Origin of the sequence: Streptomyces sp. NPDC088812 (assembly GCF_044750285.1) — a bacterium.
GTDB lineage: Bacteria > Actinomycetota > Actinomycetes > Streptomycetales > Streptomycetaceae > Streptomyces.
The window spans coordinates 1-165,305 of record NZ_JBIVJP010000016.1 but is presented as its reverse complement, the minus strand read 5'-3'; the positions used below and the strand labels follow the sequence as shown (position 1 = coordinate 165,305).

The following is a 165,305-nucleotide window of genomic DNA, read 5'->3' as shown; positions in this document are numbered from 1 at the left end:
TAGGGACCGGGTCCGACTCGGGTCCCCGCACGGCGCGCCGTCCGGGGGCGCGGGCCGGTGTCGGGCGGCGCCCCGCGGTCCCCCGGCCTCCGCCCCGCGGTCCCCCGGCCTCCGCCCCGCGGTCCCCCGGCCTCCGCCCCCGGGCCCCCGGCCTCCGCCCCCGGGCCTCCGGCCTCCGACGCCAGGCCTCGGACCCCGGCCCCGGACCCCGGATCCCCGACCCGGGCCCCCGGGCCAGGGGGCCAAGGGACCGGGTCCGACTCGGGTCCCCGCACGGCGCGCCGTCCGGGGGCGCGGGCCGGTGTCGGGCGGCGCCCCGCGGTCCCCCGGCCTCCGCCCCCGGGCCCCCGGCCTCCGCCCCCGGGCCCCCGGCCTCCGCCCCCGGGCCCCCGGCCTCCGCCCCCGGACCCCCGGCCTCCGCCCCCGGGCCCTCGGCCTCCGCTCGCGGGCCTCCCGCCTCCGACGCCAGGCCTCGGACCCCGGCCCCGGATCCCGGACCCCCGACCCGGGCCCCCGGGCCAGGGGGCCAAGGGACCGGGGCCGACCCGGGGCCCCGCACGGCGCGCCGTCCGGCCGTCCGGCGGCACGGGTCGGTGTCGGGCGGTGCCCGGTCAGCGTGGGGCGGTGCCGGTGGTGATCCCGTGGTCGTGCCCGCGCCACGCCTCGGCCCGCAGGTCCGCGTCGCACAGGACGTCCACCGCCGTGCAGGCCAGGGCCTCCGTGGCCGCCAGGAGGACGTGCCGGGCCCGGTCGGAGGCCGCGGCGGCGGCGAACTCGGGTGTGTGGTCGGAGCCGTCCTCACCCATGATCGCGACGAAGGGGTGGATGGCCGGCACCCGCCCGCTGACGTTCCCGATGTCCGACGAGCCGAGGTACACCCCCGGCACCGGCGGCGTCACGGTGATGCCGGCCCGGCGCAGGTGCGCGGCGAACCGCCCCGACAGCGCCCCGCTGTCCCGGAAGTGCTCGTAGCGCACGGTGGCACGCTCGACGGCGCACGTGGTGCCGGTGGCGAGCGCCACGCCCTCGGCGGCGGACCGCACCTGCCCGGCGAGGTCGTCCAGGGCGTCCGTGGTGGCGGCGCGCAGCCCGAACAGCCCCTCGGCGTACTCGGGCACGATGTTGGTGGCCGTACCGCCGTGCGTGACGATGCCCTGGACGTGCGAGGCCTCGGGCAACCGCCGACCGAGCGCGGCCAGCACGTTGAACAGCTCGACGAGGGCCGCGAGCGCGTCGATGCCCTCCGTGGGGTTGCCCGTCGGGTGGGCGGCGCGGCCGTGGAAGCCGACCCGGTACTGCTCCTGGGCCGTCAGCGGCGCCCGGACCCAGTCGTACACCCCCGGGTGGAACATGAGCGCGGCGTCGACGTGGTCGAAGACGCCCGCCTCCACCTCCAGCACCTTGCCCCCGCCGCCCTCCTCGGCCGGGCTGCCCACCGCCAGCACCGACCCGGCGTCCGGACCCAGCGCGGCGCGGGCGGCGATCGCCGCGCCCAGGCCGGCGGCGGCGATCAGGTTGTGCCCGCACGCGTGCCCGAGGCCGGGCAGGGCGTCGTACTCCAGCAGCAGCGCCACCGCGGGCCGCCCCCGGCCGTGGCGCGCGGTGAACGCGGTCGGCAGGCCCGCCACGTCCTGCCGCACCTCGAATCCGGCCCGGCGCAGCTCACCCGTCAGCAGCGCGCAGGCCCGCCGCTCGGCGAAGGCGTACTCGGGGTCGGCGTGCAGTGCCGACGCGACGCCCCAGAGGGCGTCCGCCCGGTCCGTCACCTCCTGGCGGACGCGGCGGTGGAGGGCGTCGGGATCGCGGTGCACACGGCCTCCAGGGTGTCGGCGGGGCTTCCTTCCGACCCACCGGGTTCCACCGGGCGGCGCGTCGACACCCCGCCGGACGGGCCCGCCTCAGCCGTCGGCCGGCCGGGGGGACGGGACGGCCGCCGCCAGGGCGGCCAGCTCCTCCGGGCTGCGGGGGCCGGCATCGCCCTCGGCCAACGCGCCCTGCGCCCGCAGCAGCCGGGCCGCGGCGACGCCCCAGGGCAGCCGCAGCCCCGCCGCGCGGAGCAGGTCGGCGCGGGCCAGGGTGGGGGCGGCGGGCCCGGTGTGGACGCCGGACGGGGTGAGGAGGGCCGCGTCGTCGGCCCAGCGCAGGGCCAGGTCGACGTCGTGGGTGGCCATCACGACCGTGGTGCCGGCGGCGCGCAGGGCGTCGAGCGTGGCCAGGAGGCGCTCCTGGCCGTCCGGGTCGAGCCCGGCGGTCGGCTCGTCGAGGACGAGCACGCGCGGCCGCATCGCGACGGCGCCCGCGATCGCGGTCCGCTTGCGCTGCCCGTAGGAGAGCAGATGGGTGGGCCGGTCGGCGAGGGCGGCGATGTCCAGGGCGGCGAGCGCCTCCGCCACCCGGGCCCGTACCTCGTTGTCGGGCAGACCGAGGTTCAGCGGCCCGAACGACACGTCCTGCGCGACGGACGCGGCGAACAACTGGTCGTCCGGGTCCTGCACCACCAGCTGGACGGTCGTCCGCAGCCCGGTCAGCCCCTTGCGGTCGTACACCACCGGCCGCCCGTCGACCGTCACCGTCCCGGCGCGCGGCCGCAGTCCGCCGCTGAGCAGCCGCATCAGGGTCGTCTTGCCGCTGCCGTTGCGGCCGAGCAGGGCGAGCGCGCGGCCCTCGCGGACCGCGAAGTCGAGACCGTCGAGCACGGCCGGGCCGTCCTCGTACGCGAAGGAGACGCCCCGCAGGGCCACCGGCTCGCTCATGACAGGGGCCCTTCCAGGACGAGGGTGAGGGCGGCCACCGTTGCGAGGAGCGCGCAGCTCGCGGCCGTGAAGCGGACGGAGACGCGGGCCTCGGGCACCAGGACGCGCAGGGTGCCGTCGTAGCCGCGTCCGGCGAGCCCGGCCTGGAGGCGCGCCGCCCGGTCGAAGGCCCGCACGAAGGCGGTGGCGCCGAGCCCGGCGAGGGAGCGCCACTCGGCGGCCCGCGAGGTGTGCCCGAGCCGGGCCGCCTGGGCCTCCCGGATCCGCCGCACGGAGTCCAGCAGCAGGAAACTCATGCGGTACGTGACCAGGGCGACGTCCACGACCGGCGCGGGCACGCCGGCCCGCACCAGCCGTGGCAGCAGGTCGGACATGGGGGTGGTGAACGCGAACAGCAGCACGCCGAGGGAGGCGGCCGAGGTGCGCAGCATCAGCTCCCCGGCCCGCGCGGGCCCGCCGTCGGCCAGGCCCACGAAGGCGCCGGGCCCGCCCACCCGGACCAGCAGCGGGAGGGCACCGGTGGCGCAGAAGCCCAGCGGCACCCGGTAGGCGCGCCACAGCCGGCGGGCCGGTACTCCCGCCGGGCCCAGCAGCACGGCGAGCGCCGTCACCAGGACCAGGGCCGCACCGGGCCAGGGCGGCAGGGAGATCGCGAGCAGGGTCAGCCCGAGTCCGAGTACGGCCTTGTCCACGGGGTGACGGCGGCGCCAGCGGCTGCTGTGCGCCGCCGCGTCGATCGGCAGCACGAGGGTCAGGCCCGTCCCCGCCCGGACTTCCCGGCACCGCCGGGGGCGCCGTCCGCGGGCGCGGTCGCCTCCGTACGCTCCGCGCCGGCCGCGCCGTCGTCCGGGACCGTCCGGTGTGCGGTCTCCGGGCCGTCCGGCAGGGCCCTCGCCCGCTGTTCGCCCTGCCGCCGGCCCCGGCGCAGGCCGAAGTAGTAGGCGAGGACGCCCGCGCCCAGCGCGGCCTGGAGGGCGAACAGCGCCGACTCGATCTCACCGGACGGCGGCTCGTACAGCGGGGAGAACCACGGTTCGTAGTCCGGTTCGATCTCGGTGATCGCCGTCTCCGCCTCGGCGTCGGAGCCCGCGAACGGCTCCTTCTTGCCGTCGCCCAGGCCCAGGGCCAGCGGCAGCACCGCGAGGGCGACCACCACGAGCAGCAGCAGGGCGTTGATCCTCGCGTTGCGGTTCACCGGGCCACCGCCTCCGTCCCGGTCGGCTGCGCCTGTCGCCGCCCGGTGACGAGCACGCCGAGCCGGGTCAGTTCGCCCTTGCTGGACTGCACCAGCAGACGCATCACCAGGACGGTGAGCAGACCCTCGCTCACCGCGAGCGGGATCTGCGTGACGGCGAAGATGGAGCCGAACTTGCCGAGCGCGCCCAGGAAGCCGCTGCCCGGGTCGGGGAACGCCAGCGCCAGCTGCACGCTGGTGACGCAGTACGTCGACAGGTCGGCGACGAACGCGCCGAAGAACACCGCGACCATCAGCGGCACGGCGAACCGCCGCAGCAGCCGGTACGTGCCGTAGCCGGCCCAGGGCCCGACGATCGCCATCGAGAAGGCGTTGGCGCCGAGCGTGGTCAGCCCGCCGTGCGCGAGCAGCAGTGCCTGGAAGAGCAGGGTGATGGTGCCCAGCACCGTCATGACCGGCGGCCGAAAGAGGATCGCGCCCAGGCCGGTCCCGGTGGGGTGCGAACAACTGCCGGTCACCGAGGGCAGCTTGAGAGCGGACAGGACGAACGTGAAGGCCCCGGAGGCGCCGAGGAGAAGCGTGCTCTCCGGGTGCTCGCGCACCTCACGGCTCAGTGCGCGGACTCCGTGGACGACGAACGGCGCCGACGCGATGCCCCAGGCGACCGCGTGCGCCGGAGGAAGGAAACCCTCGGCTATGTGCATGGCTCAGCAGACCCTCTCCAGCACCTCGTGGATGGTTGACGCGCCTTGGCCGGTCTCCTGGCTGACGGGTACCACCGCCCGTGCTCCGCCTTCCCGGGTCCGAGGACCCAGTGGCTGCCCGTGAGGGCCGGAGCCGGACTTCCCGATCACAGTGGCGAGGGCCGCACCGGCATCACACCGGATTTCCCGTTCACCAAGGCGTGGTGACAGTAGTGCGCGGACCGGGGCGGTGACAAGCGGCAACGGGGGCGCGCGAGCGGCGGGCGGCGGCTCACGCCCCGGCGCACAGCCGAGCAGGGCAGCCCGCGCGTGTCGCGACCGAGTCCGCCGGGCCCGCACACGCCGCGTCCGCGCCCGCGCGCCACCCGCCGGGGCGCCCCACGGGCCCCCGCCGCCCGCCGCCTCCCCCGCCGCTCTCCCCGATCAGCGCCCCCGCCAGTCCAGGCAGACCACCAGGGCGTCGTCCTCCGGGGTCCGTTCGCCGCGGTGGCGGGTCAGTTCGCGCAGGACGGCGTGCGGTACCTCGGCCGCGGGCAGCAGGCGGGTGGCCTGGATCGCGCGGGCGAGGGGGGCGTCGCCGTACGTCTCTCCGCCGGGGGAGGCGACCGCGTGCACGCCGTCGCTGACGAAGACGAGGCGGTCACCGGGCTCGGCGTGCACCTCCTGCTCCACGTAGTCGGTCTCCTCGAACATGCCGAGCGGCAACTGGGCGTCGAGCGGAATCCGTTCCACACGGCCGTCGCGCAGCCTCAGCATGCGCGGGGAGCCGGCGTCCACCACCCGGGCGCGTCCCGTGGTGAGGTCGAGGTCGAGCATGAGGACGGACAGGTAGCGGCGGCCCCGGTAGTGGGCGTGCACGGCCTGGTCGGCGAGGGCCGCCTGGTCGGCGAGGGACAGTCCGGCCCGCCGGGCGTTGCGCAGCGCGGTGATGGCCAGACCGGTCAGCAGGGACGCCTCCGTGCCCTCGCCCATGCCGTTGGTGACGTACAGCATCAGGCGGTCGGCCGTCGCGGACCAGTCGTAGTTGTCGCCGAAGACCGCGTAGGCGGGCTCCAGTTGCGCGCCCAGCTCGAACTCGGGGCGGCTGCACGACCGGCCCGGGAGCAGGTGCCACTGCATCTCGGCGGCCAGGGTGAGCCGGTCCTTGCGTCTCGCCTGGACATAGAGGTCGGTGTCCCGTTCGGCCACGATCAGCTCGTGCCCGAGGGCCCGCGCGATCTCCGCGAGTTCGGCCGGCACGTCGCCGGCCGGCTCCGGCAGGGTGACCGTCAGCACGCCGAGCCGGTCGCCGCGCACGGAGACCGGCAGGTGCACCCGTACCCGCCCGTCCCCCACGGCTTCCACGAACGGTTCCTGCGCGCCGAACGCCCGGCCGGCCGGGCCGTCGTGCACCGACACCGGTTCCGCCGTGTGCGGCAGCTCGGACACCGGTTGCAGCACGGTCAGGCCGTAGTCGGCGAGGTACAGCTCGACGGAGTCCGCGGCGTACTGGCGGAGCAGTACGCCGCGGACCGCGTCGATCACCTCGTGGGGGGCCGCCGTCCGCAGCGCGCGCTCGGCGGTCACCAGTGCGTTCACGGTGGTCACAACATCAACCTTTCGTCGAATTCTTGGCGGCCTCGTACGCGCACGAGGCCCTCGGTGCGGCCGCGGCCCGCCGTGTCGCTGTGCCCGCCGCCCGCCGTGTCGCCGTACCCCCTCCGGGCGTACGACGGGGTCGGCCGACGCGGTCCCTAGTACGCTGGCGGTCGACCCAGTGCCTGCGAGAGTGTGGACCGTGACTGCCTTCCGCCATCGCCCGGAGCCCGAAGAGGTCGCACGGGTCACCGCGACGGCCGCGGAGCTGCTGGAAGTCCTGTGGGGCAGGGCCTCGACCGCCCCCGCCTCCGCGTCCCAGTTGCGCGTGCTGCTGATCCTCGAGCATCACGAGGGCATCAATCTGCGCACCCTCGCCGACTCGCTCGCCTCCACCCCGCCGTCGACCAGCCGGCTCTGCGACCGGTTGCAGGCCTCCGGGTTCGTCGAACGGGCGGTGAGCCCGGCCGACCGGCGCGAGGTGCGGCTGCGTCTCAGCGGCCGGGGGCGGGCCTTCCTCGCGGATCTGCGCGTGCGCCGGGAACAGCAGTTGCAGGCGGTGCTGGCGGTGATGCCCGCCGCCCGGCGGGTCGCGCTGCTGGAGGGGCTGGAGGCCTTCTGCGACGCGGCGGCGACGCTGATACACGACGACGCCGGGAACTCCGGCAGCCGGATCGCCTGACCATTCCCGCTCCCTCCCGCTCCGTGGCCGTCTCCGTGGCCGTCTCCGGAATGCGGATACCCCGAACCGGCCCCGACCTGCGCCGCCGACGACGGGAAGTCGGCGGACGCGCTCCCGGCGGACGCCCGGGATCCGCGGTTCCGAGGCCCGGCCGACGCATGCGACGGGCCGTGCGGGTTACTCCGGTCCCATGGCACGGACATCGAAACCCCGCCCCACACCGGGCCCGGACGAGCAGGTGGAGCGACGGGCACCCGACGAGCCCACCCAGTTGCCGAGACGTTCCTGGCTGGCGGTGCTGAAGGGCACGGTGCGCGAGTTCCAGGACGACGAGCTCACCGACCGCGCGGCCGCCCTGACGTACTACGGAGTGCTGTCGCTGTTCCCGGCGCTGCTCGTGCTGGTGTCCCTGCTGGGCGTCGCCGGCCGATCCGCCACGGACCAGGTCCTGGAGAACGTGCGGACACTGGCCCCGGGCTCGGCACGCGACATCATCAGCGACGCGGTGCAGCAGCTCCAGGGCCGCGGCGGCGTCGGCTCGATCATGGCGCTCGTCGGCATCGTCCTCGCGGTGTGGTCGGCATCCGGCTACGTCGCCGCGTTCATCCGCAGCGCCAACGCCGTGTACGACATGCCGGAGGGCCGCCCCGTGTGGAAGGTGCTGCCGGTGCGGGTCGGCGTCACGGTGGTGCTGCTCGTCCTGGCGGTGATCAGCGCCCTGATCGTGGTGTTCACCGGCGGCCTGGCCCGCCGGGCCGGTGAGGCGCTCGGCATCGGGGACACCGCGCTGACGGTGTGGTCGATCGCGAAGTGGCCGGTGCTCGTCGTCCTGGTCACCATGATGATCGCGCTGCTGTACTGGGCCGCGCCGAACGTGAAGGGGCGCGGCTTCCGCTGGATCACCCCGGGCAGCGTGCTGGCGCTGCTGATCTGGATGATCGCCTCCGCCGGCTTCGCGTTCTACGCCGCGAACTTCGCCTCGTACAACAAGACCTACGGCACGCTCGCCGGTGTGATCGTCTTCCTGGTGTGGCTGTGGATCACCAACATCGCGATCCTGCTCGGTCTGGAGTTCGACGCGGAGATGGCCCGCCAGCGTGCCGTGGCGGGCGGGCTGCCGAAGGACAAGGAGCCGTACGTACCGCCGCGCGACACCCGGGCGTGGAGCGAGGAGGACCAGCGCCGCCTGGAGTGAGCGGGGACCGGCGCGTTCCCGGCCTCCCGCGTTCCCGGCCTCCCGCGTTCCCGGCCTCCCGCGTTCCCGGCCTCCCGCGTTCCCGGCCCCCGCGGGCTCGTGACAGCCCGCGGGGGGCCGCTCGCTATCCGGTGGCGAGGGTCCGGCGCGGCGGGCGTCCGTACGCGGAGCGGTACAGGGTGGCGAAGCGGCCCGGATGGAAGAAGCCCCAGCGGGCCGCGACGGCGGTGACCGTGGTGCCGTCCGCCGGGTCCGCGGCCAGCAGGTCGGCGTGGGCGTGGGCCAGGCGCACCCGGCGCAGATGGGCCAGGGGCGTGGTGTCCAGATGGCGGCGGAAGGCGTACTGCAGGGCCCGTACGGTGACGTGGGCGGCCGCGGCGATGTCGGCGACGGTGAGGGGCTCGTCGGCGTGGTCGTCCATGTGGGCGAGCGCGCGGCGCAGGGTGGCGGGGTGCGCGTCGTTGCGGTCGGCCGGGGTGGGGTCGGTGAGCGCGGTGTTGGGGAAGGCGGCCAGGACCCCCGCCGCCAGGTGCTGCGCGGCCGTCGAGGTGATCAGCGGCTGGTCGGCGAGACCGGGGTCGGACAGGACGTGGTCGCGCAGGTAGCCGATGGAGCGGCTGAGGTGCCGGGCCGCGGCCGGGGAGTGCGGCCGGTGGCCGGTCAGCCGCACCGGTCCGGCCCGGTGTCCGGGCGCGCCGGCGGCGACCTGCGCGAGCAGGCCGGGCTCCAGCATCGTGATGTTGTAGCGGGCGTTGCAGACCCGGCCCGAGTACGGCAGCTCCGGCGGCGCGAACGACACCACGTCGCCCGGACCGAAGGCGTCCTCGACGCCGCCGCCGACGACGTGGTCCCGGATGGCCCCCTCGTGGACGAGGCACAGGCAGATCCGCCCCAGGGGCGTGACCGAGTAGCTCATCTCGAAGTCCAGGTCGAGCTCGTCCACGGTCACCGACGGGGCGGCGGCCCGGGTGATCCGCGCCCGTCCGGCCCCCGGGGCGTTGCTGCCGATGTGCATGCGCGCGTAGGCCCGGCTGAGGAAGTCCTCGGTCAGGCGCAGGTCGTCGCTGTCGAAGAACAGTGTGCTCATCTCGGCCCCGTCCGGTGTCCGTGGTGCCCCGCGCCGCGCAGGGCGTGCGGCCCGGCGGCCGAGCCGCCCGCCCGCGGCGGGGGCACGGGGCGCCGGCCGTCCGCCCTCCTCGCCTGCCCGGCATCGGGGACCGCATTCGTTTTCCGTACCGCACCCGGTGATGCCGTTCGTTCCAGGTGCGGCGCAGCGGTGCCGGCGGGGGCAGGATGGGACGGATTGGCACGGTGATCGCCCCTGATCGCCCGCACGGTTACCGGACGCGGAGGAGAGGCGGCCCGCCATGACCACGGAGGAGGAGCTCAACGAGCGGATCGGTGTCCTCGAGGAGGAGATAGGCCAGCTGAGGCAGGCCGTGGTCTCCCACGCCGTCGTCGACCAGGCGATCGGCGTGGTCGTCGCCGTCGGCCACCTCCGCCCCGAGCAGGGCTGGGAGGTCCTCAAGGAGATCTCCCAGCACACCAACACCAAGCTGCGGGAGGTCGCCGAGTACGTGGTCCAGGGGGCCCACTGCCGCTGGCTGCCCGACGAGATCCACCAGGCGCTCGTGGACGCCCTGAAGCGGGTGGAAGAGGGCTGAGCCCCGCTGCGGTTCCCGCGCTCCCGCGCTGCGGTTCCCGCGCTGCGGTTCCCGCGCTGCGGTTCCCGCGCCGCGGCGCACCCGCTTGTCTCCCCGTGACCCCTGATCCCCGTCCCCCTGGGCGACTGTCGGTGATCTCCCTGACGTACAGTCCCGTCGCGTGAGGCACGAACGGAACCTACGGGCGGACGACGCGCGCCCGGAGCCGGTGCGGTTCGCGGTACTGGGGCCCGTGCGGGTGTGGCGGGGGAGCACCGAGCTGGAGCCCGGAGGTCCGCAGGAACGTTCCTTCTTGGCGTTGCTGCTGGTCAGGGCGGGACAGCCGGTCGCCGTCGAAGAGATCGTCGACGTGCTGTGGGGGGCCGACCCGCCGCGCAGCGCGGTCAACGTGGTGCGGCGGCACGTCGGGACGCTGCGCCGGCTGCTGGAACCTTCGCTCGCCCCCCGCGCCGAGGGCCGGTGGCTGCTGCGGGACGCGGGCGGATACCGCCTGGTGACGGACGGTGACTCGCTCGACCTGCTGGCCTTCCGCGCGCTGCGGGAGGCCGGACGGCACAGCGTGCGGGAGTCACCCGCGCGGGCGCTGGACCTGCTCACCGAGGCGCTCGCGCTGTGGCACGGCCCGGTCGCCGCCGGGATTCCCGCGCACGCCCGCACCCACCCGGCGTTCGACGCGGCCGGGAGGGAGCGGCTCGCGGCCCTGCGCGAGGCGGCCGGCGCGGCCCTGCGCGCGGGCACGCCGGACGCGGTCCTGCCCGACCTGCGCCTGGCCGCCGCCGACCATCCGCTGGACGAACCCCTCCAGGCCGGCCTGATCCTCACCCTCGCGGCCGCGGGCCGCCGCCCCGAGGCGCTGGACGCCTACGACGCCGTACGTCGGCGGCTGGCCGACGGCCTGGGGATCGACCCGGGGCCGGAGCTGCGGGAGGCGCGGGAGACGGTGCTGCGGGAGGAGTGGGAGGCGGTGCTGCGGGATGACCGGGAGACGGCGCCGAGGGAGGAATGGGACACGGTGCCGGGGGAGGACCGGGAGACGGTGCCGCCGTCCGCCGCGGCCGCCGGGGCGGACGCCCCCGTCGCCCCGGTCGCCTCCTTCCCCGCCCCGGCCCAGCTTCCGCACGACATACCGGCGTTCACCGGGCGCGACGCCGAACTGGACGAACTGCTCACCCTGCCCCTGCCGGGCGTGGACGGGCCCGGCCCGGACACCGTCGTGATCAGCGCCATCGGCGGCATGGCGGGCGTCGGCAAGACCACCCTCGCCGTCCACTGCGCCCACCGGGTCGCCCACCGCTTCCCCGACGGACAGCTCTATGTGAATCTGCGCGGCTTCGACCCGTCCGGCGCGGCCGTGGAGCCGGGGGAGGCCGTCCGCGGGTTCCTGGACGCCCTCGGGGTGCCGCCGGAACGCGTGCCGCACGGCCTGGACGCGCAGACCGCGCTCTACCGCAGCACGCTGGCCGGACGGCGGGTCCTCGTCGTCCTGGACAACGCCCGCGACAGCGACCACGTCCGACCGCTGCTGCCCGGCTCGCCCGGCTGCCTCGCCCTCGTCACCAGCCGCGACGGACTGTCCTCCCTGGTGTCCGCCGCCGGCGCCCACGCCCTCACGCTGCGGCCGTTCGGCCCCGGCCAGGCGCGGGGCCTCCTCGTCCGCCGCCTCGGCGCGGGCCGGGTCGAGGCCGAGCCGCGCGCCGCCGACGAGATCGGCGCCCTGTGCGCCGGGCTGCCCCTCGCCCTCGCCTGTGTCGCCGCCCGCGCCGCGGCCCACCCCCACTTCCCGCTCGCGGCCATCGCCGCCGAACTGCGCGAGGCCGACGGCAGCCTCGACGCCTTCGCCCGCTCCGACGCCTCCGCCGACGTGAGCACGGTGTTCTCCTGGTCCTCGCGGGAGGTGTCGGAGCAGGCCGCCCGCCTGTTCCGGCTGCTCGCCCTGCACCCCGGCCCCGACTTCTCCCTCCCGGCGGCGGCCGCGCTGGCCGGCCTGCCGGTGCGCCGGACCCGGCCCCTGCTGGCCGAGCTGACCGCCCTGCACCTCGTCACCGAGCACAGCCCCGGCCGCCACGCCTTCCACGACCTGCTGCGCGCCCACGCCGCCGAACTGCTCGACGAGCGGCACACCGAGGACGAACGGCACGCGGCCCTGCACCGGCTCCACCACCACTACCTGCACACCGCCCACGCCGCGGACCGCCTGCTCGCCCCCAACTCCGACCCGCCGCCCCCGCCGCCCGCCCCGGACGGCGTCCGCCCCGAGCCGCTCGCCGACGTCGACCGCGCGCTGGCCTGGCTCACCGCGGAGCACACGGTGCTGCTCGCCGTCGTCGAGACGGCCGCCGCCCGCGGGCACGAACGGCTCGCCTGCCACCTGGCCTGGTCGCTGGAGCCGTTCTTCGACCGGCGCGGCCACTGGCACGACGGACTCGCCGTCCAGCGCACCGCCCTCGACGCCGCCCGGCGCCTCGACGACCCCGGCCTCCTGGCCCGCGGACTGCGCGCGCTGGGCCGCATCGAGGGCCGCCTCGGACTGCACGCGGACTCCGTCCCGCGCCTGGAGCACGCCCTGGAACTCTTCACCGCGCTGGGCGACGACACCGGCCGCGCCCACACCCACCGCAGTCTCGGCTGGGAGAGCGAGCAGCGCGGCGACCTCCCCGGCGCTCTGCGCCACAACCAGCTCGCCCTCGGCCTGTTCCGCGCCCTCGGCGACCGGGCCGCGCAGGCCGCCGTCCTGAACTCCGTCGGCTGGTACCACGCCCTGCTCGGCGAGCACGAGCGGGCGCTCACCCACTGCTCGGAAGCCCTGACCATGCTCCAGGAGCTCGACGACCGCTACGGACAGGCCGTCACCTGGGACAGCATCGCCTACGCCCACCACCACCTCGGCCGCCACCCGCACGCCCTGCTCGGCTACCGCAACGCCCTCGCCCTCCTGCGCGGCCTCGGCGTGCCCTACACCGAGGCCGACATCCTCGGCCGCCTCGGCGACACCCACCAGGCCATGGGCGACCGGGACGGCGCCCGCGCCGCCTGGGAGCAGGCCCTCGCCCTGCTCAAGGCCCTCGCCCACCCCGACGCCGAACGGATCGAGGCCCGCCTGACCGGCGCGACCGGCCACGCCGGCGCCTGCTGACCGGGGGCGGGTCCGCGCCCGGGAACCCGCTGCCCCGGGCGCATCCGCTCGCCGCCCGCGCCACCCGGCGTCCCCCGCCGGCGTCCGGCGTCCGCCGTTGGTGCCGCCACCCGTCGCCGGAAGCGGGGGCCCACCGCGCCCCGGGCCCTCGGCCCCACCCCGACGCCGAACGGATCGAGGCCCGCCTGACCGGCGCGACCGGCCACGCCGGCGCCTGCTGACCGGGGGCGGGTCCGCGCCCGGGAACCCGCCGCCCCGGGCGCATCCGCATGCCACCCCCGGCACGCGCCGCCCGCTGCCGGTGCCCGCCACCCGCCGCCCCGGCCGCATCCGGCTCGCCGCCCGCCACCCGCCGCCCGGCGTCCCCCGCCACCCGGCGGCCGGGGAACGCCGCGCCCCGACCCCCACCCCCCGCCGCACGCGTTTTTAGGATGGCACCGGTTGCCGGGACGGAAGGGGAAGGTCGGCGGGTGCGGTTCGAGATGCTGGGGCCCGTACGGGCGTGGCGGGACGGACAGGAGCTCGACCTGGGGTTCCCCCAGCAGCGCGCCCTCCTCGCCCTGCTCCTGGCCCACACCGGCCGGCCCGTGCCGACGAGCGAGATCCTCGACGTGCTGTGGGCCGAACGCCCGCCCGCCAGCGCACTGAACGTGGTGCGCCGGTACGCCGGTGCGCTGCGCCGGCTGCTGGAGCCGGAGCTGCCGCCCCGCGCCCCCGGCGGACGGCTGCGGCGGCATCCCGGCGGCTACCTTCTGGAGGCGGACCCGGACGAGGTCGACCTGCTGCGCTTCCGCGAACTGACCCGGCAGGGCAAGCGGGCCGCGGCCACCGGACGCCCCGAGACGGCGGCCGGGCGCTTCACCGAGGCGCTCGGCCAGTGGCGCGGCCCGGTGGCGATGGGCATCCCGGCGTCCGCGCGCGAACACGTCCAGTTCACCGCCGTCGAGCGCGAGCTCCTGCACACGGCCGGGCTCGCGGCCGACGCCGCCCTGCTGTGCGGCCGCGCCGAGCACGTCCTGCCCGCCCTGCGCAGGGCCGCCGTACTCGACCCGCTCGACGAGGCGCTGCACGCCCGGCTGGTCCTGTCGCTGGCGGCCTGCGGCCTCCAGGCGGAGGCGCTGACCGCGTACGACGACGTCCGCAGGCGGCTGACGGCGGAACTCGGCATCGTGCCCGGCGCCGAGCTGGCGGCGGCGCACACGCGGGTGCTGCGCCAGGAGGTGGGCAGACTGCGGTCCGGGCCGGCCGTGGACGTGGGACGGGCGGTGCCCGTCCTGCGGCTCGGCACCGCCCGCGCGGCGTCGGCGCCCGCCCCCGCCACCGCCCGTCCCGCCCACCTGCCCGCCGACCCGGTCGCGTTCGCCGGCCGCCGGACCGAGCTGGAGTGGCTGACGGCCCACACGGGCCCGGCGGAGAACGGGGGAGGGGCGTCGGCGGCCGTGCTGATCGGCGGGATGGCGGGCGTCGGCAAGACGGCGCTCGCCGTGCGCTGGGCGCGCCGCGCCGCCCACCGCTTCCCGGACGGCCTGCTCCACGTCGCGCTGGACGGGTTCACCCCGGGCCGGCCCGCCCTGCGGCCCGAGGAGGCGCTGCGCGGCATGCTCGCGGCGCTGGGCGTCCCCGCCCCGCTCATGCCGGACGGCCTGGCCGCCCTGACCGGCCGGTACCGCACCCTGCTGGCCGGCCGACGCGTCCTCGTGCTCCTCGACGACGCCGCCGGCACGGAGCAGCTGCGTCCGCTGCTGCCCGCGGCACCGGGCTGCCTGGCGCTGGTCACCAGCCGCCACGCCCTGCCCGGCCTGATCGCGTCGGGCGCCCGCCCGCTGCGCCTGGACCCACTGCCGGCCGAGGACGCCCGCGAGGCGCTGGCGCTCCGCGTCGGCGCCGGCCGGCAGGCCGCCGAAGCGTGCGCCGCCGAAGCGCGCGCCGCCGACGAGATCGCCGCCCGCTGCGGCGGGCTGCCGCTGGCCCTGACCGCCGCCGCACACGCCGCCGCCCGCCCCAACGTGCCCCTCACGGCCCTCGCCGCCGAACTCCGCGACCCCCGGCGGACCCTCGACGCCCTCACCGCCCCCGGCCTCGCGTCCGACCCGCGCACCGCCTTCCTGGGCTCCTACCGGCGGCTCCCGCCGGACAGCGCCCGCCTGTTCCGCCTCCTGCCCCGCCACCCGGGTTCCGTCCTCACCCCGGCGGGCGCCGCGGCGCTCACCGGGCTCCCGGTGCGCCGCGCCCGCCTGCTGCTCGCCGAGCTCGCCGACGCCCACCTGGTCACCGAGCACGCGCCGGGCCGCTACGGGCTGCACGACCTGCTGCGGGTGTTCGCGGCGGAGCGCACCGAGGAGGAAGGCACCGAGGAGGAAGGCACCGAGGAGGAAGGCACCTAGCTAGCCCGCTCCGCGCCTCAGGTGACGGGCGGAACAAGGCTCCGACCTGCGGGTCTCACCGCGATGTCACTCTTTTTGCACCCGGCCCTGCCTACGGTCCGGGCGACGAGACCGACAGTCGCTCCGGAGGCAACGGCGGATGTCCATCACCAGCACCATCGGCCCGCGGGTCCGCCGGACGCCCCCGGGCGTCGAGATCGTGACCGGCGAGCGCGGCCCCGGCCCGCTGCCGGGCGAGCGCTCGCCGTACCCCGCGCACCGGCTGCGCGCCACGGAGGGCGGCGAGTACCTCTTCGTCGGCGTGCGGGGCGCCCCGGCACCCCCCGACCCCGACCCGCTCGCCCTGCCGCTCGCACCGGGCGACCTCTGCTTCTACGACGCCCGCCACCCGGCGGAGCTCGACTTCCCCGAGCGGTTCCGCGCGACGGTGTTCCTGGTCCCCGGCGAGCTGCTCGCGCTGACGCCCGCCGACGCACGGCGGATCGCGCGGACGCCGGTCGCCCGGTCGTCCCGGCTCGGCACGCTGCTGTCGCCGCTGCTGTCCGACCTCGCCCGCACCGCCTCCGCGGCCCGGCCGCACGTCGGCGAGATGCTCGCCTGGAACGCCGTGAACCTGCTCGCCACCCTGGCCGCGGAACAACTGGAGGCACACGCGCCGCGCACACCGGACGGGCGGGCACCGGTGCTGGTCCGGATCCTGGAGTACGTCGAACTCCACCTGACCGAACCGGACCTGTCCCCGGAGACCATCGCCCGGGCCCACCACATCTCCGTGCGCTACCTGCACAGACTGTTCCAGGACGAGGGCACCACGGTCGGCCGCTGGATCCTGCGCCGCCGCCTGGAGGAGTGCCGGCGCGACCTGGTGCGCCACGGCCGGGGCGGCCGGACCATAGCGGCCGTGGCGGGCCGCTGGGGCTTCACCAGCGCCACCCACTTCAGCCGGGTCTTCCGCACCGCCTACGGCATGTCCCCGCGCGAGTGCCGGGACGCCGCCGGGCGGGGCGGAGCCACCGCGCCCGCCCCGGTCGGCACGGGGTGAAAAGCCGCACGTCATCAGCCCGCCGACCGGCACCGCTGCTCCGATGTGGCATGCTCCCGCAGCCCGCGATCGACGGACAGGGTGTCGACGGCGGCGAACACCGATCCCGCGTCTCTCGCGTCTCCCGGGCCGGTGCCGGTTCCCGTCCTCACCCTGCCGACTGGCCGAACCGGCCCGACAGCACCAGGCTGTTCCCCGAGCGCACCGCACGTCGGGGCCCGTCGGGCTCCACGGCGCACCGCACGTCGGGGCCCTACGGCGCACCGCACGTCGGGGCCCCACGGCGCACCGCACGTCGGGCCCGGCAGTGCACCGCCTTTCCGTGCGCTGTGAGGACAGTGCCGGTGCACCCGCGGACCATCCGCGGCCGCCCGGCCGACATAGCGTGCCGGGGCAAGACAGCACACCGCCAACAGCAGGAGACACCCATGTCCGACGTCGTCGAACCGGTCCGACCGGTACTGGAGCCCGAGGCCGCCGCGTTCGCCGAGGCGACCGCCAACCCGCCGTACCTGTTCGACCTGCCGCCGGCGGAGGGGCGCAAGGCCGTCGACGAGGTCCAGTCCGGCGAGATCGACAAGCCGGCCGTCGACGAGGAGTGGATCACCGTCTCCGGTGGGCCCACCGGCAGCGTCCGCGCCCGTATCGTCAAGCCCGCCGGCGCCACCGGCCCCCTGCCGGTGATCGTCTACATCCACGGTGCCGGCTGGGTGTTCGGCAACGCCCACACCCACGACCGCCTCGTCCGCGAACTCGCCGTCGGCGCCTCGGCGGCCGTGGTCTTCCCCGAGTACGACCTCTCGCCCGAGGCCCGCTACCCGGTCGCCATCGAGCAGAACTTCGCGGTCGCGCGGTGGGTCGTCGAGGAGGGCGCGGAGAAGGGCCTGGACGCCTCCCGCCTCGCCGTCGCCGGCGACTCCGTCGGCGGCAACATGGCGGCCGCGCTGACCCTCATGGCCAAGGAGCGCGGCGGCATCCCGATCGTGCAGCAGGTCCTCTTCTACCCGGTCACCGACGCCGCCTTCGACACCGGCTCCTACCACCAGTTCGCCACCGGCTACTTCCTGCGCCGCGACGGCATGCAGTGGTTCTGGGACCAGTACACCACCGACGAGTCCGAGCGCGCCCAGATCACCGCCTCCCCGCTGCGCGCCACCACCGAGCAGCTCACCGGCCTGCCCCCGGCCCTGGTCATCACCGCCGAGGCGGACGTCCTGCGCGACGAGGGCGAGGCCTACGCGGGCAAGCTCCGCACGGCCGGCGTCCCCGTCACCGCCGTCCGCTACCAGGGCGTCATCCACGACTTCGTCATGCTCAACGCCCTGCGGTCCACGCACGGTGCCGAGGCCGCCATCAACCAGGCCGTCGCCACCCTGCGCGGCGCCCTCCACTCCGCCTGACCCGAGGGGCACGCACCACCATGACCACCACCACGCCCACCGTCCTCCTCGTCCACGGAGCGTTCGCCGACGCGGGCAGCTGGTCCGGCGTCGTCGCCGAGCTCCAGAGCCACGGCATCCCCGTGATCGCCCCGGCCAACCCGCTGCGCGGGCTCGCCTCCGACGCCGCCTACGTCGCCTCGGTCGCCGCGCAGATCGACGGCCCCGTCGTCCTCGTCGGCCACTCCTACGGCGGCGCCCTGATCACCGTCGCCGGTGTCACGGAGAACGTCGTCGGTCTCGTCTACGTCGCCGCCTACGCGCTGGAGGAGGGCGAGAGCCTGGGCGAGCTCCAGGGTCGCTTCCCGCTGTCGCCGCTGGTCAGCAACCTCAAACAGTGGACGTACCCGGTGCCGGGCGGCGAGCCGGCCGTCGAGGTCACCATCACCGAGGACGCCTTCCCGGCGGTGTTTGCCGCCGACGTCCCGGCCGAGGTCACCAAGGTCCTCGCCGCGACCCAGCGCCCGCTGGCCGCCGCCGCGTTCGAGGAGACCGCCACCGCGGCCGCCTGGCGGACGAAGCCCTCCTGGGCGCTGATCGCCGGCGGGGACAACGCCATCAACCCCGAGGTCGAGCGCTTCGGCGCCAAGCGGGCCGGGGCGACCGTCGTCGAGATCGAGGGCGCCTCGCACGCCGTCGCCGTGTCCCGGCCCAAGGACGTCGCGGACCTCATCCGCGAGGCCGTCCGCGCGACGAGCTGACCGGCGCCACCCCCCGACCGCCGCGCGGACGCACTCCCCTGTACCGGCGTCCGCGCGGCTCCGGCGTTCCCGCCGGTACCAGAGCCCCGCGCGGCTTCGGCGTTCCCGCCGGTGCCGGCCCCCCGCGTGGCGCGGGGTCAGGCCCGGTGCACCTCCAGCGCGGCCCGCACCGCCGACTCCAGCGCGCCCTCGATCCACGACGGCTTCACCGAGGTGTGGTCGCCGGCGAAGTGCAGCGGCCCCTCGGGCGTGCGGATCGCCGCCAGGAGCTCCGTGTGCTGGCCGGGCAGCAGCACGGACGCCTCCCCGTAGGCGTACGGGTCGCGCAGCCAGCTCTGGGTGCGGCCGGCGCCCGTGTAGAAGACCTCGACGCGCCGGCCGTACACCTGCTGGAGACCGCGCAGGGCGTGCGGGTAGCGCGCGTCGTCGTCGAGGGAGTCCCAGCGGGAGGCGTCGTCGGCCCAGCTGTAGGAGGCCAGCACGACACCGCCCGCGCTGCCCTCGACCGGGTGCGACGGGTTGATCATGAACCGGTTGGAGTTGTCGGACACCGAACCCCCGCCGACGATGTGCGCCGCCTCGGGCTCGTCGCGGGTCGCCCACCGGTGCGCGGCGTAGTGCACGCGCTGCGCCGGACTGATGTGGCCGCGCGGCACGGACGGGTGGGCGCCCAGCAGGCTCCCGTCGTCGGGCACCCGGCCCGCCCGGTAGTCGTCGTAGAGCCCGGCGCGCACGGCGTCCAGTTCCCGCTTCCAGTCGGCCTCCGTGAACTCCCACCAGCGGCGGGCGAACTCCAGCAGCACCTTGGTCGCGCTGTCGTAGTGCAGCTCGGCCACCGCCCGCCGCTTCTTGTACGACATCAGCGGCCTGACCTGCACCTGACGCAGCCCGGAGAACGGCACCGTGACGATCGCGGCGTCCCCCGTGAACTGCTCGCGCACGACCTCGCCGTCGCGGCCCTCGGAGACGGTGTCGATCCACACGTGCGGGCCGTCCGCGCGCACGTGCGCGGTGCCGTCGGTGCCGCGCCCGTCCGGCGCCCAGTACTCGACGCGGGTCGCGCGCCGGTCCAGCCGCAGCACGTCGGAGACCTCCCGCAGCAGTGCGTCCGGGAGCGTGGCCGTGCCGCCGACCAGCTCCCAGAACTCGGTGTCCGGGCTGATCAGCGAGGCGCTGATGAAGCTGTGGATGAAGGAGAGAGGCAGCCGCGAGGTGAGGTTCTCCAGGGTGCCGACGAGATCGATCGTCCGCTCGTCGAGACCGGCCGCCTCGGTCAGGAACCGGTACATCGACCAGTCCCCGTACCGCTGCACGACCCGGGCCCAGCCCTGTACGCGCTCCGGCATCGGCTTGTCGACGCGCTTGCCGTCGGCGCCGACGGTGCTGAACTCGTCGCGGACCGGGTCCAGGGCCGCGCGCAGGATGGCCGAGGAGGGGGTGTCCCAGTACTTCCGGGGCACCCCGAAGGACCGGTTGACCCTGCGGGGCGACGCGGCGTACGCGGAGCGGCGCACGCGGACGCCGTTGACGTGCAGCCAGGCGTTGTTGACCGGCTTGCCCTCGGCGTCCACGTCGACCAGGTGGAACCGTCGGCGCTCCACCTTGAGCTTGCCGGTCAGGGCCATCACCAGTGGATGGCTGCCGGGGAGCCGCATGGCCCCGGCCTCCGCGTACTGAAGGGGGTCGGCGAACGCCCGCGGCGCCTGCTCGTGCCCGCCGGTGCGGAAGGTCTTGATCCGGCCGCCGACCCGGTTGCCGTTGGCCTCCACGAGCGTCACGCGGTGCCCGGCCCGCTTCAGCAGCCAGGCCGCCAGCAGCCCGGCCGGCCCCGCGCCCACCACGAGCACCTTCTTCGCGGTCCGCGTCCGGGCGCGCGGCAGACCGGAGTCGAGGATCTCGAGATAACCGGGGACCAGCGGCCGGTCCTGCTCGTCGACCACCAGCAGCGCCCGGGCGACGGCGAGGCAGGTGGCCCAGTCGGCCGTCGACCTCGGCGTGCTCGGGGCCTGCGGGGCAGGGGCGGCGGTCGCCGGGCTCGGGACCGCGGTCAGGGCGGCGGCACCGGCCGTACCGGCCGCGGCCGCGGCGGTGAACCGCCGGCGGGAGAGGGAACGGGAGGGGGAAGGGGAGTCGTCAGAGGTACGGAGATCATCCATGCGCCCTGGATACGGGTGGGCGGCCGGCCGGCGGGGGAGTCCCGGGCGATCATCACCTGAACGTGTCAGCGCCCCGGCGTGCGCACGGCGCGGCCCGTGCCCCGGGGACACGGGCCGCGCAACCGGGCGCTCCCCACGCGACCGGGGAACGGCGCCGGCACGTCCGGACGGCGCTCCCCGATCGCGTGCGGAGCGGAGACCGCCGCCCCGGCGTCAGTCGCCGTGCAGCTGGTACACGTTGAACGCCCGGCGGATGACCGGCTGGGCCACGTTCCGCACCCGCACCCCGCCCGCGGTCATCCCGTGCTCCGTGCCCGCGTGGGCGTGGCCGTGCACGGCGAGGTCGGCGCCCGCCGTGTCGATCGCCTCGGCCAGCAGGTAGCTGCCGAGGAACGGGTAGATCTCCAACGGCTCACCGGCGAGGGTGTCGGCGACGGGGGAGAAGTGGGTGAGCGCGATCCGCACGTCGCAGCCCTCCCGGTCCAGCTCCTCCAGCGCCGTGCGCAGGGCGTCCGCGCTGCGCCGGGTGGTGCGGACGAACTCCTTCATCAGCGGCTCGCCGAACTCCCCGGCGCTGCGCCCGACGAACCCGCCGCAGAACCCCTTCGTCCCGGCGATCCCGACGCGCGTCCCCTCGCACTCGACGACCGTCCCCTCGCCCTCCAGGACCGTCACGTCCGCGTCCTGGAGGATGGCGGTGACCTTCTCGGGCTGTTCGTCGTGGTGGTCGTGGTTGCCCAGCACCGCCACGACCGGCACCGGCAGGCCCTGCACCTCCCGCGCCACCACGCGCGCCTCCTCCGGTGTGCCGTGCCGGGTGAGGTCGCCGGCCAGCAGCAGCAGGTCGGCGCACTCGGGCAGGGTGTCGAAGGCGGGCCGCAGCAGGCCCTGGCTGTCCGGTCCCATGTGGATGTCCCCGACGGCGGCGACCCGGATCATGGCAGGTCCTCCGCGTGGTCCGGGGAGGCGGTCTCCGCCACCACGACATCGGTGTGCACGGGGAGCCCGGCCAGCGCCTCGCGGACGGTCCGCAGCAGTGTCTCCCGGCACTCCGAGGACGGCACCGTGCCGGTCACCACGACCGACCCGGCCCGCACCTCGGCGCGTACGCCCAGCTCGCCCAGTTCCTCCGCGGCGAGCCGGTCGCGCAGGTGGGCGACGCGGTATTCGGGGTTCTCGGGATTCCCAGGGTTCCCAGGGTTGCCCGGGCTTCCTGGGCTTCCCGGGTTCTGGGGATTCCCGGGGGCGGAGCCGGTGCCCCCGGCTCCGCCCGCGTGCTCCGCGAGGGGCCTCATCGCTGTTCCTCCTTCGGCCTCGGCGGGATGACCTCCAGCCGTTCCAGGAAGTAGAAGAACGCGTCGGGCATCGGATCGTCCCCGCACGCCCGGCGCACCCGGTCCCAGTCGACCCGCTCCCGCAGCGTCCGGGCGATCGGCAGCACCGCCCCGAAGTCGCAGTGGTGCTCGGAGAAGGCGGCCACCAGGCTGTGCACCAGGTCGGTCGGCGACAGCACCGGCATGAACACCGAGTCCACCGACAGCTCTTGGGCCCGCTCCAGCATCTCCGAGGTGACCGGCTGGTGCGCCAGCTCGAAGATCAGGTCGACCTGCTGGCCGAGGCAGCTCGCCTTCAGCAGCCAGTCCTCCGGCGGCGCGTGCACCGGCAGCCCGGCGTCCCGCAGCGTCTCGGCGACGTCCCCCGCGTCCTCGGGACGGAAGCAGAAGTCGACGTCGTGCTGGAGGTTCTGGGTACCGCCGTGGGCGTACACCGCGACGCTCCCCGCGAGGGCGAACCGGTGCCCCTTGCGCTTCAGGATCGCTCCGACCTGCTTCGCGGCCTGGAGGATCGCCTGGTTGCGGTCGAGGGGAAGGTCCTCGGCGAGCGGGTCGCGCCGCGGGACGAGGCCGTGGTCCCCGGAGGCCAGACGCAGCTCCGCGACGCCGGCGTGCTGTTCGTGAGCGTGGTCGTCCGCGTGCTGCGTCATCTGTGCCCCCTCGTTCCTGTTCCTGGTCGGCCCCGTGGCCGGCCCGCGTCCGGCGGACCGTCCGGCGAGGCCGTGACGGCGAGCTCATCGAGTACCCGGCCGCGCCCCTCCGACACGGTCTGCGACGAGGGTCGGTTCGTCTACGGCTCCTGCCGGCACGGTCCGCGATGGCGGATCCGTACGTCTCCCGATCCCCCATCGTGGGCACCCGGCCCGCATGGACAGCGAGGACACGCACCGGCCGGCCTCCGCCGAGGAACGCCGGACCGTCGAGCGGCTCGTCGAGGCCTGGCTGGCGGAGACCGAACGGCACGACGCGGCCGCCGCCCGCGAGGCCCGCGCCGGCTGGGAGCGGGGCACCCTCCCGGACCGCTCCGCCCAGGACCTGGCCCACTGGGTGACCGCCCGCGTCACCGACACGGCCTTCAACGAGGACGAGGGCCCGTGGATCGGCGGTGCCGTCCGGATCACTCCGGCGGACAAGGAGACGGTCCACCGATGGCTGAAGGACCGGGGCCACCTGATCTGACACCCGGGGCCGGCCGGGACCGCCCACAGCGACGCGGGCCGCCGAGGCCCGACGGCTGCCGGACCGCCCGGCGCCCGAACCCCGACGGCCCGGCCGGACGCCGTACGGCCGACACCGGCCGACGCGCGCGCAGGCGGCCGTCGCGCGCACGCGGCCGACGTCGCTTCAGCAGATGCGCGGCAGCTGCTCCCCCAGCGGCAGGTCCACGACGCGGGTGCCGCCGAGGCCGGTGCGGGCGACGACCATGCCGGGGTGCTCGGCCACGCAACGGCCGACGACGGCGGCGCCCGCCCCCTGCGGATGGGCGTGCATCGCGGCGAGGACGGCGTCGGCGTGCTCGGGCGGCACGAAGGCCACCAGCCGCCCCTCGTTGGCCACGTACAGCGGGTCGAGCCCCAGGAAGCCGCAGGCGGCGGCCACGGGGCCGGGCACCGGGACGGCGCTCTCGGTGAGGGAGACACCGGTGCCGGAGGCGGTGGCGATCTCGCACAGGGAGGTGGCGAGCCCGCCCCGGGTGGGGTCGCGCAGGACGTGGACGTCCGGCGTCACCTCCAGCATCGCGGCCACCAGCCCGCTTAGGGGAGCGGTGTCGCTGACCACGTCGGAGCCGAACTCCAGCCCCTCCCGCACGCTCAGCACCGCCACACCGTGCGCGCCGACCGGCCCGCTGACGATGATCACGTCCCCCGGTGCGGCGCGCTGCGGACGGATGTCGACGCCCGGCGGGATCAGCCCGATGCCGGAGGTGTTGAGGTACACGCCGTCGCCGTGGCCGGACTCGACGACCTTGGTGTCGCCCGTCGCCACCGTCACCCCGGCGGCGGAGGCGGCGGCTCCCACGGCCTGGGCGATCCGGCCGACCACGTCCAGTGCGACGCCCTCCTCCAGGATGAAGGCCGTCGACAGGTACGCCGCCCGGGCACCGCTCATCGCCAGGTCGTTGACCGTGCCGTTCACGGCCAGGTCGCCGATGCTGCCACCGGGGAAGAACAGCGGGCGCACGACGTAGGAGTCGGTGGAGAACGCCAGCCGCGCCCCGCCCAGTTCGACGGCGGCGGAGTCGGTGAGCGCGGCGAGCGTCTCGTTGCCGTACGCCGCGGCGAACAGATGCCGCGTCAGCTCGCCGGAGAGCGCTCCGCCGCCGCCGTGGCCCATCACGACCACCGGGTGGTCGCGCAGGGGCGCGGGACAGGACCAGTTCGCCGGGTCCACGGTCGTCTCAGCGGTCGTCTGAGCGGTCGTCTCAGCCAACGGGGGCCACCTCCAGCCGCCGGTACAGGTAGTACGCGGCGCAGGCCCCCTCGCTGGAGACCATCGTCGCGCCCAGCGGGGTGCGCGGGGTGCACGTCGTGCCGAAGGCCGGGCACTCGTGGGGCTTGATCAGCCCTTGCAGCACCTCGCCGCTGCGGCACTCGGGGGATTCGGCGGTCCGCACGTCGCCGACGTCGAAGCGGTGCTCGGCGTCGTACGCCCGGAACGCGTCGGACAGCCGCCAGCCGCTGTCCGGGATGGTCCCGATGCCCCGCCAGGCGCGGTCGGTGACCTCGAAGACCTCCTCGATCATGCGCAGCGCGGCCGGGTTGCCGGCCTCGCGCACCGCGCGCGGGTAGGCGTTCTCCACCCGGTGCTCCCCGCGCTCCAGCTGGTGGACCGTACGGCGGACGCCCTCCAGGATGTCCAGCGGTTCGAAGCCGGTCACCACGATCGGGACGCGGTGGCGCGCGGCCAGTTCGGGGTACTCGGCGGTGCCCATCACGCTGCACACGTGACCGGCGGCCAGGAAGGCCTGCACCCGGCACCCGGGCGCCCGCATGATCGCCTCGACCGCGGGCGGCACCCGTACGTGCGACACCAGCAGGCTGAAGTTGCGGATGCCCTGCCGGCGGGCCTCGTGCACGGTCATCGCGTTGGCGGGGGCCGTGGTCTCGAAGCCGATGCCGAAGAACACGACCTCCTTGTCCGGCTCGCGGCGGGCGATGTCCAGGGCGTCCAGCGGCGAGTAGACCACCCGGACGTCGCCGCCCTCGCCCCGCACCCGGAACAGGTCGCGGTCGGTCCCCGGCACGCGCAGCATGTCGCCGAAGGAGCAGAAGACGACGTTCGGGCGGGACGCGATCGCCAGTGCCTTGTCGATCATCTCCAGCGGGGTCACGCACACCGGGCAGCCGGGGCCGTGGATCAGCTCCACCTCGTCGGGGAGGAGCTGGTCGATGCCGTGGCGGATGATGGAGTGGGTCTGCCCGCCGCAGACCTCCATCATCGCCCAGGGGCGGGTCACGGTGGCCCGGATCTCGGCCAGCAGCCGCCGGGCCAGCGCGGGGTCGTTGAACTCCTCGATGTACTTCACCGGACGTCCTCCTGCTCCATGGCCGCCTCCGCCTCCGCCTCCGCCTCCGCCTCGGCGCGCGCCCAGGCGTCGCCGAACTCCTCCTCCAGCAGCCCGAGCTGCTCGAACAGGTCCAGCGAGGCGCGGGCCGACTCCTCGTCCAGCCGCTGGAGCGCGAAACCGACGTGGACGATGACGTACTCGCCCACCTCGGCGTCCGGGACGTAGGCCAGGCACACGTCCTTGACCACGCCGCCGAAATCGACCCGCGCCATGCGCGTGCCGTCCCGGTCCTCGATCCCGACCACCCGGCCGGGCACCGCCAGGCACATCAGCGTCCTCCTTCTCGTTGCCGAAGTTCTCGTCGCGGAAGTTCTCGTTGCCGAAGCTCTCGTCGCGGGAGTCCGCGTTGCGGACGTTCTCGTCGCGGACGTTCCGTGCGACGGCCGTGGGCCGCCACCACCAGCTGGCCGAGCGCGAGACCGCCGTCGTTGGGGGGCACCCGCCGGTGGCGCAGCACCGTGAAGCCGTCCGCGGCCAGCAGCGCGGCGCACTCGGTGTCGAGCAGCGCGTTGGCGAAGACCCCGCCCGACAGTGCGGCCACACCGGTCCCCGTCCGCCGGCGCACGGACCGGCAGACCGCCAGCACGGCCCGGGCGACCGCCCGGTGGAAGCGCGCGGCGATCACCGGCACCGGCACCCCCCGCCGCAGGTCGGCCACGATCGCGGCCAGCGCGGGCCCGGGGTCCAGACCCTCGGCGAAGGCGTACGCCCCGGTCGGCTCCGGCCAGGCGGGCAGCGCCGCCGACTCCAGCTCCAGCGCGGCCTGCGCCTCGTAGCGCGTCCGGTGGCAGACCCCGACGAGGGAGGAGACCGCGTCGAAGAGCCGGCCCATGCTGGAGGTCGGCACGCACGCCGTGCCGCGCTCCAACTGCTGCCGCAGCAGCCGCAGTTCACCCGGCTCGCAGGCGGCGACGCACGGCAGGTCCGCGTCCCAGGGCAGACCGGCGGCGCGCAGCCGGGCCAGCGCGGTGCGGCACGGGTTGGCCACCCCCGCGTCACCGCCGGGCAGCGGCGCGTACGGCAGATGCGCCAGCCGGCGGTAGCCGTCGTAGCCCGCGAGCAGCACCTCGCCGCCCCAGACCGCGCCGTCGTCGCCGTACCCGGTCCCGTCGAAGGCCACGCCGATGACGACGGCGTCGCCGTCCAGCCCGTGCTCCGCCATCAGGGAGGCGACGTGGGCGTGATGGTGCTGCACCGGCAGCAGCGCGAGGCCGGCGGCGTCCGCGGCACGCCGGGCCCACCGGGCCGAGTGGTACCCGGGATGCCGGTCCGCCGCCAGCAGCCCGTGGTCGATCCCGGTCAGCGCGCCCAGCCGCCGCGCCGCCCCCTCGAAGGCCCGTACGGTGGCGAGGTCGCCCATGTCGCCGATGTGCGGGGAGAACCAGGCCCGGTCCTCCGCGCCGAGGCACAGGGCGTTCTTGAGGTCGCCGCCCACCGCGAGGGCGGGGGCGACGGGGACGGGCAGCGCGACCGGCTCGGGGACGAGACCCCGTGACCGGCGCAGGACGACCGCGCCGCCGCCGTCCGCGCGGACGCGGACCACGGAGTCGTCGCAGGGCGCCTCGATGACCCGGTCGTGCCAGAGCCAGGCGTCGGCGAGGCCGGCGAGCCGCTCCCGTGCCTCGGCGTCGTCGGTGACGATCGGCTCCCCGGACCGGTTGCCGCTGGTCATCACCAGGACCCGGGGCCCCGGCGGATCACCCGGCAGACCGAACAGCAACCGGTGCAGGGGGGTGTACGGCAGCATCACACCGATGTCCGGGGCGCCCGGACAGACCGACTCGGCCGGCCCCGCGGTCCCCGCCGCACGGCGCAGCAGGACGATCGGCCGCCGCCGGCCCGTCAGGACGGCGCGCTCCTCGGGGCCGACATGGGCCAGCCGCTCGGCGTCCGCCAGGTCGGCGCACATCACGGCGAACGGCTTGCCGCCGCGCCGCTTGCGGGTGCGCAGCGCGGCGACGGCCCGCTCGTCGCGGGCGTCGCACGCCAGGTGGTACCCGCCGAGCCCCTTGACGGCCAGCACGGCGCCCCGCGCCAGGAGCCGGCGGGCCTCCGCCAGGGCCGCCTCGCCCTCCCGGGGCCGGCCGCCGGGCAGGGTGAGCCGCAACCGGGGACCGCAGTCGTGGCACGCCACCGGCTGGGCGTGGAAGCGGCGGTCGGCGGGGTCGGCGTACTCGGTGGCGCACTCCCGGCACAGCGGGAACACCGCCATGGTGGTGGTCGCCCGGTCGTAGGGCAGCCCGGTGGTGATGGTGAAGCGGGGGCCGCAGTGCGTGCACGTGATGAAGGGGTGCCGGTGGCGTCGGTCCGCCGGGTCCGCCAGCTCCCGCAGGCAGTCGTCGCAGGGCGCGGTGTCCGGCGGGACGAGCGACCGGCGCGTGCTCCCGCCGGCGCCGACGCCGTCCCCGTTCCCGTCCTCGGACGGGTGGATGACGAAACCGGGCGTGCCGAGCGCCGGGACCGTCTCGTGGACCACCTCCCGGACGTCCGCCAGGGGCGGTGGCCGTTCGGCCAGGGCCCGGCAGAACTCGGCCACGGCCTCCGGCGCGCCCTCGACCTCGGCGACCACTCCCGCCGCGCCGTTGCGCACATGACCGGCGAGGTCCAGCTCCGCCGCCAGACGGTGCACGAAGGGCCGGAACCCCACGCCCTGCACGGTGCCCCGCACGACGACCCGCCGCCGTTCCGCGGACGGGCCGGCGGCGCCCCCGGCGCCCCCGGCGGTGGCCGTGGAGGTCACGCGGTGGTGGCCCGGGAGGCGTGCCCGTGCCCGTGGTCGTGTCCGGCGCCGTGGTCGTGCCCCTGCCCGTCGTCGCGCGCGTGGGCGTGGTCGTGTCCAAGGGAGTGGTCGGACTCGTGTCCGGGGGAGTGGTCGGGGCCGTGGTCGTGGTCGTGACGGTGTCCGGGGGAGTCGTCGGGCCCGTGGTCGTGCGCGTGCCGGCGGAGGTGGTCCGCCGCCAGGAGAGGGGCGTGCGGCGCCCCTCCGTCGGCCACGACCAGGATCCGGTCGAGCAGGATGTCGACGCCCTGCCCGGTCCGGGCCGACGTGGGCAGGACCTCCACCCCGGGATTGACGCGCTCCACGGCCGCCCGGAAAGCGGCGTCGTCGAAGCCCACGGCGTCGGCGAGGTCCGTCTTCGTCAGCACCACCAGCTGGGCCGCGCCGAAGGCGGTCGGATACTTCAGCGGCTTGTCCTCGCCCTCCGTCACCGACATCAGCGTCACGCGCAGGGTCTCGCCCAGGTCGTAGGAGGCGGGACAGACCAGGTTCCCGACGTTCTCCACGAACAGCAGCCGCGTGGTGGGCGGGAGCCAGCCGTCCAGCAGGCCGCGCACCTGCGCGGCCTCCAGGTGGCACAGGCCGCCGGTCAGCACCTGCTTCACCGGTGCCCCGGAGCGGGCCAGACGGCGGGCGTCGTTCTCGGTGGCCAGGTCGGCGGTGAGGGCGGCCACGGCCACACCCCGCTCGCGGGCCCGGCGCAGCACCAGTTCGAGCAGCGCGGTCTTGCCGCTGCCGGGGCTGGACAGCAGGTTGACGGCCGTCACCCGCCGTCTCGCCAGGTCGGCGCGGAGCTCGGCCGCCAGACCGTCGTTCTTCGCCAGTACGGCCGTCCGTACCTCGACGCTGCGGCACATCACGGGTTCCCTGCCATTCGTACCTCCGCCAGTTCCAGTTCCCGCCCGGTCAGCAGTTCGGCCGCGGCGGTGTCGCAGTGCGGGCACCACAGCGCGGGGGGCGAGCCGACCGCGAACCGCGCCGCGCAGCCGCCGCACCGGGCCCGCGCGGGCACCTCCTCGATGACCAGCTCGGCGCCGGCCAGCGCCGTGCCCTCGGCGACCAGCGAGAAGGAGAAGCGCAGGGCGTCCGGGACGACCCCCGCCAGCTCGCCGATCCGCAGCGTCACGCCCGTCACCGCGGCCGCCCCGTGGTCGCGGGCCACGCCCTCGGCGTTCTCCACCACCGCAGCGGCGATCGACAGCTCGTGCATGCCCCGCACGGTAGGCACGGCCGGGGCCCCGCCCGGTCACGCGGAGACGGACGGGGGGTGTTTTCCCCCGGGCGGCGCAAGCCCGCCCGGCCCGGGGCGTGCCTACCGCGCCGGGCGCGGGTCGTCGGGGGAGCATCGCCGGGTGATGCGGATTCTGCTGCTTGCGAGCGCGTTCAACAGCCTCACCCAGCGGGTCTTCGTGGAGCTGCGCGACCGCGGGCACCCCGTCGCCGTGGAGCTGGCCCTCGGGGACGACGAGCGACTCACCGCCGCCGTGCGCCGCCACGGGCCCGACCTGGTGATCGCCCCCATGCTGACGACCGCCGTGCCGGAAGCGGTCTGGTCGGCGTACTGCTGTCTGATCGTCCATCCGGGGCCGCCCGGCGACCGGGGCCCGTCGTCCCTGGACCGGGCGGTGCAGGAGGGCCGCGGACGCTGGGGTGTGACGGTCCTCCAGGCGGTGGCCGAGATGGACGCGGGACCGGTGTGGGCGTCGGCCGGCTTCGGCGTGCCGCCGGACGTCGGCAAGAGCGACCTGTACCGGGGCGAACTGGCCGACGCCGCCCTGAGAGCGGTCCTGCTCGCCGTCGAACGCTTCGCCTCCGGCACGTACACCCCGCTCACGCCGCCCGAGCACACCTGGCAGCCGTACCTGCGCCAGGAGGAGCGCCGTATCGACTGGCACCACGACCCCACGGACACGGTGCTGCGCAAGCTGCGTGCCGCCGACTCGCAGCCCGGGGTGCTGGACGCCTTTCTGGGCGGCGAGTGGTACCTGCACGGCGGCCGGCCCGAGCACCGCCTCACCGGCCCGCCGGGCGAGCTCCTGGCCACCCGCCACGGGGCGATCTGCCGGGCGACCACGGACGGCGCGGTCTGGATCCCGGAACTGCGCCCCCGCCGACGCCCCGGCGAATCGGCGACCTTCAAACTGCCGGCCACCACGGCGCTGGGCACCTCGCTGCCGACGGCGGCCGAAAAGGGGCGCGGGGAACTGCGCGAGCAACCCCCCACGTCCCGCACCCGAAACCCGGCAGGCGGAAGCCACGAGGACATCACCTACGAGGAACACGGCACCGTCGGTCACCTCCGCTTCCGCTTCCCCGGCGGAGCCATGAGCACCGGTCAGTGCCGCCGTCTCCTCGACGCCTACCGCCACGCCCGCACCCGCCCCACCGACGTCGTCGTCCTCGGCGGGAGGAGGGACTTCTTCTCCAACGGCATCCACCTGAACGTCATCGAGGCCGCCCCCGACCCCGCCGCCGAGTCGCTGGCCAACATCGAGGCCATCGACGACCTGGTGGAGGAGATCCTCACCACCACCGACCGTCTGGTGATCGCCGCCCTGCCCGGCAACGCGGCCGCCGGCGGCGCCATGCTCGCCCTCGCCGCCGACGAGGTGTGGTGCCGCGAGGGCGCCGTCCTCAACCCGCACTACCGATTGATGGGCCTGTACGGATCCGAGTACTGGACCTACACGCTGCCCCGCCGGGTCGGTCCGGCCGCCGCCGAGCGGCTCACCCGGGACGCCCTGCCGGTCGGCGCCCACGCGGCCCGCACCCTCGGGCTGGTCGACCGGGTCCTGGGGTGCGGGCCGGGGGACTTCACCGCAGAGGTCACCCGGATGGCCGACCGGCTGGCCCGTTCCGCCGGGCTCTCCACCCGGCTGGGCGCCAAGAAGGCCGCGCGGGAGCGCGACGAGGCCGTCCGCCCGCTGCGCGCCCACCGCGCCGCCGAGCTGGAGCGCATGCGCGCCGTCTTCGACGACCCCAGCGCGCCCTACCACGCCCTGCGCTCCGCCTTCGTGCGCAAGCGGCGGCCGGACGGGACGCCGGAGCACCTCCGAACGGACTTTCCGAATGGTGGCTGATTGTCCGGTATGTCAGCCTGCTGCGGGGGACGCCGCCAGGAAGGGATCCCATGAGCACCGACACCGAGGCCCCCGCGGCCGTGGAAGAGGTCCACATCCTGTGGACCTCCGAAGGAATGAGCTGCGACGGCGACACCATCTCGGTCACGGCAGCCTCGCTGCCCAGCCTCGAGGACGTCGTCCTCGGCGCCATCCCCGGACTGCCCAAGGTCCACCTGCACAACAAGGTCCTCGCCTACGAGACCGCCGACGACTTCACCCGCCCCTTCCACCAGGCGGCCGACGGCACCCTGGGCGCCCCGTACGTCCTCGTCGTCGAGGGCTCCGTCCCCAACGAGCGCATCAACGGCGACGGTTACTGGACCTCGATGGGCAACGACCCGCGCACGGGCGACCCCATCACCTTCAACACCTGGATCGACCGGCTCGCCCCCGGTGCCTTCGCCGTCGTCGCGGTCGGCACCTGCGCCACGTACGGCGGCATCCACGCCATGGCGGGCAACCCCACCGGCTGCATGGGCCTCGCCGACTACCTCGGCTGGGACTTCCGCTCGGCCGGCGGGCTGCCGATCGTCAACGTGCCCGGCTGTCCCGTCCAGCCCGACAACTTCATGGAGACCGTGACCTGGCTGCTCTACCAGGCCGCCGGCATGGCCCCGCCCATCCCGCTCGACGAACAGCTCCGGCCCACCTGGCTGTTCGGCAAGACCGTGCACGAGGGCTGCGACCGCGCCGCCTACTACGAGCAGGGCGACTTCGCCAAGGACTACAACTCGCCCAAGTGCCAGGTGAAGATCGGCTGCTGGGGCCCCGTGGTCAACTGCAACGTCACCAAGCGCGGCTGGATGGACGGCATCGGCGGCTGCCCCAACGTCGGCGGCATCTGCATCGGCTGCACGATGCCCGGCTTCCCCGACAAGTTCATGCCGTTCATGGACGAGCCGCCCGGCGGCAGCGTCTCCTCCGGCGTGCTCTCCTCCACCTACGGTCCGCTGGTGCGCACGCTGCGCGCCATCACCAACCGCTCGGTCAACAAGGAGCCCAAGTGGCGCCACAACCGCGGCGAGCTGACCTCCGGCTTCGCGCCGCGCTGGCCCGGCAAGTGACCCCTCACCTCCCGCTCCGCCTCCTGTGAAAGGAACCCGTCGAGTGACGACGAGCCAGGCCGCCCCGGCGCAGCAGCGCACCCTCACCGATGTGGCGTTCGATCCGATCACCCGGATCGTCGGCAACCTGGGCATCTACACGAAGATCGACTTCAATGCCCGTGAGGTCGTGGAGTGCAAGAGCACCTCCTCGGTCTTCCGCGGCTACAGCGTCTTCATGAAGGGCAAGGACCCCCGCGACGCGCACTTCATCACCAGCCGCATCTGCGGCATCTGCGGGGACAACCACGCCACCTGCTCGGTGTACGCGCAGAACATGGCCTACGGCGTGAAGACCCCGCCGCTCGGCGAGTGGATCGTCAACCTCGGCGAGGCCGCCGAGTACATGTTCGACCACACGATCTTCCAGGACAACATGGTCTTCGTCGACTACTGCGAACGCATGGTCAAGGAGACCAACCCGGGCGTGTGGGAGCGGGCCGAGCGCACCCCCGCGCCGCGCGGCGACCGGCACGGGCACCGCACCATCGGCGACATCATGCGCTCGTACAACCCCTTCGAGGGGGCCACGTACAAAGAGGCGCTGGTCATGAGCCGGCTCACCCGCGAGATGATCTGCCTCATGGAAGGGCGCCACGTGCACCCCTCCACGCTCTACCCGGGCGGTGTGGGCACGGTCGCCACCCCCCAGCTGTTCACCGACTACCTGGTCCGCCTCACCCGCTGCCTGGACTTCGTCAAGCGGGCCGTCGCCATGAACGACGACGTCTTCGACTTCTTCTACGAGGCCCTGCCCGGCTACGAGGAGGTCGGCCGCCGCCGCACACTGCTCGGCTGCTGGGGCGCCTTCCAGGACCCCGAGATCGTCGACTACAGCTACAAGAAGATGAACGAGTGGGGCAACCGCATGTTCGTCACCCCGGGCATCGTGGTCGACAACCAGCTCGTCACCACGGACCTGGTCGACATCAACCTCGGCATGCGCATCCTGCTCGGCAGCTCCTACTACGAGGACTGGACGGGCGAGGAGACCTTCGTCGACAAGGACCCGCTCGGCAACCCGGTCGACAAGCGGCACCCCTGGAACCAGACCACCCTGCCCGCCCCGCAGAAGCGCGACCTGAACGGCGGGAACTACAGCTGGGTGATGAGCCCCCGCTGGTTCGACCAGCGCACCAACGACTTCCTCGCCCTGGACACCGGCGGCGGCCCCATCGCCCGCCTGTGGGCCACCGCCCTCGCCGGGAAGGTCGCCACGCCGTACGTGCGCTCCACCGGCCACAGCGTGCAGATCGACCTGCCGAAGACACCGTCGTCGGCCGAGGTCCGGCTGGAGTGGACGCCCCCGCCGTTCCCCAACACCATCGAGCGCAACCGGGCCCGCATGTACTTCGTCGCCTACGCGGCGGCCATGGCCCTGCACTTCGTCGACCAGGCCCTGAACGAGGTCCGCTCCGGCGTCACCAAGACCTTCCAGGACTTCAAGGTCCCCAAGGAGGCCATCGGCGTCGGCTTCCACGAGGCGGTCCGCGGCGTCCTCAGCCACCACCTGGTCATCCGCGACGGCAAGATCGCCAACTACCACCCGTACCCGCCGACCCCGTGGAACGCCAGCCCGCGTGACTTCTACGGCACCCCCGGCCCGTACGAGGACGCGGTGCAGGGCTGTCCGATCTTCGAGGAGAACGGGCCGGACACCTTCAAGGGCATCGACATCATGCGCACCGTCCGCAGCTTCGACCCGTGCCTGCCCTGCGGCGTGCACATGTACCTCGGCGGCGGCCGCACCCTCACCCAGTCCCACTCGCCGACCTTCGGCACCCTCGCGGACCAGGGCGGCCGTTGATGTCCTGGGAACCCTGGGACGACCCCCACGCCCGCCGCCAGGTGGCACTCGCCGAGGAGCGGCTGTCGGGCCTGGACGCCCTGCCGGACGGCCTGGCCGCGGCACGGGCCGGGCAGACCGTCGAGACGCTCGTCGGACTGTACGGACAGTGCCTGGGACGGATCACCGCCCACCTGGCCGGCCACCCGGACCTGCTGGCGGGGCTCGCCGCCGACGAACTCGTCGGCCACCTGCTGCTCGTGCACGACCTGCACCCCGACCCGGTCGAGACGCGGGTCCGGCAGGCCCTCGCCGCGCTGCCCGAGCCGCCCGAGATCCTGGAGCTGACCGGCACGGCGCTGCGGGTCAGGGTGACCGGCGGCGGATGCGGCGCGGCCGGGGCCGAGCAGGCGCTACGCGACGCCGTGGCCGCCCGCGCCCCGGAGATCGACGACGTCCGGGTGGAGACCGCCGGCCCGGCCGAACCGCTGATCCCCGTCGACTCCCTGTTCCGGGACCGTACGCCGGTCGGCGGGGGAGCCTGCGGATGAACGGGCTGCGCCGGGTGGCACGGCAGGCGGCCCGGGCCGACGGACGGGACGCCGTGGAGCGGTGCGACCTGTGCGCCCAGCCACTGCCGCCCGGCCACCCGCACCGCCACGTCCTCCAGCCCGCCACCGGCACCGTCTCCTGCGCCTGCCCCGCCTGCGCCGTGCTCTTCGACCACGACGCCGGCGCGGCCGGCGGCCACCGGCTGCTGCCGCGGGAGCGGCGACGGCTCGACGGCTGCCGGATCGACGACGCGGCGTGGGCGGGCCTGGGCGTCCCCGTCTCCCTCGCCTTCTTCACCCGCTCGGGCGGGAGCGGGGAGGTCACCGCGGCCTACCCGAGCCCGCTGGGCGTCCTGCGGGCCCCCGTCCCCCCGGACAGCTGGCGGGACGTCGAGACCTGCCATCCCGACCTGCCCGAGCACGTCACCGACGTACGGGCCCTGCTGGTCGACCGGGGCCACGGGGCGAGCGAACACTGGCTCGTCCCGCTCGACGACTGCTACCGCCTGGCCGCCGTCGTGCGCGCACACTGGAAGGGACTGGACGGCGGCCCCGAGGTGTGGCAGCGGGTCGAGGACTTCTTCCGAGCACTGGCCGACCCCACCGACCCCACCCCCTTCACCCCACAGGAGGCGTCATGGGCATCACCGTAGGCACACCCGACGTCGAGCCCGACAAGCCCGCGCACGTCGCGGGCGTACGGCGCGGCAACCACCGGGGCCTGTACAAGCGTCAGCCGGGGCACCGCCGCGACGACCGCTCCACGGCCCGCCGCTCCACCGGCATCAACGCCCGCCACCGCAACCCGGTCGACCGGGACATGCCGAACCTGTCGCCCGCATGACGGCGCCGCCCGCGCTGTCCGCCCCCGCCGCCCCGGTCCTGGCGTTCACCGTCACCGGGGCGGAGGAGGAGCGCTTCGCCGCGCTGCCCGTCCTCCGCTTCGACCTGGAGATCGCCCGGACCGCCGGCCGGCCCGTCGGCTCCGTCGCCCTGACCACCGTCGTCCGCATCGACGTCGCCCGCCGCCGCTACCGACCCGAGGCACGGGAGGCGCTCGGCGAGCTGTTCGGGGAGCCTGAGCAGTGGGCGGCCGGCATGCGCCCGCTCGTCTGGGCCCGCACCACCGTGCACGTCCCGGCCTTCGACGACCGCACGACGGTCCACCTCCCCGTCGAGTGCTCCTACGACACCGAACTGGCCGTCACCAAGTACCTGCGCGCGGTCGGCGACGACGGCGACGTGCCCCTCGACTTCCTCTTCAGCGGCACCGTCTTCCACCGCACGCCCGACGGACCCGGACTCGTGGCGTCCCGCATCTCCTGGGCCGACGGCGACACCCGCTACGACCTGCCCGCCGCCCTCTGGCACTCCCTGACCGACCGCTACCACGCGGGCAGCCCCTGGCTGCGGCTGACCCGCGCCACCTACGACCGCCTCGACGCCTACCGCGCCCGGCACGTCCTCACCACGCCCGACGACGCCGTGCGCGCCCTGCTCGACGGCACCGCCCACCACCACTCGGGGACCTCCAGCACATGACCCTCACCGACCACCGCGACCACCCGGACCTCTCCGACGTCGAGAAGATCACCCGGACCTGCCTGTACGAGGGCTACCTGCTGTGGCCCTACCGCAGGTCCGCGCTGAAGAACGCCAAGCGCTGGACCTTCGGCGGCGTCTTCCCCGCCTCCTGCGCCGACGCGCTCGGCGAACCGGACACCATGACCACCCAGGTCCTCCACGAAGGCCCCCTCGACGACCTCACCGTCCGGGTGCGGTTCCTCCAGGTGGTGGACCGCACGGTCACGCGGGACGGTCGTCCCGTCGACGAACTGACCGTCGCGGGGGAGCGGTACCTGAGCTGGCAGGAGGCGACCGAGCGGGAGGTCGTGCTGACCGGCGCCCCCGCCCGCGCGGCCGTCGACGTCCCCGAGGGCACCGACACCGAGGAGCTGCCCGGCGGCACCGCCCGGCTGGTCCGCGGCCGGCGGCGCCTCACCGGCACCGTCGAGGTCACGGCCGAGCCGGTCGCCGACGGGGTGCACCGGCTGACGGTGCGGATCGCCAACAGCACGCCCTGCCCGGTGCCGGACCCCGGGGCCCGGCACGCGCGGGAGGCCACCGCCCCCTACGCCTTCGTCTCCACCCACACCGTCCTGCACGCCGGAACCGGCCGTTTCGTCTCCCTCCTCGACCCGCCCGCCGCCCTGCGCGAGCACGCCGCCGCCTGCCGCAACCAGGGCACCTGGCCGGTCCTGGTCGGCACCGACACGGGCGACGGCCGGGCCGCCACCGTGCTCTCCTCGCCGGTCACCCTGTACGACTTCCCGCGGGTCGCGCCGGAGAGCCCGGGCGATCTGTTCGACGGGACCGAGATCGACCAGCTGCTCGTGCTGAGCGTGCTCAGCCTGACCGAGGAGGAGCGCGCCGAGGCACGGGCCTGCGACCCCCGGGCGCGCGAGATCCTCGACCGCTGCGCCGGGCTCGGCACCGAGGACCTGATGGCCCTGCACGGCACGATCCGCGAGTTCCGCGCGGCCGGCCCGGAGGGGGAGCGGTGAACGGCGTCTCCTCCTACCGTCCGGGCACCCGTGTGCGGCTCAGGCCGTCCCGGCGCGCCGACATCATGGACCTCGCCCTGACGGGCCGGATCGCCGAGGTCGCCGCCGTGGAGGAGGACTTCGAAGGGCAGGTGCACGTCGCCGTCGTCCTCGAGGGCGACCCGGGCCGCGACCTGGGCGCCGCGAGCCAGATCGGCCACCGGTTCTTCTTCGCCCCCGACGAGCTCGAACCCCTCCCCGGCACCGACGGCGCCCCGCCGGCCCATCGGGTGCTCGTCGCGGGCGTCGGCAACATCTTCCTGGCCGACGACGGCTTCGGCCCCGAGGCCGCCGCCCTCCTCGCCCGCCGTGCCCTGCCCGACGGCGTCCACGTCGCCGACTTCGGCATCCGCGGCATGGACCTCGCCTACCGCATGCTGGACGGCTACGACACCGTCGTCCTGCTGGACGCCGCCCCGCACGGGCAGCCGCCCGGCACCCTCAGCGTCATCGAGCCCGACCTCGCCGCGCTCCCCGCCGCGGGCGCCGCCGAGGCCCACGCCATGGACCCGGTCAAGGTCCTCGGCCTCGCCCGGCGGCTGGGCGACGGGCGGCTGCCCCGCGTCCTCGTCGTCGGCTGCGAGCCCGAGGTCCGTATGCGCGGCGACGAGGTGGACGTCGTCGTCGGCCTCAGCGAACCGGTCCGCGAGGCCGTGACCCGTTCCGTGCCCTTCGTCGAGTCCCTGGTGGCCGACATCCTGGCCGACGCGGCCGAGAGGAGGTGAACCCTGCCATGAAGAGAGGCATCTTCATCCCCGCCGGCGTCGTGCGCGCCGTGGTCGGCGCCGTCGGCGCCGCAGCCGTACTGATCGCCCTGACCGAACTGCCGGAGGTACGCCGGTACATCAAGCTCAAGACCATGTGACCGGGGCGCCCGGGGGGCATCCACCCCGACCGGGCGCCCGGCGGCACCCGCTCTGTCCGGGCGCCCGGCGGCGCTCCGGCTCCTGGTGCGTCCGTGCGGGCGCGGAGCTCGGCCCCGCGCCCGCGCCCGGTCGGGGCGCCGGGCGGGTGTTCGGTTTCAGCGTGCGGTCCGGGTCTGGGGGTGCGCTCGGCGCGGGGCGGGTGCTCGGTTCAGGGTGCGGTCGAGGGCACGTCGGATGCTCGGTTCAGGCGCGGTCGAGGGCGGGCAAATGCTCGGTTGAAGGTGCGGTTCGAGGGACGGCAGGAGGTCGGTCCAGGGTGCGGTCGGGGCGCCGGGCGGGCGGTCAGCGTGCCGTGTCCGGCTCACCGGGCCGCCCGGGCCGCCCGGCCTCCGGTGCGCGCCGGGGCACCGACGCCACCGCCAGCGCGGGGACGGCGGCGAGGACGAGCCAGGGGACGGCGGGCGGGAGGCCCAGGTCGAGCAGGGAGCCGGTGGCCGCGCTGCCGACGAGGACGATCAGTGCGGAGACGGAGGACAGCGCGCCGGTGTAGAGGCCGATCCTGCCCTCCTCGGCGAGGTCGGGCACCCAGGCGCGGGCGGCGGGGACGACCAGCATCTGACCGAGGGTGAGCAGCACGACGAACCCCGCGGCGGGCAGCAGCCCGGCGGCGCCGGTCCGGCCGGCCGGGCGGGCCGCGGCCACGAGCGCGAACCCGGCGGCGATCGTCAGCAGCCCGGCGGTCAGGGAGCGGCGCAGGCCGAGCCGGTCGCCGGCCCAGCGGGTGACCGGCAGCTGGGCGAGGACGACGAGCAGGGAGGAGAGGGCGAACAGCCAGGACAGCGGTGCCTGGGAGCCCGCCGCCCGCTGCACCTCGTCCGGCAGGGCCAGGTAGAGCTGGTTGTAGGCGAGCAGGTAGCTGCCGTAGGCGCAGCACAGGGCGAGGAAGCGGCGGTTGCGCAGCAGGGCGCGCGTGCCGCCCCGCCGCGGTGACCGGTCAAGGCCGGGGACGCGCCGCGGCATGAGCCGCGCGTGTCCGGCCAGGACCAGGACGAAGACCCCGGCCCCGGCGAGGCAGGCGGTGCGGAAGTCCACCGCGAGCAGCAGCGCGCCGAGCAGCGGTCCGACGAACGCGCCGGCCTGGCCCGCCACGCTGAACAGGGCCAGTACCCGGGTGCGCGGTCCGTTGCCCGCCGCCTCCCACGCCACCGCCTGACGGGCGGCCTCGGACTCCACCGCGGGGGAGAACAGGGCGGCGGCGAAGCCGATCACGAGCACCGCGCCGATCACCGCCCAGGTCGCCTGCGCGTACCCGAGCCAGGCGAACCCGGCGATCCGCAGGCCGCAGCCCGCCAGGACGACCGGGCGCACCCCGTACCGGTCGACGAGCCGGCCGCCGACCACGAACATCCCCTGCTGGCTGAAGGTCCGCAGGCCGAGGACGAAACCGACCAGCCACCCGGCCATGCCGATCCCGGTGCCGAGATGTTCCGCGAGGAACGGCAGCACCGCGTAGAACCCGATGTTGAAGGCGAGCTGCGTGAGGATCAGCAGCCGCAGCAGGGGCGACAGGCTCCGGCAGGTGTCCAGGGTGCGTTCCCGCGAGGGCCCGGGAGCACGGGCGGCTCGGTGGTGAGGGGTACGGGAGACGCGGTCTGTCATGGGGTGTCCGTCGGTCGGCGGGCTCGGGGCGGGCGGCGCATGCACACATGTACATGCATGCACTTGCGCAGCTTATGCAGAGGGTCGCAGGCGGAGGCGATGCGGCCCGGCGCGACCGCCGCCGACGCTCATGTGAGGCGTCCGCGCCCCCGAAGAGCGCCCCATGCTTGGGCCTGGGCCAGAGGGGAACTCCGGGAGGGACAGCTCGCCGCCCCGTACCACCGACGGGACCGGATGCCGGAGCACGGCGGCGAAGCGTCCGCCCGTCACCTCTAGGAGTTGCTGTGACCGTTCGCATCGGAGTGGAGGAGGAGTTCCACCTCGTGGAGGTGGAGACCGGCCTGCTGGTGCCACGCGCCGACACAGTGCTGGAAGGACTGCCCGCGCAGACCTTCACGACCGAGTTGCAGCAGACGACCGTGGAGTCCAACAGCGGCGTCCACGCCACCCTGGACGGCCTGTACGGCGACCTGACCGGCACCCGGCGGCAACTGGACGCCGCCGCCTCCGCCCACGGACTGGCCGTCGTGGCCGCGGGCACGGTGCCCCTCGCGCGGACGGAGGCGACCCACCCCACCGCCGGTCTCCGCTACCGCCACATGGTCGACGAGTACCGGATGGTCGCCGACGAACAGCTCATCTGCGGGGCCCACGTCCACGTGGACGTCCCCGACCGCGACACCGCCGTACGGATCATGTGCGAGGTGTCGCCGTGGCTGCACGTCCTGCTCGCCCTGTCGGCGAGCTCACCGTTCTGGCTGGGCGCCGACACCGGCTACGCGAGCTGGCGGACGATGCTCTGGCAGCGCTGGCCGACCGCCGGGCCGGTGGGATGCTTCGCCGACGCCGCCGAGTACGACGCGGCCGTGCGGCAGCTCATCGACTCGGGCGTCATCAGCGACACCGGGATGATCTACTACGACATCCGGCCCTCGGCGCACCAGCGGACACTCGAACTGCGCATCTGCGACTCCTGCCCGCGCGCGGAGACGGTCGTGCTCGTCGCGGCACTCTTCCGTGCCCTGGTGACCGACGCCGGGCAGCGCCTGGAAGGCCCCGGCGCACCCCGCTGCGAGGGCCGGCACGAGTGGTTGCGCGCAGCCGCCTGGCGGGCCGCCCGGTCCGGCCTCGAAGGAACCCTGGTCGACCCGGACACCCGCCACGAGGCGTCCGCGGCGCACGTCGTCCGCGGCCTGCTGGCGCGGGTGCGCCCGGCGCTCGAGGCCGCCGGGGACTGGCAGACCGTCCAGGCGCTCACGGAGAAGGCGCTGTCCGACGGCAGCGCCGCCCACCGGCTGCGCCGCACGGCCGCCGACGAGGACCTCCTGGCCTGCACGGATCTGGCGATCGCCGAGACCCGCGGCGACAGCGGCAGGCGCCGTCGGCCCGCTCCTCCCCCGAACGGGCGCGTCCCCTCCCGCCCGCTGGGCGCGGAAGGCAGCCCCGGCGGCCGGCCGGTGAGGATGCCCGGCCGTTGAGACGCCCGTACCCCGCGCACGAACGGCCGGCCGCCCGCCGAAACCCGCCCGCGCCCCGCACGAACGGCCGGCCGCCCCGGCGAAACCCGCACGGACGGCCGCCCCGGCGGAGCCCGCCCGGCACCGTTCCCACCACCTCGGCGCGCCACGCCCGAGTCCACCTCCCACGCCCCACCGACCCACCGCCCCCAACTGTGAAGGAGACGTACCACCATGGCCATCAGCCCGGACCAGGCTCCGACGGGGAGTGCCGCGCACGTCGGACCTCCCCGGACCACTGACGCGCCCCGGGGAGGTGGTGCGTGATGTGCGGCCTGAGCGGGGAGATCCGCTTCGACGGCGAGCGGCCCGACCTCGCGGCCGTGGAGCGCATGAGCGACCGGCTCGCCGCCCGTGGCCCTGACGGCGAGGGCGTCTGGTCCCAGGGCGCCGTCGCGCTGGCTCACCGGCGACTGAAGATCATCGACCTGTCCGAGTCCGGGGCCCAGCCGATGACCGATGCCCGTCAGGCCGTCACCGGCGTCTTCAACGGATGCGTCTACAACTACCAGGAACTCCGTGACGAGCTGACGTCCCTCGGTCACCGCTTCCGGTCGACCTCCGACACCGAGGTCGTGCTGACGGCGTACCGGGAGTGGGGCACCGCCTGCGTCGACCGCTTCTACGGCATGTTCGCCTTCGCCCTCGTCGAGCACCGGACCGGCCGGCTGGTCCTGGCCCGCGACCGGCTCGGCATCAAGCCGCTGTACCTGGCGCAGACCCCCGGCCGGCTGCGGTTCGCCTCGTCGCTCCCGGCCCTGCTCGCGGGCGGCGACGTCGACACCTCGCTGGATCCGGTGGCCGTCCACCAGTACCTCAGCTGGCACGCGACCGTGGCCGCGCCCCGCACCGTGCTGGCCGGGGTGCGCAAGCTGCCCCCCGCCACCGTACGGGTCGTCGAACCGGACGGCAGCCACCGCGATCACCGCTACTGGCAGCCCTCGTACACCCGGCGCCCGGAGCACGCGGGCATGGGCCCGAGCGAATGGCGGGACGCGGTGCTCGAGGCGCTGCGGACCGCCGTACGCCGGCGGATGGTCGCCGACGTGCCCGTCGGCGTCCTGCTCTCGGGCGGTCTGGACTCCAGCCTGATCGTGGCCCTGCTGGCCGAGGAGGGGCAGCGGGACCTGGCGACGTTCAGCGTGGGCTTCGAGTCGGAAGGCGGCGCGGAGGGCGACGAGTTCGCGTACTCCGACCTGGTGGCCCGGGAGTTCGCCACCGACCACCACCAGCTGAAGGTCCCCTCCCAGCGGGTGTCGGCGGCGCTGGACGGCGCGGTGGCGGCGATGAGCGAGCCGATGATCAGCCACGACGTGGTCGCGTTCCACCTGCTGGCCGAGCAGGTGGCCAAGGAGGTGAAGGTCGTCCAGAGCGGGCAGGGCGCCGACGAGGTGTTCGCCGGCTACCACTGGTACCCCCGCCTGGCCTCGGCCTCCCGCGACCGGGCGGCCGACCGGTACACCGACACCTACGCCGACCGGCCGCACGCCGACCTCGCCGGGATGCTCCAGCCGCACATGCTGCTGCCGGACGACGTCTCCGGCGGTTTCGTCCGCGCGCACATGGCGGAGCCGGGCGCGGAGACCTCGCTCGACGCGGCGCTGCGGCTGGACACGCACGTCATGCTCGTGGACGACCCGGTGAAACGGGTCGACAACATGACCATGGACTGGGGCCTGGAAGCCCGTGTGCCCTTCCTGGACCACGACCTGGTGGAGCTGGCGGCCGCCTGTCCGCCGGAGCTGAAGCTGGCCGACGGCGGCAAGGGCGTCGTCAAGGAGGCCGGCCGCAAGCTGCTGCCCCACCAGGTGGTCGACCGTCCCAAGGGCTACTTCCCCGTCCCGGCCATCACCCACATGGCCGGGCCCGTCCTGGACCGGGTGCGGGAGGCGCTGAACGCCCCCGAGGCGCGGCGGCGCGGGCTCTTCAGGGACGCCTACCTCGACGAACTCCTCGCGGCCCCCGACGAACACCGCACCCGGCGCGGAGCGAACGCGCTGTGGCAGGCGGCTTTGCTGGAGATATGGCTTCAGACGCACGGAACATGACCGACGGACGCGCCGCGTACGACAGGGACGCGTACGACAGGGACGCGTACGGCGGGGACGTGCGCGGCGGGGATGCCCGCGACAGGGACGCGTACGACAGGGACGCGTACGGCGGTGACGTGCGCGGCGGGGATGCCCGCGACAGGGACGCGTACGGCGGTGACGTGCGCGGCGGGGACGTGCGCGGCGGGGACGTGCGCGGCCCGCGCGCGGGCGCTGCCGGCCCGTCCTCCGCTCCCCGCGCGGCCGCCGCCGGCCCGCCCCCCGCCGCCGGCCCGGCGGGGGGCCCGAGCCGGGCCCCGGCGGGCGCGGACGGCCGTACCCCGTCCACCGCCTTCGCCGCCCCCGCCCGCGTGCCCCTGCCGGACGCCTCCGGCCCGCGCGACGCCACGACGCGGCTCACCGCCCACGGCTGCTGGTACCCCTCGGCCGATCCCGGCGGGGCGCGGGTGGCCTTCGTCTGCGACCGCGGCGGTGTGCCCCAGGTGTGGACGGGGCCCGTGGACGGCGACGACGTGCGGCTGCTCGACTCGGAACCGGACCCCGTCCGTGAGGTGTCCTGGTCGCCCGACGGCCGCTGGATCGCGTACACCACGGCCCCCGGCGGCGGCGAGCACACCCGGGTGCTGTGCGTGCGCCCCGACGGCACCGACCGCCACATCCTGGCCGGGGCCGAGCCGGGCACCTCGGCCCACCTGGGCTGCTGGGCGCACGACGGATCGGCCGTCGCGGTCACCGTCGCCGTCCCGACCGACCTGCCCGCGCCCCGGTCCGGGGACACCGCGGCAAGCGTTCCGGCCGAGTCCGGCGCGTACGCCGACCGCCTGCCGGCCGGCTGGTCCGGCCGCGGCGGCGACGCCGTGCTCCTCGGCGCCGCACCCCTCACCGGCACGGGACCCGGGACGGGACCCGGGACGCCGTCCCCCTCCGCGCCCCCCGGCGCCACGGCCTCCCTGGACCCGCCGGCCGCGCGGACCGCCCCGACGGCCGGTTTCGGCGACGGTCTGTCCGCCTACCTGATCGACCCCGACGGGGTGGCCGCCGCGGTGCTCCTCGCCACCGAGACGGACGCCGCGACCCTGCGCGTGTGCGACCTCAGCCGCGACGGCCGGCTGGCGCTCCTGCGCCGTGGACCCCGCGGACGGCGCGAGGCGGTGGTGATCCGCACCTCCGACCTCGCCACGACACAGGTCGTGCCGGTGGCCGACGGCGACCCGTGGATCGGCCGGTTCTCGCCCCGGGCGGACGTCCTCTGGCTGCGCAGCGACCTCGACCGGGAGTTCGCGGCCCTGCTCGCGGTCGGCCTCGACCCCGAGGGCCGTCCGCTCGGCCGGTCCGTCGCGGCCGAGCGGGACGGCGGCGACCTGGAGTTGCTGGGCTTCGCCCACGACGGCCGTGCCGCCGTCCTGGCCTGGAACGTCCGGGGCGCGAGCGACCTGGAGATCGTCGACACGCACCCGCCCGGCACGGCCGAACCGCTCACCGAACCGCTCACCGAACCGCTCACCGGGCCGCCGCGACCCGTGCCCCTGCCCCACGAGGTGGTCACCCGGATCGTGCCGGCCGGCACCGGACGGCTCGCACTGGCCCTGTCCGGATCGCAGCGCCGCCCCGGAGTCTGGTGGCTCCCCGAGGGCGTGTCACTGCTGCGCACCCCGTGGTCGTCCCGGGACGAGGACGCCGTTCCCCCGGGCCGCCCGCCCGTGCGGCCCTTCCCGCTGCGCCCGACCGCACGCGACGGACTGCCCCTGCACGGCTGGTACTACCGTGCGCCGGGACGGGGGCCGGCCGAACCGGCGCCCTGCGTGATCCATCTGCACGGCGGACCCGAGGAACAGGAACGCCCGGTCTTCAACCCGCTCTACCACGAGATCCTGGGACGAGGACTGGACATCTTCGCGCCCGACGTCCGCGGGTCGTCCGGCCACGGGCGGTCGTTCGTCGACGCCGACCTGGGCACGGGCCGGTTCGCGGCACTGGACGACGTGGCCGACTGCGCCGCCCACGCGGTGGCGGCGGGCCCGGCCGACCCGTCCCGGCTGGCGGTCATGGGCCGCTCCTACGGCGGCTACCTCACGTTCGCCTCCCTGGTGTGGCATCCCGACCTGTTCCGCACCGGGGTGGCGGTCTGCGGCATGTCCGACTTCGCGACGTTCTTCGAGGGCACCGAACCATGGATCGCGCAGTCGGCGGCCCACAAGTACGGCCACCCCGAACGCGACCGCGCACTGCTGCACTCCCTGTCGCCGATGAGCCGTGTCGACGCGCTGCGCGTGCCGGTGCTCGCCGTCCACGGGGAACACGACACCAACGTCCCGCCGCGGGAGTCGGAGCAGTTCGTACGGGCGGCACGCGAACACGGCCGCACCGCCGAACTGCTCACGCTGCTCAACGAGGGGCACGATTTCCAGCGCGCCGACAACCGGCGGCTGTTCCGCCGTGCCGCCGCGGACTGGCTGCAACGGCACCTGACGGGCTGATCGACGGACCGGCGGGCCGGCGGATCGGCGCCCTCGCCCGTGCGGCGGGCCGCCGTGCACGGCCGCCGCACCGCCCGCCGCCGTCCGCGTCCCGGGCGTGGTCCGTCCGCGTCCCGGGCGTGGTCCCCCCGGGCCTCGCTCCCGCGACGCGGGGCGGCCGGGGTCAGTCGGTCTCGCGCAGACGCACGAGGGCGGCCACCGCGTCACGGCACAACACACCGTCGTCGAGGAGCGCGCGCAGCAGCGGGCTCCAGGCGCCCCCGCCCGCCGTCTGGACGAGCGCCCCGACCGCGGTGCACTGCCCGCCGCACCGCCAGGAACGGGCCAGCCGGGCGAGCTCCTCCGGGGTGACGACGCCGTGGTTCACCGCGCGTACCAGCAGTTTGACGCCCAGGGCCGCGGCCGGCCCCCGGGTGGGGAGCGTGCCGGCCGAGGCCGCCGCGCCGTACACCCCGAACGCGGCGCGGGCCTCGAACGCGCGCCGCTCCTCGGGGAGTTTCAGGGCGGACTCGAAGCAGGTCCTGGTGAGCGCCACCCATGCCTTGGCGGGCTCGCCCGCGCAGCCGCCGTTCTCGGCGGCCCCGCGCAGCACCTCGCGCAGGGTGCCGAGGTACGGCCGAGCCCCCTCGGGGTAGCCGCGCAGCCAGCTGTCCAGCGCCGTGTAGCGCGTCTGCCGTTCGCCCGGCGTCGCGTCGGCGCCGCCGCAGCTGAGGAGGGCGGGGGCGACCAGGCCGGCGGCGGGGTCCTGCGCGCGCAGCAGGGTGTCGAGCAGGGTCATCGCCGAGCGGCGGGTGCCGGACCAGCGGGAGGCCAGGAGCGTGTGCCACTGGCCGGCGGTGAGCAGGGTGCCCTGCTGCGAGGCGGCGCGCAGGCTCCCGGCCGCCAGCCGGGCCGTGACGTCGTGCGCCGTGTCGGCGGCGACCTCCACCAGCGTGTCCAGGGGCAGGTCGCGCAGGGCGTCGCGGTCGGGCGCGTCTCCCCGGCGGCGTTCCGGCTCCCTGCCCCGTCGGCGCGTCGGCGGCGCGAGCCGTGCCAGCCACCGCCCCAGCTCGGCCCGTTCGTCCGGCGAGGCGAGGGAGGGAAGCACCCGCTGGCCGATGCCGTAGAGCACGGCGGCTCCGTCGCCGTCGTCCCCTGGTGCGCCGTCCGCACCCGGCGGCCCGGCGGTGCCCGTGCCGTCGTCCGTACGGGGGCCGACGTCCATGGCGATCAGCCGGGCGAACGTGTCCGAGGCGACGGCCGGATCGGCGCAGAGATCGCCCACCACGTTGGCGGCACGCAGCCGGGCGTCCGCCGAGCCGGCCGTCGAGCCGAGGTGGGGCCACAGCCGGTCGCGCAGCGCGGGACGGGCGGCGACGAGCCGTACCGCCGCGTGCTGGGCGAGCCGGCCGTCGGGGCAGCCGTCGAGGTCGGTGATCAGCGCGTCGAGCACCGCCTCGGGCGTGCGGCCCGTGCCGAGCATCGCGCCGGTGACGAACTCCGCTCCCGCCGCGCGCGGGACGTGGACCTCCGCCGGCAGCGACCACAGGAACCGCAGGAACGCGGCGGTGTGCTCGGGGGGCGTACCGGGCGCGAGCAGGAGCCGGACGAACGCCTCCCGCGTCGCGCGCCCGGCCTGCGCGAAGTCCTCCTCGACCGCGCGGACGGTCCCGGCGGAGACCGGCGCGCCGACCGCGAGCGCCGGGTCCAGCATCAGCTGGAGCACCTGGTCGGGCTGCCGGGCGGCGGTGGTCCCGAGGGGCGGCCAGTCCGCCCGCCGGCCGTGCACGGCACGGACACCGTCCGCGAGATCGACGGCCTCCCCGCCCTCGCCACGGCGGACGGCCAGCAGCCCGTACAGACCGCCCGCCTCCGCGACCTGGACGTACGGCAGTTCGCGCAGCCCCTGCAGGGCGGCGGCCCGCGCGGCGGCGAGGCCCCGTCCGGCGACGGTCTCCAGGGCTTCCCACAGCGAGCGCAGCCGTTGGTCGATCCGGCTCGTGGCCTCGGCCGCCAGCGCGGTCACATAGGTGTCGTTGCCGCAGTTCGCCACGGCGAACGCGGTGTTGCGGAAGACGCCGAAGTCGCCCAGGGGCAGCAGCGGGAAGACGTCGTCGAGCTGGTGAAGGGTGTCCTCCATGCCGACCAGGTGGCGGAGCACGGGCAGCGCGAAGCCGCGCTCCGCGGGACGCTCGCGCAGCTCGTCGTAGAAAGCGCTCCGTTCGTCGTCGAGTTCCACCAGCCACTGGGCCACGGCGTACTCGGCGAGGGTCTGGTGGCGGAACTCGACGACCTGGCCGCGCTCCACCGTGTTCAGGAACCCGTCGTCGCACAGCTCCCTGAGCGCCGCCCGGATCCGGCCGGCGCCGGTGCCCGCCGCGCTCCCGGTCAGCCGTGCCGCGGGGACGCGGTCGTGGAAGCGTGAGCGGGTGCGGGAGGCGTGCCAGAGGAAGGCCGCCATACGGCGGCAGAGCGTCTCCTTGTCCTCGATCCGCTGGTCCGACGCGTCGGGGGACCCGGTGAGCCGGGTGCGCGAGACCTTCTCCTCCCAGTACCTCGCGTACAGGCCGCTGGTGGTCAGGTCCTGCGGGACGTGCCCGCCGGTCTCCCCGAAGACCTCGCACACCATGGCGAGGAGGAGCGGGCTGCTGAGCAGCCGCCGCAGCCGGACGTGCGCGCCGCCGGCGGACAGTGCGACGAGACGCCCGCCGAACTCCTCCTCGCCGACGGCCGGGGGGATGCCGCGGTCGGCGAGGAACTGCCGGGTGAAGTCGACGATCTCGTCCTCGTCGAGGGCGGGCACGTCCTTGAGGACCGCCATCCGCCCGTTGCCCTGGACGGCCGGGATCAGACCGTTCGCGTGGTCCTCGTAGTCCCGTGGACGGCAGGTGAGCACCACGGTGATGCCGATGTCGACGAGTTCGGAGAGGTACGAGCCCAGCGGCTTGCTCCAGCGCGGCGACAGCAGCAGGTCCAGCGTGTCCAGGAGGAGCACGGGGTGCTCGCCCGCGTACTGCTGGACGGCCGCCGTGAGCAGCCCCGACCCGGCCGCCGCTCCGAAGGCGTGGTCGAGGAGTGCGGTGGGGGACATGGGAGGCAGCGGCTCGCCGGGGCGGGGCGCGGGCGGGGCCGGCGACGCGTCGGGGAGGACGACCTGGTCGCAGCGGACGAGGACGGCGGGGGCCGGCGGGGGGCCGGGCGGCGGCGGCCCGAGCGCACCGCCCGGCCCCCCGCCGGCGCGGTCTTCGCCGTTGCCGTTGCCAATGCCGTTGCCGTTGTTATGGGCGTTGCTGTCGCTGTCGCTGTCGCTGTCGCTGTCGCTGTCGCTGTCGCTGCGGCTGTTGCGGTCGCCGTCGCCGTCGCCGTCGCTGTCGCACAGGAGCTGGAACAGGTGGCCGAGCAGGACGGTCTTGCCGGATCCGGCCTCCGCGACGATCGACAGCAGGCCGCCCGCACCGGAGGCGCGCATGTCCTGGACGATCGGCAGCAGCACGTCGGTGGCGTACGACCGGGCGAGGAGCGGTACCCGCTGCGGGGCGAACTGTTCACGGAGGGCCGTCTGCTCGGACCGGAACCGGCGTTCGGGCGCGCCCCAGTCCGGGCCGCCGCCGGGACGGATGCCGGGGATCGTGGTCACGCGGCGGACACCTCGGTGGTCTCGGCGACCGCCGCTGTCTCCTGGACGGCGTGCGCGAGCGCCTGCGCGCCGGGCAGCGGCGTGTTCAACAGGGCGGCACACAGCGGGAGCTGGGCGTGCAGGCCGGCCAGCGACGCCTGGACCTCGGTACGGTAGGCGCTCTCCCAGCGCAGCTGGTTCAGCCCCGGCGAGTACGCGTCGGCCGCGGCCTGGCGCAGCACGGCGCGCAGCTGGCCGAGTTGATTGCGCTTCTCCAGATCGGCGACCTGGCGATTGGCGTGCTCGGCGAGGCGGTTCGCCTGCGCGGCGAGGAGGTTCGCCCGCTCGGCGACCCGGACGGCCTCTTCCGCCCGCCGCACAGCCTGCCGGGCGGAGCGCGCCTGCAACCAGGCGAACACCGCGGCGATGGCCGCCACCACCAGACTGCCCACCGCGACCAGCTCTTCGCCGTCCACCGCCCGCGCACCCTCTCCCCGTACGGATCACCGTGCCTCACGCGCACCTACCAGGCCGCAGGGTACCCGGGCGCGACCCCGCGGTGCCCGTCCCTCCACGGGTCGGGGGCGACCGGCCGGGGCGGCGGACCGGCGCCACCTCGGGACCAAGAGCTCTCCGGCGGACCCGCGGCGCCACCGACTGCCGCTCCTCGGCCGACAAGGGCCGTTGGGCCCCGTCGTGGGGCCGGTGCGGGGGCCGTTCGGCCCTGTCAGGGCAGGGGGTCCCAGAGACGATCATGTGGCGGCGGCCGGGAGGCGCCGCGCTGTCCCCCGCACCTGAGGCGCCTCCCGGTCCGTGAACGGCATGAGCGGATGGGGAGGACGTCGTCCCATGGACGAAGCGCCACCGGACCAGGCGAAGCACACGGGCGAGACGCCGACGCGCCTCACGCCCCGCGAGGAGGCCGGACCGGCAGTGCGGGCGGCGGACCGGCCGTCGCGGGCGGCGGACCGGCCGTCGTGGGTGGAGTGGCTGACGACCACCGATCACAAGAAGATCGGGACGCTGTACCTGGTCACCGCGTTCGTGTTCTTCATCGTCGGCGGTGTGATGGCCCTGATGATGCGCGCCGAACTCGCCCGGCCCGGCTTGCAGATCATGTCGAACGAGCAGTTCGACCAGGCGTTCACGATGCACGGCTCGATCATGCTGCTGATGTTCGCCATGCCGCTGTTCACCGGCTTCGCCAACTGGATCATGCCGTTGCAGATCGGCGCCCCGGACGTCGCCTTCCCCCGGCTGAACATGCTCGCCTACTGGCTCTTCCTGTTCGGCTCGTCGATCGCCGCGGCCGGCTTCCTCACCCCGGGCGGCGCCGCCGACTTCGGCTGGTTCCTGTACGCCCCGCTCTCCGACGCCGTCCACTCACCGGGCCTCGGCGCCGACCTGTGGATCATGGGTGTCGCGCTCTCCGGCTTCGGCTCGATCCTGGGCGCGGTCAACTTCATCACCACCATCGTCTGCATGCGCGCCCCCGGCGTGACCATGTTCCGCCTGCCGATCTTCACCTGGAACGTCCTGCTGACCACGCTGCTGATCCTGATCGTCTTCCCGGTCCTGGCGGCGGCCCTGTTCGCGCTGGAGTGCGCCCACAGGTTTGGCAGCCATGTCTTCGGCGCGGCCAACGGCGGGGCACTGCTGTGGCAGCACCTGTTCTGGTTCTTCGGCCATCCCGAGGTGTACATCCTGGCCCTGCCGTTCTTCGGCATCGTCTCCGAGGTCATCCCGGTCTTCGCCCGCAAGCCGATGTTCGGCTACATGGGCCTGGTCGCCGCGACGATCGCGGCGATGACGCACGGAGGCGGGCGGCACACCGGCCCGATCGGTGGACCGTCACCGACCGGGCCCGGCGTGCCGCCCACGGACCCACGTCGGTGAACGTCCACCGCACCGCCGCCGTCGTCCCGACGGCCGACCGCCCTGGCGCGTCGGTGCCGGTACCCCGCCTCCTGTGTCCGGGGCCGGTCGGGCGGTCGCGGCGGCGCCGGTGCGGCGGCGGCGCATCACGTCCTCCGACGCCGCGGAGCAGGAATCCGCGGGGGCGGTAGGGCCGACCGGCCCTGGCCCCGCGGCCCGGGATCACGCAGGATCGGTGACAGGCGAGCAAGGACCGGTCGTGCCCCGTGGGCCGAACCCGGTGCGGGAATCGGACAGCGCGGAACGCGGAGCTCGGACAGCGCGGAACGCGGAACAAGGAGCATTCGATGGCGGACGGTGAGCGGCCCGGACCCGACCACCCGATCCGGGTCTTCCTGCTGGACGACCACGAGGTGGTACGGCGCGGCGTGCACGACCTGCTGGACGACGAGCCGGACATCACGGTCGTCGGGGAGGCGGGCACGGTCGAGCAGGCCCTCGTCCGCGTCCCGGCGCTGCGCCCCCAGGTGGCGGTGCTGGACGTGCGCCTGCCGGACGGCGACGGGGTGACCGTGTGCCGGGAGCTGCGCTCGCGCATGCCGGAGCTGGCCTGTCTGATGCTGACCTCGTTCGACGACGAGGAGGCCCTGCTGGACTCGATCATGGCGGGGGCGTCCGGCTATGTGCTCAAGCAGATCCGGGGCTCGGACCTGGTGTCGGCCGTGCGCACGGTGGCGGCCGGCCAGTCCCTGCTCGACCCCAGCGCCACCGCCCGGCTGATGGCCCGCCTGCGCCAGGGCCAGGAGCCGGAACCCGAACCCGACGCCCTGCCCGGCCTGACCGCGCGGGAGCGGGAGATCCTGGCTCTGATCGGCGAGGGACTGACCAACCGCCAGATCGGCCGCCGGCTCTACCTGGCGGAGAAGACGGTGAAGAACCACATCTCCCGGCTGCTGGCCAAGCTCGGGGTGGAGCGGCGCGTCCAGGCCGCCGTGATCGCCACCCAGGCCCAGGACCGGTTCAGGCAGGAAGGCCACTGACACCGCGACGCCGCACGGCGACCCGCCGCGGGCCAGAGGCGAGGCGGCCTGCCCGCTGGGGGCGTGCTCCTGCCCGGCCTGCCCGCTTCGGGCCCGCTCGTGCCCGGCCCGCCCGCCTCGGGCGCGTTCGCGCCCGGCCCGCGCGCCCCACCCGCCCCCGGCCCGCGCGCCCCACCCGCCCCCGGCCCGCGCGCCCCACCCGCCCCCGGCCCGCTCCCGCCCGGCCCGTCCGGCGGGATGCGGCGCCGCCGGGCGGGGCAGGCGGCTCCAGTGCCGGCGTCCAGCGGCCGGCGTCCGGCGCGAGCGCGGGTTCCCGGCTCATGCGGCCCCCCGCGAGCCCGGTGCCGGCCGGGTCCGGCCGGCACCGGGCGGCCGGACCCGCCGCCGGTAGACCAGGTACGGCCGGGCCAGGTATCCGACCGGGGCGCTCGGGACCGCGACCCACAGGAGCAGATCGGCGCCGCCCGCCGGAGCGACGGCCGAGGGCGGGAGCGGGGCGTTCATCGAGGACCTTCCGTACGGCTCGGCGGGGCGGGTGGGGCACACGTCGGTGGGACCAGGGCCGGTGGCACACGGCTCGGCGCGGCGGGCGTCGGCGGCACGAAGGCGCCCGGAGGCGCGAACAGATAGCCCGCGTTCCACCAGTCCGCCTCCTCCGGCACGTCGGTCTGGTCGCCGAAGACCTGCGGGGAGGCGATCGGCAGATCGGCGTACCAGTCGTGCCGGACCGAGGAGACGGCCACTCCGTTTCCCGGCCCCGGCCACTGCCCCTCCGGCCGCCCTGCCCCGCCACATGGTCCCCTCGGCCCCCGGTCGCCGGAAGAGGCCTTATGGCCCCCCGGTGTGGGGCCGGCCAACCCTCCCCCGGGGGAGGAGACCCGGCGCAGGGTGGACGGAGCGGAGAAGAAGCCTGGTGGAGGAGCCGTGATGCAGACCCGGGAAGTCGACGCCACAGCCGTTCAGACCCTGCTGGCCGCGGCGGTGGCGGCGCCGTCGATCCACAACAGCCAGCCCTGGCGGTTCGGCCTGGATCCGGAGAGCCGCTCGATCGAGGTCCGGCTCGACCGGCGACGGCAGCTGCCGATGGCCGATCCGCATCTGCGCGCCCAGCACCTGTCGGTGGGAGCGGCCGTCTTCAACCTGCGGGTGGCCGCCGCGCACCTGGGCTGGCGTCCCGTCGTCCGGCTGCTGCCGACCACCGGCGATCCGGACCTGCTGGCCACGGTGCGACTGGCCGTGCCCACCGCGGACGTGCGGCTGCCCCTGGGCGAGCTGTACGAGACGATCGAGCGACGCCACACGAGCCGGATGCCGTTCACCGGGCGCCCGGTGCCCGACCCGGTCGTGACCGAGATGACCGGCTCGGCCCGGGCCGAGGGCGCCCACCTGGACGTGCCCGGCATCCCGGGGACCCGGCGCCTGCTGCGTCTGACCCAGGTGGCGGAAGCGCGCAACGCCGTCCATCCGGCCCGCGTGACCGAGGCATGCGCCTGGCTCACCGCTCCCGGAACGGACGCCCCCTACGGCATACCCCTCACCGCCCTGGGCCCCCGGGACGCGTCCGGACGGATGCCGGTACGGGACTTCACGGGCCGTCTGCCCGTCCCCCAGCTGCCCGCCCTGCGGTTCGAACGCCACGCCCAGGTGGCCCTGCTGTGGACGTCTCACGACCGGCGGGAGGACTGGCTGCGGGCGGGCCAGGCGCTGGAGCACCTGTTGCTCACGGCGACCCGGCGCGGAGTGCGGACCTCCATGCTCCACCAGGCGATGGAGTGGCCGGACCTGCGGGCGGCGATGGCCGGATCGAGGCGGGGGTGCTGCCCGCAGCTGCTGATCCGCTTCGGCCACGGTCCGGAGGGCGTCCGCACACCCCGCGCGTCGACGGAGGAGGTACCGGCTCCCGCCACGCGGCCGGACCCGGCCGCCTCCTCCTCGTGGAGCGCTGCACGGACCGAGCCGACGGACTGACTCCGTACCGTCGGCCGGCCCCACAACGGGTCCGGTGCTCCGTAACGGGGACCCGTCGGCCGGCGCCGGCATCCGCCGGCCGGTCGGCTGCCGCCCCCGCGCCTCACCGCGTGCCGCGCGTCCGCCTCAGTTCGCGGCCGGTGACCATCTCGGACTCGATCCGTACGAACACCGTGCCGTGCAGGGGCATCCAGGACGCGGGCCCGGCCTGTGACAGCCGTTCGTGCTCGGCGGGATCGGTCACCACGGTGGCCCGTCCGGTGACGACCACGCTCCAGCCGGACCGGGTCGCCGCGTCGAACGCGTCCGCCTCGAAGGCGACCACGACGCCGTCCACGGCACGGACGAGGTCGGAGCCGGGTGAGGTGCTCAGCAGGACGGAGGCGTCCGTGTCCAGGGAGAAGTTGACGGGAAGGACCGCGGGCAGTGCCTGCCGGGTGTAGACCACGCGGCCGACCGGCACCTCGGCGAGCAGGCGCAGGCACTCCTGTCGGTCGAGTGGACCGAAGGCGTCGTTCTGGAACATCGGTCCAGCGTCCCAGCGGCCGGGGTGAGGGGGTAGGGCCGACCGGCCCTACCCCCTCACCCCGCGCGGACGGCGGCCGCCGCCGACTCGCGGGGGCCCCGAAGGCCGTGCCGTGCGCGGGCCGGGCGTGGGCCGTGCGCGGGCCGGGCGGAGGGACGTCCGGGCCCGTACCCGAGGACCGTCCGTCCACCGGCGGGGCCCCATGGCCCCTGCCTCGCTGTACGCGGTCGCGTTCGGCGGTTACGTCGCCTTCTCCGTCTACCTGCCCACCTGCCTCAGGACCGGCTACGGCCTGAGCCAGGCGGACGCCGCGAACCGGATGGCCGGGTTCGTCCTGCTGGCGGTGGCGATGCGTCCGGCCGGCGGTTGGCTGTCGGACCGTACCGGTCCTGTCCGGGTGCTGGCCGGCTCGCTCGCCGTCGTCGTGGCCGCGGCGGTGGTCCAGTCGTTCACCCCGGCGCCGGCCCCGGTGGGCACCCTCGCCTTCCTGGCCATGGCCGCCGCGCTGGGCGCGGGCAGCGGAGCGGTCTTCGCCCTGGTGGCCCTGTTGACCCCGGCCGACCGGGTCGGCTCGGTGACCGGAGTGGTCGGCGCCGCGGGCGGCCTGGGCGGCTTCCTGCCGCCGCTGGTGATGGGCTCCCTGTACGGCGAGTACGGCTCGTACGCGGTCGGTCTCGTCCTTCTCGCGGTGGTGGCCGCCGTGGCGCTGGTCCACACCCTCACCGGCGTCCGCGCCGCGGCCGAGGGCGGCCGGCCCGAACGGCGCGGCGGCCGCCGGCCCGAGCAGCGCGCCGCGGACACCACCGCGTGAGGACGAGCGGACGGCAACGACGGACGATGCGAGTCCGCGGTGCCGGACGGGCCTCGCGGGGGCTGGCATGATCCGCCGGAGGCTCCTTAGACTCGCCGGATGACCTTGGAATGGAGACATGTCGTCGTCCACTCGGCTGATCCGGTGGCCTTGGGACAGTGGTGGGCCGAGGCCCTCGGCTGGGTGGTGGTTCACTCCTCCGACGTGGAGTTCGCGATCCGCCCGGCGCCGGATCGACTGCCGGGGATGGAGTTCGTCCGGCTCGACGAGCCCAAGAAGGCCAAGAGCCGACTGCATCTCGACTTCGTTCCCGACGACCAGGACGCCGAGGTGGCCCGCCTGGTGGCTCTCGGCGCGCGGCATGTCGACATCGGCCAGGGTGATCAGTCGTGGGTCGTCCTGGCCGACCCCGAAGGCAACGAGTTCTGCCTCCTCGGCCGGCGACCTCAGTGAGCCTGCCGCCTCGGTGATGTCCGCAGGTCACGGCAGCCGGTGATCAGTCGTCGGCGGACCGATCGCGGCCGCCTCCTACGACCCGCCGTGGAAGAAGCCGGACTTCAGGTCCTCGATGGTGGCGTCGAGTGGATGCCCACTGACGACGAGCGGTCCGCTCCAGGGCGCGCTGAGCGCGAAGAGCAACGCCAGGCTCAGCCCGACCACACTCGCCACACCCACGATGAGCAGGGACGTTCGCAGGCTGCTGCGGAAGACCAGTGCACCGGAGTTCACGATCAAGGCCAGTCCGCTGACCACGAGCGTGACGACGTAGAGCGCGGGAACATCGCGCGAGGCGGCCGCGACACGGGCGCGACGACTACTGGTGACACCGTCCAGGGAAACCACCAGTTCCGTGCCTGTCGGGGTTCCCACATCGGGCCGGGCCGCCTCGGCGCGCACGGTCCGTTCCAGCCGTGCGATCGCGCGTGCGGTGGCCGGGTCGGCACCGGACGACGCTGCTGCACCCTCCCACTCCTTGACACGCGTGGTCTTCAAGTAGTCCAGCAGTGCCGCGTGGATCGGCTCCGACCGGACCCGCGGACTTGTCGCCGCCCATGCCAGGCGGGAGGCAGCGGCCGACTCGTCGCTCACCAACCCCTCGGCCGCGCGCAGGTAGCCGGCCTCGCTGGCCAGTGAGAGTGCCGCGAAGATCGCGAAGGCAGCGCCGAGTGTCGGCATCAGGGGCGTGGCGATCTGCGGCACCCGATCCCGTTCCCCGACCGGTACGAGGGCCCGGACGCCGACCCGCGCCACGGCCGCGACCAGCAAGGCGAGCAGGAGTCCGCCCACAACCAGCACCACCGCCGGCAGCGAGGTCAACCAGTCCACCACATCACCTACCGCGCGTTCCCGCGAGCGCCCCACGGCGGTGGCACATCCGCCCCCGCTACCTGAAGCTCCGCGTCGGTCACTTTCCCTGAACGCTTCATGATCACAGGTCGAATACCTTCGACGCCCGCGACGCCCGGCACGGCATCCCTTTTCATTGGCCGAACAGCCGAATGCGGCCCCCACGAGGCTGTACCGGCCGGGCACCGACGCCGTTCCCGGCCGGAGGGCGGTCGGTACCGATGTCCCCATGGGCCGGAACCCGGGGTCGGCACCGATGTCCTCACCGGCCGGAACGCGGTCGGTACCGATGTCCTCACCGCCCGGAAGGCGGCTGCCCCGTCACGTCGGAACGACGCTGACGTCCGTCGTGAAGCCGGGCTCGGGCCGCCGACCGTGCGGAAGGGGCACCGTCCACTCCACGACGGTGCCGGCGGGCGCGTTCGGCCGGAGGGTGAAGCTGCCGCCGAGGTCGGTGGCGCGTCGGCGGCAGTTGTCGAGGCCGCTGCGGCGGGTGACGGCGGGGTCGACACCGGTTCCGTCGTCCGCGACGCGCAGCCGGAGCCGACTGCCGTCGGTCGCGGCGGTGACCTCGATCCAGGTGGCGTGCGCGTGCCGGGCGGCGTTCGACAGGGTCTCGCGCAACACCGCCAGCAGGTGCTCGCCGTGCTCGGCGGGTACGACGGTGTCCAGCAGGCCGGTCATCCGCAGGGCGGGGGTGAAGCCCAGCGCGCCGGCGGCCCGGTCGGTCTCGGCCAGCAGCCTCGCCCGCAGCTCGCCCCGCCCGCCGGGACGGTCCCGCTGGCACAGCGCGTAGATCGTGCCGCGCACCGTCTTGATGGTGTCGTCGAGGTCGTCGACCACCCGCTGGACACGCTCGGCCACCTCGGGCCGGTCGGCGATCCGGCCGAGGACCGAGTTGAGGGTCAGCCCGGAGGCGAACAGCCGCTGGATGGCCAGGTCGTGCAGGTCACGGGCGATACGGTCGCGGTCGGAGAGGACCATGAGCTGCTCGGCCTCGCGCCGGTGCTCGGCGATCTCCAGGGCGAGCGCGGCCTGATCGGCGAATCCGCTGATCATGGCCATGGTGGCGTCGGAGAACTCCTGCCGGCCGGGCAGGCCGGCGACCTGGAGCACTCCGCGGGCGTGCTCCTGGCCGCCCAGCGGAAGCAGGAACCCCGGCCCCAGATCGATCTCTCCCGCCGAGCCGCCGCCCTCCTGAGGCTCCTCCGACAGGGCGCCGCTGGCGATCCGCTCGTTGGAGCGGTAGACCTGCGCGGCCAGGGTGGCGGGCGGCAGCACCAGCCCGCACACCCGCTCGGAGCCCTCCCCGTCGGCCGCCTCGATCACGAGATCGTCGTCACCGCCGTCCAGGGGCACCGCCACGGTCACCAGATCGGCCCCGGCCAGGGCCCGTACGGTGGCGGCGACCTGGTGCAGCACCTGGCCCGGATCGGTGCCCGAGAGCAGACTGCGGGTCAGGTCGCTGCTCGCCGCCAGCCACTGCTCCCGGCGTCGCGAGTCCTCGTACAGGCGGGCGTTGTCGATGGCCACGCCGGCCGCTGCGGCGAGCGTGCGCAGCACCGCCTCGTCCTCGTCGTCGAACTGCGCCCCGTCGCGCTTGTCGGTCAGGTACAGGTTGCCGAAGACACGGTCGCGCACGCGCACCGGTGTTCCCAGGAACGTGGTCATCGGCGGATGCCCCTCGGGGAAGCCCACCGAGGCGGGGTGCGTACCGAGGTCGGCGAGGCGCAGCGGCTGCGGCTCCCTGATCAGCAGCCCCAGGATGCCGTGGCCCTCGGGGTAGGGGCCGATCGCCCCGATCGTCCCCTCGTCCATGCCGACCACGATGAACTGCTTGATCCGCCCTTCGTCGCCCAGCACCCCCAGCGCCCCGTACTCGGCGTCGACCAGGGCCACCGCGGATTCGGTGATCCGCCGCAGCACCACGTCGAGGTCCAGATCGGAGCCGATGGTGAGGACCGCGTCCAGCAGTGTGTGCACCCGGTCCCGGGTCGCGCGCACCTGCGCCACCTGCGCCTGGAGACCCTCCAGCAGCTCGTCCAGGCGCAGTTGGGGCGCCGTCGGACCGTCCTTGCGCCCCGCTGCCGGACTCTCCGCCATCCCCGCTCCCTCCGGGAGGACACCAGCGGTGGCGCCCTCGCCCGTCGTGCCCGGACAGCCGTGTGGGCAGGCGCACCCGTGCGCGAGGCACTGCCGTCCCGGCAGCCCAGATCCTATGGCTCGGCGTCTCCCGTGACCGAGTCGGTCCCCGGTGCCGCACACCCCGGTGCCGCACGGCGGCCACCGTCGGCCCGCACGGACCACCGGCTCGTACGGACCGTCGGCCCGCACGGAGCACCGGCTCGTACGGAACGTCGGCCCGCACGGAGCACCGGCTCGTACGGACCGTCGGCCCGCACGGAGCACCGGCTCGTACGGACCGTCGGCCCGCACGGACCACCGGCTCGTACGGACCGTCGGTGTTCCTCTTACTCGGACCCCGCCGTGACGGTGTCGGTGACCACCGGTTGCAGCAGCCGCTTCGGCCGCAACAGCGCCCGGCTGACCGGGTCCGCAGGGTCGGGATCAAGCCCGGGGCCCGGCAGCATCTCGACGTCCGCCACGGCCACGACGGTCGCACAGGCGGGGCATTCGCCGTACGGACCCAGCTCGGTGCCGCAGTCGGCGTGCCGGAAGATCCGCAGGGGTACGAGGTCGTAGTTGTCGCGCCCCCACATCGACAGGGCGCGCAGGGCGGGCCACAGGGCGATGCCGCGGTCGGTGACGACGTACTCGTCCCTGGGCGGCGACTCCTGGTAGCGGCGCTTGTCGAGGATTCCCTCGGCGGTGAGCGTCTGGAGGCGGTTGGCCAGGACGGCGCGCGGGATGCCGAGGTGGACGAGGAAGTCGTTGTAGCGCCGGACGCCGTAGAGCGCGTCGCGCACCACCAGCAGCGTCCACCGCTCGCCGACGACCTCCAGCGCGCGGGCGATCGAGCACTCCTGCTTCGCGTAGTCCTTGCCCAGTGTCATGCAGACCACTGTAACCAATTCCTGTGCGTCGATTCAGTGAATGAACCTAGGGTGCTAGCCTCAGTCCTGATCGGTTCAGTCAGTGAACTGACCTGCCCAGTGAGGCGTTCCTCGATCGTGTCCGCGGTCCAGCCGCGGCCCGGAAGGACGGACACCCGTGAACGACACAGCTACCGGCACCGACGTCGAGGGGAAGACGGGGAGCTGCTCCTCGCTCGCTCCCGGCGGCACCGCCGCACCGAAGGAGGACCGGTCCCGCCCCGACGCGCCCCCGCGCCCCGGTCTCACCCTCGCCCTGACCAGTGCCGCCACCGCGGTGGCCCTGATGACGTACACCGCGCCGACGGTCACGCTCCCCGAGACCGCCGCCGACCTGCACACCCCGCTGTCCGCGCAGGCATGGCTGCTGAACGGCACCCCGCTGGGCCTGGCCGCCCTGCTGCTGGTCGCGGGGAGCCTCGCCGACGATCACGGCCGCCGTCGGATCTTCGTCTCCGGCACCTTCGTCCTCGGTCTCACCACCGCCCTCGGCGGATGCGCGACGTCGACCTGGCTGTTCACGCTCGCCCGTGTCGCGCAGGGCGCGGCGAGCGCGGCGCTCCTCGCCAGCGGCCTGGGCCTGATCGTCCACGCCTTCCCCACCCCGCGCGCACGGATGCACGCCACCGGAGTGTGGGGCGCATCCGTCAGCGGCGGCGGCGCGGTGGGCCCGCTGCTCTCCGGGGCGATGCCCTCCTGGCGCCTGTCGTACGGGGTCCTGGGCGTCGTCGCGCTGATCGTGGCGCTCCTCGGGGTGCGGGGCCTCGCGGAGTCGCGCTCCCCACGTGCCGGGCGGCCGGATCTCGCCGGTGCCGCGGCCTTCGGAGCGGCGCTGATCGCGCTGGTGGCGGCGCTGACCCTGGGGCGGGGCGGCTGGCTGCGGACCCCCGTCGTCCTGCTGCTGGCGGCGGCGGTCGGGCTGACGGCCGTGTTCGTGCTGGTGGAACGCCGCGCCGCGACCCCGATGATCGACCTGACCCTGCTGCGCCGCCCGCTCTTCCTGGCCTCCTCCGCGGGTGGTCTGTTCACCGGGCTCGCGGTGATCGGCCTGTTCAGCTTCCTGCCGGCGCTGATCCAGCAGGCGACGGGGGTGTCACCGATGGGCACGGCATGGCTTTTCCTCCTCTGGTCCGGTGTCTCCTTCGTGACGGCCCTGCTGACCCGTCACCTCGGTGACCGCGTCGCGCACCGCCACCAGCTGGCGCTCGGCTTCGTCCTGCACGCGGCCGGGGTGCTGGTGATGCTGGGCGCGGTCGGGGCCGGCTCCTGGCCCCGGCTGCTGCCCGGCCTGGTCGTGGCGGGCATGGGGAGCGGTCTGCTGAACGCCGCTCTGCCGCTGCTCGCCGTGGAGTCGGTGCCGATGACCCGGGCCGCGATGGGCTCGGGTGCGCAGCAGACCTTCCGCTACATCGGTTCGTGCGCCGGCGTGGCCCTGACGATCGCGCTCACCGCGTCGGCCGGGAGCGCGGCACGGGGCGCGGACGTGGCGTTGGCGGTGTCGGCGGGACTGGCGCTGTCGGCGGCGGTGGGCGTGGCGGTCCTGCGGGACCGGGGGCGCGGCCCGACGGCGTGAGGGCCGCACGCTTGCTCGGCAACCGCCCCGCCGGCACCCGCCCCCGAGGCGCGACGAACGACGTTGCACGGACAAGCGTGGCGCGTGCACCATCCCTGGATGGACGACACACCGAACACGCTGCCGACTTCCCTGCCCGCGCTGCGCGTTGCGGCGCGAGAGGCCGGTTTCACCATGTCGTGCGAGGAGCGGACCGGCAGCTTGCTGGCCGTGCTCGCGGCCGCCCGGCCGGGCGGCCGCATCCTGGAACTCGGCACCGGTGTGGGCGAAGGCACCGCCTGGCTCCTGAGCGGGATGGACGGAGCCTCTCGTCTCGTCACGGTCGAACTCGACCCTGGTGTGCAGGCGTTGGCCCGGCGGCGGTTGGGGTCCGACCCGAGGGTGACCTTCGTGGCCGCGGACGGCGGGGAGTGGCTGGAGAAGTATGACGGAGAGCCCTTCGACCTGGTGTTCGCGGACACGTGGCCCGGCAAGTTCACCCACCTCGAACGAGCCTTGGACCTCGTGGCGCCCGGCGGGACCTACCTGATCGACGACCTGCTCCCGCAGCCGGGGTGGCCGGAGGCCCATGAGGCCTCCGTGCGACGGTTGCTGGCCGACCTGGAAGGACGTCACGACTTCCGATCCGTCCGCCTCGCGTGGGCGAGCGGGCTCGCCATGGCGGTGCGGGGTGCGTCGGAGGGAACGGCCCCTCATGATGCGGCCCGCGCCGGAGACCGGCCGGAGGGCTGAGACCTCCTGCCGGATCGGTCGAGAGCCGCAACCGTCGCCAGGCCGCCACCCTTCCTGGTGACGAGGACCGCCTGCCCGGCGACGGTGGCCCCTCCCTAGGTGTCGAGAGGTGTCGAGCGTCCTGCCGGAGCCGGACCGGCCGACGCGCCACCTCATACCGCGCCCCGTCCTGAAGGTGCGGGGGAAGTACGGGAGGGTGGACCCTGCCGGACCGCTCGGCCGCCGGACCGGCCGCCGACCGGGGCGTCGTCGCTGCAGCACTCCGGCCCGTCCCGGGGCCCGGACCAGGGCGACACCGAGGATGTCAGCATAATTGTCAACAATTATGTTGCGGATTATGCTGCTGTCGCAGCCGCCAGGGAGCCGGACGACACGCCGCGCGTGCCGACGACCGGCGTCATGGCCGCAGTCCAGGCTGTACCGAGCCCGGCAGCCCGACCTCTGTAGCGAGGAGCAGCTTAATGATCATCGACTGTCACGGTCACTTCACCACCGCGCCGGCCGCGCTCGGCGCCTGGCGCGACCGGCAGATCGCCGCGCTCGGCCGTCCCGCGGAGGCTCCCGACCCCGCGGATCTGCGCATCAGCGACGACGATCTGCGGCAGAGCATCGAGCCGAACCAGCTACGCATGATGGACGAGCGGGGCATCGACGTCACGGTCTTCTCCCCGCGCGCCTCCTTCATGGCCCACCACGTCGGGGACTTCGCGACCTCCTCCCGGTGGGCCTCCCTCTGCAACGAGCTGTGCGCCCGGGTCGCCCGGCTCTACCCCGAGCGTTTCGCCATGGCGGCCATGCTCCCGCAGTCCCCGGGTGTCGACCCGGCCACCTGCGTCCCGGAGCTGACCCGGTGCGTCGAGGAGTACGGTGCGGTCGCCGTCAACCTCAACCCCGATCCCTCCGGCGGCCACTGGACGGCGCCCCCGCTGACCGACCGCTCGTGGTACCCCCTCTACGAGAAGCTGGTCGAGTACGACCTCCCGGCCATGGTGCACGTCAGCACGAGCGTGAACCCGGCCTTCCACACCACGGGCGCGCACTACCTCAACGCCGACACCACCGTGTTCATGCAGCTGATCCAGGGCGACCTGTTCGCGGACTTCCCGACCCTGCGCCTCGTGATCCCGCACGGCGGCGGCGCGGTGCCCTACCACTGGGGGCGTTTCCGCGGTCTGGCGATGGCGCTGAAGAAGCCCGAGCTGGAGGAGCACGTCCTGGGCAACGTCTTCTTCGACACCTGCGTGTACCACCAGCCCGGCATCGACCTGCTGCTGGACGTGGTGCCCCGGCGCAACATCCTCTTCGCCTCCGAGATGATCGGCGCCGTCCGGGACATCGACCCGTGCTCGGGCCACCACTTCGACGACACGCGACGCTACGTCGAGGCCGCCGGCCTGTCCACCGCCGAGGTCGCCGAGATCCAGGAGCACAACGTCCGCGCCGTCTACCCGCGCCTGGACGCGCTCCTCAAGCAGCAGGGCCGATGAGACGACGCCCGGAGTCCGCTCCTGCCCCGCGGACTCCGGGCGCGGCGCCGGTCGAGGAGCCGACCGAGGCGCCGGTCGAGGAGCCGGTCGAGGCGCCGGTCGGCACAGGGCGCTGACCTGCGCCGCAGCCATTCCGCACCGACCGGCGTCCCGGCCCCCGCCCGCCTACCGCTCGACGCGGGACGGCCGGCGCGCCCGGGGCGGTCGCCTACGCCGGGACGAGTGCCAACGCCTCCACCTCCAGCAGCAGTTCGGGCCGGAAGAGGGCGGCCACCTGAACCGCGGTGCTGGCAGGGGGACGCTCCACGTCGACGTACTGGTCCCGGACCTCCCGCACGGCGGGCAGGAAGGACACGTCGGTCACGTAGTAGGTGAGTTTGACGACGTTCTCGAAACCGGCGCCTGCCGAGGCGAGGCAGCGGTGGAGATTGCCGAAGACCTGCCGGGCCTGCGCGGCGGGGTCACCTTCTCCGACCAGCTTTCCGTCGGCGTCGAACGAGACCTGCCCCGACACGGCGATCAGCCGGCCGGTCCCCATGACCACGTGGGTGTAGCCCGTTCCCGGGGCCACGCCGTCCGGTTCGCCGATGTGTGTGAGCAGGGAGCCGTCCTGTGCGGGTTCCATGGTGGGTTCCATGCCCCGCATTCTGGACCGGACGCCGCCGTCCCGGACAGTGAGGGCCGGGGCGGCGGGGCGCAGAGGTGGATACCGAGGCCCCGACGGTCAGTCCGTGGGCCGACGATCCGCCGGATCACCGGCGAGAAGTGCCCAGATCTCCAGGTCCTGACGGACCCCGTTGAAGGGGAAGACCTCTCGGAGGGTGCCCTCGTGGCGCATTCCCAGGCGCTTGGCGACGGCGACGCTCCGGATGTTCGCGGGGGTGACCCGCCATTCCACGCGGGCCATCCCCCGCTCCTTCAGGGCCCAGTCGACGAGGTGGCGGGCCGCACGGGTCACCAGTCCCCTTCCCTGTGCCTCGGGGGAGAGCCAGACGCCGAGTTCGCACACCCCGGACCGGGTGTCGAAGATCCGGAACAGGGCGCCGCCCACCAGTTCTCCGTCCGACCAGATTCCGAATATCCGGCCACCGTCCCCGGCCTGTTGGTCTGCGTACCGCTGGAGAAATTGCCGTGATGATTCGGAGTCGGTGACGGTATGGGCCCAGGGCAGCCAGGGCGCCAGGTGGGAGCGCACCCGGTCCACATAGGTGCAGAATTCTTCCGCCTGCCAGGGCTCGAGCGGGCGCAAGTCCGCGTTTTCGGTCAAGGGATGGCTGAAAAGTGCCATAGTGAACCTCCTGAAGTCTGATTTCCGGATGCTCGGCCTCCGTGCGGAGACATCGTAGATCAATTGCCTGAAATGCGGGGGGTGATGTCTAGGTATATCGGGAATATGGGCCCCGCGTCATCATGCGATGCATGGATGTGCAGGCTAAATCCGTTGCGGTGGTTTCCGGAAATTCAGCAAGATCAGGAGTCGGGCGAACCGTCTTATCGACATATCTGTTGACTAGGAGGGAACGGCACATGAACACGGCGTTTTTACAGTGCTTTGCCGCGGTCGTCGTGGCCATATCCGGTGCTTCTCTGTTCGTCATTCCGTCGCAGTCGGGTGCGGGGCAGGGCGGATTCGGAGCCGCCGAGACCAAGGTGCTCGCCGACCACGGCTGGGGGCCTTGACGCCGTCAGGGCGGACAGCGCCTTGCACACTTCGGTCCTTCGAGGTCCACAAGTCCGATGCGGGAATGAGGACGGGCTGTGATGGCAGTTTCCGGCGTGCACGACGTGGTGGCACAACAGGTCGAGGAGCGGAGCGGCGACTGTGCCGTGCGGGATCCGGCAGGAGGGTACGGGCTGTCGTACGGCGAGCTCTGGGAGCGGGCCGGGTGGCTCGCCGCGGAGCTGGCGCGGCGCGGAGTGCGCCGGGGCGATCTGGTCGCGGTCCCCCAGGACCGGTCCGTCGACCTGGTCGTGACCTTCCTCGGCATCCTGCGCTGCGGAGCCGCCTACCTGCCGCTCGACGGACTCGCCCCGAAGGATCGGCTGACCGGCATCGTCGCCGAGGCGGGCACCCGCTGGGCCGTTCACTCGCCCCGCCAGGACACGCTCGCCGGACCGGCCGGTCGCTGGGCGGACCTCGCCTCCTGGCTGCCGTCCGGCGTGGAGCCGGTCCCCCTGCCCCCCGCGGATCCGGGACACCCGGTGCCCGATCCGGGGACCGTGCGGGACGACCCCGCGTACGTGTCCTTCACCTCCGGCTCGACGGGCCGGCCCAAGGGCGTCGTGGTCCCGCACCGCGCGGTGCTGCGACTGGCCCTGCGGTCGAAATTCTGCTCCGTCGAACCCGGCGACCAGGTGGCCAGCGCCGCCAATCCCGCCTTCGACGCCACCACCTTCGAGCTGTGGAACGCCCTCACCGCCGGCGGCACGGTGGTCGTCTTCCCGGCGGCCACCGATCTGCCCCTGGACGACTGGGCGGCGCTGATCCGCGCCGAGCGGATCGACACGATGTTCCTGACCACCTCCCTGTTCCACACCGTGGCCAGGGAACGTCCGGACGCCTTCGGCGCGCTGCGCAACCTCGTGGTCGGGGGAGAGCAACTGGAGATGGCGGCCGTACGCAAGGTGCTGGCGGCCGGACCGCCCGGCCGGCTGGTCAACGGGTACGGGCCGACGGAGACCACGACGTTCGCCGCGTACTTCGACTGCACCGAGGACAGTCTCGCCGGACTGGAGCGCATCCCCGTCGGACACCCGCTCCAGGACACCACGCTCCACCTGCTCGACCCGGACCTGAAACCGGTCCCGCCCGGTGAGACCGGCGAGCTGTGTGTGGGCGGCCCCGGTGTCGCCCTCGGGTACCTGGGGCGTGAGGAACTGACGGCCGAGCGGTTCGTCGTCCACCCCGCGACCGGCGAGCGGATCTACCGGACCGGCGACACCGGGCGTCAGCTTCCCGGCGGAGCGATCGAACTCTTCGGCCGCAGCGACCGTCAGGTGAAACTGCGCGGCTTCCGTATCGAGCTGGAGGAGATCGAGCGGGCCGCCCTGGCCTGCGGGCTGGCCGACTCCGCCTTCGTGGAGAAGGTCGGCGAGGGCCCGGCCGCCTCCCTGGTCGGCTTCGTTCTGCCGTCCGCGGACGGACTCTCCGCCGCGGAGGCGGAGGCGGAGGCGGGTGCCGCCGCGGCCGCACTGCCCGCCGCGCTGAACGCCCGGCTGGGCCGGACCCTGCCCGGCTACATGCTGCCCGCCCGCTGGCTGGTGCTGGACCGGGTCCCGCTCGGCTCCACCGGCAAGGCCGACCGGGCGCGGCTGCTGGAGCTGCTCTCGGCCGAGTCCTCCGCCGCGCATCCGGGCGGCACCGCCCGCACCACGGGGGCCACCCCGGCGACGCGGACCGCGGAGCGGGAACTGGTGGCCCCGCTCGGGGACATCTGGCGCGAAGTGCTGGGCGTCGAGCAGGTCCTCCCCGAGCAGAACTTCCTCGACCTGGGCGGAAATTCGATCCTCGCCATGCAGGTGGCGGCCAGGGCCCGGCAGCGGCTCGGCGTACCCGTCGACGGGGGCGCGGTGCTGCTGTGCGACACCCTGGGTGAGCTGGCCGCCCACGTGGCCGAGGCCTGCGCGGCCGACGGCCCCGCGGCCGGGTCCGAGCCGGCCGGCGCGCCGCAGGGCGTGGTGGCACCGTGACGGCCGGAGCCGGTGCGCACAGCGCCACGGCGCGGCTTGAACCGCGGCTGTTCCCGCTGTCCTTCGCGCAGGAACGGCTGTGGTTCGTGGACGCCGCCGCCCCGGGCAACGCCACGTACAACGTCCCGCTGCTGTTCCACTCCCACCAGCCTCTGGACGTCGTGGCGCTGGCCCGTGCCCTGGAAGCGGTCACGACCCGGCACGCACCGCTGCGGACCGTCTTCCGGCTGGCCGGCGGCCGCCCGGTGCAAAGGGTGCTGGAGCCGCGTCCCGTCGAGGTCGAGGTCATCGACGCCGCAGGCGCGGCGGACGCGGGCGACCGCGTGCGCGCGGAGGCCGTCGCCCGCGGCCGGCTGCCCTTCGATCTGGCCGAGGGGCCGCTGCTGCGGTGCACCGTGTGGCGGGGTCTGCCGGAGGGCGGCAACGCCGTACTGCTGACCATCCATCACATCGCGGTGGACGGCTGGTCCCTCGCCCCTCTGTTCGACGACCTGGCAGCCGCGTACGAGGCGGCTCTGGACGGTCGCGACACCGCCCTGCCCGCCCTGCCGGCCGCCTACCCGGACTTCGCCGCGCACGAGCGCGCCACCGAGGACGACCCCGCCTTCCGGCAGCGCGTCGAGGACCGGGCCGCCGAGCTGGTGGGCATCCCCGTAGGACTGGAGCTGGCCGGCTGCGCGCCGCGCGACGCCGCCCCGGACGGCTCCCGCACCGGCCGGCAGATCACCCGTCCCGTGGGGGAGAAGGTCCGCGAGGGCGTGGCGCGGCTGGCGCGCTCGCTCCGGGTGACCCCGTACGTGGTACTGGCCGCGGCGTTCCAGACGGTGCTGCACCGGTGGTCGGGCCGGAGCGAGTTCCTGCTCGCGACGATGACCGCCAACCGGACGCACGCCGACCTGGAGCAGGCGGTGGGGTTCTTCGTCGACACGGTGCCGCTGCGCTGCCGGGTCGATCCGGAGGCGTCCTTCGCCGAGCTGTGCGCCGTGGCACGGCGTGAGGCGTTCCGTCACCTGACGCACCGCAGCGTCCCCTTCGACCGGCTCACCGCGGCCGCCACGGCGGCGCTCGGGCAGGGCCGACGGCCCCTGGTCGACATCGGGTTCGTCTACCAGAACATGTCCGCGCCGAAGTCGACGCGCACCAGGTGGACACCGCCCGAGGTGCTGCACACCGGTACCGCCAAGTTCGATCTGCTGCTGATCGTCGACGAGGCCGAGGACGGGCTCGCCCTCACGGTCGAGTACGACACCGACCGCTATCCCGCGCGGACGGCCGAGGCCGTCGCGGACGGCGTGGCGGCGCTCCTGGAGCGGGTCGTCGAAGCCCCTTCCGCGGCCTTGCGGGAGCTGCCCGCGCTGCCCGGTCAGCCGTCCGCCGGGGAACTGCCCGCGCCGCCGGCCGCCGCCCTCGCCGCCGCGCGGTCCGGAAGCCGTACGGCCCAGCCGGGGGCGGCCCGGCCCGCCGGGGGACCCGAGCCCACGGAGGCCGAGCGCCGCGCGGCCGGGCTCTTCGCCGCCGCACTGGCCGGCCCCGGTTCCGCCCTCGACCCGGCCGGGCTGCCGCCCGACACGAACTTCTTCATGCTCGGCGGCCACTCGCTGCTCGCCGTGACGATGCTCGCGGACGCCCAACGCCGTTACGGTGCCGCCCTCTCGCCCAGGGACTTCCTCGCCGAACCCACCGTCGCGGGCCTCGGCCGGCTGCTCGCCGCCGGGACGACGGGGGAGCGCCGAGGCGCCCCGTCCGGCGCCGGCCGGCCGCCGGCCGCCGCGGTCCCCGACGAGCGGCAGCACCCGGCATCCCCCATCCAGCAGCGGTTCTGGTTCCTGGACCGGCTGCCCTCGCTCCGGGCGGCGTACCTCATCCCGACCGTCGTGGAGTACACCGGCGCGGTGGACCGGGACGCGCTGCGCGGCGCGGTGGACGCGGTGCTCGCCCGGCATCCCTCACTGCGGTCCCGGTTCTTCCTCGACCGCCGCAAACGGCAGGTGTGCTACAGCACCGACGGCACCCCCGCGCTCACGCCCGTCACGGACGCCTCCGACTGGAACGCCGCACGGCTGCGCGAGCACCTGTCCCGCCTGTGCTGGGCGCCGATGGACCTGGCGCTGGGCACCCTCGCCCGCGCGGAGATCGTGATCGCCGGGGACCGCACCCTACTGGTGCTCGTCGTGCACCACATCGTCGCCGACGGCTGGTCGCGCGACCTGCTGATGGCCGAGATCACCGAGGTGTACCGGGCCGCCACCACCGGGCGCGAGCCGGAGCTGCCCGATCCCGTGCACCCCTCGCTGCTCACCGCCGACGACGGCCCCGGCGACGTGGACCTGGCTGCGCAGACGGCGGCGCTGCTGGAGCACCTGCGCGGCGCACCGGTGGACGTCCGGTTGCCGCACGACCGGCCGCGCGGCGAACTGCAGACCACCGACGCGGGCCTGTGCACCACCCGGCTCGGCGGTGACGTGGCCACCGGGCTGCGCGCGGTGACCGGCGCCGCCCTCGGGTGCACGATGTTCATGACGAGCGCCGCGCTGCTCGCGGTGACCCTCGCCCGGCGCGGCGACCAGCGGGACTTCCTCTTCGCCTTCCCCTGGGCCGGCCGCGAGACCAGCGGCAGCGCCGACGCGGTCGGCATGCTCGTCAACACCCTGGTGCTCCGTGTCGACCTGCGCCACAGCACCACCTGGGCCGATCTGCTGGCCCAGGTCAGGGAGAGCTGCGTGGTCTCCTACCGCAACGCCCACGTCGCGCTGGACGCGCTCGCCGCCGAGCTGCACCCCGACCGCGACCTGAGCCGTCCGGCCCTCACACCGGTCTACCTCGCCTTCCAGGGCAGCGCACCGGTACCGGACGAGCTCGCCCCCGGCGTCACCGGCCGTCACCTGCCGCTCGACCCGCTGCACCTGAAGTACGAGCTCGAACTCGTGGTGACGGAGCACGGGGCACGGGACATGGAACTGGCCTTCTCCTACACCACCGGTCTGTTCGGCGAGGACACCGTGCGCGAGCTGCTCGCCGAGCTGGCGGTGGCCGCCGCGGACCTGGTCGCCGACCCGGATTCGCCTCCACTCAAGAGGAGCATGTCGTGAACGACGCCACGGCCGCACAGGCACCGGCCCCGAATCAGACGGAACTTCTCCTCAAGGTCCGGCAGGCCTGGGCCGACGTGCTCGACCTGGACAGCGCGGACCAGGTGCCCGTCGACGTCAACTTCCTCGAAGCGGGCGGCAGTTCGCTGCTGCTGATCATGCTCTGGGAGGAGCTCCACCCGCTCGCCTCCCACCCCCTGAAGGTGTCCGACCTCTTCCAGCACAGCACCGTCCAGGCCCAGGTCTCCCTGCTGGCCGGCACCGACGAGGCCGGCCAGGAGCCCACCACCCGGCTGGGCGCACACAACCGCGAGGGTCTGCTGAGCCGGGCGCGACGAAGCCGGCTCGTCTCCGAGTGACGGCGAACGGAACGGATCCCCAGACATGACGAACAGCACGGACATAGCGGTCGTCGGTGTCGGCCTCCGCTACCCGGACGCCACCACCCCTCAGGAGTTCTGGCGGAACGTCGACCGCGGTGTCATCTCCATGCGGGAGATGTCGGCGGACCAGCTGAAGGCCGCCGGGATCACCGACGAGATGCTCGCCGACCCCGCCTTCGTACGCGTGGCCACCTCCCTGCCGGGCGTCGAGGAGTTCGCCTCCGAGTTCTTCGGCTACCCGCCGCGTGAGGCGGCGACGATCGACCCCCAGCAGCGGCTCTTCCTGGAAGCCTGCTGGGAGGCCCTGGAGGCCGCGGGCCACCCGGCCCGCAAGGACGGTCCCGTGACCGGCGTCTTCGCCGGCAGCGCGGCGGGGAACTACTCGGCGGCCCTGCTCGCGGCCAAGGCCCGGCGGGAGGGGCTGCGCGCCGCGGTGGACGACCTGGAACTCACCGTCGGCGGCCAGGCCGACTTCATGACCTCCCGCGTCGCCTACAAGCTGGGTCTGCGAGGCCCGGCCCTGAGCATCCAGACCGGCTGCTCCTCCTCCCTGTACGGGGTGCACTACGCCACCCTGAGCCTGCTGTCGGGCGAGTGCGACATCGCGCTGGCGGGCGGGGCCACGGTGCTGGAGCCCTTCCGCGGCTACCGCCACCAGCCCGGCGGGGTGCTCTCCGAGGACGGCTACTGCCGCTCCTTCGACGCGAGTTCCACCGGCACCACCTACAGCTCCGGCATCGGCGTCGTCGCCCTGCGCCGCCTGGCGGACGCGCTCGCCGACGGTGACGAGGTGCTGGCGGTGGTCCGCGGCAGCGCGGTCGGCAACGACGGAGGGGACCGGCTCGGCTTCGTCGCCCCCAGCCCCGACGGCGTCGCCGACGTGATCGCTGCCGCGCTGCGCACCGCCGACGTCCCCGCCGACCTGGTGCGGTACGTCGAGGCCCACGGCACCGCCACCCCGGTGGGCGACAACATCGAACTCATCGCCCTCACCAAGGCGTTCCGTGCCACCACGGCCAAGAGCGGCTACTGCGGGCTCGGTTCGGTCATGTCCAACATCGGACACACCGGCCCGGCCGCCGGCATCGCGGGCTTCATCAAGGCGGTGCACGTGGCGCGTACCGGCAAGGTCCCACCGCACCCGACCTTCGAGCGGCCGCGCGACCCGGGCATCCTGGAGGAGAGCCCGTTCTTCGTCACCACCGCGCCCGAGCGCTGCGCGGCCCCCGAGCGCCACGTGCTGGTGAACTCCATGGGCGTCGGCGGCACCAACGCCGCCGTGGTGCTGGCCCCACCGCCCGCTCCCGTGCGGCCTGCCGCACCCCGGCGGTCCACGGTGCGCCTCGTGCTGTCCGCCCGTACCCGTGCCGAGCTGGACCAGCAGTCCCGCAGGCTGGCCGACGCCCTCGACGACGGCGAGCTGCCCGCCGAGGACGTCGCCCACACGCTGCGCGTCGGCCGGGCCGCCTTCGACGAGCGGCGGGTGGTCACCGCTCCGGCGCACCGTCTGGCGGCCGCGCTGCGGCTGCCGCGCCCGCCCGCCGTACGGACCGGGCGCATCGACGGTGCGCGGTCGGCGCTGCTGGTGCTGCCGCCGGCCGGGGCACCGCAGCCGCCCGCCGCGCTGACGGCGGGACTGAAGGCCGTGCTGCCCGCGGGCACCGAGGTGGTGGCCGGGCTCCCGGAGACGGTGCCCGAGGGCCGGTTCGCGCTGCTCGCCGGGCACGGCGAGCCCGCCCGGGACCGCCATGTGATCAGCGCGCGGTCCTGCGCGGACGCCGACGGGAACGCCGTGGCCGACCTCCTGGAGGAGGCCGCGACGGCGGCCTGGCTGCACGGCGTCGAGGTGGACTGGGAGGCGCTGGCGGGCGGGACGGGCCGCCGCGTGACGCTGCCGACGTACCCGTTCACCCGTAAGCGGCACTGGGCCCTGGACCGGCTGGCCGGGTTCGACCAGCCCGCCCGGCAGCCGGCGGACGCCGCCGGGGCCCCGGCCACCGGGACGGGATCCGCCGGCGGCACCCGCGGTCCGGCGACCGCCGCGACCGCCGCCCCCGGCACGCTGGAGGCGCAGCTGACCGAGCTGTGGCAGGAGCTCTTCGGCCTGGACACCGTCGGCCTCGACGACGAGTTCGGATCCCTGGGGGGCACCTCCCTGCTCTCCGTCCAGATGGTCCTGGAGATCCAGCAGCGGCACGGCGTGCTGATCAACATCCACCGGGCGGGCGGCAGCCAGACCACCGTCCGCCGGCTCGCACGGATCGTCGCCGGACTGCAGAACGGCGCCGGACTGGGCGACGCGGAGGTGGACCCCGCCGCCGACGGTGACGGGGCCCTGGTCGACACGGACCTCCAGATCCCGCTGGAGCCGCTGGCCAGGCAGTCGGCCCCCGGCCGGGACGTGCTGCTCACCGGCGCCACCGGCTATCTCGGCGCCTTCCTCCTCGACGCGCTGCTCACCGCCTCCGAGGCGTCCGGGGGCCGCGTCTACTGCGTCGTACGGGCCGCCGACGAAGCCGAGGGCATGGCCCGGCTGAAGGCCGCCGCGGCCAAGTTCGGGCTGCCGGAGCCGGACCCGGAGAGAGTGCGCGCGGTCCCCGGTGACCTGAGGGACATCGGGACCGTGTGCCGCGAGTACCGGGGCGGCGAACTGGCCACGCGCATCCGGCACGTGCTGCACTGCGCGGCCAAGGTCGTCTTCACCGAGCCGTACCGGATGCTGCGCGAGGACAACGTCCTGCCGCTGGTCGGGCTGCTCAACTGGATGCGGCCGCTGGGCATCCGGGACATCAGCTTCATCTCCACGGTCGCCGCCACGGCGCCCACCGGCGCCGGCGGGCGGCTGATGGAGACCCGCGACCAGCCGCTGGACCCGCAGCTGGGCGGGTACGGCGTGAGCAAGTGGGTCGGCGAGCGCATCCTGGACCGCGCCGACCAGGACGGCATGCGCGTCCGGGTCTTCCGGCCCGGCCTGATCATGGCCTCGACGGGAACCGGGGCCTGCAACGACAAGGACCTGATCTGGTTCCTGCTCGCCAGCGGCCTGGCGGTGGGGGCACGCCCGGTCGACGACCGCGGCATGCCGGTCTCGCCGGTGGACGTGCTCTCCCGCGCGGTCGCCGAACTCGCGCTGTCCGCCAAGTCCGTGGGCCGCGCCTACCACCTGGTGGACGAGGTCTCGCCCAGCCTGGAGGATCTCTTCGCCGCCCTGGAGGAGGCCGGACTGCCCACCCGCACCGTGCCGCTGACCGAGTGGCAGCGGCTGATCGCCGAGCGGGCCCAGGCCACCGGCAGCAAGGTGCTCTCGGCCACGGCCCTGTACGAGATGGAGGGCCACGAACTCGACGAGGCCGGCGTCCAGGCGAAGGGCTGGCAGTCCTGGCTGCGCCGCACCGGGCTGTCCCCGGTCGTCAGCGGCAGCCAGCTGCGCCGGGGACTGGCGTTCCTGTCCCACCGCAGCGAGGACATCGGCTCCCTGCTGCCCGAGCTGGCGGCCGAGGGCGCGCGGACAGCGGCGAAGGAGGACAAGTGAGCGAGACCCGCACCACCGACACCGACGCCCGTGAGGGCGCCGCCCCCGGCCCTGCGCCCGGCCCCGCGCCGAGCGCCGCCTCCGGCGCCGCGCCCGGCCCCGCGCCGAGCGCCGCCTCCGGCGCCGCGCCCGGCCCCGCGCCGAGCGCCGCCTCCGGCGCCGCGCCCGGCCCCGTGCCCAGTGCCGCCCCCGGCGCCGCGCCCGGCCCCGTGCCCAGTGCCGCCCCCGGCGCCGCGCCCGGCCCCGCGCCGAGCGCCGCCCCCGGCCCCGCGCCCAGCGTCGCCCCCGGCCCCGCGCCCGGCCCGGACGACCACGCGGACGACGGCCCGGCCCACCGCCTCGCGGTGATCGGCGCCGGCGTCATGGGCACCGGCATCAGCACCCTGGCCGTCGGCCACGGCCTGTCCGTCGTGCTCGTCGACGTCGACCGGGCGGCCCTCGACAAGGCCCGCGCCGGCGTCGCGGGCCAGCTGCGGCTGGCCCGGATGATGGGCAAGGTGCCCCGGGAGGGAGCCACCGGCGAGCTGGTCACCACCACCCGCCTGGCGGACATCGTCCAGGCCACCGCCGTGATCGAGGCGGTCACCGAACACGCCCCGCTGAAGGCCGAGGTGCTGGCCGAGGCGTCCGCCCTGGTGGCCCCGGGAACCCTGCTGGTCTCCAACACCTCCGCGGTCCCCATCGACGAGCAGGCGGACGCGGTGCGGCGGCCGGAGGACCTGGTCGGCATCCACTTCATGAACCCGCCGTACATGATCCACACGGCGGAGCTGATCCGTGGGCCGCGCTCCGGGGAGCACGCCCTCGCCGCCGCCCGCGCCCTGCTCAAGGCGCTGGGACAGGACGGCATCGAGGTCGGGGACGGCCCGGGCTTCGTGGTCAACCGGATCCTGCAACGCATGATCAACGAAGCCGCCCGCATCGTGGCCGACGGCATCGCCGACCCGGCGTCCGTCGACGCCGCCTTCGAGGGCTGCCTCGGGCACACCACCGGCCCGCTCGCCACCGCCGACCTCATCGGCCTCGACAACGTGGTCGACTCGCTGCGCGTGCTGCACGAGCGCACCGGCGACGCCGGTTACGAACCCTGCGCCCTGCTGCTGGACAAGGTCGCCGCGGGCGACTTCGGCCGCAAGACCGGCCGCGGATTCTTCGAGCACGGAGGTAGCACGTCATGACCACGCCCACCGAGCAGTCCCGGACGGCCGAGTCGATCAGCGAGAACCTGACCGCGTTCCTGCGGCGGCGTACCCGGACGGACGTCGCCCCCGACGTGGACCTCTTCGCCTCCGGGCTGGTCACCTCGCTCTTCGCCATGGAACTGCTGGTCCACGTGGAGAGCACCTTCGGTGTGCAGGTGACCGGCCCGCACCTGAACATGGACAACTTCCGCACGGTGGACCGGATGACGGAGCTCGTGCTGCGGCTGCGAGGCGGTACGGGTGAGTGAGCCCCAGCTCCGGGAGCCGGTCCCGGCGACGGCCCACGACACGGCGCGGTCCGAGCTGGAACGGCTGGCCACCGATCTGGTCGCCGACCGGGCCGACGCCTGGGACCTGGCGGGGGAACTGCCCCGCGACCTGCTGCGCGAGCTGGGCGGCAAGGGCCTGCTGGCCGCCCAGGTCCCGGCGGCGTACGGCGGCCCGGGGCTGACCGGCGTCGAGAACGGCGAACTGACCGCGCACGTCGGCTCCCTGTGCTCCTCCGTACGCAGCGTGATGACCTCCCAGGGCATGGCCGCCTGGACCGTGCAGCGCTTCGGCGACGAGGAGCAGAAGACCGCCTGCCTCAGCGCCCTGACGTCCGGCCGGCTGGCCGGCGTGGCCTTCAGCGAACCCGGCGCCGGCAGCGACCTCGCGGCCATGGCCACCACCATCCGGCGGGACGGTGACACCGTCGTCGTGGACGGCCGCAAGGTCTGGGTCACCGTCGGCGCGTACGCCGACCTCCTGGTGGTCTTCGGCCGGTACGGTGCGGGCGCGGCCGCCGTCGTCGTCCCGGCCGACGCCCCGGGAGTCACCGTGGAACGGGTGGCCGACCCGCTGGGCTGCCGGGCCGCCGGCCACGCCGGCATCCGGCTCGACGGGGTACGGCTGCCCGCCGACAGCCTGCTCGGCGGTGCCGGCCTGCCCACCGACTGGCTGGTGACGTCGGCGCTGACCTACGGGCGGATCTCGGTGGCCTGGGGCTGCGTCGGCATGCTGCGCGCCTGCCTGCGGGCGGCCTGCGGGCATGCCGCCACCCGCGAACAGTTCGGCGCCCCGCTGGCCGAGCACCAACTGGTCGCCCGGCACCTCGCGGAACTCCACGTCGCCCAGGAGGCCGCCACCCGCTGCTGCGAGTACGCCAGCCGCTGCTGGGACGAGGGGGACCCCCGGCTGGTGACCGCCGCCGTGACCGCCAAGCACCTGGCGGCCGGACAGGCCACCCGCGGTGCCGCCACGGCGGTTCAGGTGATGGCCTCGGCCGGGGCCCGCGACGGCGGCCCGGTGGCCCGCGCCTACCGCGACGCCAAACTCATGGAGATCATCGAGGGCAGCAACGAGATCAGCCAGCTGCTGCTGGGCAAGCACGCCCTGGCGGTGTGGTCATGACGATCGGGATCGGCACCATCCACTGTGTGCTCCCGACGGAGCCCACGAGCGTGGCCTCCCTCCCCGAGTACGCCGGACTCGGCGAGGAGGAGGCCGAGTTCGTCCAGGGCAGCGGCATCGCCACGGTCGGCGTCCTCGACGGCCGCAGCGCCGGGGACCTGGCGCTCGAGGCCGTCCGGGGACTGCTGGCCCGGCTGGACGAGGACGACTCCGGTGCCCCGCGGCGGCCGGACACGCTGATGCTGGTCGGCCCGCGCGCGCCGGACGTGCTGCTCGGCTCCGACGTGTGCCGGATCCAGGCCGACGCGAAACTCGACGGCGCCTTCGCGTTCACCGTGGACGGACTGGGCTGCACCGGCTCCAGCGCGGCCTGGGCACTCGGCCGCGACCTGCTGCTGGCCGACCCCTCCCGGCAGAGCGTGCTGATCGCCCACGGCAGCCGGCCCACCGGCCTGGACCGGGTCCGCCACCCGGTCACCGTGATCGGCGACGGCGCCTGTGCCATGACCCTGGTGCGGGGCGGCCGTCCCGTGCTGCGCGCCCACCGCATGGAGACCGACGGCTCCTTCCACGACCTGTTCCGGGTCGACTACAAGGACGTGCCGTACTACGAGTGGCGCGAGGAGTGCCGGTCCCCGGACCGCTACCGCTTCGACCTGGCTCTGCACAGCCGGATGCGGCTGGGCCGGATGGTGGACGAGGTCCTCGACGAGGCGGGCGTGGCCAAGGACGACGTCGCCGCGACCCTCATGCAGAACGTGACGGCGAGCGCCTACCAGTTCTACGCCTCGCTCCTCGGCCTGACCGTCCACCCGGTCTGCAACGAGCACCTCGCCGCCTACGGACACCTGGGCGCCATGGACGTCGTGCTCAACCTCGACCGGCTGCTGGCGCGTGGCGAGCTGGGCCGGGGCGATCTCGTGCTGGTCCTGAACAACAGCCCGGTCGCCGCCTGGGCCGTGACCCTGTGGGAGGTCTGAACCGTGTCACCGGCGGAAGCAGGAGCAGGAGCAGGAGCAGGAGCAGGAGCAGGAAGCAGAACGGAGAAGGGCAGGATGGACGCGACGGACCCCTCCGCCCCGACGGGCACGTCCCCGGCCGCCCCGACGGGAACGTCCCCCGCCGTCAAGTGCCTGGTGTGGGACCTGGACAACACCCTGTGGAACGGGACCCTCCTGGAGGACGGCGAGGTCACGTTGCCCGAGCCGATACGCGACGTCGTCCGCGTCCTGGACGAGCGCGGCATCCTCCAGGCGGTGGCCAGCAAGAACGACCACGACCACGCCTGGGCACGGCTGGAGAAGCTCGGGATCGCCGAGTACTTCGTCCTTCCGCACATCGGCTGGGGCCCCAAGTCCGAGTCCGTGCGGCGGATCGCCGAACGGCTCGACTTCGCGCACGGGACCATCGCCTTCGTCGACGACCAGCCCGCCGAGCGGGCCGAGGTCGCCCACCACCTGCCCGCGGTGCGGTGCTACCCGGCGGAGCAGGCCGCGGAGCTGGCCTCGCTGCCGGAGTTCAGCCCCGTCGTGACCGCCGACTCACGGCGTCGCCGCGAGATGTACCAGGCCGGCTTCAGCCGGGAGGCGGCCCGCGAGGAGTTCGCCGGGCCGGACGAGGACTTCCTGCGCACCCTCGGCCTGGAGATGACCATCCGCCGGGCCACCGAGCCCGACCTGGCCCGGGTCGAGGAACTGACCCTGCGCACCAGCCAGATGAACGCCACGGGCGTCCACTACGGCGACGAGCGACTGCGTGCCCTGCTGGCCGACCCGGCGCACGAGGTGCTCGTGGTCCAGCTGCGCGACCGGTTCGGCGACCACGGGGCCGTGGGCATCGTGCTGCTCCAGAGGCATCCCGGCGCCTGGCTGCTCAAGCTGCTCGCCACGTCCTGCCGGGTGGTCTCCTTCGGCGCCGGCGCCGTGCTGCTGCGCTGGCTCATCGACGAGGCGGCCCGCTCCGGGGTGCGGCTCCTCGCGGACTTCCGGCGCACCGAACGCAACCGGATGATGGAGGTCGCCTACCGCTTCGCCGGGTTCGCCCCGTACGAGGGCGTACGCTCCGACGTCCTGCCCGGCGAAGCCGGTGCCGCGGACCACGAGGGCGTCGAGCTGCTGTCCATCGAGCCCGTACGGCAGGAGCCGCCCACCACCATGCGCCTCGACGCGCCCGGCCTGGGCACCGACGAGGCCGCCGGGGGGACGGGCCGTGACTGACGTGCTGACGATGTACGAGTGGTTCGAGCGGTCCGCGGTCCGCCACCCCGACCTGCCGGCGCTGGAGGCGGGTGGCGAACGGCTCACCTACGGAGAGCTGCGCACCGCGGCCGAGGCGGTCGCCGGCCGCCTCGTCGAGGAGCACGGCGCGCCACCCGCCCGTGTCTCCGTGATGGCGACCCGCAGCGTGGTGTCCCTGGTCGGCTACCTGGCGGCCCTGCGCCTGGGCGCCACGGTCACCCCCGTGAACCCCGCCTTCCCGGCCTCGCGCAACCGCATGATCTGCGAACTGGCCCGGAGCGAGGTGCTGATCGCGGACGCCGCCGACGCGGCCCAGCTCGACAAGGAGCTCGGCGGTGCCGTACCGACCGCGCTGCGGCTGGCCGCGGACGAGGTGGCGGCCGCCGGGCGCGCGGGCGTCGCGCCCGCGCGCCCGCTGCCCGGGCCGGCCTCGTCCCCGGACGAGGTGGCGTACGTGCTGTTCACCTCGGGGTCGACCGGACGGCCCAAGGGAGTGCCCGTCCGGCACCGCAACGTCTCCCCGTACCTCGCACACAACATCGCGCGGTTCGGCGTGGGACCGGGCTGCCGGATGTCGCACACCTTCGACCTCACCTTCGACCCGTCGGTGTTCGACCTGTTCGTCACCTGGGGCGGTGGTGCGACCCTCGTCGTGCCCGGCCGGGCCGAACTGCTGTCGCCCGTCGACTACGTCTCGGACCACAGGATCACGCACTGGTTCTCGGTGCCGTCCGTGGTATCGGTCAGCGCGGAGCTGGGCAATCTGCCGACCGGACGGGCGACCGGGCTGCGGATGAGCGTCTTCATCGGTGAGCAGCTCTCGTACGACCAGGCGGAATCCTGGCGCGCGGTGGCGCCGGAGGCGACGCTCGTGAACGTCTACGGTCCCACCGAACTCACCGTCGCCTGCACCGAGTACACCCTGCCGGCCGACACCGGGCAGTGGCCGAAGACCTCCAACGACACGGTGCCGATCGGCCCCGTCCACGGCTTCCTGGAGCACCTGGTGCTCGACGAGCGGGGCCGCCCCGCCGCGGAGGGCGAGCTGGTGGTACGCGGCTCCCAGCGCTTCGACGGCTACCTCGATCCCACCGACGACGACGGGCGCTTCCTGCTGTACGGCGAGGACGGCGTCACCGTGTACGACGGTGAGGGGGAGCTGACGGCGGAGCACTACTACCGCACCGGTGACCGGGTGCGGTGGGAGGACGGACACCTCGTGCACCTGGGCCGGCTGGACAACCAGGTGAAGGTGCGCGGCTACCGCGTCGAACTCGGCGAGATCGAGGCCGTCCTGCGCCGGCACCCCGCCGTGCGCCAGGCCGTCGTGGTCGCGCTGCGCGACGGGGACGACACCGAGCTCGTGGGCTGCTACACCGGCGAGCCGGCCGAGCCGGGCGTCCTCGCCCGGGCCCTGCGCAAGCAGTTGCCCGTCCACATGGTGCCGCGCCGTTTCCGGCTCCTGGAGACGATGCCGCTCAACGCCAACGGCAAGATCGACCGGCCCCGCATCACGTCCGACCTCAGGTCGCTTCGCCCGGCGCCCACGGCCGGCTAGGAGATTCCGTGTCATTCCTCGAGAACATCGTTCCGCCCAAGGGTGTGGTGCGCACCCTGTGTCTGAGCAATCTGGCCAAGACGGCGGGCCACGGCATCCTCATGTCGGTCAGCGTGCTGTTCTTCATCCGGACCGTGGGCATCCCCGCCGAACGGGTCGGTCTGGCCATGACGATCGGTGCCGCGCTGGGCATGGCCGCCAGCATCCCGGCGGGCCGGCTGGCCGATGTGACCGGGCCGCGCAACACCACGGTGGGCTTCCTGCTGCTGCTCGGCGTGTTCGTCGCCGGCTACGGCTTCGTCGACGGCTTCACCGGTCTGGTGGTCGTCACCAGCCTGGCGCTGGTGGCGGAGTCCTCGACGGACGCGGCCCGCGGCGCGCTGATCGCCGGGCTGATCCCGCAGGAGGAGCGGGTGCGCGCCTGGTCCTACATGCGGGCGGTCAGCAACCTGGGTGTGTCGCTGGGGGCCGTGGCCGGGGCGGTCGCCCTGTACGTCGACGACCGCGGCGGCTACGTCGGCCTGCTGGTCGCGGGCGGTGCGATGTTCGTGGTGGCCGGACTGGCCTACCTGGCGGTCCCTCAGGTGGCGCCGGTGCCCAGGGAGCGGTCCGGGTCGGAGTGGGTGGTGCTGCGCGACGCCCCCTACGCCGTGGTGGCACTGCTCAACTCGGTCCTCGTGATGAACGTCGCCATGCTCACCGTGGCACTGCCCGTCTGGCTGGCGGACCGGACGACGGCGCCCGAGTGGCTGTACTCGGCGATCATCGTCCTCAACACCGTCGTGGTCGTGCTGTTCCAGGTGCGGGCGAGCAAGGGCAGTGACGACGTACCGGGCGGGGCCCGGACGCTGCGCAGGTCGGGAGTTCTGCTCGCGGTGTGCTGTCTGCTCTTCGCCCTGGCGGCGGACCGTCCCGTCTGGCTCGCCGTGCTGATCCTGCTGGCGGGCGCTCTCGTCCACGTGGTCGGCGAGATGTTCTACAGCGCCGGCTCCTGGTCGCTGGCCTTCGGGCTGGCCCCGGACCACGCGCAGGGCCAGTACCAGGGGATGTTCGGCATGTCGACCCAGCTCGGCACGGTGGTGACGCCGGCGCTGGCCACCGCGCTGCTCGCCCGTCTGGGCGCGGGCGGCTGGATCGTCTTCTCGGGCCTGCTGCTCGGCGCCGGCCTGATGGCCCCGGCGGTGGCGTCCTGGGCCGCCGGGACCCGCCGGACCTCGTCACCCGCCGCCGAGGAGCCGGTCGCCTAGTCCGTCCGCCGCCTAGTCCGTCCGCCGCCCGGTCCGTCCGCCGCCCGGTCCGTTCGCCGCCCAGTCCGTCCACCGCGTCGCCGCGCGGATCCGTCCGCCGGACGACCCGGTCCCGGCAGCCTGAGGAAGCACCATGGATGTCAGCCTCTTCTACTTCGCCAACGACAGCACCGAGAAGGAGAAGGATCGCTACGAACTCCTGCTGGAGGGCGCCCGCTTCGCGGACCGCAACGGCTTCTCGGCCGTGTGGACGCCGGAACGGCACTTCCACCCCTTCGGGGGCCTCTACCCGAACCCGTCGGTGACCGCGGCGGCGGTGGCGGCGGTCACCGAGCGCGTCGGGATACGGGCCGGCAGCGTGGTGGCACCGCTGCACCATCCGCTGCGGATCGCCGAGGAGTGGTCGGTCGTGGACAACCTGTCCAACGGCCGGGTCGGACTGTCCTTCGCCTCCGGCTGGCACGCCACCGACTTCGCCCTCTGCCCGGAGAACTACGACAACCGCCGGCAGCTCCTCCTGGAGCGCATCGAGCAGGTACGGGCGCTGTGGCGGGGCGAGAAGCTGTCGGTGACCGACGGCGTCGGGACCACGCGCCGGCTCGGCGTCTTCCCGCCGCCGGTCCAGTCCGAGCTGCCCGTCTGGGTGACCAGCTCGGGAAGCGTGGAGACCTTCCGCAACGCGGGGCAGCTCGGTGCCGGGCTGCTGACCCACCTGCTCGGCCAGGACCTGGACGACCTCGCCCTGAAGATCACCGAGTACCGCAAGGCGGTCACGGAGCGGGGCGGGGACGGATGGACCGGTCATGTCGCCCTCATGGTGCACACCTACCTCGGGGAGGACGAGGACGTCGTCCGCGAGGCGGTCCGCGGTCCGCTGAGCGACTATCTGCGCAGCTCGCTCGGCCTGCTGCTGGGCTCCCAGCTGGACGGCCGCCGGATCGACGCCTCGCGGCTCGGGCCCGAGGACGTGGAGTTCATCGTCGGCCGCTCCTTCGACCGCTACTTCGACGGCGGCGGTCTGCTGGGAACGGTGGAGAAGGTGCGCGGCAGCATGGCCCGCTTCCGGGAGATCGGTGTGGACGAGGTGGCCTGCCTCATCGACTTCGGACTGCCGACACCGTCGGTCCTGGCCGGGCTCACCCACCTGAACCGGCTGCGCCTGCTCGTCGCACAGGACGAGGAGGCGCGGTGAGCGGCCGTGCGCCGAGGGGCGGACCGGAGCCGGACGGCACGACGACGGAGAGGGCCATGGGCGGCATAGTCGACTTCGAGGTGCGCTTTCCCGCGTCCCGCGTGGACGTGCACCACCTGCACGCGGAATCCGGGGTGGCGGTCGAGGACATCCTCGCCATCACCCACACCGAGCGGTTCCCCGTCCTGGGGGACCACGAGCAGGCGTGGGAGCTGGCGGCCGAGGCCGCACGGGCGGTGCTGGAACGCAACGAGGTCTCGCCCGACGACGTCAGTCACGTCGTCTACGCGGGCTCGGGGGAGTGGGACCTGCCCTTCTGGTCGCCGGCGGCCCGGGTCGCGCAGGAACTGGACATCTCCCGCGCGCACTGCTTCGAGGTGACCAACTTCTGCAACGGCGGCATGACCGCCGTACGTACCGGTCTGAACGAACTCGCGCTGGGCGGCGGCCCGTTCGTCCTGGTGATCGTGGGGGACCGGCTCAGCAGGCTCGTCGACCACGAGGACCCCGACTCCAAGGCCCTGTTCAACTTCGGCGACGCCCCCGCGGCGGTTCTGCTCGGCCGGCGCGACCCCGCCTTCGAGGTGCTGACCTCGTCGATGCGCACCGACCCGTCCTGGGCGGACTACTACTCCGGGGACGTCGAGGACGACCGGGTCCTGATGCGCCGGCGCGGCCGTCGCCCCGGTCTCGCCGACGCCTACCTGGAGAACTTCCCGGCCCGCGTCCGGGACGTGCTGGACACGCTGGGCAGGGACGTCTCCGACGTCGCGTACTTCCTGATCAACCAGGGCGACCGGGGCATGCACGAACGGCTGCTGGGGAGACTGGGCATCCCGGCCGGGAAGAGCGTCTTCAACTACGACCGGCTCGGCCACATGGGCGGTTCCGACCTGCTGATCGCCCTGCGGGACCTGCTGGACGACAAGCGGCTCGCCGAGGGCGACCTCCTGCTGCTCGCCAGCAGCGGCATGGGGTTCACCTGGGCCGTCACGGCCGTGGAGTACCGGGGCCGATGAACACGACCTTCGGGGCGGGGGTCAAGGACCTCCGGCGCCTGCTGGCCCCGGTGCCCGCCGGGGACGGGACGGGGAGCGAGGCGTTCACCCTGGTGTTCCTGCACCATGCCGGGGGGTCGGCGGCGTCCTTCGCGCCCTTCGCCCGGTGGCTCCCCGCCGACTGGAACCTGTGGTCCGTCGACCTGCCCGGGCGGCTGATGGCCGCCGGGGAACGAGCCTGCCGCACCTCGGCCGAGGCCGCCGCGTACCTGGTGCCCGAGCTCCGCGCCCTGCTGCCCGGCCGCTACGCGGTCTTCGGGCACAGCATGGGCGCGCTGGTCGCCTTCGAGACGGCCCGTGAGCTGTCCGCGCAGGGGCTGACGCCGCAGTGGGTGGGGCTCTCCGGGGCGCCCGCGCCCGGACACCGCCCGGACCGGGCCCAGCGTCACCTGTGGCCGAGGGACCGGCTGATCACTTTCCTGCGGGGCCTGGGCGGCACCCCCGAGCAGGTCTTCGAGATGCCCGACCTGCTGGAGCTCATGGTGGAGGTGCTCCGCCGCGACCTGTCGATCGTGGACACCTACGAGGTGCACGCCGGCCCGCCGCTTCAGGCCCCGCTCACCGTCTTCACGGGAGGGGACGACCCCGTGGCCGGTCCGCGGACCGCCGCTCCCTGGGGCGAGCGCACCACGGCGCGGACCACCGCCCGCTCCTGGCCGGGCGGCCACTTCTACCTGTTCGACCACGTCGAAGAGGTGTGCGCCGCCGTCCGCGACGAGATAGCAGCGGTGTCCCCTGAGGGCGCCCGCGGCTCCCTCTCTCCTTCCGTCGGACTCCCCTCCCTCAGGAGCACCTGACATGTCTCCTCGCCCGCGCACCTCGGAGTCCGTGACCGGGGGCCACCCCGACACGATCGCCGGCCAGGTCGGCGGCAGGCTTCGCGACGCGCTGCCGCACGAGAGGATCCCGGAGATCGGCTACGCATCCTCCGCGAAGGTCTTCGACAGGACGGAACCTACGGACGGCCGTCACCTGGCGTCTCCCCGGGTAACCCGGGGGCGGCGAGCATCTGGTCGGGGAGCAGCCCGTGCGTGGCGATGAGATAGCCGAGCTGTGCCCTGCTGACGCTGCCGAGCTGACGCGAGATGCGGCTGATGTACTCGGCCACCGTGCGCCGGCTGACGCCCAGCCCACGGGCGATCTTCTCGTCGGTCTGACCGGCGACGAGGAAGCGGATGATGCTCTGCTCGATCTCGGAGACGACGACACGCGGCCGGCTCCTCACGTTCGGGTCGACCGGCGTGCCCCGCGCCCAGGCGTACTCGAACACATTGGTGAGGAACCAGACGATCGCCGGATCACGGACCTCCAGCGCCTCGTCGGAGTAGTCCGGGTTGGTGGGGATGTACGCCACCTCCCGGTCGCAGATGATGAGCCGGTCGAACATCTCGTCCACCGTCCGTATTTCCCCGCCGGCCGCCGCGACCTTCTTGATGTATTCCACGGTCGGCGGGTGCGACCACACCGAGTGCTGGTAGAGGGTGCGCTGGCGTATTCCCTTGGCCAGGAGCGCGAGGTTGCGTTCCGCCACCGCTTCCAGTATTTCCGGGGGCCGGCGGCCTCCGGGCTGCGCGGTGAGCAACGCGGACCGGCAGGCGGCCACCGAGGCGTCGACCGTCCGGGCGATGAGCTCACCGCCGCGCAGGATCGTGGCGCTGGGCAGGTCACCTTTGCGTGCCGCGGAGAACACCTCTCCCGCGGCATGGAAGGACTCCCCGAGATGCAGGAGCCGGCGGCGATCGGTCGCCACTTGTTCCTCGATGGGGGACATCACCCGGTGGGCGGCGACGCAGGGCGGCACGGGAACCAGGTACCCGGGGGCGTTCACCGCCGGCTCCAGCAGGCCGAGGGCGATGACGCAGTGTTCGGCCGACCCCTCGGCGACCGCCCCCGCCGATGTCGTCTCCCGGTACCGGCGCAGCCCGGCCTCGCACAGTTCCGCTCCGCAGTTCATCCGATCGCATCGGGTGGGTTCGGATTCGTGCCCTGCGTGATCGTGTGACATGCGTGCATGGTAATGCGGGCTTGCATTGGGGCTGTCTGTCCAGAAATGGGAAGATATCGATTTGAGTATTCCGATATTTCCCGGCGGTTTTCCGAGGATATTCACTGGTATGCCTGACGCGGAAGAAGGACGGATATGACCCAGAGGCTGCACACCGAGGAGTTCCACAAGGCGGTGGCCGGGCTGAGCGTCCCCGGCATGGGCACCGAGGTCGTGGGCCCGCTGCTCGCGAACCTGATCCAGCTGCTGCGGCCCGAACGCGTCCTGGAGGTGGGCATGGGGTACACCACGCCCTACCTCGCCGCCGCTCTGGCGGACACGGAGGACGCCGTGCGGCAGGAGTCCGTCGCGCTCGCCGCCAAGACCCGGGAGCACCTCGCCCGGGGGGCGGAGCTGGACGACTCGTGGCTGCTGGCCGACCCTCCGCTGGTGTCCCCCTCGCACCACCTGGAGCCCTACCGGCCGCGCCTGGTGGCCGTGGACAACCTGTCCATCGCCGACTCCTCCGCCGGCCGCGTCCAGGAGGTCCTGCGCGAGCTGGACCTCGACGGCTGGGTGACGGTGGTGAACGCCGACCTCAAGGACGCCGCCGAGCGCCTCCCCGACGACTTCCCGCCCATCGACCTCGCCTGGGTCGACGCCTGGGAGTGCCTGTACTTCTTCGACCACTTCTGGGACCTGATCAACCCGGACGGCGGGCTCGTGGTCATGCACTACCTGATGACCTACCCGGAGGGCGAGGCCCTGCTGCGCTACATCGCGAAGTTCCAGCAGGCCCACCCCGGCGAGCTGGAGGTGGTGAACCTCCTGGAGTCGCAGAAGCTGATGCAGAACAGCATCACCGTGCTGCGCCGCACCAGCGGGGTGCGGGCACGACGCTACGCGGGACCGGGCGGCGCGGTCCGGTACACCGAGGAGCTGCGCCAGGACGCCGAGCGTCACCTGGGCCTCGTGGCGCGCCCCGGCTCCGACTCCGGCGCCGGCACCGGTGCGGCCGTACCGGCCCATGACTGAGGCCGCGCCGGGCAGGACGGCGGGCCGGGCGCTCGACCAGGACCGCGCACGGAGCTTCGCCTTCATGCTGGGCGGCCCCCGACCGGGCGGTGCGTCCGAGCGGCTGGCCCGCCGCGCGGCCGAGGGGCTCCCCCCGCGGGCCGAGCGGAGCTGGCTGTCGCTGGGCGGGCTGCCCCTCCCGGGAGCGGAAGGCTTCGGCCCCGCCTCCTCCGCCCCGGCCGAGGACGGCCGCCCAGGGGTGGCCGGGCACGAGAAACTGCTGCTGGACGCGACCCTGGAGCACACGGACATCGTGGTGGTGTCCCCCCTCTACTGGTACAGCGTCTCCGCGCAGGCCAAGCTCTACCTGGACTACTGGGCCCGCTGGATGAGCAGCCCCGAGCTGTGCTTCCGCACCCGAATGGGCGGCAAGACCCTGTGGGCCGTCAGCACCTTCGCCCGCGGCCAGGCCCACGACGCCGAGCCCCTGGTGGGCATGCTCCGGCGTACCGCCGGCTACCTGGACATGGTCTGGGGCGGCGCCCTGCTGCACCAGGTCCGCAGCACCGGCGAACCGGCTGACCCCGACACCGCGCACCGGGCCACGGCCTTCTTCGGCGCGGCAGGGCCGGACATCGGCGGCAGCGCGCCGCTGACCGGCGCACACAGTGCGGAACGCGAAAACCGGTGAAGCCTCTCGACAGCCGTGCGCGGGTCGTCTTCGAAGCCGGCCGGCAAAGGATCGCCATCGACGGCGGCTTCCCGCAAGGCCGGGATGCGAGGTGGTCACCGCCGTTGGATGGTGGACTCATGAACCAGCACCACCATCACTCCCAGCGGGTGATCGAGATCGACACCCGGCTCCTCAAGGCCGGTGCCGTGCTCACCGCAGCCGGTGCCGGGGTGGCATGCGCCGGAATGGCCGTCGCGGCCTTCGCCTTGTTCACGGCGGGGCGGCGCATGATCCGCGACATGGACGTGCCCCCGTCCGAGCAAGTGGCCATGAAATGGCGTCAGGGCAAGGAGGCGTCCCTGGCGGGCATGCGGGCGTGGCAGTCCGCGTCCGACGCCCATAGCGGCTCGCCTGCCCGCTAGGCCGAGCAGCTCCGCCACAGGGTCCCTGGCCCGGTGGCGGAGCTGCGATGTCTCCCGTCGGGCCCACGGATCCACCGGACCGGCTCCGGGTTCCGCCCCGGTGGTGTCCGGTTTCCTCGTTGCCGGTCGGCGAGCTTCGGCCTCCCGCCTCGGAGGATGCCGGACCGAGATCGGCCTGGACGCCGGTCGTGCCCGACGGCGCGCTGCTGTGCCGCAGCCTGTTCGAGGGTGGCTGTCGCCGACGCCACCGGCAGCGCGGTCGCCGTCGGCGCCGGGAACGTCGGCGGCCCCCGCTGCCATCCGCGAGCGGGCTTGGCGTCATCCCATCTCCCCGGCGGGCCGGCAGGGCGCCGGCCGGGGAAGGGGCCGGGCGGCGCGTAGCCCGACCGTGTGACAGGCCACGCCGAAGCGGCGGCACCGCGTGCCGGTCGGACACGCCCGCGCCACAGGGTGCTTTCGTCTGAGGGCCGGGTGTGCGACGGCTCCTGTGTCTGTCCTGGCGGGCCGGCCGAGTCCCGGCCTTCCTCATGTGCGCCGCCCGCTTCCTGAGGGCGTGCCGTCGAAAACGCCCAAGGAGAGATCGTGGTGGCAGCGAAAGTCGAGAACCGCGGGACGACGTCCTCGCAACTCCTCAAGGGGCAGAAGGCGTTGGTGACCGGTGCCAACTCGGGCATCGGCCTGGCGACCGCCGTTGCCCTGGGCCGCGCCGGAGCGGACGTCGTGGTGAACTACGTCGTCGGTGCGCACGAGGCGGAGAACGTCGTGAAGGAGATCGAAAGCTTCGGGGTCCGCGCCTACGCCCACGAGGCCGACGTGTCCGACGAGGACCAGGTGACCGCCATGGTCGCGCGGATGGTGGAGGAGTTCGGCACCATCGACATCATGGTGGCCAACGCGGGCCTCCAGCGGGACGCAGCCGTGACGGAGATGACGCTCGCCCAGTGGCAGAAGGTCATCGACGTCAACTTGACCGGCCAGTTCCTGTGCGCGCGGGAGGCCGCCAAGGAGTTCATGCGGCGCGGCGTGGTGGAGGAGGTCTCCCGGTCGGCGGGAAAGATCATCTGCATGAGCTCGGTCCACCAGATCGTCCCGTGGTCGGGGCACGTGAACTACGCCTCCTCCAAGGGCGGTGTGGGCATGCTGATGCAGACCCTCGCCCAGGAGCTGGCCCCGAAGCGGATCAGGGTCAACGCGGTGGCGCCCGGCGCCATCCGCACGCCGATCAACCGCGACGCCTGGTCCACGCCCGAGGCCGAGGCCGACCTGCTGCGCCTGATCCCGTACCGCCGGGTGGGCGACCCGGACGACATCGCCAACGCCGTCGTCGCCGTGGCGTCCGACCTGCTCGACTACGTCGTCGGCACCACCCTCTACGTCGACGGCGGAATGACACTCTTCCCCGGCTTCGCCACGGGAGGCTGATCTCCGACGCGGGAGCACGTCACGCCCCGCCGGACGGCGATCCCCGGCGGGGGTCCGCCGGGCTGTTCGCCGCGCACGCCCCCGGAACGAAGCCCCTGGACGACGCGCCCCGAACCGGCTGCCGGGCCCGGCAGCCGGTTCGGGGCAGTCGGGTGCGTACGCGGGCCGGAGCGGGCGGCACCGGAGCGGGCGGCACCGTCCAGCCGCCGGGCCGCCCGAGGCGAAGGCGCCCCCGCCGCGTTCCGACGACGGACCCCCGGCCGGCCTTTCCGGGCCGCGCCCTCCATGACCTGTCCTTCCTCAGCCCCGCTTCCTCCTGCGGGACAGACCTGCGAGGCGCACATGTTCAGCACAGCGGTCCATCTCGCGAACACGCCGGACCAACTCCTGCCGGCGCGTGAGCTGATGGCCTTCACCCTGGCCTCGCACATCCTGCTGGTCCCGTTCGGTGTGGCACTGCCGTTCATCACTGTGCTGATGCACCACCGAGGGCTGCGTCGCGACGATCCCGTCGCCCTCCTGCTCGCCCGGCGCTGGTCGGCGGTGATGGCCGTCCAGTTCGCCATCGGCGTCGTCACCGGCACCGTGCTGTCCTTCGAGTTCGGCTTGCTGTGGCCCGGCATGATGGGCCGCTGGGGTGACGTCTTCGGCCTCGGGTTCGGCGTCGAGGCATGGGCGTTCTTCCTCGAGGCCGTCCTGATCGCGATCTACCTCTACGGCTGGCGCAGGCTCAAGCCCTGGACCCACTTCTGGCTCGCCGTACCGCTGCCGCTGACCGCCCTGATGGGGGCGTTCGGCATCATCGCGGCCAACTCCTGGATGAACACGCCCCAGGGATTCAGCCTCGAGGGCAAGCCGATCCACGTCGACGTGCGGCAGGCGATCTTCACACCGATGTTCGGCCCGGAGTACTGGCACTTCGCCGTCGCGATGTTCCTGACCGCCGGGTATGTGGTCGCCGGTGTGTACGCGGTCGGCTGGCTGCGTGGGCGCCGTGACCACTACCACCGGCTCGGCTTCACCGTGCCGTTCACGGTCGCCGCGATCCTCACACCGGTCCAGTTCATGCTCGGCGACTCCGCCGCCCGCGCCGTCTTCCACAAGCAGCCGATCAAGTTCGCCGCCATGGAGATCGTCTGGAAGACCGACACCCATGTGCCCGAGTACATGTTCGGGCGACTGAACAGTGACGGGACGATCTCCGGTGGACTCAAGATCCCCCAGCTGGACTCGATCCTCGCCGGCTTCAAGCCCAGCACCCAGGTGACCGGGCTGACGTCGGTGCCGGCCGCCGACCGCCCCACCGTCGTCCAGGCCACCATCGCCCACTGGGCCTTCGACATCATGGTCACCGTCGGCAGCGTGCTGATCCTGCTGGCGCTCTGCTACGCCTGGTCCTGGTGGCGGCACCGCGACAACCCCCGCAGCCGCTGGTTCTACCGCTGCGCCGCGCTCGCGGGCGTCGCCTGCCTGGTCACCGTCGAGTGCGGCTGGATCACCACCGAGGTCGGCCGTCAGCCCTGGATCGTCTACCACCACATGAGGGTCTCGGAGGCGGTGACCGGTACCCGCGCCGGATCGCTGTGGGCGATGCTCGGCATCGTCATCCTCGTGTACGTGGCCGTCTTCGGCTCCTTCCTCGCCGTCGTCCTGAAGATGCGTACCCGCTGGCGCATCGCCGACGAGGGCTCGGCCGCCGCGCGCGCCGAACCGCCGCCGGAGACCGACACCCCGTACGGGCCCAGGAGCGAGCCCGAGCACCCATCCGCCGGGGCCGCGTCCAGCCGCACCTCCGGCGGTGAGTCGTGATGGCGGAACTCATCGCATGGGTACTGGTGATCGCGATCGCCGCCTACGCCTGCGCCGGAGGCACCGACTACGGTGCCGGCTTCTGGGACCTGCTGGCCGGCGGCGCGGAGCGCGGCAAACGGCCCCGCTGGCTCATCGACCACGCCATGGCACCGGTCTGGGAGGCCAACAACGTCTGGTTGATCTTCGTTCTGGTCATCATGTGGACCGGCTTCCCGACGATGTTCCAGGCCGTGTTCGCCGCGATGTGGCTGCCGCTCGCCCTCGCCGCCGTCGGCCTGGTGCTCCGCGGCGCCGGATTCGCCCTGCGCAAGCCGACCCGCCGCCTGGCCCGGCAACGGGTCTACGGCGCGATGTTCGCCGTCTCCTCACTGGTGACGCCGTTCTTCTTCGGGGCGGTGCTCGGCGGCATCGCCTCCGGGCGGGTCAAGGTCGGCACGACCGCCTCCGCGGACGCCTGGGCCAATGGCACCTCCGTCCTCACGGGTCTGCTGGCCGTCGCGGCCACCGCGTTCCTCGGGGCGGTGTTCCTCTGCTCCGACGCCCTGCGGTTCGACGCGCCCGATCTCGTCGACTACTTCCGCCTGCGGGCGCTGATCGCCTTCGGCGCCGTCGTGGTCCTCGCGCTCATCGGTCTGCCCGTCACCCACGACGACGCCCGGTACGTCTGGGACGGCCTCACCGGGGGCTGGGGGCTGGTGCTGGTCATCCTGGCCGCGGTCTGCGGTCTGGCCACGGTGCTGCTCTTGCTGCGCCGGTCCCACCGCTGGTCCCGCTACACCTCGGTGGCGAGCGTCGCCCTGGTCGTCGGCGCCTGGGGCTTCGCGCAGCGGCCCTATGTGCTGCCCACCTCGCTGACGGTGGCCGAGGCGGCCGGAGCCGCTCACACCCTGCGCTGGCTGCTGATCGTCACGGGCATCGCGATCGTGCTGGTCGGTCCGGCGCTGGTGCTGCTGTACCGGCTGGACACCATGGGTGAGCTGGAGGAGCTCACCGGTGCCGACACCCGGACGGCCCGAGCACCCGGCGACAACCTGTAGCCGCGTTCGGCCGGTTCACGCAGCGAGGGCCCCGTCAGCTCAGCCGGTCGGCGATGTGGTCGCCGACCCGCAGGGCGTTGGCGATGGCGGTCAGGGACGGGTTCACCGCGCCGATGCTCGGGAAGAAGCTGGTGTCCACGACGTAGAGGTTGTCGAGGTCGTGGGCCTTGCAGTGGACGTCGAGGGCCGAACTCCGTGGGTCGTCGCCGAACCGCACGGTGCCGGCCTGGTGCGCGGTGGCGCCGATCGGCATGCCCTTGTGCAGGTAGATGCTGTGGTCCAGCAGGTGGTGCTCGTGCATGCCCAGATGTCCGAGCATTCCCCGCAGCTTGTGCTGGAGGCGCTTCAGCCCGGCGATGTTGTTCTTCTCGTCGAGCGCCAGATGGATGGCGTCGTCCTTGCCGAGGGTGACCCGGCTCTCGGGCAGCGGAAGGTCCTCCCCGCACAGCCAGAAGTCGACGGCGTGGTGGGCGAGTACCTCGAAGGGCATGTCCGGCGTGACCGCACCGGCCCAGCGTGGCGCCTCGCCGTGGATCTGGTCGGCGTCCGACTTGCCGAGCATCTGGATGCCACCGAGCGGATACTCCCAGTCGTCCGCGCCCAGATACCAGTCGTTCAGCGCCAGAGTCTTCTGGAACCGGGTGGGGTGCGGTTCCTTCGACACCGCCATCAACCTCCCTGGCATGGACGTCATCGCGCGTCGGCCCTTCTTCGAGACCCTGGTCAGCCTGATCCTCGGTCTGCTCTTCATCTCGATCTCGGCCACCGTCACCCCGCACTCGCTGCGCCATGTGGGGCTGCCCGCGCTCGGGCTCGCCGCCTTGCTGGTGCTGGTCGTCAGACCGATCGTCGCGGCGGTGTCCACCCTCGGCACCGACCTGACACGCAGCGAGCGGGGCTTCATCGGCTGGATGGCGCCACGCGGCATCGTCGCGGCCGCCACGGCCTCGACGTTCTCGGCCGGCTTGGTGGCCAAGGGGATCGACGGCGCGGCGAAGATCCTTCCGGCCACGTTCGTGGTCATCGTCGCGACCGTGACCCTGTACGGCCTCACCGCCTCGCCCGTCGCCCGGGGCCTGGGCGTCGTGCGCCCGTCCCGCTCGCGGCCCCTGCTGGTCGGCGGCGACCCCTGGGTGGTCGACCTGGGCGTGGCCCTGAAGTCGGCGGGACTGGAGGTGCTGATGTGGGCAGGTGAAGAGGAACAGCGCGAACGCATCCGGCAGGCCGGGGTCGATCTCGCGCCCGGTGAGCTGCTGGGCGCCGCCACGGGCGAGGCCGCCGAGCTGGAAGGCATCACGGCGGTGTACTTCCTCACCGCCGAGGACGACTTCAACGCGCTGGCGGCGGTGCTGCTGCGAGGCAGCGTGGAGGGTACCGTCCACCGCCTCGACGCACCGGCCGACAGCCACGGCGTGGTGGCGCCGTTCATCGGTGGCGAGGTTCTGTTCGGCCCGGATCTGACCTGGCCGACGTTCTCCCGCAGGTACGAGGAGGGGGCTGCCGTCCTCGGGCAGCCGGCCGGTGACGTCATGCGGCCCGGCAGTGATCCGCTGTTCCTCGTGCGGCGGGACGGCCGGCTCGATCCGGTCACGGGCGGCAGCACGCCACCGCTCCGGCCGGGGGACACGGTCATCCTGCTGTCCCCGGGCGGACGGACCGGCGAGAGCCTGCGGAGGTAGGCCGGCCGTCGGCCGCCGGCCACCCGAAGCCCCGTCGGTCCCAGTCGGGCCGTACCGCAGGCCCACCAGCGCCAGGGTCCGCCGGGCCCTGAGCGACACCGGGGGCAGGTCCGGCGGCGCGAGCAGTATCGCCGTGGCGGCCACTGCCAGGACGGCCAGGGTCCCGTCCTCGTGCGCCAACGCCGTTTCGCCGTACACCGGTCGTACCTGCGGCACGGACACCAGCGTGGCCCGCAGTCGCTCCGCCTCAGCGGCGAGCACCTCCGAGCCGGTCTCGGTGAGTGCGGAACGGGTGAAATCGCCGGAGCAGAAGCGAAATTGGTTCGCTCCTGGTCCGGACCTCGGTGGCGGGGGCCGCGCTGGGCGCCGAGGCCGGGAGTGTCCCTGGGGCACCACATGGCTCCGCACAGGCAGGTCCGGCTGTCGTTCCTCGGCTGAGCGGCGCGGCACGGGAGGCCCGGACGGTGTGCCCCGTGCTAACGTTGCGCTTTTGCTGTGTCGCTGTGTCGGTGCTCCGTTGGGCGTCTCTGGTCGGCGGCCGCGTCCCTGCCGCGCCTTCCTCGGTACGGTCCCTTCGGAGGAAGGCTCTCTGTGAGCGAATCAACACGTGCCGATGCCCGGCAGCAGGACGATGTGTCCGAGGCGTCGGGCGCCACTTCGGCAGTGCCCACGGCGGCGTCCTTCGCCCAGCTGGGGTTGCCGGCCGAGGTTCTGCGGGCGCTCGACGAGCAGGGTGTGACCGTGCCCTTCCCTATCCAGGCGGCGGCGCTGCCGAATGCGCTCGCGGGACGGGACGTCCTGGGCCGGGGCCGCACAGGATCCGGCAAGACGCTCGCCTTCGGCCTGGGGATGCTCGCCCGGACGGCCGGGCAGCGCGCGCAGCCGAAAGAGCCGCTGGCGCTCGTTCTGGTGCCCACCAGGGAGCTGGCGCAGCAGGTCGGTGAGGCGCTCACCCCCTACGCCGAGGCGCTGCGGCTGCGGCTCGCGACCGTGGTGGGCGGCGTGTCCATCGGATGGCAGGCCGCCGTGCTGCGGGACGGCGCCGAGATCGTCGTCGCCACGCCGGGCCGGCTGCACGACCTCATCGACCGTAACGGCTGCCGACTGGGACGGGTGCGCATCACGGTCCTGGACGAGGCCGACCAGATGTGTGACATGGGGTTCCTGCCGCAGGTCACCGAGATCCTGGACCAGGTGCGGCCCGACGGGCAGCGCATGCTGTTCTCCGCCACCCTCGACCGCGACGTCGACCAGCTGGTGCAGGACTACTTGCGCGACCCCGCTGTCCACTCCGTGGACCCCTCGTCCAGCGCGGTCTCCACGATCGAGCACCACGTCTTCGTCGTGCACGGCCCGGACCGGTACGCCGTGACCACGGAGATCGCCGCACGGGACGGCCGCGTCCTGCTGTTCCTGGACACCAAGCACGGCGTCGACCAGCTGACGCGGCATCTGCGGGCCAGCGGTGTGGCGGCCGCCGCCCTGCACAGCGGCAAGGACCAGCCGCAGCGCACCCGGACCCTGGCCCAGTTCAAGAACGGGCGGATCACCGCGCTGGTGGCGACGAACGTCGCCGCACGCGGCCTGCACGTCGACGACCTCGACCTCGTGGTCAACGTCGACCCGGCCACCGACCCGAAGGACTATCTGCACCGCGCGGGCCGCACGGCCCGGGCCGGCCGCTCCGGCACCGTCGTGACACTCGTCCTGCCGGGACAGCGCCGCGAGACGAGCCAGGTCATGGCGGACGCCGACGTCGTCCCCAAGGTCACCAAAGTGCGGTCCGGCGAGGCGGAGCTGAGCCGGATCACCGGCGCCAAGGCCCCCTCCGGAAAGCCTCTCGACGGCGGGCCGGCCGTACCGCGCCCCAAGAACCACAACGTCCCGTTCGGTGGCCTGGGCAGCACCAAGGACGCGAAGAGCGGTTCCGGTGGCAGGTCGTCGTCCCGCAAGAGCAGCGAGGCCCGCAAGCTCGCGGAGGCCCGCAAGGCGGCCCGGGTGCGGCGCGGCGGCTGAGACCGGCTACCCGGGCTGCCGGGCGGTGTCTTCGTCCACGCTGCTGGACGGATACGCGGGACCGGAGATCGGCCGGGGTGCACCGGACGGCGTCACGTACGGGTGACCGTGCGCAGGGGGAGGCGTGCGGGCGACGGAGAACGGCGCGGACCTCCCACGGCGGACCGGTGTCGACACCGTCGAGCGAGAACTGGCCGCCGTCCGGCATGGGAACGGTCTACCTCGCCCGGTCACGGGGCGGTCGGGCCGTCGCGGTCGAGGTGGCCCGATCCGAACCGGCGGCCGAACCGCACTTCCGTGAACGGTTCCGCGCAGAGGTCGAGGCCGCCCGCGGAGTCGGCGGTTTCCACACGGCTCCGGTCGTGGACCCCGATCCCGACGCGGAGGCGCCCCGGCTGGCCACCGCGTACCGTTCTCCAGCTCCGCCGCATCGGTTCGGGCGTCCAGCGGCTGCTTGCGGGCGGGGGCGTGTCCCACGACGTGGTGTAGGGGATCAAGCGCTGCGCGTTCCGGTTCGAGGCTCATGACGATCTCCGTAGAGGCGGCAGTCCGCGAAGCCTCCCGCTCAAGCGGGTTGAAGACCCGATCCGGCGGAGCCACCGTCCCCGACCTGCGGATTCCGGTGCCTTGATCCCCTACACCACTCGGCGGGACGCCATCGCGGGCGGCCGATTCGGCGGCAGTGACGTGGCCGCTCGGGGCCTGGGCGAGCGGTTCCCGGGAGCGGTGCAGGAACGCCTGCCCGAGCAGCCGACCCGCCGTACGAAGGCATTCCCCGGTGCGGAATACTCTCCCGATGAGTTCACGCCCTTTTCCGATCAGTCAGCCGATCACGATACGGAGGGCCGTCGCGCGGGATGCCAAACGGCTCACGCGGCTCGTGCGTGGCTCAGGTGCCTACGCGGGTAAGTACGCAGCCGCAGTCGCGGGCTACCGGGTCGGTCCTGATTACATCGAGGCCCACCGCGCCTTTGTGGCCGTCGGCGCCGACGAGCAGGGAGGCCGGGTCCTCGGGTTCTACTCGCTCGTCCTCGCTCCACCGGAGCTCGACCTGCTGTTCGTCGCCGACGACGTGCAAGGACGGGGTATCGGACGGCTGCTCGTGGCGCACATGCAGTCCGAGGCCCGTGCCGCCGGGCTCGACCGTCTCAAGGTCGTGTCGCATCTTCCCGCCGAGGACTTCTACCACCGCGTCGGTGCGGTGCGGACCGGGACCGTGTTCGCGAACCCGCCCGCCGTGCCGTGGGACCGTCCCGAATTCGAGTTTCGCATCCCTCCGGAATGACGCGGTGTGCCGGTTGGCGGGGCACCGGCTGGGCCTGCATGGTGGTCGGCATGCGGGAGCCGCTGGACGCCGCGCGCAACGTGTGTGCCGTCGACTCTGCAGGCGCGCCGTCACCGTCATCCATGTCCCTGAGCTTGGAGGCCGGCGCGATGCCGCGTGCACTCCGCGAGTGATGGGACGCACGCCCGGCATGGGATCTGATGCGGTGCCAGGAGGCGTTCTCATGGGTGTCAGACAGCAGGTCGGGGGCGATGTCGGGGTCGAGGTCCTCGTGGTTGGGGTTGGCGGGGTGGCGGGTGTGTCTGTCCTGCCACCACCCGTAGCCCATCCCGAGCGCGGCCCCGGCGATGCGGTCGGCCGTCTCGCTGGGCCGGCGTCGGCGGAAGATCTGGCGGTGCGCGACGTCGTGGGCGAGCAGAGCCACCTGCCCGAACATCACGGCGAGGAACGCGGCGAGGGCCAGGGTCCACCAGCTGGCGCCGAGGACGACGAACGCGCTCCAGCCCCCGGCGTAGGCGACGGCCACGGCGATGGACCGGACGGTGTAGTAGCCGGGGCGCCGATTCTTCAGGCCGGCCTCGGCGATCTTCTTGGACAGGCGGGCGAAATCACTGCCGCCTGCGGGGGGAGGAGGGCGACGGGTTGGGTATGCGTGGTCATGCTGTCGGCGTGTCCTTCCCGGCTGACGGGCCGCGTCCGGTCGGGCGGTGTTCGCCGGATGCGAGGCGGCAGCCGGGTACCCACATCCCTGCCTTCGGACCGGCACCCCGGTGCTCGTCGGTCAGAGTTTGCGGATGTCGCGGGGTTTGACCTTAGGTCTTCCCCGGAGGGTGGCCGCTGTCGATGAACCTGCCGAGCTGGCAATTGGGGCGAAGCGGCATTATTTGGGTGTAAGACACTAGCCTCGGGCCATGGTGACGCGCACCCGGCTGTATCTCGACGGCACTCTGGTCCTGGAGGACTTTCCCGCCAGTGACGTCCCTGCGCATCTCGCCGATCCGGCGTCGGTCCTGTGGCTGGACCTGTACCGGCCCGGAGCCGCTGAATTCACCATGCTCGGTCAGGAGTTCGGCATCCACGAACTCGCTCTGGAGGATGCCGCTCAGCGTGGGCAGCGGCCGAAGCTCGACCGGTATCGCACCCACGAGTTCCTCAGCGCCTACGCCGTGACCGTCAGCCCGGACGGTGCGGAACTGACGTACAGCGAGATCGCCGTATTGCTCACCAGGCAGGCTATGATCACCGTCCGCAAGGACGACGGTCTCGACATCGAGGGCGTCGTCGCCCGCTGGGACGAGAGCCCGGACCTGGCCGGCCACGGCGTCGGATTCCTGTTGCACGGCCTGCTCGACCATCTCGTGGACGGGCACTTCACCGCGGTCCGGCAACTGGACGACAGCATCGAGGAGCTGGAGGTTCTGCTCTTCGCGGCCGGGCGCCGTGAGATCGAAGCCGTGCAGCGCCGGGTTTTCGCACTGCGCAAATCGCTCGTCCAGCTGCGCCGCGTCGTGCTCCCGATGCGTGAGGTGGTCAACACCCTCATGCGCCCCGGCCTTCACCTGATCACCGACCCTCTCGTCCCGTACTACCAGGACGTCTATGACCACGTGCTGCGTGCCACCGAATGGACGGAATCACTGCGGGACCTGGTGGCCTCGGTCATGGAGACGAACCTCTCGGTCCAGGCCAACAGCATGAACCTGATCATGAAGAAGGTGACGAGCTGGGCCGCGATCATCGCCGTACCCACCGCGATCACCGGCTACTACGGCCAGAACCTCCCTTATCCCGGTTTCGGCCGCGAGTCGGGGTTCATCACCTCCGCCGCCGTCATCGTGCTCCTGTCCGCACTGCTGTATCTGACGTTCAAGCGCAAGGACTGGCTCTGACCGGCATCGGGCACCGGCGACCAGGTCCCGAAGGCAGGAAACTACCTGGTCATCCCAGGCTTTTCGGGCCGATGAGCGGAGTAGTGTGAAGACACCGGGAGTTCTTCGCGCACCGGCTCCGCCGCGGGTGCCGTTTCCGGTGAGCGACAGCGCCGGGCCGCACCCACGAGCCCGGGGACAGGTCCGCGCCATGGCCGTGACCATTGACCGTACGACATCGAGAAGGCGCACGCCGCCGCCGGCGGCCCGGCTCTCCCTGATACCCGCGCCGGGCGGGCTGGACGGCATGTGGTGGCCCCGCTCCCGTGCCCTCACTCGTGAGCTGCCGTCCTTGACGGCCGCATTGGGCGATCTCTGGGGTCGTATCACGGGTGTCGCCGTGCACCCGGCCTACTGGCCCGTCCTGCCGCACTGGGTGTCCGACGCCGGGCGCACCGTGCAGGTGGGCTGGTCCACCGAGGAGCAGGATCCCCACAGACTCACTCTTTTCTCCGCTGGCGGCCGCCGGGACGTGCTGGTGATTCCGCCGGAAACCGGTGCGGATGCCGCCGCGCAGCTGATGGCCGGCGGCGGCGTCGATGCCCTGGCCCGGGAGCAAGCGGCAGACAGGATCGATGCACGAAACAGGGAGGAAGCCTGGGAGGCCGACGGCGGAGCAGGTCGACCGTCGTCCCTGCCCCGGCCCATCGGCTCGGCGGGGCCTTCACCCGCCGGTCGGCGGAGGTGAGATCCCATGCTCGTCATCGCCGTGGCAGTGCTGCTCGTCCTGATCGCCGTCGGAGTCGTTCTGATCCACCAGCTCAACGGTCAGCACGACGAACGGATCGCTGCCTTCCACTACAGCGATGTTCTGCCGGGGATCGGGCGTCGGCCCCGGAGGCGCCGTCGGTCGACGGTGGACGCGAGCGTTCCGATGCGCCCCACCGCGACGGCGGCCGCGGATGACATCGACTTCGGCCCGACGGACGGTAGAGGAAGGCGCGTCATGGCGATATTGCGCGACCGGAAGACGTACCGGGAGAGGATCATGCAGGCTCTTTACCAAGCCGCCGAAGGCAATCGCCTCCTGGGCGTCGATGGGGCGAAGCTCCGCACCGACCTCGGCATCCCTGAGCAGGACATGGCCGCTGCCTGCATGTACCTGGCGGGCGAAGGCTGGGTCGTCGTGGACTGGGGGAGGGGCAATACACCCGCGATGATCACGCTGACGCACCAGGGGATCCGGCAGATGGAGACGGAAGGGGAAGGGCGTGGCTGAGCCGCCGCGTCGGCTTTTCGGACCGAAGCGAACCTTCGCAAGGATTGTTCATGTCGGATTAATCCCTTTGGCGTAACGTGGAAAGCGGGTCGGCGCACGCTCACGTGCAATGACCCGGAAGGGCGGCTCCGGCGGGTATACGCCGGAGCCGTTGCCTGTTTCCGTAACCCGCGCCGTGCGGTGAGGGAAGTCGAGCCGGTGGATCACGGATGCCGCCGCTGCGATGAGCACCAGGAAGACGCTGGTCGTCAAAAGGTGCTCATGTCTCACATGCCGATGATCAGGCGACTGACGCGACCGGTCTGTGTCGGAACGGCCGCAGAGGAGGGGCCGCTCTCGTACTTCCCTGGCTCGTCCGGTTCGAGCGGCCGGTCGGCAGCGGAGACGGCACGCCGGGTCTCGTCCGCGGCGATGAGAGCGCTTGCGGTCAGCGGCGGACCGTCGTAGTCGGACGCGGCCGTCATCAGGCGGGCCGCCGACTCCGCCCCGGTCTCGGGTGGGATGACCAGCAGATCCCAGCGGCCGGTTCCGTAGGAGAGCAGCAGCAGCTTGTGCGGGTCGATCTCCGGCGTGAACCAGCCGACCTTGACGATGTGACCGCCCACGGCAATCTCGTGTGGGATGACCGGCCAGTACGTCGGGTTGACGGCGATGCGGGTGACGCGACCCCACAGGCTTTCAGCACATCGGTCAGTGCGGGCAGCCCGCTCGGCAGGTCCCGGGAGCGGGGCCACCAGGCACCGTCCAGGAGTCCGCGGGACGTGCCGTCGCTCTTCGGCGCGACACGCGCGGCCGGACCTGCGACCGGCTCGGGGTGTGGCAGAGGTGGGTGCAAGGTCGCCGACATGATGCGGACCCGTCTCCGGGCCGCCTTCGTGGCGACCCGGGTTTCATCTTTCGCCCAGAACGACCCGGCGTGGAAGTCGGTGTGCGAAATGCCCTCGGTGTTGTCCACGGTACTCCGCACACGCCGGGGCGGTCGTGGAGGCGACGCCGCGTTCCGTGAAGCGGCTGTCAATACCGGCGGGAGAGGGCCGAGGGCGGTGGGGCACGTCGCATGCCGGCCACCGGACCGGTCTCACGCACGACGGCTCGCGTGTCCTGGCCCAGCGCTCCTTGGCTGTGGGACGTGTTCCTCGTGTTCCGTCCAGCCCGCCGCTCCCCATCAGCCCGCCGGGCGTCGGCGAGGAGTGTCCTGGTGATCACCCGAGAGCCTCCTGTACACCGGCTTCCACGCCGGGTCGTTCTCGGCGATTCATGACAACCGGGTCGGCCGTGACCGGCCCGGGGTTGTGTTCGCATCATGACCGCGGCCATTCTGTCGACGCCGCGGGCGAGGAGCGGACCGCGGGCGAGGAGCGGACCGCAGGCGAGGAGCGGACCCCTTCTTCGTTGCCGCCCCGACTCGTGTCGGCACCCGCCGACACCGCTCCGGCTCTGATCGCCGATGCCTGGTGGCCCGGCTCCCGCGACCTGAGGAGGAGCTTCCGGCACTCAAGGGGCGCCGCCTGCGGCCCGAGCCGTCGCCCGTCAGACCTGACCCCGGTCACCAGTAATGGCGTCGACCCGCGACGGCGTGTCCCATCGCGCCGAGGATCCACAGGATGGCTCCGACGACCGCCAGGATGATTCCGATGGTCCACAGGATGGATATCCCGGTGAGGAAGCCGATGACGAGCAGGATGATGCCCAAGACGATCATGGTATCTCCCTTGGGGAGTAGGGCCGGTCACCTGCGGACTGCGAAAGACCGCAGGGGCGTTGAGCATGGGAACGGTCGGTCTCTTCCTTTACTCCGCACGGTGGGGCTTGTGGCGGGCGACGTGCAGGCGGACCTCGGTGGGCATGTCAGGGAGGCCGGTGGACCGGCGTGCGGTGCGGAGCGGGCCTTCGCAGAGGGCACCGAGGGCGGCGCCGGGCGCGCCCTCGGGGGTGAGGGCGAGCGTGAGGGGGTGCGAGGGTGGGCAGGTCGGCCGGTGATGCGTACGGTCGCGTCGTCGACACCCGGCAGGGCACTGGCTTCGTTCGCGATCGCGTCGCTGAGCGCGCGGTCGCGAAGTTCGACGCCCTCCTGCGGGGGTGTGCCGCCGACGGGCAGGAAGCCGAGGCGGCGTCGGCTCAGCTGGGCGAGCAGCCACCACAGGGCGAGCAGGGCGGCGAGGACGAGGGCGGCGATGACCGCGGGCCACCACCACCCTTGGCTGCTCCAGCGGGCCCGGTCGGCCGAGCCGAGCAGGACGTCGTCCGGGGCGGTCAGGGGCCAGCCGGCGGGCGGGACCAGATCATGTCGCCGGTAGAGGTCGAGCCCGGCGAAGAGGATCAGCAGTCCGCCGCCGAGCAGGACTAGGCCGGCGAGGGCCAGCACACTGCGGTTGAGCGCGGGTCGCGGCGTCATGGTGTGGGCTCCGGTGCTGCGGGTTTTCGGTCAGTCGGTGCGTCGCCGCTGGCGTACGACGATGCGGGGAGGACGGGCGAGGGCCAGCCGGTCGCGTTCCTCGTCGAGGGCGGCGGTGAGGTCGTCCTTCACCCGCTGGGATCGCGGAAGCGGACGTCCGCGCGAGCTTTGATGCGGTGGCGGCCTGCCAGGACGTGCGCCGAGCCGACTCCGGGGACTCGCATGGCGGCGTCACGCAGCAGGTCGGCGGCGCCGTCGCGGTCCAGGGAGGCCCGCACTCTGGGGCAGTCGGCGGGGGAGCGCAGGGGCAGCCAGCGGCGCTGACCGGGAGTGAGGGCCAGGACGATCAGCCAGACGCCGACGGCGGCGGCCACGGCGGCTCCCGTGAGCATCCATACGTGGTCCACGGGGCGGGTGGTCAGTTCGTCGGCCAGATACCGTCGCCAGGCCGCCGCCGGGCGTCCCACTCGTACGGCGATGACATCGACCAGCGCCGCGACTGCCGCTACGAGGATCACCGAGGCGACCAGCGCGGCCGGGAGGCGGCGCGCGGACCACGGCCTGTGGGTTCGGTGCCCGCCGTCGCGCTCACCGGCCGTGAGGTCACGGCCGGACACGTCGCGTTCGGGTGGCTCGGGCTCCTTCGTCAGCGGCACCGTGGCACGGTGCGCGGACGGCGCGGAGCCGCGCCCGGGAGGACCGGGGTCGGGTGTCAGCGCGCCCCCTTCCCGCGCGGCGTGCCCGGCGCCCCGTGCCGCGTGGCCCCTCACCGGACCCGCCCCCGGCTCGCTTCGGCGGCGGTCACCAGCCGCCGGACGGTGAGGGACCTCCCCCACCCGCAAGGCGGTCAGCTGGGCCACCCGTTCGGCGACGTCCTGCTGGATCCGCTCACAGACCCGCGGGATGTCGGTGGGATAGGGCAGGTCCATGGCCAGGTGCAGGCGCACCGATCCGGTACGGACGGCGGCGGACGCGCTCGGCGCCGTCGGCCCGCCCCGGTCGGCGGTACGGCGGCGCGCCGGGACTGGGCCGCGCGTGCGGCCTGGACGGCGATACGGGCGACCACCCTGTCCGGGATGACGGTGGCACCCCGCTCGGCCGTGGGCGGCAAGCCGGCCGCCGGCGCCGGTGGGCTCGACGCCTCACCGGGGGCACCGGGCCCGGTTTTCTCCGCTGCCTCCGTGTCCGGAGGTCGAGGTCGCCCTGTACGACGAGGCCGACGATCAGCCCCGCCGTATCGCCGACCGCACCCTCACCCACTACCTGCGGCTCCCGTACACCGCCACCCCGGATGTCCTCACCCGCGCGGTCGCCATCCTGGCAAGTGCTACCTGATGTCCACTTGGCCGGTGAGCTCTCGAGTTGGCCATTTGACGGCCTCCCCGCAGCAGTCTGGAGCCGAGGATGCCCGGCGCCCGGGCCTTGAGCTGATCTGGCATCAGGAGAGGTCAACACAGCGGGCCCCTGGTCCGGGCGTCCTGTGGATGGCTCCCGGCGGCAGATGAGTGTGCCCTGCGGCGCATTCGAGAACGACCCTGACCTGCTGCTCGCACGCGTCCTCCTCGTCGGCGGCCTGGTGCCGGACGATGACCGACGGCCCCTGCGGGTCGGCGAGATACTTGTCGCCCCATTCCAGCAGCGCCACCAGGGTGGACCGTAGATCCAGGCCCTGCTCGGTAAGCTCATACTCGAAGCGCTGCCGGTCGCCTGGCTCCTGGTAGGGCACGCGTCGCATCACTCCGGCCGCCAGCAGGGTGTCGAGCCGGGTGGACAGCAGGTTGCTGGCGATGCCGAGGCGGGCGCGGAACTCTCCGAACCTGCGTGCGCCGTCCAGCGCCTCGCGCACGATCAGCAGCGACCAGCGTTCCCCCACAACCGCCAGGGCACGCGACACTGAGCAGTTGACCGGATCGATCCTGTGCTTCCCGTCCACATCGCCACCCTAGCCATCTAGGTTGATAATTTCCACTCAGCGGCCTAGTCTCGCCATCTCATTTGCAAAATTACATCCAGGGGGTGGGCTGTGCCCATGATCGACCTGTACATTCCTGACGGCGCGCTCACCACCGAGGCTGAGGCGGTATTGGCCAACCGGGTCACCGAAATTCTGACTCGCCACGAGGGGTTCGACCCCTCCGATCCGGCGACCCGGGCCGTGTCGTGGGTGTTCGTACACCGACTGGCCGCTGTATACGTCGGTGGCGCACCTGCGGGCGCGCCCCGCTACAAGGTCGTTCCGTCCGTGCCCGAAGGACAGCTCGACGCGAACGGGCGAGCAGGCGTTGTCGCCGAGGTGACCGAGGCGATTCTCGACGCCGAGAACGGCGCGTGGCCACGCGATGCCGGACGGGTCTGGGTGTTCCCCACAGAGGTTCCCGAAGGCCACTGGGGCGGACGCGGGCAGATCACCCCCCTGGCGGCCATCCTGACCCGGCTCACCGGTCACCCCGAGCAGGCCCGCACCCTCGCGGCCCAGCGCATCGCTGCCAGCCGAACCGAACACCTCCGCGTGCCGTGACGTTGACGCCCGTTGTCGGCGGCGTGATGAGCAGGCTCAGGCCTTTTCGCTCACGAAAGCAGCCCGTCCGGCTCCTTGTCGGCGAACCACTTCACGGCCGAGGGCGCATCGGACACGGAACGGGCACGCGAGGGATAGAAGGACGCCGTGAGGTCCAGACAACACACATGGCCCAGGTCTCTGACCTGGGCCATGATCTCTGAGCGGATGACGGGAACCGAACCCGCGCTAACACGCGAGCACATCGCGCGTCCCTCACCCAGGGCGTGAGAACACGCGGGCGCAACGATCGACGCGCCGGCACCGGACACGGCCGGCAAGGCTCCGCGGCGGCCCGCGCAGCAGCAAGAACACGAGGTGACAGTGCATCACACCGCGGTGCGCGCGATCGCCGACACGCCCCGCCACCCCAGGCACCCCGGGCATCGTCCGGAGCTCCCGGACACAGCCGCGGGGACGGACAGGGGCAACGACAGCAAGGCCCCGGGCGACCCGGCATGGCGGGAGGACCACCCGAGCCGCCCCGAGCACGCAGCTCCGGACCAGAATCCGAGGCCCAGAAATTCCCCTCACCCATCCCCACGATCGGTCCACCTCCGCGCAATTGGCCTTGTCGCGAAGGTCCGCCCGACAGCTAGCGTCGCCCCATGCGCATCCGAATCGTCGACGCCTTCACCGACCGCCCCTTCGCCGGCAACCCCGCCGGGGTCCTGCTCCTCGACACCTTCCCCGACGACACCCGGCTCCAGAGCGTGGCCCTCGAGGTCAACCACGCCGAGACGGCGTTCGCCCGGCGCCTTCCCCCAGGCGGCCCGGCGGACTGGGCACTGCGCTGGTTCACGCCCACCACCGAGGTCCCGATGTGCGGACACGCGACGCTGGCGACCGCGCACATCCTGCACACCACGGGCGCCCACGAGGGGCCGGTGCGGTTCGCCACGCTCAGCGGTGTCCTCACCGCCACCCCCGGCGAGGACGGCTCGATCACACTGGACTTCCCGACCGCGCCACTCACCCCGATCACCATCCCGGACCAAGTCGCCCAAGCACTGGGCACCGAACCGCTGACGGCCCACGACACGGGCCCGAACGTCGGCAACCTGGTCATCGAGGTCGCCGACGAGAAGACGGTCCGCGGGCTCACCCCCGACCACGCGGCCCTCGCACGATACGCGCGGCACGGCATCATCGCGACCGCCCGCGCCGAAGACCCCTCCCGGGGCTACGACTTCGTCTCACGCTGCTTCTTCCCGAACATCGGCATCGACGAAGACCCCGTCACCGGCGGCGCCCACACAGCCCTTGCCCCCTACTGGTCCAAGCGCCTCGGCCGCCCCGACCTCACCGGCCTCCAGGCATCCCCGCGCTCCGGCCTCGTCCGCACCGAACTGCACGGCGACCGCACCCTCCTCACCGGCCGTGCGATCACAGTCATCGACGGCGAACTCCTCGTGTGACGGCGCCTTCCCCTCAGCGCAAGAGGGGCGTACGGCAAGCCCGTACGCCCCTCAAAGCGCGCCGGTCCCCGACGGGGCCGCCGCACCTCCGGACTGCTGGTGGTGCCGTCCATGACGGCGTCGATCTTTGCTGCAACGGCGGTACAGAGGGCGTGCAGGAGCGGGCGCTCTGCTCGGGTGATGTGGAAGCCGCCCATCTCGCGGACTTCGCCTCCTCGTGCCTCCCGTCGTCGTCTTCGTAGATCTGGAAAGTGGTGGGCACGTGGCTGTGGGGCAAGCCGAACTCGCGGCCGCTCTCGACGTTGAACACCGGGTCGGTGCCGGTGGCGACGTGGTGCAGCGTGCGTCCACGGAGCGGTTGCCGCCGGCTCGACGAGCCGATGTGTGGTGTGCGAAGGGAAGCCTTGTATGTATCGCTCGTGCTCACTCCAGCCCGATCCGCGCGCAGGCCGTCTCGATGTCGGTGGTGCAGATCTCGGAGACCTTGTACATGTCGTCGGCGACGACCGTCTTCCTGACGGAGTCGTTGTGATCCGTACCGGTCCGAAGTACCCACCCACCTCCCTCGCGGGGGAGGTCAAACGACCGGGTCTGGCCCGTAGTCGGTGGTGACGCCGGGTAGCCGCCCTTGAACATGATCTTGTGGTGGACAACAACTTCCTTCTTATGAGGACGGTGTTCTCCGGGCTGTCGGCGCTGGTCGTCAAGAACGTGATGGACGGCGGTAACGCGGTTGGTCAAAGCTCGCCCCCGGGATTTCGCGGTGGCGTGTCCGGTGTGCGGGACGCCGACGGCGAGGGCGCACGGGTTACACCGTCGGTCTGTGGGGGCGTGCCGGTCGACGGCCGTCAGGTCGTCGTCCACCTGAGCGTTCGGCGGCTGGCCTGTCCGGTCCGGGGCTGCCGATGGCAGACTTTCCGCGGGCAGATTCCGGGCCTGCTGGAGCGCCATCAGCACCGAAGGCGTCAACACGGGGTGCCGGTAAGAATGCTGTCACCAGCCGCAAACGGCGGTGATCAGTCCTCGGACCTGGTGGGTTGGGGCAGTTCCGGCGTGCTCGTCGCCTCAGCGAGTGCGAGGCGACGCCCTTCAGATCGGGCACGTAGTTGTAGATCGCGTTCCTGGAGACGCCGAGGAGCTTTGCGATCGAGGTAACGGTGTTCTCCGGGCGGGCGAGCAGGTCGCGGGCGGTTCCTCCCGGAGGACTCGGCAGCGGCTTGCTTCCGAACCCCCACCGCAGACGGGTTGCGGCGTGACCTGACGTGACCGACAGCGTTTGAGGCTCCGCAAATCCTTACGCGTTTGGCTGGGCTGCTGCGGCTCCGAATGCTTCCGCGGTGCCGCCTTCGGCCTGCTGGGTGGAGGGGGTGTCGACGAAGCTGTAGGGCGGCAGCGGGCCGTTGACACGCAGCTTTAGATGCGGGTGCTGCTGACGGAGTCCGTCGACCGCGGCCAGGAATTGCTCCGCTGAACCGCGGTCCACCAGGAAGGAGAGGCTGGCCAGCCAGCCGGTGCTTGGCGGCCCGGCGCTGACTTCCTCGGCCATCGGCTCCAGCGCCTGCTGAAGCAGCTCCGCGTCAGTCGCCTCGCGTGCCTGGACGGCGGCAGCGATCATCTCCCCGAGCTGGATCTTCTGCTCCTGTGTGCCTCCGGCGGCCTCGCGGTTCGCCTCCGCCAGGGGCCGGATGTCGTCGTGGTCCGCCATTATCAGGCGGAGCACGGCCTCTTCGTCGTGGTTGGCCTTGATGTTGTACTCCGCTGTGCCGTCCAGTGCCCGCAGCCGCTCAAGGAAGTGCTCCGCACGCTCGGCGAGCACGGTGGTCACCGTGTCGTCGTCCGGAGCGGCACTGCCGAACCGCATCGGCAGTACCACGCCCTCCGCTCCGGCTTCGCCCAGTATCCGCTGGTGGGCGAGCAGGTCCCGGCGCTTGGGCCGCAGCTGCTCGGGGGCGCCACTGACGATCGCGGCCAGTTCGCCCTGGCGGAGCACGCGTACCGGCCGCGGGGGTCTCCGATGCCGTCCAGGCCAGGGCGGAGGGGGGAGTGTGAGGCGCGGATGATCCCGTAGACGTAGGTGCTCATCTCTCATTCCTCTCGCCTGCGCGCGGCCCGTTCGCCCTGGCGTTCCCGGTCCTCGCTACGTCCCTGCTGGAAGGCGTCGGAGATCGTCTCCGCGGCGCCGGACAGGGCTCCCTCGGTCTTGCCGCGGGCGCCGGAGTCCGTGAGCTGTCCCGTGAGCTCCGTGAGCCCGGCCGGCTTGCGCGGCCCCGCCTCCAGGTCGAGGCGGTTGCACGCCTCGGCGAAGCGCAGGTAGGTGTCGACGCTGGCGACCACGATCCGTATGTCGATCTTGAGTATCTCGATCCCGACGAGGGAGACCCGTATGAACGCGTCGATCACCAGCCCTCGGTCGAGAATGAGTTCCAGAACGTCGTACAGCCCACTGGAACCGCCCCCGCCGCCCTGCTGTGTCGCCACGGTCATCATGACCAGCCCCTTGCCATCTTGTCTCTGCGTGGTCCCGTCGGCGCTGCCCCTCGCTGCGACGCAGGCCTTCAGGCGCGAGTAGCCCCCACCGCCTGTGGTCAAACGCATGTACGAAGTTGGCGAGGTGGACCTGCCGGCAGACGTCGACGTCCACCTGAGCGGTTCCATGCCCTTCATGCTCTGGGCCGGCGTCTCCGCACACCGCAACCGCTGTGAAGGAGTCGGCCCCGACCTGCGGCCCAGGCGGAAGGCAGAGCACCTATGCCATGGACTCCGGTGACGAAATCCGATGGCTGCCGGGTGCTGCGTGACCAGCTGGCTGAGGCGAGGATCAGGCGGGGTGTGGGGCCGATGGGACGTGAGAAGGGGTGACCCGAGAACGATTCCCCGGCATGGAGCATGTGCTCATGCCGCCCGGAGCTGGCCGGGCACGAGCCGCCAGGGCCCGTGGTCTGCGGCGTGCAGGTGCACGGAGCTGCACCTGTGGTGCCCCGGGCCGCTTCTCTTGCGTCGCCATGAGGCCGCGACCTAGCTGAGTCCCGGCCGCTACCGGCCGCCCTTTCGGTAACGGCCGGGAGGATCCCAGGCGAATACGCGACGACTGCCCTGAAAAGGGCATCCCACACGTTCAGGCTGCCCAGGGTGCGCGACACGGCGCCACGGTCGGACTGCGAGATGGTGGTCGGGGTCCCTGGCGGCTGGAAGTGTGCTCTCGCGTCCGGACGCGGCGTGGGAGGAAGCGAGGTGGGGCGAGCGATGACTACGACGAATTCCTTGCCCGGGTCTGGGAGCGCGGCGAGCACTCCACCACCGGGGAGGCCGAGCGGAGCACGCGGGCGGTGCTGGCCATCCTGGATGTCCACATGCTCGGCAGCGAACGCAAGGAACTCGCCGACCAGCTCCCGGCATCCTTCGCACGGCTACTCCGCGAGCCGTTGCCGGCGACCCGACCGCTCAGCGCGCACGAATTTCGTCGAAGCAGTCGCCGTGCTCATCGAGGGTGCAACTCCCGAAACCGCCCGCTGGGACGTCGGTGCTGTCCTCAGCACCCTCGCCGATGCCGCAGGCGAGGATCTGCTGGACCGCATCTTCACCCAGCTTCCGCCTGGCTACGCACTGCTGTTCGGTCGCGCGGAGCTCCGCTGACGGCTGCCGCCACAAGCGGCCCGGGGTGCATCGGTGTGCAGCGCCCGGGCCGGCGTGACCGGACCGGTTCAATCGAGAGAAGGCGGTCCCGATCTGCTCAGCCGGGGAGGAGACCAGGTTCTCCTCATCCCGGCCCGAGTCATGCTCCAGCACCACCGGCGTGCAGTGCAACGCTCCGGTCCATACGCGACGTGCACGGGGCAATGGGCGGCGTGGATGGCCAAAGGTCAGTTGCTGAGGGCGTGGCGAAGCGTTTGGCGGCAGTCGATGACGGTGTCGACGCCGACGATCTGAAGGGTGCGCATCACTGATGCGGTGGGCGCGGCCAGACGCAGCCAGCCGCCCGCCTCGGTGGTAGCGCGGTGGGCCGCGATGAAGATGTTGATGCCGCTGGAGTCCATGAAGGTGACCCGACCGAGGTCGACCACGATGCGAGGGCGGACACGGTCGGGGACGTCCAGGGCTTGTCGGAGCTTGCCCCCGGTGTGGTGGTCGATCTCGCCGGTCAGAGTCAGCACGCAGATGCCGTCCGTGGTGTTGGACACGATCGACAGCCCGGCGGGCTGCTGATGGGGCTCAGCTCGTTCGGTGTCCGTCATTCGTCCCTCAGCCATATCGGTGATACTGGCACACTGACACCTTCGCCTGGGAGGGCTGCCCCGCACGGTACCGGCGATGCCCTGATATAGGGAAGCCAACAGAGGGGCGTGAAGCGTGCTCCGCGCATGCGCGGGTACGCGCGGGGGTGTGAACGGGGTAAGAGAAGGCGGCCGGCGTGGAAACAGTCCCTGTGGGTGAGGACAGCGCCACGCCGGGTGATCAGGCCATGCAGGTCACGGTGGCCCTTGACGGCGACGGCGCCTGCATCGCTCAGGCGCGCCATCTGGCCGCCGATTTTCTCAGCCGTGTGCAGGCCGAGCACGGTCTGTCCGTCTCCCAGCGCGCCGTGGATCTGACCCAGCTGGTGGTCAGCGAGCTGGTCACCAACGCCCGCAAGTACGCGCCCGGTCCGGTGCTGATGGAGCTGCGGATCGTGGGTGACGTGGTCGAGGTCGTGGTGTGGGACTCCGACCCGGTGCTGCCGGTGGCCCGGGCCGCGGACGCGGGACGGGTCGGGCAGCACGGCTTGGAGATAGTCATGGCCGTCGCCCAGGGCTTCGAAGCGCAGCGCGAGCCGGTCGGCAAACGCATTACCGCCCGCATCGCCCTCGAAAACGAACCGGGCGGCGCGCTCCGCGGCACCCGGGCTGTGTAGGACGAGCTGTCCGCTGAGTCGGTGGGGGCCGATGAGCCAGATGCGCAACATGCTGCGCGGCATCGGCTGCGACCGCCAGGAACCCCCCGGCCACATTTTGCGCCGCCTGGACCTGGCGCACCACAACCTGTATCCGCATACGACCGCCACCTGCCTGTACGGTGTGCTCGGCGAGCGCGACGACGGTACGTGGACGCTGGAGTTCTCCAGCGCCGGGCACCTGCCGCCCCTGCTGATCACCCACGACGGCGACACCCGCTACCTCACCGGCGGCCACGGCCTTCTCCTCGGCGTCGACGCCGATCGGTCGCGCCCGTACGCGACCGAGTCGCTGCCCGCCCGCTCCACCGTGCTGCTCTCCACCGACGGACTGATCGAACGCCGCGGCGAAGGTCTGGATGCGGGCATGACCCGGCTGCGCCAGCACGCCGCCGCTCTCGCCCGAGAACCCCTGGACACCTTCTGCGACGAACTCCTGACCGGCCTGGCCGCCGATCACGCCGACGACGTCGCCGTCCTCGCCGCGCGCCTTCCCCCGCCTCATCCCAGACGATGACTGGCGACCAGACCGGCCAGACACACGACCCGGCGCAGTGCCCGCCCTACGGCCGCGGGCCGAACAGGGCAAGGGCATCGAACAGCTGCCGGGACGGGCCACTCAAGCGGCTCGGAGGCTGCCGAAGCTGTTGCCAGCAGCGGTTGCTGCTCGGCCTGCTCCACGGCCAAGCGGGCAGCGCACGGGACCGCTGTGCTGCGGCCCCGGTGCGGGAGGGCACGCCGCGCTGCGGCCTTGCCAGCGGCCGGCGGCCCAGCGGCCGCAGAGTAGGCACTGGCCTTTCGGCGTAAGGAGCCGGAGGTGCCCGGATCTCCTGGAACGCTAGCGGGTTCGGGCACCTCACTCACCTTCGGTGAGTATTCCCTCCTTGGCCTTCAGCCCTCAGCCGCGGAGCTGGCGAAGACCCCCGGGAGAGTCAGTGCTGCATCCAGCGCCAGTCCGGCATGGGCGGCATATGTGCCATGGAAGGCATGTGCGGCGTCCTGCTCATGGCCCGCTGCCACATCCCCCGGGCCTGCTCTTCTGGGCGCTGCTGTTCTCCGTGCAGCGCGTTGAGGACGAGCAGGCCGCCTGTCAGCGCCGGGATTGTCCACTGCAGGAAGGCGAGCTGCCGCTGCGCCTTGTCCGTGTCGACGGGGTGCTCCGCGGCCTCTTCGGTGTCTTCCGGGTCGCTGGAGGCCGCCAGCTCGATCTTCTTGCCCAGCACCCGGCTGTAGGCGGTGGCCGCCAGGGCGGCTCCGGTCAGAACTGTCTTTGCCACGGTGGACGCGGCCACTCCCTGCTGGGTGGCAACCCGTGCCGCGTTCGCCGCGAGCAGGCCACTGCTGCCGACCAGATGGGTGCCGACGGCCGCGGCGTTCACCGGGGCCCACTTCGCCCAACCGGAGCTGGCGATCCGCGCGGGGGACGCCTGCGGTCCGCCTTCAGCGCGTGCCGCGCCGTTGAGGCCCACTGCGCCCATCAAAGAGCCGCCGAACCATGCGGCCAGCCCCAGGTCGTGCAGGCTGCGCATGACGGTATTGCGTTCCGACATCTCGTGACTTCCTTTCGACGGACAACGAGGCCAGCAGCACATCGGCACTGCGTCCACTGTTTCCCGACACGAGACAGGCCGCACCTCGGGCACTGACGAACGGACCGCAGTCCGGAGCAGCAGTCGTCAGAGGCAGCCAATGAGCGAACGCTGTCGGCCCTGGCCACTACCGACCTCGGAGCCCTTGCCGTGCCCCTCCCATGGCAGACCGGTCACGATCGCCTGGCGTCGCGTCCCACGTCGCCGAATTCGCCTCGTACAAACGAGACCTACGGTACGACGGCGGGCGGCATCGTCATCCTGGTGTGGCTGTGGATCACCAACATGGCGACACCCTACGCCGGCGGGTCATCGCCAGCGGCCTGCCGCCGGAAGCCGAGCCGTACGCTCAGCTGCGCGGCATCCGCAAGTGGGAATGAGCAGGTCCGGCGCCGAATGGACGAGACCTGGCCCCCTCCCGCGCCCTCGTGCCGGTCTTGTCCGTGTGAGCGGGTCCCTTCGGGGATACATGCACGGCATGAGATTGCTGGCGGGACTTCGTGCGGGGGAGCGGCGGCTGACCCAGCGTATGGCCTCATGGGATGCGTCCACCGTGGGCAGGCCGCTGTCGGCGGTGGAGGAGGCAGCGGAGAGCACCAAACTGTGGTGCGGCGCGGCTGTAGTGATGGCATGGCGGGGCGGCCGGCGCGGGCGGCGCGCTGCGGCCGCAGGGCTGGCGGCCATGGCGATGGCGCAGCTGGCCGCCAACGGCGTGTGCAAACAGATCGCCGACCGCCCGAGGCCGCCCAAGGAATGGATCCCTCACGACGAAGTCGAGGACCGACCCGATTCCTCGTCCTTCCCCTCCGGCCACACCGCCGCCGCGGTCGCCTTCACCGCCGCCATCACACCAGCCCGGCCGCTGGCCGGCGGGCTGTGCGCGGTTCCGACTGCGATGGTGGCCGTCGAACGCGTCCACAGCGGTGCCCACTACCCCAGTGACGTCGCCGCCGGCGCCGCCATCGGCCTGGCAAGCGCCTGGCTCATCCACCGCATTCCTCACCTGCTGCACCGCCGCGATAGGCCGTGACCACGGCGGTCAGCCCGCGGCGTCAGCCCTGACGGGCTGACGCTGCAACGCAGTGACATCAATTCCCACCGATATTGATCACGCAGAAGGACGACGACTCCCGAACTCACGGCGAAACGACGCCCACGGAAATGACGCAGCCACGACCAGACTGTGTGGGCTGCCCGGAGCGGGGAACTCAAGGCAACACAGCAACCTCACCCCCGTCACTGCGGGGGGCCGGGACCGTGGTTCAGAGTCAAGCTGCGGGGTCTGCTGAGCTCCCGTGACCGATGAGCCGGTCGCGGGAGTCGGCCGCTGCCGTGTGGGCTGCCCGGCGGCGGCCGGTGGATCGATCCGCATGCGTCCCCGTGACAGCTTTCCGCAACCAGGCCAGTGCGTACGATCCGGCGGCACCGGGGACACGCAGCCTGCGGGTCGGCGGCAGGGACGGGTCATGGCGCGAGCGTGATCCCCTGTCCGGAGCCGCTGGTGGTTTCTGTGCCCCGGTACCTGGATGTGCGACGAGGGACAGGTGACGCCTGCCTCGGGCATGACGCGGGAGATGTGTAGGCGCAGGCTGATGGAGCAGCCACCCCTCGTAGCGGCCCCGGCTCATCGGGTAGCCCCGCCCGGCCCGACGGAAAGCCTGGCGGCGTGAAGGAAACGCGACCGTCCCGTGTAGGCGGCATGCCCGGCGGCTGCCGCCGGCGGTCGGCAGGCATGCAATCGCCGCGGCGGTGCAGGCGTGAAGCATGAGGTGTGTCATCTACCGTGAGTCATCGGGCGAGCCAGAGCAGGTGGACTGCCGTCAGGTTGACGGTGGCCGTGCGGCGGTGCTGGACAGTCTGAAGCGGGTGGGGGAACGCGAGTTCTGCTGGGTGCATCTAGATGATCCCGGCTCAGGCGATGTTCAAGAACTGGCGGGGCCGCTCGGGATGCATCCGCTGGCGGTCGAGGACGCCGGCGAGGCGCACCAACGGCCAAAGCGGGAGCGGTACGGGGACGTGCTGGCGGTGGCGCTGAAGACGCTGTGGTACGTCGAGGACGGCTGCGAGGTGGAGACCGGTGAGGTGATGGCTTTCACCGGTCCGCGGTTGGCTCTGACCGTCCGTCACGGGCACGCCGACCCCACTGTCGAGGCGGCCCGGCGGCTCGGTGAGGATCCGCAGATGCTGCGGTTCGGGCCCGTCGCCGTGCTGCACGCGGTCCTGGACACTGTGGTCGACTCCTACACTGAGGCCGCCGTCCAGGTCCGTGCGGATCTGACCGTGCTGGAGCGGCGCGTGTTCTCCCCGGAGCGCGAGGACCTCACCGAGCAGATCTACTCCCTCAAACGCGAGGTCCTGGAATTCCGCGACGCGGTGCAGCCCTTGGTCCCGGTAGTGCAGGACTTCGCCGGCCCCCACGCCGGGTGGCCCGAGGAAATGCTGCCGTACTTCCGTGACGTCGCCGACCACCTGCACCGCACCGACACCGAGGTCCGCTCCCTGGACGAGCTGCTCAACTCCGCCCTCGACGCCCACCTCGCACGGGTGGGAACCTGGCAGAACGACGACATGCGCCGCATCTCCGCCTGGGCCGCCATCCTGGCCACCCCGACCCTCGTCGCCGGGATGCCGAGCGGGCTGCTGCCGAGCGCTTGGTCGAGTTGTGCGGGGGCCTGCCGGTGGCGCTGCAGATAGCGGCGGCCCGTCTGATCACGGACGACGGTTTGACCATGACGTCCCTGTCGGAGGAACTGGAGGACGAAGCCGGCCGGCTTGCCGCGCTGGCCCTTCCAGGATTCCAGGGGGCTCTCCCCGGGGAGGGATACTCCGTGTCCGCCCTGCTCGGCTCCTCGTACCGGCTGCTGCCGCCGGACGCTGCCCGGCTTTACCGCCTCCTTGGATGGCTGCCGACTGGCGCCTTCGATGCCGGAGTCGCCGCGGTCGCCGCGGACCTCGACACCCCGAGTGCGAAGCGCCTGCTGCGCACCCTCGTGACCGCGAGCTTCGTGGAGGCCGGCCGCGACGGCCGTTACCGCATACACGACCTCGTGCGGCTGCATGCCCGGGAACGTGCCGCGGAGGAGGAGCCGCCGGCGGAGGAGAAGGCGATGACGAGGAGGGTGGCCACCCACTACCTCGTTCTCGCCGCGTTCGGCGATCGGGCGCTGAGGAAGGAGCGGTTGCGGATCGCCGACCTGTCACCGCTGCTGCGCACCGCGGACGATCCCTTCGCGGCCGGCACGGGACCTTCCCCCCTGGAGTGGCTGGATGCCGAGCGCCACGCCATCCTGGCCGTCCTGCGGGCCGCGAGCCGGCACCGGCTGCACAGCCTTGTCTGGCCACTGGCCGAGGCGTTCACGGCCTTGTTCCTGCGCCACCGTTACCTGGAGGCGTGGAAGGAGTCACTCGAACTCGGCGTCGCCTCGGCCACCGCCCTCGCCGAGTCGGCTGAGACCGTAAACGAGATCGCCGAGGCCGCACAAGCCGAGGCGCGGCTGCGCAGCCTGCTGTCCCGCCCGCTGATGGACGTCGGCGAGACCGACCGTGCCGGGAGGGAGCTGCGGACCGCCGCCGCACGGGCCGAGGTGACCGACCACCTCACTCTGCGTGCCTCCGTGCAGGAGTTCCTCGGGCGGCATCTGGACCGGGTCGACCCTGCTCAGGCCGTCCCCGCCTACCGGCGGTCGTACGAGCTGAACAAGGAGGCGGGGCAGGGCCGTGGGGCGGCCATCGCCGCCTACTTCCTCGGCTGCGCGCTGGATGCTCGCGGTGAGTACGCCGAAGCGCTGGAAACCCTGCGCATGGCGCACCACGACCTGCTCGCACGCGAGGAACCCGACCCGCGTATGGCCGCTCGGGCCATGGCCGCGATCGGTGTCGTCCACGACCACCTGGGCGCCACCGCAGAGGCGGTGCGCGCATTGCGCGAGGCGGTTCGTTTCCTTGAGGAGGAGAAAGCGACGCACTACGAGGCTGAGGCCCTCGTCACCCTCGTCGACATCGCCGAGCGGACCGGAAGCCACCAGGACAGCGTGCGCGGCTGGCTCGCCCGGGCGGTCGCGCTCCACGAGGCCAACGGCAACCCTGTAGCCGAGGATTTGCGCCGGCGGCTGGAGAATCGCGACCGGTGACAGCCGGTCACCGCAGGCCGCTCGGTGCGGGAGAAGGGCGCAGCCGCAGGACGACGTCCTCGGTCCGCAGGTCTCCGATCCGCAGGGTGACGTAGGCGTCCTCCAGGGGGCGACCCGCGCGCAGGCATGCGTAGACAACGGCAGCCGGAAGACCCGCGTCCAGCTCGGGGCCGGTGACGGCCGCCTCCAGGATCCGGCCGTCCCTGAGCCCGATCAGGAAGCCCCCATGGCGGACGGCCGATGCGGCGAGGAGGCTTCCGGGCAGCCGCTCGAGGGTGCCCTGGATCCACCGCAACGCACCCACCGCGGTGGGGGCCGGACGGTGGGCCAGGATCACTGAGGCACTCTCGACCAGCCGCCGGTCGCGTTCACCGTCGGGGCACGCGAGATGGGTGAAGAACAGGGGCGAGCTGGTGCCCGTGCCACTGCCTGAGTGCACGGCGGCCGGGAAACGGCGTACGACGACAGCCGAGGGCACGTGGTCCTGATCGATTCCCTCGACCTCTGTGGTCACCTGCCAGGATGTGACAGGAGAGGCCGAGGGGTCAGGCCGGGGCAGCACCAGCGCAGAAGGTGGCGGGGAAGGCGGCTCCGGGAGCCGCAGCAGCCGGTAGAGGGCGGCACGGAGCCGGGGGAGGGCCTGTCCCGGCTCGGCAAAGGCAGACTGGGCGATGGCCGCGTACCGCTCGGGCGTGTGTTCGTGAATGACGTGCTCGACCTGTCGACGCATGTCTCCACGGAGGTCGAGCCGGGGCGCGACGGCCGCCAGACCGTGGATCGCCGTCCCGGGCACCGCGTCGGCGCCGAACGCCCCCAGCAGGACGGGCGTACCCGTCGAGGCACCGTACAGCGTCACCGAGCCGTGGTCGCCGACCACGGCGTCCGCTGCGACGAGCGCGGCCCGCCACGCGTGAACAGCGGGCACGAGACGCAGTCCCGCGTCCAAGGCAGCCGCTTGGAGTACTCGGATCTGCCACGCGCCGTGAGCGGCCCATACGTTGGGGTGGACTATCGCAGCAACCAGATACTCGTCACAGGGAAGTTCTCCGAGGAGACGCGCGGGCAGGTGCGGGTGACGTCCCAGGAGCGACGTGGGCCCCCAGGTCGAACTGACCACGATCAGGCGCTGGCCTGCCGTGACCCCCAGGGCCTCGCGGTACGCCTCCCTGCTCTTCCGGCTGGCCAGGAGTTCGTCGAAGCAGGGATCACCCACCAGCAGGGTACGGCCGGCTGCTTTCGGGTGCGTGGCGAGCAGCTGCTCCTCCTGGGCCGGATGCGATACGGCCAGCCAGGCACGGCCCGACTCCAGCAGGGAGTCCGGCACGGCACCGGAGAGCCGCTCGTGCGGACCGCGCGCGTCCGGCACCAGCTTCTGGAAGCCCACCCCGTGCGGCAACACCAGGACCGGGCAGTGCCCCTCCGGTACGTCGATGTTCTCGCTGGCGGAGAGAATGAGGTCAGGGGCGATGCGCTCCAGTTGTTCCCAGGGCATTACCCGGCAGCCGGCGCCGTGCAGCAGGTCGAGGACGCCGGAGCCGAAGGCAGAGGTCGGGTCGTGAGCGAAGACGACGGTCACGCGATCGTCGCCGCGCAGCAGGGCGGGCAGCGCTTCGAGGATGCGTACGGCCGACGTGACCGTACGCGTGGCGACGACCAGAGTCCGTTCTCCGCGGAAGGTGCTCCATCGGTGGGCGTCGTACCCCACGGGCACGCGAAGAGGCTGATCACCGGACAAGGCGGCCGCCTTTAACAAACCCGCGCCTCCAGCCGGTCAGCGGCACGCGGCACGCGGCACGCGGCACGCGGCACGCGGCACGCGGCACGCGGCACGCGGCACGCGGCACGCGGCACGCGGCACGCGGCACGCGGCAATGATCTAATATCACATGTCAAGGTGCCGAGCAACCCTTCGTGTGCGTCTCGCGGGGCCATGACTGCTACACCGTAACGAACGGGACGGGCACCGCCAGAGATGGCCGACGCATCCAGAACCGTGATGCCTTTGACGAGTCCTCGTGCAGTTGGAGACTGCGGCTTCCGTCACTGGCCGGAGGCGGGTGCGTCGGGGCGGGTTGGGTTGCCGCCTGTGCGTGGGCAGGGGAGCTGGCGGAGGCGCGGTCGATGAGGTGCCGCTCGGCCTCGGGAACGGCGTTAGCCGGGTGCAACGCAAGCAGTACCGGGCGTATCAGCGGCTGCGGAACTTCGCCTGCGCTTGCCCGCTTCAGAAGAACAAGCTCCTCGTCTACCTCAAAGCCGACCCGAGGTAGGTCGATCTCGTGCCGGCTTCACCCGGGATGTGGGGCGGCCTGGTCACCACGGCCCGGGCGACCTGGAGGTATAGGTGCGTTCAGAGCGGGTTGTGGACTAGGCCGTCTTCTTTGGATCTTGTCGGCCAGCCCGTATTCATGAGCACCGCATGGGACGACAGATGCCTGGAGTCGCCAACGGCCAGGCCGGGCCGCCGCACTCGCCCCGTACCGGTCCGGCTGAGGCGGCGGGCGTTCGAACCCAGTCCACACCAGGCGCCTGCTCGCCGAGGCGACCACCCTCCTGTCACCCCTCACGGACCACGGCCCCACCAGCGGATTTCCCCGCTCCGCACTCCTGCACGGCAACCACCTCGCGTACGCCCACCTCCTCGCCCGAGACCCCGAAGCCACCGCAGCCACCTCCTGCAACTCGCCGACCGGGTACCCGACGTGCAGTCCATCCGCTGCCGCAACCTTCTGCGCCGGATCCGCCGCTCCGCTGGCCCCCGCATGCGCGCACCGGGCGGCGAGAAGGCGCCTGCTGTATCCCACCATGATCCACTCTGACCTGCGCTGTACCGACGTCGTGACGGGTAGTCAGGCGTTCTGTGGGACGTATGTGGGATCTGGCCGTTCGAGTGACCCGTGGGACGCTGGCACCTTCCCGTGGTCTCGATAGTGCTTCTCACTCCATCTTCACACCCTCGAAGCCTCTTGCGGAAACAATCCTGTACCTCGTCGGCGTTGGTGATCTCCGAGCCGAGGAGGGGAAGGTGTCGGGACCACGGGGCGAGGTGGCGGCGGCCGGGAGGGAACTGCACGTCCACCGCACCACCCTCTACTACCGCCTGGACCGCATCAGCGAGCTGACCGGCGCCGACCTGCGCTCCGGCCCCGCCCGCACCGACCTGGCGCTGTGGCTGGCCGCCTACCGTGACACCGCCGGGCACTGACCCGGCGCGTTTCGACAGATGTCGAAGGCGCGCGCCGACTTCCCTTCCTGACGCGGATGTCCACCGCCGCCGGACCCTACGTTCGAGTCACTCGCGTACCCGGCACCCCCGAGGAGCCGTCCGATGGCCCACAGGTTCGACTACATCGTCGTCGGAGCCGGCTCGTCCGGATGGATCGCGGCCGCCCGCCTCACCGAGGACCCTGGTGTACGCGTGCTCCTGGTCGAGGCCGGCGGCACGGACCGCGCCCACATGTTCATCGCGGTGCCCGGCGGCCCGCCGTTCGTCAGGCACCGTACTGATCGCGCCGGCCGTCTGTGATCCGTCGGCTCGGCGGGAGGAGGCCGCGACCGTGTCCGGGCTGCCGCTCTTGGGCACCGGCCGCAGTGACCAACCGGGGACCGCTCGGTCGGCCGGGTGTGTGAAGCGCATGGTGTGATGCTGCCCCCATGCCCACGCGCCGCTCCGATTCCCCTGTCGGCGGTTCAGGATGCCGACCGCCTCGGTGTCGATGTCCTGGCCCGTTTCGGCCGGGCCGAGGCTGTGATGCACTCGCGGTCCGCGGGAAGCCGTCGTTCCGGGTGGCCTGCCCGCATGCCACGGCCGAGGGGGTGCTCACACCGTTCGTCGCGACGACGGACGTTCCCGTCGTCGACCTGCACAGCATCCTCGCCGACGACGTCGACGCCGCTCTGGACCACGACGTCGATCTCGCCGGCAGTTCGCTGCCGCCTCCCGAACACCGCCACATCCTGCCGATCGCCGAGATTCCTGTGATGGTGCAGGACACCGAAGAGGCGTATGAGAGCTTCGGCGTCACGGTCGTCGGTGACTTGGAACTGTTGAGCCAGTCCTGGCTCATCGTCCCGCGCAGCGGCGTCGAGGCGGCTGTGGTCGCGGCGACCGCGACCCTGGAGCACGCACCGTCGATCCGTGAGGTGTCGACCGGGTCGGTCGCTCAGTCGCTCGCCGCCCACGGTCAGGGCCTCGCGTTCGTCACGGAGGCGCAGCGGTTCGGCCTCGGTGCGGTTTCGGCCCGTGCGAACGGCGAACCGATCACCATCACCCTGTACGCGTCGTGGGACGTCCATCACTACGCGACGGCGGATCCGCGCCAGGTGGCGGAGGCGCTGCGCGCGTGGATGAGTGCGAATCCGCCGGGGGGCCCACGGGAGGTGTGGCCCGTCCTCGTCGCACTGACGGACCGGTGACCTCCGTCCGAGGCCGTCTCCGACTGAGGTCAGGCCACGACGACGGTGCCCCCGGTACGGCCGATGGCGGTGCGCAGGTCCTGCGGGCAGGGCTGGTCCGTGAGCAGGGTGTCGAAGCCGTCGAGCTCGCAGACGCGGTGCGCGGCGGTACGTCCGAACTTGCTGGAGTCGGCGAGCACGTAGCGGTGGGAGGCGTTGGCGAGCATGGCCCGCTTGGTGGCGACCTCGTCGAGGTGGAAGTCGGTCAGGCCGTAGGGCGCGATGCCCCCGGATCCGACGAAGACGGCATCGGCCCGCAGGTCGGAGAAGAAGCCCACCGCGTGGGCGTTGGAGCAGGCCAGGTCGCCCGCCCGGAGCCGTCCCCCGCTGACCAGGACCTCCACGCGGGGGCGGGTGCTGACCTCGGCGGCCACGAGCAGGGACGGCGTGGCGATGACACCGGTGTGGTCGGCGGGCAGGGCACGGGCCACTTCGAGCGCGGTGGTGCCGACGTCGATGACGATGGTCTGGCCCGGCTCGATGAGTGCGGCGGCGGCGCGTCCGATGGTCCGCTTCTCCTCGGCCATGGCGCCGCTGCGTTCACTGAAGGACGGCTCTTCGCCGACCGGGGCCTCGGGGCTGGTCGCGCCGCCGTGCACCCGGGTCAGTTCACCGCGTCGTTCCAGTTGGGCGAGGTCCCTGCGGACGGTTTCATGGGAGACGCTCAGCAGTGCGGTGAGGTCGTCCGTGGTGACGAACTTCAGCCGGGACAGTTCGGCGACGATCCTTCGGTGGCGCTCGACGGGGAGCACGACACCCCCTCAGCGGTGACTGTTCTTGTGGATCTGTGACTGCATGGTAACCGCAACCGTTGCTCGCTGGTCATCCCTCCTCCGCCGAGCCAGGCGGGCGGCTGCTCAAGTTCGCAGGTTAAGCGGATGGTTTCCGATCAATTCAGGCGCGTAAAGGTGTTGCGAACTCTTGACGCCCCTCGGGCACTAGGCCACACTTTCAGTAATTCGCGGTCAACAACCCATAGAAACGGTCATGGCGGGGGGTACCCACCGTCCGGACGTCGACCTTTCACCTTCTCGTCCATCTGATCCATCGCCCCCCGCTGCGTGGGCGGGCACCCTGAAGAGGGAAGCGAGTCATGGCACAAGCAGAAAAAGGCCCCCAGGGGTCCAGAGCGGCCGGGGAGCCTGGTGCGATGACCGGCGGCCGTCAGGAGATGGCGCGGGAACTGGGCTGGTACGCCTCGTTCTCGGTCGCGTTCGGGTTCGTGTCCATCGCGACCGGCATCTTCACCACCTACGGCGCGGTACTCGCCACCTCGGGCCCGCGCGGCATCTGGGCCTGGCCGATCTCGGTGATCGGCCAGCTGTCCATCGCCCTCGTGTTCGGCGCCCTCGCGGCCCGCATCCCGATCAGCGGCTACTCCTACCAGTGGGTGTCGCGGATCGTCGGCCCCATATGGGGCTGGATCATGGGATGGATCTCGTTCGCCTTCCTGGGCGTGGTCGTGGTGGCGGTCGATTACACCATCGCCTCCACGATCCTCCCCGAACTGTTCCGCTACGTCGGCACCACACAGAACGCCTGGGTCATCACGGCCGGGGTCGTCCTCCTCCAGGCCCTGCTGGTGGGCATCTCCACCCGCACCACCCACCGGGTGAACAAAGTGGCGGTGACCATGCAGCTCATCGGCATGATCGCCCTGACCGTGCTGTTGTTCGCGGTCGGCGCGTTCACCGGCAAGCTGGACTTCGCCCACCTCTTCGAGACCGGCACCGTGCCCGCGAGCGGCTACTACGGGCTGGGCGGCGCCACCGAGGTCGGACCGTTCGCCCTGGCTTTTCTGCTGGGTGCCTTCACCATCGTCGGGTTCGAGTCCGCGGCGAACCTTGCCGAGGAGACCAAGGATCCCGCCCGCGTCATTCCCAAGGCGATGGTCCAGGCGGTGCTCTCCCTCGGCGTGCTCGGCTTCCTCTTCCTGATCGCGATCACCGCCGCGGCCGGCCACATCGACGGCCTCGACGCGTCCGGCACCCCGGTGGCCACCGTCATCACCGCCGTCCTCGGGTCGGTCGTCGGCAAGATCCTGCTGGTCCTGGTCGTGGTCTCGATCTTCTCCTGCGGACTGGTGATCACCCTCAGCGGCACCCGCCTTGTCTACGCCATGTCCCGCGACGAGCGCTTCCCCGGCTGGCGGCTGCTCAAGCGCGTGGACCGGCGCACATCGACGCCCCTGAACGCCACCGTCTTCATGATGCTGATCGCCCAGATCATCCTCGCGGTCTTCTCCCGCTCCACCGACGCCCTGTTCGAGTTGTTCTCCGCCGCCACCCTGCTGCCCGCGGTCATCTACGCCGGCACCGTGGCGATGTACGCGGCCAAGCGCCACTCGCTGCCGCCGTCGAAGGGCTTCTCGCTGGGCCGCTGGGAGGTCCCCGTCCTCGTCCTGGCCGGTGTGTGGCTGGTGTACGAACTGCTGATCTTCCGGGACTCCTCCTTCCGCGCTCCCTGGATCTACGTGCTGGTGCTGTGCGGGATCGGTGCCGTGTACCTCGCGGCCCTGATCATCCGCCGTGGCCGGGCCGGCCTGACCATGCCCGACATGGCCGACGTGGACCGCGCCCTGGACACCGTTGGCACGACGCCGGAGGGCTCCGCGGCCGCCGAAAGGAGCGCCAAGTGACCGCCGTCCTCGCCATCGACCAGGGCACCTCGGGCACCAAGGCCATCGTCGTCGACGCCGACGAGGGCACGGTCGCCATCGCCGAGGAGACCGTCCGCCCCACCTACCTGCCCGGCGGTGGCGTGGAGCAGAACCCGCACGAACTGCTCGACTCCGTCCTGACCGCCGGCCGCCGGGCGGTGGCCACGGCCGGCCGCCCGATCGCCGCGGTCGCCCTGGCCAACCAGGGAGAGACCGTCCTGGCCTGGGACCCCGCCACCGGGACCCCCCTGTCCCCGGCGATCGTCTGGCAGGACCGGCGCGCGGAGAGCATCTGTACGGAGCTGGCCGACAGCTCCGCCGCCATCGCCGCACGCACCGGGCTCGTCCTCGACCCGTACTTCTCCGCGCCCAAGATGGCCTGGGTCCGCCGGAACCTCACCCGTGAGGGAGTCGTGACCACCACCGACACCTGGCTGGTGCACCACCTGACGGGAGAGTTCGTCACCGACGCCTCCACCGCCAGCCGCTCCCTGATCTTCGATCTGGACAGCGCATCCTGGGACGGCGAACTCGCCGACTGGTTCGGGCTCGGCACCGAACGCATGCCCCGCATCGCCACCTCCGACGAGATCGTGGGCACCACGCGCGCCTTCGGCCCGGAGGTGCCGGTGGCCGGACTGATCGTCGACCAGCAGGCCGCCCTGGTCGCCGAGGCGTGCCTGGAACAGGGGACCGCCAAGTGCACGTACGGCACCGGTGCGTTCCTGCTGGCCAACACCGGCCTGAACCCCGTGCGTTCCAGCGCGAAGCTGACGACGTCGGTGGCCTGGCAGGCCGAGGGACAGACCCTGTACTGCGTGGACGGCCAGGTCTACACCGTCGCCTCCGCCGTGCGATGGCTCCAGGACCTCGGCCTGGTCCAGTCGGCCACCGAACTCGACCAACTGGTCGCGGCGGACAGCGAAGGCGTCCTGTGCGTGCCGGCTTTCGCCGGGCTCGCCGCCCCCTGGTGGACGCCGGACGCCACCGCCTCCTTCACCGGTATGACGCTGTCCACCCGGCGTGAACACCTCGTCCTCGCCCTGCTGCAGGGCATCGCGGCACAGGTCACCGAGCTGGCCGCCCTGGTCGGTCACGACCTCGGCCGGCCGCTGACCCGGTTGCGCGCCGACGGCGGCCTGACCAACTCGGCAGCCCTCATGCAGGCCCAGGCCGACATCGCCCAGCTCCCCGTCGACATCTATCCCAGCGCGCATGCCACCCCCCTGGGCGCCGCCGCCCTCGCGCGCCGGGCGCTGGACCCCGCGCTCAGCCTCAAGGAAGCCGTCGGGGACTGGAAGCCGAGCACCGTGTACGAACCCCGCTGGTCCGCCGACCGGGCCCAGGAATACCGCACCACATGGGCGCAGGCCGCCACAGCCTGTGCCGCCAAGGGAGAACACTCATGACCGCCATCCCCCACCGTCCGGACGACGGCGTCTACGACGTCGCGGTGATCGGAGGAGGAATCGTCGGCGCGGCGATCGCGCGCGAGCTGTCCGGCTGCGACGTCTCGGTGGCGCTGCTCGAAGCCCGTGACGACGTGGGCGACGGCACCAGCAAGGCCAACACCGCGATCCTGCACACCGGCTTCGACGCCAAACCGGGAACCCTCGAATCCCGCCTGGTCGCCCGCGGGTACCGCCTGCTGAGCGCCTACGCCAAGGCCACCGGCATCCCCGTCGAGCACACCGGCGCAGTCCTCGTGGCCTGGAACCAGGAGGAGCTCGACGCACTGCCCGGCCTGAAGGAGAAGGCCGAGGCCAACGGCTACGAGCACAGCCGAATCATCGGCGCCGACGAGGTCTACCGCAGCGTTCCCGACCTCGGCGAAGGGGTGCTGGGCGGCCTCACCGTCCCCGACGAGTCCATCATCTGCACCTGGACCACCAACCTCGCCCTGGCCACCGACGCCCAGCAGCGCGGCACCACCATCCTGCTGAAGCACGCCGTGACCGCCGTCGACACGACCGACGACGTGACCGTCCTGAGCACCGAGGGCGGCGAGGTGCGGGCCCGCTGGGTCGTCAACGCCGCCGGCCTCGGCGCCGACCACATCGACCGGCTCTTCGGCCACGACCGCTTCACGGTCACCCCGCGCCGCGGCGAGCTGTTCGTCTTCGACAAGCTGACCCGGCCTATGGTCGACAAGATCGTCCTGCCCGTGCCCTCCTCCCGCGGCAAGGGCGTACTCATCTCCCCGACCATCTACGGCAACGTCATGCTCGGCCCCACCGCCGAGGACCTCAACGACCGCACCGACACCGCGACCTCTGAGAACGGTTACGACTTCCTCCTCACCAAGGGCGAACGGCTCATGCCGCGCCTGCTGGCCGAAGAGGTCACCGCCAGCTACGCCGGACTGCGCGCCGCGATCGACCACCCCGACTACCTCATCGAGGCCACACCCGAGCAGCGCTACCTCCTCGTCGGCGGCATCCGCTCCACCGGCCTGACCGCGGGTATCGCCATCGCCGAACACGCCCGTACCCTCCTGGAGGAGGCCGGTCTCACTCTGCGCGACCGCGGCGACCTGCCCGAGCCGCCGCGGATGCCGAACATCGGCGAGGCCACCACCCGCCCCTACCAGGACGCCGAGCGCATCGCCGCGGACCCCGCCTACGGCACCGTCGTCTGCTTCTGCGAGCGCGTCACCGAGGGCGAGATCCGCGACGCCTGTCACGCGCCCGTGCCCGCCCGCAGCCTGGAGGGCCTGCGCCGCCGCACCCGCGCCATGAACGGCCGCTGCCAGGGCTTCTTCTGCGGCGCGGCCGTCGCCGCCCTGCGCACCCAGTACCAGAACCACGACGGCTGCAGCAGCCAGCACAAGGACAACCGATGACCGACCAGCCGCCCCTGATCCAGCCCGACGTCCTCATCATCGGCGGCGGCCCCGCGGGACTGACCGCGGCCGCCGAGCTCGCCGACCGGTCGGCGGGTGACATCCTCGTCGTCGACCGGGAGAGCGCGGCCGGCGGCATTCCCCGCCACAGCGACCACACCGGTTACGGCCTGCGCGACCTGCACCGGGTGATGACCGGCCCCGCCTACGCCCGCCACCTGGTCGACCGGACCACCCGGGCCGGAGCGGAGATCCGGGTGAAGACCATGGTCACCGGCTGGGCCGACGAACAGACCCTGGACGTCACCAGCCCCGACGGCCGCTACCGCGTCCGCCCCCGGGCCATCGTGCTCGCCACCGGCGCCCGCGAGCGGCCCCGCACCGCCCGCCGCATCCCCGGCGACCGCCCGCAGGGCGTCTACACCACCGGACAGCTGCAGAACCTGGTCCACCTCCACCACCAGCCCGTCGGCAAGCGGGCCGTCGTCGTCGGCGGCGAACTCGTCAGCTGGTCCGCGGTCGTCACCCTGCGCGAGGCCGGCTGCACCCCCGCCCTCATGGTCAGCCAGTACCCGAAGGCGGAGTCCTACGGAGTCTTCAACGCGGCCGGCCGCTCGGTGCTCCGCGTGCCCGTCGCGACCCGCAGCCGCGTCACCCGGGTCATCGGCAAGGGCCGCTGCCGGGCCGTCGAGATCGAACACCTCGACACCGGCAGGCGACGCACCGTCGAGTGCGACACCGTCGTCTTCACCGGTGACTGGATCCCCGACCACGAACTCGTCCGGACCGCCGGCATCACCCTCGACGAGGGCACCCTCGGCCCCCTCACCGACACCGCGCTGCGCACCAGCCGCCCCGGCGTCTTCGCCGTCGGCAACATGCTGCACCCGGTCGACACCGCGGACGTCGCCGCCCTCGACGGCAAGCACGTCGCCCAGCAGGTCATCGACCACCTGGCCGGCCGACGACAGCCGGCCGAGGGTGTGCGCCTGACCGCCGGTTCCCCCTTCCGCTGGATCGCCCCTCAGATCCTGCGCCCCGGCGACCCGGCCCCGGCCCGCGGCCGGCTGCTGCTGTGGTCGGACGAGTTCGTGCGCTTCCCCAAGGTCACCGTCCGCCAGGACGGGCGCGTCATCACCCGCCGCACCCTCGCCTGGCCCGCGGCCCCCGGCCGCGTCTTCCGCGTTCCCTCCGGCGTCCTGGACGGCATCTCACCCAGCGGGGGCCCCGTCCACATCAGTCTCTGACGGACGCGGAACCCGGACGCTCGGAGGCACGGAACCGAACGCACGGAACCCGGACGCACGGGCGTCCGCCGCCCGCCGCCCGCACGATGTGAGGATCAGGCGGGCGGCTGTGCCGCGGGGCCATATCCGTGGTGATGCGCCCAGGCGACCGCTTCGGCCCGGGTACGGGTGCCGAGTTTGGCGAAGAGATGGTTCACGTGCGTCTTGACCGTAGCCTCGCCGATCAGCAGTCGCCGTCCGATCGCCGCGTTGGGCAGGCCCTCCGCCATGAGCCGCAGCACGTCCTCCTCGCGTCCGGTGAGGGCCGCCGGCCGCGCGGTCTCCTCGCCGGGAGCGGGGGAGGAGGGGCGGTCCGCGGCGTCCAGGAGCCGTCGCTGAACTGCGGGGGCGAGGGTGGTGTGGCCGGTGACGGCCGTCTCGATCGCGCGGACGATCTCCGCTTTCCCCGCGTCCTTGGTCAGATAGCCACGGGCCCCGGCCCGCAGCGCATCGAGAATGAGCGGCTCCTCCGCGTAGGTCGTCAGCACCACCACAGCCGTGCCGGGGTACTGCTCGGCGATGCGCGTCGTGGCGGCTATCCCGTCGGTGCCGGGCATGCGCAGGTCCATCAGGACCGCGTCCGGCCGCAGCGCGGCGACCCGCTCCACCGCCTGCTGCCCGTCGCAGGCACCGCCGACGACCTCGATGCCGGGCATCAGGTCGAGCAGCGTCATCAGGGCCTCCCGGATGACCTCCTGGTCGTCGGCCACGACGATCCGCAGACTCACGCTTCCACCTCGGCTCGAACCGTCCAGCCCCTGGGCCCCGGACCGGCCGAAAGCGTACCTCCGACCAGCCGCAGACGCTCACGCATCCCCGCCAGCCCGTAGCCGCCCGGTCCCGGCTCGTCGGCGGCTTCCGTCCCGGTGACCGGCAGAGCGGACCGTACGGTCAGCCGCACACGGTCCGCCTCGTACTCGAGGCACAGGTCGATCGTCCGGCCCGGAGCGTGCTTGGCGGCATTGCCCAGCGCCTCCTGCGCGACGCGCAGCAGGCACAGCGACACCTCCGGCGGCAGGGGGCGCTCGGCACCCGCGACCTCCGCGTGCACCGGTCCGCCGTGCTGCCCGCGGACACCGTCGGTCAAGGCCCGCACCGCGTCGGCCAGCGGCGCGGTGTCGCTGCGCAGCGCGGTGATCGCGCGGCGTGTCTCGGTGAGTCCCTCCACGGCGATCTCGCGGGCCCGGCGCACCTGCCGCGCCGCCTGCCGCGTCCGCGGGGGCTCCGCTTCGAGCAGGGCGTGCACGGCCTCCAGTTGCACGGACAGCGCGCCGAGCGAGTGGGCGAGAACGTCGTGGATCTCCCGCGCGATCCGGGCCCGCTCGTCCAGCGCCGCGGCGCGCTGGTGTTCCTGCTGGGTCTGCCGCTGCTGCTCCACCAACTGTTGCAGCTGGTGGTGCTGGACACGGGCGCTGCGCCGGGTCAGGCCGACGAGATGGAAGGTCGTCAGGATCGCGGTCCAGACGGCGACGGCCCACCGGTCGGTGCTCGCGGACGTGCTCAGCAGGTCCCCGCACCCCAGTGCCAGCATGCCGCAGGCCAGCACCCCCACGCTCAGCGGCACCGAGAACTCGGCGGCCGCCGACATGACGGCCGCCAGCAGGAGCGGCGCCGCCGCCGCCCCGAGCGCCGGCACCCAGGTCAGTACCAGTCCCTCGGCCGTCACCGTGACCGTCAGGAGCCCGGCACCGCTCAGCGTCCCCGCCGTCGGGGGCGGGCGCGTCCCGGCCCGGCCCACCCGCACGCACCAGGCCGCGAACGCCAGCCATCCGGCGAGCGCGACGGCCGCTGCGGGCGCGTCCACCATGCCCGCCGACCAGGTATGGATTCCGGCCACCGCGGTCGCGATCAGGACCAGACCCAGCACCAGCATCGTGAGAGGCGCCCGCCCGCCCGCCGGCCGGAACCTCCGGGGGGCGTCGGACGCCTCGAGTGGTCTGGTCAGGCGCATGCGGACATGCTGTCACGCCCCTGACCAGCACTCCACCCACGGTCACCGTCGGCGGGTGGGGCAAGGGCGGAGCAGGGTGGAGACAGGTGGACAAGGGTGGAGGGTCACCGTCTCCACCCTCCTCGGCCGCCGGGCCGATGCCGGGCGACGGCCGCCCGCGGAGACTGGAAACCGTCGCCGCACCCGTTCCGGAGGTACTTCTGTGAGCCTGACCACCTCGTTGATCGTTAACGCCGTCGTGCTGGCGCTCGTTCTCGCATTCGACCTGGGCCGCCGCACCTTCGACAACAAGGCGGTCGTGCGCTCCGCGATCATCTGCGGCGCCGTGGCCCTGCTCTTCGTCAAGGACTTCTACACCGACGGCGTCGGACTGACCGTGGAGATCATCGGCGTGGCCCTGGGCGCTCTGATCGGGCTGCTCGCCGTCAGCCTCATGAAGGTGGACAAGCATCCCGACAACACCGTCCACACCGTCGCCGGGGCCGGGTACGCGGTCGTCTGGGCCGGCATGGCCGTCGCCCGCTCGCTGCTCTCCCTCGGCATGACCTACTGGTTCGGGACGGCCGTGGGCACCTGGCTGGTGAAGCAGGGCGCCGCCCCGACCGACATCACCGGGCTCGTCACCAACTTCCTGGTCTTCATGGCCGTCGCCGCGCTGCTCACCCGCACCCTCACCATCCGCGCCCGCGCCGCGGCGATCCCGCACGCCCCGTCGGCGACCGCCGTGTGACAGCGCCCGGGGCGAGACCGTGGGCGGTGGCATCCGGCGGCCGGCCGGATCCGTCCCGGACGGACCCGGCCGGCCGCCGTACCGGGCGGTGCTCAGCGCGGAGGTCTCACCGCGCGGTGAGCTTCCAGAGGTGGTCCGCCGTCCCGTTGTCGGACCACTGCAGGACCCGGGCTCCCGCCGCGGTGCTCATGCCGTCCACACCGAGCAGGAGGCCGCTGTGGTGGTTGGCGATCTTGTAGTAGCCGTCCCGGGCTGGTATCAGCTGCCAGAGGTGATCGGCGGTGCCGTTGTCACCCCAGATCAACGCCCCGCCTCCGTCGACCGTGCTCATGGTGTCGATACCGAGGAGCAGCCCGCTCTTCTGATTGACGATTTTGTAGAGGCCCGAGCCGGCCGAGACCAGGGTCCAGTTCTGGTCCGTGCCGGTGGTGGACGCCGCCTGGACGACCGCCGTGCCCTCCGCGGTGGCTGTGCCGGAGGTGCCGATGGCGAGGCCGCTGTTGCGGTTGGTGATCTGGTAGCGCCCGGCCAGCGAGGTCGAGGTGCCGGTGGGAGTGACCGTCACCCGGTAGCCGTCGGAGGCGTTCATGGCGATCGGCACCGTGATGGAGCCGCCGCTGACGGTGTAGTCGGTGTCCGAGACGGTGATCGGACCGGGGGAGGCGGTGGTGCGGCCGGTGTGGGGCGAGTACTGCACGCGTACGTGCACGGTGCTGCCGAAGGCGGGCAGCGAGGACAGTCCGTCGATGCGCACGGCACAGGAGCCGGTGCAGCCGCCGGCGACCACGTTCACCTGGTTGCCCGACCCGTTGCGGGAAGCGAAGCCGTCGATGCCGGTCTGCGCGGGCGGTGTGGTGACGATCATGTGCCCGGACATGTCGCCGTACCACTTGTACGTCCAGTAGGAGCCGTTCGGCGAGCCCCCGGTGCCGGTCAGGGTGTCACCGAGGGTCCCGTACTGGTTCCAGAAGGCGAGTTCGGCGTCGCGCACGCCGGTCCGCTCGAACTTGGCGACGTATCCGATGAGCGCGCCCGAGGCGCCCATCTCGGCGGGGGTGCCGTACTCCTCGATCGCGATGGGGCGCGCACTGATGCCGAGGCTGCTCTCCAGCGCCCGGTAGGCGGACACGTGGGCGGCGATGTTCTGGCTGCCCTCCAGTTCGTGCCAGGCGATGACGTCGGGCACGGTGCCGCTGGCCTTGGCGTCGGTGAGGAACTGGGTCATCCAGGACTGGTTCCAGACGGCGTAACTGGGGCCCTGGATGGGGGTGGTGGTGTCCTTGGCGCGGATCTGCTTGAACGTCCGCGCCCAGCCGGCGTTGAAGGAGCCGGCGGCCGCGGTGTCCCAGGTCCAGTCGGGCTCGTTCCAGATCTCGTAGGCGCTGATGTTGGTGGCGCCCGAGGACTGCACGGACGATACCTGCTTGTCGACGGCGGACAGCCAGTCGCTCCAGCTCACCCACTGGTAGGGGAAGTTCGGGTACCAGTCCGGCATCCGGACGACCACCTTGGCGTCCGCCTGTGCCGCCTTGGAGGCGACGACGAGGGCGTCGCCGCCCGGTTGCGAGGCGCCGTTGGGCAGTTGGCTGCCGCCGGGTGCCATCTGTACGAAGGTGTGCGGCTTGAGCGCGCTGACCAGGGTGTCCGACGGGGTGGAGGCGTCGGCGAGCCCATAGAGGCTGCCGGCGGCGAGGTGGGTGACCGAGCGGAGATTCTGGCTGGCGTCGACGACCAGGGTGGTGGCCGCGGTCGGTACCGCCTGGGCGGGCGGCGCGGTCGCCAGCAGCGCGGTGGCGGCCAGGGCCAGCGCGCCGAGCGCGGCGGCCGGGCGCCAACGGTGAGTCCTTGACGGTGCTGGTACTGGCAGGTTCATGACAGGCAAACTCCGTGGGGAGGGGGAAGGGAGAGGGGTGCGGGAGCGGGAGCGGTGGTGTCAGTCCTTCACCGCTCCCGCGGTGACGCCCGCCGCCACATAGCGTTGGGCGAGTACCAGCAGGATCGTCGCCGGGACGGACGCCACCACGGCGGTCGCCATGATCGCGTTCCATTCCTGGTTGTTGTTGCCGATGTAGCGGTAGATGCCGAGTGTGACGGGCTTCCAGTCACCGCCCCCGTCGAGGGTGCTGGCGAAGACGAAGTCCGACCACGCCCACAGGAAGCTGAACAGCGAGACGGTGACGACGGCGTTGCGGCTCACCGGCAGCACCACCGACCAGAACGTGCGGAAGGCGCCGGCGCCGTCGATCCGGGAGGCGGAGATCAGCTCGCGGGGGATGCCGGACATGAACGCCGTGAAGATCATGACGCCGAAGGGGACGGCGATGGTGGAGTCCGCGACGATCAGGCCCCACCAGGTGTTGAGCAGCCCGAGGTCGAGGAAGACCCCGTAGAAGCCCATGGCCATGACGATGCCCGGAATCATCTGGGCGACCAGCAGGGCCAGCCCTACGGCGCCCCCGCCGCGAGGACGCAGCGTCGCCAGCGCGTAGCCGGCCGGCGCCGCGACCAGCAGGGTGAGCGCGACCGTGCCAAGGCCGATGAGGAGACTGGTGGACAGGTGGGGCAACTGCTCCCGCAGGACGGTCTGGTACCCCTCGGTCGTGGGGTGCGAGGGGAACAGGTCGGGAGGGTCCTTGCGCATGGACTGCTGCGGGGTCAGGGACACGTTCAGCATCCAGTACACGGGGAACAGCATCAGCGCGGTGAGGACGAGACCGATGACCGTGTGACGCCGCCGTGAGCCGCTTCGCCGCTTCACTTCTCCTGCCTCCTCTGGACGCGGACGTACAGCAGACCGAAGGCCAGGGCGATGAGGATCAGCAGGTTGCCGACCGCGGCGCCGGGGCCGAACTTCGGCAGCAGTGTCCCGAAGCCGAGCTGGTAGGACCAGGTCGCCAGGGTGGACGAGGAGTCGCCCGGACCGCCCTTGGTCATGATCCAGATCAGGTCGAAGACCTTCAAGGTGTAGACCAGGCCGAGCAGCAGCGCGATCGTCGACACCGGACGCAGCAGCGGGAGCGTGATGCGGCGGAACCGCTGCCAGGGCCCGGCACCGTCCAGCGCGGCGGCCTCGTACAGCTCGCCGGGGATGTTCTGCAGCCCGCTGTAGAGGATGACCAGGTTGAACGGGATGCCGATCCAGATGTTGGCGATGATCACCGAGGTCAGTGCCCAGTCCGGCGAGGTGAGCCAGCCGACCGGCTCGACGCCGACGAGGTGCAGCGCGTGGTTGACGACCCCCGACTCGCTGTTGAGCATCCAGGACCAGGTCGACGCCGACACGATCAGCGGCAGCAGCCAGGGGACGAGGAACAGGGCCCGCAGAACTGGAGCCAGGGGGAAGTGCCGGTTGAAGAAGACGGCGAGGGCCAGGCCGATGACGTACTGGAAGGCGAGGGAGACGAAGGTGAAGACCAGCGTGTGACGCATCGCCGGGGCGAACGTCGGGTCCGCCAGGACCGCGCGGAAGTTCTCCCACCCCGCGAACGGGGCGTGCCCGGAGACGAACGACCGCACCGTGTAGTCCCGCAGGCTCAGATCAAGGTTGCGGTACAGCGGCCAGGCGTAGAAGGCGGCGAGGTACGCCAGCAGCGGCGCCACGAACACGAGAGCGGTGAGCCGGGTGCGCCGCCGCCCCGGGGAGGCAGGTGCCGGGGCGGCGGCGGGTTCGGCCGGCGACTTCGGCGCCCGGTGCGCCGGGACGAGCCGTGCGGTGGCCATCGGGTCCCTACCCCTTGTCGGCGCTGGTCTGGGCGGCGGACAGGGCGGCCTGAGGGTCCTCGGTGCCCGACAGGGCGGTCTGCACCGCGGTCCACAGGGGCTCGGAGATCGTCGGGTACGCCGAGCCGAGGCCACCGCTGGTGCGCCCGCGGGCCGCGGCGACCGCGTCCACCCAGGGCCTCAGCTCGGTCGAGGTCTTCACCTGCCGCGCCTGGACGGCGGCCGTCGGAGCGACGTACATCAAGGTGGTGTCCGTGGCGAGCAGGTTCTCGTCGCTGGTCAGACACTCCACGATCTTCTCGCTGACGTCGTAGCGCGCCTCGTCCTCCTGCACCGGGACGGTGACGAACTCGCCGCCGGTGGGCACCGGCGCCGGACCGCCCGCCCGCGAGGGGATGTTGACGACGCCGTACTCGAAGCCCGCCTCGGCGGCGTTGCCGAGCTGCCAGGTGCCGTTCTCGCCGAAGGCGTAGTCACCACCGGCGAACTCCTGCCAGCTCGTGGTCTGTGTGTTCTGCAGGACGCTCTTCGGCGCCAGTCCGTCGTCCACCCAGCCCTTCCAGAGCGACAGCGCGGCCGCGCCCGCATCGGAGTCCAGGTCCTCGAGATCGGCGCCCGCGCCCCAGAACCAGGGCAGGAACTGGAAGGTGCCCTCCTCCGTGCCGATCGCGGAGAAGGTGATGCCCTTCTTCCCGGCGGCCTTGACCTTCTCCAGGGCGGCGGTGAGGGAGTCCCAGTCCGTGATGCCGGCGGGGTCCACACCGGCGGCGTCCAGGATCTCCTTGTTGTAGTAGAGGGCGAGGGTGTTGGCGCCGATCGGCACACCGTAGGAGTCGCCGTCGATGGTGCCCGCCCCGATGATGTTCTTCTGGATCGAAGCGGTGTCGAGGCCGAGATCGGCGGTCTTGTTGAGGATGCCGGCCTCGACGAGCGTGGAGACCACCGGGTTGTCGACCAGCATCACATCGGGCGCGTTGCCCTGCTGCGCGGCCAGCAGCGCCTTGTTGCCGAGATCGGTGGTGTCGTAGGCCGTGCGCTTGACCTCGACGCCGGCCTTCTTCCCGCAACCCGTGACCAGTTCGCCCCACGGAGAAGAGGCGTCGAACTGCGGATAGGGGTCCCAGAAGGTGTACGTCCCCGAGGATGCGTCCGTGGATTGTGAGGCTCCGGAACCGCCCGAGCAGGAGACGAGGCAGGCGAGTGTCCCGACGGCGGCGACGGCGGCGAGAAGGGGGCGGCGGCTGGCTGACACGGGGTGACCTCGATGGGGTGGAAGGGGGCGGTCGGGGGACGTCATGAGGTGGGCAGCCAGACGCGCATGGCGCCGTCCTCGCGATTGGCCCAGGCGTAGTAGGGCACGGCGGTCAGCTCGACGCTCTCGCCGCCGTCCCCGGGGGAGGTCCCGGGCGGGCCATAGGGCCACCAGCCGGCCGGTGCGGCGGGGCGCCGGCGGCCCGCGGCGACGACGGTGGTGACGCCCCCGAGCAGGTCGGGGCGGTGCTTCACGGCGAGCGGGCGGGCGGTGTCCAGGACGATGTCGTCCAGTCCGCCGCCGGGGTGGTCGGCCTGCTCCAGGCAGTAGACGAGCGGGCCGCGTTCGATCGCCACGCAGCCGCGGACCGCGTCCACCCGGGGGTCGGCCGTGGTGAGCCGGGGCTCCAGACCGAGTTCGAGCACCACCCGGTCGCCCTCGGCCCAGGTGCGCTCCAGCCTCAGCCAGCCGTCGGCCGGGGTGACCTCGCGGACCTCCTCGCCGCAGCGCAGGCGGACCTCCTCGCACCACTGCGGAACCCGCAGGGAGAGCGTCCAGGGCCGGTCGGCCGGGGTCCGCTCGACGGTGAGCGCGATCGTGCCGTGCCAGGGGTAGTCGGTCACGCAGCCGACCGAGACCTGGTCCGTGGCGTAGGTGCCGGTGACGTACTGGTGGATCTGGAGCCCGTCCTCGTCACCAGTGGCCAGGTAGTGCTCCAGCGAGGCGAGCAGGCGCATCACGTTGGGCGGGCAGCAGGCGCAGCGGAACCAGCGGGTGCGGCGGGCCGAGTGGTCGCCACCGGGATCGACGTGACCGTCCCGCACCTGCAGCGGATTGACGTACAGCCAGCTCTCGCCGTCGAGCGACACCCCGGCCAGGAAACCGTTGAACAGGGTGCGTTCCACGAGGTCGGAGTAGCGGGCCTCGCCGGTGAGCAGGGCCATGCGCCAGCTCCACTGGACCGAGGCGATCGCGGCGCAGGTCTCGCAGTAGGCGCGCTCGTTGGGCAGCTCGTAGGGATCGCCGAAGTCCTCCTGGTCGTGGTGGGCCCCGACCCCGCCGGTCAGATGGGTCTTGGTGGTGGTCATCGCGTGCCACAGCCGTTCCCCGGCGGCGCGCAGCCCGCCGTCCCCCGTCTCGGTGGCGAGGTCGGCGGCGGCGGCCAGCAGGTAGAGCTGGCGCACCGCGTGCCCCTCGACCTCGGTCGCCTCCCGGACCGGGACGCGGTCCTGGCAGTAGGACTCGCCGCCGAGCAGGCCATGGCCGTGCCGGTCGACGAAGTAGGCGGCGAGGTCGAGGTAGCGGCGCTCGCCCGTCTCCCGGTACAGCTCCACCAGGGCGGTCTCGACCTCGGGGTGTCCGTCGATGCCGTCGATCGCCTTGCCGCTGCCCGGCGGACCGAAGACGCCGTCGAGGTGGTCGGCGAACGCGCGCGCCACGTCGAGGAGCCGGGTGCGGCCGGTGGCCCGGTGATGCGCGACGGCCGCCTGGATGAGATGGCCGGCGCAGTACAGCTCGTGCCCCCAGCGCAGGTCCGTGTACCGGCCCTCGCCCTTGCCCAGCTGGAACCAGGTGCTGAGGTAGCCGTCGGGTTCCTGGGCCGCCTCGACGAGGGTGATGATCTCCTCGGCCTGGGCCTCCAGCACGGCGTCCGGAGCCTGGGCGAGCTGCCAGGAGGCCGCCTCCAGCCACTTGTACACATCCGTGTCGAGGAAGGGATAGTCGCCCTGGAAGGTCCCGTCGGCCCGGCCGGCCGCGCTGCGCAGGTTGTGCAGGTTGCCCGCCGACTCCAGCAGCTCGGGGCCCTGGGGCAGGCACACACGTGCGTTGACCTCACGCCGGGCGTGCCAGAACCCGGAGTCGATGACGCCTGCGGCGGGACGCAGCGCGGCCCGGGAGTCCGGACCTGGGCGGACCGGCCCGGTCGGGCGGACCTGCGAGGAACGTGAACGGGGCATGGTTCTCCGGGGTTCGCGAATGAGCAATGGTTTTCCCTGTGTAACCTGTCGGAACCGTAGGGGAAATCAACCGGTGGCGGTCAATAGGTGCGCAAGGGTTTTCTCATTTGGTGCAGTCTGGAACTGTGCACAGATCGCCTGCCACCATGGGTTCAGTGATCCCGGAGAAGAAAAGGTTTGCCTGTGACTTCTGCCACTAGTGCTCAAGGGTCGTCGCCGACCGGTCGCGCGCGCCTCGCCGACGTCGCCGCCCTGGCCGGCGTCAGTGTGGGCACGGCGTCGAAGGCGCTCAGTGGCGGCGGGAGGATGCGTCCGGAGACGCGGCAGCGGGTGCTGGACGCCGTCGAGGCGCTGGGCTTCCGCCCCAACCCGCAGGCCCAGAGCCTGCACACGGGACGCAGCTGGACGGTCGGACTGATGACCACGGACGGCATCGGCCGATTCAGTACCCCCGTACTGCTGGGTGCCGAGGACGCGCTGGGTGCGGGCAAGATCTCGGTCCTGCTGTGCGACACCCGCGGGGACGCCATCCGGGAGGAGCACCACTTGCGTACCCTGCTCGACCGCCGGGTGGACGGCATCATCGTCACCGGCCGGCGCACCGATCCGCGACCGCCCCTGTCGGGGGTCGGCGGGCTGGAAGACCTCCCCGTGGTGTACGCGTTCTCCCCCTCCACGGACCCCGCCGACATCTCCGTGGTCTCCGACGACCGGGGCGGCGCCCGCCTCGCGGTCGAGCACCTCGTCTCCACCGGTCGCACCCGGATCGCCCACGTCACCGGTCCCGAACACCACGCCGCCGCCCGCGACCGGGCGCACCACGGCGGTGAACACCTGGCCGCGGCGGGCCTGCGGCTGTCCACCGGCCGGGTCCACTTCGGCGAGTGGAGTGAGGCCTGGGGACGTCGGGCGGTGGCCGCGGTCCTGCGCACGGCGCCGGAGACGGACGCGTTCTTCTGCGGCAACGACCAGATCGCGCGGGGGGTCACCGACGCCCTGCGCGAGCGGGGGGCGGACGTGCCCGGTGAGGTCGCGGTCGTCGGCTACGACAACTGGGACACCATGGCCCTGGCCTCCCGCCCGCCGCTGACCACGATCGACATGAACCTCACGGAGATCGGCCGGATCGCCGCCCTGCGGCTCCTTGACGCGATCGAGGCGGCGGGGACCGCGCCGGGCGCGCACACGGTGCCCTGCCGCCTCGTGGTCCGGGAGTCGACGTGACGCGGAGGTGGATCTTCCCCGGGTGGCGGACGGGGCTCGGGCGGGACCGTCCGGCACGACGCGGGCGCCGGAGGTAAATGTAAGAGCTATTGACGAATCGGTGTCGGCGCTCTTAGCGTCTTCGCCGTCGCGGACGGCACCGGACGTTCGCCGGGCAGAGCCCCGGAACTCGCCGCCGATCCCACACCGGTCCGACCGGGACGTCGGACCGGTCGGTCCGTCGTTGGCACCGACCTGATGGCACGCGGCGTTCCGTCGTGCGTGTGGCACATCGATCGCCCAGACCTGTTTGTCATGCACGCGACACATGGGGGCGAGGGGAACGACACTCGATCGATCCGACGAGGAGAGTCGCATGACCGAATACTTACTCGGCCGTCCGAGAGCCGATCGTCTCCGCCCGCGGCGCTTCGTGCCGGGGTGGCTGGCGGTGCTGCTGGTGGTGCCGTTGCTGGTGGTGGGTGGTTCGGCTGAGCCGGCCGCCGCGGCGGTGCCGGTGTCCGGCGGGACGTACACGCTGGCGGTGACCAAGAGCGGCAAGTGCCTGGACGTCGTCGACGGCAGTACGGCGAACAAGGCGCTGCTCCAGCAGTGGAACTGCCATGCGGAGCAGACGAACCAGCAGTGGCGGGTGAACAGCCGCAACGGTGCGTTCGAGCTGCAGTCGGTGGGCAGCGGCAAGTGCGTGGACGTGCCCGACAGCAGCACGGTGAGCGGGGTGCAGGTCCAGCAGTACACCTGCGTGGGCAGCGCCAACCAGCTGTGGAAGTTCACGGCGTCCGGGTCGGGCACCTACCAGGTGGTCAACGTGGGCAACGGCCTGTGCCTGAGCGACCTGAACGCGGCCACCACCAACGGCAACCCGATCATCCAGGAGACCTGCACCGCCAACACCAACAAGCAGTGGGCCTTCACCCTGCTGGGCGGCAAACCCACGGTCGCGGCCGACGGGACCGGTGTGTACACCACGGTCCAGGCGGCGATCGACGCCGTCCCCACGGGCAACACCCAGCCCGTGGAGATCACCATCGCCCCCGGCACCTACCGGGAGATCGTCCGCGTCCCCGGCAACAAGCCCTACATCACCCTGCGCGGTCTGGGCTCGGGGCCGTCCTCGACCGTCATCGTCAACAACCACAGCGCCGGTGACTACGGCACCTCCGGCAGCGCCACCATGTTCGTCGACGGACACGACTTCAAGGCCGCCAACCTGACCGTCTCCAACGACTTCGACGAGAACTCGACCGACTCGGGGCACCAGGCCGTCGCGCTGAACCTCAACGCCGACCGCTCGGTGTTCGACACGGTCCGGCTCCTGGGCGACCAGGACACCTTCCTGGTCAACAACTCCGCCCGCACCTACGCGGTCAACTCCTACGTGGAGGGCACGGTGGACTTCATCTTCGGCGGCGGAACCATCGTGTTCGACGACTGCGACATCTACGAGAAGCGGTCCACCGGCGGCCCGATCACCGCCGCCAGCACCGACGCCGCCAAGAAGTACGGCTTCCTCTTCTACCAGTCGAACATCACCGGCGCGACCGCCAACACCACCCAGCTCGGGCGTCCCTGGTACCCGGACGCACAGGTCCTCTACCGTGAGTCGACGCTCTCCTCCACCATCGCCACCGCCCAGCCCTGGGTCAACATGTCCTCCAACTCCTGGCAGAACGCCCGCTTCTCCGAGTACAAGAACACCGGCGCCGGAGCGACCGTCAACAGCAACCGGCCCCAGCTGAGCGACTCCACCGCGGCGGACTACACGCCGCAGAAGTACCTGGCCGGCACCGACGACTGGAACCCGATGTGAGCGCGGCTCACATGACGACGACCGTGGCGGAGAGGGAGAAGCCCGTGCGAGGGAACAGTACACGTGCGCGTGCCGGGACAGACCCGCGGCGCTTCGTGCCGGGGTGGCTGGCGGTGCTGCTGGTGGTGCCGTTGCTGGTGGTGGGTGGTTCGGCTGAGCCGGCCGCCGCGGCGGTGCCGGTGTCCGGCGGGACGTACACGCTGGCGGTGACCAAGAGCGGCAAGTGCCTGGACGTCGTCGACGGCAGTACGGCGAACAAGGCGCTGCTCCAGCAGTGGAACTGCCATGCGGAGCAGACGAACCAGCAGTGGCGGGTGAACAGCCGCAACGGTGCGTTCGAGCTGCAGTCGGTGGGCAGCGGCAAGTGCGTGGACGTGCCCGACAGCAGCACGGTGAGCGGGGTGCAGGTCCAGCAGTACACCTGCGTGGGCAGCGCCAACCAGCTGTGGAAGTTCACGGCGTCCGGGTCGGGCACCTACCAGGTGGTCAACGTGGGCAACGGCCTGTGCCTGAGCGACCTGAACGCGGCCACCACCAACGGCAACCCGATCATCCAGGAGACCTGCACCGCCAACACCAACAAGCAGTGGGCCTTCACCCCGGTCGGCCGCACCTGGCCCTCCACCGCCGACGGCTTCGCCGCCACCGGCGGCGGCACCACCGGCGGGGCCGCGGGCACCACCGTCACCGTCACGACCTACGCGGACCTGCTGAAGTACGCCTCCGCCACCGCTCCGTACGTCATCAAGGTGGCCGGGTCCATCACGGTGCCCAGCTACGGCTACGAGATCCCGGTGCAGTCCGACAAGACCATCGTGGGCGTCGGCACGACGGGCGAGATCGTCAACGGCGGCCTCAACCTGGGCACCGGCGTCCACAACGTCATCATCCGCAACCTGACCATCCGTGACACGCGGATGGCCGACGACGACCCCGACGACAAGGTCTACGACTACGACGGCATCCAGATGGACACCGCCGACCACATCTGGATCGACCACAACCGGATCGAGCGGATGAACGACGGCCTCATCGACAGCCGCAAGGACACCAGCTACCTGACCGTGTCCTGGAACGAACTGGGCGAGGTCAACAAGGCGTTCGGCATCGGCTGGACCGACAACGTCACCGCCCGCATGACGATCCACCACAACTGGATCCACGACACCAACCAGCGCAACCCCAGCATCGACAACGTGGCGCTGGCGCACCTCTACAACAACTACCTGCAGAACATCACCTCGTACGGCAACCTCTCGCGCGGGTCGGCCAAGACCGTCGTCGAGAACAGCTACTACGAGAACGTCGCGAACCCCTACTCCTACGACGGGACGGCCGCCGCGATCTCCCAGAAGGGCAGCGTGCTCGTCGACTGCACGGGTGACCAGAAGACCCAGGGCACCACCTTCACCCCGAGCGACTACTACTCCTACACGCTCGACGCGGCGGCGGACGTACCCGCGCTGCTGAAGCAGTACACCGGACCGCAGGCCACCATCGGTTCCTGAACGGGGTCCAGGTCCCCGGCCGCACCACCGGCCGGGGACCGTCCCATGCCCGCCTCACGTCACCGACGAAGAAAGGGCTTCCCGTGCGCCGCAGACCACCGACACCCTCCCACCGGCGGACCTGGGCCGCCGCGCTGTGCTGCCTCGGTCTCCTCGCCACCGGGGCGGCGAACACCCCGGCCGCCGAACCGGCGGCCCGTGCCACCGCCCTTCCCCCCTACCTGGACACCCGCCACTCCTTCGCGGAACGCGCCGCGGACCTGGTGTCCCGGATGACCTTCGCCGAAAAGGCACAGCAACTGCACACCAACCGGGCACCGGCCATCCCCCGGCTCGGGGTACAGCAGTACACCTACTGGAACGAGAGCCAGCACGGGGTGAACCGGCTGGGCGCCAACGTCAACGACGGCCCGGCCTCCGGCGGGGTGCACGCCACCAGCTTCCCCACCAACTTCGCCGCCGCCATGACCTGGGACCGCGACCTCGTGTACCGGGCGGCGACCGCGATCTCGGACGAGGTGCGCGGCTTCCTGGACAAGTCGCTGTGGGGAACCGGCCAGAACAACATCGGCGCCTCCCCGGACGACTACGGCTCGCTCACCTTCTGGGCGCCCACCGTCAACATGGACCGCGATCCTCGCTGGGGCCGCACCGACGAGGGTTTCGGCGAGGACCCCTACCTCGTCGCCGCCCTCGCGGGGGCCTACGTCAACGCCTACCAGGGGCAGACGGAAGACGGCACACCCCGGGAGAAGTACCTGAAGGTCGCCGCGACGGCCAAGCACTACGCGCTGAACAACGTCGAGCACAACCGCATGGGCATCAGCTCCGACACCACCGACAACGACCTTCACGACTACTACACGTCCCAGTTCAAGAGCCTGATCGAGAAGTCCCTGGTGGCGGGACTGATGACGTCCTACAACGCGATCAACGGCACCCCGTCGGCCGCCAACACCTACACCACCAGCCAGATCGCCCAGCGCGGCTACGGGTTCTCCGGCTACATCACCTCCGACTGCGACGCGGTCGGCACCACCTACCAGTCCTCCCCCCAGGGCCACGACTGGGCGCCGCCCGGCTGGCGGACCGACGGCGAGGGAACGCAGGCCACCTGGACCCGTGACGACGACGGGCAGCGCGTGTCCGGCGCCGCGGGCGGGCAGGCGTACGCGCTGCGCTCGGGCACCCACCTCAACTGCACCGGCCAGGAGGCCACCACGCCGAACCTGACGGAGGCCGTCGAGGCCGGTGTGCTGAGCGACGGCGTCATCGACACCGCCCTGGTCCACCTGTTCACCGTGCGGATGCGCACGGGCGAGTTCGACCGGGCGGACGAGGTGCCCTACACCCGCATCGGCAAGGACGTCATCGAATCGCCGGAGCACGGGAGCTGGCCCGGGAGGTGGCCGACAACGCCCTGGTACTCCTGCAGAACGACGAACTGCCCTCCAACGAAGGCAAGGTGCTGCCGGTGGACGTCGCGGACGTCGACAAGGTGGTGATCCTGGGCGACCTCGCCGGCAAGGTGACCCTCGGCGGCTACTCGGGCGACCCGTCCGTGAAGGTGAGCCCGGTCGACGGCATCACCACCCAGGTGAGAGCGGCCCACCCCGACGCGGAGATCGTCCACGACGCCGCGGACACGTCCACCACGGCCACCGGTCCCGCCGTCCTCGGCGAGGACACCCGGGCGGCCGTGCGGGACGCGGACCTGGTGGTGGTCGCCGTCGGCACCGACGCCGCGGTGGCCGACGAGGGCCAGGACCACGCAGACCTGGCACTGCCCGGCAACTACCGCTCCCTCATCGACCAGGTCACGGCGCTGGGCAACCCCCGCACCGTGCTCAGCGTGCAGTCCAGCAAGCCGGTGGAGCTGGAGGAGGTGCGCCGGAAGGTCCCGGCGATCCTGTTCTCCGGCTACAACGGCCAGAGCCAGGGAGACGCCCTGGCCGACGTCATCTTCGGACGGCACAACCCCAGCGGACGGCTCAACTTCACCTGGTACAAGGACGACTCCCAGCTGCCCGACATCGCCGACTACGGACTGGCACCCGGCGACACGGACGGTCTCGGCCGGACCTACCAGTACTTCACGGGCGAGCCCACCTACCCCTTCGGCCACGGCCTCAGCTACACCGACTTCACCTACACCGGCGTCGAGGCGGACCGCCGGACGGTGGCGGCCGACGGGACGGTACGGGTCGGTCTCGACGTCACCAACACCGGCTCCCGGCCCGGTGCGACCGTGGCCCAGCTGTACGCCCGCACCGGGTTCGGCGTCGACGGCCGGGAACTGCCGGACAAGCGCCTGGTGGGCTTCGTGAAGACCCGCGTCCTCGCCCCCGGCCGCAGCCAGCGCGTCACCTTCCGCGTCAACGCCGCCGACCTGGCCTTCTGGGACGGCGAGCAGGCCCGGCAGGTCCTGTACAACGGCACCTACCGGTTCGAGGCGGGCCCCGACTCCGCCACCGTCTCCGGCTCCGTCCGGATCGGTGTGCACGGCCGGCTCTCCGACCGGGTACGGCACGTGACCGTGCAGCCGGAGACCGTGGCCCTGAGCGCCGGCGACACCATGGACCTCACCGCCCGCAACCGCTGGCTCAAGGACGACACCGACCCGGACCGGCAGCCCGGCCGCAACCTCGACGTGCGAGCCGACCACGTCGTCGAGGCCGTCACCGACGACGGCTCCTTCGCCGACCTGGACGAGAAGAAGGTCCGGTACCGCAGCAGCGACCCGTCGGTGGCCACCGTCAGCCGCGACGGCACCGTCACCGCCGTCGGCAACGGCGTCGCCACCATCGCCGTCACCGTGGACGGCGTCACCGGAACGACCCCCGTCACCGTCCACCACCCGGTCACCCTGGACGGCGACCGGCTCCTGCACCCCGGCACCACCGCCACGATCGAGGCCACCTACACCAACAGCGGAGCGAGCGTCCTGCGGGACGCGGCCGTCGACCTCACCGTCCCGGAGGGCTGGACCGCCGAGGCCGGCACACCCGCACGCACGACCGTCCCGCCGGGCGGGTCCGTCCGCGTCGCATGGAAGGTCACCGTCCCCGCGGACGGCAGCCCCGGCGGCTACGACCTGGCCGTGAGCGCCACCCACCGCGGCGCCAGGACCGAGGACACCGCGCGGCTGCGGGTGTCGGTGCCGTACGCCTCCTTCGACGCCGCACGGGACAACCGGGGCATCAGCGACGACACCGCGCCCCGGCTGGCCGACCTCGACGGCGCCGGACGCAGCCTGTCCGCGCAGGCCCTGGCGGCGCAGGGCCTGCGTCCGGGCGGTGCGGTCGCCTACGACGGCGTGACGTTCACCTGGCCGGCCACCGCGCCGGGCGAGCAGGACAACATCGTCGCGGCGGGCCAGACGGTGCCCCTCACCGGGACCGGCACCAAGCTGGGGTTCCTGGGCACCGCCACCAACGGACTTGCCGCCGACCTCGCCACGGTGACCTACACCGACGGCACCACCCAGGACGTCCCGCTGGCCTTCGCCGACTGGTGGGACAACAGAGCGGCCCGGGACACCGGCCTGGTGGCCAGTCCGGCGTACCTCAACACCGCGAACGGCCGCAACAACCGCAAGGTCGCGGTGTACGGCGCGACGGTGACGCTGCGGGAAGGGAAGACACCCGCCTACGTCACGCTGCCCACCGTCAGCACGGGCGCGGCGGGCGGCCAGAACGCCATGCACGTCTTCGCCGTCGCCCTGGGCTGACCGTGGGCCGTGCGTCAGCGCCGCTCGCGCACCAGTGACAGCGAGTCGACAAAGAGCGCCGAGGTCCCGCCGGGGCCGCGGGCCTCGATGCTGACGGTGACCTCCTTGGAGGTCAGGCGCAGGCCGTCGAGGGCGACGTCCTGCCACCCGTCGGTGGTTCGGTTCAGATCGATGATGTAGGGCTTCCGCCGGCCGGGAGAGGTGATCCGTATGCGGGCGTAGGTGAACCCCCCGGTGGACCGGACCGTGGCGGCGAAGCGGTAGGTGCCGCGCGGCACGTCCACGGTCTGGGACAGCGAGCCGGAGAACGCCTCCGCGGCGCCCAGCGTGATCGCGAAGCGCGATCCGCCGGCGCCGGGGGAGGTGTTCGACACGAAGGTCTGGGAGGCGGAGTCCTCGTCGGCCGTGACGACCCACCCCGTGGGCTGTGTCACCGGGACCCGGTCCGCCGCGAACTCCGGGTTGAGCAGGTAGTTGTTGCCGGGGCCCACCTCCCACCGGCCGCTTCTCGCGTCGAGCCGCCACTGGCTGAGCGAGTGGAAGACCAGGCCGTCCGGCCCCGACGACAGCGGCATCCACTGGTTGTAGCCGATGCCGTTCCAGGCGAAGTCGGCCCAGCGGTCGCCCGCGAAGACGACGGTGTCCCGTTCCCTGCCCTTCACCGTCACGAAGAAGCCGGTCTGCGTGACGTGGCTGTAGTCCCGCTCGGTGCCCGGCAGTACGGACTCGGCCGAGTACTCGCCGAGGATGTCGTCCGTGCGGGACCGGATGAGGTAGGTGTGCGAGGAGTTCCAGCCGTGCAGGTCGGAGGTGCCGATGTAGTAGTGGCCGTCCAGCTTGAACATGGCGTTGCCTTCACGGCCCGCCGCGACGTAACCGACCTGCTTGGCCGGTTCGATGCTGAGCGAGTCGGCGGCGGCGATCCTGCTGACGTAGGAGTACTGACGGCCGCCGGCGTTGCTGAAGACCAGGTAGCTCTGGCCGTCGTCGTCCGTGAAGACGGTCTGGTCGCCGGTGCCCTGCGACACACAGTTCTCGACATGGGTCTGGATGTCCGCGTAACGGAACTCACCGGTCGGTGTGTCGCTCTGCAGGAAGAGCAGCGCGCGTCCCGTCGGGTTGGCGTCGAAGGTGGACTTCATCTGGGTGACCAGCACGTACTTGCGGGTGTTCGGGTTGTACACGACACCGAGCCGGCCCAGCCACGAGGTGTCGGCCAGGGTCCGCATGCGGGAGAGGGTGTCACCCGAGACGTCCTTGGAGGTGGGGATGTCCAGGGCGGTGGCGGTGGTGGCGATGTTGTTCTCGAACGTCCAGTGGACGAGGTCGTGCGAGGAGTAGCAGGTGATGGCGAGGAACACGACCTCCTTGTCGTACAGACGGGTCGGGTTCTTCTGGTACGGCTCGGCACCGGTGTAGCGGACCCCGTACCAGTAGTACGTGTCGCCGAACTTGAAGACGCCGCCGCCCTGGGAGTAGATCGGGTTGCCGTCCGTGTCCAGCCAGAAGTGGTCGTTCTGGATGGTGGCGAAGGACGGCGTCCGGTGGCCGGCCGCCTGCGCGGCGTCGGGGTTCCAGACGCCCAGGGCGGTGGCGGCGGTGCCGGCGGCGGCGCCGGCGAGGACGGAACGTCGGCTCGGACCCGACGGACGTGGTGCGTGCATGGCAACCTCACTCGGTGTCGTGTGCGAAGCGGGGCGGGAGCTGTGACTGTCAGTCCTGGTCCTGGTCGGCCCGTGTGCCGTACGTGCGCACCGGCCCTCCCGTGCGCAGGCTCTCGTTGACGGCCACCCCGACGGCGACGCTGCGCAGCCCGTCCTCGTAACCGGCCCGCCGGCGCAACGGGTCTTGGCCAGCGCCGCGGAAGACGTCCACCAGCAGCAGGCCGTCACCGCCGCCGTGTCCTCCCTCGCTCTCCTCGATGGGGATCTCCCGCGCGACGTCCCAGTGCTGCTGGACCACGAGCCGGCTGCCCTCGGTGCGGGCACCGGTGGCCGTACCGGCGGAGCCGGGGGCGACGCTCGGGTCGACGGCGGGGCGCGAGGCGGGAGCGGTAGGTGTGCCGTCGGGGGTGTCGGTGCGCCAGGCCAGGAGGTCCGACGCCGTGCCCGACGCCACGTGGGCGCGCTCGACCACCTCCAGCTCGGCCCGCCCCCGGGAGCCGTTGACGCTGACGCGGTAGCCCTCCCACGGGCTGTGCGCGGTCAGGGAGTAGGTCATGGAGCAGCCGCCGCGGTATCCGACGAGGACGCTGAGGGTGTCCTCGATGTCGATGTCCTGGTCGAAGACGTCCCGGTCGCGCAGGTACCCGTCCTGGGCCTCCGCCTCCAGGTAGAGGCCGCGCAGGTGGTCGTCGCCGGACATGTCGAAGCCGTAGGGGTCGTCGGCGGCGGCGTCGCGGCCCAGTGAGGGACGCGGGCCGGCCGGGCGGCCGGCCCCCTGATCGCCGTAGAACCGCAGGCCGCCCAGGGCCTGGACGGTCACGGGCACGTCGTCCAGCCACCAGTTGACCAGGTCGAAGTGGTGGGTCGCCTTGTGCACGGCGAGCCCGCCGGACGATGCCTTCTGCCGGTGCCAGCGGCGGAAGTAGTCGGCGCCGTGCACGGTGTCCAGGAGCCACTCGAAGTGGACGGAGAGCACCTTGCCGATCGAACCGTCCGCGAGGACCTGCTTGAGGGCCGAGTTCCGTGGCGAATACCGGTAGTTGAAGGTGACGGTGAGCTGGGCCTGCGAGCCGGCCGCAGCCGCCTCGATGGCGCGCAGGCCCGCCTCGTCGACAGTCAGCGGCTTCTCGCAGACGACGTCGACACCGGCGCGCAGGGCCGTGCTCACGGCGGCGGCGTGCGTGTGGTCGGGGGAACAGACGACGAGGACGTCGATCCGCTCCTGCCGCAGCATCGTCTCCAGATGGTCGGGGTGGTAGTGGACGGGGGTGTGTCCGGCCGCCCGGGCCTGGGCGGTGTAGTGGCTCATACGGGTTTCGTTGGGGTCGCACCAGGCGACGGGTTCGGCGACGTCGGAGAAGTCCTGGAGCATCGCGTCGACGTACATCGCGGCCCGGTGCCCGGTGCCGTACACGGCATAGCGACGCGGACCGTTCTCGCCGTTCTCACTGTCCTTGCGGTCGGCGGGGCGGGCGGACGGGGCGGAACCCGTGAGCATGTGTGACTCCAAGGTGGATGACGCGGTGGGGAAGGTGTCCGGTGGTGCGGGAGGCGGGGCGGTCAGCCCCCGGCCGAGTAGATCTTGTCGGCGGTCTCCTTCAGGAAGGCCTCGGCGGCGTCCTCGGCTGACCGCTGGCCGAACATGACCTCCTGCCCGTACCGGGTGAGCGTGGTCTCGAAGTCGCTGGCGCCGGTCGGGGTGATGGCGGGGGGTGAGCCGACCGGGCCGTTCTCGACCGACTCCACGAAGTCCGCCGCCTCCCGGTCCTCCGGGGTGAGAGAGGACCGGACCACGTCGCGCAGCTCCGGTACGGCCGGCAGGCCGCGCTCGACACCGAGCACCTTGGCGGCCTCCTTGTCACCGGTGAGGAAGTTCACCAGCAGGGCGGCCTCCGCCGGGTGCTGGGTCCCGGTCGAAATGGACCAGTACTGGGAGGACTTCACGTACTGGCTCTTCGCGGAGGCGTTCGGAGCGGTGGGGAAGTCGACCAGGACGAACTTGTCCCCGCCGCCGGCCTCGGCGTAGGCGGAGAGCTGGTTGGCGAAGACGAGGGACATCGCGGTCTTGCCGGTGGCCAGCGGCGACTGGTCCAGGGGGAGCGCGGCGGCGTCGGCGAGCTGCGAGGTGCTCAGCGTGGCCTTGGACTCGATCAGCCGCGCGTCCCTGTTCCAGAAGGAGACGAGGGTCTTCGCCGACAGGCCGACGCGGCCGTCCGAGGTGAAGACCTGGTCGCCGGACTGCCGGGTGTAGATCTCCAGGGCCGCCTGACCGGCCAGCGGCATCGTCCCGGCGGTCTTGCCGCCGGAGGTACGGGCGATCTCCTGAGCGAAGGCGTCGTACTCGTCCCAGGTCCAGCCGGTGGTGTCGGGCAGTTCGAGGCCCAGCTGCTTGAGCAGCGTGGTGTTCACCGCGATCCCGGCCACGGTGACCGTGCTGGGGACGGCGTAGAGCGTTGTCTTGTAGCGGCCGGTGTCGAGGACCTTCGCGGACAGCCGGGTGCGGTCCAGGTACTTGGACTTGTCGAGGTCGAGCAGGGCGCCGCGGTCCGCGTACGAGGACAGGTACAGCTGGTCCATCTGGATGACGTCCGGCGGGCTGCCGGCCGCGGTCATGGTGGCCAGCCGGTCCCAGTAGCCGGTCCAGTCGGAGTACTCCAGCTCGACGTCGATCCGGGGGTACTTCTTCTCGAAGAGCTGGACGGCCTCGGCAGTGAGCCGCTGCCGTTCGTCACTGCCCCACCAGTCCAGCCGGAGGGTGACCCCTTCCTCGCTCAGCCGGTCCGCGCCGGTGTCCTTGCCCACGGCACAGCCGGTGAGTGTGAGGGCGGCCATGGCGGCGGCCATGAGCGTGCGCGCCACTGTGCGGCCCGTGCGCTGGAACAACATGTCTTTCCCTTCGTGCGTGGCGGTGCCCGTCGGCGAGTGGGCCGCGCTCACTTGCCGCCGGTCGTGGCGACGCCGCGGATGAGGTAGCGCTGGCCGAAGGTGAAGGCCAGCAGGACGGGGATGATCGACAGGACGCTCATGGCGAAGAGCGATCCGTACGACGAGTCCGACTGGGCGTCGACGAAGGACCGCAGGGCGACCGGGACCGTGTACTTGGCCGGGTCGGTCAGGAAGATCAGCTGGGTGAAGAAGTCGCCCCAGGTCCAGATGAAGGTGAAGATCGCGGCTGTGGCCAGCGCCGGGGTCATCAGCGGCAGGATGATGCGCAGGAAGATCCTGGGGTGGCCGGCTCCGTCGATCCGGGCGGCCTCGTCCAGCTCGCGCGGCAGACCGCGGATGAACTGGACCATCAGGAAGATGAAGAAGCCGTCGGTGGCGAGGAACTTGGGCACGATCAGCGGCAGGAAGCTGTTGATCCAGCCGAGCTGGGCGAACAGGACGTACTGCGGGACGATCACGACATGGACCGGCAGCATGATGGTGAGCAGCATGATCGCGAACGCGGTCCGCTTGAACCGGAAGCTCAGCCGGGCGAAGGCGTAGGCGGTCATGGAGCAGGCGAGCAGGTTGCCGATGACGGCGCCGAGCACCACGACCGCCGAGTTGAGCAGGTACGTGCTGAAGGGGTGCGTCAGCGCGTTCCAGCCGTCGGTGTAGTTCTCGGCGGCGAAGGTGTCCAGCCAGAGCCCGGAGTCGGTGAAGATCGAGCCGTCCGGGCGCAGTGAGCTGACCACCATCCACAGCACGGGGTACAGCGCCACGGCCACCATGGCGATGAAGAGCACGTGCCGCAGGGCGGGGGAGGCGCGGCGCAGCCGGCCGCGCCGGCGTGCGGAGGGGGCGGGAGCGGGGGCGGGGGCGGGGGCCACCGCGAGGTCGCGGATCGGACTGTCAGTCGTCATAGAACACCCAGTACTTCGAGGCCCAGAAGTTGACGGCGGTGAACGCGGCCACGATGACCAGCAGCAGCCAGGCGAGCGCGGAGGCGTATCCCATGCGGAAGGAGCCGAAGCCCTCCTGATACAGGTAGAGCGTGTAGAAGAGGGTCGAGTCGGCAGGCCCGCCGGTGCCGCCCGAGACGACGAACGCCTGGGTGAAGGACTGGAAGGAGCCGATGATGCCGAGCACCAGGTTGAAGAAGATCATCGGTGTCAGCAGGGGCAGGGTGATGGACCGGAACTGCCGCCAGGTGGAGGCACCGTCGGTGGACGCGGCCTCGTAGTACTCGCGCGGTATCTGCCGCAGCCCCGCCAGGAAGATCACCATGGGCGAGCCGAAGGTCCACACGTGCAGCAGGATCACGGTGCCCAGGGCGGTGTTCGGATCGCTCACCCAGCTGCGCGAGGCGACGCCGAACACCCCGAGGACGTCGTTGACCAGACCGCCGTCGCCGAAGATGATCCGCCACAGCACCGCGATGGCGACACTGCCGCCGAGCAGGGACGGCAGGTACAGCGCGGACCGGTAGAAAGTGAGGCCGCGCAGGCCCCGGTCCAGCAGCAGGGCCAGGGCGAGGGCGACGGCCAGTTGCAGGGGCACCCCGAAGACCACAGAGGTGAAGGTGACCTTCAGGGACTGGTGCAGACGGGTGTCGTGCACCATGTGCGTGATGTTGTCCAGACCGGTGAAGTGGGCGTCCTGGAGCAGGTTGTAGTCGGTGAAGGCGAGGTAGAGCGAGACCAGCATGGGTCCGGCGGTGAGTCCCACCAGGCCGATCAGCCAGGGCAGGAGGAAGACGGCCGCCGCCTTGTTGTCCCGTTCGCCGGATCGCCGCTCGTCGTGGGACAGTCCTCGCTTGCGCTCGCTGGTGACCCGGCGCAGTTCCGCGATGCTCACTCGGTGCCCCCCTGCCGTGCGGCGCCGCGGTGCGGCGGCGGGTCGGGTGGGGCGGGCAGGGGCGCGCCGGGGCCGACCGGCGCTGGGGGGATGTGCACGGCTCTCAGTCCTTCGGGGAGGGCAGGCTCGTCCGGCCTGCCGGGGGAGACGGAAGGGACGGGGAAGATGCGGGAGGTTCAGGTCTCGCGGACGACGGCGACCTCGCCGCAGGGCAGCAGCAGGCCGCCGGTGACGTCGGCGCCGCGCAGCAGCTCGTGACCGCTGACGTCCACCGTGGCGCTCTCGCCGGTGTGGTTCATGAGGAACGGGAAAGCGTTCGCCGTGCTCGCCGTGGCGCCGGACGGCCTCGATCCCGGGCGGCAGCCCGGCCACCTCGGGGCCGGCCCCCGCCTCGTCGAGCACCGAGGCGACCAGCCGGTCCATGCCCTGCGCGTCCAGGCGGGTGGCTACGTACCAGGCCGCTCCGTCACCGACCGCCCTACGGGTCACTGCGGGCCGCCCGGCCAGCGGCCCGTCGGCCCAGGTGCGGACCGCCTCGGAGCCCCTTCCAGACGGGTCTTCTCACTCCACAGGTCGGCGTGCGTACCGTCGTCGAGGGTGTGCGTCTCGTTCTCCCGGAGCGCCCAGAACTTCTCGGTGCGCACCCCGAGCAGCTCCCGGAAGACACCCGGGTAACCGCCCAGACGTATGTGGTCGTACTCGTCGACGATGCCGCTGAAGAAGGTGACGAGCACCGAGGCCGGGCACGGGCCGCCTCGGCCACCCGGGCCGCGTCCTGATCCGTCACGGAGTACAGCGTCGGCACCACGAGGGCGCGATAGCGGTTGAGGTCGCTCTGCGGGGAGACGACGTCCACGGTCACCCCGCGCCGCCACAGCGCCCGGTACCAGCGCTGTACCTCCGTCTGGTAGCCCAGGGCGTCGGTTGGGTGGCAGTCCAGCTCGGCGCCCCACCAGGACGGGTAGTCGAAGACCAGCGCCACCTCCGCGCGCACCCGGCTGCCGCGGACCGGCGCCAGCGCCTTCAGCCGGCGGCCCAGTTCGACGTCCCGGAACACGTCGGTGGCCCGGCCCGCGTGCGGGACCATCGCGGAGTGGTACTTCTCCGAACCGGCCGCGGACTGCCGCCACTGGAAGAACATCGCCGCGTCGGCGCCCGGCGCCACATGGGTCAGGGAGTTGCGCAGCATCTCACCCGGGTTCTTGGACCGGTTGCGGGGCTGCCAGTTGACCGCGGACGTGGAGTGCTCCATCAGCATCCACGAGGCGCCGCCGGCGACCCCGCGGCTGAGGTCGGCGGAGAACGCGAGTTCCAGGTGCGCCTGAGGGTCGGCGGCGATCAGGTAGTGGTCGTTGGCGACCACGTCCATGTCGGCGGACCAGGAGAAGTAGTCCACCCACTTGTTGCCGGTGGACATCATGAAGTTGGTGGTCGTCGGGACGTGCGGGGCGACCTCGCGCAGCACGTCCCGCAGGGCCCGGTAGTGGGCGAGCTGCTCGTCGGAGGAGAACCGGGCGAAGTCCAGCTGCTGGGTGGGGTCGACGAAGGTGGGGGCGGCCAGCGGCGGGAGGATCTCCTCGAACGTGTCGTAACGCTGCGACCAGAAGGCCGTGCCCCAGGCGTCGTTGAGTGCCTCGACGGTGGTGTAGCGCTTCTCCAGCCAGCTGCAGAAGGCGACCGCGGCCGAGTCGGAGTAGTCGTGCGGAACGTGGCAGCCCAGCTCGTTGTCCACGTGCCACAGCACGAGTGCGGGGTGGTCCCGGTAGCGCTCGGCGAGCGCCCGGGTCATGGGCAACGCGTACTGCCGGAACACCGGCGAGGAGACGGCGTAGGACTGCCGTGCGCCCTGGTGCAGGACGGTTCCGTGGGCGGCCCTGGGGAGGATCTCGGGGTGCCGGCGGGTGAGCCACGGCGGCGGGGAGGCCGTCGCCGTGGCCAGTGCCACGCGGATGCCCGCCCGGTGCAGGCGGTCGAGGACGGCGTCCGGCCACTCGAAGGTGTGGACGCCCTCCTGACGTTCGAGCTGGGCCCAGGAGAAGATGGCCACGCTGAGCAGGCTGACACCGGCTTCCCGCATCAGCTCGATGTCTTCGAGCTGGACGTCCAGCGGCCATTGCTCGGGGTTGTAGTCCCCTCCGTATCGGATCCCCGGCACGTCCAGCGGCCACGGGCGGTGAGTGGTCATCGATCCGGTTCCTTCTCGGTGTGTCGTCGTGCGCCGGTCGTCGGTCAGACGAGGAAGGCGTCCATGGCGCGGGTGGGCATACGGGTGGTGGGATTCCAGGCGCCCATCGTGTACGTGTCGAACGGCGTGTACATCTCCGGCTCCCAGTAGAAGAGGCCCTGCACTCCGGCGCTCCGGTTGCGCTGGATGAAGTAGGCGAGGTCGGTGTAGGTGCGGTCGGCCCGGTCGTAGCGGCCGCCGAACTCGACCTGGATGACCAACTTGCCGTAACGGGCCTGGCAGTCCACGTAGTTGGCCACGATGGTGTCGATGGTGGCGGTGCCGCTGGCGTACGAGGAGAAGCCGGTGACGTCCCAGTTGCCGCCGTACTCGGAGTAGGTGTCCAGCCAGTTCACGACGGTGCTGTAGTTCTGCGGCTGGGCGAGGTGGATGACCGTTTGTGCGGCCGGGAAGACCTCCTTGACCATCTCGTGGGCGGCGTTGAGCAAACCGGTCATCTGCGCGGGCGCGTAGGTCACGCTGCCGGTGGCACCGCAGATGCCCAGGTTGGTCTCGTTGCCCAGCTGCACCCAGGCCGGTGTCACCTTGGCCGTCTTGAGCTGGTTCATCAGGTGGTAGACGTAGTCGTACATCTCCTGCCGCATGTCCGCGTAGGACAGGCCCGCCCAGGCGGCCGGCGGGTTCTGCTTGCCGAGCGAGTTCCAGGTGTCGCCGAAGTGCATGTCGACCATGACCTGCAGTCCGGCGGTGCGGCAGCGCTCGGCGAAGGCGACGGTCTCCGCCGCGCCGCAGTGCCCGTCGACCGGGTCGTCGGACGGATCGACGAAGGTGCGCAGCCGGGCGGCGGTGATGCCGTAGCTCCGAGTGGACCGCGGCCCGCAAGGTCATGCGCGTCTCCGGCCACAGCAAGGTCACCGGGGCGCGGGTCTACGTCGCGGCCATGGGCGACTGGCAGGTGAACGTGGCCGGCCGCGTGGTGCAGCGCAGTTCCTCCTACGAGTACGCGGGCGAGGGCTTCTACGACGTGGCCGACCTGACCGGTGTGACGGCCGGCCAGGAACTGCCGATCGGCGTGGTCACCCACTACTGGGACTGCAGGTGCCAGGGCCGGGCGGGCGGGCCCGGCAGCCCCGAAGGTCCCTCCGGGCTGCTGGTGAAGGTCGTCGTCGACCATGCCGACGGCAGCCGGGACACCATGGTGTCGGACGCCTCCTGGAAGGTGCACCGCTACGACGCCCAGCGCGTCGACACCCTGACCTACCGCAACTCCGACTCCGGCGACCGGGTGGAGTACTACGACGCCCGGGCGGAACTGTCCGGCTGGGACACCGCCGGTTACGACGACACCGCGTGGCCCGCGGCGACCGCCATCGGCACCCACCCCAGGCCCGCCCCCGCGTCCTGTGCGTCGTACTCGGGCGGCTCCTCGCCGTGCGCCTACACCCACCTGTCGGCCCTCCAGGCCCAGCTGGCCTACTCCACCGTGCACCCCGTCTCCCTGAAGCGCCTCGCCGACGGCACGGTCTTCGCCGACTTCGGCAAGGTCTACTCCGCGGTGCCGTCGGTCCGGCTCGCGGAGGGCACCGCCGGGCGGCAGTTGACGTTCACCACGAGCTACCGTCGCAACAACTCCACCCTGACCGCCGCCGCCTCGGCCGGTGACACCACCGTCACCCTGGCCAAGACGTCGAACCTGCGGGCCGGTGACGAGATCGTCGTCGACGCCCCGGTCGACATCCCCGTCAACGTCACCGCCACCGTCGCCCTGCCCGTCGTCGAGGGCTCCACGTACCGCGTCAGCGGCCACGCCGAGTACCTCGGAACCGCAGACGGGCGCGCGCTGTACCGCGTGGGTTCGGGACACACCGACTTCCGCGCGGTGGCGGGCAAGTGACCGGCACACCGACCACGACCAGGAAGGCGACTTCCAAGCGGAACCGACGATCGGGCCCGCGTGCCCTGGTCCTGACCTCGGTCACCGCCCTGGCGGCGGGATTGCTCGGTACCGCCCACGCGGCCACCGAGAGTTCTGCCGCCGGCATCCGTCACCCGCTCTCGACCGGCACGAGCGTCGTGGCCCGGCAGGGCTCGGACGACGCCGTGTGGAACGTGGGCACCTCCACCATCACGGTGCAGCCCGGCACCGGCGTACGGCAGACACTGGCGAAACTGACCTCCTCCGACCGCTCCCGGCAGACCCGCGTCCTCGTCGACGCCGAGGGGCAGCCCAAGAACAGCGGCCAGGTCGAGGCGGGCGACACCCTGCGGGTCACCGCGGAGGACGGATGCACCACCGGCAGTTACGCACTCGCGATACACCAGCCGGCGACCGAACGGGACAGGAACCACTGGAACAACGCGCTGTACGACCGCATCGACCGCACCGTCAACGCGCACACCCCCGTCTTCCCCGACCGGCGCTGTGACGTGACGGCAGCCAAGTACCGGCCGCTGGTCCGGCAGGTCACCGAGACCTACGCGACGGGCAACGAGGCCGGCCGCCCCTCGGCCACCGACTCACCCCTCGTGTACGGCTCCCAGCAGGTCTGGTACTACGGCGACGCCCTCAACGCGGCCGTCAAGGACTGCAGCACCGCGGGCGGCGGTATCGTCGTCGTCCCGGCCGGGGGCTCGCTCAACGACAACGGCGCCTACTACTCCGGTGCCATCAACCTGCTCAGCGGCGTCAACCTGCACATCGAGACGGACGCCGTCGTGAAGTTCATGCGCGACAAGACCAACGAGTACTACCCCGTCGTACGCACCAGCTACGAGGGGAGCGACCTCTACAGCTACTCGCCACTCATCTACGCCCTGCACCAGCGCACCATCGCCGTCACCGGCGGCGGCACCCTGGACGGCCAGGAGGACATGTGGAACTGGCGCCCCTGGAAGAAGGGGTACTGGGGCGAACCCTCGGTCGAGAACAAGAGTGTCGACGCACCCTACGGGGCCAACGGTGTCCTCAATGACATGAACTACCGGGACGTCCCCGTCGAGCAGCGCATCTTCACCGACGACGGGGAACTGCCGGACACCATCCCGGTGGTGGAACAGGGGAAGGTGCACAACGTCGCCCCGCCGGCCGGGGCGAAGGCGATGAAGTCGACCTTCCGTCCCTCCTTCATCCAGCCCAACGACTCCACGAACGTCCTGATCGAGGACGTGAAGATCCGCAACACGCCCTTCTGGATCGTCCACCCGCTCAGCTCCAAGAATGTCCTCATCCGGGACCTGGACATCTACAGCAACAAGACGACCGGTTACGAACGCACCGGCTGGAACAACGACGACGGCATCGACCCGGAGTCGAGCGAGAACGTCGTGATGGAGAACAACACCGTCACCGTCAGCGACGACGGAGCCGCCGTGAAGGCCGGGCGCAACGTGAACGGCCGCGAACACCGCTCACCCAGCCAGAACATCATCATCCGCGACTCCTCCTACCGCAACGACGGCGGTGGTTCGGCGGCCATCTCCATGGGCAGCGAGATGTCGGGCGGCATCCGCAACGTCTTCATCCATGACAACACCTTCGGTGGCTCCGGCCTCGCCATGGCGCTGAAGCTGAAGACGAACTCCAGCCGCGGTGGCGCCGTGGAGAAGATCTACATGCGGGACTGCCTGCTCGAATACGCCTACTACGGGGTGGCCGAGTTCGACGCCGACTACAAGGAGACCGTGCCCTTCCCGGGCGCCGACGCCTTCGATCCCACCATCCGCGACATCCACCTCGACAACGTCGACACCGCCGCGACGATGCCTCCCGGCAGGACCTCCTTCAACTTCCCCAGCGCCGCGTCCCGGTCGCCCGTGGAGAACGTGTACTACGGCAACTCGGTCTTCCATACCAGCAGTACGCTGTCGGCCGCGTTCACGAAGAACAAGAACATCCGCGACCTCGTCGTGGAGAACGTCGACTACGTCAACCCCGCCACCGGGGCCACCACGCGGTATGACACGACGCCGCTCACCCTGGAGAAGGGGACCCGGGCGGTCTGGGACGACGGCACGGCGGTGACCCTGGCGGAGGCCGACTCCGCACACCGCGACGACGTCACCACCCTCCCGGGCGCCACCTTCCGCATCGCCGGCCAGGTCGACCTGTCCACCGCCCCGGACTTCCCCGCCAAGGGCACGGTGCGTCTCTTCTCGACCGCGACACCACACCCGTACCCGTACCCGTGACGCTCCAGGCCGACGGCAGCTTCCTCAGCGACCCCGTCACCCTGGACGACAACCAGACCTGGTACCAGGACCGTCACTACGTCTCGGTCAACTTCTACCAGGGCATCAACATCAACACAGTGGTCCACCACGTGAGGGTGCAGTAGGCCACCGCTGGGGGGAGCGGGCAGCCGATCAGACTCCGGTCAGGGACGAGCATGGCGCCTTCCCTGACCGGAGCCTGTCCGTCCAGAGCGTGCCCTCCGGCAGGCGCCGGGAGTGGACAGCCGCTGGGCGGGCAGGCCGCCGAAGCGTTCCTCGGCGTCGCGCTCGCAGCCGGTTTTCCGTGGTCCTGGAGGCGGACTCCGGCGACGACCACGGTCAGCGAGACGATCGTCGGCGTGGCCCGCATGACGAACTGGGCATGTTTCCCTCTTCGTCGTCGCGCTGGTCGTCCCGCTCGTCCTGCTCGGCGCGGGCTGCGGCCTGCGGTGCTCACCACATCAGCGCGCCGACCCCCTTCGCCCGCCCAGCCCAGCAGCACGACCTGGTGGCACGGGCGAGCGAGGCGCTGACACATGGTTACACGCTGGCCTTCGCCGCGGCCGCGTGCATGTTCCTGGCCGACATGGTCGTCGTCCTGCCGGCCGTCAACGCGGGCCGGCCGGAGCACACCGACGACGCCGTCCCGTACACATCGCGTCCAGCTCATGGGCGGCATGGGTGACCCCCTGGGGCAGGTGCAGGCGACCGAACTGGCCGCCCGGCTCGCCGACCTCACCGGCGCCTCCCCGCTGTTCGTCCGTGCCCCGGGCCTCGTCGGCTCCGCCGAGGCCCGCCTGTCGCTGCTGAACGACCCGGCGGTGGCGGAGGTGAGCCAGGCGTGGCAGCGGCTGACGGCCGTCCTGGTCGGCATCGGCAGCCTGGAGCCGTCCCCCTGCTGAGGCTGAGCGGGAACGCCGTGGCTGAGAAGGAACTCGCGCGCCTGCGCGGCCTCGGTGCGGTCGGCGACATCTGCCAGCGCTTCTTCGACGCGGCCGGCGTACACGTCGACGCCGGCCTCGGCGAGCGGACCGTCGGCATCTCGGTGGACCAGCTGCGCACCGTCCCCACCCGGATCGAGGTCGCCGGCGGGGAACGCAAGTACACCGCGGTACGGGGAGCGGTACGCGGTCGCTGGATCACCGCGCTCGTGACCGACACGGCGACCGCCCGGCGCCTGGTCGACGAGGACTGAGGAGTCTCTTAAGCCCGGCGTTCCTCGACGTCGCCGCCGGCTTCCGCGGCCGTGCCGGAAAGCCGGTCGAGCAGGTCGATCCCCCGCCGGGCCCAGGCCACCTCCGTCCGGGCGCGCTCGATGAGCCCCTCGTAGGCGAAGGCCTTGAAGGCGACGACGCGCTCGTGCTCCTCCGCGGGAGAGTTCTCCAGGCGTGCGGCCAGGGTCGGGTTGCTGCGGTCCAGGACACCGTCCCGCTGCGCCAGCCACTGCTGCAACTGCTCGCTGTGGAAGGTGAGATGCCGCTGGAGCTGCTCCCGGGCCGCCGCCGGATCTGCCCACTCCAGGTAGGCGGCCTTCAGATGGTGCACGTCCCGCTCACGCTGGTAGTCCAGTGGGGTGTCGGCCCAGGCCCGGAACTCGACGAGACCGTCGTCCGTGATGCGGTACTCGCGCTTGGTCCTGCGGCCGCCCGAGGTGAGCTCGCGGGCTTCGACCAGACCGTCGCTCTCCATGCGGCGCAGCTCGGGATAGATCTGGGAGTCCGGCGCGTGCCAGACGTGCCCGACGGACGCGCTGAACTGCTTGGCCATGTCGTAGGCCGTCAGCGGGCGCGCGGTGAGCAGCGCCAGCAGTGCGTACCGAAGACTCACGTCAGATCACCTCTCCGCGTCCGTGGACCCGGCCGGAAGCGTTCCGGGTCTTGCCAATGCCTATGGGCATAGGTAAAGGTTACAGCCTCTCCATACCTATGCCGATAGGTATGGAGAGGCGAGCCGCAGCAGCCACCGGCTGCCTCCTTCCGCTGGAGCGCCCATGCCTTCCCTCAATGCGACGACCTCGACCACGAACAAGACGCTGGGGCACCCCCTGAACGCCTGGTACGTGGCCGCCTGGGACCACGAGGTCACCAAGGACTCCCTGTTCGCGCGGACCGTCGCCAACCGCCCGCTGACCCTGTACCGCACCGACGAGGGCCGTCCCGTGGCCCTGGCCGACGCCTGCTGGCACCGCCTCGCTCCTCTCTCCCAAGGCCACCGGGTCGGCCCGGACGAGGTTCAGTGCCCCTACCACGGCCTGCGCTTCAACTCCGCGGGGCGCTGTACGTACATGCCGGCGCAGAAAACGATCAACCCCAGCGCCATGGTCCCGTCCTTTCCCGTGGTCGAACGCCACCGCTTCGTCTGGGTCTGGCTGGGGGAACCCACGCAGGCAGACACCTCCCTGGTGCCCGACATGCACCAGATGGACTCCCCGGACTGGGCCGGCGACGGTTCCACCCTGGCCGTCGAGGCGAACTACCAGCTCCTCCTGGACAACCTCATGGACCTCACCCACGAGGAATTCGTCCACAGCGGCAGCATCGGCCAGACGGAACTCAGCGAGTCCGACTTCGAGGTCACCCACGACGAGCGCACCGTCACCGTCTCCCGGTGGATGCTGGACATCGAGCCCCCGCCGTTCTGGCTGAAGAACATGCGCGACAAGTTCCCCGGCTTCCACGGCCGCGTCGACCGCTGGCAGATCATCCGCTTCGAGGCGCCCTCCACCATCCGTATCGACGTCGGCGTCGCCAAGGCCGGCACCGGAGCCCCCGAAGGCGACCGCAGCCAGGGTGTCAACGGTTACGTCATGAACACCATCACGCCCCACACCGACCGCTCCTGCCATTACTTCTGGGCGTTCATGCGCGACTACCGGCTCGACAGCCAGCTCATCACCACCCAGCTCAAGGACGGCGTGACCAACGTCTTCGGCGAGGACGACACCATGCTTGCCGCCCAGCAGCGGGCCATCGACGCCAACCCCGACTACGAGTTCTACAGCCTCAACATCGACGCGGGCGGCATGTGGGTACGCCGGCTCATCGAGCGCATGCTGGCGGCCGAAGCACCCGCCGGCACAGCCTCCTGAACCCTCTCCCACCCCGCCGAGCCAGGAAGATCCCCATGGCAGCAGAGAACAAGCCCGTCTGGCAGACCGGCCAGGTGGTCGAGGCGGCCCCCGTGGTCACCGGCGTCCAGCGCATCGTCGTCCGGCCCGAGCACCCGCGGCGTGCCGCACCTGGGTCCCACATCGACGTCGTCGTGGACACCGGCGACCGTACCGACACCCGCTCCTACTCGGTGGTCGAGTCGGCCGACGGCAGCGGGCTGCTCACCCTCGGCGTGCAGCTGGCCCCCCGCTCCCGCGGTGGATCGGCCTACATGCACGCCCTCACCCCCGGCACCGAGATCCGGATGACGCAGCCCCTGCAGAACTTCCCGCTGCGGATAGGCGCCGACCGCTACGTACTCGTCGCCGGCGGCATCGGCATCACCGCGATCGCCGGCATGGCACGCGTGCTCCACCGGCTGGACCACGACTACCTCCTGGTCTACGTCGGCCGGAGCCGCGACCGGATGGCCTACCTCGACACTCTGGAACGGCTCCACGCCGATCGGATCCGCGTCCACGTGGACGCGGAGGGCACGTCCCTGGACGTCGCCGCGCTGGTGGACGAGGTCGCCGCCGACGGGCCGGCGGAGCTGTACATGTGCGGACCGATCCCGCTCATGGACGCCGTCCGCCGCAGCTGGCGCGAGCGGTCCCTGCCCCCGACCGACCTGCGCTACGAGACCTTCGGCAACAGCGGCTGGTTCCCCTCCGAGGAGTTCACCGTGTCGGTACCGCGGCTCGGCATCACGGCCACGGTCGGCGCGGACCAGACGATCCTCCAGGCCCTCGAGCGGGCCGGAGCCGAGGTGCTGTCCGACTGCCGACGGGGCGAGTGCGGTCTGTGCCAGGTCACGGTCCTCGACGTCCAGGGCCGGCTCGACCACCGCGACGTCTTCTTCGACGAGCGGCAGAAGGAGGCGTCCCGCCGCATGTGCGCCTGCGTGTCCCGCGCCGTCCGCGCCCTGCCCGGCGCCGGCACCACCACGGACAGCGCGTCGGCGACGCTCACCCTGGACCTCCCCTGAGCGGTTCCGCGGGGAACACCACGACCCCCCTCACCGGCGACCGGCGTCAGTGCCAGCGTTCGTGGCTGATGTCGCCGGCGACCCGGGTGAGCTTGGCGACCGAACTGCGGGCGGCGTTGACGGTGACGGTCCTGCGGGCCACCCGCGCGAGCGGGGCGTCGCTGGCGGAGTCGGTGTAGAAGACGGCGTCGTCGAGGAGGAAGCCCCGCGCACGGACCGCGGTGACCTTGGCCTCGCCCACGGTGTGGACGGCCAGCCGCGGTCCCCGCGGGAAGAACGCCAGCCGGGAGGCGACCAGGGGCACGTGGTGCAGTCCGACGCCGTCCAGGAAGGCCCGGGCGAGTGTCGCCTCGGACGCCGTCGCCACGACCGTGGGGCCCTGGAGGCAGGCCCGTTCGCACGCGGCGACCGCCTCCCGCACCGCCGACCGGGACGCCAGGGCCCGGCCCGTCGCGACGGCCAGCCGCTCGTACTCGCCGCGGGCCATGCCCCGCAGGGCCAGCGCCACGAGCGCCCGGTTCATGGCCGGGCGCAGCGCGCTGTCGGTGGTGGGTGCATGAAGGCAGGGCCCCTTGGTAGCTCGGAGGTGCGAACCGAACCGAGCAGTACCAGGAGGCCCTGTTGTCGCAGTTGTACGCGCTCACGCCCGCTGACCTCAACTCGGTTGCCCGATCGTTGTCGGCGTACGACCTCGGCTGGCCCTGGCAAGATTTCCGTGAAGCTGGGTGTGCCACCGTGCGCCGGTGACGCTCCATCACGGGTAGCGACACTGTCAACGAGTGTGATGACCTCGTAGGAATCATGAATCCGCATCTTGATGCGGTGCGGGTGGAACGGGTGTGGGTGGCGGGCGGCGTGGTCCGCATCGCGGCCTGCACCCGCGAGTTGACGGTGGCGTGTCCGGACTGTGGTCGCGGTTCTGCGAGGGTGCACAGTCGTTATGGCCGGGCGCTGGCCGATGTCGCTGTCGGAGGACGTCCGGTGCTGATCGGGTTGTCGGTGCGGCGGTTGTTCTGTGACAGCCCCGGCTGTGGCCGGCGGACGTTTGCCGAGCAGGTCGAGGGATTGACGGT

The 165,305-nt window shown here is 72.6% G+C and carries 138 protein-coding genes, 12 pseudogenes and 1 riboswitch; of the genes and pseudogenes, 89 read left to right on the top strand and 61 right to left on the bottom strand.

The window, feature by feature from the left end:
- Positions 1-611: 611 nt before the first annotated feature.
- The 6 genes from ACIP67_RS26905 to ACIP67_RS26880 form a co-directional block, all read right to left on the bottom strand.
- Complete coding sequence (locus ACIP67_RS26905; protein ID WP_401695375.1) at positions 612-1,811, bottom strand: amidohydrolase; 1,200 nt, start codon at positions 1,809-1,811, stop codon at positions 612-614.
- Between the two features lie 87 nt (positions 1,812-1,898).
- The gene (locus ACIP67_RS26900) at positions 1,899-2,753 is read right to left on the bottom strand and encodes an energy-coupling factor ABC transporter ATP-binding protein (protein ID WP_401695373.1); all 855 of its coding nucleotides are present in this window, start codon (positions 2,751-2,753) and stop codon (positions 1,899-1,901) included.
- Positions 2,750-3,499 (bottom strand): cobalt ECF transporter T component CbiQ, encoded by a 750-nt coding sequence (cbiQ, locus tag ACIP67_RS26895; RefSeq protein WP_401695371.1) that lies wholly within the window; start codon positions 3,497-3,499, stop codon positions 2,750-2,752. Before cbiQ ends, ACIP67_RS26900 begins: the two co-directional genes overlap by 4 nt.
- 5 nt (positions 3,500-3,504) lie before the next feature.
- Positions 3,505-3,948: an energy-coupling factor ABC transporter substrate-binding protein gene (locus tag ACIP67_RS26890; protein ID WP_401695370.1), complete on the bottom strand. Its 444-nt coding sequence runs from the start codon at positions 3,946-3,948 to the stop codon at positions 3,505-3,507.
- A complete protein-coding gene (locus ACIP67_RS26885; RefSeq protein ID WP_401695368.1) occupies positions 3,945-4,652 on the bottom strand; it encodes an energy-coupling factor ABC transporter permease in 708 nt (235 codons plus the stop codon). The genes ACIP67_RS26890 and ACIP67_RS26885 overlap by 4 nt, the downstream gene beginning before the upstream one ends.
- A gap of 29 nt (positions 4,653-4,681) precedes the next feature.
- A riboswitch (cobalamin riboswitch) is annotated at positions 4,682-4,865 on the bottom strand.
- A 210-nt stretch (positions 4,866-5,075) separates the two neighbouring features.
- Complete coding sequence (locus ACIP67_RS26880; RefSeq protein ID WP_401695462.1) at positions 5,076-6,218, bottom strand: PP2C family protein-serine/threonine phosphatase; 1,143 nt, start codon at positions 6,216-6,218, stop codon at positions 5,076-5,078.
- Positions 6,219-6,420: 202 nt separating this feature from the next.
- On the opposite strand from ACIP67_RS26880, the gene ACIP67_RS26875 reads away from it, so the two are divergent.
- Positions 6,421-6,909, top strand: a complete 489-nt coding sequence (locus tag ACIP67_RS26875) for a MarR family transcriptional regulator (RefSeq protein ID WP_401695461.1) — start codon at positions 6,421-6,423, stop codon at positions 6,907-6,909.
- Between the two features lie 190 nt (positions 6,910-7,099).
- Positions 7,100-8,104, top strand: a complete 1,005-nt coding sequence (locus ACIP67_RS26870; protein WP_401695366.1) for a YihY/virulence factor BrkB family protein — start codon at positions 7,100-7,102, stop codon at positions 8,102-8,104.
- A gap of 124 nt (positions 8,105-8,228) precedes the next feature.
- Here the strand turns inward: ACIP67_RS26870 and ACIP67_RS26865 are convergent, their stop codons facing one another.
- Positions 8,229-9,191 (bottom strand): helix-turn-helix domain-containing protein, encoded by a 963-nt coding sequence (locus ACIP67_RS26865; protein ID WP_401695364.1) that lies wholly within the window; start codon positions 9,189-9,191, stop codon positions 8,229-8,231.
- 280 nt (positions 9,192-9,471) lie between these two features.
- On the opposite strand from ACIP67_RS26865, the gene ACIP67_RS26860 reads away from it, so the two are divergent.
- From ACIP67_RS26860 to ACIP67_RS26835, 6 genes are all read left to right on the top strand, one after another.
- Positions 9,472-9,768, top strand: coding sequence for an ANTAR domain-containing protein (locus ACIP67_RS26860; protein WP_401695362.1), 297 nt, complete (start codon positions 9,472-9,474; stop codon positions 9,766-9,768).
- Between the two features lie 160 nt (positions 9,769-9,928).
- Positions 9,929-12,901, top strand: a complete 2,973-nt coding sequence (locus ACIP67_RS26855) for an AfsR/SARP family transcriptional regulator (RefSeq protein ID WP_401695360.1) — start codon at positions 9,929-9,931, stop codon at positions 12,899-12,901.
- Between the two features lie 470 nt (positions 12,902-13,371).
- A complete protein-coding gene (locus tag ACIP67_RS26850; protein WP_401695358.1) occupies positions 13,372-15,285 on the top strand; it encodes a BTAD domain-containing putative transcriptional regulator in 1,914 nt (637 codons plus the stop codon).
- A 139-nt stretch (positions 15,286-15,424) separates the two neighbouring features.
- Positions 15,425-16,327 (top strand): helix-turn-helix domain-containing protein, encoded by a 903-nt coding sequence (locus ACIP67_RS26845; protein WP_401695356.1) that lies wholly within the window; start codon positions 15,425-15,427, stop codon positions 16,325-16,327.
- Between the two features lie 428 nt (positions 16,328-16,755).
- Complete coding sequence (locus tag ACIP67_RS26840; protein WP_401695354.1) at positions 16,756-17,727, top strand: alpha/beta hydrolase; 972 nt, start codon at positions 16,756-16,758, stop codon at positions 17,725-17,727.
- Between the two features lie 20 nt (positions 17,728-17,747).
- The gene (locus tag ACIP67_RS26835; protein WP_401695352.1) at positions 17,748-18,467 is read left to right on the top strand and encodes an alpha/beta fold hydrolase; all 720 of its coding nucleotides are present in this window, start codon (positions 17,748-17,750) and stop codon (positions 18,465-18,467) included.
- A 137-nt stretch (positions 18,468-18,604) separates the two neighbouring features.
- Here ACIP67_RS26835 and ACIP67_RS26830 read toward each other — a convergent pair whose 3' ends face one another.
- The 4 genes from ACIP67_RS26830 to ACIP67_RS26815 all read right to left on the bottom strand — a co-directional run bounded on the left by ACIP67_RS26830 (position 18,605) and on the right by ACIP67_RS26815 (position 22,607).
- The gene (locus ACIP67_RS26830; RefSeq protein ID WP_401695349.1) at positions 18,605-20,623 is read right to left on the bottom strand and encodes a flavin monoamine oxidase family protein; all 2,019 of its coding nucleotides are present in this window, start codon (positions 20,621-20,623) and stop codon (positions 18,605-18,607) included.
- A 213-nt stretch (positions 20,624-20,836) separates the two neighbouring features.
- Positions 20,837-21,562 carry a metallophosphoesterase gene (locus tag ACIP67_RS26825; protein WP_401695347.1) on the bottom strand — a complete coding sequence of 242 codons (726 nt, stop codon included), beginning with the start codon at positions 21,560-21,562 and terminating at the stop codon, positions 20,837-20,839.
- Complete coding sequence (locus tag ACIP67_RS26820; protein WP_401695460.1) at positions 21,559-21,774, bottom strand: BON domain-containing protein; 216 nt, start codon at positions 21,772-21,774, stop codon at positions 21,559-21,561. Before ACIP67_RS26820 ends, ACIP67_RS26825 begins: the two co-directional genes overlap by 4 nt.
- 140 nt (positions 21,775-21,914) lie before the next feature.
- Positions 21,915-22,607: a nucleotidyltransferase domain-containing protein gene (locus ACIP67_RS26815; protein ID WP_401695345.1), complete on the bottom strand. Its 693-nt coding sequence runs from the start codon at positions 22,605-22,607 to the stop codon at positions 21,915-21,917.
- Between the two features lie 217 nt (positions 22,608-22,824).
- Between ACIP67_RS26815 and ACIP67_RS26810 the strand changes: the two genes are divergently transcribed.
- Positions 22,825-23,136: a hypothetical protein gene (locus ACIP67_RS26810; protein ID WP_401695343.1), complete on the top strand. Its 312-nt coding sequence runs from the start codon at positions 22,825-22,827 to the stop codon at positions 23,134-23,136.
- Between the two features lie 165 nt (positions 23,137-23,301).
- Here the strand turns inward: ACIP67_RS26810 and hypE are convergent, their stop codons facing one another.
- The 6 genes from hypE to hypA form a co-directional block, all read right to left on the bottom strand.
- A complete protein-coding gene (hypE, locus tag ACIP67_RS26805) occupies positions 23,302-24,291 on the bottom strand; it encodes a hydrogenase expression/formation protein HypE (RefSeq protein WP_401695459.1) in 990 nt (329 codons plus the stop codon).
- A gap of 88 nt (positions 24,292-24,379) precedes the next feature.
- Entirely contained in the window at positions 24,380-25,483 is a 1,104-nt protein-coding gene (hypD, locus tag ACIP67_RS26800; RefSeq protein ID WP_401695341.1) for a hydrogenase formation protein HypD, read from the bottom strand.
- Complete coding sequence (locus ACIP67_RS26795; RefSeq protein WP_401695339.1) at positions 25,480-25,794, bottom strand: HypC/HybG/HupF family hydrogenase formation chaperone; 315 nt, start codon at positions 25,792-25,794, stop codon at positions 25,480-25,482. The genes hypD and ACIP67_RS26795 overlap by 4 nt, the downstream gene beginning before the upstream one ends.
- Positions 25,794-28,265 (bottom strand): carbamoyltransferase HypF, encoded by a 2,472-nt coding sequence (gene hypF, locus ACIP67_RS26790; protein WP_401695337.1) that lies wholly within the window; start codon positions 28,263-28,265, stop codon positions 25,794-25,796. The genes ACIP67_RS26795 and hypF overlap by 1 nt, the downstream gene beginning before the upstream one ends.
- A complete protein-coding gene (gene hypB / locus ACIP67_RS26785) occupies positions 28,262-29,161 on the bottom strand; it encodes a hydrogenase nickel incorporation protein HypB (RefSeq protein WP_401695335.1) in 900 nt (299 codons plus the stop codon). The genes hypF and hypB overlap by 4 nt, the downstream gene beginning before the upstream one ends.
- Positions 29,161-29,514 (bottom strand): hydrogenase maturation nickel metallochaperone HypA, encoded by a 354-nt coding sequence (gene hypA, locus ACIP67_RS26780; protein WP_401695333.1) that lies wholly within the window; start codon positions 29,512-29,514, stop codon positions 29,161-29,163. Before hypA ends, hypB begins: the two co-directional genes overlap by 1 nt.
- A 145-nt stretch (positions 29,515-29,659) precedes the next feature.
- Here hypA and ACIP67_RS26775 point away from each other — a divergent pair, with 145 nt between their 5' ends.
- Genes ACIP67_RS26775 through ACIP67_RS26730 form a run of 10 tightly spaced genes read left to right on the top strand, consistent with a single transcriptional unit; the run spans position 29,660 to position 38,334 of the window.
- Complete coding sequence (locus ACIP67_RS26775; RefSeq protein ID WP_401695331.1) at positions 29,660-31,384, top strand: enoyl-CoA hydratase-related protein; 1,725 nt, start codon at positions 29,660-29,662, stop codon at positions 31,382-31,384.
- Between the two features lie 50 nt (positions 31,385-31,434).
- Positions 31,435-32,490, top strand: coding sequence for a hydrogenase expression protein HypE (locus tag ACIP67_RS26770; protein WP_401695329.1), 1,056 nt, complete (start codon positions 31,435-31,437; stop codon positions 32,488-32,490).
- 43 nt (positions 32,491-32,533) lie between these two features.
- Positions 32,534-34,336: a nickel-dependent hydrogenase large subunit gene (locus tag ACIP67_RS26765; RefSeq protein ID WP_401695327.1), complete on the top strand. Its 1,803-nt coding sequence runs from the start codon at positions 32,534-32,536 to the stop codon at positions 34,334-34,336.
- Positions 34,336-34,866: a hypothetical protein gene (locus tag ACIP67_RS26760; protein WP_401695324.1), complete on the top strand. Its 531-nt coding sequence runs from the start codon at positions 34,336-34,338 to the stop codon at positions 34,864-34,866. Before ACIP67_RS26765 ends, ACIP67_RS26760 begins: the two co-directional genes overlap by 1 nt.
- Positions 34,863-35,519 (top strand): DUF5947 family protein, encoded by a 657-nt coding sequence (locus ACIP67_RS26755; RefSeq protein ID WP_401695322.1) that lies wholly within the window; start codon positions 34,863-34,865, stop codon positions 35,517-35,519. The genes ACIP67_RS26760 and ACIP67_RS26755 overlap by 4 nt, the downstream gene beginning before the upstream one ends.
- On the top strand, positions 35,504-35,710 hold the full coding sequence (locus ACIP67_RS26750) for a hypothetical protein (RefSeq protein ID WP_385069196.1): 207 nt from the start codon (positions 35,504-35,506) through the stop codon (positions 35,708-35,710). The genes ACIP67_RS26755 and ACIP67_RS26750 overlap by 16 nt, the downstream gene beginning before the upstream one ends.
- Positions 35,707-36,408: a DUF6084 family protein gene (locus ACIP67_RS26745; protein ID WP_401695320.1), complete on the top strand. Its 702-nt coding sequence runs from the start codon at positions 35,707-35,709 to the stop codon at positions 36,406-36,408. Before ACIP67_RS26750 ends, ACIP67_RS26745 begins: the two co-directional genes overlap by 4 nt.
- Positions 36,405-37,430 carry a hypothetical protein gene (locus ACIP67_RS26740; protein WP_401695318.1) on the top strand — a complete coding sequence of 342 codons (1,026 nt, stop codon included), beginning with the start codon at positions 36,405-36,407 and terminating at the stop codon, positions 37,428-37,430. Before ACIP67_RS26745 ends, ACIP67_RS26740 begins: the two co-directional genes overlap by 4 nt.
- A complete protein-coding gene (locus ACIP67_RS26735; RefSeq protein WP_401695316.1) occupies positions 37,427-38,194 on the top strand; it encodes a hydrogenase maturation protease in 768 nt (255 codons plus the stop codon). Before ACIP67_RS26740 ends, ACIP67_RS26735 begins: the two co-directional genes overlap by 4 nt.
- An 8-nt stretch (positions 38,195-38,202) precedes the next feature.
- A complete protein-coding gene (locus tag ACIP67_RS26730; protein WP_385069203.1) occupies positions 38,203-38,334 on the top strand; it encodes a DUF6893 family small protein in 132 nt (43 codons plus the stop codon).
- Between the two features lie 343 nt (positions 38,335-38,677).
- Here ACIP67_RS26730 and ACIP67_RS26725 read toward each other — a convergent pair whose 3' ends face one another.
- Positions 38,678-39,994 (bottom strand): MDR family MFS transporter, encoded by a 1,317-nt coding sequence (locus tag ACIP67_RS26725; protein ID WP_401695313.1) that lies wholly within the window; start codon positions 39,992-39,994, stop codon positions 38,678-38,680.
- Positions 39,995-40,278: 284 nt separating this feature from the next.
- Between ACIP67_RS26725 and ACIP67_RS26720 the strand changes: the two genes are divergently transcribed.
- From ACIP67_RS26720 to ACIP67_RS26710, 3 genes are all read left to right on the top strand, one after another.
- Positions 40,279-41,472, top strand: coding sequence for a glutamate--cysteine ligase (locus ACIP67_RS26720; RefSeq protein ID WP_401695310.1), 1,194 nt, complete (start codon positions 40,279-40,281; stop codon positions 41,470-41,472).
- A gap of 305 nt (positions 41,473-41,777) precedes the next feature.
- Entirely contained in the window at positions 41,778-43,559 is a 1,782-nt protein-coding gene (locus ACIP67_RS26715) for an N-acetylglutaminylglutamine amidotransferase (RefSeq protein WP_401695308.1), read from the top strand.
- On the top strand, positions 43,556-46,039 hold the full coding sequence (locus ACIP67_RS26710) for a S9 family peptidase (RefSeq protein ID WP_401695306.1): 2,484 nt from the start codon (positions 43,556-43,558) through the stop codon (positions 46,037-46,039). Before ACIP67_RS26715 ends, ACIP67_RS26710 begins: the two co-directional genes overlap by 4 nt.
- 163 nt (positions 46,040-46,202) lie before the next feature.
- Here the strand turns inward: ACIP67_RS26710 and ACIP67_RS26705 are convergent, their stop codons facing one another.
- Both ACIP67_RS26705 and ACIP67_RS26700 read right to left on the bottom strand, forming a co-directional pair.
- A complete protein-coding gene (locus ACIP67_RS26705) occupies positions 46,203-49,655 on the bottom strand; it encodes a hypothetical protein (protein WP_401695304.1) in 3,453 nt (1,150 codons plus the stop codon).
- Complete coding sequence (locus ACIP67_RS26700; protein ID WP_401695302.1) at positions 49,652-50,110, bottom strand: hypothetical protein; 459 nt, start codon at positions 50,108-50,110, stop codon at positions 49,652-49,654. The genes ACIP67_RS26705 and ACIP67_RS26700 overlap by 4 nt, the downstream gene beginning before the upstream one ends.
- A gap of 373 nt (positions 50,111-50,483) precedes the next feature.
- Here ACIP67_RS26700 and ACIP67_RS26695 point away from each other — a divergent pair.
- Together ACIP67_RS26695 and ACIP67_RS26690 are read left to right on the top strand one after the other, a co-directional pair.
- Positions 50,484-51,437: pseudogene (locus ACIP67_RS26695) on the top strand (cbb3-type cytochrome c oxidase subunit I); the annotation flags it as partial.
- Positions 51,438-51,856: 419 nt separating this feature from the next.
- Positions 51,857-52,549: a response regulator gene (locus tag ACIP67_RS26690; RefSeq protein WP_401695300.1), complete on the top strand. Its 693-nt coding sequence runs from the start codon at positions 51,857-51,859 to the stop codon at positions 52,547-52,549.
- Between the two features lie 318 nt (positions 52,550-52,867).
- On the opposite strand, the gene ACIP67_RS26685 is transcribed toward ACIP67_RS26690, so the two are convergent.
- Both ACIP67_RS26685 and ACIP67_RS26680 read right to left on the bottom strand, forming a co-directional pair.
- Complete coding sequence (locus ACIP67_RS26685) at positions 52,868-53,053, bottom strand: hypothetical protein (RefSeq protein WP_401695297.1); 186 nt, start codon at positions 53,051-53,053, stop codon at positions 52,868-52,870.
- Positions 53,050-53,292 carry a hypothetical protein gene (locus ACIP67_RS26680; protein WP_401695468.1) on the bottom strand — a complete coding sequence of 81 codons (243 nt, stop codon included), beginning with the start codon at positions 53,290-53,292 and terminating at the stop codon, positions 53,050-53,052. The genes ACIP67_RS26685 and ACIP67_RS26680 overlap by 4 nt, the downstream gene beginning before the upstream one ends.
- 184 nt (positions 53,293-53,476) lie before the next feature.
- Between ACIP67_RS26680 and ACIP67_RS26675 the strand changes: the two genes are divergently transcribed.
- Complete coding sequence (locus ACIP67_RS26675) at positions 53,477-54,517, top strand: Acg family FMN-binding oxidoreductase (protein WP_401695295.1); 1,041 nt, start codon at positions 53,477-53,479, stop codon at positions 54,515-54,517.
- 103 nt (positions 54,518-54,620) lie between these two features.
- On the opposite strand, the gene ACIP67_RS26670 is transcribed toward ACIP67_RS26675, so the two are convergent.
- Positions 54,621-55,043, bottom strand: coding sequence for a pyridoxamine 5'-phosphate oxidase family protein (locus ACIP67_RS26670; protein ID WP_401695293.1), 423 nt, complete (start codon positions 55,041-55,043; stop codon positions 54,621-54,623).
- 211 nt (positions 55,044-55,254) lie between these two features.
- Between ACIP67_RS26670 and ACIP67_RS26665 the strand changes: the two are divergent.
- Positions 55,255-55,854 (top strand): annotated as a pseudogene (locus ACIP67_RS26665) (MFS transporter); the annotation flags it as partial.
- 99 nt (positions 55,855-55,953) lie between these two features.
- The gene (locus ACIP67_RS26660) at positions 55,954-56,307 is read left to right on the top strand and encodes a VOC family protein (RefSeq protein WP_401695291.1); all 354 of its coding nucleotides are present in this window, start codon (positions 55,954-55,956) and stop codon (positions 56,305-56,307) included.
- Between the two features lie 75 nt (positions 56,308-56,382).
- Here ACIP67_RS26660 and ACIP67_RS26655 read toward each other — a convergent pair whose 3' ends face one another.
- From ACIP67_RS26655 to ACIP67_RS26645, 3 genes are all read right to left on the bottom strand, one after another.
- Entirely contained in the window at positions 56,383-57,171 is a 789-nt protein-coding gene (locus ACIP67_RS26655) for a hypothetical protein (RefSeq protein WP_401695289.1), read from the bottom strand.
- A 351-nt stretch (positions 57,172-57,522) separates the two neighbouring features.
- Entirely contained in the window at positions 57,523-59,304 is a 1,782-nt protein-coding gene (locus ACIP67_RS26650; RefSeq protein WP_401695287.1) for a GAF domain-containing protein, read from the bottom strand.
- A 368-nt stretch (positions 59,305-59,672) separates the two neighbouring features.
- Positions 59,673-60,215, bottom strand: a complete 543-nt coding sequence (locus ACIP67_RS26645) for a winged helix-turn-helix transcriptional regulator (protein WP_401695285.1) — start codon at positions 60,213-60,215, stop codon at positions 59,673-59,675.
- 295 nt (positions 60,216-60,510) lie between these two features.
- On the opposite strand from ACIP67_RS26645, the gene ACIP67_RS26640 reads away from it, so the two are divergent.
- The 3 genes from ACIP67_RS26640 to ACIP67_RS26630 all read left to right on the top strand — a co-directional run bounded on the left by ACIP67_RS26640 (position 60,511) and on the right by ACIP67_RS26630 (position 64,046).
- Positions 60,511-61,827: an MFS transporter gene (locus ACIP67_RS26640; protein WP_401695458.1), complete on the top strand. Its 1,317-nt coding sequence runs from the start codon at positions 60,511-60,513 to the stop codon at positions 61,825-61,827.
- Between the two features lie 99 nt (positions 61,828-61,926).
- Positions 61,927-62,559 carry an O-methyltransferase gene (locus ACIP67_RS26635; protein ID WP_401695283.1) on the top strand — a complete coding sequence of 211 codons (633 nt, stop codon included), beginning with the start codon at positions 61,927-61,929 and terminating at the stop codon, positions 62,557-62,559.
- A 461-nt stretch (positions 62,560-63,020) separates the two neighbouring features.
- Positions 63,021-64,046, top strand: a complete 1,026-nt coding sequence (locus ACIP67_RS26630; protein ID WP_401695281.1) for an amidohydrolase family protein — start codon at positions 63,021-63,023, stop codon at positions 64,044-64,046.
- 208 nt (positions 64,047-64,254) lie between these two features.
- Here ACIP67_RS26630 and ACIP67_RS26625 read toward each other — a convergent pair whose 3' ends face one another.
- On the bottom strand, positions 64,255-64,683 hold the full coding sequence (locus ACIP67_RS26625; RefSeq protein ID WP_401695278.1) for a RidA family protein: 429 nt from the start codon (positions 64,681-64,683) through the stop codon (positions 64,255-64,257).
- Positions 64,684-64,770: 87 nt separating this feature from the next.
- Positions 64,771-65,334 carry a GNAT family N-acetyltransferase gene (locus ACIP67_RS26620; RefSeq protein WP_401695275.1) on the bottom strand — a complete coding sequence of 188 codons (564 nt, stop codon included), beginning with the start codon at positions 65,332-65,334 and terminating at the stop codon, positions 64,771-64,773.
- A gap of 239 nt (positions 65,335-65,573) precedes the next feature.
- Here ACIP67_RS26620 and ACIP67_RS26615 point away from each other — a divergent pair, with 239 nt between their 5' ends.
- From ACIP67_RS26615 to ACIP67_RS26545, 15 genes are all read left to right on the top strand, one after another.
- Positions 65,574-65,726, top strand: coding sequence for a hypothetical protein (locus ACIP67_RS26615; protein WP_401695273.1), 153 nt, complete (start codon positions 65,574-65,576; stop codon positions 65,724-65,726).
- A gap of 81 nt (positions 65,727-65,807) precedes the next feature.
- Positions 65,808-67,736 carry a non-ribosomal peptide synthetase gene (locus ACIP67_RS26610; protein ID WP_401695270.1) on the top strand — a complete coding sequence of 643 codons (1,929 nt, stop codon included), beginning with the start codon at positions 65,808-65,810 and terminating at the stop codon, positions 67,734-67,736.
- Positions 67,733-70,825 (top strand): condensation domain-containing protein, encoded by a 3,093-nt coding sequence (locus ACIP67_RS26605; protein ID WP_401695267.1) that lies wholly within the window; start codon positions 67,733-67,735, stop codon positions 70,823-70,825. The genes ACIP67_RS26610 and ACIP67_RS26605 overlap by 4 nt, the downstream gene beginning before the upstream one ends.
- Positions 70,822-71,184: a phosphopantetheine-binding protein gene (locus ACIP67_RS26600; RefSeq protein WP_401695265.1), complete on the top strand. Its 363-nt coding sequence runs from the start codon at positions 70,822-70,824 to the stop codon at positions 71,182-71,184. The genes ACIP67_RS26605 and ACIP67_RS26600 overlap by 4 nt, the downstream gene beginning before the upstream one ends.
- Positions 71,185-71,209: 25 nt before the next feature.
- Positions 71,210-74,740, top strand: coding sequence for a beta-ketoacyl synthase N-terminal-like domain-containing protein (locus tag ACIP67_RS26595; RefSeq protein WP_401695263.1), 3,531 nt, complete (start codon positions 71,210-71,212; stop codon positions 74,738-74,740).
- The gene (locus tag ACIP67_RS26590; protein ID WP_401695261.1) at positions 74,737-75,918 is read left to right on the top strand and encodes a 3-hydroxyacyl-CoA dehydrogenase family protein; all 1,182 of its coding nucleotides are present in this window, start codon (positions 74,737-74,739) and stop codon (positions 75,916-75,918) included. The genes ACIP67_RS26595 and ACIP67_RS26590 overlap by 4 nt, the downstream gene beginning before the upstream one ends.
- Entirely contained in the window at positions 75,915-76,190 is a 276-nt protein-coding gene (locus tag ACIP67_RS26585) for an acyl carrier protein (RefSeq protein ID WP_401695259.1), read from the top strand. The genes ACIP67_RS26590 and ACIP67_RS26585 overlap by 4 nt, the downstream gene beginning before the upstream one ends.
- Entirely contained in the window at positions 76,183-77,334 is a 1,152-nt protein-coding gene (locus tag ACIP67_RS26580; RefSeq protein WP_401695257.1) for an acyl-CoA dehydrogenase family protein, read from the top strand. The genes ACIP67_RS26585 and ACIP67_RS26580 overlap by 8 nt, the downstream gene beginning before the upstream one ends.
- On the top strand, positions 77,331-78,314 hold the full coding sequence (locus ACIP67_RS26575) for a 3-oxoacyl-[acyl-carrier-protein] synthase III C-terminal domain-containing protein (protein ID WP_401695255.1): 984 nt from the start codon (positions 77,331-77,333) through the stop codon (positions 78,312-78,314). The genes ACIP67_RS26580 and ACIP67_RS26575 overlap by 4 nt, the downstream gene beginning before the upstream one ends.
- A gap of 75 nt (positions 78,315-78,389) precedes the next feature.
- Complete coding sequence (locus ACIP67_RS26570; protein WP_401695253.1) at positions 78,390-79,550, top strand: HAD-IIIC family phosphatase; 1,161 nt, start codon at positions 78,390-78,392, stop codon at positions 79,548-79,550.
- Positions 79,543-81,129: an amino acid adenylation domain-containing protein gene (locus ACIP67_RS26565; protein ID WP_401695251.1), complete on the top strand. Its 1,587-nt coding sequence runs from the start codon at positions 79,543-79,545 to the stop codon at positions 81,127-81,129. Before ACIP67_RS26570 ends, ACIP67_RS26565 begins: the two co-directional genes overlap by 8 nt.
- A gap of 8 nt (positions 81,130-81,137) precedes the next feature.
- Positions 81,138-82,376, top strand: a complete 1,239-nt coding sequence (locus ACIP67_RS26560) for an MFS transporter (protein ID WP_401695249.1) — start codon at positions 81,138-81,140, stop codon at positions 82,374-82,376.
- Between the two features lie 133 nt (positions 82,377-82,509).
- Positions 82,510-83,568, top strand: coding sequence for a MupA/Atu3671 family FMN-dependent luciferase-like monooxygenase (locus tag ACIP67_RS26555; protein WP_401695247.1), 1,059 nt, complete (start codon positions 82,510-82,512; stop codon positions 83,566-83,568).
- Between the two features lie 56 nt (positions 83,569-83,624).
- Positions 83,625-84,587: a 3-oxoacyl-ACP synthase III family protein gene (locus tag ACIP67_RS26550; protein ID WP_401695245.1), complete on the top strand. Its 963-nt coding sequence runs from the start codon at positions 83,625-83,627 to the stop codon at positions 84,585-84,587.
- Positions 84,584-85,423, top strand: coding sequence for a thioesterase II family protein (locus ACIP67_RS26545; RefSeq protein WP_401695243.1), 840 nt, complete (start codon positions 84,584-84,586; stop codon positions 85,421-85,423). Before ACIP67_RS26550 ends, ACIP67_RS26545 begins: the two co-directional genes overlap by 4 nt.
- Positions 85,424-85,581: 158 nt before the next feature.
- Here the strand turns inward: ACIP67_RS26545 and ACIP67_RS26540 are convergent, their stop codons facing one another.
- On the bottom strand, positions 85,582-86,580 hold the full coding sequence (locus ACIP67_RS26540) for a LuxR C-terminal-related transcriptional regulator (RefSeq protein ID WP_401695242.1): 999 nt from the start codon (positions 86,578-86,580) through the stop codon (positions 85,582-85,584).
- Positions 86,581-86,766: 186 nt separating this feature from the next.
- Here ACIP67_RS26540 and ACIP67_RS26535 point away from each other — a divergent pair, with 186 nt between their 5' ends.
- From ACIP67_RS26535 to ACIP67_RS26510, 6 genes are all read left to right on the top strand, one after another.
- Complete coding sequence (locus ACIP67_RS26535; protein ID WP_401695241.1) at positions 86,767-87,645, top strand: class I SAM-dependent methyltransferase; 879 nt, start codon at positions 86,767-86,769, stop codon at positions 87,643-87,645.
- Complete coding sequence (locus tag ACIP67_RS26530) at positions 87,638-88,315, top strand: flavodoxin family protein (RefSeq protein ID WP_401695240.1); 678 nt, start codon at positions 87,638-87,640, stop codon at positions 88,313-88,315. Before ACIP67_RS26535 ends, ACIP67_RS26530 begins: the two co-directional genes overlap by 8 nt.
- A gap of 119 nt (positions 88,316-88,434) precedes the next feature.
- On the top strand, positions 88,435-88,719 hold the full coding sequence (locus ACIP67_RS26525; RefSeq protein ID WP_401695239.1) for a hypothetical protein: 285 nt from the start codon (positions 88,435-88,437) through the stop codon (positions 88,717-88,719).
- Between the two features lie 585 nt (positions 88,720-89,304).
- Positions 89,305-90,141 (top strand): SDR family oxidoreductase, encoded by an 837-nt coding sequence (locus ACIP67_RS26520; protein WP_401695457.1) that lies wholly within the window; start codon positions 89,305-89,307, stop codon positions 90,139-90,141.
- Between the two features lie 342 nt (positions 90,142-90,483).
- Complete coding sequence (locus ACIP67_RS26515; RefSeq protein WP_401695238.1) at positions 90,484-91,950, top strand: cytochrome ubiquinol oxidase subunit I; 1,467 nt, start codon at positions 90,484-90,486, stop codon at positions 91,948-91,950.
- Positions 91,950-92,990 carry a cytochrome d ubiquinol oxidase subunit II gene (locus tag ACIP67_RS26510; RefSeq protein WP_401695236.1) on the top strand — a complete coding sequence of 347 codons (1,041 nt, stop codon included), beginning with the start codon at positions 91,950-91,952 and terminating at the stop codon, positions 92,988-92,990. The genes ACIP67_RS26515 and ACIP67_RS26510 overlap by 1 nt, the downstream gene beginning before the upstream one ends.
- A 34-nt stretch (positions 92,991-93,024) precedes the next feature.
- Here the strand turns inward: ACIP67_RS26510 and ACIP67_RS26505 are convergent.
- Positions 93,025-93,666, bottom strand: a pseudogene (locus ACIP67_RS26505) (GMC family oxidoreductase); the annotation flags it as partial.
- Here ACIP67_RS26505 and ACIP67_RS26500 point away from each other — a divergent pair.
- From ACIP67_RS26500 to ACIP67_RS26490, 3 genes and pseudogenes are all read left to right on the top strand, one after another.
- A pseudogene (locus ACIP67_RS26500) lies at positions 93,662-94,669 on the top strand (sodium:proton exchanger); the annotation flags it as partial. The pseudogenes ACIP67_RS26505 and ACIP67_RS26500 overlap by 5 nt on opposite strands.
- A 633-nt stretch (positions 94,670-95,302) precedes the next feature.
- Complete coding sequence (locus ACIP67_RS26495) at positions 95,303-96,685, top strand: DEAD/DEAH box helicase (RefSeq protein ID WP_401695456.1); 1,383 nt, start codon at positions 95,303-95,305, stop codon at positions 96,683-96,685.
- 796 nt (positions 96,686-97,481) lie between these two features.
- Positions 97,482-97,970 (top strand): GNAT family N-acetyltransferase, encoded by a 489-nt coding sequence (locus tag ACIP67_RS26490; RefSeq protein WP_401695235.1) that lies wholly within the window; start codon positions 97,482-97,484, stop codon positions 97,968-97,970.
- A gap of 208 nt (positions 97,971-98,178) precedes the next feature.
- On the opposite strand, the pseudogene ACIP67_RS26485 reads toward ACIP67_RS26490, so the two are convergent.
- A pseudogene (locus tag ACIP67_RS26485) lies at positions 98,179-98,568 on the bottom strand (fatty acid desaturase family protein); the annotation flags it as partial.
- A gap of 313 nt (positions 98,569-98,881) precedes the next feature.
- Here ACIP67_RS26485 and ACIP67_RS26480 point away from each other — a divergent pair.
- From ACIP67_RS26480 to ACIP67_RS26470, 3 genes are all read left to right on the top strand, one after another.
- Positions 98,882-99,859, top strand: a complete 978-nt coding sequence (locus ACIP67_RS26480; protein ID WP_401695233.1) for a magnesium transporter CorA family protein — start codon at positions 98,882-98,884, stop codon at positions 99,857-99,859.
- 190 nt (positions 99,860-100,049) lie between these two features.
- On the top strand, positions 100,050-100,586 hold the full coding sequence (locus ACIP67_RS26475; RefSeq protein ID WP_401695231.1) for a DUF5994 family protein: 537 nt from the start codon (positions 100,050-100,052) through the stop codon (positions 100,584-100,586).
- Positions 100,587-100,592: 6 nt separating this feature from the next.
- Positions 100,593-101,117: a hypothetical protein gene (locus ACIP67_RS26470; RefSeq protein ID WP_401695230.1), complete on the top strand. Its 525-nt coding sequence runs from the start codon at positions 100,593-100,595 to the stop codon at positions 101,115-101,117.
- A gap of 266 nt (positions 101,118-101,383) precedes the next feature.
- On the opposite strand, the pseudogene ACIP67_RS26465 reads toward ACIP67_RS26470, so the two are convergent.
- The 4 genes and pseudogenes from ACIP67_RS26465 to ACIP67_RS26450 form a co-directional block, all read right to left on the bottom strand.
- Positions 101,384-102,072: pseudogene (locus ACIP67_RS26465) on the bottom strand (DUF5994 family protein).
- Positions 102,073-102,663: 591 nt separating this feature from the next.
- Positions 102,664-102,819, bottom strand: coding sequence for a DUF6131 family protein (locus ACIP67_RS26460; protein ID WP_165951485.1), 156 nt, complete (start codon positions 102,817-102,819; stop codon positions 102,664-102,666).
- A 27-nt stretch (positions 102,820-102,846) separates the two neighbouring features.
- Positions 102,847-103,512 carry an alkaline shock response membrane anchor protein AmaP gene (locus tag ACIP67_RS26455; RefSeq protein ID WP_401695229.1) on the bottom strand — a complete coding sequence of 222 codons (666 nt, stop codon included), beginning with the start codon at positions 103,510-103,512 and terminating at the stop codon, positions 102,847-102,849.
- Between the two features lie 128 nt (positions 103,513-103,640).
- Positions 103,641-104,168, bottom strand: a complete 528-nt coding sequence (locus ACIP67_RS26450) for a DUF6286 domain-containing protein (protein WP_401695228.1) — start codon at positions 104,166-104,168, stop codon at positions 103,641-103,643.
- Positions 104,169-104,640: 472 nt separating this feature from the next.
- Here ACIP67_RS26450 and ACIP67_RS26445 point away from each other — a divergent pair, with 472 nt between their 5' ends.
- Positions 104,641-104,847, top strand: a complete 207-nt coding sequence (locus ACIP67_RS26445; protein WP_401695226.1) for a hypothetical protein — start codon at positions 104,641-104,643, stop codon at positions 104,845-104,847.
- Positions 104,848-104,950: 103 nt separating this feature from the next.
- Here ACIP67_RS26445 and ACIP67_RS26440 read toward each other — a convergent pair whose 3' ends face one another.
- A complete protein-coding gene (locus ACIP67_RS26440) occupies positions 104,951-105,445 on the bottom strand; it encodes a winged helix-turn-helix transcriptional regulator (protein ID WP_401695224.1) in 495 nt (164 codons plus the stop codon).
- 96 nt (positions 105,446-105,541) lie between these two features.
- Here ACIP67_RS26440 and ACIP67_RS26435 point away from each other — a divergent pair, with 96 nt between their 5' ends.
- Positions 105,542-106,030: a hypothetical protein gene (locus ACIP67_RS26435; protein ID WP_401695223.1), complete on the top strand. Its 489-nt coding sequence runs from the start codon at positions 105,542-105,544 to the stop codon at positions 106,028-106,030.
- A 50-nt stretch (positions 106,031-106,080) separates the two neighbouring features.
- Here ACIP67_RS26435 and ACIP67_RS26430 read toward each other — a convergent pair whose 3' ends face one another.
- Positions 106,081-106,224: a hypothetical protein gene (locus ACIP67_RS26430; RefSeq protein WP_401695222.1), complete on the bottom strand. Its 144-nt coding sequence runs from the start codon at positions 106,222-106,224 to the stop codon at positions 106,081-106,083.
- 453 nt (positions 106,225-106,677) lie between these two features.
- Between ACIP67_RS26430 and ACIP67_RS26425 the strand changes: the two genes are divergently transcribed.
- Entirely contained in the window at positions 106,678-107,487 is an 810-nt protein-coding gene (locus tag ACIP67_RS26425) for a PhzF family phenazine biosynthesis protein (RefSeq protein ID WP_401695220.1), read from the top strand.
- Positions 107,488-107,910: 423 nt separating this feature from the next.
- Here ACIP67_RS26425 and ACIP67_RS26420 read toward each other — a convergent pair whose 3' ends face one another.
- On the bottom strand, positions 107,911-108,123 hold the full coding sequence (locus tag ACIP67_RS26420; RefSeq protein WP_401695218.1) for a hypothetical protein: 213 nt from the start codon (positions 108,121-108,123) through the stop codon (positions 107,911-107,913).
- A 39-nt stretch (positions 108,124-108,162) separates the two neighbouring features.
- On the opposite strand from ACIP67_RS26420, the pseudogene ACIP67_RS26415 reads away from it, so the two are divergent.
- A pseudogene (locus tag ACIP67_RS26415) lies at positions 108,163-108,447 on the top strand (transposase family protein); the annotation flags it as partial.
- 334 nt (positions 108,448-108,781) lie between these two features.
- On the opposite strand, the pseudogene ACIP67_RS26410 reads toward ACIP67_RS26415, so the two are convergent.
- Positions 108,782-109,569 (bottom strand): annotated as a pseudogene (locus ACIP67_RS26410) (GvpL/GvpF family gas vesicle protein).
- Between the two features lie 3 nt (positions 109,570-109,572).
- Entirely contained in the window at positions 109,573-109,971 is a 399-nt protein-coding gene (locus tag ACIP67_RS26405; RefSeq protein WP_401695455.1) for a gas vesicle structural protein GvpA, read from the bottom strand.
- Between the two features lie 707 nt (positions 109,972-110,678).
- Between ACIP67_RS26405 and ACIP67_RS26400 the strand changes: the two are divergent.
- Positions 110,679-111,120: pseudogene (locus ACIP67_RS26400) on the top strand (DUF2267 domain-containing protein).
- 227 nt (positions 111,121-111,347) lie between these two features.
- On the opposite strand, the gene ACIP67_RS26395 reads toward ACIP67_RS26400, so the two are convergent.
- The gene (locus ACIP67_RS26395) at positions 111,348-111,734 is read right to left on the bottom strand and encodes an STAS domain-containing protein (RefSeq protein WP_401695216.1); all 387 of its coding nucleotides are present in this window, start codon (positions 111,732-111,734) and stop codon (positions 111,348-111,350) included.
- A 212-nt stretch (positions 111,735-111,946) separates the two neighbouring features.
- Between ACIP67_RS26395 and ACIP67_RS26390 the strand changes: the two genes are divergently transcribed.
- Both ACIP67_RS26390 and ACIP67_RS26385 read left to right on the top strand, forming a co-directional pair.
- Positions 111,947-112,375 carry an ATP-binding protein gene (locus tag ACIP67_RS26390; protein WP_401695454.1) on the top strand — a complete coding sequence of 143 codons (429 nt, stop codon included), beginning with the start codon at positions 111,947-111,949 and terminating at the stop codon, positions 112,373-112,375.
- A 31-nt stretch (positions 112,376-112,406) separates the two neighbouring features.
- On the top strand, positions 112,407-112,931 hold the full coding sequence (locus ACIP67_RS26385; protein ID WP_401695215.1) for a PP2C family protein-serine/threonine phosphatase: 525 nt from the start codon (positions 112,407-112,409) through the stop codon (positions 112,929-112,931).
- A 415-nt stretch (positions 112,932-113,346) separates the two neighbouring features.
- Here the strand turns inward: ACIP67_RS26385 and ACIP67_RS26380 are convergent, their stop codons facing one another.
- Positions 113,347-113,964: a hypothetical protein gene (locus tag ACIP67_RS26380; RefSeq protein WP_401695214.1), complete on the bottom strand. Its 618-nt coding sequence runs from the start codon at positions 113,962-113,964 to the stop codon at positions 113,347-113,349.
- A 517-nt stretch (positions 113,965-114,481) separates the two neighbouring features.
- Between ACIP67_RS26380 and ACIP67_RS26375 the strand changes: the two genes are divergently transcribed.
- From ACIP67_RS26375 to ACIP67_RS26365, 3 genes are all read left to right on the top strand, one after another.
- The gene (locus ACIP67_RS26375; protein ID WP_401695213.1) at positions 114,482-115,033 is read left to right on the top strand and encodes a phosphatase PAP2 family protein; all 552 of its coding nucleotides are present in this window, start codon (positions 114,482-114,484) and stop codon (positions 115,031-115,033) included.
- A gap of 815 nt (positions 115,034-115,848) precedes the next feature.
- Positions 115,849-116,697 (top strand): magnesium and cobalt transport protein CorA, encoded by an 849-nt coding sequence (locus ACIP67_RS26370; protein ID WP_401695211.1) that lies wholly within the window; start codon positions 115,849-115,851, stop codon positions 116,695-116,697.
- A gap of 35 nt (positions 116,698-116,732) precedes the next feature.
- Positions 116,733-118,133 (top strand): hypothetical protein, encoded by a 1,401-nt coding sequence (locus ACIP67_RS26365; RefSeq protein WP_401695210.1) that lies wholly within the window; start codon positions 116,733-116,735, stop codon positions 118,131-118,133.
- Positions 118,134-118,140: 7 nt separating this feature from the next.
- Here the strand turns inward: ACIP67_RS26365 and ACIP67_RS26360 are convergent, their stop codons facing one another.
- Positions 118,141-119,844 (bottom strand): hypothetical protein, encoded by a 1,704-nt coding sequence (locus tag ACIP67_RS26360; protein WP_401695209.1) that lies wholly within the window; start codon positions 119,842-119,844, stop codon positions 118,141-118,143.
- 1,311 nt (positions 119,845-121,155) lie between these two features.
- On the opposite strand from ACIP67_RS26360, the gene ACIP67_RS26355 reads away from it, so the two are divergent.
- Positions 121,156-121,335 carry a helix-turn-helix domain-containing protein gene (locus ACIP67_RS26355; RefSeq protein ID WP_401695208.1) on the top strand — a complete coding sequence of 60 codons (180 nt, stop codon included), beginning with the start codon at positions 121,156-121,158 and terminating at the stop codon, positions 121,333-121,335.
- Positions 121,336-121,458: 123 nt separating this feature from the next.
- Positions 121,459-121,578, top strand: a pseudogene (locus tag ACIP67_RS26350) (NAD(P)-binding protein); the annotation flags it as partial.
- 123 nt (positions 121,579-121,701) lie between these two features.
- Here ACIP67_RS26350 and ACIP67_RS26345 read toward each other — a convergent pair.
- Positions 121,702-121,887, bottom strand: a pseudogene (locus ACIP67_RS26345) (hypothetical protein); the annotation flags it as partial.
- 59 nt (positions 121,888-121,946) lie between these two features.
- On the opposite strand from ACIP67_RS26345, the gene ACIP67_RS26340 reads away from it, so the two are divergent.
- The gene (locus ACIP67_RS26340; RefSeq protein ID WP_401695206.1) at positions 121,947-122,546 is read left to right on the top strand and encodes a hypothetical protein; all 600 of its coding nucleotides are present in this window, start codon (positions 121,947-121,949) and stop codon (positions 122,544-122,546) included.
- 29 nt (positions 122,547-122,575) lie between these two features.
- On the opposite strand, the gene ACIP67_RS26335 is transcribed toward ACIP67_RS26340, so the two are convergent.
- Positions 122,576-123,337, bottom strand: a complete 762-nt coding sequence (locus ACIP67_RS26335) for a DeoR/GlpR family DNA-binding transcription regulator (RefSeq protein WP_401695205.1) — start codon at positions 123,335-123,337, stop codon at positions 122,576-122,578.
- Positions 123,338-123,735: 398 nt separating this feature from the next.
- On the opposite strand from ACIP67_RS26335, the gene ACIP67_RS26330 reads away from it, so the two are divergent.
- The 4 genes from ACIP67_RS26330 to ACIP67_RS26315 are packed head-to-tail and all read left to right on the top strand — an operon-like array spanning position 123,736 to position 129,333.
- Positions 123,736-125,223: an APC family permease gene (locus ACIP67_RS26330; RefSeq protein ID WP_401695204.1), complete on the top strand. Its 1,488-nt coding sequence runs from the start codon at positions 123,736-123,738 to the stop codon at positions 125,221-125,223.
- Complete coding sequence (locus tag ACIP67_RS26325) at positions 125,220-126,653, top strand: FGGY family carbohydrate kinase (protein ID WP_401695203.1); 1,434 nt, start codon at positions 125,220-125,222, stop codon at positions 126,651-126,653. The genes ACIP67_RS26330 and ACIP67_RS26325 overlap by 4 nt, the downstream gene beginning before the upstream one ends.
- Positions 126,650-128,086, top strand: a complete 1,437-nt coding sequence (locus ACIP67_RS26320; RefSeq protein WP_401695202.1) for an NAD(P)/FAD-dependent oxidoreductase — start codon at positions 126,650-126,652, stop codon at positions 128,084-128,086. Before ACIP67_RS26325 ends, ACIP67_RS26320 begins: the two co-directional genes overlap by 4 nt.
- Positions 128,083-129,333 (top strand): NAD(P)/FAD-dependent oxidoreductase, encoded by a 1,251-nt coding sequence (locus ACIP67_RS26315; protein WP_401695201.1) that lies wholly within the window; start codon positions 128,083-128,085, stop codon positions 129,331-129,333. Before ACIP67_RS26320 ends, ACIP67_RS26315 begins: the two co-directional genes overlap by 4 nt.
- A 95-nt stretch (positions 129,334-129,428) precedes the next feature.
- On the opposite strand, the gene ACIP67_RS26310 is transcribed toward ACIP67_RS26315, so the two are convergent.
- Both ACIP67_RS26310 and ACIP67_RS26305 read right to left on the bottom strand, forming a co-directional pair.
- The gene (locus ACIP67_RS26310) at positions 129,429-130,100 is read right to left on the bottom strand and encodes a response regulator (protein WP_401695200.1); all 672 of its coding nucleotides are present in this window, start codon (positions 130,098-130,100) and stop codon (positions 129,429-129,431) included.
- On the bottom strand, positions 130,097-131,323 hold the full coding sequence (locus ACIP67_RS26305; protein WP_401695199.1) for a sensor histidine kinase: 1,227 nt from the start codon (positions 131,321-131,323) through the stop codon (positions 130,097-130,099). Before ACIP67_RS26305 ends, ACIP67_RS26310 begins: the two co-directional genes overlap by 4 nt.
- Positions 131,324-131,525: 202 nt before the next feature.
- Between ACIP67_RS26305 and ACIP67_RS26300 the strand changes: the two genes are divergently transcribed.
- The gene (locus ACIP67_RS26300) at positions 131,526-132,053 is read left to right on the top strand and encodes a hypothetical protein (protein WP_401695198.1); all 528 of its coding nucleotides are present in this window, start codon (positions 131,526-131,528) and stop codon (positions 132,051-132,053) included.
- Positions 132,054-132,159: 106 nt separating this feature from the next.
- Here the strand turns inward: ACIP67_RS26300 and ACIP67_RS26295 are convergent, their stop codons facing one another.
- The 5 genes from ACIP67_RS26295 to ACIP67_RS26275 are packed head-to-tail and all read right to left on the bottom strand — an operon-like array spanning position 132,160 to position 138,983.
- Entirely contained in the window at positions 132,160-133,926 is a 1,767-nt protein-coding gene (locus ACIP67_RS26295) for an RICIN domain-containing protein (protein ID WP_401695197.1), read from the bottom strand.
- A 60-nt stretch (positions 133,927-133,986) separates the two neighbouring features.
- Positions 133,987-134,748 carry a carbohydrate ABC transporter permease gene (locus ACIP67_RS26290; RefSeq protein ID WP_401695453.1) on the bottom strand — a complete coding sequence of 254 codons (762 nt, stop codon included), beginning with the start codon at positions 134,746-134,748 and terminating at the stop codon, positions 133,987-133,989.
- Between the two features lie 59 nt (positions 134,749-134,807).
- Positions 134,808-135,773, bottom strand: a complete 966-nt coding sequence (locus tag ACIP67_RS26285; RefSeq protein ID WP_401695196.1) for a carbohydrate ABC transporter permease — start codon at positions 135,771-135,773, stop codon at positions 134,808-134,810.
- A 7-nt stretch (positions 135,774-135,780) separates the two neighbouring features.
- The gene (locus tag ACIP67_RS26280) at positions 135,781-137,070 is read right to left on the bottom strand and encodes an extracellular solute-binding protein (RefSeq protein ID WP_401695195.1); all 1,290 of its coding nucleotides are present in this window, start codon (positions 137,068-137,070) and stop codon (positions 135,781-135,783) included.
- Positions 137,067-138,983, bottom strand: coding sequence for a glycoside hydrolase family 127 protein (locus tag ACIP67_RS26275; protein ID WP_401695194.1), 1,917 nt, complete (start codon positions 138,981-138,983; stop codon positions 137,067-137,069). Before ACIP67_RS26275 ends, ACIP67_RS26280 begins: the two co-directional genes overlap by 4 nt.
- Positions 138,984-139,166: 183 nt before the next feature.
- On the opposite strand from ACIP67_RS26275, the gene ACIP67_RS26270 reads away from it, so the two are divergent.
- From ACIP67_RS26270 to ACIP67_RS26250, 5 genes are all read left to right on the top strand, one after another.
- Positions 139,167-140,207 (top strand): LacI family DNA-binding transcriptional regulator, encoded by a 1,041-nt coding sequence (locus tag ACIP67_RS26270; protein ID WP_401695193.1) that lies wholly within the window; start codon positions 139,167-139,169, stop codon positions 140,205-140,207.
- Positions 140,208-140,562: 355 nt separating this feature from the next.
- Entirely contained in the window at positions 140,563-142,017 is a 1,455-nt protein-coding gene (locus ACIP67_RS26265) for a pectinesterase family protein (protein ID WP_401695192.1), read from the top strand.
- Between the two features lie 44 nt (positions 142,018-142,061).
- Positions 142,062-143,525 carry an RICIN domain-containing protein gene (locus ACIP67_RS26260; RefSeq protein ID WP_401695190.1) on the top strand — a complete coding sequence of 488 codons (1,464 nt, stop codon included), beginning with the start codon at positions 142,062-142,064 and terminating at the stop codon, positions 143,523-143,525.
- A gap of 83 nt (positions 143,526-143,608) precedes the next feature.
- Complete coding sequence (locus ACIP67_RS26255) at positions 143,609-145,030, top strand: glycoside hydrolase family 3 N-terminal domain-containing protein (protein WP_401695189.1); 1,422 nt, start codon at positions 143,609-143,611, stop codon at positions 145,028-145,030.
- Entirely contained in the window at positions 144,931-147,255 is a 2,325-nt protein-coding gene (locus tag ACIP67_RS26250) for a glycoside hydrolase family 3 C-terminal domain-containing protein (protein WP_401695187.1), read from the top strand. Before ACIP67_RS26255 ends, ACIP67_RS26250 begins: the two co-directional genes overlap by 100 nt.
- A gap of 14 nt (positions 147,256-147,269) precedes the next feature.
- Here ACIP67_RS26250 and ACIP67_RS26245 read toward each other — a convergent pair whose 3' ends face one another.
- The 7 genes and pseudogenes from ACIP67_RS26245 to ACIP67_RS26215 form a co-directional block, all read right to left on the bottom strand.
- Positions 147,270-148,919, bottom strand: a complete 1,650-nt coding sequence (locus tag ACIP67_RS26245; protein WP_401695186.1) for a family 43 glycosylhydrolase — start codon at positions 148,917-148,919, stop codon at positions 147,270-147,272.
- Positions 148,920-148,968: 49 nt separating this feature from the next.
- Complete coding sequence (locus ACIP67_RS26240; protein WP_401695184.1) at positions 148,969-150,417, bottom strand: Gfo/Idh/MocA family protein; 1,449 nt, start codon at positions 150,415-150,417, stop codon at positions 148,969-148,971.
- A 62-nt stretch (positions 150,418-150,479) separates the two neighbouring features.
- Complete coding sequence (locus ACIP67_RS26235; RefSeq protein ID WP_401695183.1) at positions 150,480-151,805, bottom strand: ABC transporter substrate-binding protein; 1,326 nt, start codon at positions 151,803-151,805, stop codon at positions 150,480-150,482.
- A 47-nt stretch (positions 151,806-151,852) separates the two neighbouring features.
- Positions 151,853-152,767, bottom strand: coding sequence for a carbohydrate ABC transporter permease (locus ACIP67_RS26230; RefSeq protein WP_401695181.1), 915 nt, complete (start codon positions 152,765-152,767; stop codon positions 151,853-151,855).
- Entirely contained in the window at positions 152,757-153,695 is a 939-nt protein-coding gene (locus ACIP67_RS26225) for a carbohydrate ABC transporter permease (RefSeq protein ID WP_401695452.1), read from the bottom strand. Before ACIP67_RS26225 ends, ACIP67_RS26230 begins: the two co-directional genes overlap by 11 nt.
- 182 nt (positions 153,696-153,877) lie before the next feature.
- A pseudogene (locus tag ACIP67_RS26220) lies at positions 153,878-155,886 on the bottom strand (beta-galactosidase).
- A gap of 44 nt (positions 155,887-155,930) precedes the next feature.
- On the bottom strand, positions 155,931-156,722 hold the full coding sequence (locus ACIP67_RS26215; RefSeq protein ID WP_401695451.1) for a glycosyl hydrolase 53 family protein: 792 nt from the start codon (positions 156,720-156,722) through the stop codon (positions 155,931-155,933).
- 50 nt (positions 156,723-156,772) lie between these two features.
- Here ACIP67_RS26215 and ACIP67_RS26210 point away from each other — a divergent pair, with 50 nt between their 5' ends.
- From ACIP67_RS26210 to ACIP67_RS26185, 6 genes are all read left to right on the top strand, one after another.
- Positions 156,773-157,780, top strand: a complete 1,008-nt coding sequence (locus tag ACIP67_RS26210) for an alpha-L-rhamnosidase N-terminal domain-containing protein (RefSeq protein WP_401695180.1) — start codon at positions 156,773-156,775, stop codon at positions 157,778-157,780.
- On the top strand, positions 157,777-160,074 hold the full coding sequence (locus ACIP67_RS26205; protein WP_401695179.1) for a glycoside hydrolase family 28 protein: 2,298 nt from the start codon (positions 157,777-157,779) through the stop codon (positions 160,072-160,074). Before ACIP67_RS26210 ends, ACIP67_RS26205 begins: the two co-directional genes overlap by 4 nt.
- Positions 160,071-160,220: a hypothetical protein gene (locus ACIP67_RS26200; protein WP_401695178.1), complete on the top strand. Its 150-nt coding sequence runs from the start codon at positions 160,071-160,073 to the stop codon at positions 160,218-160,220. The genes ACIP67_RS26205 and ACIP67_RS26200 overlap by 4 nt, the downstream gene beginning before the upstream one ends.
- A 257-nt stretch (positions 160,221-160,477) precedes the next feature.
- Positions 160,478-160,780 carry a hypothetical protein gene (locus tag ACIP67_RS26195; protein ID WP_401695176.1) on the top strand — a complete coding sequence of 101 codons (303 nt, stop codon included), beginning with the start codon at positions 160,478-160,480 and terminating at the stop codon, positions 160,778-160,780.
- On the top strand, positions 160,773-160,997 hold the full coding sequence (locus tag ACIP67_RS26190; protein WP_401695175.1) for a sugar-binding domain-containing protein: 225 nt from the start codon (positions 160,773-160,775) through the stop codon (positions 160,995-160,997). The genes ACIP67_RS26195 and ACIP67_RS26190 overlap by 8 nt, the downstream gene beginning before the upstream one ends.
- A 17-nt stretch (positions 160,998-161,014) precedes the next feature.
- Complete coding sequence (locus ACIP67_RS26185) at positions 161,015-161,290, top strand: sugar-binding domain-containing protein (protein ID WP_401695174.1); 276 nt, start codon at positions 161,015-161,017, stop codon at positions 161,288-161,290.
- Positions 161,291-161,298: 8 nt separating this feature from the next.
- On the opposite strand, the gene ACIP67_RS26180 is transcribed toward ACIP67_RS26185, so the two are convergent.
- Positions 161,299-161,922, bottom strand: coding sequence for a PadR family transcriptional regulator (locus tag ACIP67_RS26180; protein WP_401695172.1), 624 nt, complete (start codon positions 161,920-161,922; stop codon positions 161,299-161,301).
- Positions 161,923-162,085: 163 nt separating this feature from the next.
- Here ACIP67_RS26180 and ACIP67_RS26175 point away from each other — a divergent pair, with 163 nt between their 5' ends.
- Together ACIP67_RS26175 and ACIP67_RS26170 are read left to right on the top strand one after the other, a co-directional pair.
- A complete protein-coding gene (locus ACIP67_RS26175; protein ID WP_401695170.1) occupies positions 162,086-163,183 on the top strand; it encodes an aromatic ring-hydroxylating dioxygenase subunit alpha in 1,098 nt (365 codons plus the stop codon).
- 35 nt (positions 163,184-163,218) lie between these two features.
- A complete protein-coding gene (locus ACIP67_RS26170; protein ID WP_401695168.1) occupies positions 163,219-164,232 on the top strand; it encodes a PDR/VanB family oxidoreductase in 1,014 nt (337 codons plus the stop codon).
- Between the two features lie 46 nt (positions 164,233-164,278).
- Here the strand turns inward: ACIP67_RS26170 and ACIP67_RS26165 are convergent, their stop codons facing one another.
- Positions 164,279-164,755 carry a haloacid dehalogenase-like hydrolase gene (locus ACIP67_RS26165; RefSeq protein WP_401695167.1) on the bottom strand — a complete coding sequence of 159 codons (477 nt, stop codon included), beginning with the start codon at positions 164,753-164,755 and terminating at the stop codon, positions 164,279-164,281.
- A gap of 278 nt (positions 164,756-165,033) precedes the next feature.
- On the opposite strand from ACIP67_RS26165, the gene ACIP67_RS26160 reads away from it, so the two are divergent.
- Positions 165,034-165,305 (top strand): transposase family protein (locus ACIP67_RS26160; RefSeq protein WP_401695166.1); only part of this gene is annotated, 272 nt, incomplete at its 3' end.

Coding starts and splice junctions, on each gene's coding strand:
- ACIP67_RS26900 (WP_401695373.1), bottom strand. CDS start 2,753: ATGAGCGAGCCGGTGGCCCTGCGGGGCGTCTCCTTCGCGTACGAGGAC.
- ACIP67_RS26885 (WP_401695368.1), bottom strand. CDS start 4,652: ATGCACATAGCCGAGGGTTTCCTTCCTCCGGCGCACGCGGTCGCCTGG.
- ACIP67_RS26870 (WP_401695366.1), top strand. CDS start 7,100: ATGGCACGGACATCGAAACCCCGCCCCACACCGGGCCCGGACGAGCAG.
- ACIP67_RS26865 (WP_401695364.1), bottom strand. CDS start 9,191: ATGAGCACACTGTTCTTCGACAGCGACGACCTGCGCCTGACCGAGGAC.
- ACIP67_RS26860 (WP_401695362.1), top strand. CDS start 9,472: ATGACCACGGAGGAGGAGCTCAACGAGCGGATCGGTGTCCTCGAGGAG.
- ACIP67_RS26845 (WP_401695356.1), top strand. CDS start 15,425: ATGTCCATCACCAGCACCATCGGCCCGCGGGTCCGCCGGACGCCCCCG.
- ACIP67_RS26840 (WP_401695354.1), top strand. CDS start 16,756: ATGTCCGACGTCGTCGAACCGGTCCGACCGGTACTGGAGCCCGAGGCC.
- ACIP67_RS26835 (WP_401695352.1), top strand. CDS start 17,748: ATGACCACCACCACGCCCACCGTCCTCCTCGTCCACGGAGCGTTCGCC.
- ACIP67_RS26830 (WP_401695349.1), bottom strand. CDS start 20,623: ATGGATGATCTCCGTACCTCTGACGACTCCCCTTCCCCCTCCCGTTCC.
- ACIP67_RS26825 (WP_401695347.1), bottom strand. CDS start 21,562: ATGATCCGGGTCGCCGCCGTCGGGGACATCCACATGGGACCGGACAGC.
- ACIP67_RS26815 (WP_401695345.1), bottom strand. CDS start 22,607: ATGACGCAGCACGCGGACGACCACGCTCACGAACAGCACGCCGGCGTC.
- ACIP67_RS26810 (WP_401695343.1), top strand. CDS start 22,825: ATGGACAGCGAGGACACGCACCGGCCGGCCTCCGCCGAGGAACGCCGG.
- hypE (WP_401695459.1), bottom strand. CDS start 24,291: ATGGGCCACGGCGGCGGCGGAGCGCTCTCCGGCGAGCTGACGCGGCAT.
- ACIP67_RS26795 (WP_401695339.1), bottom strand. CDS start 25,794: ATGTGCCTGGCGGTGCCCGGCCGGGTGGTCGGGATCGAGGACCGGGAC.
- hypB (WP_401695335.1), bottom strand. CDS start 29,161: ATGTGCCGCAGCGTCGAGGTACGGACGGCCGTACTGGCGAAGAACGAC.
- hypA (WP_401695333.1), bottom strand. CDS start 29,514: ATGCACGAGCTGTCGATCGCCGCTGCGGTGGTGGAGAACGCCGAGGGC.
- ACIP67_RS26775 (WP_401695331.1), top strand. CDS start 29,660: ATGCGGATTCTGCTGCTTGCGAGCGCGTTCAACAGCCTCACCCAGCGG.
- ACIP67_RS26770 (WP_401695329.1), top strand. CDS start 31,435: ATGAGCACCGACACCGAGGCCCCCGCGGCCGTGGAAGAGGTCCACATC.
- ACIP67_RS26760 (WP_401695324.1), top strand. CDS start 34,336: ATGTCCTGGGAACCCTGGGACGACCCCCACGCCCGCCGCCAGGTGGCA.
- ACIP67_RS26755 (WP_401695322.1), top strand. CDS start 34,863: ATGAACGGGCTGCGCCGGGTGGCACGGCAGGCGGCCCGGGCCGACGGA.
- ACIP67_RS26750 (WP_385069196.1), top strand. CDS start 35,504: ATGGGCATCACCGTAGGCACACCCGACGTCGAGCCCGACAAGCCCGCG.
- ACIP67_RS26745 (WP_401695320.1), top strand. CDS start 35,707: ATGACGGCGCCGCCCGCGCTGTCCGCCCCCGCCGCCCCGGTCCTGGCG.
- ACIP67_RS26740 (WP_401695318.1), top strand. CDS start 36,405: ATGACCCTCACCGACCACCGCGACCACCCGGACCTCTCCGACGTCGAG.
- ACIP67_RS26730 (WP_385069203.1), top strand. CDS start 38,203: ATGAAGAGAGGCATCTTCATCCCCGCCGGCGTCGTGCGCGCCGTGGTC.
- ACIP67_RS26725 (WP_401695313.1), bottom strand. CDS start 39,994: ATGACAGACCGCGTCTCCCGTACCCCTCACCACCGAGCCGCCCGTGCT.
- ACIP67_RS26715 (WP_401695308.1), top strand. CDS start 41,778: ATGTGCGGCCTGAGCGGGGAGATCCGCTTCGACGGCGAGCGGCCCGAC.
- ACIP67_RS26710 (WP_401695306.1), top strand. CDS start 43,556: ATGACCGACGGACGCGCCGCGTACGACAGGGACGCGTACGACAGGGAC.
- ACIP67_RS26690 (WP_401695300.1), top strand. CDS start 51,857: ATGGCGGACGGTGAGCGGCCCGGACCCGACCACCCGATCCGGGTCTTC.
- ACIP67_RS26685 (WP_401695297.1), bottom strand. CDS start 53,053: ATGAACGCCCCGCTCCCGCCCTCGGCCGTCGCTCCGGCGGGCGGCGCC.
- ACIP67_RS26675 (WP_401695295.1), top strand. CDS start 53,477: ATGCAGACCCGGGAAGTCGACGCCACAGCCGTTCAGACCCTGCTGGCC.
- ACIP67_RS26670 (WP_401695293.1), bottom strand. CDS start 55,043: ATGTTCCAGAACGACGCCTTCGGTCCACTCGACCGACAGGAGTGCCTG.
- ACIP67_RS26660 (WP_401695291.1), top strand. CDS start 55,954: ATGACCTTGGAATGGAGACATGTCGTCGTCCACTCGGCTGATCCGGTG.
- ACIP67_RS26650 (WP_401695287.1), bottom strand. CDS start 59,304: ATGGCGGAGAGTCCGGCAGCGGGGCGCAAGGACGGTCCGACGGCGCCC.
- ACIP67_RS26645 (WP_401695285.1), bottom strand. CDS start 60,215: ATGACACTGGGCAAGGACTACGCGAAGCAGGAGTGCTCGATCGCCCGC.
- ACIP67_RS26635 (WP_401695283.1), top strand. CDS start 61,927: ATGGACGACACACCGAACACGCTGCCGACTTCCCTGCCCGCGCTGCGC.
- ACIP67_RS26630 (WP_401695281.1), top strand. CDS start 63,021: ATGATCATCGACTGTCACGGTCACTTCACCACCGCGCCGGCCGCGCTC.
- ACIP67_RS26625 (WP_401695278.1), bottom strand. CDS start 64,683: ATGGAACCCACCATGGAACCCGCACAGGACGGCTCCCTGCTCACACAC.
- ACIP67_RS26620 (WP_401695275.1), bottom strand. CDS start 65,334: ATGGCACTTTTCAGCCATCCCTTGACCGAAAACGCGGACTTGCGCCCG.
- ACIP67_RS26615 (WP_401695273.1), top strand. CDS start 65,574: ATGAACACGGCGTTTTTACAGTGCTTTGCCGCGGTCGTCGTGGCCATA.
- ACIP67_RS26610 (WP_401695270.1), top strand. CDS start 65,808: ATGGCAGTTTCCGGCGTGCACGACGTGGTGGCACAACAGGTCGAGGAG.
- ACIP67_RS26595 (WP_401695263.1), top strand. CDS start 71,210: ATGACGAACAGCACGGACATAGCGGTCGTCGGTGTCGGCCTCCGCTAC.
- ACIP67_RS26585 (WP_401695259.1), top strand. CDS start 75,915: ATGACCACGCCCACCGAGCAGTCCCGGACGGCCGAGTCGATCAGCGAG.
- ACIP67_RS26575 (WP_401695255.1), top strand. CDS start 77,331: ATGACGATCGGGATCGGCACCATCCACTGTGTGCTCCCGACGGAGCCC.
- ACIP67_RS26570 (WP_401695253.1), top strand. CDS start 78,390: ATGGACGCGACGGACCCCTCCGCCCCGACGGGCACGTCCCCGGCCGCC.
- ACIP67_RS26555 (WP_401695247.1), top strand. CDS start 82,510: ATGGATGTCAGCCTCTTCTACTTCGCCAACGACAGCACCGAGAAGGAG.
- ACIP67_RS26550 (WP_401695245.1), top strand. CDS start 83,625: ATGGGCGGCATAGTCGACTTCGAGGTGCGCTTTCCCGCGTCCCGCGTG.
- ACIP67_RS26545 (WP_401695243.1), top strand. CDS start 84,584: ATGAACACGACCTTCGGGGCGGGGGTCAAGGACCTCCGGCGCCTGCTG.
- ACIP67_RS26540 (WP_401695242.1), bottom strand. CDS start 86,580: ATGAACTGCGGAGCGGAACTGTGCGAGGCCGGGCTGCGCCGGTACCGG.
- ACIP67_RS26535 (WP_401695241.1), top strand. CDS start 86,767: ATGACCCAGAGGCTGCACACCGAGGAGTTCCACAAGGCGGTGGCCGGG.
- ACIP67_RS26530 (WP_401695240.1), top strand. CDS start 87,638: ATGACTGAGGCCGCGCCGGGCAGGACGGCGGGCCGGGCGCTCGACCAG.
- ACIP67_RS26525 (WP_401695239.1), top strand. CDS start 88,435: ATGAACCAGCACCACCATCACTCCCAGCGGGTGATCGAGATCGACACC.
- ACIP67_RS26515 (WP_401695238.1), top strand. CDS start 90,484: ATGTTCAGCACAGCGGTCCATCTCGCGAACACGCCGGACCAACTCCTG.
- ACIP67_RS26510 (WP_401695236.1), top strand. CDS start 91,950: ATGGCGGAACTCATCGCATGGGTACTGGTGATCGCGATCGCCGCCTAC.
- ACIP67_RS26490 (WP_401695235.1), top strand. CDS start 97,482: ATGAGTTCACGCCCTTTTCCGATCAGTCAGCCGATCACGATACGGAGG.
- ACIP67_RS26480 (WP_401695233.1), top strand. CDS start 98,882: ATGGTGACGCGCACCCGGCTGTATCTCGACGGCACTCTGGTCCTGGAG.
- ACIP67_RS26475 (WP_401695231.1), top strand. CDS start 100,050: ATGGCCGTGACCATTGACCGTACGACATCGAGAAGGCGCACGCCGCCG.
- ACIP67_RS26470 (WP_401695230.1), top strand. CDS start 100,593: ATGCTCGTCATCGCCGTGGCAGTGCTGCTCGTCCTGATCGCCGTCGGA.
- ACIP67_RS26460 (WP_165951485.1), bottom strand. CDS start 102,819: ATGATCGTCTTGGGCATCATCCTGCTCGTCATCGGCTTCCTCACCGGG.
- ACIP67_RS26455 (WP_401695229.1), bottom strand. CDS start 103,512: ATGACGCCGCGACCCGCGCTCAACCGCAGTGTGCTGGCCCTCGCCGGC.
- ACIP67_RS26435 (WP_401695223.1), top strand. CDS start 105,542: ATGATCGACCTGTACATTCCTGACGGCGCGCTCACCACCGAGGCTGAG.
- ACIP67_RS26430 (WP_401695222.1), bottom strand. CDS start 106,224: ATGGCCCAGGTCAGAGACCTGGGCCATGTGTGTTGTCTGGACCTCACG.
- ACIP67_RS26425 (WP_401695220.1), top strand. CDS start 106,678: ATGCGCATCCGAATCGTCGACGCCTTCACCGACCGCCCCTTCGCCGGC.
- ACIP67_RS26420 (WP_401695218.1), bottom strand. CDS start 108,123: ATGTTCAAGGGCGGCTACCCGGCGTCACCACCGACTACGGGCCAGACC.
- ACIP67_RS26405 (WP_401695455.1), bottom strand. CDS start 109,971: ATGACCGTGGCGACACAGCAGGGCGGCGGGGGCGGTTCCAGTGGGCTG.
- ACIP67_RS26395 (WP_401695216.1), bottom strand. CDS start 111,734: ATGGCTGAGGGACGAATGACGGACACCGAACGAGCTGAGCCCCATCAG.
- ACIP67_RS26390 (WP_401695454.1), top strand. CDS start 111,947: ATGCAGGTCACGGTGGCCCTTGACGGCGACGGCGCCTGCATCGCTCAG.
- ACIP67_RS26385 (WP_401695215.1), top strand. CDS start 112,407: ATGAGCCAGATGCGCAACATGCTGCGCGGCATCGGCTGCGACCGCCAG.
- ACIP67_RS26380 (WP_401695214.1), bottom strand. CDS start 113,964: ATGTCGGAACGCAATACCGTCATGCGCAGCCTGCACGACCTGGGGCTG.
- ACIP67_RS26375 (WP_401695213.1), top strand. CDS start 114,482: ATGAGATTGCTGGCGGGACTTCGTGCGGGGGAGCGGCGGCTGACCCAG.
- ACIP67_RS26365 (WP_401695210.1), top strand. CDS start 116,733: ATGACGTCCCTGTCGGAGGAACTGGAGGACGAAGCCGGCCGGCTTGCC.
- ACIP67_RS26330 (WP_401695204.1), top strand. CDS start 123,736: ATGACCGGCGGCCGTCAGGAGATGGCGCGGGAACTGGGCTGGTACGCC.
- ACIP67_RS26320 (WP_401695202.1), top strand. CDS start 126,650: ATGACCGCCATCCCCCACCGTCCGGACGACGGCGTCTACGACGTCGCG.
- ACIP67_RS26315 (WP_401695201.1), top strand. CDS start 128,083: ATGACCGACCAGCCGCCCCTGATCCAGCCCGACGTCCTCATCATCGGC.
- ACIP67_RS26305 (WP_401695199.1), bottom strand. CDS start 131,323: ATGCGCCTGACCAGACCACTCGAGGCGTCCGACGCCCCCCGGAGGTTC.
- ACIP67_RS26295 (WP_401695197.1), bottom strand. CDS start 133,926: ATGAACCTGCCAGTACCAGCACCGTCAAGGACTCACCGTTGGCGCCCG.
- ACIP67_RS26290 (WP_401695453.1), bottom strand. CDS start 134,748: ATGCTGTTCCCCGTGTACTGGATGCTGAACGTGTCCCTGACCCCGCAG.
- ACIP67_RS26285 (WP_401695196.1), bottom strand. CDS start 135,773: ATGGCCACCGCACGGCTCGTCCCGGCGCACCGGGCGCCGAAGTCGCCG.
- ACIP67_RS26280 (WP_401695195.1), bottom strand. CDS start 137,070: ATGACGTCCCCCGACCGCCCCCTTCCACCCCATCGAGGTCACCCCGTG.
- ACIP67_RS26275 (WP_401695194.1), bottom strand. CDS start 138,983: ATGCCCCGTTCACGTTCCTCGCAGGTCCGCCCGACCGGGCCGGTCCGC.
- ACIP67_RS26265 (WP_401695192.1), top strand. CDS start 140,563: ATGACCGAATACTTACTCGGCCGTCCGAGAGCCGATCGTCTCCGCCCG.
- ACIP67_RS26245 (WP_401695186.1), bottom strand. CDS start 148,919: ATGCACGCACCACGTCCGTCGGGTCCGAGCCGACGTTCCGTCCTCGCC.
- ACIP67_RS26240 (WP_401695184.1), bottom strand. CDS start 150,417: ATGCTCACGGGTTCCGCCCCGTCCGCCCGCCCCGCCGACCGCAAGGAC.
- ACIP67_RS26235 (WP_401695183.1), bottom strand. CDS start 151,805: ATGTTGTTCCAGCGCACGGGCCGCACAGTGGCGCGCACGCTCATGGCC.
- ACIP67_RS26230 (WP_401695181.1), bottom strand. CDS start 152,767: ATGACGACTGACAGTCCGATCCGCGACCTCGCGGTGGCCCCCGCCCCC.
- ACIP67_RS26210 (WP_401695180.1), top strand. CDS start 156,773: ATGCGCGTCTCCGGCCACAGCAAGGTCACCGGGGCGCGGGTCTACGTC.
- ACIP67_RS26195 (WP_401695176.1), top strand. CDS start 160,478: ATGTTTCCCTCTTCGTCGTCGCGCTGGTCGTCCCGCTCGTCCTGCTCG.
- ACIP67_RS26190 (WP_401695175.1), top strand. CDS start 160,773: ATGGGTGACCCCCTGGGGCAGGTGCAGGCGACCGAACTGGCCGCCCGG.
- ACIP67_RS26175 (WP_401695170.1), top strand. CDS start 162,086: ATGCCTTCCCTCAATGCGACGACCTCGACCACGAACAAGACGCTGGGG.
- ACIP67_RS26170 (WP_401695168.1), top strand. CDS start 163,219: ATGGCAGCAGAGAACAAGCCCGTCTGGCAGACCGGCCAGGTGGTCGAG.
- ACIP67_RS26165 (WP_401695167.1), bottom strand. CDS start 164,755: ATGAACCGGGCGCTCGTGGCGCTGGCCCTGCGGGGCATGGCCCGCGGC.